This window comes from Pectobacterium aroidearum (genome assembly GCF_041228105.1).
Classification (GTDB): Bacteria; Pseudomonadota; Gammaproteobacteria; order Enterobacterales; family Enterobacteriaceae; genus Pectobacterium; species Pectobacterium aroidearum.
In genome coordinates this window covers 692,058-922,743 of sequence record NZ_CP166097.1, presented here as the reverse complement: position 1 = coordinate 922,743, position 230,686 = coordinate 692,058, and the positions used below count along the sequence as shown (strand labels likewise).

Sequence of the window (230,686 nt, the reverse complement as noted above, 5' to 3'; positions counted from 1 at the left end):
CACCCTAACTCCACCGCGAGGCTGACAAAGACCGGCCCGGCAAAGACCCCAATGGCGGCAAAAATGCATCCCTCCGTGATGGCAACCCCGCTGTTTTCACCATGATGGCGTGCCAGCGATTCCTGAATGGCTATTTGCATCGCGCCCCCCGCCAACCCCAACACCAGCGACATGCTCAGCGTTGCCGATGAAGGCATCGGGAGTGAGAAAATGGCAACCGCAATCGTCACCGCAAACGAGCTGGTGAGCAGAATACGTTTTGGCGAGACCCTTTTGGAACAGTAGGTAACGATAAAGCCTGTCGCAAACATACCAATGGCGTAGAGGCTAAAGTGCCAGCCAATCACGATTCGGGACAGCTGTAATTCATCACGCAGGAAAGGGGTGATAGAGCCCGGTACGGCCTGATGAAAGCCGCACACCACCGACAACATATATAAATAGAACGTGTAATAGTCGCGTTTGAATTGGGGTTTAACCAGGCTCTGTTCCGTCATCTCTTCATTTCCTTTATGGGGCTCGGGAATTACGGCTTACAAATATTTTTAATAACCAGGTGCTGAAGCAAAATAATGGTTTTGGCATCAATAATCTGGCCGTCATCAATCATTTGCAGCGCATCTTTGATCGGAATTTCCATGACCTTGATATCTTCGCCTTCTTCGGCAATACCGCCGCCTTCATTAATTCTCATCTCATGCGTAAAAGGCGCAATAAAGAAGTGTAGACGCTCGGTCACAGAGCCGGGACTCATGAATATTTCGCCAATTTTGGTGACGTCATTGAGTTTATATCCGGTTTCCTCCTCCGCCTCTTTTCTGATGGCCTGAATCGGGTCACGTTCATCCAACAGGCCTGCGCACGCTTCAATAAGCTCATAATGGTGGCCAATCAAAAAGGCTGGCAGACGAAACTGGCTGGTGAGAATGACCGTACGCGCATCCGCGTTGTAGAGCGCAATAGTAGCGCCGTGACCACGGTCATAGGCTTCACGAATCAGACGCTGTTCCGTTCCGTTTGAACGCGTGTACGTGATGTCGTATTTGGTTAGCTTTCCCCAATCATTGGCTAATACCCAGCTGTCATTGACGACCGCCGTCGTGGCAGAGGGTGCATAAGTCGTGTTTTTCATAGGTGATTACCGTTTGCAATGAATTCAAGCTGGGACAACCAGCGGGTTCGGTTTTTTACCGCGTTTTCAGCATCAATAACAAATAGCCGACTATCCGGTTTTCCGAGAATAATTTTGTTGTAGCTGGCATAAATTCCTTCCGCTTCTTCTGACCTGAGCCATTCCAGTGTCTGAGTGACCAGCGAAGGGTGACGGGTCGTGGTAAAGCCAGCAAAAACCTCGGATTCAATGCCGATCGCATCCTGCGGCTCAACGATGTGCAGAGAGGGACGTTCCCGCTGCCGATTTGAGGCCGCTATTTTTACCGTTACGCCAGCCGCGATCTGTCCTTCTCCGGTCAGCCGGGCGGGTTCCCACGCGGAAGGCGGCCTGATGTGTGCATTGCGATAAATATCAGCGAGGATCGCCCAGCCCTCGGTTTCGCCATAGAATTGCAGAATCGTCGCCAGAGCCAGAAACCCTGCGCCCGATACGGCCGGATCGGGAAACGCAATCCGCCCCTGAAGGGCTGACTGGGTAAGATCAACCCATGATGCGATGTCCACGCCCGTTTCGGAGAGGACAGCAGGATCGATAACGATCGCGGTTGAAAACCCGGTGATGCGCAGGTATCCATCGGCGTCAGCGCCCGGAGCAAATAGCACACCGCTTAAATCAAGGGTGCGCGAGGCGGTATCCGCCCACCCCAGAATCATATCCACCTGAGGAGCGTGCTGTTCTTGAGCCAGTCTTGCCGTCAGCGCTGCCGTCGGCATTCTTTCAATGTGGATCGCCACATCAGGCATGTGATGCGCGAGCGCTTGCAGATAATCGGCAAGTTCATAGGGTTCAAAAGAGCTATAGGCTCTGAGCGTGGCCTTTGAGCCGTCCCCCGTGGGGGCATGAATGATAGTGGAGGCCATGTCGGTTCCTTTTCCTCAGGCGCTAAGCTTGCTGAGCATGACCGTCAGCTTGTCATCTTTGAAATCGGGGATCGCCGCGGACGCGCCGTACTTCAGCAATGCCGCTTCATCCAGCGCTCCCGTCATACCGAAAGTAAAGACCCCCGCCGCCGCCGCCGACTGAATACCGGGGCCGGAATCCTCAAACGCTAATGCATTTTCACGCCCAACGCCCAGCAGTCGCATCGCTTCCGCGTAGGGATAAGGATCGGGCTTGCTACGCGGCAGTTCCGCGCCAATGAGCAAATGATCGACGGATTCCAGCAAATGTAGCCCTTTCAACATCATGATGGCGCTTTCACGCGGCGCGTTAGTCACCACGGCGATCCCGATGTTTCTGGCCTGCGCCCACTCAAAGAGCTCAGTGACTCCCGGCCGGCCTTCCAGCGGCCCCGTAAGCTGCTTCCTGAACAGGGCTTCTTTACGCTCTCCCAGTTCATGGCGGTGCTCAGGCGATAAATTGGGGAACAGATCGCGCGTGATTTGATCCATCGGCGCGCCCATGATTTTTTCGTTGTAATAGTCGATCGTGACGGACTGGCCAAAATCGGCCAGAAGTTCATTAAACGCGGCCAGATGCAGCCGGTCGGTGTCGAGCAGTGTTCCATCCAGGTCAAACAACAATCCTGCGGTAGTTTTCATTCCAATCTCTCCCAGCTAAGCAACAATTTCAGGACGGCATATCGTCCTGGATGACACGGTCAAGCAACGGTGAAAAACGGCGAATAACATCGGATGTGATCAGGCTGAAGTCCGTCATGATGGCGCCATCTAACGCGTGTTGGCAGCGATCGCGGCATAGCGCCTCACGCTGTGCGAGTTTTGGCACAATGACGGATAACAGAGACTCGGCTTTCTTAATATTGTCGGCCATCTGCTCACTGACCATGGAGGCATTCACCGCCTCATGGGAGGTATGCCAACAGTCATAATCGGTCACCATCGCGACCATGTTGTAGCAAAGCTCGGCTTCGCGGCAGAGCTTCGGCTCAGGCATGGCGGTCATACCAATGACCGTGCCCCCCATTTGGCGATGGAATGCGGATTCCGCTTTGGTTGAAAAGTGCGGCCCTTCCATCACGACATACAGTCCCTTTGCCAAATGGGGAATGGATAACTCACCCAATGCGTCAACCAACAGCGAATGGTTATCCGTGCAAACCGGCTTTCCAAAAGGAACATGCGCCACAACCCCTGAACCGAAAAAGGTATTCACGCGGCGGTATGTCCGATCGATATATTGATCGATCGCGACAAACGTTCCAGGAGGTGCCTCTTCGACCAGACTGCCGACGGCGCTGAATGAAATGACCTGTGAAACCCCCAGCGCCTTGAGTGCAGCAATGTTGGCTCTGACGTTAATTTCCGAGGGCAGCAGCCTGTGGCCGATACCATGCCGGTTGACGATCGCCACCGGCACCCCGGCTATCTCGCCGAGCGTGATGATGCCGGAAGGGTCGCCGAAAGAAGTCGTGACGTTGATGCGTTCGGACGCCTCGATGATCGACAGGGAATCCATGCCGCTGCCGCAGATAATCCCAATACGGGGTGGCGTAGTCGTTCGTTGATCAGTCATTAATCGTTCCTCTTTCCCTGTTTACTGGCGATTGAACAGCCGTGTTGACGAGCCGATGGTATAGCTCAGAGAGCGCTGCAGGTTGCCCGCCTGAACCAAAGATCATTCCCTTCGCGATGTATTGCGTGTATCGCGGTTCATTGACTTTCAGCGCCCAATCCACGGCGGGCATGTATTGATAGCGAACGGTGGGATAAATGTGGTGTGCCAGATGATAGGCGTCGGACATCGGAAATATCAGATATCGCTGAATCGCACCGAACACGCCGGAAAAATCCGTGGCGCGGCCATGTTCGTAATCATGAGCAAGCCGATAGCGGGTTGGAGTATAGGGGGTATGCCAGCGGTGCTTGGAGAGCAGCGACCACCATGAAAACAGCGGATAAATGGAGAAAATGGGAATCACCCACCCGACAATCAACGCCGCAACGCCGCCCACCCAAAGATAAAGCGCCACGACGCTTATCGTCACGACGGCGCGCAGCAGCGCAGTCTGCTTCGAGGTGTTTTCGCGGAACACATCACGGAAGTTGCCCTTGATGTTATTCGCCAGACCTTTAAGGCTGACCGGATAGAACAAGGCTTTGATGAACTGACCACGGCTGATGCCGGGCACCATGCCTGCGGCAATCACCCGCCGCAGATTCGGATCTTTACCTGGGACGTCCGCGTTAGGGTGATGTTCAATGACGTGCGTAATAAAGCGCGAATCCATATCCCTTTTCAGCGTAGGGAACTGGAAAAACGTGTTGGACAGGAACCACTGTAGCCTCTTCGAAGGGCACAGTGCCAAGTGCAAGGCATTGTGACCCAGCTCTTGTAGCGCTCTCATCCGCCCCGAAGTCACCACCGCCAGTAGCACACCGGACAGCACGTTATAGTCCGTCCAGCGGAAGAACAGCACGGCGGCAAAAATCTCTAGCCAGCAATAGATAAACGGCAGCGGCGCGAATAGCGTATCGAATCGCTTGTAATAGCTGATCTCATCTCTGTTACCGGGGCTAAGTTTGAATTTCGGCAGGATCCGCTCACCGTCGCGGTAATACAGCTTGATCGCCAGCCGGAAAAACAGGCTTAACGCGATCAGTACCACCATCACATCGAAAACACGATCTTGGTTTAACATGTGAAACCTCTCCATGGTATTGGCGAAATTAGCGGAAATAGGCGCGGTATACCGATGACAGATCCCCGAAAACAAACGGGTGAATCGCGCTCAGCCGCTCGTGCGTCTGATGGCCGTGAGAAACGGAGGCCATCTGCCAGCCGCAGGCATGTGCGACATCGATATCATGGTCGGTGTCACCGATCATCAGGGCAGCCGTTCCCGGATTTCCCAGTACCGAGTCTAGCTCTTCAGCAATACCCTGCTTGCCTTTAGCCTGGGTATTCGTGAGGCCAAACACATGATCGACCAGGTGATCGATGCCAGCGCTGGCAAGGTTATTCTGCAACGTCTCGTGCTGGCTGGCAGACAGCACGGAGATGCTCACGCCGGTACGTCGCAACATACTGATGATATCCACCGCCCCCTGATGGAGAGGACATTGGTTGATCTCGCTGTTGAAAATACTCAGATACGTTTGGATCAAATCGTCGAATCGTCCGCTCTCGCAGTCGATCCCGACCGCCTGATAGAACGATTGGATTGGGAACCCGAAATGCTCGCGATACCGTTTTGCATCGAGAGGTGGCAGCGTTTGTAATTCCCTCACCGCATTTAGCCCCTTCACCGCCAGCGCCAGGTCATCGACCAACGTGCCATTCCAGTCGAAAATAACGTGTTTAATCGCAGTGCTATCTTTCATCGTGATGTTCCTTATCGTATGGCTCGGGCAATGACGCTGGATAATGAGGCGCTGACTATGGGGAAGCGATAAAGCGTGCGCTGCACTTCTAGCAGGTTAGCGATCTTGAGGGTGGCGATCGCTACGCCCCGATTGTGGAACGACGCGGCGTGAACCAGACTGATATACCGCTCTTTCAGCGTATTTTTCAGATCGGCTTTTGTTGCCTGCTGGCTCAGGCTTTCGTCGCTTTTTTTAGCCTGTTGCCAGGAGATTTCCGTCGCCATCACTTGCGCATTCAGCACCTGTCGGGCGGGGATCGTGCGCCGGAGGTACTCAGGCAGGGCGCGATCCAGCGCGTCGGCTTGCAGGGCTGACACACTCATCCCCTGACTGTAGATAGGGTTGATGCTGCATAGCGCGTCTCCCACAACCAAAAAGCCATCAGGCCATGACGGCATCAGGTCATAGCGACGTCTCAGGCTGCACGGCATCTTGAACTGGTGAAACTCACTCAGCGGCTCCAGCTTGCTGACCTCATCATGGATATCAGGCACTGGCAGCTCGGCAAGGAACTGCATAAAGTCATGTTCATTGGGCTTGGGTGAGGCGCCAAACCAGCCTCCGGCAGTAACGATATACTTGTCGCCCTCAATGGGGCTGATAACACCCATGCTGCGTGTTGTCGGCAAATTGGGGGTGACCAGCAGCACTTTCCAGCCGGTCTGACGCTTTGGATCTTTCTTATAGACGCGCGACACATAACCGAGCTGATTCTCGACCTCTTCGCGCTGCACCTCACCGTAGCCTAACTGCTTCAGCCACACCGAAGCTTTTGAGTTTCTGCCAGAGGCATCCACCACCAGATCGGCTTCCAGCGCTTCCTCTACTTGCCCAACGCTCGCGACAATCCCCCGAACGGTTCCGTCATCATGAATCAGCTGTTTAACCCGACAGCCGTCCTTAATCGCGATATTCGGTACGCGTTTGGCCGATTGCCTCAGGACATGCTCAAGCAACGTTCTTGAGCAGTAGTGCGCGGTAATACCGGTTGGCCAGCGCTGTTTCCAGCCAATGCCGGCATAGCATTTCACGCCATGAGACAGATCGATCTCCTCAGCACCGGAGTGCAGCAGCTCGTTCTTAAAACCGGGATAGAAATTCTCGATAATCTGGACGCCACGGTTTAATAGCAGGTGCACATGATGTTCCTGCGGCACCGTCCGACGTGTGCAAGGTTCATCACTAAACGTATCCAGATCGAGCAGCACAACCTCTTTGAAGTGTCTGGCGAGCGAACGCGCAGCAAGACAGCCAGCGATGCTAGCGCCAATGACAATAGCCTTATCGGTACCACGTCTTAATGTCGTCATGACAGAACTTCCTCCGAATGCTCAGGTTGAAAGCGATTGAGTACCGATGCGATCACCGCGATGTCAGCCTGTCGGATATCCGGGTGAACAGGTAAGGTGGTGATGGTCGCCAGCATCCGCTCCGCATTCGGGCACGGCGTGGCTTTGTCACGTAAAACGGGATACTGGTACAGCGCCTTACAGTTATACAGCGCGATATCCGAAGGGATACCGGCGCGGGACTGATGTTCAAGTAAAGCGTCATTGTCGCCCGTGAGCGATCGCACGAGCAGTTTGGTGCCAGCGGGCTCGCCGCCAGAGATAATCGGTAACGGTTCAAGGTGCGGGTTGGTCAGCAATTTTCCGAGCGTCTGCATAGTAGACAGACGATGCTGCACATCCTGTTCCAGTCGATGGAGTCGCGCCAGCCCCAGCGCGGCTTGTAAACCGCTCAGGGAGAAATTCAAGACAGGATTACGAGAGGCGGTGAAATCACAGTGCGTGAACTGCTTTGCCTTCAGCGCCAGCTCGTCGTTATCCGTCAGCACCGCCCCGCCCTCGCCGGTGACCAGCGTTTTGCTGTGGTGTGTGGAAAACGTCGCCATATCGGCATATTTCCAGAGGAATTCGCCATCCAGCTTGGCCTTGTGCGCCAATGCGATATCCAGCAGGTAATACAACCCTTTCGCACGTGCAAACGCAGCCACCCGCTTCGCATCAACCGGATATCCCCACATCGGGATATCGATAATCGCTCTGGTTTTGCCGTCGATCATGCGTTCTGCCATAGCCAGATCGATGGTGAAATCATCCGGGCTGATATCGCAAAATACCGGTTCGACTCGCATAAACGTGAGGGCGTATACCGTGCACAGCGGACATGTCGGCGTTAACAGCACCTTGTCCCCCGGTTTGAGGCCAAAGGCAGACAGCGCGACAACGAGCGAACCATATCCCGATGATGTGGCAATAGCATGTCCTGCATTGAAATGCGTTTTTAGCTGCTGTTCGTATTGGCGAACGGTATCGGATCGTCCTCCGATACCGCTGTTCAAGGCGGCCAGCACAAACGCCTCTTCGCGGGTGCCAACAGGGTAAAAACTGTCTTTAATGGCGGGGGCGCTGCCGACAGCGTCAGCGTCCACAGCGGGTGACAACGATTCACTGGCGGGGTGTTGGCCATCCGCATCTATTCGGGAATCTGCCGCGCTATACGCCACATTTTTTGCCATCAGCGCCTGTAAGCGATGCCGCCCGACAGCACACTGGATGCCGCTTATCTTGTGATTAACGCCTACATTTATCCCATCCAGATCGGAGAATTGAGAGTAGCTTTTCGCTCGGCGGCCCCATTCTCGATGGCGAAAAAATACGGCTCCACCTTCGCCCGTAGAAATGGCGGAAACGCCTTCCCGCAAGGACAAAAGCCCGACATCGAATCCCTCAACGATCTGCCGGTGGTCAAGCATCGTGCCAATAGAAGCAGTCAGTTCGACAATCGTGACCAATTGCTTCGCCCGGCTTATCGCAATGACGTGAGCGATATCCTGATGGTATAGAAAAGAGGAAGAAACCAGCACGGCTCGGGTTCTGTCACTGAATCGCTGCTCGAACGAGGCCAACTGTACGCCCAGCGTGTCAGCCTCATCATCCGCGGCTACCGGAATCAACCCCGCATGCACCAAAGGCGACGTGACCCATGCCGGAATACCTGGGCCCACGATCACCTCATCGCCGGGCCGGAGATCAAGGGCGCCGAGCATGACGCTGACGCCTCCGGTATCAGACGACGTCCCTACACATGTTGCAAACCCAGCCCAGTCAGCCAGTTCAGATTCAAAGCGCGCGACCGTGGCAAGGGAGGCATCCATATCCCCCGCCGCCACCGCAATAACGGCGTCCAGTTCACGCTTTCTGGCCTGTACAGGATCGTTGAGATCGTTTGAAAAGATCGCGTCGTCCATTACCTCTTCCTTAGGCATTGAAGTTGTCGTTTACGACACTGACGATGTAATCGATATCGCTATCGTTGAGCCCTTCATGGCAGGGAACGGTGAAAATAGTTTCAATGATGTGTTCTGCATTGGGACAAGGTTCTGCGTATGGCGTAAAAGCCGGTTCGCGATAAAGCGGTTTGTATTTGTATCGGGTGGTGTCGGACATCACCCCCTGAGAAAACATGCGGTTACCTTGTTCAACGCTCGCGCCGTTGAGGTTATGGTAGACCATGGAATAGCCATTGATCTCTGCCCCCTGATAGCGGGGAAATTCCTCTATTGTCGGGATAGCCGACAGCGCCTGTCGGACTTTCTGCACGCGCTCGCGGCGATCCGCAATTTTTCGATCGAGTTTCTTTAACTGATTGATACCCAGCGCAGCGCATAGCGGCGGCAATTTGAAGTTGGTGCCAATGTCTTCACCCAAGATGTAACCGTTGTTCCTGCTGGATGCTTTGAGCCCGTGGTGCTGCCATCTGAGCATCCGCTCATAGACATCATCATCGTTGGTCAGGCAGAAGCCACCCTCGCCCGTGCTCATCAGCTTACGTTCATGAGTAGAGAAACAGGAAACATCACCAAACGTCCCCAGATATTGTCCGTCAGAGGTGGTGCCAAAGGCGTGAGCGCAGTCCTCAATCAGCCGAATGCCTTGCGTCTTGCAGAAATCCACCACGGCACGCATTTCAATCGGATAGCCCCACATCGGGACGACAATCAACGCCTTAATCGGCTGTTCCTGCACGAGTTTGCGCAAGTGATCGAGATCCGGTGAAAAAGATAAGGGGGCGACGTCGCAAAAAACAGGCACACACCCCGTGGTGATAATCGGCAGGATGGTCATAATCGGCGCGGTAGGCGGCAGCGCAATGCGATCGCCAGGCTGCAAACCCAGCCCTCGAATCGCCAGTTCAATCGCCACGGTGCCATTGCAGCAGGGTAACGCCTTGGTTGTGCCAAAATAACGGGCGAGCGCGTGTTCATATTCCGTCAAAATGGGGGATTTACCCGAAAAGCTGGTGGTATTAAACGCAGACAGTACGGCGTCGTAATCGCTTTGGTCGAAATTGATATGAAGGTTCTGATAAGTTTTTTCGGTCATAAGATAATCCCTTAACGTTAACCTGAACTTAATAATTAACCGCTAACACGCGTTTGCACTGCTCTTCGATAGCATCCATGCAGCGATAGGTTTCAATCAGCGTTGACAGAGCCGTCTTGGAATCCCTGTCGCCTGCCTGAATGGCATTGATAAAATCGAGAATCTCGCCCGTGTACCCCGCTCTCGAATACCCTGACGACAGCGGACTGACGGCCCAGGTATCGCACCAGCGTTTGCGCTCACCTTTCAGATACGTTTTGTCCATATCTGCAACGCTAATCGTACTCAGTGATGTGCTCTTAATATGAAGCCGATCGTCGGCTAATACGTCTAAATCAAAAGTGAAGTGTGGCGAGGTATTACTGGTAATGAGCGTGCCGTGAGCACCATTAACGAACTCCAGTAATACGCTAAATATAATATTTCCGTCGCTGCTATTATCCGCCACCGATAATTTCTTGACCGAGCCACAGAGATGTATCAGGAGATCGAGGCCGTGAATAGTCTGTGCATGCAGAAAGGATTTCAACACGCTGTTATAATCCCAGAGTACAGAGACTGGTTTATTCGCCATTTGCCGTAAACTGATCATCTGTATTTTATCGTTATAGATTTGTTTAATACGTTCTGTTACATCGGCGAAACGAAAATTCATACCGGAACCGGTAATCACGCCTTTTCGCTTCGCCATTTCAGCAAGACGAATAACATCTTCCGAACGGGCCGCTACGGGTTTTTCTAATAAGACCGGAATGCCACGTTCTATCGCATCATAAGCTATCTGATAATGGGCGGAGGGATAACACGCTACGATAACGGCATCGAGTTTACATTTATCCATCATGTCACAATGATTACTGAATACCTTTGCTTCATCAAATTTAAACAGGGTCGCCGCTTCAAGACACTTTGCAGGGTCGGTATCACAAATCGCCGCAATTTCCACGCCAAATAATGCATTACACGCGGGTATAAGATTTTCACGAGCTTGTGCACCAAATCCAACGAATCCGATTTTCATAATACCTCCATTTTCTCTCTCAGTATTAAAAGCGATGGGAGCTGCGTGTAATCTTCGAGCCGATCAATGCTTATCCACTGTAGGTTTGTCGCCTCTTGCTCATTGATAACCAGCGGTACATGCCTGTCAGCCTGTAGCAAAAAACGAATGTCATAGTGGTAATGTTCAGGCTCTTTGGGATTGGCGGGAATGAGATGAATATCGATATCCAATATCTCATTAGAGACAACATTAACGTTGTCGATTCCTGTCTCTTCCTGTGTTTCTCGTAATACGGTATCGATAATATCGGCATTGCCATCACAGTGGCCACCGGGCGGCAACCACATATTCAATTTCTTATGTCTTAAAAGAAGGGTGTGTTGTCTTTCTTTATCCACAATAAAAGCCGTTCCAGTAACATGACCTTCTAATGTGGATCGTTCAAAGGGGTGGGACGTCGCATCAATAAAATATTGCAGACGTTTAGCATTCACATCATCTCTATCTGTTGTGATAGGAAATCGATAGCTGATTTCAGCATTAAGTTTCAGGATTACACTTTTGCCATCTTGCACGTTTATTCCCTCAAGCGTCTTATGACATATACTCTAAATAATTCGAGTTTCAGGCAGGCGGCAAGAGAAGGTATCCCGATGAGCTTACTCAAGTAAGTGATTCGGGTGACTGAACGCGGCCAACGCACATGCAACTTGAAGTATGACGAGTATAAAATGTCTTATTTACACAGCGAGATCCATTAACCCCGCATCAGTCTTTCCATATCACTGACAACGTCGTTATTACATAAAAACAGCAAGGCACATCAGATAGATTTATTATAGTTAAAACAATAATTAGACCGCTAATTTAAAACGTACTATGTTCTATAAAACCAATGACATAACAAAGACTAAACTTATCGCCTGAATTAAATAAAAAATAAATAAATAGGATGCATATTAAATATATCGACTTGTTATATGACAAATATAAGACAGGCTATACGCTCACTGTTACCCGCTTATTAATACGTGAGTAAAATATCAGAAAACAACCTATACACAATGGCGTTGCAACTTATTTTCACCATAAGAAAACATAAAAAATACTAATTTAATGATTTTCATTAACATTTTTGCTAAAAAAAATTGTAACCGCTTACCCCGTACGAGCAGTACGCACGGGGTTGCCGCTTTACCCCTGCTCAATCAACATCACCGCGCTCGTATCCGCCTCCAGCGCATCAAACAGGTGCGGGACGTCGGCGGAGTAGCTGATGTAATCCCCCGCGCTCAGTTCAACGGGCTGCGCGACAGGTCCAATTCTGGCGCGACCGCTGCTCAGGATCACGTGTTCAATCGTCCCCGGCCTATGCGGTTGAGAGACTCTGGCTTCCCCCGGCTGCACGTTAAGCCGATAAATATCACGCTGCGCGCCTGCCGGACACGCGGCCAGCAGCGTCGCAGCATAGTTTGCCTGCTCCGAATAGGTTGCCACACCTTCGTTAGCCCGAATCACCTGCACATGCTGACGAGACTGACCAATCAGCTGGCTGACCTGTACATCCAGCGCCATCGCCAACGCCCAGAGCGTTTCCAGGCTTGGGTTGCCAATCCCGGTTTCCAACTGCGAAAGCGTTGATTTTGCCAGCCCTGCACGCTTTGCCAGTTCGGTGACTGACAGATTTAGCCGCTCACGTTCCCGCCGAATAGCAACGGCCAACCGCGCGATGGGCGTAATCGCCTGCGCACCATTTTCCTGATTATCGATTGTCATATCGTTCACCATAATGACCATTTGTTCGACTTGACGAACAAAGGCATTGTGTTCATTATTTTGTCCTGTTGTTCATTATAAAAAATTTTGTTCGCTATAACAGCACACACTTTGCACAAATAGGCAGGAAAAAAATGACATCTCAGACTCGCGGCACGATAGAAATGGCTATCGCGATGATCATTTCTGGTACGGTTGGCTGGTTCGTTTTGACGTCAGGACAGCCAGCCATGACGGTAGTCTTCTGGCGCTGCGCGTTCGGCGCATTGACGATGCTGATCGTCTGCGGGCTATTGGGCTTGTTGCGACGGGGCGTCATTAACCGGAAGCAGGCTGGTATTGCCCTACTCGGCGGTCTGGCATTGGTGTTCAACTGGACGCTGCTGTTTGGCGCGTATGCACATGCGTCTATCGCCGTCGCCACTGTGGTGTATCACACACAGCCCTTTATGTTGGTGGGGCTAGGCGCGATCTTTTTCAGGGAAACGCTGACCCTCAACAAACTCTGTTGGCTACTGTGCGCCTTTGGCGGCATCGTTCTGATCGTCAGTGCGCAAACGGGAATCGATAGCGATGACAAAGGCTATCTGTCTGGTGTGCTGATGGCATTGGGTGCCGCGTTTTTCTACGCCGTGGCAGCCGCGATAACGAAAAAGCTGTCAGGGATCCCACCGCACGTACTCGTACTCATACAGTTGCTCGTTGGCGTCGTTGTCCTTGCCCCCTTCGCGGCAATACCTGCATCGCCTACGGCTTCACAGTGGGGAATGCTTGTGGCGATTGGTGTGATCCATACCGGGCTGATGTCGACGCTGTTGTACAGCGCGATCCAGAAAATCCCGACCGCGCTGGTTGGAGCACTCTCGTTTATCTATCCCGTTATCGCGGCACTGGTTGACTGGGCCGCGTTTGGGCACCGGCTAGATGCCATGCAGCTTGCTGGCGCCATCGCGATTTTGCTGTCCGCCGCCGGAATGACGTTTGGCTGGCGTATCACATTCAGCAGGCAAGGGGCTCGCCTGCGTCATGTGCAACGTTCAGGGGAAAAGCAGGCCGCCTCGCCTCAGACGCGGCCAAATCATGGTGATTAAAGTGCTTCCAGCGCCAGTAGCTCGTCCAGCGTCTGACGGCGGCGAATCAGGCGCGGCTCGCCATTTTCAAACAACACTTCCGGCAGCAGCGGACGGCTGTTGTAGTTAGAGGACATGGATGCACCGTATGCGCCGGTGTCGTGGAAGACCAGATAGTCGCCAACCTGCGCATCCGCGAGCGCGAACGTTTCCACGCCGCCGCCAGCCTGTTGGGTAAACACATCACCGGATTCACACAGCGGCCCGGCAATCACGCTGTCACGCAAGGTGGACTGGCTGATATCACGGCCGTCGCCCGGCAGCAGAGAAACATGGTGATAGCTGCCGTACATCGCCGGACGCATCAGGTCGTTAAACCCGGCATCAACCAGCACAAAGTGGCGGCTCCCCATGGATTTGACCGCCCGTACTTCCGCCACCAGCACTCCGGATTCCGCGACCAGAAAACGTCCTGGCTCGATTTCCAGCGTCACCGGATGGCCGAGATGTGCGGCAATTTTCTCACGCGCCGCGTTCCACAGGCCGTAATAGTGTTCGGTATCAATCGCTTCTTCGCCGTGACGATAGGGAATCGACAGTCCGCCGCCTGCTGAAATCGCCTCAATATCCTGACCCAGTTCAACGACCTGACGTACCATCGCTTCACACACCTGCTCCAGATGGCCGTAATCAACACCGGAACCGATATGCATGTGGATGCCCACCAGCTTCAGTTGGTAGCGCTGAATGTGTGCCAGCGCCAGCGGCAAATCGCCGTACCAGATGCCATGCTTGCTGTTCTCGCCGCCGGTATTGGTTTTCTGGCTGTGACCATGACCAAAGCCCGGATTCACGCGCAGCCACACCGGATGCCCCGGCGACTGCTGACCAAGCTGTTCCAGCATATCGACCGAACCGGCGTTCACCGGAATATTCAGCTCAGACACACGTTGCAGCGTCGGGCGATCCAGCAGATCGGCAGTAAACACGATCTCATGTGCATCGGTGCCCGGCACAAAGCCTGCGATCAACGCACGCTCGATCTCACCCAGCGATACTGAATCGACTTTCACACCCTGCTCACGCATCAGGCGCAAAATGTGCGTGTTGGAACACGCCTTCTGCGCAAAGCGAATCGTGTCGAACTGGCGCAGTTGAGCGATACGGTTAACGATGGTCTGCGCGTCATAGGCCCAAACCGGGCAACCAAAGCGGGCAGGCAGTTCACGCAGGCTTTGCGCGTTCAGAGCATGTGTTACGTCATTCAGATCGTGAGGCATAAAAAGTTACCGATTTACAGGGTTAAACGTGATTGAGAAACACTATAAAAATACCCTCACGGGTAAACAAATATCGTTTTAAGCAGACTCTATTCATTTCTGATATGGTTTATAAAAATGAATAAGGAGGCGATATGGCAGCAATATCCTTACGACACATTGAGATTTTCCATGCGGTCATGACGACCGGGAATCTGACGGAAGCGGCGGTTCTGCTGAATACCTCGCAGCCGACCGTCAGCCGCGAACTGGCACGCTTCGAGAAACTGATTCAGATGACGCTGTTCGAGCGACTGCGCGGCAGGCTTTACCCCACCGCACAGGGGCTACAGCTGTTTGAAGAAGTGCAGCGTTCTTATTATGGATTGGATCGGATTATCAACGCCGCCAGCGATATTCGCCGTTTTCAGCAAGCGCAGCTTTCCGTTGCCTGTCTGCCCGTGTTTTCACAGTCGCTGCTGCCAGACGTCTGCAAACCGCTGCTGGCGCGCTATCCACGGCTTAATCTACACATCATTCCGCAGGAATCACCGCTGCTGGAAGAGTGGCTGTCCGCCCAGCGCCACGATTTAGGCTTAACGGAAAACAGCCTCACGCCAGCCGGTACAGAACGGCAAACGCTGATGTTACTCAATGAGGTGTGCGTGCTACCTGCCGGACATCCGCTGGCGCAAAAAGCGGTGCTCACACCGCAGGATTTTGCCGATGAGCCCTTTATCAGCCTGTCGAGTGCCGACAGCTATCGCCAACTGCTGGACAAACTGTTTCAGGAACACGGCGTGTCGCGTCGAATGGTACTGGAAACCCACAGTGCAGCGTCGGTATGTGCGATGGTACGGGCAGGCGTCGGGCTGTCCATCGTCAACCCGCTCACCGCATTGGATTATGCCGCCTCCGGCGTGATCGTGCGGCCTTTCAGCATTGATGTGCCCTTTACGGTCAGCCTGATTCGCCCACTGCACCGTCCTGCGTCGGCGCTGGTCGATACTGTGATTGACCAACTCAGGCAGTACGCTGCTGGCGTGCCTTCACGTCTGGAGCGGGTCTTGCGGCAGTAATCCCCTCGACGTTGACTCGGCTCCTTTAACCTGTCACTGCGTCAACGCACGCCAGCGCGGATCGTGAGCAAACCAGTCCACCAGAAAATCCAGCAGGGTACGCAGCGCAGCAGGCATCTGGCGGCGCGAGGTGTAAATGCCATAAATCCCCATCGCCTGCGGACGGTATTCCGGCAACAGCGCCACCAGTTGTCCCGTCGCGAGATAAGGCGTCACAGAATAGCGCGGTTGCAGCGCGATCCCCGCCCCTTCCAGCGCGCCAGCCAGCAGCACCAGCGATTCATTGCCGCTCAGGTTACCGCTGACGGGAATCGTAAACTTTTCATCATCGCGGGAAAAATGCCATAGGCTTTTGCCGAAATAGGTATAGGTCAGGCAGTTGTGAATCGAGAGATCGGTCAGCTGTCGCGGAATACCGTGCTCATTCAGATAAGAGGGCGATGCACACAGCACCGACTCACAGCGTGCCAGCGGTCGGGCAATCAGATTGGGATCCAGTTCGTTAGTAATACGCAGCGCCAGATCGATACGCTCCTCGACCAGATTCACCGCGCGGTTATTCATTTGCAGATCGATAGCGACCCGAGGATGGTGCCTTAGAAACGTCGTGATCGCCATGCCGAGCGCCCCCTGCGCCAACGATTGTGAGCAGCTAAGGCGTAGCAAACCGCTTAACGTGGCATCGTCGGTATCGGCCTCGATACGCATATCCGCCGTCAACGCCAGCATCTCCCGACAGCGCGCCAGCGTTTTTTCCCCGGCATCCGTCAGGCTCAGTTTGCGCGTCGTACGGTGCAATAACCGCGCCCCCACCCACGCTTCCATCTCTGCCAGATAGCGCGTCACCATTGCTCGAGACATGTCCAGCGTCTCTGCCGCCGCGATCATGCTGCCGCGGTCTATAATAGTCACAAATACTTCAGCCGCCGTAATGCGATCCATAAATTAGTCCGTTTTATGCAACAAACAATTGCCAGTTTTGCGGTTTTTCGTACGATTAATGCAACATAACATGAACCCACTTTCTGTCATACCTGTGGAGTATCACCATGTCTAAATCTATCGCTTTTACCGTATCTTTACTCGCTGCATCGCTGGGTCTGGCTTCTGCTGCTAACGCCGCAGAGTTAAAAATCGATGTGTTTAATCCAGGTGAAGCCAGCGTATTCCCAGTTTCCTCCGAAATTATCAGCGGAGATAAAGAAGTTGCTCTGATCGATGCGCAGTTCCAGCGTAACGATGCTCAGACGCTGGTTGAGCGCATCAAAGCCACCGGAAAAAAACTGACCACCGTGTATATCAGCCATTCCGACCCTGACTATTACTTCGGTCTGGACGTGATCAAAGCCGCTTTCCCGGATGCTAAAATCATTGCTACTCAGGCAACCATCGACGCAATCAACGCCAGCAAAGACGGCAAAGTGGCGCATTGGGGCCCCGTTCTGAAAGAAAACGCACCGAAAGAGATCGTGGTTCCTCAACCGCTGGAAGGCGATAGCTTCACCGTTGACGGCAAAAAGCTGGAAGTAAAAGGGCTGAAAGGGCCAACGCCAGATCGTACCTTCGTCTGGATCCCGTCGCTGAAAGCCGTTGTCGGTGGTATTCCAGTCTCTGCCAACATCCACGTCTGGCTTGCCGATACCCAAACGCCAGAATCTCGCGTTCACTGGCGTGAAACGCTGAAATCCATTGAAGCGCTGAAGCCGACCACCGTCGTACCGGGTCATTTCATCGCACCAACCGATTACACGCTGAAGAATGTGACCTTCACGCTGCAATATCTGGATACCGTGGAGAAAGAGCTGGCAAAAACCAAAAACTCTGCCGAGCTGATCGCTGCAATGAAAAAACACTACCCAACGCTGAAAGAAGAATCTGGTCTTGAACTGAGCGCCCAGGTTCTGAAAGGTGAAATGAAGTGGCCACAGTAAGACTGCATTACATTTACGATCCACTGTGCGGCTGGTGCTACGGCGCCGCCCCACTCGCGCTGGCTGCGCAGGAGATTGAGGGGCTGGATCTGATCCTCCACGGCGGCGGTATGATGACGGGCAGCAATAGCCGCACCATCACCCCCGAGTGGCACGATTATGTGATTCCTCACGATCGCCGCATCGCGCAAATGACCGGACAGACCTTCGGGGAAAATTATTACGAAGGGTTATTGCGCGACACCAGCGTCATACTGGATTCCGCGCCGCCGACGGCTGCCGTACTCGCTGCGGAAGCGATGGCTGACAAAGGCATGGAGATGTTGTACCAGATTGAGCAGGCGCACTACGTTTCCGGGCTCAAGATCGTCGACGCCGCCGTGCTACGTCAGTGTGCGGAAGCAATCGGTCTGGATGGCAATGCTTTCTGCACAGAATTCGCCTTTATTCAGGCAGAAGCGCTGTCAAAACACATCAGCGCCAGCCGGGAATTACTGGCGAAAGTACGCGGGCAAGGCTTCCCCACGTTCGCGCTGGAAGATGCCAACGGGAATTTCCAGCAAATTCCCGCGGCAAACTACCTCGGTCAGGTAGATGCATGGCGCAAGGTGCTGACACAGATGGTCAACCACGTCACCGCATAACGTTCTCGTCAACCTTCCAGGGAGCACGCCACGGCATGCTCCCTTTTTTCGCTCCCGATATCGGCTGTATCTCATCCGCGTAAACCGCTAAAGTATTTCCTTCGTGATAGATCAACGCGCTACCGCGTTTATTCATCAATCTCGTTGAGAAGGAAGCAACATGAACGAACAGTGGTCTGTTTTTGAAATATGGCTGGAAACGCACTGGCCTGAAGGACGCAAAGGGCTCAATCCCCCCGCTACAGAACAAGAAATCGACGCGCTTGAACAGGCGCTTGGCACTACGCTGCCCGACGATTACAAAGCCTGCCTGCGTGTTCATAACGGGCAAGATACCTACTCAGGCGGCCTTTTCGAGAACGCAGAATTCTTATCCACACACGCGGTATTGGAACAATGGGAAATCTGGCAATCGCTGCTTAGCGATGGGCAATTTGAGGGCATCCAGTCCAGCCCGGAAGACGGCATTAAAGACGACTGGTGGAACGCGAAGTGGATCCCCTTCACTCACAACGGCGGCGGCGATCACTACTGCCTCGATCTCGATCCGGCGACCGGAGGCCAGCACGGCCAGATTATTACCATGTGGCACGACATGGACGAGAGAGAGAAACTGTCCTCCTCGTTCGCAAACTGGTTCCAGAGCTATGTCTCTGACGTGATTGCCGGAAAGTACGCTTACTCTGATGAATACGGCGGGCTGACACCGATTGATTAGCTATAAATGCGTAAAGCAGTCAATAACAGGAGCGATTTACCATGAAATTAAGCCACAGTTTTAGCAGCGCATTAAGAACGTTTGCCTATTTCATGGCTAGCGGCACCCAAAATACGCTAGAAGGCATTGATTACCTTTCACTGTACGGTGAAGAGCCGAGTGCGTTTGAACAGGTCTTCGCTATCTACGCCAATGTGTTAGAGCTGGATGAAGACGGCAACGTACTGAACGCCAAATATGCCGAAAAACGGGCAACAGACTATTTACGACAATACTGCGACCCCAATTTCACCGTTGACCCTCCTTATGAGGACTGGGAAGTCGAGCTGCATTGATTTTCTCATAGAGTTCAATATCTTAAAATGAAAATCACTGCTACTCACCGGCAAAATAAGATGTGTGATACGTTATTTTAAATTTCAGTGTCACCCTTTCTCTTTTGAGATAACTTACATGAATATAATTTACCCCAGTGATTACTTTGATAGTTCAAAAGTGGATGAGATTTTTGAGGCAGAATATCATTCTGCGAAAGAACGCGGCTTACCCTGTCTGTTATTATCAACGCAGCATGTATCCACTGGAAAATACAAGTTTTCAAAGGATCTTGAACCGAATTCCCCAGTAATTTGGCGAGGCTGGATGCTCAAATCGGATGAATATAAGCGTTTGAGCGATGCGGTGACTCGGAATGGCGGTAATATGCTCGTATCCTTAGAAGATTACCTCTCAAGCCATCATATTACGGGATGGTATAAATCATGCGAAAAATATACGCCAGAGACTAATTTCCTAAAAGAAAGTGATAACTTCGATCAGATTACTAACCAGCTAAAATGGCCCAGCTATTTTGTTAAAGACTATGTTAAATCGCTAACCACATCCAGAGGGTCTATCGCTGAAAATGCTGAAGAGATCCGCGAGATAATAGCCGCCATTAAGCAATTTCGTGGCGACATTGAAGGCGGCATTAGTCTGAGAAAAGTTGAAGACATTATAAAAACCAGTGAAAGACGCTATTTTTCCTTTAGAAATAACGTGTACTCTTCTGACAACATGGTTCCTGCTCTTGTTGCTGAAATAGCGCAACATATCAGCTCGCCTTTTTTCTCGATTGATATGGCTGAAAACGCTGCTGGTGAACTTCGCCTGATAGAAATTGGCGATGGGCAAGTCTCTGATATCAAAGAATGGAATGTCGACAAGTTCATTCAAATATTTCTTAATATGCATTAGCTCAGATTTGGGCGACCGCTTTTGTGAGCCAGAGCAATACTTCCTCTGGCAAATTGCTTTATGCCCGGAGCGTACATGGAGCCACACCATAAAACCACGCTAAGGGATAGCGAAAAGTATTTATAAAACAGATGCCAATTTAGTTATTCATGGGAGTGATAATACGATGGTATTCGGATTTGTTACGAAGAAAGCATTAACTGACTGGCAAAATAAACCCTTATATCTGCCGCAGTTTCAGTTCTATGAGCGGCACCGCACCGTCATAAACACCACCACCCCTGAAAGAATATTACTGGCAATTGCTAGCTATGATGCCCAACAGGATGTCATTGTTAAAACCTTAATGTCGGTGCGGCAACTGCCGCAAAAATTACGACGCCATAAATCTGAAAGTGCGACTAGTCCATTTGGGCTACACAGTTTCACTTTATTAGAAAACACAAAAACCGAACTTTGCTATGGCTTAAGAGGACAATTCTGGAGGAGCGATTTTGGCCTTGAGGATGTACCAGATATTAGCGCCTATTGCGCAGCACTCCAGACGGGCAGCGCAAAGCTGCTGATGCGATATCAGGTTCAACAACTCGCTACCGATGAATATGCCCTCTGCACAGAAACCTTCATATATTGCCCTGACAGAACGACACAGTTAAAGATGGCCGGATACTGGCTGGCAATCAGAGTGGGGAGTGGCTGGATTCGGCAAAGGATACTCAAAGCAGTAAAGCTTGAGCTCGAGAAAGTGGGCTAGCAGCCTTACAGCGGATAATCGTGCCATTAATTAAGTCTAAGCTGGCATTGGACAGAATCAACTGAATGTCAAAAGTGGGACACTTGAATAGTTGTTCAAAGCCAAAGCCATATGGGAAATGTGCTCGCTTATAATTCGTTGCCGACCTGACCTCCCCTCAATCTAACGGCTACGTACCAGAAGAGGACGTATCCAACTTTTCGATGCGCTAAACAACTGGGAGCAGATCACAACTGGATCAAACCTGAGCCAATATACACAATGCGTAACTAACAGCGTCATGACTCATATTATTGACCTCCGGTTATCGCACAGGGGACGTGTGTTCCCTGAGGCAGGGTAAGATAACTATCCGTCACGACACGCTCTCTGTGCTATAGTCGCCCCGCAAAGGTAACCTCAGACCATACCGCCAGACACACACGAAACGATAACTGACAAATCATGACCGACGTAAAATCAGGTACACACCACACGGTATCTACCGACTCTCGCGCTTCTCGCCTTAACCGCTTCTCCATCGCGCCGATGCTCGACTGGACCGATCGTCATTGCCGTTACTTCCTTCGCCAGTTGAGCAGCCAGACGCTGTTGTATACCGAAATGGTGACGACAGGCGCGATTCTTCACGGTAAAGGCGACTATCTAGCTTATAGCGAAGAAGAACATCCGCTGGCGCTACAGCTCGGCGGGAGCGATCCGCAAGCGCTGGCGCAGTGTGCCAAACTGGCAGAACAGCGCGGCTATGATGAAGTTAACCTGAACGTCGGCTGCCCGTCTGACCGTGTACAGAATGGTCGTTTCGGCGCCTGTCTGATGGGCGAAGCGTCACTGGTCGCGGACTGCATCAAAGCGATGAAAGACAGCACCTCAATCCCGATTACGGTGAAAACCCGCATCGGCATTGACGATCAAGACAGCTATGCATTCCTGTGCGACTTTATTCAAACCGTTGCCGAACGCGGCGAATGTGAGACGTTTATCGTCCACGCGCGCAAAGCCTGGCTATCAGGTCTTAGCCCGAAAGAGAATCGGGAAATTCCGCCGCTGGATTATCCGCGCGTTTACCAGCTCAAGCGTGATTTTCCCGCGCTCACTATCGCCATCAACGGCGGTGTCAAAACGCTGGAAGAAGCCAAAACGCACTTACAGCATCTGGACGGCGTGATGATGGGGCGTGAAGCCTATCAGAACCCCGGTATTCTGGCGCAGGTCGACCGCGATCTGTTTGGCATCGACGCTGCCACACCAGATCTGGCTGGCGTCGTACGAACCATGTACCCCTATATCGAGCGCGAACTCTCCGGCGGCGCGGCATTAGGCCACATCACGCGCCACATGCTCGGCATGTTTCAGGGCATTCCCGGCGCGCGTCAATGGCGACGCTATCTCAGTGAAAATGCCCACAAACCCGGTGCCGATGCTGCAGTGGTAGAACGTGCATTAGCGCTGGTTAATCTGGTTTAAAAAACACTAATAGTTAGTCTTTTTCATCAACTCTACTTCACTCCTTCTCCTGACGTCGCTGGTAAATCAACCACTTACCAGCGGCACATCTTGGCACGATTCTTGTTATAGCTTATGTAGCACGCAGACCCACTTTTCCTGCGTCAGATGCGGTTTAACAGCTACAGGAGCGCACCATGTTGGAAATTTTCTTCGTTATTGGCTTTTTTATCATGCTGATGTTAACGGGCGTGTCACTGCTGGGCGTGATTGCGGCACTGTTTGTGGCGTCCCTTTTTATGCTGATTGGTGGGTTGTTTAGCATGGCGATAAAGGTGCTACCGTGGCTGATTTTGGCCGTTGCAGCGGTATGGCTGTGGCGCAAGTTTAGCGGCCGTCCCGTCTACAATTCACACCGCTATACCTATCGAAAATACACTTATCGCCAGCGTAACGGGAATGAGTGGTAATGCCAGACAGGGAAAAATCTGAATTACGCGCAAAAATGACGGGCAAGGCCGTATTTAACACCAACTTGTTTAATTCGGCCTGTCCTAATACGACCAGCTTTAGTACAAAAGTGTGCGCCAGCAGATATTTTTTCCCTGATGTGGCTGCTAGGATGACGCCACTGTTTGGCACTCGATCGTCCTTTACAGAGTGAACAAACCAGGTAAATAAAACAGGGTGGCAAACAAGCCACACGATTTCATCGTCGTCAGGGAAATAATAGCCGCATAGCGGCACCTTCGTGACGATCACCACGCTGTACCCTACATACAGTCTGATGAAATTTGCGTAATGGCAAGAGCCTCCCACAGGGAGGCTTTTTGCTTTTCAGCGACAAACTAGGGTATGAGCAAACATGAGCCCTGCGTGCTGCGGCTTTCCAGCGCACGATGGGCCGCTTGCGCATCCGACAGCGCGAATTGCTGGTTCTTCGGCACATCTACCGTAATCGCTCCGCTGGCGATCAGTGAAAAGAGTTCATTGCTGGCCTGTTCCAGTTCGGCACGGTTCGTTACGTAACCAAATAAAGACGGACGCGTGACGTACAGCGAACCTTTCTGGTTCAGAATCCCCAGATTGACGCCAGTAACCGGCCCAGATGCATTGCCGAAACTGACCATCAATCCACGGCGGCGCAGACTATCGAGCGAGGCTTCCCAGGTATCTTTCCCGACCGAGTCATACACGACGTTGACCTTCTGCCCATCGGTCAGCTCCGCAACACGCTGCGCAATATTCTCGGTACGGTAATTGATGGTCGCCCAGGCACCCGCCTGTGTCGCGCGCTCCGCTTTCTCATCAGATCCTACCGTCCCAATCAGCTTCGCCCCCAGCGCTTTCGCCCACTGGCAGGCAATCAGCCCAACGCCACCCGCCGCGGCATGGAACAGGAAGACCTCATTTGGCTTGATTTCATACGTCTGACGCAGCAGGTAATAAACCGTCAGCCCTTTCAGGAAAGAAGCCGCCGCCTGCTCAAAGCTGATGGCGTCCGGCAGCAGCGCAACCTTCTCCGCCACCACGTTATGCACGTCGCTATACGCGCCCAGCCCGGACTGCGCATACACGACGCGATCGCCCACTTTCAGCACGCTAACACCCGCGCCGACTTTGGTTACGACGCCCGCCGCTTCGGTTCCCAGCCCGGAAGGCAAATCAGGCACCGGATACAGGCCGCTGCGAATATAGGTATCGATAAAATTAATGCCGATGGCGCGGTTCTCAACCTGAACCTCTCCCGCAGCGGGGTCAGCCGGTGTGAAATCTACATATTGCAGAACCTCTGGGCCACCATAAGCTCGGAACTGAACGCGTTTTGCCATGTTATCTCCTTAATCGTGACAGGTTCATCGTTTCACCATTATAGGTATCCGATTGTGTTATTTCGGACGAGTGGCATATACAATGCCCCCTAATCCAATGGCAAATCAACCGGTAAAGAACCCGTTTCATGGCAGAGAAAAGACCCACCAATAAATCGAATGAACCCCGTGACCGCCAGATGGAAGGTCTGAAACTTCCGCCACATTCGCTGGAAGCGGAGCAATCGGTATTGGGTGGCCTGATGCTCGACAATGAACGCTGGGATAATGTCGCCGAGCGTGTTGTCGCGAACGACTTCTATAACCGCGCCCACCGCCTGATTTTCACCGAGATGCAGCGTCTGCTCGAAATGAGCAAACCGATCGACCTGATTACCCTGTCCGAATCGCTCGAACTGCAAGGCTCGCTGGAATCCGCGGGTGGCTTCGCCTATCTGGCTGAGCTCGCTAAAAACACGCCGAGCGCCGCCAATATCGGTGCCTATGCAGATATCGTGCGCGAGCGCGCCGTGGTGCGTGAAATGATCTCCGTCGCCAATGAGATCGCCGATGCGGGTTACGATCCACAAGGGCGTAGCAGTGAGGATCTGCTCGATCTCGCGGAATCCCGCGTCTTCCAAATCGCCGAAAACCGCGCCAGCAAAGATGAAGGCCCAAAAAGCATCGACCGCATTCTGGAAGATACCGTTTCTCGTATCGAACAACTGTATCAGCGCCCACACGACGGCGTAACCGGTGTGTCTACCGGCTATCAGGATCTGGATAAAAAGACCGCAGGCTTGCAGAAATCTGACCTGATTATCGTCGCCGCCCGTCCATCGATGGGGAAAACCACCTTCGCGATGAACCTGTGTGAAAACGCCGCGATGATGCAGGATAAACCGGTGCTAATCTTCAGTCTGGAAATGCCCGGCGAGCAGATCATGATGCGTATGCTCGCGTCGCTGTCTCGCGTGGATCAGACCCGCATTCGTACCGGTCAGTTGGACGATGAAGACTGGGCGCGTATTTCCAGCACCATGGGGATCCTGCTGGAAAAGCGCAACATGTACATTGATGATTCCTCCGGTCTGACGCCGACCGAAGTGCGATCCCGCGCCCGCCGAGTGTTCCGTGAACATGACGGCCTGAGCCTGATCATGATCGACTACCTGCAATTGATGCGCGTGCCGTCGCTGTCCGATAATCGTACGCTGGAAATTGCCGAAATTTCCCGCTCACTCAAAGCGCTGGCAAAAGAATTGCAGGTTCCGGTCGTCGCTCTGTCGCAGCTTAACCGTAGTCTGGAACAGCGCGCCGATAAGCGCCCGGTTAACTCGGATCTGCGTGAATCCGGCTCCATCGAGCAGGATGCCGACCTGATTATGTTTATCTATCGTGATGAGGTTTATCACGAAAACAGCGATCTGAAAGGCATCGCTGAAATCATTTTGGGGAAACAGCGTAACGGCCCGATTGGTTCCGTTCGTTTGACCTTTAACGGGCAGTGGTCGCGCTTTGATAACTATGCCGGCCCACAATATGACGATGAATAACGCAGCGCTCAGCAATGACAACACTGCACTAAGGAACAAGAATGAAAACGGCAACTGCCGTCATTAACCGGCGTGCTTTGCGCCACAACCTGCAACGTATCCGTCAGCTCGCGCCTGACAGTCAGGTCGTTGCCATCGTGAAAGCCAACGCCTACGGCCACGGCATGATCGAAGCTGCCCATACCTTTTGCGACGCTGACTGCTACGGCGTCGCACGGCTCTCCGAGGCGCTGGCGTTGCGCGCGGCGGGCATCACCAAGCCTATCGTCCTGCTGGAGGGCTTTTTCTCCGCCGACGACCTCCCGCTTCTGGTAGATCACCAGCTAGAAACCGCCGTTCACAGCCCCGAACAGCTTGCCGCGCTGGAGCAGGCTACGCTGTCACAGCCGCTACGCGTGTGGATGAAGCTCGATACCGGCATGCACCGACTTGGCGTTCTGCCGGAACACGCCGACGCGTTTTGGCAGCGTTTGACCGCATGTCGCAATGTGGTTCAGCCGGTCAATATCATGAGCCACTTTTCCCGTGCCGACGAGCCCGAGGCCGGAACTACCGAGCGCCAGTTGGCCTGCTTCGATGCCTTTACACAGGGTAAACCCGGCGCACAGTCCATCGCGGCCTCCGGCGGCATTTTGCTGTGGCCACAGTCGCACCGCGATCGCGTCCGCCCCGGCATCATTCTCTATGGCGTGTCGCCGTTGGATAACGAAGACGCCGCACATTTTGGCTTTCAGCCAGCAATGACTTTTACATCTCACCTGATCGCCGTGCGTGAACACCACACGGGCGAAGCGGTCGGTTACGGCGGCACCTGGACCAGCCCGCGCAATACCCGTTTGGGCGTCGTGGCCGTCGGCTATGGCGATGGCTATCCACGCTGCGCACCAGCCGGCACGCCCGTGCTCATCAATGGGCGTGAGGTGCCACTTTCCGGCCGCGTGTCGATGGATATGATTACGGTGGATTTAGGGCCGGATGCGCAGGATAAGGTTGGAGATGAAGTCATCCTGTGGGGACCGACGCTACCGGTTGAACGCATTGCCGCGCATACAGGCGCCAGCGCCTACGAACTGATCACGCGCTTAACGCAGCGCACCGCGTTGGAATACGTCGACGGTGAGTAAAAACGGACTAACGGGTTTTTATCGGCAAGCGCAAGGCTTGCCGACTTTCAGACGGGTTGTCTACTATACGGCAAGCTGGCTTGCCGTAGCCGCGATCCTGACGCTGTTTGCCCTCATTAATTACTTTACCCTGAAACCGACGGATGTCGGCGGCACGCTGTTTGGCGGCATGTTTAGCGCGATGTTCGATCTGATTTACTGGTCTTTCGCGGCGTCAGGATTCTGCTTTCTGGCGCTCTTTCGACTCTCGGGCTGGCGTGTTGCCTGGATACTCGCAGGACTGCTGCAAATCGGCATCAGCGCCCTGTGGCGGATTCAATATTGGCAAGAGTATGAAAACGACAATTTGATACTCTCCCCCATGCCCGGTGAACTGTATGTTTCCATGCTGGTAGGCGCAGGCATGGCCGCTATCGGCATCGTGAAATATCGACACGCGCGGCGCAACGCGACAGCACCACGCCCAACGTATGCTAAAGCCGTCGCCGCATTGCTGCTCATCGTGCTTTATCTGGCGCTTCCGCTACATCTCTACCAGCGTGAACCCCTCCCCTACTGCGCCTTTAGCCCCGACGGGCAGCAGCTCAGTATCTGTCTGGGAGACAATGACGAACGGATCATTGTGGAGTGATGCTACCCGGGATTGTGATCACGCTATCCCGAGAACCATCATTAAAAGAATAAACATCAGGCACTCCACGACTGGAAGTGCCTTTTGACTTAATTAATAGTCAGTTTTTACTGCCAGCGCCGCCATCGCACTTTTCTTCTTTTTCACCATGTAGCTCACAGCCAACGCCAGAAGCCAGAACGGAATCAACAGCACCGAAATCTGAATACCCGGCGTCATCGCCATGATGACCAAAATCCCCGCCAGAAACAGCAGACAAATCACATTCGTCATCGGGTAACCGAGGCTTTTAAAGCGCGTTTCATGGCCTTCCTGCTTTTTCGCCGCTCGGAATTTCAGGTGAGTGATGCAAATCATCGCCCAGTTAATGACCAAGGCAGAGACCACGAGCGCCATCAGCAACTCAAAGGCTCTACCCGGCATCAGGTAGTTGATCACGACACACAGAGCCGTCGCAAGTGCCGATACGCCGAGTGCCACCAACGGAATGCCGCGCTTATTGACGTTCAGCAACGCACGCGGGGCGTTCCCCTGTTTCGCCAACCCGAATAGCATGCGACTGTTGCAGTACACGCAGCTGTTATAAACCGACAAAGCAGCCGACAGCACCACCAGATTCAAAACAGTAGCCACAACGTTGCTATCCAGCGCATGAAAAATCATGACGAACGGGCTACCGCCTTCCACAACTTTCCCCCACGGGTACAGCGACAGCAGCACAGCCAGCGCGCCAACGTAAAACAGCAGAATGCGATAAATAACCTGATTCGTCGCGCGTGGGATGCTGTTTTGCGGATCGTCAGCTTCAGCCGCAGTGATCCCTACCAGTTCCAGTCCACCGAAGGAGAACATGATCACCGCCATCGCCATGACCATACCGCTGATGCCGTTCGGGAAGAAACCACCGTGCTGCCATAGATTTGCGACACTAGCGTCAGGGCCACCCGCCCCACTGAACAACAGATAGCAGCCAAATACAATCATCCCCATGATGGCCGCAACCTTAATGATCGAAAACCAGAATTCCATTTCACCGTACACTTTAACGCTCGTCAGATTGATGGCGTTAATCAGTACAAAAAATGCCCCCGCAGAGACCCAGGTAGGCACGTCCGGCCACCAGTACTGAATATATATCCCGACCGCCGTTAACTCGGCCATACTGACCAGAACGTACAACACCCAGTAATTCCAACCGGACATAAACCCGGCGAACTCTCCCCAATATTTATACGCAAAGTGGCTGAACGAGCCAGCAACGGGCTCTTCCACCACCATTTCACCCAACTGGCGCATAATAAAGAATGCGATAACGCCCGCAATCGCATAGCCAAGCAGCACCGATGGCCCCGCCATTTTGATGGTCTGCGCGATGCCTAAAAACAGCCCGGTACCTACCGCGCCTCCCAGTGCGATCAGTTGAATATGGCGATTTTTCAATCCTCTTTTCAACTGCCCTTCTTCTTGTTGTGTCTCCATTTTTCCCCCGTCAGCAATAAAATTCGAATCGGGAGGATGTAGCAACTATCAGGCCAGATAACCCCTCATCCCTGCCATCATGATCATCATTCACATAACGCAATGAAAAGTTAGAAAATTTATTTCCACTCCAATTTCACACATCACGCATAAATTCAGAAAATACGAACATTAAACGCACATTAATGATCAATAATGCACACAGTTGCATCGTATTTTGCCCTGCGATGCATGAATTGAACCATCATGGTGCAAACTGAGATTGAGCGGCCCTGTAGCGATAAAAAACTCATAGGCAACACAGCCTAAAAAGCTGGTAGTCTGTTTGACTCACTATCTGACACGGTTTAGGGAACGCGATGTACAACATTGATGATTTCGATCTGAAAATCCTGACGCTGCTACAGACCAATGGTCGCCTGACCAATCAGGAATTGAGCGAACTGGTTGGGCTTTCCGCTTCACAATGCTCCCGTCGCCGCATCGCACTGGAGCAGGCACAGCTCATTCTTGGCTACCATGCCCGCCTGTCGCCGAATGCCGTTGGATTGGAATGTCTGGGGTTAATTGAAGTACGGTTGATCAACCACACCAGCGAATACGTTGAACGCTTTCACCAGATGCTGGGGGAAGTGGATGCGATTATTGACGCCTATAAAACCACGGGTGATGCCGATTATCTGTTAAAAGTCGCCGTCGCGGATCTGCCCGGACTCAGCACGCTGATTAGCCAGATTCTGTCGCAGAATAAGAGCATCGCGCATCTGAAAACCTCGGTGGTATTAAACCGCCTTAAAGAGAACGGTTTGATCACGCCAGAACTGCCTGCGTTGCCCTGATTTGGGGCAATCGCGTCTATTTGGTGCAAAAAAACGAGAAACTCACGCAACAAATCACCATTTTTCGCACAACATAACTAAATAAATGACAGATTACGCACAAATCACGCATTATTTTCATTTATATAATTCAATACGTTACTCTTATTACCGCAGGTATTTCACATAAACCAGCCGCTACGCGGCATCATCTGGTGTGATTCTTGCTTTGGTAAGCACATATTTTTACGACAGTCTATTGAGTGCTCACCATGGATAACGTTATTCCCACACAAAAAATATCACACACGCTGCTGGAAGACGTTTTGGCAATAGTGACCGGCACACTGATGGTGTCATTTGGCGTCATCCTGCTACGTCAGGCTGGCGCACTCACCGGCGGCACCGCAGGCATAGCTTTCCTTATCCACTATCTGACAAACGTTTCCTTTGGCGTCGCGTTTTTCCTGCTGAACCTGCCCTTCTACTATCTGGCCGTACGCCGTATGGGATGGGAATTCACGGTGAAAACGTTCTGCGCCGTCGGACTCGTGTCCCTGTTTTCCGATCTACATCCACTGTTCATTCATTTCGATCAGCTCAATCCGTTCTACGCCACGCTGTTCGGCAGTATCATCACCGGAATAGGTTTCATTGTCCTGTTCCGTCATAAGGCTAGCCTCGGCGGCGTGAATATTCTGGCGCTGTACCTTCAGGACAAATACGGCCTGCGGGCGGGAAAACTCCAGATGGGCGTTGACGTTGTGATTGTGCTGACTTCCCTGTTCGTGGTAAGCATACCTATGTTGATTGCTTCGATTCTGGGGGCAACCGTTCTGAACCTGATTATCGCGATGAATCATCGCCCTGGCCGTTATGCGGCCTGATTGCCCCCCACCATCGTCGGGGTTGCGGTACCCATAAAAATGACACACTCAGGAGAGCTACACTGTGTTTCAAAACGTTGATACCTATGCCGGAGATCCTATCCTGTCTCTGATGGAAAAATTCAAACAGGATCCAAGAGCGGATAAGATCAATTTGAGTATCGGGCTCTACTACAACGAGCAGAATATTATCCCGCAGTTGCGATCTGTGAGTGCGGCAGAAAGCAGCCTGAAACAGCCGGCTCAGAGCGCGAGTTCTTATCTGCCGATGGAAGGGTTACAGCCTTACCGTACCGCGATCCAGCAATTGCTGTTTGGTGCAAACCATACGGTGCTGGAAGCCGGTCGCATCGCCACCATTCAGACGCTGGGTGGTTCCGGTGCGCTGAAAGTCGGTGCGGATTTCCTGAAACGTTACTTCCCGAATTCAGAAGTGTGGGTCAGCGATCCAACATGGGAAAACCATATTGCGATCTTTGAGGGCGCGGGCTTTAACGTTCACACCTACCCGTATTTCGATGGCGACAGCCTAGGCGTGAAATTTGATGCCATGCTGGCCACGCTGCAAACGCTGCCGGCGCGCAGCATCGTACTGCTGCACCCATGCTGCCACAACCCGACCGGTTCTGACCTCACCACCGAACAGTGGGATCGCATCATTGAGGTCATCATCCAGCGCGAGCTGATTCCGTTTATGGACATCGCCTATCAGGGCTTTGGCCTCGGGATCGATCAGGATGCCTATGCGATTCGCGCCGTTGCCAGCGCGGGCGTTCCGGCACTCATCGCCAACTCGTTCTCCAAGATTTTCTCACTGTATAGCGAGCGCGTCGGCGGCCTTTCCGTGGTGTGTGACGATGCCGACAGCGCACAGCGCGTGCTGGGTCAGTTAAAAGCGACCGTCCGCCGCAACTACTCTTCCCCACCGAATTTCGGCGCACAGGTGGTCTCTAAAGTCCTGAATGACGCGCAGTTGAACGCTGACTGGAAAGCGGAAGTCGAAGAAATGCGTACCCGCATTCTGAGCATGCGTCAGGAACTGGTGTCGGCACTGAAAAACGCGCTGCCGAACCGTAACTTCGACTACCTGCTCACCCAACGCGGCATGTTCAGCTACACCGGTTTCAGCCCGGAACAGGTTGATCGTCTGCGTGAAGAATTCGGCGTCTACCTGATCGCCAGCGGCCGTATGTGTATAGCGGGGCTGAACCACAGCAACGTCCAACGCGTCGCTGCGGCTTTCGCCGCGATTCAGTAAATCGTAAAATAATAAAGCCACTGGCTTAACCGGCTCACCGTTGTGAACTCGCTTAACTCAGTGGCTTGTGTGATAAAAATTTCATGACCCAACTACGCTACCTGAACGGTTACCCTCCGGCGATTGTTGCCCAAGTACAAACGCTCCTCGATCAAGGCAAACTCGGCCCCTGGCTGGAAAAAAGATACCCTGACCGCCATCAGATTCAGAGTGACAAGTCGCTCTATCAGTTCGTCGCCGAGCTGAAACAGCGCTACCTGAAAAATGCCCCGGCAATATCAAAGGTGCTTTACGACAATAAACAGAACCCGATAAAAGGGACGCTGGGCACCAATACGTTTGTGGCACGTGTGCAAGGTGGAAAATTAAAATCCAACAACGAAATCAGAATAGCGACGCTATTTCGTGACGGGCCAGAAGATTTCCTGCGAATGATCGTGGTACACGAACTCGCCCACCTCAAAGAAAAAGATCACAACAAGGCCTTCTATCAACTCTGCTGCCATATGGATCCTGACTACCATCAGTTGGAATTTGATATGCGCATCTGGCTAAACTGGCGAGAAATAAATTCAGCTTCGGTCTAACTTCATCTTTTATTATGGCCGCTTTACTTTAGCTTTGCCTTAGCCGTATTATTTCCGTGCGGATAATCGATATATTATCACGCAGTCTATTGATAAATATTCTCATAAGGATTTGATATGGCTAATTTGATTTATGCCAGCATTAATGGCCAAAAACAGGGTTTAATATCATCTGGTTGCTCAACGCTAGATTCGATTGGTAATCGCTACCAAACGGGTCATGAAGATCAAATACAAGTATTAGGTTTAAACCATAGCATCAGCCGCGATCAGAATGTCGCCCATCATCCGATTCATTTTATTAAGCCAATCGATAAGTCTTCCCCGTTATTAGGGATGGCAATCTCTTATAATGAAAAGGTCGATGTGACATTTTATTTCTATCGCGTCAATTCCGCTGGACAGTTAGAACTTTATTACGAAGTGACCTTAACCGATGCGAGCATTGTCGACGTCACCTGTGTCTATCCACACGTCATCGATAACAACGACATCATGCCGTATGAAAAAGTCCAGCTAAAATATAAAACCATAGCCTGGAACCACAAAATCGCAGGAACATCGGGTTACAGCATTTGGGAGGAAATGAGCCTCTAATATTTATGACCTTTGATAACAGGCACATCTTATTAGTTGTGCTTGTTATTCACCATTAATCACAAAGAGAGATATTTTTCACATACTTATTGGGGTCCATCCAGGAGTGTTTAGGGCAGATTTCATAGCCTTGATCTCTAAAATTAAAAGATATATACATAGATGCAACAAAACTAACCACCACACCAATAAAAAACAAATAACCACACACACTTGCTAATATGCCATGCATTCCTATAGGTTTGTTTTTTACTGCCATGCAAAACCCTAAATACGAAAAGTAAAATAATATTGGCGCACCAAAAATAAGGATGCCTACCTTCCATGAAAAGATAATGACATCATTTAGCCTAAATAGATTCCAATAACCGTTAAAAGAAAACCATATTCCCCAGCATGTAAGAATAAAAATCAACACTGAGAACGCGAAAAATAACGGCCTATTTATTTCAAACACGAACAACCCTCCACAAGCATGAAAAATAAAAACCTATAAGATCATTGTTTACCATTCATCACAAAGAGAAATATCTTTCACATACTTATTAGGAGCTATCCATGAGTTCTTGGGACAGGTTTTATAATCTTGATCATTAAGAACATATGATATATAAATTGATGAGAAAAAACTAACGACCGCACCAAATATAGCTATAATAGCTAATGAGTTAGCTAGTTTATTATTCATTTTAGACACTTCATTATTTATGGCCGAATAAAATGCCAAATATGAAAAATAAAACAACAAAGGTGATCCAAATACCATTAATCCAAGTTTCCAGGAAAAAATAATCACATCACTTTTTTGTAAAAAACTCAAATATCCATTGAAAGAAATACAGCTAATAAAACATGATAGAAAAAAAAGGAAAACTGCAAACGCGCCAACTAATGGCCTATTTACCTTAACCACGACTGTACCTCCCCCAGGCATGAAAAAGCATTCCCTATCAGACGTCCATTTTTCTTCTTACTCTTTACAAAGAGCGATGTCTTTCACATATTTATTGGGAGCTACCCATGAGCTCTTGGGACAGATTTTATAACCCAGCTCATTAAGACTATAAGAGATATACATAGATGAAAATAAACTCACCACAGTACCAAAAATAGCAAATATAACCAATACATTTGAAATTTTATTATTCATTTTAATTGGTCTATTTTTTATAGCAGAAAAAAAACCAAAATAAGAAAACTGGAACACGATTGGAACTAGAAAAATCACCACTCCGAGTTTCCATGAAAATGAAATGACATCATTTAGATTAAAGAAATCAATATACCCGTTTAAAGAGAACCATCCTCCCCAGCACGAAAGAATAAAAATAAAAACTGAATATATGAAAAAAAACGGTCTATTTATCTTAACCACGACTGACTCTCCCCCATGCATGAAAGAATTGATCGGGATGGTATGGTGTATATTGTATTTTATGCGATTTCAAATTTTTTATTATCGTCTCACTTATTTTATACTCATTATCCAACCACAGTAATGAAAGACTGACTATCACCCCAATAGCAAAGATGCCAAAAGCAATGCCAATAACACTGAACCCCGTAGCCATAAGTCCAGTCGCTAATGTTTTTGCTCCCCAGGCAACCCCAACCGATACAGCCAGTTTTGCCGCATCCATCGTTAAATTAACAAAGAAATCGGTCAGTGCGTATTCATCTTTCACCATCAACTCAATGGCTCGATAAGCACCTGAAAACACAATGCAGAACCTTGCCCCAGTCGCAATACCACTTTCAATCCCTTTTGTACCTATCCCTATATCAAGTATTTTATGGTTACTGACTAAATATCGGGTGGCATCTAAATATTTCCTTACCCCCGGATAGCCAGATAGTTTTATGTATTTACTGCCATTTTTCCCGACATATTCCGTTGCCGTGACGCCGAACCCTTTCATATCCATCACGATTCGGCTCACAGACACGGCTTCTGCGATGTTTCCGGCAAACGATGAAACAGGATCGGTACAGCCAAATATGGCCGTTTTCCACGACTCATTAGGGTTAGGTGTGCATAACGTTTGTAAAAAATACGTCGCTTCCTGCGCAGTTAATATGGCATGAATGTTATCGTTATTTATTTCATTGAGTTGAGCATGTAATTTCTGATAGTTAATATCAGCATGCTGCTTTTTAAAATCAAGATGATCTTCTAACCGATAGTCATCATCAACAAGTGTTTTTAAAACCGGATCGTATTTCACAGCCACTCACTCCCTTGAATTTGACTTAAGTCAACGTACTATTTCCCTGTAAGGGAACTTTAACGGAAAAATGATGATTTTTAAATATTAATAACGCCAATCTGCAATTTTTCATTCCCCATAAAGAAACCCGTTACTTAAAAATGTTACGAAAAAGTGGAATCAAAAATACGTTATTTAAAGAGGATAAAGCATCAAACGCTGACGATAGTCTTACTTCGATAATAGCCAGATAATGGCGCTTAAAACTGGGTATAAACTGCCTGTACGGCAGTGAACGGCGCAGGTACTCTTCGTGCATTTGCTGTGCATTTCTAAGCTGCCTATGCGGCAGTGAACCGCGGGTTTTACCCCCCGCCCATTTGATGAACTTTCTAAGCTGCCTATGCGGCAGTGAACCTATTGAGGCACACGTCGAATGGACATCTGACTTTCTAAGCTGCCTATGCGGCAGTGAACGTCAATGGGTGATGCCCGCTCGCTTCCCCGGTTTTCTAAGCTGCCTATGCGGCAGTGAACGAGAACGCGCGCCAATCTCGATGTGCGCGCCGTTTCTAAGCTGCCTATGCGGCAGTGAACCTGGTGTCTCACCTGTGTTTTCTGACGGCACATTTCTAAGCTGCCTATGCGGCAGTGAACGATGCTCTGGAGCAGAAAAAGGCGCTCGACTGTTTCTAAGCTGCCTATGCGGCAGTGAACAAACCCGCTGAGATGATGCGTGACATTATTGCTTTCTAAGCTGCCTATGCGGCAGTGAACAATGGCGTTGTTCTTTCTGGTTTGGTCTATTATTTCTAAGCTGCCTATGCGGCAGTGAACTCAGAAAGGTGACTGTTTCTGGTGTCATCTGACTTTCTAAGCTGCCTATGCGGCAGTGAACGTAAACGGCAGTGCTGAAAGCTCTAAACGGTTTTTCTAAGCTGCCTATGCGGCAGTGAACGATCCGGCTCAGATTAACACTGACCCTGCAAATTTCTAAGCTGCCTATGCGGCAGTGAACCAGCCCACCACTCCACCAAAGCACTTACCGGATTTCTAAGCTGCCTATGCGGCAGTGAACTCGAATGGAAGAACGAGCGCTTTAACTTTCTTTTTCTAAGCTGCCTATGCGGCAGTGAACTACATGCATCTAGGTGAAATGGAATTGCAGTCTTTCTAAGCTGCCTATGCGGCAGTGAACGATGCAGTCAGAAAGATTTGGCCGTATTGATCTTTCTAAGCTGCCTATGCGGCAGTGAACGGAGCACGACACCGCCCATTAATTTCATGGCTTTTCTAAGCTGCCTATGCGGCAGTGAACGTAATTACTGATTTGAACATTTCAATACTAGCTTTCTAAGCTGCCTATGCGGCAGTGAACAAAGGACATTAACGCAGCAACAGGTAAGCAGATTTTCTAAGCTGCCTATGCGGCAGTGAACGAGCGCGCACAAATTGACCACGTTATCGGTGTTTTCTAAGCTGCCTATGCGGCAGTGAACGTAGGGTTTGATGAAGAAATGTCACGCGTTCATTTCTAAGCTGCCTATGCGGCAGTGAACACGTTCCTCTGCTGATGATGCATTTAATACCTTTTCTAAGCTGCCTATGCGGCAGTGAACTTTTCAACCCACTCCTGTTCGTCCTGAGAGGCTTTCTAAGCTGCCTATGCGGCAGTGAACATGAAGATCTACAGGCTTTTAACTCCGCTGCGTTTCTAAGCTGCCTATGCGGCAGTGAACAGTCGCCGCGCCGGTCGCCAGCTTGAGCAGCTTTTCTAAGCTGCCTATGCGGCAGTGAACGCCGTATCTTATTTACACGCTGGGGCCATCAATTTCTAAGCTGCCTATGCGGCAGTGAACGAACAGTGAAAGTAAAAACTAGCGAGTTGAGATTTCTAAGCTGCCTATGCGGCAGTGAACATTTTCTCCGCTCAAGTTGCTCATCGCGGTGACTTTCTAAGCTGCCTATGCGGCAGTGAACGCCTATGACGCTGCGGAGAGGGAAGCGCACGATTTCTAAGCTGCCTATGCGGCAGTGAACTGACCTAAAACCTCAGTTACAGGATTTTCTTTTTTCTAAGCTGCCTATGCGGCAGTGAACAAGTACATCGCTGACGCGATTCATTTCTTTGGTTTCTAAGCTGCCTATGCGGCAGTGAACACCAATCGGCAGAGATAGCGCATCAGCTCAGTTTTCTAAGCTGCCTATGCGGCAGTGAACTCTTGGCCTCATTTATCAAGATGAAAACGATATTTCTAAGCTGCCTATGCGGCAGTGAACGTTGGCGTGCAATACGGCACCAATGCTGAACATTTCTAAGCTGCCTATGCGGCAGTGAACTCCTCGTCCATCTTTTCAGCCTCACTTTGAATTTTCTAAGCTGCCTATGCGGCAGTGAACTATCTCGATGCCATTACCCAGCCAGGTGAAGATTTCTAAGCTGCCTATGCGGCAGTGAACGGTAGCCCGATCACTCTAACGGTTTGTTTTATTAGCAGCAATTGCCGTTTTCGTCGCAAAAACCCTTTTTTTCCGTCCTTTCGTAACCTATTGATTTTTAATCCTGTGAAATAGGCCAAATAAAAAGGGTCTGCGTCTGGGTAATATTTTTGGCAGCCAACACTTTCCCAGAATATTTGTGATAGTCTGATTTTCGTTAGTTTTCTGAAGATTATATTTTTCTATATCAAATAGTTAGCCTGCGATTTATTCGCTGGCGTCACAGCTATTATCGATTGCGGCAGAAAATACATTATGGATAACGTCTTTAGCCCTTCGGACTTAAAAACTATTCTGCATTCCAAACGCGCCAATGTTTATTACCTCCAACATTGCCGCATTCTCGTTAACGGCGGTCGTGTCGAATATGTCACGGAAGAAGGAAATCAGTCTCTGTACTGGAATATTCCCATCGCCAATACCACCGTGGTGATGCTGGGAACCGGCACCTCCGTCACGCAGGCAGCGATGCGGGAATTTGCCAGAGCGGGTGTGATGGTTGGCTTTTGTGGCGGCGGCGGCACACCGCTGTTTGCGGCCAACGAGGCGGAAGTCGCGGTATCCTGGCTATCGCCACAGAGCGAATATCGGCCAACCGAGTATTTGCAGGACTGGGTCAGCTTTTGGTTCGATGATGAGAAAAGGCTGGCCGCCGCCATCGCTTTTCAACAGGTGCGAATAGCACAAATTCGTCAGCACTGGCTGGGCTCGCGCCTGTCCCGCGAATCCCGCTTTACCTTTAAGGCCGACCATCTTCAGGCGCTTCTTGATCGCTATGAAAAAGGGCTAACCGACTGCCGTACCAGCAATGACGTACTGGTGCAGGAAGCGATGATGACCAAAGCCCTGTACAGACTGGCCGCTAATGCCGTGAGCTATGGAGACTTTACCCGTGCCAAACGCGGCGGCGGCACCGATCTGGCTAACCGCTTTCTCGATCACGGCAACTATCTGGCTTACGGGCTGGCTGCCGTCGCGACATGGGTGCTGGGTCTGCCGCACGGGTTAGCCGTGTTACACGGTAAAACTCGCCGCGGCGGGCTGGTATTCGACGTTGCCGATTTAATTAAGGACGCACTCGTACTGCCGCAGGCGTTTATTGCCGCAATGGAAGGCGAAGATGAGCAAGAATTTCGTCAGCGCTGCCTGACCGCATTTCAACAATCCGAGGCGCTGGATGTGATGATCGGCAGCTTACAGGATGTCGCTAGCAAGCTGAGCCAGGTGGGTCGATGAACATTCTGCTGATTTCAGAATGCAATAAGCGCGCGCTGGTCGAAACCCGCCGGATACTGGATCAGTTTGCTGAACGCAAGGGCGAGCGCACGTGGCAAACCGCTATTACGCAGGAAGGGCTGAACACGCTGCGCAAGCTGCTGCGCAAAACGGCGCGTCGTAACACGGCCGTCGCCTGTCACTGGGTTCGCAGTGCGAATCATACGGAACTGCTGTGGATCGTCGGTAATTTACGGCGTTTTAATGCACAAGGGAGCGTGCCAACCAACACCACCAGCCGCGATATTCTGCGCTCGCAAGATGAAAATCCGTGGCACAGCGCCGAGGTGTTTAGCCTGCTGGCGGCCATTGCTGGGTTATTTCACGATGTCGGCAAAGCCAACGCGCTATTCCAGTCAGGGTTGAGCGGCACAGGCCCACGTAGCCAACCGTATCGTCATGAGTGGGTGTCGCTGCGGCTATTTCAGGCCTTCGTGGGGGAGCAAGACGATAAAGGCTGGTTAACCGCACTCAGTAGCATCACTTCGGAAGCCGAAGTCGCTTTGCTCGCCAGCCTAAAGCAAGATACGCCAGCAGTGAACGACACGCCATTTCTGACCCTGCCGCCGCTGGCGCAGGTTATCGCCTGGCTGATTGTGTCACACCATCGGCTGCCGGTGTTTAACGTCCCTAAAACCCCCGATCCAAACAGCAACGCTCCGGATTTGGGCCATTCGGATACCTGGCTAACCGAACACCTTTCTCCACGCTGGAACGCGCTTAACCATCGCAATCCCGATGTCACGCCGTCCGATCTTGAGCGAAACTGGCAGTTTCCGCATGGCACGCCGCTACGCAGCAGCGTCTGGCGTGAGAAGGCGCACAAGTTTGCGGGTCGAGCGCTAAAGCTCCCTTCATTCATGCACTTCGCTCAGTTAGATCAACGGCTGACCGTGCATCTGGCGCGTCTCGCACTCATGCTGGCTGACCACCATTATTCAGCAGGCGATCCAACAGCGGGCTGGCAGGATCCCGCTTATCCGGTTTGGGCGAACACCGAACATCGTGGCAGTAAACCTGAATGTAAACAGAAGCTGGACGAACACTGCGTCGGCGTCGGGCAAAATGCTCTGCTGCTGGGCCGCAGCCTGCCGAACCTGCGCGATACGCTACCGGCGATTACCCGGCATAAAGGATTTCGCCAGCGCAGCACCCACTCGCGCTTTCGCTGGCAGGATCGCGCATTCGATCTGGCTTGCTCGATACGCGATGCCAGCAAGCAGCACGGTTTTTTCGGCGTCAATATGGCCTCAACAGGCCGGGGAAAAACCTTTGCCAACGCACGAATTATGTATGGGTTGGCAGATGAATCGCTCGGCTGTCGCTTCTCGGTCGCGCTAGGCCTACGCACGCTGACGCTACAAACGGGTGATGCGCTACGGCAGCGCTTAAAGCTGGATGAAGACGACTTAGCGGTGCTGATTGGTTCACAGGCCGTGCAAGATCTCCATGAAATGCAGTTGGAAAATGAGACACGCCAACAAAACACAGCGCAGACGGGCAGTGAATCCGCCGATCCGCTGTTCTCTGAGCATCAGTATGTCCGTTACGACGGTTCGCTGGATGATGGTCGCTTAAAGACGTGGCTGGAACGCAGCCCCACCCTGCATCAATTATTGAGTGCGCCAGTGCTGGTGACCACTATCGACCACCTGATGCCCGCCACCGAGGGGCTGCGCGGCGGTCATCAAATTGCCCCGATGCTACGGCTATTGACCTCGGATCTGGTGCTGGATGAACCGGATGATTTTGGGCTGGAAGATCTTCCCGCGCTCTGCCGACTGGTGAACTGGGCAGGCATGCTGGGATCGCGTGTTCTACTTTCCTCGGCCACGTTGCCACCCGCGTTAATTTGTGCACTGTTCGGTGCCTATCTTGATGGCCGTGCTGCCTGGCAACAGGCTTACGGCACACCGAATACGCCGCTGAACGTGTGCTGCGGCTGGTTTGATGAATTTGATTGTCAGCATGAGCAGTACGGCGATGTGAAAGGCTTCATGACCAGGCATGATTCATTCGTTCAGCAGCGGCTGAAGCATCTTACCAAAGAGGAACTCCCGCTCCGGCTAGCTTCAATTATACCCGTCAGCAGCTCCAGCAAAAATGCGGACGATGTTCATCTGGCCGTCGCTCAGGCGATCCACCTACTGCTGCGCGATTTACATTCACAGCATCACCAACAGCATAAGAACGGAAAAACCGTCTCGCTGGGGCTGGTCAGAATGGCAAACATCAATCAGCTGGTTGCCGTCGCCCGTCAGTTGCTTGCCATCCCCTCGCCGCAGAACACCTGCATTCATTACTGCATTTATCACAGCCAACATCCGCTGGCGATGCGTTCCTATATTGAGCAGCGACTTGATGCCGCACTGATGCGTAACGACGCCGATGCACTATGGCAGGTCGATGAAATTCGTCAGGCGATAGAAAACACACCACAGCAGCATCATATCTTTGTGGTGCTGGCGACCTCGGTCGCCGAAGTGGGTAGAGATCATGATTACGACTGGGCGATTGTCGAGCCCAGCTCAATGCGTTCATTCATCCAACTCGCCGGACGAATATTGCGCCATCGGCAGGATGAACAGCATGTACCTAAAACGCCGAATATCGCCCTGCTCAGCCACAATATTCGCGCGCTGAGAGATAAGAACGTCGCGTACTGTAAGCCGGGGTTTGAGTCAGAAGACGAACGGCTGGATACGCACGACCTTCGTCAGCTATTACAGGAGGAGGACTATCGTCATCTCAACGCCTCCCCGCGCATTGTACAACCGGCGGCCCTCACCAAACCGTTTTCACTGGTGGCGTTAGAGCACGCGGTATTAGGAAAAACGCTGCTTGGCCTCACAAATCAAAAGCTCGATAGCCTGAAACGCCCGCCCGCCGCATTCTGGTGGCGTGCCCATCCGCACTGGAACGGTGAATTACAGCGGCGCACGCCCTTTCGAAAATCCGACAGAGATGAACCGTATACCCTGTGGATCGCCGATGACGATGAAGATGCCGTTTTCATGATACCGGACGACGGCCCCAGCGGCTGGAAGCCAAGCGATGTTATCCGCCCCACGTCACTGCACATGGCAGAAGGCGTTGGTGCGTGGATCGATCCCGACTACCACGCCTTATACCAACGTCTGGCGGATGAGAAACAGTGGGAACTCAAACGGGTTAGCGCTCGCTTCGGCGAAATCCGCCTGCGGGAAGACGAGGAAAAAGACTGGCTCTGGCACCCGCTGCTGGGGGTGTTTGGCGCACTCAGGTGAGTGCGCCGCTACCTGCACGGCAGTTTACTTCATTTAGCCTACTTCTAAGCAGCCTATCCGGCTGTGTAGGCGATAGTAATTTGAGGAGGGTCGCATTTCAAACTTAATATTCATGCTTTACATTTAGCCTAGGAAATAATCTGTACTATTCTCCTTATTGAGTACCATCAAGAGGAGAGAAATTCTCGTGAAACAGAGAAAAAGGAAAAAAGCGGTGGTTATAGTCGTGCTTCTTTTTCTAGCACCACCTTCAATAACTTTTAATTTTTATATTGATATAGCTAGTCAACCACAACCATCAGTATCGTTAAGTGTATTAAAGAAAAATCTTATATGAGATAAACCATTCAATCCTTAGGGAGTGAGCAATGAAAGATGGACTACCCGCATTCATACTCTCCTATATTAGTTCGCGAAAGCAGGCCAAGCTGGATGCGTTCGATAAAGAAGCGGAGAAGAAACGTGCGACGCTCAGCGGTGAAGCGTTAGCCGCAGAGGAATTTGATCTAGCCGAGAAGCGGCGAGAGATCGAGCAAAAACATGAGGTTCGCGCGTGGTTAAGCGATGCTGCCAGCCGCGCTGGACAAATCAGCCTGGTCACCCACGCGCTGAAATTTACCCACAGCGATGCCAAAGGCACCAGCATCTTTAGCGCTGAAACGGTAACAGAGGCCAAAACGCTCTCCACTGCGACGCTGGCACAACCCGCTATCGATGCCGTGGGAAACGCCGCCGCCCTTGATGTCGCCAAACTGCTCCAGACTGAACACGACGGGGATTCGCTGGTCGCGGCCCTACAGCGTGGCGATCACCGTGCATTAGAAAAACTGGCAGAAAGCCCGGAACAGCTCGCACAGTGGCTGGCAGGGTTTCTGCAGGTCTTCACCGATCGCCAGCCCAGCTCACATAAGCTAGCCAAACAGATCTATTTCCCAACAGAAAACGGTGAATATCATCTGCTCAGCCCGCTTTACTCTTCTTCGCTGGCGCAGGCGCTCCACCAGCGGATTAACACCGTGCGCTTTGGTGACGAAGCCAAAGCGATCCGTCAGGCGCAAAAAGCGAATCACTGGCACGAGCAGATCTCCATCAGCTACCCCTATCTGGCGGTACAGAATATGGGCGGCACCAAGCCGCAAAATATTTCCTCACTCAATAGCAGCCGCAGCGGCCGTTCCTATTTGCTCAGTTGCGCACCGCCACAGTGGAACAGCGTTGAAAAACCGCCGCAGCAGAATGAATGCATTTTCCGTTCTAACGGTGAAATGGACTATCACACCGGTGACATAGTGAAATCAATGCGCCGCTTTCTGCTTAGCGTGAAAAAGGTGCAAAACAATCGCGACATTCGTCAACAGCGCCTGCGTTATCTCGACCAGTTGATCGATCAGCTCTTCTTTTATGTCTCCAGCGTGCAAAACCTGCCCTCGGGCTGGAGCGCAGAGTCTGAACTGAAACGCGCCCAGCAGCTGTGGCTCGATCCCTATCGTGCAGAAACGGATACGGTTTTCCGCCGCGAGCGTGAAGCAGGAGACTGGCAAAAGGCCGTGGCCTACGATTTTGGCCGCTGGCTGAACCGTCGGCTCAAGCATGAAGATTTGATCTTCGGCGAAGTCGAACGCCGCGAATGGTCTACCGCTGCGCTGTTCAAGCGCCGGATGCGTGAAATGGAAAGCGCACTGAAAGAGGATCTGGCATGAGCACATTACTTATCCTGCGGCGTATCAAGGTCGAAAATGCCAACGCCATCGCCGGGCTGACCTATGGCTTCCCCGCTATTACGCACTTTCTTGGTTTTACCCATGCGCTGTCACGCAAGTTACAGGCCCGCCACGGGTTGACGCTGGATGGCTGTGGCGTGGTGAGTCATCAACATCAGCTACACGCCTACGGTTCTAGCTGGGAACGGAGTTTTGCCCTGACCCGCAATCCATTGACCAAAGAAGCGAAAACCGCCGCCTTCAATGAAGAGGGCCGTATGCACATGACCGTCTCGCTGTTAATCCGCTGCGAGGGCCAGATCCCGGCGGATACCACGGCATTGAGTGATTTCCTCACCCAGCAGGCACAGTGCCAGCGGCTGGCGGGCGGCACGATTGTCGATATCGAGCGCGTCACCCTTCAGTCATTACCCAACGACGAAGCGGAAACCCGTAAAGTTATGCGCCGCTTGTTACCTGGTTTTGTACTAAAAGATCGCACATCGCTGCTGTATGACCATTTCCAGACGCTACAGCAGGATAATCCGCAAGCGGAACTGATTGATGCCTGGCTGGACTTCGCCGCGTTAAAAATGCGGGCAGAGCGCGATCCCAACGGGAGCAATGTACAGTGGCAGTACCAGCCCAAACCCGGTGGCGGCGGCTTCCTGATCCCGTTAATGATCGGTTACCACGCCATTTCGCCGCTTTATGCACCCGGTGAAGTCGATAAAACCCGCGATCCGCACACGCCATTCTGTTTTGCCGAAGCCGCCTACGGCATTGGGGAATGGCAAGGCGCGCATCGCATCAGTGATATCGGCCAGATACTCTGGGAGTACGACTATCAGAACGGCGATTATCACTGCCGCCAATTAGCAGACACCCATTCAGCAGCAGAAGACACTTCCTACGAATTCGATTACTAAAAAGGACGACATCATGGCAAAAGCACCAACAAGTTTAAAAACTGCATCGGTACTGGCTTTTGAACGCAAGCTGGCGAATTCGGACGCGGTAATGTATGCAGGCAACTGGGCGCAGCAGGATAGCTGGACACCTATTGCCATTCAGGAGAAATCGGTGCGCGGGACGATCTCTAACCGCCAACCGAATGCAGTGACTAGCGATCCTGGCAAGCTAAATCAAAAAATTGAAAATGCCAATTTGCAAAAAGTGGACGTTGCCGCCCTTCCCTTCGGTGCCGATACCCTGAAAATCGAGTTCACCCTTCGCGTGCTGGGTAATCTGGCGCAGCCCTCGGTCTGTAACGATCCGGATTATCAAACCGCGTTGGGTAACATCATCGCCGGATACGCTCAGGATCAGGGTTTTGGCACACTGGCGGCACGCTATGCAGAAAATATCGCGAACGGCCGTTTTCTGTGGCGCAACCGCATTGGTGCAGAGGCGATCCGCGTCGTCGTCACCAAAAAAGGTGAACGGAGTTGGGAATTTAACGGTGAAGACTATTCACTGCGCCAGTTCAGCCAGCCAACGGGCGATCTTGCTGCACTGGCGCAAGCCATTGAACAAGGGCTAGCTGGCGACTCATCGGTGCTTTTTACCGTGGAAGCTTACGTACAGCTCGGTAACGGGCAGGAAGTTTTCCCTTCTCAGGAACTCATTCTTGATAAACAAGTGAATAAAGATAAAGGTAAAATCCTCTATCAGGTCAATGATGTCGCCGCGATTCATTCACAGAAAATCGGTAACGCATTGCGCACCATCGACGACTGGCATCCGGCGGCGGATGAGGCTGGCCCGATTGCCGTCGAACCCTACGGTTCCGTCACCAGCCGAGGCAAAGCCTACCGTCAGCCCAGAGATAAAATGGATTTTTACACGCTGCTGGATAACTGGGTGATTAAAGGCGATGTACCTGCGCCAGAGCAGCAGCATTATGTGATCGCCACGCTGATTCGCGGCGGCGTGTTTGGTGAAAAAGGCGAATAAGGTGGCGGTATGGATCACTACATTGACATTCGCGTCCAGCCCGATCTTGAGTTCACAGCCTCGCAGCTCTTGAACGCGCTGTTTGCCAAACTGCACCGAGCGCTCGGACAGGTGGCGGATGGCAAGATTGGGATCAGCTTTCCCAATGTGGGTAAAACGCTAGGGGAATGTCTGCGACTGCACGGTACAAAAGAGGCGCTCTCTACGTTGGAGCAAACGGCCTGGCTGAAAGGATTGCGGGATTACACGCAAGTTTCTGAGTGTAAAGCCGTACCTGACGGCGTGAAATTTCGCACCGTACGCCGCGTTCAGCTCAAGAGCAGCGCTGAACGGTTGCGCCGACGCTCGGTGAACAAAGGCTGGCTAACGGAAGCGGAAGCCGCAGCACGAATTCCCGATGCGGTGGAAAAACGCAGCGCACTGCCATTTGTGCAAATTAAGAGTTTGTCCAACGGGCAGATGTTTTTCGTGTTTGTGGAACATGGCCCGCTACAGGACTCCCCTGTCGCTGGCCGCTTCTCTTCCTACGGTTTAAGCGCAGAAGCCACCGTTCCCTGGTTCTGACCCTTTTTTGGCGACCGGCTGCAACGGATTGATTTTTAATTGCGGTTGGTCGCCCTAATAAAAAAGGGGTTTTCGAAAAAAAAACCATATTCTCTTTAACAATCTGGTGGTTAGCGTAAAAACGTAACGGTTCACTGCCGTATAGGCAGCTTAGAAATGGTTCATTCATCGCCACAAAGGCACCGTCGGGTTCACTGCCGTATAGGCAGCTTAGAAATACAAGACCCTGAATACATTGTTTCTGGGCGTTGTTCACTGCCGTATAGGCAGCTTAGAAAACTCACGGTAAAAAATATCAGACGCTACGGGTGTTCACTGCCGTATAGGCAGCTTAGAAAGTCAGCCGTAGAAAACATGACTGTATCGGCCAGTTCACTGCCGTATAGGCAGCTTAGAAAGTCAACGTTAAGCGCCTCATCGACCACATCGCGTTCACTGCCGTATAGGCAGCTTAGAAAGCATTGAAAGCGGACAGATTGCGGATAGTTGGGTTCACTGCCGTATAGGCAGCTTAGAAATTTGAAGATACCTGAATTTCTGAAAGCGGGGTGTTCACTGCCGCATAGGCAGCTTAGAAACACTGCGTAGTACCCATGACAACAACACATCGGTTCACTGCCGCATAGGCAGCTTAGAAATTCTGAAAACAACAAAACACGTACATATGTATGTTCACTGCCGTATAGGCAGCTTAGAAAGCATTAAAGAAGGCCACTTGATTCTCTGGTATGTTCACTGCCGTATAGGCAGCTTAGAAAACATAACAGCATGGTGGCAGGGTGAACGGATTGTTCACTGCCGCACAGGCAGCTTAGAAATCGTCAGACCAACGCGATAAAAACGAAACACCGTTCACTGCCGCATAGGCAGCTTAGAAAGTAACTGTTATCACCCGCAAATAAACAGAATGGTTCACTGCCGCACAGGCAGCTTAGAAAGCATTGCGGGAGATAGGGGCAAAGGCGGTTGATTTTACTGCCGTGTAGGCAGCTTAGAAACGCTATTTACTTGGAGAATTAGCGCTTTCCAGGTTCACTGCCGTATAGGCAGCTTAGAAAGGAATACTCAGGCTCGCTACGTTTCGGTAATTGTTCACTGCCGCATAGGCAGCTTAGAAATCTCTCGTTTAAGCTCATAAACCCTACCAAACGTTCACTGCCGTGTAGGCAGCTTAGAAAAAGAACATTGCGAAGGAGCTGCACGCCGCCGAGTTCACTGCCGTATAGGCAGCTTAGAAATGGGCATTACATCCCGGTGGGTTCACAACCCGGTTCACTGCCGCATAGGCAGCTTAGAAACGCTGCTTGTCGCGGGCTTCACAAACCTTTGCTTTTACTGCCGTGTAGGCAGCTTAGAAACGTTCTCGCGGGTTCGTGCCGCTATTTTCCCGGTTCACTGCCGTATAGGCAGCTTAGAAGAGAACCAGTCACCTTTCTGAACCAGTCAATGAGTTCACTGCCGCATAGGCAGCTTAGAAATATGTAGGGTCGTGGATTAAAGCCCTGAAAGAGTTCACTGCCGCACAGGCAGCTAAATGCTTATCGAGATGCGTCGCTGGTGCGACGCATTTTGGAGGCTTATTCCCCGTTGAGAGTAACAACCAGCGAGCGGCTACCGCCGTGGTTGCGGTGCTCGCACAGGTAGATGCCCTGCCAGGTACCGATGTTCAGGCGTCCGTTAGTGATGGGAATCGTCAGGCTGTTGCCCAGCAGGCTGCCTTTCAGATGCGCGGGCATGTCGTCACTACCTTCATAAGTATGGCGGTAGTACGGTTCATCCTCCGGCACTAAGCGATTAAAAAAGCTTTCGAAATCCTGCCGCACCGTGGGGTCGGCATTTTCGTTAATCGTTAGCGCCGCCGAGGTGTGTTTGATGAACACATGCATCAGCCCAACGTTTATCTGGCGCAGTGCAGTAACCTGCGCCAGTATTTCGTCAGTCACCAGATGGAAACCCCTGGCTTTCGGCTTCAGGCGGATTTCATATTGCATCCACATCGCCATCTCCCTGCTATCAGGCTTCGCGTGCCAGAATCGGTCGCAGGAAGCGTGCGGTGTGGGACTGTTCGCACTCTGCCACCGTTTCCGGCGTGCCAGAGACCAGAATTTCTCCGCCGCCGCTGCCGCCTTCCGGTCCTAAGTCGACAATCCAGTCTGCCGTCTTAATCACGTCCAGATTGTGCTCAATCACCACGATGGTATTGCCCTGATCGCGCAACTGATGCAACACAGCCAAAAGCTGCTGAATATCGGCAAAGTGCAGACCGGTTGTCGGTTCATCGAGGATATACAGCGTCTGGCCGGTTCCGCGTTTTGACAGCTCGCGCGACAGTTTCACACGCTGCGCTTCCCCGCCGGACAGCGTGGTGGCCGACTGCCCAAGGCGAATGTAGGACAGGCCAACGTCGATCAGCGTCTGCAGCTTCCGCGCCAGCGCCGGAATGGCATCAAAGAACTCTCGTGCTTCTTCGATGGTCATATCCAGCACTTCATGAATGCCTTTGCCTTTGTATTGAATTTCCAGCGTTTCGCGGTTGTAGCGCTTGCCTTTGCACTGGTCGCACGGCACATAGACATCCGGCAGGAAGTGCATTTCGACCTTAATCACGCCGTCGCCCTGGCAGGCTTCGCAGCGCCCGCCGCGCACGTTAAAGCTGAAACGGCCAGGGTTGTAGCCGCGAGTACGCGCTTCCGGCACGCCAGCAAACAGCTCACGAATCGGCGTGAAAATACCGGTGTAGGTCGCCGGATTGGAGCGCGGTGTACGGCCAATCGGGCTTTGATCGATATCGATCACCTTATCGAAATGTTCCAATCCCTGAATTTCACGGTGAGCGGCAGGCTCCGCCAGCGTCGCACCGTTCAACTGACGCTGCGCCAGTGGGAACAAGGTATCGTTGATGAGCGTCGATTTACCCGATCCCGACACGCCGGTGATACAGGTAAATAGCCCAACCGGCAGCGTCAGCGTGACATCTTTCAGGTTGTTCCCCTTCGCACCAATCAGCTTCAGCACTTTGGTCGGATCCGCAGGCACGCGCTGTTTCGGGATTTCGATCTTGCGTTTACCGCTGAGGAACTGCCCCGTCAGCGAATCCGGCACCGCCATGATCTCTTCCATCGTGCCTTCAGCGACAATCTGGCCGCCATGCACGCCCGCACCGGGGCCGATATCAATCACATGGTCAGCAGCGCGAATCGCGTCTTCATCATGTTCTACCACAATGACGGTATTACCCAGATTACGCAGGTGAATCAGCGTTTCCAGCAGGCGCTCGTTGTCACGCTGATGCAGGCCGATGGACGGCTCATCCAGTACGTACATTACGCCAACCAGCCCGGCACCGATCTGGCTTGCCAGACGAATACGCTGCGCCTCACCGCCGGACAGCGTTTCCGCCGAGCGGGAAAGCGACAAATAGTTCAGCCCGACATTCACCAGAAACTTCAGTCGATCGCCAATCTCTTTCAGCACTTTCTCGGCGATTTGAGCGCGCTGCCCGCTGAGCTTCATATTCTGGAAGAACGTCATCGCATGACCGATGCTCATATCGGAAATCTGCGGCAGCGTCGTCTGCTCAACAAATACGTTACGCGCTTCTTCACGCAGGCGTGTGCCGCCGCAGCTGGCGCAGGAACGGTTGCTGATGAATTTCGCCAGTTCTTCGCGCACCGCCGTGGATTCCGTCTCTTTATAACGGCGTTCCATGTTGTGCAGCACGCCTTCGAACGGATGGCGGCGTACCGAGGTGTCACCGCGATCGTTGATGTATTTGAATTCGACGTTCTCTTTACCAGAGCCGTACAGAATCACTTTCTGCACCGCGGCGCTCAGGCTTTCAAACGGCGCATCGACGTCAAATTTGTAATGCTCCGCCAGTGAGCGCAGCATCTGGAAATAGTAGAAGTTACGACGATCCCAGCCGCGAATCGCGCCGCCCGCCAGCGACAGCTCCGCGTTTTGCACCACGCGAGCCGGATCAAAGAATTGCTGCACGCCCAGACCATCACAGCTTGGGCACGCGCCCGCTGGGTTGTTGAACGAGAACATGCGCGGTTCCAGCTCGTGCATGCTGTAGCCGCACACCGGGCAGGCAAAGTTCGCCGAGAACAGCAGTTCAGGCTGGGTAGGATCGTCCATGTCCGCGACCACCACGCTGCCGCCGGAGAGATCCAGCGCGGTTTCAAACGACTCAGCCAATCGCTGCGCCAGATCGTCACGCACTTTAAAGCGATCGACGACAACTTCAATGGTGTGCTTTTTCTGCAATTCCAGCTTCGGCGGATCGGACAGATCGCACACTTCCCCGTCGATACGGGCGCGGATGTAACCCTGTGAAGCAAGGTTTTCCAACGTTTTGCTGTGTTCACCTTTGCGATCTTTCACAATCGGCGCCAGCAGCATCAGGCGTTTGCCTTCCGGCTGCGCCAGCACGTTGTCCACCATCTGGCTGACCGTCTGCGCATCCAGCGGCACATCATGCTCTGGGCAGCGCGGCTCACCTACGCGTGCAAACAGCAAACGCAGGTAGTCATGAATTTCGGTAATCGTCCCGACCGTAGAACGCGGGTTATGCGAGGTGGATTTCTGTTCGATAGAGATGGCGGGCGATAGCCCTTCTATATGATCGACGTCCGGTTTTTCCATCAGCGACAAAAACTGACGGGCGTAAGCAGAGAGGGATTCCACATAGCGCCGCTGCCCTTCGGCATACAGCGTGTCAAACGCCAGCGATGACTTACCCGAACCCGACAAACCGGTGATCACGATCAGCTTGTCACGAGGGATTATCAGGTTGATATTCTTGAGATTATGGGTACGAGCACCACGAACTTCGATCTTATCCATTCACACACTTCCCGGAATAAAAACGGTTTGTCATCGCCTCTCGAAGGGAGAGAACCGGTACGAAACGAGCAATTATGGCACAAAAAAAACTGAATGGATATCCAGTATTAAACCCCTTTACCTTGCAAACGCTGCAAATTTTACTTTCATTTCTGAAGCTATTTCGCAGGTATGACAGAGAGTTTTCCACATGGTAAGATTGATCGTTTAGACTTAGAAAATAAATCTACCGATTCATCAGGAGAGACGAGCATGGCCAGCAGAGGCGTTAATAAAGTGATTCTTGTCGGGAATCTGGGTCAAGACCCGGAAGTCCGCTATATGCCGAATGGTGGTGCAGTTGCCAACATCACACTGGCAACTTCCGAATCCTGGCGTGATAAACAGACCGGCGAACAGAAAGAGAAGACCGAGTGGCACCGCGTGGTGCTGTTCGGCAAACTGGCTGAAGTCGCGGGCGAATATCTGCGCAAAGGCTCTCAAGTTTACATCGAAGGCGCACTGCAAACCCGTAAATGGGCCGATCAGGCTGGCGTAGAGCGCTACACCACCGAAGTCGTCGTTAACGTCGGCGGCACCATGCAGATGTTAGGCGGACGTCAGGGCGGCGGCGCACCAGCAGGTGGCGGCCAGCAGCAAGGCGGTTGGGGACAACCTCAGCAACCACAGGGCGGCAACCAGTTCAGCGGCGGCGCACAAGCTCAGCAGCGCCCAGCCCAAAACAGCGCTCCAGCGCAAAGCAACGAACCGCCAATGGATTTCGACGACGATATCCCGTTCTAAGAGTTATTCGTCTATCAACGTCGTTGATCAAAAATAATAGTAAGACCCCGATTTATCGGGGTTTTTTATTTTTTCGGCGTGCAGAAAAGGCACCGGTAAACAATCAACTAAAGAAATTATCACCCGATGTGCGTTTAGTGCTCATCGAGATAAGCAGAGCACAATCTGTACAGTTATTTCTCCATCGCTACTAAAAAATAGCAACGCCCCATCAACGGGGTATAAACGCTATATATGGAGATATAACGTATGGCAAAAAATAGTGCGCTTCGCGCCGATAACAAAAAGCTATCCCACATCCTCGACAGCAAGACATCCTCATCCCATTCTGGCAACGCATCTTTCAGGCTCGCAGCACTTGCTATAACCGTCTCTGGTTTGCTTTTTGCCTCACCGACACTCATCGCAGCAGAAACGGCAACGGCTGCCGATTTAGTGTTACGTAACGGCAATATCTACACCGTTAATCAAGGCCAGCCGTGGGCAGAAGCCGTCGCGGTACGCGATGGTCGTTACGTTTTCATCGGTTCAAATGCACAGGCCGCGGAATTTATCGGTCCGAAAACACAGGTGGTTGATCTTGAGGACAGCATGGCAATGCCGGGGATTAATGACGTCCATGCTCACCCATTAGACGGCGGCTATGAAGATATTTACTCCTGTAACTTCGCGCAAACAAGCTCACTGGATGACATTCTGAATAAGGTCAGTGAATGCGCGCAAAAAGCCGGGCCGGGCGAATGGGTGATCGGGTCTGCCTGGGGTAGCCCGCGTATGGCGGAGCTGTCTACCGCTGAAGCCTTGGCGAAACTGGATAGAGTCAGTAACGGGCGTCCGGTCATTCTGCGTGATGATTCCTACCATAACCGCTGGATTAACAGCGAAGCGATGCGTTTAGCCACTATCACCGCCCAGTCCGTTAGCCCAGCCGGAGGCGTTATTGTTAAAGACGCCAAAACAGGCGAGCCTACAGGTCTGTTGCAAGAATTCCCCGCGTTCCAGCATGTACAAAGTCTGGTTCCAGTACGCACGGAAGAACAACGGCTGACATCAGGACGCGGTGCCGCAAAAACGATGGTGTCGTTAGGTATCACGGGCGTACAGGAAGCGGTCAGTTCTGAAGTGAATTTGCGCATCTGGAGCAAGATTGACCGGGCAGAAGGCCTGCCTTTACGCATTATCGGCTCGATCGTTTCTACCCCGCTTCTGGATGAAGGTGCCGCGGGCATGGAGCTGGTTGCCCGGCGCGACGTCTACCGCACCACCAACTTCTTCCCCGATCGTTTTAAATTTGTTTTGGATGGCGTCCCGCCAGCCCATACCGCGAAACTGCTTGCCCCCTATTTGCCCACTCAGGCACATGGCGATCACTACCACGGCGATACACACTACACCACCGAGCAGGTTGTAGAAATTTTATCCAAGCTGGATAAACAAGGCATATCAACCAAGCTTCATGCTGCGGGAGATGGCTCGCTGCGTCTGGCGCTGGATGCCGTTGAGCAGGTACGTAAAATAAATGGGCCAAATGGCCCCATGCATCAAATCGCGCATACACACCTGATCTCACCACAAGATATGCCACGCTTTGCACAATTGCGGGTAGCTGCCGACCTCTCGCCGATGCTGTGGTTCCCGTCCGATATGACAAACGCCAGCGTAGTGACGATTGGCGAAGAACGTATGAAGGATTTTGTCCCCACGGTCAAATTGCTGCGTTCTGGCGCAGTGGTTGCCGGCGGTTCTGACTGGCCCGCAGGTGGCCCAACACCGTCTCCCTGGATTGGCATTGAAGGGCTGGTAACACGTCAGAACCCACTGGGTGACGCACCCGGCACACTGGCTCCCGAAGAGGCCGTCGATCTGTCTGAAGCAATTCGTATCTATACCATCAACAGCGCAAAAGCGATGGGGATCGAAAAAGAAACGGGATCGGTAGAACTGGGTAAATCTGCCGATCTAATCGTGTTGGATCGTCACTTATTTAACGTACCGATCAAACAGGTTCATCGCACCAGCGTGGTCAAGACGTATTTCAAAGGCCAGCTCGTGCATTCAGCGCCAGAGAAATCCTGACGCCGCGCAGTCTATTACACGCAAATATCAGGGGCGTCGATGCGGCGCCTCTGCAAACACCGCTCTCACTCCCCCGAATTGGTCTGCCTACCTATCAATAAGTGGCGGGGCATACCCGGCTATTCCGTTGCTATCTTATTGCTATGAAAAGCAGCCTGATTTTCAGCACCCATTCGTAACCACAAAATATTCGCGACAACATGAGAGTAAAAATGATGAATTCAGATCGGGAAATTATAATTAATTCAGTCGAACCAGAAGATTATGAGCAATGGCTACCCTATTGGGAAAGTTATCAGGCGTTCTATAACGTCCAGCTTACCGATGAAGTCACTAAAATAACCTGGGATCGCTTTTTTAAAGCAGAGATTCCCGTTCACTGCGCCGTAGCACGAGAAGGATCACACATTATCGGCTTCGCACATTTTGTTTTTCACGATTCCACCTGGGGTGTAAACCTTTATTGTTACTTGGAAGATCTTTTCGTTGCCCCCACCGCTCGCGGTAAAAACGTTGGCAAAAAACTGATTGAATATGTGAAAGAAAAAGCGCAGGAAAAACACTGCGATCGGCTGTATTGGCATACCCAGGAAACCAATAAAACAGCCCAGCGACTTTATGATTGGGTAGCAGAAAAACCGGGTGTTATAGAATATAGAATGCCGCTTTAACTATAAAAAGATAAGCAGTAGAGTAATGCGGCGAAAACACCGTATATTTAGCCTAAATAATTCGAGTTTCAGGAAGGCGGCAAGGGAAGGAATCCCGATGAGCTTACTCAGGTAAGTGATTCGGGTGAGTAAACGAAGCCAACGCACATGCAACTTGAAGTATGACGGGTACAAATGGATTTCAAATGAACTACCAATCTGCTTCTCTTTTTATCTACACCGTCAGGATCTTTTTTGCGATTTGTCTCTGTGGCGCGCTGGCGCTTGTCGGCATCAGCGCCCCCATTTTCTATCTTCTCGTCATGGGGCTCGTTTACCCCGTCATCCTCTCTCTGCGATTACACAGCCTGAGTGAAAAAGGCATCGTCTTTTTGCCAAAGGAAAAGAGTGAATGGATGGTCTATGTGCACGGTATCCCGGTGCGTGAAACCAGAACGTCATTAACCAACCCATATTTCTTTAGCGCTGAAAGCATGCAGAAATTTTTCCTGCGCGCCTATGTGGGGAAGTTATTGATTCAGATCTGCGCCGTTGTCTTATTAGTGCAGCAGACAATGGCAGTCAACTGGCCGTGGTTTTATCTTGGCGTGGTTATCGCTGCGATTTGGTTTGCTTATGCCATTGCCATGACCATTATTGAACTGGTTTCAATCATGAGAAATCGCTGGTTTATCGAGAAGCTCGTCTCCCCTAGCGAAAGCGAATGGTACGGTGGCTATATCGATGCCCGCGACTACCGCGTCACGGCGCTTGAGCGTCTGCTATCACTGAAATAGCACATCAGTAATCGTGTCTGGCATGCAATATCGCGACGCCAGACACTCACCACCACAGCGCTATTGGTTAGATTTGGGCATCGGCCGCCAATCCACCTTTATCGGGTACGCTTTGAAGTTATAGTCAATTCCGTAAGAGTGCTGCCTGCCAGCCAGGCTGCATTTACCGAAAAATGAGTATTCTCCGTTGTATCGCTCTGGAGGTGTCGCAATCACGATGTTTCCGCAGCAGTCTGGATAAATACATGCTGTCGTGTGGGTAAATACAATATAGCCGTCCTCAGTTCTGCTAAATAACCTGTCGGCATAAAGCTGTTTGCATTCCTCTTTATTGGGTGCACCGACGACAAAAATGCGGAGATTGTCATAATATCCCACCAGCACCACACCAAATATCACCCCGAATGCGGCAACATACGCCCACAGCGGTAAGTTGATTGCGGGATGAATCTGCATAAGATCCGCGACAAGACTCAATCCCGGCAATAAACAAACGGCGACAAAACTGACAATGAACTTACTCTGCTCAGAATGCGATATTTCCTTATAAATACGAGCCGTGTTTTCGCCCACCAGATTAGTGTATTGCCCGTGGTGATTATTGACGTTAATAACGCCTGATTCATTATTGATAACCGTTTGATGTTCGCCCGAGTTTCTCTGTTCAATCTCCATCACTCCCTCCGTAGACATAAAACCATCACAGTAAGGGATTTGAGCACAACATGAATGAACCCGCTACGTTGATCTTCACTCACACCTTATTGGCGCATGCCGATCGCCAACCGATTAAAGGCACTCATCAGCGCAACAGCAAAGCTCAGATCGGCGATCTCTGCATCGCTGAAATGCGCCTTCAGCGGTTCGAAATCTTCATCAGGCGCGTGGCTGCGAGCCACATCCACAAGCGATTCAGTCCAGGCCAGCGCCGCACGCTCGCGTTCATTGAACTGCGCGCTCACACGCCAGCCCGCCAGGCTGTCCAGCTTGGCATTTGGCACACCGTCTGCACGCAAAGCCGACGCATGCATCTCCAGACAAAAAGCGCAGCCATTAATTTGTGAAACACGCAAATAGACCAATTCGATCAACGGTTTGCCAAGGCTGCTCTTGTTCAGCGCTTTCTTGGCAATGCCGAACCCTTGATAGGCTTCTGGCGAGAGGGTTTGGTAGGGCAAACGAAGCGTACTCATAGAAGATCTCCAGTAAGAATGAAAGAACGAGAAAAGAAGTCAGCGCATAGAGCGTCTGAGCCTATGTTTCAACCGTCGGGAGTTGCCTGACCGTGCCATCCGAGGTGATCGCAAAGTCGTTGTTTCACGGCCCCTCACACCGATAGCGCCTGGCTGAAATGTAGCCCTTTAGCGAGCAAGCCCTGACGAAAATAGAAGCGTTGTGCCAGCGCATTGCTCAGGGCCGTATCAAGCACCAGATGCACACAGCCTTGCCGCTGCGCTTCCTCGCGCATTGCCTCGATCAGCAGGCCGCCGAGCCCCCGATCGCGGGCTGCGACGGCAACCACAAGATCATCAACATAGAGGAATCGGCCATACAATAGGTTTTCCTGAATGCGGTAGCCCGCCAATCCCATGACGAGATCGCTCTGCCATGCCGCCAACAGACGATAACCTTGCCCAGCCTGACGACGTGCCTGCGCAGTAAATGCGGCAGCATCAGGAAGATGAGGCCGTAGCTCCCGCATAACATCGAAGCAAGCCAGGTAGTCCCGATCGCTGTCAATGAGGCTCAATCGAAAGGTGCTCATGCCAATCTCCTTGTAATGGAGCAGGTATGTTAGGAAAATCATGCCCCATAAAAAAGGTGCAAGAATTGAGTAAATGAATGGGACATAACGGATGGACATGCAGCAACTGAAGCCAAGCAGAGAACACGATGCACCGCTCTATTTACAGTTGTATCGACGCTACCGCGACGCCATTACCGCCGGAAAACTTCATCCGGGCGATCGCGTGCCGTCCGTGCGCAGCCTCGCCAGTGAGCTAAATCTGGCACGCGGCACAGTCGAAATGGCTTATCAGATGCTGGCCAGTGAAGGCTATTTTATGACACGCGGCCCAGCAGGAACCATCGTATCACCCCGGCTGGAAAATCTGGGCGAGTCGGGACACATCGCCACATCCCTTTCTCAAATACCCACGCGCCCGCAGACCGAGGCAGCTCAAGTACAACCTTTCCAACTCGGTTTACCAGCACTGGATGCCTTTCCCCGCAAGAGCTGGGCGCGCCTTGCCGGACACAACTTACGTACTTTGGATACGGCAGCCATGATCTATCCCGATCCGGCGGGCTATGAACCACTTCGCCGCGCCATCGCGACCTATCTGGGAATCTCGCGCGGTATCACTTGCACATACGAGCAGGTGTTCATCACCGCAGGCTACCGGGGAGCGCTGGAACTGGTGTGTCGCACGTTATTGCAACCCGGTGATAGTGGATGGTTCGAGGATCCCGGCTATCTCTTTGCGCGCCAGTTTTTGGAGCGAGCAGGTATGCATCTGGAACCCGTTCCAGTGGATGAGGAAGGCCTGAATGTGGACATGGGTCAACAACGAGCCGCAGAGGCACGTTTTGCCGTAGTGACTCCCACACACCAAAGCCCCATGGGCGTGGCGTTGTCCTTGCCCCGACGACTACAGCTGTTGGAATGGGCCAGCCACCGCCGATCGTGGATCATTGAGGATGACTACGACAGCGAGTTCCGTTACCACGGCCGGCCATTGCCAGCGCTGAAAAGTCTGGATCGCGACGGGCGCGTGCTCTATACCGGCACCTTCAGCAAGGTGCTGTTTCCCGGCCTACGCTTAGCCTATCTGGTTGTCCCTGAACCGCAGATCGAGCGCTTCAAGGATACGGCAAATCACTTTTGCTGCCCCGGTTCGATCTTGCCTCAGGCCACGGTGGCGGCTTTCATGGAGCAAGGTCACTTTGCCCGCCATTTGCGCAGAATGCGGTCACTGTATGCGATTCGCCGCGGCTATCTCGTCGATGAGCTGCTCCAGACATTAGGTTCGCACCTGATCGTCCAGCCGCAGGCAGGCGGTATTCATGTGTTAGCTAAGTTGGCCGCCCGTGGCAACGATCAGTCTCTGGCAGCGGCGGCGCAATCTCATGGTCTTGCCATTCAGGCGCTGAATGACTGGCGAATGAGCAGGTCATCACACGGTGGGCTACTTATGGGATTCACTAATGTGACCGAACCTGCGATGGCGAAGGCGTTGGTACATCGACTGGCCGTTGCCATCGGGTTATGAAAGGGTTTCGAGCCGCATTGCGGCCCGTAAGCTCAACCGGTATGACTTCCCACCCGCCGTACTGACTCTCTGACCACCACCTGTCCGGCCAACTCGGTGCGCTGGGCAATACCGAGCGCCTGTGCGGGCGTCATTTGCTGCGCCAGCAGCTGTAGCGCCGCACGAGCAATCGTTTCAAATGGCAGATGCACCGTGGTGAGTGAAACCGGCAACATATCGAACGGCAGGATGTCGTCCATTCCCATCACCGACATGTCTTCCGGCACCCGTAGTCCGTGCTGATACAGCGCATCGATCACGCCGATGGCCTGATTATCCGCCGCACAGAAAATCGCGGTAACCCCCAGTCTGTCAGGGTTCGCCGTCAGCCAACGCAATAGCGCATCACGCGCCGTGCGCGGGTGGAAATCCGGCAGCGAAAGGATCAGATCCTCATCGACCGTAATGCCCGCCTGCATGAGCGCATCCCGATAGCCGCGCTCGCGCTGTTTGATCGTCATACGCGACGTCCAGGTCAGGTGCAGGATCCGCGTATGCCCTTGCTCGATCAGGTAACGCACTCCCGCCGCCGCCGCATAATGGTTGGCGGGCGTCACGCTGCTCAGGCGCATCGAGGGATCTTCACCGTTGATCAGCACAGCCGGGATCCCGCTTTCCGCCACGGCATTCAGCAGCGTCGGGTGATCGTCATTCACGATCAGAATGCCGCTCTCTTTTCCGCCTTGAAGCTCGCGCAGCAACTGCTGTTCGTTAATGGTGTCATGCTCCCCCAAAAACGGACGCAGTTGGATATTACGTTGCAAACACAACGTTTTCAGGGCGTTAATCAGCGTCAGCGACACCAGATTGTACTCGCTCTCCAGCATCAGGTTGCGCGGCGTCGCCAGCAGAATGTGGCGCAGCGGTTCCGTCTGCGCAACGGTCGCTTTAGCCACTTTATGCAGCGGATAACCCTGCTCGGTGGCAATCGCCATGATGTGCTGCCTGACTTTGGCGCTGATCGGCGCCGTGCCGTTCAGCGCGCGGGAAACCGTGCTAATGGAAACCCCGGCGCGGTCGGCAATATCCTTGAGTGTCGCCATTATTTCATCCCCGTGTTGGCAATCCCCGTCGTGATGTATTTTTGCAGGAAGACGAACACCGCCGTCACCGGCAGAAGCGAGAGCATCGTCATCGCCAGTATATAATGCCACTGCACCGAGAACTGCCCCTGAAACGCGTTCAGACCGATTTGCAGCGTAAAATTATCCTGACTGGAGAGGACGATCAGCGGCCAGAGGAAATCGTTCCAGCGCCAGATCACCGAGAAGATCGCCAGCACCGCCAGCGCGGGGGCGGTTAACGGCAGGATGATCTTCCAGTAAATACGGAACTCGCTGGCGGCATCAATGCGCGCCGCCTCGATCAGCTCATCGGGGATGGTCAGCATATATTGCCGTAACAGGAATACGCCCGTCGGTGTCGCGACCGTAGGAATAATCACGCCCCACAGGTTATCGCCCATGTTCAGGCCAATCACCACCAGGAACGTCGGCACCATGACCACCGACAGCGGAATCATCATGGTGGAGAGAAACAGCGTCAACACCGTACCCCGCCCGCGAAATTCGTATTTCGACAGCGCAAACGCCGCCATCGAACTGAGCAACAGGGTCAGCAGCGTCGCCATCACCGTCACGAACACGGTGTTCTTCAAGTACGTCGTGAAGTGGAACTTCGTCAGCGGCGTGGCGTAGTTATCCATCTCCAGATGCAGCGCTTTCATCGGCACCAGATCTTTGGTCGGTACACGTACCACCTCGCTCGGCGCATCCGGGTTCACCAGTTGCGCGATCAGGCCGATGCGCCGCACCAGCGCCATCGTTTTCGCGTCGCCATCATCCTGCTTAACCTGCCACAGCTCCAGCGGCTTCGGGTATTCCGGTAGCGTGATGGTATCCGCCGCCTGCGGCAGAAAGCTGGGCGGAAAGCGGTTGATCTCCGCCGGCGTTTTGAACGATGACATCGCCGCCCACATCACCGGAATCAACACCAGCAGCGTACCGACCACCAGCCAGACCCAGCTCATGATATCGGTGATGTGAATGCGTCCCGGATGACGGGTGCGGGTGAGAAATGCGATTATCTTCATCATGGCTCCCGTTATTATTTCCCTTCCAGCCGACGCGTCAGCAGGAACTGCAACGCAGTCAGGATCATCAGCACCACGCCCATCAACACCGAGGCTGCCGAGGCTAGCCCGTAGAGCGACGCGTTAGACGAAAAGGCGGTCTGGTAGATGTACTGCACGATAAAGCTGTTGGCCGTGCCGGGGCCGCCGCCGTTGGTTAACACCCAGGCTTCATCGAAGATCTGCACGCTGTTGATGGTCAGCAGAATCACCACCACCAGAATGTTCGGCGCCAGAAGCGGCAGCGTCAGGCGATAAAAACCGCGCCAGCGCGAGGTGCCGTCCACCGCCGCGGCCTCATAAATATCACGCGGGATCGCCTGCAATCCGGCCAGCAGGATCAGGGTATAAAACCCGACGTGAAACCAGACGGAGACAAACACCACCCAGAAGCGCGACAGCGTCGGATCCAGCAGGAAGGTAATCGGCTGCCCGCCGAGCGACGACAGCACCAGATTCAGCAGGCCGTTGCGATTAAGGAACCACTGCCAGATCAGACCCACCACCACTGGTGACAGCAGCACCGGATAGAAGAACATCGCGCGGAAAAAGCCTCGGGCGATAATCTTGCGGTTGAGGATTAGCGCCGTCACCAGCGCTACCAGCAGCGTACAGAGCACGTTGAAAAAGGTGAACGACACCGTGTTGTAGACACCGGTCCAGAACAGATCTTGTTCACAGCTTGACGGCTCGGCGTAGTTGCCGCAGCTCAGCAATGTGGCAAAGTTATCCACGCCCACGTAGGGGCGTTCCCACAGCAGAATATTGGTGCCGCCGGTAAAGGCGTAGCACACCGCCAGCAGAATCGGAATAAAGACAAAAACGGCGAACAGCAGCATGTTGGGCGCGATAAAAAACCACGGCATCACTTTGCGACCACCGAGTTTTTGTAGCAGATTCACCGCTTTCTCTACTGGCGTCACCAGCTTATCAACCAGCGAACCTGCGGGCAGTAAGGCAATCTTTCTCATGTCATCCTCTCCCGTCGCGATAATTAATGCTCGGTGCAGCGCGGTAATGTGTCATCCGTTTCGCTATCGAACAGATGGCAATACGCCGGTGGAAAGCGGACGAACACCGATTCGCCTGCGGCGAACTCACGATGCTGCGCCAGATGGACGATCATCTCGTCGTCAATGCCGCCCATTCGCCCGTAGATGAAAGTCTCATGCCCCATCATCTCGCAGCGATCGACGCACAGCGCAATCCCCTCGCCTTCTTCAACCAGTTCACAGTGTGAAGGGCGAATACCGAGCGTGACGCTCTGTCCGACGGTGCCGATAAACGGCAGCACCAGACGATTACCGGACGGGCACTGCACCTCGACGCCATCCGCGCAGGTGGCAACGATCTGCGCCGGGAACATGTTCATGCGCGGTGAACCAATGAAGCCTGCGACAAATTTGTTTTTCGGCCGATTGAACAGCTCCAATGGCGTGCCAACCTGCTCAATGCGACCCGCGTTCAGCACCACAATGCGCTGCGCCATCGTCATCGCTTCCACCTGATCGTGAGTCACGTAAATCATGGTGGTACGCAGTTTCTGGTGCAGGCGGGACAGCTCGCCGCGCGTCTGCACGCGCAGCTTGGCATCCAGATTCGAGAGCGGTTCATCAAACAGGAACAGATCGGGTTCGCGTACGATCGCACGGCCAATGGCTACGCGCTGCTGCTGTCCACCTGACAGCGCGCGCGGCTTGCGATCCAGATAAGGTTCCAGCCCCAACATACGCGCCGCTTCATCAATACGGCTGTTAATTTCCGCTTTAGGGAAGTGCAGGTTTTCCAGCCCAAACGCGAGGTTCTTACGCACCGAGAGGTGCGGATAGAGCGCGTACGACTGAAATACCATCGCAATCTTGCGCTCCGCCGGCGTGAGGTCATTCACCTTGCGCTTGTCGATCCACAGTTCACCGCTGCTGATTTCCTCCAGTCCGGCAATCATGCGTAGCAGCGTGGATTTTCCACAGCCCGACGGGCCGACAAAGACCATGAACTCGCCGTCATGAATCGTTAAGTCCACGCCTTTGATGATGTTCACCGCACCATAACTTTTGTGGACGTTTTTTAGTTCCAGACTCGCCATTGTCAGCCCTCGCAAACAGAATCTAACTGTGCCAATAACATCAGCATGACCAGCGCCTGCCCGTAAGGCACGGCAACATTGGGAATATCGCGATAGAACTGTAAGTCGTGCCCCATCGCCGTGCCGTCCGAGACACCCTGCACCACACCCTGTGCGTCAATCTGCGCCACCACGGCGGCATAGCCTTTTTCCAGCACCTCCTGCGGGAAATCGTGCAGCATTCCCAGCCGACGCGCCGTCAGAATGCCAGCGATAAACCCGGCGCTGGCAGAGGTCTCCAGCGGTGAATCCGGGTCATCCAGCAGCGTGTGCCACAGGCCGGACTCGTGCTGGCAGCGCGCCAGCGTGGTCGTTTGCTGTTCCAGAATCGCTTCCAGCGTGCGCAGTACCGGCGCGGACAGCTCATCTTCCGCCAGCACCCGCATTTCCGGCAGCACCAGCGTGATCCAGGCATTACCGCGCCCCCAGAATGCATTGGCATAGTGATGACGACCGACGAACGTCCAGCCGTGATACCACAGCCCGCTACGCACATCGGCCAAATAGCGCGCGTGCGTGACGAGCTGGTATTCGGCCTCTTCAATGAGATCGCGGCGGGAGAGCAGTTTCCCCGCGACCACCAGAAACAGACCGGCCATAAACAGCGTGTCATCCCACAGTTGCCCGGTGTTCGGGCGCTCTTTCACCGTGTGCTGGAAGCCCCCGTCCTCGGTTTTCGGCAGCGAGTGCAGCAGCCAGTCCGCCCAATCGCTCACGGTTTCACGCCACTGAGCGGGCGCATCCGGTTTGTCCTGACACAGCAACGCCAGCACCAGCATCGGCGCCGTCGAGTTGATCTGACGCGGCGGCAGCCCGGCATCCAGCTTTTGCTGATACCAGTTCGCCAGCGTCGTCAGCATGGTGTCGTCCTGCGTCAGATGCGCCAGCTTCCAGAAACCGTACAGCCCGACACCGACTTCCCAATCCCACTCTTCGAATTGAATCGTCAGCCCGGCGTCCGGCGTGTCGTCCTGCGTCACGCTGTCGATTGCTTTCAGGCGGCAAAATGCCCGCGCCACCTGCGCCAGCAGCGCTTCGGTTTGTTGTCGGTTAAGTGAACCTGTCTGCATGTCATGGGTTTCCTGTGTTGAACTGCGGGACGACCGGGACATCGTCGGGAAAAATGAAAGGCTGCTGCGCCACGCTGAATCCTGCCGTGTGGCTAAAGGCCAGTTCGCCGTAATCGGGATCGTCGATACGTACGCCGTCGCGGTCCTGTATCAGCGAACGCCCTCGGAAGCGGGCAGCGAATGCAACGAATCCTCGTGCGCCGTCGCCGCTGTCCACGGCAACGAACCAGACGTTCTGCTCGCCATACGCGCGTAGTTCGCCTTCCGCCTGCTGGCCTGCGGTCGCAAACGGCTGTAATCCGGCGGGATTATGGAAGGCGGCATAGCCATTGCCGCCGCGTACGAAGCACCAGACGTCTTCAACGATGACGTCATCCAGTGCGGTTTGCGGCAGATAAAGGTGCGTCCACGGACGGACATCCTGTTGCAGATCGAACACCATCAGCGCGCGGTTACGGTGCTGCATCAGGTGCGGCAAACGCCCGTTCCCCGCCCAGTAAGAAGGACGGTGCACGCCGTCGGGACGATCCTCGCCGGGGTGGTTCACCCACAGGCGGGCGGCATAGTGTGTCCCCAGCCGCACGTCCAGCAGATGCTGCTGGTGTCCTGACTGGCCGGGGTGATGATCGAAAACAGAAGAAAAGGCGACATCCTGTTGCTTCCAGGCGATGATGCGGGCGCTACGGTTCAGCCCTTGTACCCAGCGTGCTTCTGCGCCGTGCGGCAGTGACCAGTGTGCAATCCGATCCGTCGTTTCCGGCGGTTGATAGTCGCTCAGGCACAGCAGCGGCAGCGCGGCGCAGTGCGGAATCAGCCAGCCCTCGCCCCACATCAGCGCACACAAGCCGGACAGCTCGGTCAACATGCCAGATCGCAGCTCTTTATCGTAGGCGCGTCCCATCGTGCCCACCGCGACGCCGTTCTGATGTACCCACGCCGTCATCAGCATGATGCGGTCAATCACCACGCGAGATTTCTCGCGCAAATCGGCGTCCTGCGCCAGTTCGTACAGCGCCATCAACCCAATCAGATCGATGGGGTAATAGGCAGCCGAGTTCCACTCCACCAGCCCGTGCTCCAGAATGGAATCAAACCAGCGCGTCAGGCGTTCGTGAGCAATCGCCTTTTGCTCCAGCCCACGGCGACCGCTGCACGGGAAGGTATCATCAGGAAAGTTTTGTCCGGCCAGATACTGCGCGACATGGAAACACAGGCAGTGGTTTTCACTCCAGAACCACATGGTGTCGTTGCCCGGTTCATCAATCCAATAGCGGAAACCGAGAATGGCGCTACGCACGCGACGCCAGTCCTGCGGCGGCAATTGCTGCCCCTGATAGCGCTGCCACAGCCAAATCAACGGCACCAGTTGGAAATCCGCACAGTCTTCGCGGCGGCTGATTTTTTGCAACGCGCTGTTGAGAATCGGCGCAGCAGCATCGTTGCCCTCACCTGTCGCAACAATCGCCAACAGCCGTCCGAGGCGTTCAAAACCGTGCAGCGCGGTATGGCGTAGAACCGCCTCACGCCGTGCTGCCAGCGTCGGTAACGCGGGCATCGTTTGTTCAGGTAAACGCCCAAAGCTGAGCGTGCGTGTCAGCGTAATACCGTTGCAGGTCGCGGCGCAGACCAGATCGTAGTAGCCCACCAGAGCGGAGGGTAAATCAACCTGCCAGCCCAGATTGCCAGCAGGCAGCGTCTGTTTCTGCTGCCATACGGGGACGGATTCGTTGACGTTACCAATCAAACGATGCGCCATCGTCACGGACTCCGGCAGCGGCTGCGTGCTGTTCAGCACCAGTACGGGCGGTTGAATCAGGTTATTCTCCAGCGCCAGCCCGTTTATCCAGCCATCCAGCGCGGTCAGTTGTTCACTGAGCGCCGTGTCGTCGTCAAGCTGCCAGCAGAGCGTGTCTTCCCCCTGATAACACAGGCTAAACAGGTAATCGGTATCGCGCTCGCACAGCTCTTCGCTATGAACCACCAGCGTGTTCATCCCGGCTTTCAGCGGCAGCGTGATAGCACAGGTTTGTTCGGTATTACGGGTAAAGGGCGTAAAGCGGGCAACCTGCTCGCCATTCAGCCACAGTGTGACCCCGCCGCAGGTGCTGAGCATAAAGGGTGCCGGCTGCGCGCTATCGCTGTGGATCACGCAGCGGGAAAAGCGCTGAACGTGAACCGGACACGGCCAGAAATCGCTGAAATTCACGCTGCGGCTTTCATCGCCACCGCTCCACATCAGCGGGAAGCGTAAATTGTCCGGCAACGCCACCTCTCGCTTTGCCTCTTCCTGCAAAAAACGCACGCGGCAGGGCAACACGCCGACATCGACAAAGCCGTTAATAAAGCGGTAATTCACCTTATCCGGCAGCGTATCCGGTTCGGCGAAATAACGTTTTTCCGTCAATTCGGTAATCAAAAACCGATTAATGACGCCGTTCTTCTTTAATTTCCAACCGATATTCATACGGAATCCTGTTTACGGCTTTGACAAATAAAATAACGAAAATGTATGGCTGCACGTATTTGCACTTTTGCTGTGCGTACGCTGCCAATATTTAGGGCAGCGAGCCATTCTCTGCACCGTAATATCGCAACTTGAATGCAAATTTGCATAAAATTGTCATTTGCATTCATTTATTGACATTTCGCATTAATAAATAAGATTCCCACGTTTATATATGTGATTAATATCACAAAAATGCTTTATTTAAATCAACATTTAAAATATCTTTAACCTTCCTCACATAAATCAGTCGGGGTTCTGTCCATGATTGCATGATGAAAATGACAGATGAATGCAAATTTGCATTAATAAGAAAACGGAATAACTCACAGAAAGAAAATAAGCCCCGTTAACAGCGACAGGGTATTTACGTCATTAATCACACTTATGATGTGGAGAGGTTTATGATGCGTTCCAACACCGCGTTATTTTTTTCCGCCCTTGCACTGGGGTTATTCAGCAACAGCGTGTTAGCCGCCAAAACGCAAATAACATTTTTATATAGTGACGACGATCCCGAATTAGTGCATTTCATGGAACAGAAAGTGAAAGCTTTCTCCCAAAGCAATGAGCGCATCGACGTGAATTTTGTCAGCACTGGCTATAACGCGCTGCAAACGCAGTTACCGATGCAGCTGGCGGCGGGCTTAGGCCCGGATATTGCCAAAACCACACAAATGGGATTGCTCGGGTATACGCTGGATTTGCGCCCTTACCTGAAAGACCCCGCCGCCTTTGAAAAACGCTACAGCGCCGGTATCGAAAAGATCATGCGCGTGAAAGGCGTGCATAAAGCAGATGCGCTGCCGGGCTTTGTCGCGTCCTGGACGGCCGATCTACCGTTCGTTAACGTGACGCTGTTTGAACAGGCGGGCGTTCCTCTGCCGCAGCCGGGTTACACGATTGATGATTTGATGAAAGCCTCGAAGCTGGTCGCGGAAAAAACCGGCGTACATATCCCCTTCACCATCGACCGCAGCGGTTTCCGCTTCTCCGGTCCGGCCTACTCTTACGGCGCACGCTACGATAAAGACGGACTGATCAACTTCCCGGACGCCGCCGCGCAGCAGTGGATTAAAGATCTGAAACGCTGGTCAGATGAAGGCGTGTTCCCACGTGAAATGTGGGGCGCAGCGGGCGGCGGCCAGTACAAGAGCATGGCGGACGATTTCGTGAACGGCAACATCGTGACCTACTTCTCCGGCAACTGGCTGTTGAACCAGTTCAGTAAGCAGATTGGCGACGGCTTTGACTGGAAAGTGCTGCCTGCACCTTGTAAAGAGAAGTGCATTTCGATGGGCGGTGCGACCTTTATCATGCCGTTCACTACCACCAAACATCCGCAGGAAGTGGCCGAATTCATGGAGTGGCTGGGTAGCGAACCGCTGCAACGTGAGATTGCCGAACGCTTCAATATCATCGTCGGCGCTGATATTACCGATCTGCACTACCAGACCAAAGATAAACACGTGATCGACGGCCTGAACACCGCGCGCGAAGAGATCAAAAAGATCCCGTCTTACGTCTTTGATTGGGAACGCATGGAAAGTTTGGGTGCGAACGAACTGTACCCCATCATTCTGACGCGCTTTACCCAATATCTGAACGATCAGGTGTCGTTTGATGAGTATCTGCGCCTGACGTCAAACGATGTGAAACGCCTCAACGAGACGATCGCGACCAATCAACAACAGCGGAAAAACGCACCGTGAAATGGCAACTAAGGGAGATCGGCATTGATGGCGATCGCCCCTTTGATCGTACGTGCGAAAGCGCGATATGCGAGCAGCACTGGTCAGGGCAAGGCCGCTATCTGCTGGTCACTGGCGGTTTCACCCGGCTGCTGCACTGGCATGACGGTCTCCTGAGCTGTCGCGGCGGCGACAGCTTTCCCATCGGCAATCCGGCCAGCCTGTCGCGGCTGGGGCTGTGGGCGATGCAAGAGATGCTTCAGGCCGTTGAGGGCATCACGCCGCTTACGCCACTCAGTGAAGCGCTGTTCCTGCACTTCGATAAGCATGTCGATCGGGTGATCGACTGGTCAAAGCAGGCGCAGGCCGTGGACTACAGCCTGCTAGGGAAAAGGGTGCTGGCACACCCGCACGACGCGCTGGCGGTGCAATTGCTGACCCGCTGCGCTGACGAGCTGACCGTACTGCTCAATAGCCTGCCGGACTCACCGACTGAAGCGGTCGACCTCAGTGGCGATCTGGCGGTGGCCTGCCTTCCCTATCTGGATTCAGGAGCACGCGCATCATGACGACATGGCTCTATGCCGGTGTAGATGGCGGCGGCACAGGCTGTCGGGCTCGTATTTATCAGGCCGACGGTACGCCGCTCGGTCAGGGGCATGGCGGCCGCGCCAATCTGCTGCTCGGCGTGGAAAGCGTGCGCCAGTCGGTGGACGATGCCATCGCACAGGCGCTGAAGCATAGCGGACTGTCGCCGGATGACGTATCCCGACTTAAAGTCGGGCTGGCACTCGCCAGCGCAGAACATCGCCTCGCCTACGAGTCCTTTCTGGCGTTGCCGCATCCTTATGCCGCTCAGGTACTCAATACCGATGCGCTGGGCGCCTGTCTGGCCGTCAATCAAGGGAAAGAAGCGGGCGTGGTCATTGCCGGAACCGGCTCCTGCGGGCTAGCGTGGCAGAAACAGACCATTACCGCCTACGGCGGCCATGAATTCCCAATCTCCGATCAGGGCAGCGGCGCACGCCTCGGGCTGGCGGCGTTGCAACACACCTACGATGTACTGCACGGCTGGTGCGCGCCGTCTGCGCTCAGTCAAAGCATCGATGATTTCTTTTCCGCCAGCGCAGCGCACGCGCAGGCTGCCAACACGCCCGACGCGCTACAGCGGTTTAGCCAGCAGGCAAAACCGGGCGACTACGCGCAGTTCGCCCGCCGCGTATTTGACTGCGCTCAGCAGGACGATGCCGTTTCTCACGCACTGTTGGCGCAGACGGCCAGCGAAATCAGCCTGCTGTTGGCCGCCGTGGCGCGCCATGCCACGCCTCGCTTATCGCTCATGGGCAGCATCGGCTTACATATTCGTCCCTGGCTGCCGGACGAGTGGCAATCCCAACTCGCCGCCCCGATGGGCGATGCGCTCGACGGCGCCCGATTGATTGCCTGTCATGATTATGCGTTATACAGCCATCCGTTATAAATAATGCCGGAGACATCAATGACATCACTTACTCGCAGAACTTTCGTCAAGCTCGGCGCAGGCAGCGCCATTACGCTGGCTGGCGGTTTTTTTCACACCAACGCCGAATCCTCAGCGCCTGCCAGTCCGCTGCGCATTGCCATTATTTCGGATGTCCACGTCCATAATATCTACGGCAACTACGATTTTGACGGCCTGCCCGATGCACAGACCGGAAAGAAGCTAACCATTCGCACCCTGAAAGATTCGGTGAATTCGACCCGCATCTTCAATGAACCCTACTTTGCACTGCTGGCCGCGCTGGACGAACTAGCAAAACAGCAGGTGAAATACGTGGTGCTGTCCGGCGATTATTCAGATGACGGCCAGCAGCCTACCGTTGAAGGCATTGCCGCCATCCTGACGCAGTATGAACAGCGCCACGGCATGCGCTTCTTCGCCACGCCGGGCAACCATGATGTCAATCGGCCACAGGGCGATGATTCGTGGCAAAGGATGCTCAACGCCGACGGCAGCAGCACGATGCTGAGCAGCAAGCCCGGCGTTAAGCTTGGCGATGCGCAGTCGCTGATTGTCACCGCTAAAATGCAGGCACTCGGCTATGAACGCGGCCTGCCGCTGATGAAGCCGTTTGGTTTCTTTAAGCGCGACGACTTCCTGCACTGGGAAACACCGTTTGGCGACAGCGACGAACTCAGTAAACGCCAGTATCTTGCCCGCTCACCGGACGGCAGCAAACAGTGGAACATTGTCGACGCGTCCTATCTGGTAGAACCGGAACCGGGACTGTGGCTGCTTTCCATTGATGCCAACGTGTATCAGGTCAAAGACGGCCCGGAGAAACGTGAAGGGATTGAAGGCTATTCCACCAGCAGTAATACCGGCTGGAATGCCTTGCTGACCGAGAAGCCGTTCATGCTGCCGTGGGTGAAATCGGTGGTACAGCGGGCGAAAGCGCAGAATAAGAAGCTGCTGGTATTCTCACACTATCCGCTGGTCGATTTCCTCGACGGCACGGTGGAGGACGAAAAACAGCTGTTTGGCAGCAACAGTTTCATTAAACGCACGCCGCGGCCGGACGTCGCCGAACAGGCGCTGGCGGCCGGAATCCGCCTGCACTTCAGCGGCCACCTGCACGTCAACGACACCGGCGTTTATCGCGGTTCACAAGGAACGCTGGTGAATGTCGCGGTGCCGTCGCTGGCCGCCTACCCGCCCGCGATGAAACTGGCGACGCTGCATAGCGATCGCGTCGATATCGACACGCTGGTTCTGCGCAACGTGCCGCAGTTCAACCATCTGTTCCCGTTTTATCAGAAAGAGCTGGAGCGCACCGGTGAGCCGCTGGGCGACATTCTGAAAAGCCGCGATTATTACGATTTCCTGCATCATCATCTGGCGCTACTGGTACGCCAACGCTTTCTGGTGAAAGACTGGCCGGAAGATTTATCGCCTCTCATCAACACGCTGAACTGCGCCGATCTGCTGTGGATTGCGCAGCAAAAAGAACCGCTTAACGCCAAAGCGCTGCCTGATGCCAGCGCGCGTAAGCCGAATGCGGTCGCAGGCACGGAGGGGTTACAAGATATTTCGCTGCTCACGCTGGTGACCGACTGGTATTGCCTGCGCAACGGCAGCGATCTCGCCTGGCAGGATATTCCGGCTGCGCGGGTGAAGCAGTACCGCGCCCTGCTCGCGGTCTACACGCCGACGGCCACGCTGCCGCCGGACAGCCTGCAATATCGCTTCGGCCTGATGCTAAAAATCCTCGCGGGATATATCAACGATGAGCCTGCAACTCGCTTTGTGGTTGATATGCAGGGGAATTTCGTCACAGTGTGATGTATTCATGGAATTGGCTTTTAGTCACATTGGTTATGCAGATGCAGAGAGCGTTTCGTGCGCTTCGAACATTGTCCTTTTCATGCTACGTCGTAGCACGCGCCCGACATAGGGGGCTACGCCAGCCCCCTATGAACCCCGGCTTTTGGCGGAATTATGCCGCTAAAGCGGTGCCTTCGTCGATATCAGGCTTAGAGGACCGCTTGCGACACGTTCCCTACGTGGCGCAAGCTTTCGCCGCGTCCATGCGGCTCATCCTAAGCCTGCTATCTCCTCAGCATAATTTTTTACGCCGCGAAAAGAAGCGCCATCGCGATATGAGTTGGCTGGGTTTTGTCAGCTGTGTGGCGCACGAAATCCCCCATACCTGTCAGCAATCACACCAAATCCCCCCTTAATCGACTTACATACTTTTTTACCTATTACCCCTACCGTCATCGCCAAAAAATGATATGTTATAATATAACAAATCAGACTTTTACCGATGATAATGACAAGTTTTTACTCCCTCTCTGCGCTGAAGCGCGTGTTACTGGTTTCTCTGCTGTTGGTGCTGTTGTGGCTATTGGTGGGGTGGGCGGTGGTGTTGCCATGATTGCCCTACAGGAACTGGCCTTTGGCTATCGTAGTCAGCCGCCTCTCGCGACAATCAGCGGATGTTTCCATCAGGGATCGCTGACAGCGATTATCGGCGCAAACGGCTGCGGAAAATCGACGCTGCTGAAAACGCTGGCTGGCCTGCTGCCACCGCTTTCCGGCTCATTCCGCCTCAGTGATAGCAGCAAAAACAATGCTATCGGCTATTTGCCGCAGCTCTCCGAATTCGATCGACAGTTTCCTATCAGCGTACGCGATCTGGTTCTCATGGGGTCACTACCCCATCGCGGCTTGCTGCGAAGTATCAACGCCAACTGGCACCGAAAAGCGACCGATGCGCTCGACGCCGTCTCTATGGCGGACTTCGCTGACCGACATATTGGCGTCCTGTCCGGTGGGCAGCTACAGCGCGTGCTTTTCGCGCGGCTACTGCTGACACAGGCTCCCATTATTCTGTTGGATGAGCCTTTTACTGGCGTGGATAGCCAAACCACGCAAGCGCTTCTACAAACGATCGAGCAGCTTCACGCCGAAGGCCGAACCATTCTGGCCGTTTTGCACGATCTGGAACTGGTCGGTCAGCACTTCCCGAACATCCTGCAGCTCACCTCGGACGGCCATCGCTGGGGGGATGCTCAGCCCATATTACACAGCCTGCGCAAGGCCGACAGCGATACGCCAACGCTCAGGATCATTACGTCATGATGTTATTTCACCTTATTGTTTCTCCTTTTGCCGAGTTCGGTTTTATGCGTCGGGCGTTGGTCGGCTGTCTGGTCATCACGCTGAGCGCCGCGCCGCTGGGCTGTTTCCTGCTGCTACGGCGCATGAGCCTGATTGGCGATGCCCTGTCGCACGCAGTCTTACCCGGCGTCGCCATCGGCTATCTCATCTCTGGGATGTCGCTGCTGGCGATGGGAATCGGCGGCTTTATTGCCGGGTTGTCCGTCGCCATGCTCTCCGGCTTCGTCACCCGCCATACGGAATTAAAAGAGGACGCCAGTTTCGCCGGGTTTTACCTCGGTTCGCTGGCGCTCGGGGTCACGCTGGTGTCACTGCGCGGCTCCAGCGTCGATCTGCTGCACGTACTGTTCGGATCGATTCTCGCGGTGGATCGCGCCGCGCTGATCGACATTGCGCTGATCGGATCCACCTCCCTGCTGGTACTGGCGGTGATCTATCGGGCGCTGGTGATTGAATCGTTTGACGTGACCTTCCTGCGCATGAGTTCAGGACGCTATCGGGCGTTGATCCACGGGCTGTTTCTGTCGCTGGTGGTGCTGAATCTGGTCGCCGGATTCCAGCTGTTAGGCACGCTGATGACGGTCGGCATGATGATGCTGCCAGCCGCCAGCGCACGGTTCTGGACGCAGCGCCTGCCCGTCATGCTCGGCATTGCAGTGCTACAAGGAATGGCCGCCAGCCTGATTGGTCTGCTGTGGTCTTACTATGCCGAGCTGCCTGCCGGGCCAGCCATCATCCTGACGATTACGCTGTTTTTCTGTTTCTCGGTCTGTGTGGGTCACAACGGTGGGCTGTTACGCCAGCGTCGTTGACCGCTCAATTTCGTTATCTGCAACTTTCTGTGAGGGAAAAATGAAACGTTCACTGTTAGCTATCGCGTTATCCGGCCTGCTGCTTAGCCCACTGGCGATGGCAAAGAATCTTGATGTAGTTGCCAGTTTTTCTGTACTTGGCGATATGGTCAGCCACATCGGCGGCGATCGCGTAACCGTTACCGATCTGGTGAAACCCAATGGCGATCCGCATGAGTTTGAACCGTCGCCAAAAGACAGCAAAACGCTGGCTCACGCCGATCTGGTTTTCGTTAACGGGCTGGGGCTGGAAGGGTGGATTGACCGGCTGGTCACCGCATCCGGCTATCATGGCGACGTGATTACCGCCTCAAACGGGATTGAAACCCGCACCATGGTGGAAGATGGCAAAACAGAAACCGATCCCCATGCCTGGAACAGCATGAGCAACGGCGTGGTCTACGCGCACAACATCGTCAACGCGCTGGTGAAAGCCGATCCCGCGAATGCCGACTACTATCGCCAGCAGGGTGAAGCCTACATCAAACAGCTACAGGAGCTGGACAGCTATGCGAAGAAAACCTTTGCCGCCATTCCGTCAGAACAGCGCAAGGTGTTGACCAGCCATGACGCGTTCGGTTACTTCAGCCAGGCGTACGGCGTGAAATTCCTGTCTCCAGTGGGCTACTCTACCGAATCAGAAGCCAGCAGCAAAAAAGTGGCCTCGCTGATTAAGCAAATTAAACAAGAGAAAGTGAAAAGCTACTTCATTGAAAACCAGACCGATGGACGTCTGGTGAAGCAAATTGCCAATGCCAGCGGCGCACAGCCCGGCGGTGAACTGTACCCGGAAGCCCTGACCGACGCCTCCGGCCCCGCCGCAACCTATACGGCCGCGTTTAAGCACAACGTCGATACCCTCGCCGCCAGCATGAAGTAAACCGCATTCCTGCCAGTGCCACGCCGCTGGCAGGAAACCGCTCTGCCCTGCCCTCTGGAAAAGATTCACTACACTTAATCCGTACGCTATTTCCAAGGGGGATCTATGACATCGCAATCGTTCAACAACGGCTTGTTACGCCAGAAACTGCGCGGGCTATGGTTTCTGGAATCCTTCATTGATGTGCTGGGTGACGGCAACGTGGTTTATATGATGGGAGAAGGAGCGACAGGCTATATCCAGTATACCGATGATAACTGGATGACGGTGCAAATCATGGGCAGCGACAGAGAGCCCTACGATGCCGGCATTATGACGGGTGGTTCAGAGCAGCAGCTGATGCAGGCCGCCGCCACCTACTTCGCCTACGCCGGTCGTTATGAAACCAATGACGCTGAGCAGACCGTCACCCACTATCTGGACTATTGCCTCATTCCGAACTGGGTTGGCTCCAGCCAGTTGCGCTACGCGCTGTTCAGTGAAAACGACACGCGTCTTTCTTTAACCACGGATCCGATGACGTTCAACGGCGTGGTGCATAAACCTGAACTCAACTGGCGACGGCAATCGGCCTGACATCATCCGTCAGGCACAAACCCGGCTTACACCAGCGTCAGACTGAACGTTTTACCTTTCAGTTGCTCCTGCACCTCGGGCGCGAGCGCACTATCGGTGATGATATCGGTCAGTTCAGACAGCGGCGTCACGCAGAACAGCGAATAGGCGCCGTATTTACTGCTGTCCGCCAGCAGTATCCGGCGGCTGGCATTCACGCCGAGATCCTGTTTCACACCCGCTTTTTCTTCCGTTGGCGTAGTGATCCCTTTATCCAGACTCCACGAGTTACAGCTGATAAACGCGATATCGGGATAAATGCTGCGTAACAGACGGCGGCCGTGTTCACCAATACAAGACTGGCTACTGTCATCAATACGCCCACCGATAATCGTCACTTCAATTTGTTTGAACTCAGACAGGAACAGCGCAATTTGTAAATCGGCGGTAATCACGCGCAGCGGCAAATGCGTCAGGTGACGCGCCAACTCCAGCATGGTCGTTCCCGCATCCAGCACTACCGCGCTACCCGGTTTAACCAGCGTCGCGGCATAGCGAGCTATCGCCTGCTTCTCCTGAAGACTGCGCTGTAATTTTTCATTCGTGGTCGGCTGGGAAGGAATAAAACGATTGAGCGTCACGCCGCCATGACTGCGACTAATCACGCCCTGTTCATCCAGCTTGATCAAATCACGGCGGATCGTCGCTGGGGAAGCGTCGATCACAGACACCAGCTCATCTACCGTCACCAGATTATGGCTTTTCAGATAATCCATAATCTGATCAAGACGGCTCTGGCCTCTTACTTTATCCCCGCTCATGCGGAAAGCATCGGTTAATGTAGGATCCACGGCGATACCCATCTTGCTGTCATAAAGTTGTTTTAAATTGTTGGTTGCAGGATACCAGAAACCTTCCCGAACGCGGGAAGGAAGATATCCTGCAATGCGCACTGTATCGCGTTTTATTCGCTTACAAAACCCATGCCATCAGCGGTGATAAGTTACCGCCAATCAGGCCAGTTGCATCGCGAGCTGGATAGAGATCGCCATGCTTTCGGACTTCGCTTTACCGGTCCAGGCAATGTCAAACGCCGTACCGTGGTCAGCAGAGGTGCGGATAAACGGCAATCCGGCAGTGATGTTCACCCCATCATAGAAGCCCAGCAGCTTGAGCGGAATGTGTCCCTGATCGTGATACATTGCCACTACCATGTCGTACTGACCTTCATACGCCTGCAAATAGACGGTATCCGGCGGGCACGGGCCATAAACATCAATGCCTTTGGCCTTCATGGCTTCAACCGATGGCGACACAATTTTGATCTCTTCGTCACCAAACAGACCATTCTCGCCCGCATGCGGGTTAACCCCGGCAACGGCGATGCGTGGGTGGGTAAAACCGACGCGCTTGAGGAAGACATCCGCCATGTCGATCACCGTTTCCACGCGCTCGCGGTTCAGCGTATCCAGGAATTTACGCAGCGCGATGTGCGTTGAAACATGGATCACCTTCAATTTATCGGTATACAGCACCATCGCATAGTCGCGGCTGTTGGTCAGCTTCGCCAGCAGCTCGGTGTGACCCGGATAAATATGCCCCGCCGAGTGCAGCGCTTCTTTATTCAGCGGTGCCGTCGCAATCGCGTGGACCTCACCGGCCATCGCCAACGCAGTCGCTTTCTTGATGCAGCGATAAGCCAAATCACCCGCCTGTGCCTGAACGACGCCCGGCTTCAGCGCCTGCGGATCTTCCAGCGGCTCATCAATGATGTTGATGACGCCTGGCGCGAAGACCGCGTCAGCGGGTTTATCAATGATTTTCAGCTCTACGGCTGGCACGACATTCAGTGCCAGAATACGTTGCATCGTCTGTACGCAGCCCACCACCACGGCAGACGCGCCGGAAAGCTCGCCCTCGGCCAGCGACTTGATAATAATTTCCGGTCCAATCCCTGCCGGATCACCCATCGTTACCGCAATAATTTCACTCACTGACCTTCTCCTCAATAAAACGTAAAACGTCGAGCAAAGTAGTTTCGTTGCCAAAACCCCCCGCTTTAGTCATCACAGGGGTCGTGCCGACAACGCTGTTCAGCAGGTATCCCCAGGGCACACAGGATGCGATTTGCCCCTTAATCTGAAAGCCGGTAGCACCCAGTGCGGTTGCAACGGCAATCGCAATGTCACCACCGGATAAATACAGTCCTCCCAGCTTGCGCCGATGAGTACCGTCCGCTGTCAGGCTGTCTAGCGCCTGAACAAGGTTGCGCGTAAGTTCCCCCAGATAGTGGCTGATCGTTTCGCCAAGCTGCTGTCGGCTAAGCCCAAGCTGCTGGCACCGCGCGTCGATTTCGAAGCGCTGATTTTCGTTGTGACAGGTACGAATAATGCAATGGTGGCCGTTCAGCAGCGCCGTCACCGCCTCCTCACACTGGGATGCCATGACGGTGGATGAATGGGGTGAAAAGAGCGCGTTGATATCGATCTCAACCAGCGTGACATTGCTGAGCAGTTTGGCGGCCGCAATCTGTTTTTGAGCGATATCGCTCATTGACCCGACGATAGCCAGCAGCGGCTTCGCCGTTTTGCGCGTAAAATCCTGCGCATTCGCCAGCGCTTCGCTCAGGCCTGCCGAACCGACCAGCAAAGGACGAAACGGTAACGCGCTGGCGGCATCAACGATCTTCTCCAGATCGTCCTGTACATCCGTATCAAGAATAATCAGACGCACGCCTTCGTTCGCCAACTGCTGCAAACGGTGAGCTAAATTGGCCTGACGGACGTCATCAAGATGTATTTCCGCCACCGGTAACGCGGTTTGCTCCGCCAGACGGGCAGCGATAGAAGCGGAGGTCACCGGCGTTTTGGGATCGCTGGCAAACTCCGTATCGGTAAGCAAACGCCCATTCACCCAGACTTCGCCTTTGCGGGTCACGCGTCCCAGCGTTGGCGACGCAGCGGCAATCAGCGCTACGGGCACCTCTGCCGCAGACAGCGCAGCGGCAATTTCCGCGCCCAGATTTCCACGCAACGTCGAGTCAATCTTCTTGATAATCCAGCCCTGTCCGCCTGCTGCCTGCCAGGCTGCAACCGCTTCTGCAGTACGTTGAGACGCCACGTCGTCACGTGCCGCACGGCTATCGGTGTTGATCACCACCGCATCACCCAGTAAGTCCGCGTGCAGTTTATTAACGTCAAAGACGACGCTAACCCGTGCGCCATGCTGCGCCAGACCGACGCCCGCATCATTGGCACCCGTAAAGTCATCAGCGACCACTAAGACCTGTTCTGCTGATTGCTGCACGTTTGACATACTCCATCCCCGATTCAGATTACCTGATAATGATTATATTGAATCACATTTGATTATATGTGAGCAATATCAAATTATTTAAAAGGAATTTCACCTATAAATTATCACCACGATGTGGCAAATGGCGTTTAGCAGTAACCAAAATCACTCCATTTGACTGAAAGTAATCACCATCGCAACCATTATCATAGTGATAACGCTCTGGCGAAGAAGAGAAAAGGCAAGGTAATAAGCATGAATATCAATAGCACTATCCTCAGCGGTTACCGGGTACTTCAGGACATCAGTCACCTGTTGGCAGGAAAACAGCACGTTTTATTTGTCACCGACAAAAACATCGTCGGGCTGCCTGACGTTCAGGCGCTGATCGCACAAGTTAAGCAAGCCGTTCCGCAGGTTCTGTTAGTTGATAATGTTCCTGCCGAGCCAAGCCAGCACGACGTTGCCAAGATATTGAGCCAGCTCACACAAACCCAGACCGATCTGGTGATCGGCGTCGGCGGCGGTAGCGTGCTGGATGTCGCCAAACTGCTTTCCGTACTGTGCGCAGGCGACGAGACCGTCACGCTGGATAGTCTGCTGGCAGGGGAAAAACCGACTCGCCGCACGACATCGCTGCTCATCCCAACCACCGCAGGAACGGGATCAGAAGCCACGCCGAATGCCATTCTGGCGATCCCAGAAAAAGAAACCAAAGTCGGTATTATTACGCCCGTGATGCTGCCGGACTACGTTGCGCTGGTGCCAGAGCTGACCATCAGCATGCCATCGCACATCGCCGCTTCAACGGGTATTGATGCGCTCTGTCACCTGATTGAGTGTTTCACCTCAACGATTGCCAACCCGGTCAGCGACAACTACGCGCTGATTGGCCTGAAAAAGCTGTTTGCCAACCTCGAAACCTCCGTACGCGAGCCGAGCAATATGGAAGCCAAGCTGAACATGCTGTGGGCGTCCTATTACGGCGGTGCCGCTATTGCCCACTCCGGTACGCATCTGGTTCACGCCATGTCTTACCCGCTGGGCGGCAAATACCACATCCCACACGGCGTGGCGAACGCCATCCTGCTCGCCCCTTGCATGCGTTTCGTGCAGGACGCCGCACAGGACAAATTCGCACAGGCGTATGACCTGCTGCCGGATGCCGATCTGACACTGGGTACTGCGGAAAAAGCGCAGGCGCTGGTGACCTATTTCAGCGAGTTGGTTAAACGTCTCAACCTGCCCAACACCTTACAGCAGCTCGGCGTGGAAAAAGACCACCTGCCGTATCTGGTTGATGCCGCGTTACAGGTTCAGCGCCTGATGAAAAACGTGCCGACACAGGTCAGCGCCGACGATGTCCGCGAGGTGTATCTGACCCTCTTTTAAAGCGCGGGTTTCGGCAAAACGGTTTTAAGTTTTCATCTTTTTGATTACGTGTCACGAGGAAGAACAATGAGTAAAAATATTACCGGCGTCCTGACCGCCATCGTCACGCCGTTTGATAACCAGGGCGAATTTAACCCCGCTGCCATGCGTATTCAGGTTCAGCGCCAGATGCGCTACGGCAACGGTATCTTTTGTAACGGCACCAACGGTGAGTTTTTCGTACTGCACACCGATGAAAAAGTCGCCGTCACTGAAACCTGCGTTGATGAAGTCGCCGGAAAAGTGCCGGTTGTCGGCCACATCGGTGAAATCTCCACGCGGGAAACCATCAAGCTCGGCAAGCGCATCGCCGCGCTGGGTGTTGATGCCGTTTCGGTCATCACCCCGTATTTCATCCCACTCAAACAGGAAGAACTGATCGCCCACTACACCGCCGTCGCCGATGCGCTGACTGTGCCGGTGTTTCTCTACAACATTCCTGCACGCACGGGGAATACGCTGGCGCCGGAAACCGTCCGCACGCTAGCGGATCACCCGAACATCATCGGCATCAAAGACAGCGCAGGCAGTTATGAAAGCCTGAGCGGCTATGTGCAAGCGGTGAAAGGTGTACAGGGCTTTAACGTATTGAATGGCCCAGACTCGCTCATTCACCAGGGCTTTGTTGACGGCTGCTCCGCCTGTATTTCCGGGCTGGCTAACGTGGCACCGGAACCGATCAGCCAGATTTGGCATCGTTTCCACGCCGGTGACATTGAAGGCTCGCGTCAGGCACAAGAACAGGTTGCCGAGTTGCGTAAGACACTGTATGCCATCGCATTCTCACCTGCTGTGGTGAAAAAAGCGCTGGCGATCATGGGTGAAGATGTCGGCGTCAGCCGCTATCCGATCCAGTTTTCCGCACAGGATGAAGACAACATCCGCAACATACTTAGTCAATTCTCGCAGTAACAGAGAAATATCAATTTCCACTTATAGGCCGAGAAGATATGAACCATTTTAACCTTACTGACACCCTCATAATCGTTGGGATGATTGTGTTTTATATCGCATTCACCTCATGGTTAACCTACAAGCTCCGCAGTAAATCGAACACCGAGTTCATGGAAGGGTCACGCGCGCTACCGGCGTTTATCGTCGGTATCCTGCTGATGACTGAATTCATCGGTGCTAAATCCACCATCGGTACGGCACAGTCTGCCTTTGAGAACGGCTTTGCCGCATCCTGGTCGGTGATTGGTGCCGCCATCGGCTTCCCGCTGTTTGGTATGATTCTGGTGAAGAAGATTTATAACACCGGGAAGATCACCATCTCTGGCGCGATTGCCGAGAAATACGGTACCAGCACCAAAAACATCATTTCGATCATCATGATCTATGCGCTGTTGCTGGTAAACGTGGGCAACTACGTCAGCGGCGCGGCGGCGATTGCCACGGTGCTGAAAGTCTCCCTGCCTGTTGCCGCATTGATCACTGCGGTCGTCAGTACCTTCTACTACTACTTCGGTGGCCTGAAAGGAACAGCCTACATCACGCTGATCCACAGCGCTGTGAAGTACGCTGGCGTCATGATCATCCTGTTCGTGGCATTGAAAATGACTGGCGGCTTCAAGCCGATGTTCGAACAAATGCCGGATTACTACTGGACGTGGGACGGTAAACTCGGCGCCAGCACCATCTTCGCCTGGTTGATCGGGACTATCGGTTCGATCTTCTGTACGCAGTTCGTCATTCAGGCCATTTCGTCAACAAAAGATGCCACCAGCGCCAAACGTGCCACCTGGGTTGCCTTCTTCTTCTGCATGCCGATTGCACTGGCTATCGCGGTCATCGGTGTCGCAGCGAAGTTTGCTCACCCTGAAATCAACAGCCTGTATGCGATGCCGGTCTTCCTGCAAGACATGAACCCGTGGCTCGCTGGTCTGGTCACTACATCACTGGTCGCGTCTATCTTCATCAGCGTGAGTATGGTGGCACTGGCTATCGTTTCCCTGCTGATTAAGGACTTCTACGTTCCTTACTGGAAACCGACACCAGAAAAAGAGATGAAAATGACCCGAATCCTGTCGCTTGTCGTAGGTTTCGCGCCGCTCGTCTTCGTTCTGTTCGTTCCTGAAATTCTGAAGCTGTCGTTCTTTACCCGTGCTATTCGTCTGTCGATTTCCGTGGTTGCGGTGATTGCGTTCTACCTGCCGTTTTTCAACAGCGCACGTGGTGCAAACGCCAGCCTGATATCAGCCTGCGTCGTCACCTCGGTCTGGTACATACTCGGTAACCCATACGGCATCGATAATATGTACGTCGCATTGGCCACGCCAGCGATCGTCATGCTGATCGACCGCATGATTCCGAACAAAGCGAACAAAATCAAAATTTCTCAAACTGAAAATAAATCAGGAGCCTGAGTCATGAGTAGCGAAATCATTACCGTGGAACGTAGCGGAAAAGTTCATCACGCAGAAGGCGATGCCGCGCGTCTGGATGCCTACATTCCGTCGGAATGCCCGCAGAATCATGCGGCCAACCTGCTCCATCTGCCAAACGGCGATGTGCTGTGCGTCTGGTTCGGCGGCACACAGGAAGGGATTGCAGATATCTCTATCTACATGTCCCGTCTGGTGAAAGGCAGCGATAACTGGAGCAAAGCCGTTAAGCTGTCTGAGGATGCTACGCGTTCCGAACAGAACCCGGTTCTGTTCCTCGCGCCGGATAATGTGCTATGGCTACTGTATACCGCGCAGAAATCCGGTAATCAGGACACCGCCATTGTGCGCTACCGCCAATCCACGGATTTCGGCACCACTTGGGGCGAGATCGGCACATTGCTCGACCAGCCGGGAACGTTCATCCGCCAGCCAATCACCGTGCTGGCAAACGGCGACTGGCTGCTGCCAGTGTTCTACTGCCGCGTTCAGCCGGGTGAGAAGTGGGTCGGCAACAACGATGATAGCGCCGTGAAAATTTCCAGCGATCAGGGTAAAACCTGGCGGGAATATCCGGTGCCAAACAGCACGGGCTGCGTACATATGAACATCACCCCGTTGCAGGATGGTACGCTGCTGGCGCTATACCGCAGCCGCTGGGCTGATTTCATCTACCAAAGTCGTTCAACGGATGGCGGTAAAACCTGGTCAGATCCCGTGCCGACCGATTTGCCCAACAACAACTCATCTATTCAGGTGACGACGCTGGAGAATGGCCATCTGGCGCTGGTGTTCAACCACATGAGCGCCGCCGATGCCACCGAGCGCCGTCTGTCGCTGTACGATGAAATCGAGGATGAAGAAGACAAAGCCAGCAATGCCAAAATGCCGGAAGTTCAGGCGGGCAGCCGCAGCGCCTTCTGGGGTGCCCCACGTGCACCGATGACGCTCGCCATTTCGGAAGATGGCGGTAAGAGCTGGCCGTGGCAGCGTAATATTGAAGTGGGCGACGGCTACTGCATGACCAACAACTCAACCGAGAAGCTGAACCGCGAGTTCTCTTACCCCAGCGTCAAACAGGCGCAGGACGGTAAACTGCACGTGGCGTTCACCTACTTCCGTCAGGCGATCAAGCACGTCGTGGTAAGTGAAGAGTGGGTCAAGGCGAACTAAACCACGCTACTTTTTCTCTTTGTCAGCGGGGGCTATCCCCCGCTATACCCGGGATATTATTATGATTGCAGGAAACCTAAACGCCCTCAAACTCGCTACGCTGCCTGATGCACTCTGGACCATTCTGTCTGCACCCGGTATGTCGTTAGCTGAACTGAATGCGCTGCCCGAAGGCCGCTATCAGCCGGAAGGTGCCGACTGGTTTTACAATATCGGTACCGTGAATACCGCACCGCGTGCCACGCGACATACCGAATTTCACAGCAACTACCTCGATATTCAGTTGATTCTGGAAGGCGAGGAAATTATCGGTTACGGTCTGAATGATGTGCATGGCCAACCCGCGACCGAGCGTAAGCCGGATCTCTACATTCTGGATAACCCACAGGTGCCGCATCAGATCCATCTGCGGGCAGGCGACTTCGTCACGTTCTATCCGGGCGAAGCCCATCAGGCGCTGTGTGCGATTAACGACAGCCCTGCTCCGGTCAAAAAAGCCGTGTTTAAAATTCCCGTCGCGTTGTTGTAAATCATAGCGTTGTCATTAACACGGTTGCATCAAAACCGTTAAGTCCGAACGAAGGAGACATTGCATGTCAGCTACAGCCCCTAAACACGCCCTGATTACCGGTAGCAGCTCAGGGATCGGTGCCGCCATCACACAAAAATTACTGGCGGAAGGCTGGCGGGTAACCGGCCTGTCGCGCAAGCCGGGTGACTATTCACATCCACACTTTACCCACCGCGCGGTGGATATCATGGATACGCCCGCGCTGACGGCCATTCTGGACGAAATTGCGCAGGTTGATGCCGTCATCCATGCCGCAGGCATCATGAAAGCTGCCCCGCTCGGCCAACTTTCGCTGGAAGACGGTGAAACGCTATGGCGATTGCATATCAACGCGGCGCAGGTGCTCGCCGACCGTCTGGTCGATAAGCTGCCACAAGGTGGCCGCATTGTGCTGCTGGGCAGTCGCACGTCGAGCGGTTCAGCGGGACGCAGCCAATACGTCACGACAAAATCTGCGATGATCGGCATGGCAAGAAGCTGGGCGGCGGAATTGGCGCCACGCGGCATTACGGTGAACATCGTCGCACCGGGTGCCACAGAAACCCCGATGCTAACAATGCCGGGCCGTCAGAGTTCTCCACCGAAGCTGCCGCCAATTGGGCGCTTCATCCAGCCGCAAGAAGTGGCCGATCTGGTGGGCTACCTACTCTCCCCATCTGCCGCAGCCATTACTGGCCAGCAGTTGGTGATGTGCGGCGGCGCATCGCTGTAATTCATCACGATTTCCATAACTCGTAGTTCATAATTCCTAACTCATTGTTCATAACTCATTGTTTATAACTACAGGCCAAGATTCTTAAACGGAGATTGGCCTGAATTATTTCCCCCTCCCTTATGCGCCTCCTGTAACTCGCATTATGTAGAGAGATATCACTCTCTTTTATTATGAATACATCCATCCGAAATAATTAACAAAAGAACAATAAAGAAACACAGCCCAATAAAATAGAATCAATTGATCTTAGTCAATTTATCAACATTATTATTAACTACCGAAAATTAAATATCACCTACACTATCTGAACGCATGAAAATAATAAAAACAGCAACCTAAAAAAAACATTCGTTAACTAATAATAATTTACCTCCCATGTTCCTCAAAGACAAATAAAAAACCAATACATTGATATTTAACAAATAAAAAATTTAAAAAATAAAGAACCAGAATATATAGTGGCACTAATATTCAGGCCGGTATTTTCCTGCCTATTCCACCATTCAGAGATGACGAATTAGGTTTCTCTTATAGCGCTTTACTGATATAGACAAATAACCGCAGGAGATTTTCGTATGGATAATGACGCATTAGCACCAGAAAGAAATCATTTCCCGTTTAATAACAGCATATTGAATAATGAAAAAATGGCTACGTTGGGTGGCGTAAAAAAAACCTCCAGCGTCGCGGAGCAAGAGCTCCTTACCCCACGCATGCAACGTCTTCGCGCCCGTTATTTAGAAGCGCGCCCCAGTATTTCTATTTATCGCGCACTGGCCTTCACCGAGGTGGCGAAGCACAATCCTGGCCTGCCGCCTATTCTGTTACGGGCAAAATCCTTTCGTAAAGCCTGCGAAACCGCTCCAATACTGATTCAGGACGAGGAGCTGATCGTCGGGCATCCCTGCGGTAAACCGCGTGCGGGGGCGTTCTCTCCCGATATTGCCTGGCGCTGGGTACGAGACGAACTGGATACCATGAGTACCCGTCCTCAGGATCCTTTTCAAATTTCAGAAGAAGATAAAAAAACCATCCGTGATGAGATAGTCCCGTTTTGGCAAGGCCGCTCGCTGGATGAGATTTGCGAGACACAATACCGTGAAGCGGGCGTCTGGGCATTCAGCGGAGAAACCTTCGTCAGCGATCTTTCTTACCACCAGATCAACGGCGGCGGCGACACCTGCCCCGGTTACGATGTGCTGCTGTTCACCAAAGGCATGGAGGGCATCAAAGCTGATGCGCAGGCGAATCTGGCTCAGCTTGATATGGAAGAACCGGATAATATCGATCGTATCTATTTTTATAAGGCTGCAATTGAAACCTGCGACGGCGTCATGGCGTATGCCCGCCGCATGGCGGCACACGCACGGGAACTGGCGGCACAGGAGACAGATGCTTCACGGCGCGCTGAACTGCTGACCATTGCAGAAATCAACGAGAACGTGCCAGCCCATCCTCCCAAAACGTTACAGGAAGCACTGCAAAGCATCTGGACGCTGGAGTCGCTGTTTGAAGTGGAAGAGAACCAGACAGGGATTTCACTGGGGCGTGTCGACCAATACTGTTACCCGATGTATGAAGCCGACATTCAGTCCGGTCGCCTGACACGCGAGCAGGCACTGGAAATGATGCAGATGTTCATTCTGAAATGTGCGGAACTGATGTGGATGTCCAGCGAAAGCGGTGCGAAATATTTCGCGGGCTATCAGCCGTTCATAAACCTGACGGTCGGCGGGCAGAAGCGTAGCGGAGGCGATGCCTGTAACGACCTGACTTACCTGATCATGGATGCGGTGCGCTTCGTGAAGGTGTATCAGCCGTCACTGGCCTGCCGTATTCACAACCAATCCCCTCAGGCGTATCTGGAGAAAATTGTCGACGTCGTTAAATCAGGGATGGGCTTTCCGGCATGTCACTTTGATGATTCCCATATCAAGATGATGCTGCGCAAAGGCTTCGACTTTGAAGATGCGCGCGACTACTGCCTGATGGGCTGTGTCGAACCGCAAAAATCAGGCCGCATTTATCAATGGACCTCCACGGGCTACACCCAGTGGCCGATCGCCATCGAGTTTGTCTTAAACCGCGGCCGTATGATCCTGTTCGATCGCGTTCAGGGGCTGGACACTGGCGACTTGAGCACGCTGGAGACCTTTGAAGATTTTGATCGCGCAGTGAAAACGCAGATCGCACACATTATCCGTCTGTCCGCGATTGGCACCGTGATCAGCCAGCGCGTACATCGTGATGTCGCGCCCAAGCCGCTGATGTCCCTGCTGGTCGAAGGCTGTATGGAAAAAGGACGGGATGTGGCGGCCGGTGGTGCCGTCGTCAATCACGGGCCGGGGCTCATTTTCTCCGGGCTGGCGACTTACGTTGACTCCATGGCGGCTATCCGCAAGCTCGTTTATGAAGACCGCCAATACACGCTGGAACAACTACGTGACGGCCTGTTGGCGAATTTTTCAGGCTATGACGAACTAAGAAGAGACTGCCTGAATGCGCCGAAATACGGCAATGATGATAACGCGGCCGACCAGCTTGCGCGGGATATCACCGAATGGACGGAAAAGGAGTGCCGTCAGTACAAGATGCTCTACTCCACGTTTAGCCACGGCACATTATCGATCTCGAATAACACTCCAATCGGTGAACTGACCGCAGCCAGCGCGAATGGCCGACTGGCATGGGCACCACTCTCCGATGGGATCAGCCCAACGCAAGGGGCTGACAAAAAAGGGCCAACGGCAAGCATCAAATCTGTCAGCAAAATGAATGTGGAAAGCATGAACATTGGCATGGTGCATAACTTCAAATTCCTCAAAGGCATGCTGGATACGCCAGAAGGCCGCAACGGCTTGATTTCCCTGCTGAGAACATCGTCCATTCTGGGTAATGGGCAGATGCAATTCAGCTACGTTGACGATGAAGTATTGAGGAAAGCCCAACAAACGCCGGAGCAATACCGTGATTTGATCGTGCGTGTCGCGGGATACAGCGCCTACTTCGTTGAATTATGCAAGGAAGTTCAGGATGAGATCATTAGCCGCACCATGATCGATAAGTTCTGATCGCCACAGCGCCTAAAGGAATTCGCAGCATATCGTCGAGCAGGGACGCTGACGGTGACAGAAGGAGGCATCGCAATGCAACACGCGCAGAAAACCACAGGACGACTCTTCAATATTCAGAAGTATTCGATCTACGACGGGGAAGGCGTCCGCACGCTGATCTTTATGAAAGGTTGCAATATCCGTTGCCCCTGGTGCGCAAACCCAGAGGGGATCAGCAACGCCTATCAGATCATGTTCTCTCAGGATAAATGCATCGACTGCGGAAAATGTGCGGAGGTTTGCCCGACGGGTGTTCACCGCATGCAAGCAGACAGCAGCGGCCAATGGCACCATCATCTCGATCGCACAGCGGACTGCATTGGTTGCCGAAAGTGTGAAACAGCCTGTCTGTCCGGCGCGCTGGACGTCATAGGACAAGAGATGACGGTTACGGAATTGATGGAAATAATCATGCAGGATTACCCTTTTTATCTGTCCTCTGGCGGCGGCGTCACCCTGAGCGGCGGAGAAATGAGTCTACAAACGGATTTCGCTGTCGATCTGCTCACCGCCTGCAAACGCATGATGATTCACACCGCGGTCGAAACACAGGGCACAACCCTGAAATCCCACTACAGCAGATTAGCCGCCGTAACGGATTTATTTCTTTTTGATATCAAACACATTGATACCCAGCAGCACAAGGCGCTGTTTGGCGTTGGGAATGAAAACATACGGCGCAATCTGGAACATCTGGTCGGGCTGGGAGCCGATATCGTCATTCGTATGCCACTCGTTCGCGGCTATAACGATTCGTACGATGCGGTTACCGACGCCATTCACTATGTCCAGACGCTGGCACAGCGCGGCAATATACAGCGCATCGACGTACTGCCCTACCACCAGCTAGGCCGCAAAAAATACGACAGGCTGGGGATGATTTACCCAATAAACGAGGACCCCAGTTACAACGAAGAAGAGTTAAATCGTTTGGAGACGTTCTTTAACGAATTTGATTTCGATATTCGTCTGGTTCGTCATTAAAGAAAAAACCAAATAGCGTATTATTAACATAAGTCGGGAGCAATATATGTCACTGAGAAAGCAATCATGGCTTTGGATGTTATTAGTTATCCTGTCAGAAACGTCTGCTACCTCTACGTTAAAAATGTTTGATAATAGTCAAGGGATAACAAAAATAGCGTTATTAGCGGTAATTATTCTGCTGTACTGCGTTTGCTATTATTCGCTATCAAAAGCGGTAAAACATCTTCCCGTGGGCTTAGCCTATGCAACCTGGTCCGGTACGGGGATTTTATTGGTTTCGACGCTCAGTATTATCTTTTACGGCCAGCGTCCTGATATTCCGGCCATCATTGGCATGAGCGTGATTGCCGCTGGCATAGCAATCATGAACCTCTTCTCTAAGATGGGCGCTGATGAACAGCCCGAAATACTCACGGACAGTGTTCAGAACCCACCGTTAAACACCAAAATCATCCATTAAACGTAAGGATACCCATCATGTTAAACGGATTCCTCTGGCTGGCACTTTCCATTGGTTCAGAAATTACCGGCACGTCAATGATCAAAAAAACCGATGGATTTAAAAAACTCTCACCTTCCGTTATCGTGATCCTCGCTTATTGCCTTTGCTATTTTTCATTAACGCGGGCAATGGGCTACTTACCCGTAGGGATTGCCTATTCCCTCTGGTGCGGCTTTGGCATCGTCGGCGTAACGTTTATTTCGATGCTGCTTTATAAACAGAAACCGGATCTCCCCGCCGTCTTCTCTATGGCGTTAATTATCAGCGGGGGAATTATCATGAATATGTATTCGAGCATGTAAAAGACATTGATTTTATTACACCTGTCAATAAACACTCATCATCCCACTCAGCACCACGGTATCTACATCGCGGGGCCGTTCAGGCCCCACTACACTCGTTCACCATTATCGGCCGGTAGCATAATATCGAATAATATTAGATAAAAAAAATAAAAATTCAAAAAATAAAATTATCCATAATTATGAAGTCACTCATTAATAAAAAAATAAAACCTAGTTAAGTTAACAATAAGCACCCTATTTAATAGCGAAAAATGATTATTTTCACCTTGAACAAAAAAAAGTAATAACTATACTGAAAAACTCTTATCATTAAGAAAGTCCACATCTTGATTCAATGCCATATCTAATATCCCATCGGAGGGGTGAGCATGTCTTGTAATGATAAATTTAATAAAATCATAGAAATGGAGTTATTTGATCCAAGAATAAGGCATCATATTTCATCACGTGATTATATGGATTTGACGGTAAAAAGAATGAGGGTTATTTTTCAAGATGGATTGATTAATAATGAAATGTGGTTGGGGCAAGAAAACCAGGAGCAGTTTGATGAACTCTGTAAAAACGTCGCTTTATTCGGCACGTTAGATTTATCATTAGGCATATCTCTTGCAGCACACCTCATTGCAGGAAATGTAATATTTACGCAATCCAGCCCCAGTCAGATAAGGCAATATCGAGATGAGGTAATTAACTTAGATCGTATCTATTCCTTTTGCTGCACAGAAATAGCCTGTGGTACTAATTTACGCAATATAAAAACCACCGTCACTTACGATCATCTACAGCACAGACTGATACTCGATTCTCCAACGCCTGATTCTGCGAAATTCTGGATAGGAAATGCACTTTATTCCGCTACCGTCGGTATGGTATTGGCAAGACTGATCGTTAACGATCGTGATGAAGGCATTCATTGGTTTCGAGTACCGTTGAGAGATAAAGAAGGTGAGAATTTACTTACCGGCATCAGTGCTATTTCTTGCGACCCCAAAGGCGGTGTGGAAGGATATCAAATCTCCGGCCTTCGGTTTAATCAGGTCAGTTTGCCCCTTGAAGCGATGATGCAGCGCCATTCTGAAATTACTTCCGATGGCGTGTTTTATAGTCAGACGTCCAAATCCCAACGTTTCGCGTCACTATTTGAAACCTTTTTGCAGGAACGCATTTTTCCATTGAGCAGCGGTAGCCTGTCTGCAGCAGCCGCACTTTATATTACCTATAAATATTCTGAACACCGAGTCACATCATTAAAGCCAACATATCAAACCTTAATTATGGAGCCATTATTTTGTCAACGATTATACCCCGAGTTACTCAAAGCATTCTCTCTGCACGTTTTGAATAATGTTATCATTGAGCAATTCAAAATGAATTGGGAAGATAAAAGCACGCATAAACAATTGCAGATTTTAGTCGCCGTCGGAAAATACTTAGGGTCATCACTGGGGTTGGAAATCCTACGCAAATGCCGGGCGATGTGCGGGGCTCAGGGTCTACATCACTACAACCAAATTATGTCTATGCAGATTGACTATGAGGCTAATATTACCTTTGCTGGTGATAACTCCGTCATGTCTTATCAGATTGCCAAGTATATGATTGGATTAAATAGATTTAAAAATCATGACATTAAACCAGAAAACATCGCACAAGAAATAGAAAAGAAAGTGGTCACCGCCTGCAATCAGCGCCGATTCACCCATGCAGAAGCACAGGCTCTTACCTATACTTACGCACTGGATCTTATTATTCAAAACATCCAAAAAACAGGCATTTTAGAGAGTGACATGCTACAAGACCTCAGCAATAGCTTTACACCGTATATGTCAGATACCCTATCTTTCAATATCATTAACCCGACGATAGAAAAGATAAACTATTTGATGAAGATACTTACTCCACCAATTGAGTTAATTACCGCACCAATCATTACTCCTAATTACACAGAAGAGTTTACTTCAGAGCTTTACGCGATGTCATAAATAGTTAATTAACATTTCACCTGCCTCCCGGAGAAATATACCATGAATGTACCTATATCTAACCTGATAGATAGAGATGATAGCGCAAAGTCAAAACAAATCAGAAAAGTCATTATTGAATATGGTAAGGAACTGCGAAATAAACATCCTATTCTAAATCATCAGGATCTATTAGGATTTAGTGCCTTAACTGCAATCACAGTCGTGATGGTACTCAGTTCCTTATTCTATTTTTATGGTTATCTTCCCTGGTGGGCTTGCCTGATAGTCAATACGCTATGTATTTCTGTTGCACATGAAATTGAACATGACCTAATCCACAATTTATATTTCAGAAAAAATCGCTTTATATACCATATGATGATGACCGTAGTCTGGCTAATGCGTCCCAGCACAGCAAGTCCGTGGATGAGGCGTGACGTACATCTACTGCACCATCAGGTATCAGGCTCTGAACATGATGTAGAAGAGAAGTTTTTAGGTAATGGTAGAAAATGGGGACTTCTACGAATTTTAATGCTTAGTGATTTAGTTGTCGCCGCCGTTGTTATGATGAATAATGCCAAAACGCCTTTGGAGAAAAAGAAATTGCTTTCATTTTCCGTCAAAGCATTTTTCCCCTTCGCCGTCATCTACTCGGTAATATGGTATTCTTTTTTAATTTTTCACGGCGTAAACCTTTATTTTATATTAACAGAAAATCCAGTAGTCTGGTCTCAAACCATGATGAGTGCCATTCACTTTATTAATATCTCCGTGGTAATCATTGTTGGCCCCAATATGCTATGGTCATTCTGCTTACATTTTATCTCGTCAAACCTGCATTACCATGGTGACAATGAAAGCGGAAATGTCATTCAGGAAACACAGGTTCTTAATCCCTGGTGGCTCTACCCCATTAATTTCTTCTGTTTTAATTTTGGCAGCACACATGCAATACATCATTTTGTCGTGAATGAACCCTTTTATATAAGACAGCTATCAACACCCGTGGCGCATAAAGTCATGAGGGATATGGGCGTTCGGTTTAATGACTTCGGTTCTTTCAGCCGCGCGAACCGCTGGAACCAGAATCAATAATGAAGAAAGGCGGCGCTTTCTGAAGCGTGGCATCGGATAGTGGCTGCCAACCATCGCAATATATCAACGGCCGAAATCTCTGCTTTGGCCGTTGATACTCGACGCGAGTCTCTTTTCAGGAAAAACACGATCATGTTGCCAAATAGCTATGCAACATGCAGCACAACACGTCTCTCCTGTTAGCTGCTGGCGCGGGGTTCAAAGATAAACTTCACTTTTTCCAGTACGGGTGGATGTTCGTCATTGTCCATCATGGCAAGCACCAGACGCCCGACCTCCGCGCCCAGCTTTTCATAGTCAAGCTGCATCGCGGTCAGCGTCGGGAACGTATGCTCACATTGTTCAGAACCATCCAGACAGGCAATCGCCAGATCGTAAGGAACTTTCATCAGGCGGCGCTGGCATTCAAAGAGCGCGCCTAGCGCAATTTCCTCATGACTACAGATAATCGCATCCAGCTCCGGCTGATTTTGCAGTAGCTCCGTCATGGCATAGCGACCAAACTGTAGGCTGGGAGCTTCCGGGATCGTAATTTTCAAATCCGCATTGTGATAATGCGCCAGCATGGCTTTATTCCAGCCATTCAACTGCTGTTTTTGCAAACGGTTATCCGTATGCGCACCAATATAAGCGACGTGGCGATATCCCTTTTCCAGCAGTGACATCGTCAGTTGTTCCGCCGCTTCGGCAAGGGCAATATCAATGTTGATATTCGCATTCAGCGCGGCTGCGCCGGACACATTCACCGTAATGACGTTGCTGGCCTGGATGATGTCCTGGGTTCGTTGCGAAAGCTGCGCACTGAATAACACCAGCGCCGCTGGCCGCTGCTGCAAGAGTTTTTCAACCATGCCGGCTTCGGTGTGCTGGCGATATTCATGGCAGCCCATAATTATCGACACATTATGTTTGCCCACCGCCTGCTGTAATGCCTGCACAAAACGCACGCTGGCGCGATCTTGCTGAAAAGGATAAAGCACCGCGATAGCGGGTTGATAGGATGAGGCCAACGCCCCTGCGGCGTGGTTCGGTACATAGCCCAGCGTTTTGATCGCATCATGGATTTTCTTCTGTGTGGCATCGGAAACCAGCCCCGGCTCCCGCAACGCGCGGGACACTGTCATCGCACCAACACCGGCGTGACTCGCAATGTCCTGTAGCGTGACGCGATTCGTGCTCTCGGTGAGCTGGCTAGCCTCCTGATTAGGTTCATAGCCTAATGTTCTGGCGGCCAGTTCCACTTTGCTGCGTAGCTTCTCAGAAACCAGATCGGGCTTACGCATCACGCGCGATACCGTCATCGTTCCTACGCCCGCGTAGTCAGCGACATCCTGTAGCGTAACCTTACCGGTACTGCGACGCTTACGCATGCTCACTTCCTCTCCATTCGTCATTTTTCTCATCGCACAGCGGTATTACACCGTCCGAACATGCTGCGTCATTCACGCCCTGTCATCACCGTTGATAGTGTGCCTGTGCCGGTTCGAGTGGACAAATAAAGGCCCCGCTTGTGCTAAGCCGGTCACAGTTAATGATACACATATCAGTTAGCGCTATCTTTTTAGATGTTAATCACATTATTTTCGCAATCAGCACACTATCCTGCGTTCAGAATGATACAGAGGTGACTCTAATGCTTAACACTTTACTAACACCAGACGTTGTTCAGATTTTGCCTGCCTGTGATGATTGGCGTCACGCTATCGCCTTGTCCTGTAAGCCTTTATTGGATAACGGTTCGATTGAACCTACCTATATTGAGGCTATCTATCGCTCTCATGAAGCCATCGGTCCTTACTATGTCGTCGGCCCCGGCATTGCCATGCCGCATGCCCGTCCGGAAGACGGCGTGAATCAACTCGCTGTCAGCCTGACGCTGATTCGTGACGGCGTGGTTTTCCATTCTGACGGTAACGACCCCGTGCATTTGTTGATTGTTTTAGCCGCCACGGACAGCAATAGCCATATCGATATTATTTCACAGCTCGCTCAGTTGTTCGACACACCTGATGACGTCGCCGCGTTACTCCGTGCGACGGATATCGAACAGGTGCTTTCCGTTATTTCTCGTTATTAATTGCCACCAGAGGGACACACATTATGAAAATTACAGTCGTATGCGGTAACGGTCTGGGTACCAGCCTGATGATGGAAATGAGCATTAAAAACATCGTGAAAGAACTCGGCGTGGTTGCTGATGTGGATCACGTGGATTTAGGTTCGGCGAAAGGCACGGACAGCGACATCTTTGTCGGCACCAAAGATATTGCCGATCAGCTCATCGCGCAGGCGGTGGGAGGGAAAATTGTGTCCCTGAATAACATGATCGACAAAGTGGCGATGAAAGAACGCCTGTCGGTCGCCCTGACAGAACTTGGCGCTTTATAAGCGGAGGATCAAAAATGGAATTCTTCCGTTTTTTAATGAGTGATGTGCTGTCTGAACCCTCAATACTGGTGGGTTTGATCGCCCTTATCGGCCTGATTGCACAAAAGAAACCTGCCACGGAGTGCATCAAAGGCACCGTGAAAACCGTGATGGGTTTCCTGATCCTCGGAGCAGGCGCCAGCCTGATTGTGTCCTCACTGGGTGATTTCGCCGAGATTTTCCACCATGCATTTGGTATTGCCGGTGTAGTCCCTAACAATGAAGCCATTGTCGCCGTCGCGCAAAAGAACTTCGGCACCGAGATGGCGATGATTATGTTCTTTGCGATGGTCATTAATATCGCCATCGCCCGCTTTACGCCGTGGAAATACATCTTCCTGACCGGACACCACACGCTGTTTATGTCGATGATGGTTGCCGTGATTCTGGCGACAGCAGGAATGAAAGGTGTGCTGCTGATTACCGTTGGGTCGCTGGTCGTCGGGGTATCGATGGTGCTGTTCCCTGCCATTATTCACCCGTATATGAAGAAAGTCACAGGCTCGGATGACGTCGCCTTTGGTCACTTCTCTGCGATATCACAGCTGCTGTCAGCGTTTATCGGCAGCAAGTTTGGTAATAAAGAGAAATCAACCGAAGACATGGAAGTGCCGAAGAGTCTGCTGTTCCTGCGTGATACGCCGGTCGCCATCGCGTTTACCATGTTTTTCATCTTCATTTTCACCTGTCTGTTTGCTGGCCCTGAAGCGGTGAAAACGATGAACGCCGGTGGGAAAAACTGGTTCATGTTTTCGCTGATTCAATCCATTACCTTTGCCGCCGGCGTGTACATCGTGCTGCAAGGCGTGCGTATGGTGATTGCGGAAATCGTGCCCGCATTTAAAGGCATTTCGGACAAACTGGTTCCCAATGCTAAACCGGCATTGGATTGCCCCGTCGTCTTCCCTTATGCGCCAAATGCCGTTCTGGTCGGCTTCCTGAGCAGCTTTGCGGCTGGGGTGGTCGGTATGGTGCTGCTCTATCTGTTGGGTATGACGGTGATCATTCCTGGCGTCGTGCCGCACTTCTTCGTCGGCGCAGCGGCCGGAGTTTTCGGTAACGCCACTGGCGGGCGTCGCGGCGCGATTTTAGGCTCTTTTGCCAACGGACTGCTGATCACCTTCCTGCCCGTTTTCCTGCTGCCAGTGCTGGGCAGTATCGGACTGGCAAACACGACATTCAGCGATTCCGATTTCGGCGCGGTGGGGATCCTGCTGGGCATTATCGTGCGCTAAGCCCGCATGATTAATCTCATCCGACACCAGTTTTAGTTTACGGAGGCAATGATGGAATTCTATTTAGATACGGCTGATGTGGCCGCAGTAGAACGGCTTGCTGGCGTGTTACCGATTAAAGGCGTGACCACCAACCCGAGTATTGTCGCACGCGGAAAAGCCGATATTTATACCGTGCTACGTGAGATGCAGGCCGTTATCGGCCCAGAAGGACAGCTGTTTGCTCAGGTGATGGCGCGCGATCCTGACGTGATGGTGGCAGAAGCACTGAAGCTCAGAGACGTGATTCCTTCTCTGGTCGTCAAAGTACCAGTGACACATGCAGGTTTAGTGGCAATTAAGCGATTGACAGAGCTGGATGTTCCCACCCTCGGCACCGCCGTCTACGGCGCGGGGCAAGGATTTTATGCCGCGCTGGCGGGGGCTCGCTATATCGCGCCTTACGTCAACCGTATTGATGCACAGGGTGGCGACGGGATTGCACTGGTGAAAGAGCTGCAAACCCTGATTAACCTGCACAGCCCGCAAACTCAGGTGCTGGCAGCCAGCTTTAGGACGCCACGTCAGGTTCTGGACTGTCTGCTGGCCGGGTGTCGGGCGATTACCGTTGACCCTGCCGTTGCCGAGCTGTTCCTGCAAGACCCCGCGGTTGACGATGCCCTTAACCGGTTCGATCATGACTGGCAGGCACGTTTCGGTCATGCCGATCTAGGCTGACTGATGGCAAAACATCATCCGCCTCTCGGGTGGTGCGTCCAACATAACCGTGTTCTCAAAACGATCGCATTGCCACATGCGGTCGTTTTGCCAAAAGCATCAATGCAGGACGAACTCGCGGTATTTTTCCACCAACGTCAGAAAATCATCCAGGCCGCATAAAGACAGGCTCTCTTCGTCGTAATAACTCATGCCTTCTTCCAGCTCATCCGTGGTAAAAGACAGCTGATTTGCCTGCACTATCACTTCTTCTTCATCCAGCGACAGCGTATATTCATGACCCACGCGCCGCCACTGCCGCTCACTGCCCGCAACAGAGCGCGCTGCTTCTTCAACGTCAGTTAATACCGTTAGCTGGCCTTTTACTTCTTCATTGAACCAGTGCCCGATCGCTTCATGTCCCATCGACATACGAACGATGACCTGGCCTGTCACATCCCGCAAAAATTCATAGTCCATGATGCCATCCCCACTGTGATGTTTCTTCTGTTCAGTTTAGTCGCCTATGCGCCCCACCGTCGTGACGCACCTTCACCTTTGATGTTGCAGATGCACAATGCCCGCAGCCAACAGCCAGCGAACAGGCAACGTGAAGTATGAAAACAGGCAGAAAAAAAGGAGGCACAAGGCCTCCTTCGGTGTAGAGATGCGAACTATAGCGAGTTAGACAGTCGTCTGGAAGATCACGCCGTCAGCTTTCTCGGTATATTGACCTAACTGGTCAAAATTCAAATAGCGATAGGTGTCCTGCGCGGTTTTATCCACCTGCGACATGTAGGTCTGGTACTCTTCTGACGTCGGCAAGCGACCCAGCAGAGAAGCGACCGCAGCTAGCTCAGCAGAGGCCAGATACACGTTAGCACCGGTGCCCAAACGGTTCGGGAAGTTACGGGTCGAGGTAGAAACGACCGTCGCACCATCCGCCACGCGCGCCTGGTTACCCATACACAGCGAACAGCCTGGGATCTCGATACGCGCTCCGCTCTTACCAAACACGCTGTAGTACCCTTCTTCCGTCAGCTGTGCCGCATCCATCTTGGTTGGCGGCGCAACCCACAGGCGGGTCGGCAGTTGGCCTTTGTGGCTATCCAGCAGTTTACCTGCCGCACGGAAGTGCCCGATGTTAGTCATACAGGAACCGATGAAGACTTCATCAATCTTCTCGCCCTGCACGTCAGACAGCCAGCGCGCATCGTCTGGATCGTTCGGCGCACACAGGATCGGCTCTTTGATGTCAGCCAGATCGATGTCGATCACCGCGGCATACTCGGCATCAGCATCCGCTTCCAGCAGTTGCGGATCGGCCAGCCATTTTTCCATGCCCTGAATACGGCGCTCCAGCGTACGGCGATCGCCGTAACCTTCGGAGATCATCCACTTCAGCAGCACGATGTTAGAGTTCAGATACTCGATGATCGGCTCTTTATCCAGCTTGATCGTACAGCCAGCCGCAGAACGTTCCGCTGAGGCGTCGGTCAGTTCAAACGCCTGCTCGACTTTCAGATCCGGCAGACCTTCGATTTCCAGAATACGGCCAGAGAAGATGTTCTTCTTCCCTTTCTTCTCAACGGTCAGCAGACCTTGCTTGATGGCATATAGCGGGATGGCGTGAACCAGATCGCGCAGGGTAATGCCCGGTTGCATTTTGCCTTTGAAACGTACCAGAACGGATTCCGGCATATCCAGCGGCATCACGCCCGTCGCGGCAGCAAACGCCACCAGACCGGAGCCCGCAGGGAAAGAGATACCGATTGGGAAACGAGTATGGGAGTCACCGCCCGTACCAACGGTATCCGGCAGCAGCATACGGTTCAGCCAAGAGTGGATAACGCCATCGCCCGGACGCAGTGAGACGCCGCCACGGTTCATGATGAAATCAGGCAGCGTGTGGTGCGTGGTCACGTCAACCGGCTTCGGATAGGCGGCGGTGTGACAGAATGACTGCATCACCAAATCGGCGGAGAAGCCCAGACAGGCCAGGTCTTTCAGCTCATCACGGGTCATCGGCCCAGTGGTGTCCTGTGAACCAACAGAGGTCATCTTCGGTTCGCAGTATTCGTCAGGACGAATACCCGCGACGCCACAGGCACGACCTACCATTTTCTGCGCCAGCGAGAAGCCTTTTTTGCTGGCTTCCACTGCTTTGGAAATACGGAACACGTCGCTGTGCGGCAAGCCCAGTGACTCACGCGCTTTGGAGGTCAGACCGCGGCCGATAATCAGTGGAATACGGCCACCGGCGCGAACTTCATCCAGCAATACGTCGGTCTTCAGTGCGAACGTCGCCAGCACTTCATTGGTGTCATGACGGCGTACTTCACCTTCATACGGGTAAATGTCGATCACATCGCCCATATTCAGATCGTTCACATCCACTTCGATCGGCAGCGCACCGGCATCTTCCATGGTGTTGAAGAAGATCGGGGCGATCTTGCCGCCCAGCACCACGCCACCGCCGCGTTTGTTCGGAACGTAAGGGATATCTTCACCCATGAACCACAGCACGGAGTTGGTTGCGGATTTACGCGATGAGCCTGTACCGACGACGTCGCCGACGTAAGCCAGCGGGAAGCCTTTCTTGTTCAGTTCTTCGATCTGTTTGATCGGGCCGACGGCACCAGGCTGATCGGGATCGATGCCTTCACGGGCGTTTTTCAGCATCGCCAATGCGTGCAGCGGAATATCAGGGCGTGACCAGGCATCAGGTGCCGGAGACAAGTCATCCGTGTTGGTTTCACCGGTGACTTTAAAGACGGTAACGGTAATTTTTTCCGCCAGTTTCGGGCGGGACAGGAACCACTCGGCATCAGCCCAAGATTGAATCACTTTCTTGGCGTGCGCATTGCCTGCTTTCGCTTTTTCTTCCACATCGTAGAAGTTATCAAACATCAGCAGCGTGTGGGACAGCGCTTCAGCGGCAATCGGTGCCAGTTTGTCGTTGTCTAACGCATCAATCAGCGGATGGATGTTATATCCACCCTGCATGGTACCCAGCAGCTCAACCGCTTTTTCCTGGCTAACCAAAGGGGAAGTGGCTTCGCCTTTAGCGACGGCAGCCAAAAAACCGGCCTTCACATAGGCGGCTTCATCAACACCGGGAGGGACGCGATTAATCAGCAGATCAAGCAATGCTTCTTCTTCGCCTGCCGGGGGATTCTTGAGTGACTCAACCAGCGCGGCCATCTGCGTGGCATCTAACGGTTTAGGAACAATCCCCTGCGCAGCCCGCTCGGCTACGTGCTTACGATATTCTTCTAGCACGACGTTCTCCTCGCTCTCATTGTCTTCATTATGCCGGCGCTCTTGTTCCCAATTGTGGTGTCCATGCCTGGGTGTCAGCGTGTGGATGTAAGGTAGTAGAGTGTCCGGTCCAGCCTCGTCAGCATATCAGGATTTGAATTGATTGTTAATTCGTTCACATAATAGCAACATTAATTTTTATTCAACTACGCTATGTGCCCCATTTCACTATCACTGAAAAATACCGACATCAGCAGAATAGCATGTCCCCGACGGCGCACACTAACTATGCTGAGTTAACCATACAATATGTGAGTTTTTAACAACGTAAGGCGATTCATCATCACCCGGTGGCGCAGTGATAATCAGAATGTTCGCAATAGAGTCAGGAAAAGTGTTAACAGATGATAAGAGCCCCTACGGCAACGATGCCGGATGACCTCTTTGACTCAGGAAAAGACTTCATGAAGATAAACCGGTATCTGCAAACGGCCTTCGTCACGGCCTTCGCGTTCACCGCATCTGTCTATGCCGCCCCCATTGAACTGGAGGGGTTCAGTTTAACGCGTGATATTCCTTGCAATGGCAATGATGTCACTATTTCAGGTAACGGCAACAACATTGTACTAACCGGTCAATGCGCCGCGATTTCCATCATGGGTTCCGAGCATAATGTCACATTCGATACCGCGACATCGCTCACCGTGACCGGCTCTGAGATTGCCGTTACAGGTCAATCAACGGGCAACCTGACCGTTGCCGCGTATAAAAACACCATCCGTACGCACATTGTTGCCGATGATAAGCCAGTAAAGGTGAACGTAACGGGCACAGAACATCATCTCGACCTGGATTTTAAGGGGCCCACAGTGGTTTCTTTCAATGGCATCAGCAACCACCTCTCGTGGGGAGGAACAGAACCACGCCTTTCCTCTAGCGGCGCCAATAACGTCATTAAACAAAAGCCATAACGCGCCCTATTCTTTCCTCGGAGAGACACCCGACAAACGGGCCACTGCGATGAAAAACATGACGACCCAATCGATCACTGACCGATTGGGTCGTCATGTTTAGGACAAAAATATCGCATCTCTCCCCTTAGGGAGAGATCACATCAGGCCTTAAACGTCAGCCACGGTCGCAGCCGTGCCACGGGTTGAATCAGCCCTGACCGTTCCTGAATATCAATCACAGGCGTAACCGGCTTATAAGCCGCCGGCGCTTCTTCCCGCAGGCGCTCATCCTTCAGCGTGATGCATTGCCAGGGCAACGTCTCTGCCTGTTTCGCCGTATCGATCTTATTGCGCATACTTTGCCGACGTTCGGCACGCCCTGCGCCGTGTGAACACGACCACAGCCAATCAGGGTTCCCCTTCCCAGTGACGAGATAAGAGTAGTCCCCCATTGAGCCGGGGATCAGCGCGAATTCTCCGGCTTTGGCAGGCGTCGCGCCTTTGCGATGCAGGTTCATTCCGTGTTCCGGCAGAATAATGTTATGCGAGAGATCGACCACCAGCCTGCTGGTATCCCGCGTAAACACCTGCTTCCAGGAGGAACGAATCAGTTCAGTCAGCACGATCCGGTTGATCCACGCATAGCGAGCAGCAACGCCCATCGCTTCCATATAGTCTGTCGCCTGCTCATCAACCAGACCAAACAGTCCAGACGCCGGGTATTTTTCTCCCGCAGGCCAGCAGGCTCGCGCTTTATCGATCCCACGCTGGCCGACATAAAAGCCCACGTCCCGTGAACCGGTATGAATCATAATGACGACTTCACCTTCTTGTACGCCAGCCTGATACGCCGCATGCCGATCCAAAACCGCATCGACAATTTGCAGCTCAACGAAATGGTTACCCGACCCGACAGTACCCAGACTGGAAGGCCGCAGAATCTCGCGCAGTGCAAAAAACGGTTCAGGCGCATGTCGACTATCGGCGCGAACCGCCTCAGTTCCGGCAATGGAGCCAAGTTCCGCCGACAAGCGTCGGAAGTCTACGTCTTGCCAGAGCCCCTGCAAGGGCAGCGCCGCAAGCCATGTCGCGAGCCCTTCATCAAAGAGTGCGGAAAACGAATCCGGCGTCACAGGAACATCACGCTGATCCAGCAGCAATGTGTTCTTGAGCGCCTGAATCAGCGCCGGTTTATGTACGTCAGCATCAGTATGATGTACGCCCGTCGTCAGCAAGCGCATCCCGCAGTTAATATCGGTCCCAATCGCCGCAGGGATAACAAAGTTCTCCGTAGTGGCAACAATGCTGCCGACGGGCGCAAGCGTGCCGGGGTGGAAATCCGGTGTCGCGCGAGCGGCGCAGACGTGTGCATCGCTGCCCGGTAGGTGTACCGAGGCGAAATCCAGCAGTTGCTGAACCGCCTTTTCTTCCAGCGGCAACGCTTCCGGCAACAGAACCTGCGCTTCTGCATGCTGCCTGCGAAGATGATAAATAGAATGTTGGTAATTGGTGTCTATCCCCAAACGGGATAAACGTTTTTGTAAACGAGTGAATGTAGACATGATGCTACCTGGAAAAAACAGAAAATCGCTCCTCCCGTTTCGAGGAGAAGGTTGTTTTTCCTGCAGCAGCAGATTCAGGAAAGGATGTCCGATTATTCTAAGGAGGAACGCCCTGATTGTAAACCGCTACGGCGTCGCGCGGGTGCCCCATCCTCAACGTTGCCGAGCGTCGTCATTGTGCTCACGGTATAGTAAACTGACTACATTAGTCATCTCTAAATTAGCCAGTCGCGCAGGACGGTATGAACATGACGTTAAGCAATTCGGATCGGGAATTCATGCAGGACGGTGCGAAAAAAGCCGCGGCGCTGCTGCGCGCGATTGGCAACGAGAACAGGTTGTTGGTGCTTTGCCTGCTTATCGAACACGGTGAAATGTCGGTGGGTGCGCTGCTTGAACATATCCCGCTCAGCCAGTCCGCCCTCTCACAGCATCTGGCGAAAATGCGTGAAGAAGGATTGATTAGCTATCGACGCGAATCTCAAACGCTGCACTACCGCATCGAAAATCAGAATGTAGAAACGATCGTCGCCACCTTAAAAGGCATTTTCTGCCCCTGATAGCAGCAATAAAAAATTTCCGGGAGAAATTTTTAACGTTGCGCAGCAACAGCCCGCAGGATGGCGGCCAGGGATGGCACGCTATAAAAAACGCCACAGCACAATGGCACCGTGGCGTTCGCGATTCAGTATGACGGATATAAAACTTAGAACGACGTCTTCACGTTAACAAAGAAAGTCCGCCCCGGTTCGTTATAGGTTGCAGCACCCGCACCCGCGATGGTAACCACGTTACTGTTCACCACATCCTGCGCATTACCGGCACGGAACAGGCGTTTATCAAACAGGTTCTCAACACCACCCGTCACGCTCAGGTTCTTATTAAACGTATAGGTACTGCTTAACCCGAACAGCGCATAAGGGCTTAACTCATTGGTCGCGCTACCCGTTACGCTCTCACCTTTGTAGTTATACTTCTTCGGCTTCTGGCGACCATACCAGGTCACATCGGCCAGGAAGGAAAGGTTCTCTGTCGCCTGCCAGTCCACTGATGAATTCAGGGTAAACTCCGGCGTAATCGACAGATAGTCGCCCGTAGTTTTATTCTTCGACTCCAGCATCCAGGTCAGGTTGTTACGCCAGTTGATGGTCTCCGTGACAGGAACGGTCAGGTTACCTTCCAACCCCTGAATGACGGCTTTCGGCACATTGCCCCACTGGAATATATTGGCGTTGGCATATTGAGAATTAGTCCCGCCCACCGCTTTACCGATGACATTGTTGCCTGCTTCGATCTTGTTACGGTAATCGTTATGGAAGTAGGTGATGCCAGCGATCAACCCATCACGGTGAAACTCCAGACCGATCTCTTTATTCAGGCTGGTTTCCGCTTTCAGGTCTTCATTACCGATCAGATAGCAAGACGTACCGCCGGCACAGCCCTGTCCACGGCTATAGAGCAGGTAATTCTCGTTGGTCTGGTACAGGTTCGGCGCTTTGTAAGCACGGGCGATACCCAGCTTCAGCGTGTAATCGTCACCTAATTCCTGCGACAGGTTGAGCGACGGGCTCCAGTTGGTGCCTGCCGTGCTGTGATGATCGACACGTAGCGCTGGCGTCAACATGGTGCTGTCCGTCAGTTGGACGTTATCTTCCACAAAGGCGGAAGCCAGACGAGCGGCGGATTTCTCACTGCGACCACTGCTGCTCAACGACCCCACACTCCCCGCTTCGGTCGTCGTCTGCGTGTTCGAAACCGGATCTGTCATCTTCTGCTCGTTCCACTCAACCCCGAGCGTGAGTACCTGATCGACCCAAAGATTCAGCGGAATATTCACTTCGTTGTGCGCGGTGAAGTTATCCAGTTTTATCGTGCCATATTGGTTCGGACTCGTTGTATCAAAAATCCCTTCTAAACCGCCGGACAACCCCTCAAGGATACGGGTATTGTGCGTACGCTCGTATTGCAGATACGACGTAGAGCTGACGCCGCTGTCCCAGTAGCCGCGATGCGTTACCGCAAAATTCTGGCGGTACATGCGGTTGGTTTCCTTACCGTAATTGCTAACAACGAGCGGGTTCGTGTTGGTATTTTGCGAATCACCCGCATAGATGTTGCCCTGACGGCTGGAACCCGCTTCAAACTCCAGTGACTGTTGCTTGGTCATATCCCAGCGCAACAGACCGTTGATATCTTTATTACGCACCCCTTCGCGTCCGGAAGGCAGTGAAGCTGACTGATTACCCGCACGTGCAGACTGATGCCCTTGGTTAATATCGCGTGCATCAGCCTGGGTTTTATTCAGGTTGCCGTACAGACGGAAACTCAGACTGTCGGTCAGGCCGCCCATCAGGCTGAAGTCGGTACGCTTGGTTGCACCTTCCGAGCTATGTTCCGGCGCGTTCAGGTAGGTGTTCCAGGTGCCGTGCCATTCCTGGCTCGGCTGCTTGGTGATGATGTTAACCACACCGCCCGCGGCACCGTTACCATAGCGCGCCGCCGCCGGACCGCGCAGCACTTCAATGCGTTCCACCATATCGGCAGGCACCCAGTTGGTGTCACCGCGGGTATCACGTTCACCGCGCCAGCCGTAACGCACGGCTGTACGGCTCGATACTGGCTTGCCATCCACCAGAATCAGCGTGTTTTCTGGTCCCATACCGCGGATATCGATCTGGCGATTGTTACCACGCTGGCCACTGGTTGAGTTACCGGACAGATTGACGCCCGGCATGGTGCGAATCAGATCTGACAGGTCGTTAGCGGGCGGACGCTTGCTGATATCCTCAGCCGTAATCACCGACACGCCCGGCGCCTGACGGGTTTGCTCTGCGGCCGTCACCACCATCGTATCGCCCGATGCTTTACTTTCCGCCTGATTCTGCACCTGAGGAGCAGGTTCTGTAGAAGGAGTGGTCGAGGTCTGCGCAGCGCTCAGAAACGATGTCATCCCGCAGCTAACGCCAATGAGCGTCGCCAGATAACGACGCGATTGTGGTAGTTTCATCAAAATTATCCTGCCCTGTAAGAAATGAATAAGTAGCCTGAAAAAGGAGCAACATCGCAGCTGGTACAGCGACACCTAACGACAATCAGCAAAAGTGCTGAATAACGGCGGAGATAAAACGCGCAGATATGGCGGTTATCGGGAGAGAAGCGTCATGCCGACGGGCATCACGTGGTGTTGTTATGAAATACGGTCTGTCATCAATCAGCCCTTTTCTCCGCATTGCCGGAAATGGAAAATGCATTTATCGTGCAATGTGACGTCCCCAACGAAAAATGCTATTGAGAAGTATTTGCATTACCATTTTGGCGCGGTCATTGTTACATTTGTCATTCAGGACGGGGTTTGCTCTAGCAGCAAAATGTTTTGCCAAAGCATCAAAATGGAAGGCGCAGGTCGAAGGTTTTAATCAGGTAGGTAATCACGTGCGCAGCTTCACACAGTCATCAAAGCCGATCTATAAAGATCACATCGTTCAGCAATCCAGCCTGGTCGCGAACAATTACCGTTTTATCGGCCCCCGGCTGATCGATAACACGCCGGTGCTGTTCGGCTCGTTCAGCGTCGTGCAGCTCAATCCACATCTGATCCTGCATACGGCGGATGTGATTAATCGCCACAACATGAAAACCCAAAATCTGCTGGATGACGCCATCAAGATCGCCATCGTGGTGAGCGGTAATGCGCACATCTCATTTGGCCATCAGGAGCTACATCTGGGGGAGAAACAACCGGCTTCGCTGATTGCGTTGACAGAACCAACGATGTTTACCCGTATCGGCAAACGTGATGAATATGAGCGAACGATTACGCTAACATTCGACAGAGAATGGCTGTACGGCAACATGATGGATACCGTTGGCGACTGGCAGGCCATCCACGATTTCACACAGACCCATCTGGCAACGCATCTATGGACGCCGTCCCGACAGGCACTGGCCATTGCCTTACAAACGCTGGACGCTGAACCTTGCCAAACGCCGCTCCAGCGCCTTTATTTGGAAACGCAGTGTATGGGCCTGATTATCGAGGCCTTTACGTCATTGACCGCCAGCGTAGCGCAGGAAAAAAGCAGCGGCGTCACCCTGCGCGGCTACCATCGCATTCAACAGGTCAGAGAGATGCTGGAAAGCGGCAGCGCCGATCAGCTTTCGATGAGTGAGATAGCCAAAAGCGTCAACATGAGTGAAAGCACGCTACAGCGCCATTTTCGTCAAACATTCAATATGAGCGTGTTTGAGTACCTGCGTAACAGTCGCTTGCAGCGCGCCATGCTGGCCTTGCAAAAAGACGGCATAGGTATTGCGCAAGCGGCCAGCATCGCTGGTTACAACAGCCCCGCCAACTTTGCCACGGCACTGCGCCGTGCATTCGGGATTACACCGGGGCAGTTGAAAGACCGCTTCTGATTCTGAATCACTAATAACCAAATGGAATTTGTTATTCCGTTTGGTTATTAATCGCTCTTCAGCGATGCGCAGTAAATTAGTGCTTTATCTGCCAGCACACATGACTATCCATGACCAATCAGACTGATATCACCGCAGCGCTTGCCCACCACATCATCCATAGCGAACCCAATCGGGAAGCGATTGATGCCGCCCGTGACGGAGTCACTGACTTCATCTCTACCGCGCTCCCGATCGCACAGGGAGCGATTGCCGATAGCGGGCTCGCGCCATTAAAGCAAGTGTTCAGCGGCACGGACAGCCTGACGCGTAGTCTGATTCTGGGCTATTCCGGCCACGTACTGGACTTTGACGATTACCATCCGGCGTTTCGTGGACACCCCAGCACCGTCATTCTGCCAGCGCTGTTTGCCCTTGCCGCTGAGGCGTCATCCGTAACGGAAGAGGCGTTTTTGACGGCGTATGTGATCGGCGTGGAAGCGGCGGGCAGAATCGGGCTGGCATGCGGCCCACGTCATTACAGCCTCGGCTACCATAACACCGCCACGCTCGGCGCTATCGCCGCTGCCGCGGCCGCTGCACGTCTGGCTGGCGCGTCGGTGGAACAGACACAGACCATTCTTGGTCTGGCTGCCACGCAGGCCACAGGGCTACGGGCGCAGTTTGGTTCAGCGGTCAAACCGCTACATGCGGGGCTTTCAGCCAGAGCTGGGCTAACCGCCGTCAAGCTAGGCTTGGCGGGTTTCGAGGGCAACACACAGCAGGTGATTGACGCCTTTCTTGCCGCGCACGGCGATCAAAAACAGCAGCCGGAGCTGCTGGTTGAAAACTGGGGTGCGCCGTGGCGCATGCTTTCTCCCGGTCTGGAGTTCAAGCGCTATCCAACCTGTGGCGGCACCCACAGCGCTGCCGAGGCGGCTTTTGCCCTGCGGGAACAGTGGCATAAGCAGAATGGTGCGAATGCCGATCTGGCTGATGCCATCGAACAGATCACGGTGACTTTCCCACCGGGTGGTGATGTTGCACCGTTTATCCGTAACGCGACAAACGGCGTAGAGGCGCGGTTCAGTCTGGAATATGTGATTGCGGCGGCGTTGATTGAAGGGGAGTTGAAGCTGGCACATTTCTCAGAAGCACCGGTTGAAACCACGATCTCTGCGCTGGCAAATCGCGTCATACGCCGCGCCGATGAAACCGCCCCACCCGATGAGCTTGACCCGGAAGCACGTTTTCATGAAGTTACGCTGCACTTGCGTAACGGCAACACGTTAGTCCAGCGCACGACTCGTCAGGAAACTTCCGCACGCCCCACCGATCTCCGTGCCAAGCTGCGGCAAACTCTCGGCTCGCTGACGCATCTCGACAGCGACCAGATCGCCGACCGCTGCGCATTACGGCATGACGGCGACTTGCGCTATTTGCTTGGGCTGTTGTTTTAACAACATACTGTTTTAACAAGATGCGAGGTGCTGTCGATAACCCTCATTATCGACAGCCCTATTACCGACAATACTATTACTGGCAATACCATGAACGCCAATACCCTTGCCGACAACCACCACGCCGTCAGATCGAATTAGTCTGCCTGATGGGAAAGCCATTTCCCTTTTTCATCAAATACCGTCACGCCCGGCACTCTGGAGTAATTCCCTTCCCCTTCTGATTTATAGTGGGTCGCCAGTATATGGGGAGGGAGATACTTAAACTCAAAGTAGCCATCATCAGGGTTCTTGACGATCAGCTTGCCTATGCTGTCGATGAGGCCTTCTTCTACTTTGAAGTAGCGATTATCAAGGTTGTTTTTAAAAGACGTCGCTTCACCATACGTAAACAGGTTCTTTTTCTCTTGTGCAGCAATAGCAGGGAAACGCGTCACATCAAGCTGACGTAATACATGCAGGAACATCAGGCGCTCCAGCGGCGTTCCTGCATCTTTCGGGACTAAAAATTGTAATGTGAGTCCACTTCCCACATTCACATTGTATTCATAGCCGACAAACGCGCTGTCGCCATAAATAAAAATGTTATCAACTTCTTTACCTTCAGGGACGATCTCTTTGGTTTCAGCCATGAGTTCAGGAATCGATTGGGGAGCGATCGTAAAATAAATATCGTACTTAAACACTTCCGACGGGAACCGTATTTCAATGCGCGTTTTTGACATGCTCCGTTTAATAAAGCGTTCAGGCTTTTCCATGCGCTGTTCGAGCGTTTTCCAGATAGCCTGATGCATTTCTGAAATATTAAATACATCAGCGCTCTTTACTCCATACTTCGCTTCCAGTTCCTGCTGAGATAATGCCAAATCGTACATCGACAACGCCTGCTCGCCACGGTAACGTTCATCCATGGTACGCAGTACAGCAAACGCGTTGGCTAATGCGACGGTGTCTTCAGCATTCGCTAACCCGATAAAGTAGCGTTGCTTAGCCTCATCATATTGAAAATAGACGGCTTCCAATTTTCCCTGTTGATTAGCATATGCCGCGCCGTTTTCAGACTGGAACAACACGCCCTTTTGCCCTTCCAGCCACGATGCCAGATTAAAATCCTCTTTTGCCGCGCTAACGGTAAACAGGTCAAAATCGGTGTTATTCTGCTTATCCCGATAGGTGTAAATCTGCGTGTCTTTATTTTCCCGATCGATAAGCAGACGCCCCATTCTGCGCACATAAGTCCCGTGTTCCCACAAACTCAGCTTGTCGAACATGGCAAAAGGCAGCTTAATCGTAAAGTCGTCTTCAGGATAAAAAGGGATACCGGGGAAATCATCCATCGGCGCGCGGTTAAATGTTTCTTTCTCTTCAAGAAGCCGCGTCTGATAGGCTTTTTTGCGATCGTCAAAACGTTGCTTGAGCTTGAGTAAAGCGGGTGACTGTTCTTCCGTCTTTTTCAAGACCATGGTGATTTCACAATAATAAAACGCACAGGCAGCGCTTTTATCCGATACGAACGTAACCGTGTTTTTCCCGGCGATTTTTAGCGTGTGCCACATACCGTTGACCTGTATACGGTTGTCTTTCATCTCCTCGGTATATTCGCCATCCTCGCTGTAGTAACTCACCTGCGTCGGCGTCAGATTAAAATAGAGGTCGTTTTTAATGCCCTTGAGGTTTTGTGCGATATGTTCCTGAAGGTTATCTCTATTTTTATTGGCTTCAGGATTTTTACTGTTATCAAACACCACGCTGATATCCTCAACAAGGTATTTCCCCTCGTTCAGCGTCTCTTCTCCGTTACAGCCCGATAGCCATAACGCCATCATGATAATACCCAGGTATTTCTTCATCACTTCATCCCTGTAAAATTAAAAAGCCTCTGAATATAGGAAATACAGAGGCTAATAACACATCAACTTAATAAAATTGATTATGCTGTTAACACATCTCTGTTCTGAATAGACTGGCCTACTCACTTTTTTTCTGCTTATCAAGAATTTGTTTAATTTTTACGAAGTCAGGCGATTTTTCCTCAACTCTCTTCAATGTCATCGTGATTTCACAGTCAAAAAAATCACAATTGGTCTCTTTGTCTGATATCAGTTGGATCGTATCCTTTCCATCAGATTTAACCGTCAACATAATGTCATTAAGCTGCATCCGCCCGCCTTTCAGGTTCGCATCATGCTTTTCACCCTGAAGATAATAGGCTCCCTGTTCTGGGGTGAAACTAAAATAAATATCCCCCTTACTGTCGACGGCTTTTTTAGTAATGCCTTCCTGAATGACAGACAGCTCCTTTTGACTCATCGTCTCCTTGCTATTATCAAATTTGAGATTAATGTCATCAATTCGATAAAATTTCTCTTCGCTATTACAGCCAGACAGCCATAGCGCCATGATGACAACACCGAGGTATTTCTTCATTTCATCCATCCTTGTTAACGTAAAAAAGCCTCTGAATGCCGTGGCACGCAGAGGCTAGCAATGCATCAGTAAGCTGATGTTATCAAAAAATTTATTACAATTCAGGCACTACCGACTAGGGTTTTAGCCATTGGTCCAGAAAGCGAAACACCTCTTCCTGCTGTTCCTGATAGAACACGTGCCCCAGCTCAGGCCATATTTTGGTTTGCAGTTTGCTACCCGCCCGTTGGGATTGCCATACCTCATGCATTTTGGCGTAAGCATCCTCAACCGATTTCGTCGGGAACAGCTTGTCTTGGCCGCCGTTAAATAACAGCATCGGTTTTGGTGCAGCAACGCTCGCCACATCCGGGAAGTCAAAGCGTGTCGGTTGCCCCGGATGCAGCATATAGAATGCCGACTGGCCTCTGAGCACATTATTGCCCGGCGTCATCAGCCCTTCGTATGTACCAATCCAGGAAACTGCCGCCGTTGCTGCCACCTTGTCCGACAACGCGGCAAGCTGCCAGGCACGATAGGCCCCCATTGAGAACCCTACGACGCCAATACGTTGCTTATCCACCTGCTCAAGCGATGCCAGAAAGTCCGTTGCCCGCATGTCTTCATAGGCCATCAGACCCGCGAGCGAACGCCCCAGATTAAAGAAGTTACTTGCCAGCGCCTGCTGCTGCTCATATTTGATCGGCCCGCGCGATCCCCAACCTAGCGCATCAACCGCCAGCACTACATAGCCCCGCTTCGCCAGTTCATCCCCGACAAAACGACCAGTGAAAAACTTATCCGCCCACGCCTGTGCAGAAACGAGCTGTTCGTCATTGCCCCACGGCTTGATCATCTTCTCCTTGCCGATATCAAACTTCGCGCCGTGATCGTGCAGCAGGATGACCGCAGGATGCGGCCCCGCGCTTTTTGGCGTCAGGAGCAACGCATCTACGCGGCTTTCATCCGTCAGATTGAACGCGACTTTCTCCGCCGTGTAGCTACCGCGATCCTGTTTTTCAATCGCCTGCGGCGCAAAGTCTTTGGTGGAATCCGGCGTCAGGAGCAGCGAACGCAGTGTTTTTCGCGACTGGGATTGCCACTGGCTAAAATCCGTAAAATTTCCGGATAGCCAGGAGTCCGAGTAGGTCATCTGCTGTTTAAGCTGCGGATAAAACGAAGGCAGCCCTTCATCCGTGACCGCCTGATTCGTCGCGGGTTGAATCGTAGGGTTCATATCGTTCGCCATCAGTGAAGGGCTGGCCAGCAATGCCGCCAATAGCCAGACAGAGGAGCGTAAGGTATTAAGATTCATCATAACCTCAAAAATAAAACAACGTTTCTTTTTTGAGGTTTGATTGTAATTGACGCAGCTAAAAATAAACGGACGGAACGCGCATTCTGCGAAGCGTCCGGCAAAAAATCGCACCCAAGTACTTTACCGTCGCGCCACGGGGAAACCGTGTTGTCTGGCAGACCACACCACAACGAGCGCAATCAATAACAGCACCAACAGCACCGGAGAGAATGCGACGACACCGAAATGCTCCAGCAGCACACCGCCGATGATACCGCCTCCTGCGATAGCCATATTCCAGACGGTGACCAACATGGACTGCGCCACATCGGCTCCTTCCCCAGCGGTTCTGACTATTGCCGTTTGGAACAATGTCGCCGCGCCGCCGAAAGCAAGCCCCCAGACGCAAACGGCCGCATAGACCACAGCATGTATCTCACCCGCCACGCCAAGTGCCAGCACGGATACGCAGAACAATGCCGAACAGGCAAGCGTCAGGGCTCGTAAATAGCGGTCAATCAGCACGCCAATCATCCAGATACCCAGTAACGATGCGACACCGAATACCAGCAGCACCAGACCGGTCTGTGCGACCATACCCACCGCCGCGAGAAACGACGCAATATAGGTGTAGAGGATGTTATGCGCCAGCACAAAGGCCAACACGACGCATAATACGGATCGCACACCTGCGACCGTGAACACCTGCCCCAGCGACAGCCTCTTGTCTGCCGATTGCCCAGCGAAATCCGGTACCTGAATACGAACCCACAGCATGAGTATTAATGCCAAACCACTCATCATACCGAAGCACATACGCCAGCCGAGTAAGTTACCCAGAAAGGTGCCAGCGGGCACACCGAGCGACAACGCCAATGGGGTACCCACCATCGCTATCGCAATAGCGCGTCCCTTCTGATGTTCAGGCACCATACGCGCCGCGTAGCCTGCCAGTAGCGCCCACAGCAACCCGGCTGAAACACCCGCCAGAAAACGCGCCGCCATCGTCAATACATAGCTGCCGGAAAACGCGGTAATCGTATTGGCAACGACGAAGCCTGCGATGGCTGATAGCAGCAGCAGGCGGCGACGCACACCTTGCGTCGCCGCGGTCAACGGGATCGCGGCCACTAAAGACCCCACGGCATAGATAGTCACCGTCTGCCCGACCCAGGCTTCAGACACTGCCAGCCCTTGCGCCATCTGCGGCAACAGGCCCGCAGGCAGCGCTTCGGTCAGGATAGTGATGAAGGCTGCCGTGGCTAACGCCAGCAATGAGGCAAGGGGCAGTCTGTCATGATGTGTATCCGTCATTGAGGCCGTCATCGTATTGCCTCCAACGAGCTATACACGGCATCACGCAGATCGGTGACAAAACGCCCCGACATCCCCTCGTACATCGTGTTGGTAAAAGCCACCACGCTTAAACCTTGTTGTCGGTCGACAAACCATGAATGACCGTAAGCTCCCCCCCAGCGCCAGGTGCCTGACGACTCTGGTGACTCGGCTAACTGCGGATCGCGCAGGACCGATAAACCAAGACCAAAACCGCAGCCCGGTGCATTGGGCAGCTCCAGCCCTTGTGTTTGATCGCGCCCCATCTCCTCGATCAACGCGTCAGGCAGCAGCACGCCTCCCCCTTTACGCAGGGCTTCCAGCAGGCGCAGCAGATCCCAGGCCGTCCCTGCCATACCTGCTCCACCAGATGGAAAGGCCTGTGCATTACAGATACGAGCGGGGCTATACGCGATGCCGATGGCTCCCTCGAAAGGAGAAACCGTTTCGCCTTCGGCCAGGCGATGTGGCTGTGGAGTGTCGTTCACGTAGGCCGTCGTCAGGCGCAATGGATCACGTACAGTGAAGCCCGTATCGTGCATGCCCAGCGGCTCGGTCACCAGTTGGCGCACAGCCTCATCCAATGGCGAACCCTGAACGCGTTCGATCAAGGCTCCCAATACGTCCGTTGCCAGCGAATAACCCCAGGCTGTTCCCGGCACGTATTGCAGGGGGACGCTGGCGATACGACTCAGGTTCTCATTCAAACTGATGTCGGAAGCATCCATACCGTCGGAGACACCCGCCTGTGCGTAAGGGCCGTCCGCATGGGGTTCGAAAAAGCGGTAGCCCAAACCCGCGGTGTGGCTGAGTAACTGCCGCACGGTAATGCTCGCTGGGCTGCCGTCGAGCAGTCGGGTCTGGAACGTTGGTATCCAGCGAGTAATATCTTCATCCAGATCGAGCCGACCTTGCGCCACCAGCACCAGCGCCGCCACAGATACGATGGGCTTACTGACAGAGGCAAACCGGAAGATGGCATCCAGCGCCATCGGGCGGGCATTCTCCCGGTCAGCCCATCCTGCTGCTTGCTGATGAATCAATTCGCCGTTACGCGCGACCAACACAACGGCGCCAACCAAACGCCGATCGTCCAATGCCTGCTGGACGGCAGACTGAATTCGGGCGGAGAAATGCGTTGATGGCGCATCGGTATCCAGAGGGAATACGGGAGTTATCACAACATGTTCCTTTCATCAATGAGCGTTCCCGTTACGATAAAAAATCAGCAATTAAAGAAAAAGTGGGCTACAGTTCCTCGATATACGGAACAAACAGTCCGTAATAGAGAGAGAGTATGGATAGCCTGAATGGCTTCATGGTGTTTGTACAGGTGGCAGAAACGCGCAGTTTTGTTGCGGCGGGTCGATTACTGGGCGTATCAGCGTCAGCAGTAGGCAAAAGCGTCGCACGGCTCGAAGAAAAACTGGGCGTGAGACTGTTTCACCGCAGTACGCGCAGCATCACATTGACCGCCGAAGGCTCACTGTTTCTGGCGCGTAGCCGACGTATTCTGGCCGAAATCGAAGCCGCAGAACTGGAACTGTCGCAGACCAAAGCCGTACCGCGCGGACGCCTGCGGGTAAGCCTGCCATTGGTCAGTTCACTGGTGCTACCCGTTCTCGGCGAATTCATGCGTGAATACCCCGAAATCGAACTGGATCTGGACTTTACTGACCGCATGGTGGATGTGATTGAGGAAGGTTTCGATGCAGTCGTACGGACAGGTGACCCCGTGGATTCACGCCTCACCGCGCGCAGGCTAGGCACTTTCCGTTTTCTGGTGGTGGCAGCGCCAGACTACCTTGCCCGTTACGGTTGTCCCCAGACACCTGCCGACCTGATGCAGCATGCCTGTCTGCACTATCGCTTTCCCAACAGCGGCAAACTGGAGCCATGGGCGCTGCGGCTTCTCCCCGGCGAACCAGAGTTGCCATTGCCCACTTCGATGATCTGCAACAATATCGAAACGCGCGTTTGTTTTGCACTGCAAGGGCTGGGAATCGCTTACCTGCCGGATTTCTCTATCCGTAAGCAGTTGGCAGGAGGGCAACTACAGCCGATCCTGACCGACTACGTGGAACGCAGCGGCATCTTCCATGTGCTATGGCCAGCCAGCAAGCACCCATCACCAAAAGTACGGGCATTCGTGGATTTCCTCTGCGCGCGAGTATTTCCCGCTTCTGATACATAAAAAAAATCCGGCACCTGTATAGGTGCCGGATTGAATTCACGCTATGCGAACCTGAGAGAACTTACTTCTTCTTCGCTTTCGGGTTCGGCAGGTCGGTGATGCTACCTTCAAAGATTTCAGCAGCCAGACCAACAGACTCATGCAGCGTTGGGTGCGCATGGATGGTCAACGCGATATCTTCCGCATCACAGCCCATTTCGATCGCCAGACCGATTTCACCTAACAGTTCACCACCGTTAGTACCGACAATCGCACCACCGATAACACGGTGAGTTTCTTTGTCGAAAATCAGTTTGGTCATACCGTCAGCGCAGTCAGACGCGATCGCACGGCCAGACGCCGCCCATGGGAAGGTCGCGGTTTCGTAGCTGATGCCTTTCTCTTTCGCTTCTTTCTCAGTCAGACCCACCCATGCCACTTCCGGTTCGGTATAGGCAATAGAAGGAATTACTTTCGGATCGAAGTAGTGTTTCTTACCGGAGATGACTTCAGCAGCAACGTGGCCTTCATGCACGCCTTTGTGCGCCAGCATCGGCTGACCGACGATGTCGCCGATAGCGTAGATGTGCGGCACGTTGGTGCGCATTTGCTTATCAACATGGATGAAGCCGCGATCGTCAACTTCCACGCCCGCTTTTCCAGCATCCAGGTTTTTGCCGTTCGGCACACGGCCGATAGCGACCAGAACCGCGTCGTAACGCTGTGGCTCGGCTGGCGCTTTTTTACCTTCCATCGTCACATAGATGCCGTCTTCTTTGGCTTCTACCGCCGTCACTTTGGTTTCCAGCATCAGATTGAACTGCTTGCTGATACGTTTGGTGAAGACTTTGATGATGTCTTTGTCAGCTGCCGGAATCACCTGATCGAACATTTCAACAACGTCAATCTGTGAACCCAGAGCGTGGTAAACAGTACCCATTTCCAGACCGATGATACCGCCGCCCATGACCAACAGACGTCCTGGGACGCTTTTCAGCTCCAGCGCATCGGTAGAATCCCATACGCGTGGGTCATCATGAGGAATGAAAGGCAGTTGGATCGGACGTGAACCCGCAGCGATAATGGCGTTATCGAAGTTGATCGTCGTTTTGCCGTTTTCACCGTCGACTTCCAGCGTGTTAGCACCGGTAAATTTGCCCAGACCGTTAACGACTTTAACTTTACGGCCTTTCGCCATACCAGCCAGACCACCGGTCAGTTGGGTGATGACTTTTTCTTTCCACAGACGGATTTTATCAATGTCGGTTTTAGGTTCACCGAACACGATACCGTGTTCCGCCAGCGCTTTAGCTTCTTCAATGACTTTAGCAACGTGCAGCAGGGCTTTGGAAGGAATACAGCCAACATTCAGACACACCCCACCCAGCGTGGAGTAGCGCTCTACCAGTACGGTTTCCAGACCCAAATCCGCCGCGCGGAATGCAGCAGAGTAACCCGCGGGGCCGGCACCAAGTACCACTACCTGAGCTTTAATTTCAGTACTCATCATGACCTCTTAATTGATTTCCGGCGGGTCTGTGACGTCACACCCGTCATCATTCTGATTGAGGGTGTATTTTTAATAACGCCCTCTTCCACCGGGACGTGTCTTTGCCGCAGTAGTTTACAAAATCGTTAACAATTTTGAAACAACAAGCGACTAACGATTTGTCCTTAATCACTGATTGCTGTAACAAATAACAGCTTATCAGAAAAAAGCCGGCCGTCAGGCCGGCTTTTCGATTACATCACCAGACGGCGGATGTCAGACAAAGTGTTGTTAATGATGGTAATGAAGCGTGCACCATCAGCACCGTCAATGACACGGTGGTCGAAGGACAGAGACATCGGCATCATCAGACGCGGCGTGAACTCTTTACCATTCCAGACCGGTTCCATCGCGGACTTAGACACACCCAAAATAGCCACTTCCGGTGCGTTGACGATCGGCGCAAAGTGCGTAGTCCCGATGCCACCCAGGCTGGAGATAGTGAAGCATCCGCCCTGCATTTCGCCTGCAGTCAGTTTGCCATCACGGGCTTTCTTGGAGATTGCCATCAGTTCGCGAGACAGCTCAATGATGCCTTTCTTGTTCACGTCTTTGAACACCGGAACCACCAGACCATTCGGCGTATCAACCGCAACACCGATGTTGATGTATTTCTTCAGCGTCAGACGTTGAGCGTCTTCAGACAGTGAACTGTTGAAACGAGGCATCTGCTCAAGCGCAGCAGCAACGGCTTTCATGATGAAGACAACCGGGGTGATCTTCACGTCCAGTTTGCGCTTCTCAGCTTCCACGTTCTGCTGTTTGCGGAACGCTTCCAGCTCGGTGATATCCGTTTTATCGAAGTGCGTAACGTGCGGGATCATCACCCAGTTACGGCTCAGGTTAGCACCAGAGATTTTCTGGATGCGGCCCAGTTCCACTTCTTCCACTTCACCAAACTTGCTGAAATCGACTTTCGGCCATGGCAGCATGCCCGGCAGACCGCCGCCAGCGGCAGCTGCTGGTGCAGACTCAGCGCGTTTCACGGCATCTTTCACGTAAGCCTGAACGTCTTCGCGCAGGATACGGCCTTTACGACCAGAACCCTTCACTTTCGCCAGATTCACGCCGAATTCACGTGCCAGACGACGGATAACCGGCGTCGCGTGAACGTAAGCGTCGTTCTCTGCGAATTCGCTCTTGCCTTCCGCTTTTGCAGCCGGTGCTGGCGCAGCAGATTTTGCCGCCGGAGCCGGTGCAGCCGCCGCTTCTTGCTTGGCAGCCGGGGCCGCAGCAGGCGCAGCGCCTTCTACTTCGAAGACCATGATCAGTGAGCCGGTTTTCACTTTATCGCCGGTGCTGATTTTGATTTCTTTAACCGTACCCGCGAATGGCGCAGGCACTTCCATCGAAGCCTTGTCACCTTCTACGGTGATCAGTGATTGCTCAGCCGCGATTTTATCGCCAACTTTAACCATCACTTCAGTCACTTCGACTTCGTCACCGCCGATATCTGGTACGTTCACTTCTTTAGCGGCAGAGGCCACTGGCGCAGCTGCTGCAGGAGCAGCGGCTTGTGCCGGAGCGGCAGCAGGTGCAGCACCCGCCACTTCGAATACCATGATCAGAGAACCGGTAGAGACTTTATCGCCGGTGCTGATTTTGATCTCTTTAACCGTACCTGCGAAAGGTGCCGGAACTTCCATAGAGGCTTTGTCGCCTTCTACGGTGATAAGAGACTGTTCAGCAGCAACGGTGTCGCCCACTTTAACCAGCACTTCAGTCACTTCGACTTCGTCGCCGCCGATATCCGGTACGTTGACGTCTTTCGCTGCCGCTGCAGCAGGTGCTGCAGCCGGCGCCGCTTCTTTCTTCTCTTCTGCCTTGGCAGGCGCAGCGTCAGCTGCACCGTCGGCGGAATCGAAAATCATGATCAGTTTGCCAGTTTCAACTTTGTCACCCACAGAGACTTTAATCTCTTTAATGACACCAGCCTGCGGAGAAGGGACTTCCATAGAAGCCTTATCACCTTCCACCGTGATCAGCGACTGTTCAGCTTCAACTTTGTCGCCAACCTTCACCAGCACTTCGGTGACTTCAACTTCATCTGCACCGATGTCCGGTACGTTGATTTCGATAGCCATGTAATCTTTACCTCTTATGCCAGACGCGGGTTAACTTTATCTGCATCGATGTTGAATTTAGTGATGGCATCAGCAACCACTTTCTTATCGATTTCACCGCGTTTAGCCAGTTCACCCAGAGCCGCAACAACAACGTAAGACGCGTCCACTTCGAAGTGGTGACGCAGGTTCTCACGGCTGTCAGAACGACCGAAACCGTCAGTACCCAGTACGCGGTAATCGCTCGCTGGGATGAAGTTACGGATTTGCTCAGCAAACAGCTTCATGTAGTCAGTAGATGCAACCGCTGGCGCATCGCTCAGTACCTGAGCCACGTAAGGTACGCGCGGCGTTTCGGTCGGATGCAGCATGTTCCAACGCTCACAATCCTGGCCTTCGCGAGCCAGTTCAGTGAAGGAGGTTACGCTGAATACGTCAGAACCGATGCCGTAGTCTTTCGCCAGAATCTGAGCGGCTTCGCGTACGTGACGCAGGATAGAACCTGAGCCCAGCAGCTGCACTTTACCTTTGCTACCTTCAACCGTTTCCAGCTTGTAGATACCCTTACGGATACCTTCTTCCGCACCCTGCGGCATCGCAGGCATGTGGTAGTTTTCGTTCAGCGTGGTGATGTAGTAGTAAATGTTTTCCTGCGCTTCACCGTACATGCGGTGCAGACCGTCATGCATGATGACCGCAACTTCATAGGCGAATGCTGGATCGTAGGAGATACAGTTCGGGATGGTCAGCGACTGAATGTGGCTGTGACCATCTTCGTGCTGCAGACCTTCACCGTTCAGCGTCGTACGGCCTGAAGTACCACCGATCAGGAAGCCACGCGCCTGTTGGTCACCCGCTGCCCAGCACAGATCGCCGATACGTTGGAAACCGAACATGGAGTAGTAGATGTAGAACGGGATCATTGGCAGGTTGTTGGTGCTGTAAGACGTTGCCGCCGCCAGCCAGGATGAACCTGCGCCCAGTTCGTTGATACCTTCCTGCAGAATCTGACCTTTCTGGTCTTCTTTGTAGTAAGCAACCTGCTCACGGTCCTGCGGGGTGTACTGTTGGCCTTTCGGGCTATAAATACCGATCTGGCGGAACAGACCTTCCATACCGAAGGTACGCGCTTCGTCAGCGATGATTGGAACCAGACGATCTTTGATCGATTGGTTCTTCAGCATCACGTTCAGGGCACGAACAAACGCGATAGTGGTAGAGATTTCTTTGTTCTGCTCTTCCAACAGGGTGCTGAAATCTTCCAGCGTTGGCAGTTCCAGCTTCTCATCAAAGTTCGGCTGACGAGACGGCAGGTAGCCACCCAGCGCCTGACGACGCTCGTGCAGGTATTTGTACTCTGCAGAATCTTTATCGAAAGTGATGTACGGCAGGCTTTCGATGTCGGCATCAGATACTGGCACGTTGAAGCGGTCACGGAAGTAACGCACGCCATCCATGTTAACTTTCTTAACCTGGTGAGCGATGTTCTTACCTTCAGCCGCGTCGCCCATACCATAACCTTTAATGGTATGCGCCAGAATAACGGTTGGTTTGCCTTTGGTATCCTGTGCTTTTTTCAGTGCAGCGTAGACTTTCTTCGGATCGTGACCACCGCGGTTCAGTGACCAAATCTGATCATCGGTCCAGTCTTTAACCAGTTCAGCCGTCTCCGGGTATTTACCGAAGAAGTGCTCACGCACATAGGCACCGTTTTTGGATTTGAAGGTCTGGTAGTCACCGTCAACGGTTTCTTCCATCAGTTGGATCAGTTTACCGCTGGTATCTTTACGCAGCAGTTCGTCCCAACGGTCGCCCCACATCACTTTAATCACATCCCAGCCAGCGCCGCTGAAGATGCCTTCCAGTTCGTTGATGATCTTACCGTTACCAGTAACCGGACCATCCAAGCGCTGCAAGTTACAGTTGATAACGAATACCAGGTTATCCAGTTTTTCACGGGTCGCGATGGTGATCGCACCTTTGGATTCTGGTTCGTCCATTTCACCGTCGCCCAGGAAGGCATAAACGGTTTGCTTAGAGGTATCTTTCAGGCCACGGTTTTCCAGATACTTCAGGAATTTAGCCTGGTAGATAGCACCAATCGGGCCCAGACCCATAGATACGGTCGGGAACTGCCAGAAGTCTGGCATCAGTTTAGGGTGCGGATAAGAAGACAGACCGTTACCGTGAACTTCCTGACGGAAGTTATTCATCTGGTCTTCGGTCAGACGGCCTTCAAGGAAGGCACGAGCGTAAACACCCGGAGAAATGTGGCCCTGAAAGTAGACCAGGTCGCCGCCGTCCTGCGCAGTGCGAGCACGGAAGAAGTGGTTAAAGCACACTTCATAGAAAGTGGCGGAAGACTGGAAAGAAGCCATGTGGCCACCCAGATCCAGATCTTTTTTCGAAGCACGCAGTACCGTCATGATCGCGTTCCAGCGGATTGCTGAGCGAATACGACGTTCCAGATCCAGATTACCAGGGTACTCCGGCTCGTCTTCCACTGCGATGGTGTTGATGTATTGACGTGCAGCCGTACCAGCAGCAACGCTGACACCGCCTTTACGTGCTTCACTCAGAACCTGATCAATCAGGAACTGGGCGCGTTCAACACCCTCTTCACGGATGACCGATTCGATCGCCTGCAGCCAGTCGCGGGTTTCGATCGGATCCACGTCATTATTTAAACGATCTGACATGGTTATTCCTTATCTTCTCTAATAAGTTGGTTTGTTGGAGCCTGTCTTCCTGCATTCTGGCTTAGATTTGGCCATAAGCAAAACGCATGAAGACAGGCTCATCGTCGTGATTACCGCATTCGGAGCACCAAAATATAGGTGCTCAGTCCTTGCGTTGCTGGAGCCGACGCAGCGATCTCTCGCGCCGACTATGTTCCCGGTTAAGATCCAGCAATACTTCCTCAATAAACGCCAGATGACGGTGTGATGCTTCGCGCGCCTTCTCTGGCTCACGGGCAACAATCGCCTCAAAAATGCTGGCGCGATGAATGCTCACCTGAGCCAACACTTCGCGGCTCAAATAAAGCAATTCAAAATTCTGCCTCACGTTCTGTTCGAGCATCGGCCCCATACAGCGTACCAAATGCAGCAAAACCACATTATGCGTGGCTTCTGTTACAGCAACCTGATACTGCATAACGGCTTCTGACTCGGCGTTCAGATCGCCCGCTTCCCTCGCCTTCTCAATCACGGCATGGCAATCCCGGATGCGTTGCAGATCCGACTCTGTGCCACGCAGTGCAGCGTAGTAGGCAGCAATGCCTTCCAGCGCATGACGCGTTTCCAGAAGATCGAACTGTGATTCGGGATGAGTGCTCAGTAATTCTGCCAGCGGATCGCTGACGCTTTGCCATAGATTGGCTTGAACGAAGGTACCACCACCCTGACGGCGCAAAAGGAGACCTTTGGCTTCCAGGCGTTGAATGGCTTCTCTCAGAGAAGGGCGGGAAACATCGAACTGTTTTGCCAGTTCGCGCTCCGGTGGGAGCTTCTCGCCGGGGCGCAAGGTTCCCTCAAGTATCAGAAACTCCAACTGCTGCTCAATCACATCTGACAGTTTGGGCTGACGGATCTTGCTGTATGCCATAGTGAATTCTTCTCTGCGAATGGCGCGGAGTCAATTGGTAATACCAATTTAAAAAACGTGACGCTAAAGTAACAAAGTATTCACCTTCTGTCCATAAGGACCTTGAGCTAAATCACCAATCCCGCCAGATTTTAACAAATGCACGAGAAACATGCGGCAAAGTGATAGCCCGCCTGTGGTATGACCATTAATCCCCCCTGTCTATATTTTAACTTTTTTGAAACGTAAAGCAGGCATTGCTGAACCGTTTAAATGCGCAAATAGTGAATTTTAATTCGAAATATAAGAATTTTTATTCTTATAAGAAAAAGGAGATACCTCGACGCTCCTCATCGTGGTTAGCACCATTTTTACAGCGGGGATAACGAGATAATAAAAGGGAGTAAACCCAAAGAGGTACTCCCTCCCTAAATCACCTTCAGCTTCTCCTACTCAGGGGCTTAATCAATAAAAGGTAAGAATTTTGATGTAGCGATAGTTTTTAATTATCAGGCTATAAGAAATCAGTGCAATCTTGTGCACTTACCACTATTCTCTGGCAAACGGTAGCCGTTTTCTTATTTTAAGAAATACCACTCCGTAAAAATAAAATTACACAAACGTACAGTCACTAATACGCGTGTTCGTTCACACCGTGTTTTTTACTTGCACTGGCAGAGGGTTAAATTGGATGGATAATCAACAAACGGACGGCACGCTAAAGCGTGGTTTGAAAAACCGTCATATTCAGTTGATTGCCTTGGGTGGCGCGGTAGGTACTGGCCTCTTTCTTGGTATTGCGCAAACGATCAAAATGGCCGGACCATCGGTCCTGCTAGGCTATGCGATTGGCGGCCTGATCGCATTTCTCATTATGCGCCAGTTAGGCGAAATGGTGGTTGAAGAACCGGTAGCCGGATCGTTCAGCCACTTTGCTTATAAATACTGGGGCGATTTCGCGGGCTTTGCATCGGGATGGAACTACTGGGTACTGTATGTTCTTGTCGCCATGGCCGAGCTCAGCGCCGTGGGGATTTACGTCCAGTACTGGTGGCCAGACATCCCAACGTGGGTATCTGCTGCCGTATTCTTCCTGTTGATTAACGCCATCAATCTGGCAAACGTCAAAGTCTACGGTGAGATGGAGTTCTGGTTTGCCATCATCAAAGTCGCCGCGATTATTGGCATGATCGTCTTCGGCGGCTGGCTGCTGCTCAGCGGTACGGGCGGGCCGGAAGCCACCGTAACCAACCTGTGGGCCCAGGGCGGGTTCTTCCCGAACGGCGTGCTCGGCCTGGTGATGGCGATGGCCGTTATCATGTTCTCATTTGGCGGGCTGGAACTGGTGGGGATTACCGCAGCAGAAGCGGATGACCCAGAGAAAAGCATTCCACGCGCGACCAATCAGGTTATCTACCGCATCCTGATTTTCTACATCGGTTCACTCGCTATCCTGCTGTCACTTTACCCATGGGGCAAGGTTGTGGAAGGCGGTAGCCCGTTTGTCATGATCTTCCATGAACTGAACAGTAACGTCGTAGCAACGGTGCTGAACATCGTGGTACTGACCGCCGCGCTGTCCGTTTACAACAGCTGTGTGTACTGTAACAGTCGCATGCTGTTCGGTCTGGCGAAACAGGGTAATGGACCGAAAGTACTGCAAACCGTCGATCGCCGTGGCGTGCCGGTTGTCGCTATCGGTATCTCCGCGTTGGCGACAGCGCTGTGCGTACTGATCAACTACCTCATTCCCGGTAAAGCCTTCGAGCTGCTGATGGCGCTGGTCGTGTCCGCGCTTGTGATTAACTGGGCGATGATCAGTCTGGCGCACCTGAAGTTCCGCGCGCAAAAGGACAAAGAAGGCACCGTGACCAAGTTTAAGGCGCTGTTTTATCCGCTGGGTAACTACATCTGCCTGCTGTTCCTGGCCGGTATACTCGTCATCATGTTCCTGACACCGGGCATTCAGATTTCCGTCATGCTGATTCCGGTCTGGCTGATTATTCTGGGTGTAGGCTACTTCATCAAAAAGAAAAATCAGGTGAACTAAACCGTTCCCACATTCACCGTATCCTTTTCCATGGCCGACGCTGTCGGCCATTATTTTTCCTACCAACCCACAACAAACATCAGACCAACGCGCCGTATATCGTCAGAAGTGCGACCACCACTACCAGCACCAATGTCACCTTTTTCGCTAACGTCACAGCAGCTTTGGGCGTCTCTACCGGCTCAATGTGGGGTTCACGCGCCAGAGAAAATTGAGCCAACTGCGTTAACACCCAATATTGCGAACTGCGGAAATCCCCTAGCGACGCGAACCAGGCTGGCAACGCTTTTTCACCATGACCCAATAGTGCGTAAGCCGCACCGGCCAAACGCGCGGGAATCCAGTCAAGCCAATGCAGCAAGCTATCAACGCCGGACTGCGCACGTTCCAGCGGCGTGTTGTGCCGCGCCAGCCAGGTCTGTCTGGCACGTAGAAATGCGTATCCCATCAGCGCAATCGGCCCATATGGCCCGGCTGCGATGAACCAGAACAGCGGCGCTAAATAAAACCGGAAATTTATCCACAGCAACGCGTTTTGCAGTTCTTTCAACTGCTCGCTTTCGCCCGTGCCGACGGGCAGCCCGTGAATCAACGCCAGCTCCGTCGCCATTTCCCGGCGGGCATCTGCCTCGCCGCGTTGCGCCGCCTGCAAATAGCGCCGATAGTGCTGACGAATTTCACCCGCGCCAATGCACATCAGGCTGATAACAATCCACAGCAGAAGAGAAATCAGGCCGAACAGAATGCCGCTTGTGAGCCACAGCAGGCCAGCCACGATGCCCATGCTGCATAGCGTCAGGAACAACGTTTGAAATAAAGACGGAGATGGAACGTGCCGGAACACCACCTCAAGTCGATGATCGATCTGCCAGTGCTCTCCCTGTTTGAACAAGCGCTCCCAGGCCAGCGTAAACAACAGTGTAAACAGCGTCATTAATCTAGGCTCCCTTTGTTCTCTGTCCGATTTTCTTGTAGCTGACGATGATAGCCATCCCAGTCAAATGCCGGGCCGGGATCGGTTTTACGGCCCGGCGCGATGTCACTGTGCCCGGTAATTCGCGATAAAGTGATGGGGTAAGCCTGCATTAATAGGCGTGTAATCGCCACCAGCGAATGATACTGCTCCATGGTAAAAGGCAACGTATCCGTCCCTTCCAGCTCAATCCCAATAGAGAAATCATTACAGCGTTCGCGGCCTTCAAACATCGAAACACCAGCATGCCAGGCACGCTGATCGAACGACACATACTGTGTGATTTGCCCGTCACGGCGAATCAGGCAGTGTGCCGCAACGCGTAAATGGGAAATATCGGCAAAATAGGGATGCGCAGTGGGATCCAGCGTTGCTGTAAACAGTTGATCAATATAGGGTCCACCAAACTCACCGGGCGGCAAACTGATATTGTGGATCACCAATAAGGAAGGTACCTCGTTATTCGGGCGACCATCATAATGCGGTGAAGGCGTGTGTGTAATGTCGGATAACCAGCCATTTTCCAAAAGCATCGGCGATAACCTCGCATCGTGTCGTTTGCCGGCTGAATCAGGCGTAAAAACACCTTCAGGAGTAAAAACAATGTCAGGTGTAAAAACAAGGGTAACCAGAAGGTCCTTGTATCCAAGATACCATGTTTCGCGCCATCCTATCTATCCAACCGGATATCAATAGGTTTTACCGTTCATTTTGTGATGTTCTCGTCGCTTTCCTATCCGTAATCACTCTCCGCCGCCTTTTTTATTCATGTGAAGTCCCTAACCTCATTATGTGACAAAAATCACATTACAAATGTAATAGAGCAACAAAAGGCAATCGTTTTCGTGCATTGCGTCTATTTTTACTTAAAATGCATACCAAAATTATCTTCTGATTTTTTTAGATATTGCAAAAACTTATTCCGCGCTCTTACGCACGACGTCAATGACATCTCTAACACTATGGTACTTAAGATGAAAAAAACTTTCGCCGCAGGCGCCTTGCTCGCACTGTCATGCTCAATGCCTGCCCTTGCCGACAGCAATAAAGCCGAATACCTCTCCGACTGGTGGCACCAGAGTATTAACGTCGTCGGCAGCGCCCACACGCGTTTTGGACCGCAACTAAACAGCACGACCTATCTGGAATACGAAGCGTTTGCACGTAAAGACTGGTTCGATTTCTACGGTTACGCCGATGCGCCGAAGTTTTTTGGTGGCGATCCCGCTAGCCGCGGTATTTGGGACAAAGGCTCTCCTCTGTTTGTCGAGATCGAACCACGCTTCTCCATTGATAAACTGACGGGAACTGACCTCAGCTTTGGTCCGTTTAAAGAGTGGTACATCGCCAATAACGTTATTTACGATCAGGGTCGCAACAGCGGTTCACGCCAGAGCACCTGGTACATGGGGTTAGGCACCGATATTGATACCGGCACCGACCTGTCTCTGTCAGTGAACGGCTATGCCAAATACCAATGGCAAAACTACGGCGCAGCGAACGAAAACGAGTGGGACGGCTACCGCGTAAAAGTGAAATACTCTTACCCACTGGGCTCTCTGCTGGGCGGCAACGTCTCGTATATCAGCTTCACCAATTTCGATTTTGGTTCAGAGCTGCGTGATAAATCAAATGCAAGCCGTACCAACAACTCTATTGCCTCCAGCCATATTCTGGCGCTGGGCTACGACCACTGGCACTACTCTTTCGTCGCACGTTATTTCCACAACGGCGGCCAATGGGCTGATGGCGCAGAACTCAATTTCGGCAAAGGTCCGTTTGAAGTGAAATCTACCGGCTGGGGATACTACCTGGTCGTCGGTTATAACTTCTAAAGCCGTATACCCTTTACGGCGACCACGGATGTTCGCCGCAAAGGAAAATGAAAGTAAAACATTGAATTTTAATAAATATTCATTCTGGATGTCCTGATATAAACAAGGTAGCATAGACCTCCGAATCCCCCCTTCGGAGTTTGTCATGTCAACGCGTCGCTACAGTCAGGAACAACGTCAAAAAACCTTGCTCGCTCGTATTGCACAAGATATCCCCGCCAGCGTGCAACTGGCCTTGCGTGAAGATTTAGGTGGCATCGTCGATGCCAATCAAGACATTACCGCGCTTCTGTTACCCGACGACGAGACCGTCAGCGCACGCATTATCACGCGTGAAGCGGGTATCTTCTGCGGTGCGCGTTGGCTTGAAGAAGTCTTTTCTCAATTGGGCAACACAACAACGATCGTCTGGCACGTCGCCGATGGCGATGCCATCACCCCCAACCAAACGCTATGTGAGATTACGGGGCCAGCCAAACAGCTTCTGACTGGCGAGCGCACGGCGCTAAATTTCCTGCAAACGCTGTCTGGCGTCGCAACGGAAGTCAGCCGCTATGTCGCGGTATTGCAGGGAACGCGCACTCGGCTGCTGGATACACGTAAAACGCTGCCAGGACTGCGAACCGCACTGAAATACGCCGTATCATGCGGTGGTGGAGATAACCATCGGCTCGGCCTATCCGATGCTTTTCTGATTAAGGAAAACCATATCATCGCCGCTGGCTCAATCAAAAATGCGGTCGAAAAAGCACAGTTTCTGCGCAATGATGTTCCGGTAGAAGTTGAAGTCGAATCGCTGGATGAATTACAGCAGGCGCTGGACGCAGGTGCCGATATCATCATGCTGGATAATTTCAGTCTGGATAACATCCGGGAAGCCGTTAACACCACACAAGGCCGCGCACTACTGGAGATATCCGGTAATGTCACCCTCGACACGCTGCGTGGCTATGCAGAAACCGGCGTGGATTATATCTCGGTGGGGGCGTTAACCAAGCACGTACAGGCGCTGGATTTATCCATGCGCTTTATTTAAGCGTTCTCTTTTTCTTCCGACGGGGTGCCCTTTCGCACCTCGTTCTCGCTTATTTATCTCATCTTCCCATCACACCGTACCAATACGCCCTTCCTACTCTGCCCGGACTTTCTGTCCTGATAATGTGAATAATGCGTACCTGTCCGCAAAAATTTTTCACGCCTCTGCAAATGACTAAAAACATATCGTAGCGCTTTCCTATTTTCATTTTCCCCGCTCGCCAGCTTTCATTCCCTTTTCTATTCTGCCAGCCGTCCGTATGTATTTATGCGCCACCATATTTATGCGCCACAACAGGGAAATCAACATGACCACACAACAAGGATTCACACTGATTGAACTGATGATCGTCATTGCGATCGTCGCCATCCTCAGCGCCATTGGCGTTCCCGCCTATCAGGGCTATCTGCAAAAAGCGGCATTGACGGACATGCTGCAAACCATGGTGTCTTATAAAACACCCGTCGATCTCTGCGGGCTGGAAAATGCCGCTTTTACCGCCTGTAGCGCAGGAAATCAGGGGATTCCGGGCAGCAAATCTTCACGCTATGTCAGTGCCGTTAGCGTCGCCCAAGGAGTAATTACGCTGACCGGACAATCCACTCTGCAAGGGCTACGCGTTATTCTGACGCCAACGTGGGATAGCGAAACCGGCGCCTCACGCTGGACGAAAAACTGTGCCACAGATAACGGCGCAGAAAGCCTGCAAGCCACCTGTCAGGACGTTTTCCGTTTCGATAACACGGCAGGTTAATCATGACAGACTCGTCCTTCTCCTCCGAGCATACGCTCAGCGAACTACAGACGCTGTGCCGACGTTATCAGGCATTACTGCTTAACCTCGATGAACAAACACTGTCGGTTGCAGTCACAACCTCCCCTTCGGCGGAGATGATTGCCGCGCTGCGTTTTGCCAGCAATCGCCGCATTATGGTGGAGCAATGGCCGCAGGCCAGAATGGAACAGCAGCTTAACCCCGTGAATGCCGTTGCCGAACCCACAGAGACTTACCATACCAGCATTTATAACAACGGCACCGGGCAACAAGAGCATGACGACGACTCCCCCGTTGCACAATTTATCCATCAAACGTTGCGTCTCGCGGTTCAGCGACGCGCCTCGGATATTCACTTTGAGCCCTTACTGGACAACTATCGCGTACGGCTACGCATTGATGGCGTGTTACAGGCAATATCCGCACCGCCTCACGAACTGACAAACCGTATTACCGCGCGGCTGAAAATCATGGGTAAGTTAAACATCGCCGAACGACGATTGCCGCAAGACGGCCAGTTCAGCCTGATGCTGGATCAACAAACCTATTCGTTACGTATCGCTACGCTCCCTGTACAGCAGGGAGAAAAAGTGGTGTTGCGTATTTTGCAAACGCACCAGCAGGAGCTGGTGCTAGATAAACTTGGGCTTACCGCAAAAGCATTACAGCAGGTGATTCACGTGCTGAGCGCCTCACAGGGGATGCTGTTAGTTACGGGTCCGACAGGCAGTGGAAAAACGGTCACGCTTTACAGCGCGATACGCTGGCTGAACGATAGCAGTCGCAATATCTGTAGCGTAGAAGATCCCGTCGAGATCCCCTTGCAGGGTATCAACCAAACGGCAATCAATCCTAAAGCCGAGTTGGAATTTGGCCGAGTGTTACGTGCGCTGCTACGTCAGGATCCCGACGTGATTATGATCGGAGAAATCCGCGATGCCGAAACCGCAGAAATTGCGGTCAAAGCCGCACAAACCGGTCATTTGGTCATGTCCACGTTGCATACCAACTCTGCCGTAGAAACGCTAACCCGACTCAGTCACCTGGGCATCCCCGGCTATCTGCTAGCTGCGGCGCTAAAGCTCATCATCGCACAACGCCTTGTACGTCGGTTATGTCCACACTGTAAAACGCCGGGAGAATCACTACTTTCTCTGCCAAACGACATATGGCAAGGGCCACTGCACCATTGGCAAGCCCGCGGCTGTAGCCACTGTTTCTCTGGCTACTATGGCCGCGTCGCGATCTATGAATTACTTCCCATCACGCCAGATTTTCAGGCAGCGCTAGCGGGCAATGCCAGCGCAGGGGAATTATCTGTACTGTCTCGCCATTCAGGTTTCCCAACGTTGTTGGCTGCGGGTCTCGAGTTGGTCAACGACGGCCTGACCTCCCTCGCTGAAGTCTATCGTGTTGTGGGCGATGAACACGCTATGAATCAGGAGGCGCAATGAGACTAGCACGTTTGTATCACTGGCAGGCTATTACGTCCGAGGGCGAATTTGCCGACGGAGAGCTCATTAGTACACAACGCCAGCATGCCTATGCCAGCCTGATTGCTCAGGGCTACCAGCCGCTCATCGTAAAAGCTGGCGATTACTTGCCGCTTCGTTATTGGAAACGTGAACAGCTAGGCGAGTTAATCAAGCAGCTTGCAGCCCTGTTACACGCTGGGTTACCACTGCTGGAAGCATTAAAACTGGTGTCGGAACAGCATGAGCGCCCCGGTTGGCGCTGCGTATTACGGGATGTTCGTACCCGCGTTGCTCAGGGAAATTCGCTCTCTGAGGCATTACAGGAATATCCGCATATCTTTCCCGTTCTGTATCATTCCCTCATTGCCGTTGGCGAGTTAACCGGGAAGCTGGATACATGCTGCCTACAGCTCGCCCAGCAGCAAGAAAAGCAATCCAAACTGCAACAAAAAGTCATCAAAGCACTACGTTACCCCTGCTTTGTTTTGGCAATCGCGGTGTTGGTCAGCATGATGATGTTGACGCTGGTTCTGCCCGAATTTGCGACGCTCTACTCCTCATTTGATACACCATTACCGTGGTTTACCCGGCAGTTGATTTCTCTGGCAGAGGTCATCGCTGACGATGGTTTCGTTGGGTTGCTGTGTCTTAGTTGTCTGATAGTGGGATACGTCCGTTTGAGGCAGAAAAAGCCCCTATGGAAAACCAGAGAACAGGAATGGCTATTGAAGCTTCCCATCGTATCCAGCCTGCTACGCGGTAAGTCGCTGAACCAGATATTCACTATTCTGTCTATGACACAACAGGCCGGTTTGACGCTGCCTGAAGGGCTGGATGCCGCAGCGACAATCCGCCACCCGCTGTATCAGAATGCGATTCAACAGATACAGGCACAGCTACATCAGGGCACGTCGCTCTACCATGCCACACAGCATCATGACACGCTGTTCCCTGCACCCTGCCCGCAGTTGATTCGAGTTGGAGAAGAAACCGGGGCGTTGGATGCGATCTTTACACAATTGGCGGAATGGCATGAAGGACGGGTACAACAGCAGGCTGACATGCTGACTCAAACGCTGGAACCGCTGCTGATGATGATCGTCGGGGGGATGGTCGGAGCACTGGTGGTTGGCATGTACTTGCCTATCTTCCAGTTGGGAAATGTATTGGCCGGAGCCTGAACCGACCAATACCATATAAAAAACAAAAAGCTACACGCCACCTACTACCATTAGCGGCAGAAAGATGGCGTGGAACAACAGCAACTATCCGTTAAAAATACGGTTTTCCTGCTCGGCCACGCGGATAAACGTTGTACGCTTCGTTAGCTCTTTCAAACGGGATGCACCGACATAAGTACAGGCCGAACGCAGGCCGCCAAGAATATCGCGGACGGTATTGTCTACCGGACCGCGCAGTGGCAGCTTCACGGTTTTTCCTTCTGCAGCACGGTACTCCGCCACACCGCCGACGTGACGCTCCATCGCAGATGCGGAACTCATGCCGTAGAACAGCATCATCTTTTCACCGTTTTCTTCAACGATGGTTCCTTCACATTCATCATGCCCTGCCAGCATACCGCCCAACATGACAAAATCGGCTCCGCCACCAAAGGCTTTCGCTACATCACCCGGCATGGCACAACCGCCGTCGCTCACGATTTGCCCACCAAGGCCATGTGCCGCATCGGCACATTCAATCACTGCGGAAAGTTGAGGATAGCCAACCCCCGTTTTAACCCGTGTCGTACAGACAGAACCGGGGCCAATACCAACTTTCACGATGTCCGCACCGGAGAGGATCAGTTCTTCCACCATTTCGCCAGTCACGACGTTCCCAGCACAGATAACCTTGTCTGGGCAGGCCTCACGCGCTTTTTGCAGGAAAGTCACAAAGTGTTCAGAGTAGCCATTTGCCACATCGATACAGATAAATTTCAGCTCAGATGACAGCGCAAGAATCTGCTTTAACTTGACGAAATCAGCGTCAGACGTCCCAGTCGAAACCATGACATGGCGCAGTACCGATGCTGGTACACGTTGCACGAACTGGGACCATTGCTCGACAGAGTAGTGTTTATGGACGGCCGTCAGCACATCAAAAGAGGCAAGAGCTTCCGCCATACTAAACGTACCCACGGTATCCATATTGGCCGCGATAATCGGTACACCGGACCAGTTGCCGCCGGCATGGAGGAAGGTGAATTGACGTTCCAGTTCAACGTCGGAGCGGCTTTTCAGCGTCGAACGCTTTGGCCGGATGAGAACGTCTTTAAAGCCTAACTTTAAATCTTCTTCAATACGCATGAGGTTCGAGTTCCTGGTTAGTGACGGCGGAATGCTCAGTATCGTTACTGGGCGATACCCTAAATAATTCGAGTTGCAGGCAGGCGGCGACCGCACGAATCCCCAGGAACTTACTCAAGTAAGTGACTGGGGTAAGTAAGGGAAGTCAACACACATGCAGCTTGAAGTATGACGGGTATAATCATTTCTGAAAAAATAATGCCCTTTACCAGTGACGTTATCATACGCAGTAATAATCCTGCGGCAAGACTGCGATTTTCACTTTATTTGGGATAAAATCAGAGAAATTTACCTATCACCGAGCAAAGTGATAGCGTGAAGCAAACTGCGGTTTATGCCTGATTGACTTCAGGGGAATGGGAAGGTATTCCTCTTCCTTGAAAATAGTAGCAATGTTAACTTTTCAACACGGGTGCAATGACATACATCGTAGCCTTAACGGGCGGTATCGGCAGCGGCAAAAGCACCGTAGCCGATGAATTTGCCAAATTAGGGGCCACTATCGTTGACGCGGATATCATCGCACGTCAGGTAGTCGAGCCTGGGAAACCCGCGCTGGATGCCATCAGGCTCCGGTTTGGCGACGCTATACTCAATACCGATGGTTCATTGAACCGTACTGCACTACGCCAACGGATTTTTTCCTCGCCAGAGGAAAAACAGTGGCTGAATAATTTACTCCACCCGTTGATCCATCAGGAAACACAGGCCCAGTTTCAGGCTGCATCCGCACCGTACATTCTATGGGTCGTCCCCCTACTGGTGGAGAACAGTTTACAACAGCGAGCGCAGCGTATTCTGGTCGTTGATGTAGACAGAGACACACAGCTTGAACGCACGCTGGCCCGCGATGGTATCAGTCGACAGCAAGCAGAAAACATACTGGCAGCACAGGCTACCCGAGAACAGCGCCTGGCTTATGCCAATGATATTATTGATAACAGTCGATGCCCAAGCGAGCTGGCACAACAGGTTGCGAAATTACACCGCCATTACCTTGAGCTAGCCGCCTCCGCAGCCGACAGGATGACTAATAATGAGTGACGCCCCCTCAACCATTTTATTCGAATACCCGCTGAACGAAAAAACACGTACCTGGTTGCGTATCGAATCATTATTACAGCAGTTGCATCAAAACCACTCCCTGACCGATATGGGAAGCGCACTGACATTTTTTCGTGCTATCGCCGAGTTGCTTGATGTGCTGGAACGTGGAGATGTGCGTACTGAACTGCTGAAAGAGCTGGAGCGACAACAGCAAAAGCTACTGCAGTGGAGCGATGTGCCCGGCGTAGACATGGAACGCATCCATACGTTAAGGCGCCAATTGAAAGATCTGGCCAGCACGCTGATGGCGGCACCGCGGATGGGGCAGTTCTTACGGGAAGATCGCCTAATTGGCATGGTGCGGCAGCGGCTCGGCATTCCCGGCGGGTGTTGCAGTTTCGATTTACCAACGCTACATAGTTGGCTGCACCAGCCTCAGGAACTCCGTGAGAAACTGGTTTCTGGCTGGCTTAGCTCTCTGTCTCCGCTCAAACAAGCGCTGGATATGATCCTGGAACTGATCCGCCACTCTGGTATATTCCGCCCGCAGATCAGCCTGAACGGGTTCTTTCAGGACAATGCCTCCGATGCCGATCTGCTGCGCCTCCGTCTTGAACAGGCCCACCAGCTCTACCCACAGATATCCGGCCATAAAACACGTTACGCCATCCGTTTCCTGCCATTAGATAGCGAAAATGGCCATATTCCGCCTCGTTTAACGTTTGAACTGGCCTGCTGCTAGACTTAGCTCAGATAAACGAAAACGAGTTAAGCACCAAATAGAGTGAAAAGAATTTTATGACAACAGAGATTACGACGGTGAAGTGCCCAACCTGCAAGCAGGCGGTCGTCTGGGATGAAACCAGCATCTATCGCCCATTTTGCAGCAAGCGTTGTCAGCTCATCGATTTAGGTGAATGGGCTGATGAGGAAAAGCGTATTCCAAGTGATGATATGGTGTCTGATAGTGAAGACTGGAGCGAAACGCGGTAACAACCACGTTTCGCCACTATCGTTTTCAGGCAGGGATTTTCAGACAGGAAAAAGTAAGGCTAGATTAAAGCGATTTCAGCCAGCGGATCATCTCCGCATTCGCTGGCGGAAATTCTTCCTCACGTAATTCTTCTACGCTCACCCAGCGAGATTCCTGACCTTCCCGACCATAGGGTTCACCCTGCCACATTTCAACCAGGAAGAAATGAAGCGTAATAATTCTTTCCGGCGTAGAAAACGTTTTGTTGTTTAGCGACTGCGGTGCGCTAGCATCGATGCCCGTTTCTTCACGCAGTTCACGAATCAACGCTTGTTCTGGCGTTTCCCCCTCTTCAATTTTCCCACCGGGAAACTCCCACATCCCTGCCATATGAACGCCATCAGGGCGACGAGCAATGAAATATTGCTGTTCAGCATTGCGGATGATGCCTACCGCGACGGATAACTGTTTTTGCGTCATGACACTTCCTATCAGGTTCTTATCAAGTAAAAGGCGGTCAATGACCGCCTTTCCTTTGCACTTATGACATTTTATTCGCTGATTTCAGCGGCCAATTATTTCTGTAAACGGCCGTGGCACTGCTTATATTTCTTGCCTGAACCACATGGACAAGGATCGTTACGTCCAATTTTACGATCTGCCTGCGCCGGTGAACCGGTGTTCAGGCTATCTTCTTCCTGATGGCTCAACTGCTGTTGCCGTGCCAAACGTTCGGCTTCTTCACGGCGCTGCTGCTCCAGTGCTTCGATCTCTTCCGGCATTCTCACCTGGACTTTGCTCAGCGTGCTGATCACTTCATATTTCAGTGATTCCAACATCGCAGCAAACATAGAGAACGACTCACGCTTATATTCCTGCTTCGGATCTTTCTGTGCATAGCCACGCAGATGGATGCCCTGACGCAGATAATCCATTGCGGCCAGATGCTCTTTCCACAAAGAATCCAGCGTCTGCAACATGACGCCTTTTTCGAAGTTGCGCATGACTTCGCTGCCGACCACTTCTTCTTTGCGATGATAAACCTCAAGCGCCTGCTGGAAAATACGCTCACGCAGCGTTTCTTCGTGCAGTTCAGGCTCTTTATCCAGCCACGCCTTGATAGGCATATCCAGATCGAAGTCGTTCTTCAGGCGTTGTTCCAAGCCTTCCGTATCCCACATTTCTTCCAGTGATTCCGGTGGAATATAGCTGTCGATAGTCGCTTTGAATACATCTTCACGAATGCTGGTGATGGTTTCACTGATATCAGATACATCCAGCAGTTCGTTACGCTGTGTATAGATCGCACGACGCTGGTCGTTCGCCACATCATCGTATTCCAGCAATTGCTTACGAATATCAAAGTTGCGGCTTTCCACTTTGCGCTGGGCGTTAGCAATTGCCTTGGTGACCCACGGGTGCTCAATGGCTTCACCCGGCTTCATGCCCAGTTTACGCATCATATTGGAAACACGATCGGAGGCGAAAATACGCATCAACGCATCTTCCATCGACAGATAGAAGCGTGATGAACCCGCATCCCCCTGACGACCGGAACGGCCACGCAGCTGGTTATCGATACGGCGAGACTCATGGCGCTCTGTACCAATAATGTGTAAACCACCCGCCGCCAGAACAGCATCATGACGAACTTTCCAGGCCGCTTTGATTTCTGCAATTTGCTCATCATTCGGGTTTTCCAGAAGCGCCACTTCCGCCTGCCAGCTCCCCCCCAGGACGATATCCGTACCACGACCGGCCATGTTGGTCGCGATGGTCACCGCACCAGCCTGACCCGCCTGAGCAACAATATCAGCTTCCATGGCGTGGAATTTGGCATTCAACACATTATGTTTGATGCCCGCTTTTTCCAGCGCATGAGAAACCACTTCGGATTTCTCGATGGAGATTGTACCAACCAGAATCGGCTGACCTTTTACTGAACGCTCTTTGATATCTTCAATGATGGCATCGATTTTTTCCTGCTCAGTCATGTAGACCAGATCAGGCAAGTCTTTACGAATCATCGGACGGTTGGTCGGCACCACAATGGTATCCAGCTTGTAGATAGAGCTGAATTCGAACGCTTCAGTATCTGCCGTACCGGTCATCCCCGCCAGTTTTTCATACAGGCGGAAGTAGTTCTGGAAGGTAATGGAAGCCAGCGTCTGGTTTTCATTCTGAATCGTTACCTTCTCTTTTGCTTCCACCGCCTGATGCAGACCATCGGACCAGCGACGCCCCTGCATAGTACGGCCCGTGTGTTCGTCAACGATGATCACTTCACCGTCTTTCACAATGTAATCAACATCGCGGGTAAACAACACATGCGCACGCAACGCGGCGGTCACATGGTGCATCAGCATGATGTTCGTTGGGGAATACAGTGATTCCCCTTCTTCCATAATGCCTTCTTTCACCAGCAATTCTTCGACCAGAACCAGGCCACGCTCGGTGAGGTTAACCTGACGCGCTTTTTCATCAACAGAGAAGTGGCCTTCGCCGTGGAAGGTATCCGAATCTTCTTTCTCCTGACGGATCAGGTGAGGGATAATTTTGTTAACGCTGATATACAGCTCGGAGCTATCTTCAGCCGGGCCGGAAATAATCAGCGGCGTACGTGCTTCATCGATCAGGATGGAGTCAACCTCATCCACCAGCGCGTAGTACAATTTACGCTGCACGCGTTCTTCCGGGCTGAATGCCATGTTGTCACGCAGGTAGTCAAAACCGTATTCGTTATTGGTACCGTAGGTGATATCAGCAGCATAGGCTTCGCGCTTCGCCGGCGCAGGCATTCCCGGCAGGTTGATACCAACGCTCAGGCCAAGGAATTCAAACAATGGACGGTTATTTTCGGCATCACGCTGTGCCAGATAGTCGTTCACGGTAACCACGTGTACGCCGCGGCCAGTCAGCGCATTCAGGTAGGCAGGCAGCGTTGCCGTCAACGTTTTACCTTCACCAGTACGCATCTCCGCAATGCAACGCTCGTTCAGTACCATACCGCCGATAAGCTGCACATCGAAGTGGCGCATGCCAAATACACGCTTACTGGATTCACGTACGACAGCGAAGGCTTCCGGCAGCAGGTTCTCCAGCGACTCACCTTTTTCCAGACGAACACGAAACTCCAGCGTTTTCGCTTGCAGTTCCTCATCCGACAGCTTTTCCATTTCAGGTTCTAAGCGATTGATGACGTCAACATTTTTACGCATACGGCGCAGCGTACGATCGTTACGGCTACCAAAAATTTTGGTTAGGATATTCATGACCATAATAATTTTTAATCTCACAAGTGCCACGTATCCAGTGGCAACACAACATCGAAAATCTGAGAAACTCAGTGAAAAACGGGAGAAATTTCTTCAGCTAATTATCCATTACACGTTCAACTGAGAAGAGAAGGCCCTGCGCGGATGCCGCGGATTTGAGCAAGCCAGATGCCGACTTGATGATGAGCTTGGGGATAAAAAATGACTCGCCCAGCATGGGGGGAGATCACAAGGGGATACTGGGAATCCTGCGTCAGCAACGCATTTAACGTATCCAACAAAACCAGAGAATGAGGTTCTAGTTCGTCAGCCTGCTGGGCATTGACCGTTTGTGGCGTCGTCAAGGCAAAAGAAAGGTGGCGAATTACCGTACGGATCGCATGCTGATGCCAATAATCTACGCTGTAGGATGAGCGTCGATGCGCTTCTTTCAGTGCGACTAGATCGGTAAGGCTCAGCGATACGTTATTCTGGCGACTAACGCTGGAGCTTGAATTGGGGAGTGAAGTGATGTCCTGTGAGTCGTTCAGGCTTGTCGGCAGACCAAGACTCGCCGCGACCATCCCTAATAAGAGATGCGGCCAGAAATAACGTCTGCCAAATTGTCGCCAACGATTTAGAATACCAATCACGAGTAACATCCACCGGAGCCAGGTCTATGCGTGATAGCCGCCCACAATCACTGGAATTTCTGTTTGATAGCGCATCTAAGTCGGGTAAAGGCCCGCTACAAGATGTGCAACAGCGCGCTATCGCCTTATTAAAACTTAACCGTGCCGTGCGCGGATTACTGCCTGCACCGTTGCACCCATGGTGCCGCGTCGCTAATTACCGGCAAGGTTTACTGATACTGGAAACCGCTAACGCCAGTTGGCTGATGCGGTTACGTTACGAACAACCTGCGCTGCTCTCTGCATTACGCGCACAAATACTACCATCATTGGCTTCAATCGACATCAGGATTAATCCAACGCTTGCCGCAAAAGGGCATGAAATCGTGAAAAATAGTGACATTTCAGCGCCGGAAAATACCGATGATAAACCGCTGCGTCAGTTGAGCGAACAAAGTGCGGAGACATTGAGGACGTTGGCAGGAAATAGCCCGGAAAAACTCGGAAAGATATTAGAACGACTGGCTTCACTGGCCGGAGAGAGTACCAGTAAAACCAGTCGTAATAAGAAGTAACGACGTTAAGCGTTACGCCAGCACGATAGACGGTGCTTTAAACGCCAACGGCATTTCAGCTTCGTCTTCAAAGGTCACGTATTCCCACGCTTCCTGATTTGCCAACACAGCCTGCAACAGTTTGTTGTTCAGAGCATGGCCGGATTTAAACGCAGAAAACGCACCGATGATGTTGTAACCACACATAAATAGGTCACCGATAGCATCCAGCATTTTATGGCGGACAAACTCATCTTCAAAACGCAGACCGTCTTCGTTCAGTACGCGGTAATCGTCAACGACGATGGCACAATCCATACTGCCGCCCAGGCACAACCCACGAGACTGCAAGTATTCGATATCGCGCATGAAGCCGAATGTACGCGCACGGCTGATCTGGCGAACAAACGCATCAGCGGAGAAATCCAAACGATAGCGCTGGTTGCCCGCATCAATCGCCGGGTGATTGAAGTCGATAGTGAAATCCAGACTGAAGCCGTTAAACGGTTTCATTTCGGCCCACTTGTCGCCATCTTCAACACGAACTGGCTGTTTGATACGCACGAATTTCTTGGCACAATTCAACTCTTCGATACCCGCATCTAACAGCAGGTAAACAAACGGGCTGGCGCTGCCATCCATAATTGGAATTTCCGGTGCATCGACGTCAATGACAATATTGTCAATGCCCAACCCTGCAAGCGCAGCGTTAAGGTGCTCCACCGTAGAAATACGCACGTCATGCTCATTAACCAGGCAAGTACAGAGCATGGTATCACGCACGGATTTTGCATCAGCCGGGAAATCAACCGGGGGATTCAAGTCAGTGCGGCGATAGATGACCCCGGTATTTGCCGGTGCAGGACGCATGGTCAACGTGACCTTCTTGCCGGTATGTAACCCGACACCAGTCGCCTGAACAATACGTTTTAGTGTACGTTGTTTGATCATCATTTTATCTCGCATGTTACTGAACCTACCGACCTAGTATACACCAGGCTCGGTGGCACAGTTTAGCACAAAGAGCGGAGATTCCAACGTTATCTGGCAGCAAATTAGTCTGCCTGCTTACGCAGAAACGCCGGGATATCCAGATAGTCTGGCTCTTTATTCGTCTGCGGATTTTGGTCGTTAACCACCTTGGCAGCTGGTTTTTCTTGCGCCAGTGGCGTCATACCGTGCTGCTGATAGCGATGATCCATCACAGGCTGGCTGGCCTGCTTGTTCGTCACCAGCGTAATCTCAGGACGTTTGTCCATGCCGATACCCGTTGCAACGACCGTTACACGCAGTTCATCATTCATTTCCGGATCAAGCGACGTACCGATTACGACTGTCGCATTGTCGGACGCGAATGCACGGATGGTGTTACCTACCGTCTCGAACTCATCCAGACGCAGGTCAAAGCCCGCCGTGATGTTGACCAACACGCCGCGCGCACCGGACAGATCGATATCTTCCAGCAGTGGGCTGGAGATTGCCATTTCAGCGGCTTCTTCTGCACGGTCTTCACCGCGCGCAACGCCGGAACCCATCATGGCATAACCCATTTCGGACATCACAGTGCGCACGTCTGCAAAGTCGACGTTCATCAGGCCCGGACGTGTGATCAGTTCGGCAATACCTTGCACCGCACCTTTCAACACATCGTTTGCCGCGCCAAATGCATCCAGCAGGGAAATACCGCGTCCGAGCACTTTCAGCAATTTGTCGTTTGGAATGGTGATCAGCGAGTCGACGTGCTTAGACAGCTCGGCGATACCCTGCTCCGCAAACGCCATACGCTTTTTGCCTTCAAAGTTGAAAGGCTTGGTCACCACAGCGACGGTCAGGATACCCAGGTCTTTTGCGACTTCGGCTACAACTGGTGCAGCACCGGTGCCTGTACCACCACCCATACCTGCGGCGATAAACACCATGTCCGCACCTTCCAGTGCTGAACGCAGCGCTTCGCGATCTTCTTCAGCCGAATTACGGCCGACTTCCGGGTTAGCACCCGCGCCCAGACCTTTAGTAATGCCGCTACCGATCTGAATCGTCTGGCCAACAGCCGTTTTACGTAATGCCTGCGCATCCGTGTTGACCGCGAAGAATTCAACGCCTTCGATGCGCTCACGCACCATGTGTTCGACGGCATTACCACCGCCGCCACCGACGCCGATGACTTTAATCACCGCGTCGTTGGTTAATTCCATTGGTTCAAACATAATTTCTCTCCGTTTGTGCCTGTAACTGCGAGATCATAAAACTGTGCCAGGTGATCTCTTTGATAAAATTAAAATTCTTTCCTCAACCAGCTGTTGATTCGTTTGAACCAGTTGCTCACTGAGGCTCGTTTTTCGACTTCATGCTCACCGCCCAGATGAGATTCTTTTCCGTAATGCAGCAACCCAACCGCCGTTGAGTAATAAGGCTCTTGGGCATAATCCGTCAGCCCTGTTATATTCATTGGTTGTCCAATACGCACCTGTGTATGGAACACACGCTGCGCACAGGCCGCCAGACCGTCTATTTGCGCGGCACCGCCCGTCAGCACAATCCCTGCCGCCAGATGATGTTTCACGCCTTGTTGACGCAACTGCTCCTGCAACTGTAAAAGTTCATCGTTCACCAAATTCAAAAGTTCGGTGTAACGTGGTTCAATGACTTCCGCCAGTGTCTGTCTTTGCAGACTGCGGGGTGGACGTCCTCCAACGCTCGGGACCTCCACATTCTCATCTTTGCCAACGATCGCGCCTAATGCGCAACCGTGGCGCACTTTGATCGCTTCGGCGTCCGTCGGCGGCGTACCAAACGCGTAGGCAATATCGCTAGTAACCACATTGCCCGCATACGGAATCACTTTAGTGTGTCGCAATGCGCCGCCGGTGTAGACCGCGATATCCATTGTACCGCCACCGATATCCACTACGCACACACCCAGCTCACGTTCGTCTTCTGTCAGAACCGCATAACTGGAAGCCAGACCCGCGAAAATCAGCTGGTCGACTTTTAAACCGCAGCGTTCAACGGCTTTAACAATATTCTTCGCCATATCGTTATGGCAGGTTATCAGGTGGACTTTCGCCTGCATGCGCACGCCGGATAAGCCAACCGGGTTCTTAATCCCTTCCTGATAATCGATCGCATACTCCTGTGGAATCACATGGAGAACACGATGTTCATCGCGCACGCGCACGGATTTAGCGGTATGCACCACGCTTTCCACGTCGTCCTGCGTGACCTCTTCTTCTGAAATAGGCACCATCCCTATTTCATTCTGGCAACTGATGTGTTTTCCCGATAGCGCCAGATACACGGAAGAGATCTGGCAGTCTGCCATCAACTCAGCCTGATCAATAGCGCGCTGAACACATTTAACGACCGACTCCAGATCGTTTACGCCGCCTTTATCCATACCGCGTGACGGGCAACTGCCTACGCCAATAATATTGACCATGCCATCGGGCAGAACTTCCCCTACCAGCGCAGCCACTTTTGCTGTACCGATTTCCAGCCCAACTACCAGTTTTCTGTCCGTCGACTTGATCATTGTTGTTTAGCCTGTGCCTGTTTCTGGTTACTGTTCTGTTGCTGATCAATGTCTTATTGCTGACCAACTCGTTGCCGATCAACATTTTGCTGATCAAGCAAGGCTGGAGCCCAACCAATTGCAGCCCCGCTGTCATACCGCAAGTCCACATGGCTGATACGTTTGTTTTCGCTCTGAGCCTGCCGCTGTAACAGCGGATAAAGCTCGATAAAGCGTTGCAGACGTTTGGCTCTATCGTCTCGCCCCAATTCAAGGCGAGTATCATCATCTAATCCCAGTTGCCACGAATGCCGCGCACTCATCGCAACCGTCTTTAACGTAAACTTCCCGGCGGCTAGCGTCTGACTCATTGTGCGATAGCCTTCCAGCACTTCGGTCTCACTGCCTTCCGGGCCGTACAGCAACGGCATCTTGCGATTACCAATACGTTCGGCAGGTACACTGAACGAATTTCCTTCCGCATCAACCATTAGCTGATCATTCCAACGTGCTACCGGAACATATTCAACCAGATGAATCTTTAATTCGTCCGGCCACTGCTTACGCACGCTGGCCTGCTTTATCCATGACAAACGCTCAATCTGCTGCTGGATCACATTCACATCTTGTGTCATGAATGTGCCCGGCGACCCCAACGACAAAATAGCCTGCCGGATATCATCGTTGGTGGTGTACTGTCTTTCCCCTGTTACTGCCATGCGGGAGAGCGGTAAACGGCTGGCATCTTTCATCCACCCCACCACCATCCAGCTTCCCCAGACGATAGTCCCTATCACCATCAGCAGGAAAATCATCCCTGCCAATTGGCCTCCATTACTGCGACGTGTTCCTTTCGTTTCAGGCTCTCGTCCGCGTGTATTCAGCGCTGCCTGCGACATATCAGCCAGCGAGCTCCAAAATTTTCACGACCAGCTGCGAGAACGTCAAGCCACGCTGACGCGCTGCCATAGGAACCAGGCTGTGGCTCGTCATTCCCGGAGACGTATTTACTTCGAGCAGATAGAAGGCGCCGTCGCTATCCAGCATAAAATCAACGCGTCCCCACCCGCTGCATCCCACCGCACGATAGGCTGCCATAGCCAGCCCCGCTAATTCCTGCTCTTTCTCGTCCGACAGACCACTCGGACAGAAATACTGCGTATCATCCGATAAATACTTCGCTTCATAATCGTAAAACGTACCCGCAGGCTGAATACGAATAGAAGGCAACACCTCATCACCCAGAATAGCAACCGTATACTCAGGGCCACTCAGCCATTTCTCGACCAGAATATCGTCATCATGACGGAATGCTTCTTCCAGTGCCGCAGGCAGTTCGCTCAGCGTATTCACTTTGCTCATACCAACGCTGGAACCTTCACGGCTTGGCTTGACGATCAGCGGCAACCCGAGGTGCGTGAACGTCGCCAACAACGCGTTTGCCGCCATCTCGGAATACTGGCGGCGATCCAGCGCCACGTAAGGTGATACCGGTAATCCCACCGCTTGCCACACCTGTTTGGTGCGGAGCTTATCCATCGTAAGTGCAGATGCCATGACGCCGCTACCGGTATAAGGCAACCCTAGGAATTCCAGCACGCCCTGCAATGTGCCATCTTCGCCACCACGACCATGCAAGGCGATAAAAATTTTGGTAAAGCCTTCTTCCTTCAGCGTCGTCACAGAGACGTCACGGGTATCAACCGCGTGCGCATTGATGCCTGCTTCTTTCAGACCAGCCAAAACCGCCTGACCGGAAAGTAACGACACTTCACGTTCGGCAGAGGTTCCACCAAGCAATACAGCAACTTTCTCAGTCATGATGTTCCTCATTCACTTATCTGCGGCTGTAATCTGGAATCAGCCAGTTTACGCGCCAGTTTACCGATGTTGCCGGCACCCTGAACCAAAATCAGGTCTTCACCTCGCAGCGCCTGTGACAACAGTTCCGGTAAAGTATCCACATCCGTCACCAGAATCGGATCAATCTTACCTCTGCCGCGAATCGTACGGCACAGCGAACGGCTGTCCGCCCCCGGAATCGGCGATTCGCCTGCGGAATACACATCCAGCATCAGCAGCACGTCTACCTGTGATAATACGTGTGCAAAATCGTCATACAGATCGCGGGTTCGCGTATAGCGATGTGGCTGAAAAATCATGACCAGTCGCTTATCCGGCCACCCGGCGCGAGCAGCCTTAATCGTGGCATCGACTTCCGTCGGGTGGTGGCCGTAATCATCCACCAACATCGCCGTACCGCTTTGTCCATTCACCAGTTCAAGCGGATATTCACCGAGAAAATCAAAACGACGCCCCGTGCCTTGGAAACGCTCAAGCGCGCGCAGAATCGCCTCATCATCAATGCCTTCATCGGTCGCCACGGCAACCGCCGCCGCCGCGTTAAGCGCATTGTGACGCCCCGGCGCATTTAACGTGACGGTTAGCAGCGGCTTATCTTTCCGCTCCAGCGTAAAGTGCCCCTGCGCACCAACCTGGCGATACCCTGAAACACGGACATCGGCATCGTCGCTAAAGCCATACGTGGTGATATGACGACCCACGCGTGGCAGCAGCTCACGGATTACCGCATCATCAATACACATCACGGCCTGCCCGTAAAACGGCAGGTTGTGCAGGAAATTGATGAACGTCTGCTTCAGGTTCTCAAAATCACCCTGATAGGTGTCCATATGGTCGGCTTCAATGTTAGTCACAATCGCCACCATCGGCTGCAAATGCAGGAAAGACGCATCGCTTTCATCTGCTTCCGCAATCAGGTAACGACTTGAGCCCAAACGCGCATGCGTTCCCGCCGCCTTCACCAACCCACCGTTCACAAACGTCGGATCCAGTCCCGCTTCCGCGTAAATACTGGTGACCATCGCTGTCGTCGTCGTCTTACCGTGCGTCCCCGCAATCGCAATACCGTGACGAAAACGCATCAGTTCCGCCAACATCTCGGCACGACGGATCACCGGAATACGTGCGTCATGCGCGGCCACGATCTCAGGGTTATCCGCAGTAATCGCACTCGACACCACCACCACGCTGGCGTTCAGAACGTTCTCCGCACGGTGGTGGAAATAAATCTGCGCGCCAAGTTCGGTCAGTTGCTGGGTCACCGCATTCGGTGCCAGATCGGAACCGCTAATTTCATAACCTTCGTTGGCCAACACTTCGGCGATACCACCCATGCCAGCACCGCCGATGCCGACAAAGTGTATGTGCCGGACGCGATGCATCTCGGGCACGATTGAACGTAGTTTCGCCAGTTGTTGAGTATTCACTTTATTCTATCGCTACCTTGTAGCGTCGTCGCACAGCCTTCTGCCCGACCACGCTGTATTAATTAACCATGAGCCACATGTGTGGCCCGACTACCTGCCGCTGCACTGACTTCCGCAGCAACCCGATCGGTTGCATCTGGAATCGCCACTGCGCGGGCTTTTTGCGCCATTGTCAGCAAGGTTGCGCGATCCCAACCGGACAGCACCTCGCTGACAGCCGCCACGTTAAACTGTGGCTGCTCAATAATTTTTGCTGCACCCGCTTTTTCCAACGGCAGCGCGTTCCAATACTGCTGCCGATCTTTATGCTGGAACGGCACAAACAGCGCGGGTAGCCCAGCCGCCGCAATTTCGCTGACGGTTAATGCGCCAGAACGGCACACCACAACATCCGCCCAGGCATAAGCTGCCGCCATGTCATCAATAAACTCGGTAATCTTGTGCTGCGTCTGTCCAACATCCTGATAAGCCTGTTGAACGGTTGATAACGCACCTTTACCGACCTGATGCCAAATCGTCACATGCTCGCCCAACTGTGCCGCCACGCCAGGTAGCGTTTGGTTCAGCACTCTTGCGCCCTGACTACCGCCAACAACCAGCACCCTCACAGGGCCTGAGCGATCGGCTAATCGTGTTTCCGGCGCAGGCAACGCCAGCACATCGGTTCTGACCGGGTTACCCACAACATCCGCTTTGGGAAACGCCCCCGGAAACGCCTGTAATACTTTTTTTGCGATGTGGGATAACCAGCGGTTGGTCAGCCCAGCGATCCCGTTCTGCTCATGCAGTACAACCGGGATGCCGCACAGCCAGGCAGCCAGGCCTCCGGGGCCGGAAACGTAACCGCCCATACCCAGCACCACATCAGGCTGGTAACGGCGCATAATCGCCCGCGCCTGACGCACTGCCTGAAAAATACGAATCGGAGCGCTTAGCTGCGCCCAAATGCCTTTACCACGCAAGCCAGAAATGCGGATAAAATCAATTTCGATACCATGCTTAGGCACCAAATCGGCTTCCATGCGATCCGCCGTACCTAACCAGCGAACCTGCCAGCCCTGCGCCATCAGGTGGTGTGCAACCGCCAGACCGGGGAAAACATGCCCGCCCGTACCGCCAGCCATCACCATCAAACGCTTGCCTTCGCCACTCATCGGGCACCTCTCGTAAACGCCTGCGCTTTCGTCAGACGCGTTTCAAAATCAATGCGTAACAGCAAAACAATCGCCGTCGACATAATCAGCAAACTGGAACCGCCGTAACTGATCAGCGGCAACGTCAGCCCTTTCGTCGGTAGCATCCCCGCCGCCGCGCCTACGTTCACCAGCGTCTGAAAGCTGAACCAGATACCGATTGAACACGCCAGAAAGCCCGAAAAACGCTGATCGATCTCCAACGCCCGCTTCCCGATAGACATCGCGCGAAAAGCGACGAAGAATATCATTAACAACGCTAAAACCACACCGATATAGCCGAGTTCCTCACCTAAAATAGAGAAAATGAAATCGGTATGTGCTTCTGGGAGATATTCCAGTTTCTGTACTGAATTCCCCAGCCCTTGTCCCCAGAATTCGCCACGCCCAAATGCCATCAGGGATTGCGTCAACTGGTAGCCACTGCCAAACGGATCGTCCCATGGATTCCAGAAAGACGTCACACGCCGCATACGGTAAGGCTCAGCGACAATCAGCAGGCCAACGGCAAACACGCCACAGCCGATAATTGCCAGAAACTGCCACATTTTGGCACCAGCCAAAAACAACATCGCCAGTGTCGTAATAAACAGTACAACCACAGTACCGAGGTCAGGCTGTGCCAACAGCAGCACCGCCAGCACCACCATCACGCCCATCGGTTTGCAAAAGCCCCAGAAGTTATTCCTCACTTCTTCAACTTTGCGCACCATGTAGCTGGACAGGTAACAAAACAGCGCCAGCTTAGATAGCTCCGCAGGCTGAATACGCAACGGCCCCAGCGAAATCCAGCGGGATGCGCCGTTGACAGAGCTACCCACAGCAAGCACGACCAACAGCATAACCATCGCCAGCAAGAGCAGCACCGGGCTGTAACGTTGCCATATCTCCATCGGGATACGCAGCGTGACTAACGACAAGCCAAATGCCAACCCGATATAAATCGCATCGCGCTTCGCAAACAGGAATGGGTCACTGGCAAGACGTTGCCCTACAGGCATCGAAGCCGACGTCACCATCACAAAACCAATCACGGCCAGCCCAAGCGTCAACCACACCAGCGTCCTGTCGTAGAGAACCACGCTCAGCGTATCGCTTTCGCGCGTTCCCATAACCCAGTTCTTGATGCGTTCGATAAACGCCTGCCCGAAGAACCGCATCAGCCTAACTCCTCCGCCAGACGAGCAAACTCATCGCCTCGCTGTTCAAAACTACGGAACTGATCCAAACTTGCGCAGGCTGGGGACAGTAACACCATATCACCCGGCTTAACGCGTTCGGCAATGACGCGCATCGCCTGCTCCATCGTTTCTGTTTGTTCAGCAATTTCCGGGCGCAACGCAGCCAACTGCTGTCCATCACGACCGAAGCAATACAAACGAATGCACTCACCCTGTAAATACGGCACCAGCGGCGAGAAATCGGCAGATTTCCCATCACCGCCTAACAGCAGGTGCAACGTGCCTTCGACGGCTAAGCCGCTCAATGCGGCCTCAGTGCTGCCCACATTGGTGGCTTTAGAATCGTTGATCCACCGCACGCCGTTATGCTCGAAGGCCATTTGAAAACGATGCGGCAGCCCGGTAAACGTCGTCAGCGCCGTCAGCGCAGAAGCCCGCGGGATCTTCACGGCATCCGCCAGCGCCAGCGCCGCCAATGCATTCGTATAATTGTGCTGCCCGACCAGCTTGATTTCACGGGTGTTAAGCACGCGTTCACCATCAACCCGCAGCCAGGTTTCTCCCTGCTGGCGATTAAGGTGATAATCGCCGACATCGACACCAAAACTACGGCAGCGCGCATCCGCTCCCCGAACCGGCATAGTCAGCGCATCATCAGCGTTCACAACACATAAATCGGCATGCTCATAAATACGCAATTTGGCCGCCCGATACTGCTGTAGGCCAAACGGATAACGGTTGGTGTGATCTTCCGTCACGTTCAGAATGGTTGCCGCAGCGGCGTGCAGACTGCTCGTCGTTTCCAGTTGAAAACTCGACAGCTCCAATACATAAAGCTGAGCGGGCTGTTCAAGCAGTTGCAGCGCAGGCAGGCCGATATTGCCGCCAACCCCCACTTGCCAGCCTGCGGCACGCGCCATTTCACCGACCAGCGTCGTCACCGTGCTTTTACCGTTAGAACCGGTAATCGCCACAATCGGAGCCTGCGCTTCACGGCAGAACAGCTCAATATCACCGACAATTTCAATACCAGCGTCGGCAGCATCACACAGAATCGGCGTCGCCAACGCAACACCGGGACTGGCGACGATCAAATCTGCGCTCATCAGCCAGTCTTCATTCAGGCTGCCGAGGTGTCGCTCTACCTGCTCCGGCAACTTATCCAGACCCGGCGGACTGATACGGGTATCCACCACGCGCGGAATCACACCGCGTGCGACAAAGAAATCAACACAGGAGAGTCCGGTCAGACCCAACCCGATAATGACGACTTTTTTACCCTGATAGTCCACCATGTCTTATCGTACCTTCAGCGTTGCCAGGCCAATCAGCACCAGCATCAACGAAATAATCCAGAAACGCACAATCACGCGCGGTTCCGGCCAGCCCTTAAGTTCATAATGATGATGAATCGGCGCCATGCGGAAAATCCGCTGCCCACGTAACTTAAAGGACCCGACTTGCAGAATCACCGACAGTGTTTCGACCACGAAGACACCGCCCATAATCACCAACAAAAACTCCTGACGCAGAAGAACCGCGATAGTACCCAACGCACCGCCCAATGCCAGCGACCCGACGTCCCCCATGAAGACCTGAGCCGGATAGGTGTTAAACCACAGGAACCCAAGCCCTGCGCCAACAATCGCGGTACAGACAATCACCAGCTCACTGGCATGACGGATATACGGAATGTGCAGGTAACCAGCAAAATTCATATTCCCTGTTGCCCATGCAACCAGCGCGAAGCCAGCGGCCACAAACACGGTCGGCATGATTGCCAATCCATCCAGGCCATCAGTCAGGTTTACCGCGTTGCTGGTGCCGACAATCACAAAGTAGGCCAACGCAACATAGAGCAGACCCAACTGCGGCATCACATCTTTGAAGAACGGCACAACAAGCTGCGTAGCAGGCGTATCTTTGCCAATGGCATACATGGAGAACGCCACCACGAGCGCAATCACGGATTGCCAGAAATATTTCCAGCGGGCAATCAGCCCCTTGGTATCCTTACGGACGACTTTGCGATAATCATCAACAAAACCGACCGCGCCGTAGCCTGCTAACACAAGCAGTACGCACCAGACATACGGGTTAGACAGATTTGCCCACATCAAAACGGAAACGATAATCGCCACCAGGATCATCACGCCCCCCATCGTCGGGGTTCCGCGCTTACTGAAATGTGACTCAGGCCCTTCGTTACGCACCACCTGCCCAATCTGCAAACGTTGCAGCCAGGCGATCATGTGCGGCCCCATCCACAGGGAAATAACCAATGCGGTCAGCAGGCTGACAATGGCGCGGAACGTCAAATAAGAAAAGACGTTAAAGCCGGTATAAAGTTTGGCCAAATGTTCGGCCAGCCATACTAACATTGCGCATTCTCCTGTAATGCATGTACAACCTGCTCCATCGCAGCACTGCGTGAGCCTTTGACCAATACGCTGATGACGTTATGTTCTGACATCAGCACCTTCAAACGTGAAACCAGCGCGGCTTTATTCTGGAAATGCTCACCATTGCCGCTGGCAGTGCCGATCAATTCACTTAACGTTCCCACACTTAATACACGATCGATGCCCGCAACCCGTGCCGCTTCGCCCACCTGGCGATGGCATTCTGGAGCGTCATCTCCCAGTTCGCCCATATCACCAACGACCATCACGCGGTAGCCCGGCATCTCCGCCAGTACCTGCGCCGCCGCCGTCATGGAACCCACATTGGCGTTATAGCTGTCATCCAGCAGCAACTTGCCTTCAGACAAGGCTATCGGGAACAGTCGCCCCGGCACCGCCTGAAGTTGAGATAATCCGGCTTTGACCGCTTCCAGCGTCGCCCCGACAGACATCGCCAGCGAAGCCGCAGCCAGTGCGTTCGAGATATTGTGTTTACCCGGTAAAGGCAGCAGAACCTGCGTTTCACCAAATGGCGTGTGCAGGGTAAAACGCGTACCCTGCGCCAAAACGTCTACGTCGCTGGCAAAAAAATCGATATCACAAGCGGCCTGCGGCGAGAAACGCCAGACGGTTTTATGATTCAGCGTGACCTGCCAGTGCGGGAAATCATTGCTGTCTGCATTCACAATCGCCACGCCGTCTGCTGGCAAACCGGCAAAAATCTCACCTTTCGCCTGCGCTACACCAGCCAGTGAACCAAAACCTTCCAGATGTGCAGCGGCCAGATTATTAACCAGCGCGCTTTCAGGCCGCACCAGATCGGTGGTGTAAGCAATCTCACCAATGTGATTTGCCCCCAGTTCAATCACCGCAAACTGATGTTCCGCTGTCAGACGCAACAGCGTGAGCGGCACACCGATGTCGTTATTGAAGTTACCGGCGGTGTAAAGCACAGAACCACACTGGCGCAGAATCGCCGCCGTCATCTCTTTAACCGAGGTTTTGCCGGAAGAACCGGTCAGTGCGACTACGCGCGCCGTTGACTGCTGGCGAACCCAGGCACCCAATTGCCCCAACGCCAGACGCGTATCGCTCACCAGCAATTGCGGTACATCAATAGGTAAGTGCTTACTGACTAACAGAGCCGCCGCACCGCCTTTTACCGCATCCGCAGCGTAATCATGCGCGTCGAATTTTTCGCCTTTCAGTGCGACAAACAGGCAGCCAGACGTCAACTTACGCGTATCGGTTGAAACATCTTCAATATCAATGCTTTCACCAATCAGCTGCGCATTCAGCACTGTGGCAAGCTGCTGCAGGGAGACACGAATCATGCAATCACCCCCAGCAGACGAGCAACGGTGATACGATCGGAATAATCAAGACGCTGATTGCCGACCAGTTGGTAATCTTCGTGCCCTTTACCCGCAACCAGCACGACATCATTTTCCTGCGCCTGCATGATCGCACTGGTGACCGCTTCAGCACGCCCGTGAATCACCTGAACCCGCCCGGCATCCAGCAGCCCGGAGAGAATATCGGCGACGATCGCCTGAGGTTCTTCACTGCGCGGGTTATCATCAGTCACCACAACGCGATCGGCCAGCTGTTCTGCGATGCCACCCATAAGTGGGCGCTTACCTTTATCACGATCGCCGCCGCAGCCAAACACGCACCAAAGTTTCCCCTGGCAGTGCAAACGCGCCGCTTCCAACGCTTTTTCCAGCGCGTCCGGCGTGTGGGCATAATCAACAACGACCGTTGGTTTACCTTCAGCATGGAAAACTTCCATGCGGCCACATACGGGTTGCAACTGCGACCCAGCAATGACCAGCTTGTCGAGTGGATAGCCGAGAGACAGCAGCGCTGCCAGCGCCAGCAGCATATTGCTGACGTTAAACGCGCCCATCAGGCGACTTTCGATTTCGCCGTGCCCCCAGCTTGAATCAAACGCAATCGTGGCACCGTTGTCGTGGTAATCAATCTGTGTCGCTTTCAGCCAGCGCCCACGGCAGCCGGGGACCAGATTGTTCTCCATCGTGACAGCAACCGCATCCGGCAACTTTGCCAACCAGCGCAGCCCAACTTCATCATCGGCATTGATAATCATCTGCCCTACGCGATGATCGGCGAACAGCGCCCATTTGGCCGCTTCATAGCTTTCCATATCGCCGTGGTAATCAAGATGATCGCGGCTCAGGTTAGTGAACACCGCCGCCGCGAATGGCAACGCCGCCACGCGATGCTGCACCAGCCCGTGGGAAGAGACTTCCATTGCAGCGAATGTGGCACCTTGATCGACTAACTGGCTCAGCACCTGCTGAACATCAACAGCAGAACCCGTCGTGTTCTCTGCCGGAATCGCACGGCCCAATAAGCCATTGCCTACGGTACCCATCACTGCGCTCGTTTCGCCCAGCGCCTGACTCCACTGCGCCAGAAGCTGAGTCGTCGTCGTTTTTCCGTTGGTTCCTGTTACACCAATCAGCTGTAACTTTTCCGCAGGTTGCTGATAAAAACGGCCTGCCAGCGCGGAAAGGCGCTGGTTCAGATTACTGAGATAGACCACTGGCACGCCGTGCATTTCGCGAACGGTGCCATCGGCAGCTTCACCTTCTGCTTCAGCAACGATCGCTGCTACGCCTTGCGCAATTGCCTGCGGAATATAGCGCCGTCCATCTGTTTTGTGCCCGACAATCGCGACAAACAGATCCCCGGCAGCCGCAACGCGGCTGTCTAATGTCATTTCCCGCAGCGCGCGCGCCGGGGTATCTTGCACCCACGGCGCAAGTAAATCGCGCAAATTACGATCTGCCACCTGATCCCTCTTCTCTATTAATTACAAACTCGTTTTTGTCGCCTGACGGCAACGCATCCGGTTCGATATTCATCGTACGCAGAACGCCACCCATGATGGCGCCAAAGATTGGCGCAGAAACTGCACCGCCGTAGTACTTCCCTGCCTGCGGATCGTTGATCACGACAACCAGAGCAAAACGTGGGTTACTGGCTGGTGCCACGCCCGCTGTATAGGCAATATATTTATTGATGTACTTGCCATCCGGACCGACTTTTTTAGCCGTACCGGTTTTAATCGCGATACGGTAGCCTTTGATGGCCGCTTTGGTACCGCCGCCGCCGGGCAGCGCAACGCTTTCCATCATATGCACCACGGAACGCACCAGCGCTTCAGGGAAGACGCGTTCGCCAGGAACAGGTGGATCAACTTTAGTAATCGACAGCGGACGATAAATGCCGAAACTGCCGATCGTGGCGTAGACTCGCGCTAACTGTAACGGTGTTACCATCAGCCCGTAGCCGAAAGAAAAGGTGGCCCTCTCTATGTCAGACCACCGTTGTTTTTGAGGGTATAAGCCACTGCTTTCTCCGACCAACCCCAAATTGGTCGCTTTTCCTAATCCAAAGCGCGAGTAAGTATCTACCAGCGCAGAGGAAGGCATCGCTAACGCCAGTCTGGAAACACCGACGTTACTCGATTTCTGTAGCACGCCCGTCAGCGTCAATTCGCTGTAGCGCGCCACGTCTTTGATTTCATGACCGTTGACGTAGTAAGGCAGCGTGTTGAGCACGCTATTTTCTTTGATGACGCCGCGCTGCAACGCCGTCATCACCACCATCGGTTTCACCGTAGAACCCGGTTCGAAGATATCGGTGATGGCGCGGTTACGCATAATCTCTTTCGGCGTATCCGCCAGATTGTTCGGGTTATAAGACGGGCTATTCGCCATCGCCAGCACTTCACCGGTATTCACATCAACCAGCACGGCCGTTCCTGACTCAGCTTTGTTAAAGGCAACCGCGTTGTTGAGTTCGCGGTAAACCAGCGCCTGCAGACGTTCATCAATGCTCAGCGCCAGATTATGTGCAGCCTGGCTATCAACAGAAGAGATATCTTCAATCACGCGGCCAAAGCGGTCTTTACGCACGGTACGTTCACCGGGTTGCCCTGTCAGCCAGCGATCAAAGCTTTTCTCGACCCCTTCAATACCCTGACCATCGATATTGGTGAAGCCGATGAGGTGAGAGGTCACTTGTCCGGAAGGGTAATACCGGCGAGATTCCTGCCGCAGATTAATACCCGGCAGCTTCAGTTTGTGGACGTATTCGCCAATGGCTGGATTTACCTGACGAGCGAGGTACACGAAGCGCCCTTTCGGGTTAGCGTTGATCTTCGTGGCCAACTGATCCAACGGGATATCGAGCGCGTCAGACAGTGCTTTCCAGCGCGTATCCAACGTAATACCGCCACGATCGTTCACTTCTTTCGGATCCGCCCAAACGGCATTCACCGGTACACTGACGGCCAAAGGACGGCCTGCGCGATCGCTGATCATACCGCGTGCCGTCGGCACTTCCTGTACACGCAGGGAACGCATATCGCCTTCGCGCACCAGTTTGTCTGGATTGATCACCTGAAGGTAAGCCGCACGCGCCATCAAGCCAAACATCGCAAGCAGGATACAGCCGCAAAGCAACGCAAAACGCCAGCTAACAAAGCTGGCTTGATCTTCCTGGCGCTTTAACTTTCCTGTACGGGCTGCTTTCATGCTTGACTAGTTGCCTATTTAGTTCATTGCTTAACCACAATGTTTTCCTGTGACGGATCGACATGCCCCATTTGCAGTTTTTCCGTCGCGATCCGCTCAACGCGGCTATGATCCCCGAGAGAGTTCTCCTCCAGAATCAGATTTCGCCATTCGATATCCAACGCATCACGCTCCAGCAAAAGCTGTTCACGTTCAGCGGTCAGCAAGCGCGTCTTATGCGCCGTTGTCACCACAAAAACGGCAGAAACCAGTACGGCAATCATCAGCAGCACCGGGAGCTTTGCATTGCGCAGCAAATCCTCACCGATGACGCCGACCAGAGTATGCCGCTCGTTACCGATCATGCCGGCAATCTCTCAGCGAACCGCAGCACGGAACTGCGCGCACGTGGGTTTTCTGCTACTTCAGCTTCCGAAGGCATCAATTTCTTTCCAACGGCCTTTAACGTCTGCCCGCCCTGGCTTCGCAGTTGCTCTTCCGTTAACGGCAAACCAGCTGGTACCTGCGGTCCACGGCTTTGATGGCGAATAAACCGTTTTACGATACGATCTTCTAACGAGTGGAAGCTGATGACCGACAAACGTCCCTGCGGAGCCAGTACGCTTAACGCGCCTTCTAGCGCACGCTCGATCTCTTCCAGCTCGCTGTTGATGTAAATGCGGATCGCCTGAAAACTGCGCGTTGCCGGGTGCTTATGTTTTTCTCTCACCGGGCTGGCAGCCGCGATCAATTCCGCCAGCTCCTTTGTCCGCGTCATCGGCTCAGTGCGATTGCGTTCTACAATGGCGCGAGCAATACGCTTGGCGAAACGCTCTTCGCCGAACGTTTTCAACACCCAGACAATGTCGTCCGCTTCCGCTTTCATCAGCCATTCGGCAGCGGATAAGCCGCGCGTCGGATCCATGCGCATATCCAACGGACCGTCGCGCATAAATGAAAACCCACGTTCAGGGTCATCAAGCTGTGGGGAAGAAACACCAAGATCGAGCAGAACACCGTCGATCTGCCCGGTCAGTCCGAGTTCCGCCACATACTCCGCCATGGCGGAAAACGGCCCGTGAATAATAGAGAAACGAGGATCGTCGATCGCCTTGGCCGCTTCAATGGCCTGAGGATCGCGATCGATAGCTAACAGACGCCCTTCCGGCCCCAGTTGGGAAAGAATCAGACGAGAGTGACCACCGCGGCCAAATGTGCCGTCGATGTATATGCCGCCGCTGCGAATGTTCAGGCCATTTACTGCCTCATCCAACAGGACGGTGGTATGTTTATAATTTTCCAGCATGACTATAGCGATAGGTCCTGCAACCGGTCAGACAAAGGTTCCTGAGTCGATTGTTCAGCGTCAATATCATCCCTGACCTGTTGATACCAAGTCTGTTCATCCCACAGTTCAAACTTGTTGAACTGCCCGACTAGCATCACTTCTTTTTTAAGGTCCGCATGCTGCCTTAACGTATTCGCAATCAACAAACGCCCTGCACTATCCATTTGACACTCGCTGGCATGCCCCAATAACAACCGCTGGACGCGGCGTTCAGCTGGATTCATGCTCGATAAGCGAGACAGCTTTTGTTCAATAATTTCCCATTCAGGTAAGGGATAAAGCAGCAGGCATGGCTGATGCAGGTCAATGGTGCAAACCATTTGACCTTGCGATTCCCCGTTCAGCATTTCCCGGTATCGGGTAGGCACAGCAAGGCGCCCTTTACTGTCGAGGTTAACCAGCGTAGCCCCACGAAACATACCTGAGTTACCCCTTCATAACCTTTTTCACCACTTTACCCCACAAAATCCCACCTTTAAGAGTGTACGGAGGGTATGAAAACCTTGTCAAGCCAGAGCTGGCGCGCTTTGGGATTATTCCTGAATGAATTGGGGCCGGCATAGAGGTAAAAGGAATAAGGAGTGAAAATTAACGAAGATTAACGTCATGATAATGTAAGAAAAATTCATAACAGAATGGGAACACTGCAAACATATCGCTATCGACTCCGGTATCTCGATTATTTTTATTGTCACAAGCTGATACCAAAGACAGCTGTTTTCAGAATAGTCTTATTACCCCAAATACCTTGAATACCAAGGCTTGTGCGAACCCACAAGATCATACCGTGATAGCTAACACTTGCTCAATGTCACATTTTTAACATCAACATCATCGATTCTTTATTCATCAGCCGATTTACCCTGCTCGATATTCTCCTCACCAAGGGAAGCGATTTCCTGAAAAAGAAACGCAGGCCCAGAAAACGGATCGAATAACGTGTGCAATCCATACATCCAGAAAAGCATGAAAAGGGACGTCGCAAGCAGCTCCTTTTTATCGGTCATTTACTCACTTGCTTTAATGTCATTAGAGCCTCACAGAAACGTCTCATCCTGAAAAACCATAACAAATTGTTTTTAAATAACTTTAAATCCCTTGTCACGATAAAAAAACGGGAAACTTACCGGCTAGATATAAAGTAGCGAGAAAGTATAAAAAACGCTCAAAAATAAATATTTTTACCTAGTACAAAGCTAATCATTCAGTGATGTAAACTACACAAACAAAATAAAGCATGACAAAAAACCACAAAATATCACTACACCAGTTTATCCGCCCTAAGAATGGAGCAGCCCGGTATGTTTTCCCCGACATCACGATTGCGAAGTGCCACCGCAGATACCTTTGCGCTCGTTGTCTACTGTTTCATCACTGGCATGGCGATAGAAATCATGCTTTCCGGGATGAGCTTCGAGCAATCGCTGTCTTCGCGTTTACTGTCTATCCCCGTGAATATCGCCATTGCCTGGCCGTACGGGCTTTATCGCGATCGCGTGTTGAATATCGCCAAACGTCACGGTGGTGAGCATTTTCTGGTGCGCAGCCTTGCCGATCTCTTTGCTTATGTCAGTTTCCAATCCCCGGTTTACGCCATCATTCTCTGGGTTATCGGGGCAAATCCCGCACAAATCCTGACTGCCGTTACCAGTAATCTGGTGATATCGATGGTGACAGGTGTGATATACGGTTATTTTCTGGAATATTGCCGTCGGTTATTCCGCGTGGCATTGCCATAGACGTAAATTGAGAGTCGGTAGTGAATCGACGTTGAGCAAAAAAAGAGAAGCGCCATAGTCATCTATAGCGCAGAAAGGCAAGGGATTACACGCGGCTCAGTGAGCCACGACGATACAGATTCCGTCGAATACGATTCAAACCAGGCTTCGGCCTTTTCGGCTCATCCAGACTGGCCAGCACCAGTTCCAGTACGCGTTCCGCCACTTCACGATGGCGCTGAGCGACAGACAATACCGGGCATTCCAGATAATCCAACAATTCATTATCCCCAAAGGTCGCGATAGCCAGATTATTCGGCAAACGCCCGTTAATCTTCAGGTTAACATCCATTACCCCTTGCAAGAGCGGGAATGAGGTCGTGAACAGCGCTTCAGGCATAGGATTATTTTTCAGATAATCCATAAATGCGGCGGCGGCGGCTACACGTTCATAGCTATTGGAATAGAGATAATTCACCTCACGCGGATCGCCCGCCCACGCCTGACGAAACCCTTGTTCACGCAGGAAACTGACGGAAAGCTCAGGCAAGGCGCCAAGATACAGTACCGACTTCGCAGGCACTTTGCGTAATTCCTGCGCCAGCATTTCGGCATCTTCAAGATCGGCACCGACCACGCTGGTAAAGTGCTCACGATCCAACGCCCTATCCAACGCAATAATCGGCAGGTTGCCGTTTATCCAGCGCTGATAAAATGGGTGCTCGGGAGGTAATGCAGTAGAAACGATAATAGCGTCAACCTGGCGCTGTAACAGATGCTCAATACAGCGCATCTCGTTGTCTGGTTGATCTTCTGAACACGCAATTAATAACTGATATCCGCGCTGTCTGGCCTGACGCTCCAGATAATTGGCGATGCGTGTATAGCTGGTATTTTCCAAATCGGGAATAACCAAACCAATTGAACGTGTGCGTCCAGCACGTAATCCAGCCGCGACGGCGTTGGGATGATAATTGTGCTCCCTGACGACAGCCATGACTTTCTCAACGGTCTTATCGCTCACGCGATATTGTTTTGCTTTCCCGTTAATAACATAGCTGGCTGTCGTGCGTGAAACACCCGCAAGACGCGCGATTTCATCCAGTTTCACGGTAACCCCTTAGTAGGCCGGAAAATAAATAGGCCGGATAAATAATAAATAGTGCGATGACCATAAAATCATCATGGATATGGCGTAGATCTAACAGCAGAAGCTTTTGTACGGCAACTGCTTTTATCACGTTACCCGCATATTTCAAGCTGTCATATCAATAATGGACGTCTTTTAACCTGAAATATATTGCGCCTATATAAGATAAGGGAAATAAAAAGGCCCGATACTATTATCGGGCCTCTTAAAGGAAAAAGCAGCGAAAAGTCGATTAACGCATGATTTTATCGCCGCGTGATACGCCGACGATCCCGGAGCGTGCCACTTCAACAATTTCTGCAACTTCACGCACAGCGCTGAGGAAGGCGTCCAGTTTATCGCTCGTGCCAGCAAGCTGTACGGTGTAAAGCGAAGCGGTAACATCCACAATCTGGCCGCGGAAAATATCGGCGCAGCGTTTCACTTCTTCGCGACCATATCCTGTGGCTTGCAGCTTCACCAGCATGATCTCACGCTCAACGTGCGCGCCCTGCCCCAGTTCGCTGACGCGCAGGACATCCACCAGCTTGTGCAGTTGCTTTTCGATCTGCTCCAGCACTTTCTCATCGCCTACCGTCTGGATAGTCATACGAGACAGCGTAGGATCTTCGGTTGGGGCTACCGTCAGGCTTTCAATGTTGTAGCCGCGCTGTGAAAACAGGCCGACGACACGTGACAAGGCGCCCGATTCATTCTCAAGTAATACTGATAAAATCCGCCGCATGATCAGGTCCTCTCCGTTTTGCTCAGCCACATTTCATCCATCGCCCCGCCACGAATCTGCATGGGGTAAACATGCTCGCTGCTGTCGATGTTGATATCAACAAACACCAGACGATCTTTCTGCGCCAGCGCTTGCGACAGCTTACTTTCCAGTTCGTCCGGCGTATCGATAGAAATCCCGATGTGACCGTACGCTTCAGCCAGCTTGACGAAATCCGGTAGCGATTCCATGTAAGAACTGGAATGACGGCCAGAGTAGATCATGTCCTGCCACTGCTTCACCATACCGAGGAAACGGTTGTTCAGGTTAATCACCACAACGGGCAAGTCATATTGCAGCGCCGTAGAAAGCTCCTGAATATTCATCTGAATACTGCCGTCGCCCGTTACGCAGATTACGGTTTCTTCCGGCAACGCGAGCTTGATACCCAGCGCAGCAGGCAGGCCAAAGCCCATCGTACCCAGCCCACCGGAGTTCACCCAGCGACGCGGTAAATCGAAAGGATAATACAGCGCGGCAAACATCTGGTGCTGACCGACGTCTGATGCCACATAGGCTTTTCCTTCGGTCAGCCGATGCAGCGTTTCAATCACCGCCTGCGGTTTAATCTTATCGCCTTCGGTGCTGTATTTCAGACAGTGACGCCCACGCCACTGTTCGATCCCCTGCCACCAGTCGCGCAGCGCATCAAACTGCTGCTGTGCGCCATCCTGTGCCAGCAACTCCAGCATCAGGGTTAACACCTGTTTAGCATCGCCCACGATAGGGATATCGGCGTTTACCGTTTTGGAAATCGACGCGGGATCGACATCAATGTGCAGTACCGTCGCATTCGGACAGTACTTTGCCAGATTGTTCGTTGTACGGTCGTCGAAACGTACCCCTACGGCGAAAATCACATCGGCATTATGCATAGCCGTATTGGCTTCATATGTCCCGTGCATCCCCAGCATACCGAGGCACTGACGGTGCGTGCCGGGAAAACCGCCCAGCCCCATCAGAGAGGTGGTCACTGGCAGGTTCAGTTTTTCCGCCAGCGTCAGCAGTTCTTCGTGACACTCCGCATTAATTACGCCACCACCGCTGTAGATAATCGGTTTTTTTGCCGCCAGCAGGGTTTGCAACGCGCGACGAATCTGACCTTTGTGGCCCTGAACCGTCGGATTATAGGAACGCATGCTGACGCTTTCAGGATAAACATACGGCAGTTTATTCGCCGGATTCATGATGTCTTTCGGCAGATCGACCACCACGGGCCCTGGGCGTCCGGTCGATGCCAGATAAAACGCTTTTTTCAGAATCGTCGGGACATCTTCAGCTTTCTTGACCAGAAAACTGTGCTTCACGATAGGGCGGGAAATGCCCACCGTGTCGCATTCCTGAAAGGAGTCATAGCCAATCAGCGAAGTCGCAACCTGACCGGACAACACCACCATAGGAATGGAGTCCATATATGCAGTAGCGATACCGGTAATCGCGTTGGTCGCACCGGGACCCGACGTGACCAGCACGACGCCGACTTCACCCGTCGCACGTGCATAGCCATCAGCCATATGTACCGCACCTTGCTCATGCCGCACCAAAATATGCTCGATACCGCCAACCGTATGCAGGGCGTCGTAAATATCCAGCACCGCACCGCCCGGATAACCGAACACATGTTTTACGCCCTGATCGATCAACGACCGGACCACCATTTCGGCGCCTGACAACATCTCCATGGGTCTGCCTCTTTTGTTCAGAAAGCGGAATCCGCTTCTGTATTGACCGGGGGAAATCCCCGCGCTCACCTTGGGTTAATAAGGTTAAGTGTTAATACTGTTAATTTTTAGTACAAGAATACGAAATATTATAGGGATTACTGACGGCCCATTAACATAACGCCAGATTATGACGCAGACAAACGGCAAAAAACCACCGCCCTTAATCAGAACGAGGGGGAATCGAACGTGATGGAAAAAAGAACTGAGATAAAATACTAACCGGGAACCTTCAGACCTGAGAGATCGTCCATAAAGGCCATAAATTACAGAGTGAAATCTTGAGGCCGAAAAACCACATTTCTTTTCAGGAAACGAGCGTCTCGGCCTCCAACGCCATCAGGATTCGGCGTACATCGCATCAATTTCCAACTGGTAACGCTGGTTGATGATCTTTCTGCGCAGCTTGAGCGTTGGCGTCAACTCCCCTTCCGCCATCGAAAACGGCACAGGCAGCAGCGTGAATTTCTTTACCTGCTCAACACGGGAAAGTTCCTTCTGCATCTCCCGCAGGCGCTGCTCGAACAGCTCAATAATATGGCTGTGGCGCAGCAACTCCAGACGATCGTGGTATTTCAGATTGATAGAGTGCGCGTATTCCTCCAGCGCCTCGAAACAGGGAACAATCAGCGCAGAGACGTACTTACGCGTGTCTGCGATAATCGCAACCTGCTCGATGAAGCGATCCTGTCCCAGCGTCCCTTCCAGATGCTGCGGGGCGATATATTTCCCCCCCGAGGTTTTCATCAGATCTTTCAAGCGCTCGGTAATAAACAGGTTACCGTTGGCATCCAGTTCCCCCGCGTCGCCAGTTTTCAGCCAGCCGTCTTCGGTAAAGGCTTCTGCGGTTTCCTGCGGACGATGGAAATAGCCGCGCATGATGGTCGCTCCACGCACCTGAATCTCTTTTTCCTCACCAATACGGACTTCAATACCCGGCAGCGGCGTGCCAATAGAACCTAAGCGGAAACGATTTTCTTCCCAACAGGAAACCGTCGCACAGGTTTCGGTCATACCGTAACCATAGATGATGCGAATCCCTATCGAGCTGAAAAACAGAATGATATTGTCATCCAGTCGCGCGCCTGCGGCTGGCATAAAACGAATCTCGCCTCCCAGAAGCTGGCGCAGTTTCCCTAGCACCAGACGGTCAGCATAGCGATGCATAATGCGGCGGAAGAGTCCCGCTTTTTTCGCCGTCTGGCTAGCCAGAAAAACGTATTGCCCCTGCGTAACAGCCCAGTTGAAGAGCCGCTGGCGATACCACGGCGCCTGCGCCACTTTTTCATGGATTGCGCTATACACTTTCTCATAAAAACGCGGTACCGCGCACATCACCGTAGGCTTCACCGCCTGCATCGCGGCACGTACCAGATTCGTATCACGGAGGTACACGTTCTGTGCGCCGCGATGCATAATGACAAAGCTCCATGCGCGCTCAAATACGTGTGAAAGTGGTAAGAAACAGAGCGATACGTCATTTTCTGACATATCCAGACGATCGTCGTGCAGCTTAAGCTGCATCGCCATGTTGGTATAATCCAGCATGACACCTTTCGGCTCGCCGGTGGTGCCAGAGGTATAAATCAGCGTAAACAGATCGTTGAGATCGCGGCTGTCGATACGCGTTTGCCATTCATCACGCCAGAACTCGTCTACCGCCTGCGCTTCAAACTCATGTAAGGACTGAACGATGTCACTACCGCGCAGGTTAACGCCCTCATCCATCACGATAATATTTCGCAGTTGCGGGCAGCTCTCACGTAACGACAGCAACGCATCCAACTGCTCCTGGCCACCAACAAATATCGTACGGATATCGGCATCATTGATGATGAACGCTGCCTGTGCCGCCGTATTGGTGGCATAGATTGGCACACTGATCGCACGCAGGTGCAGCAACGCCAGATCGGCCAGCGACCAATTCATCGAGTTATGAGAGAAAATCGCCACCCGTTCCTGAACGTCGACTCTCAGCGCCAGGAGCGCGCTGGCAATCCGCCGAATGCGCTGTCCGGCCTGTGTCCAGGTGAGCTGTTGTTCGCCCGCAGGCGTCCACTCGCGCAGCGCAATACGACCCGCGCAGTGATTGATCCGATCTTGAACCCGGTGCACCACATGATATGGCTGTAAATGATTAGTCATCTGTAAAAGAATTTATAAGGGAAGTGAAGTCGACAGCGTTTCAGCGTACAGCTGTACATTATTTGGCGTGCAGTCTACCGTCATTGTTCAAAACCGCAACGATCTTTCGTTCATTCGCCGCAGGCTATCACTGGTTTACTTGACGCACATCACACCAATCAAAAGTTGACATATCCCTGATAATCGCGTACCAATAAAGCAACACTGAATTTTAGATGATGAGACACTATGTTCAACTTTACTGTCCTACTAGGCCTACTACTAAACGCATCCTTCTTGCGCGGTAGGTTTGTGGGCAGAGTTCAGAACTAAGTTTCTCGCCACACGATACAAAAAACCCGCGCTAATGCGCGGGTTTTTTTTTACTCGCCGAGCGCCAAGTACAAGTAGACACGACAAGGAACTAAACCGATGAGCGAGCAAGTCATTATTTTTGATACCACATTACGCGATGGTGAACAGGCTTTACAGGCGAGTTTGAGTGTAAAAGAAAAACTGCAAATTGCCTTCGCTCTGGAGCGTATGGGCGTTGATGTCATGGAAGTTGGCTTTCCTGTGTCCTCTCCCGGCGATTTTGAATCCGTTCAGACCATTGCCCGCAATATCAAAAACAGTCGTGTGTGTGGCCTGACCCGCTGCGTCGAAAAGGATATCGATGTTGCCGCAGAAGCGCTGCGTGTCGCAGAAGCCTTCCGTATTCACACTTTTATCGCAACCTCACCGATGCACATCGCCACTAAGCTGCGCAGCACGCTGGACGAAGTCATCGAACGCGCTATCTACATGATTAAGCGCGCGCGTAACTACACAGACGATGTCGAGTTCTCCTGTGAAGATGCGGGTCGTACGCCAATCCCAGACCTGTGTCGCGTGGTTGAGGCCGCCATCAACGCTGGTGCTCGTACCATTAATATCCCGGACACCGTCGGCTACACCATGCCGCATGAGTTCGGCAACATCATCTCCTCTTTGTACCAACACGTTCCTAATATCGATAAAGCCATTATTTCTGTTCACACCCATGACGATCTGGGTTTGGCCGTCGGCAACGCCATGGCGGCAGTGCACGCAGGCGCTCGTCAGGTAGAAGGCACATTGAACGGTATCGGCGAGCGTGCTGGTAACTGTTCACTGGAAGAAGTCATCATGGCGATCAAAACCCGCCATAACATCCTGAATGTGCATACCAATATCAATCATCAGGAAATCTACCGCACCAGCCAGTTGGTCAGCCAGATTTGTAATATGCCTATCCCTGCTAACAAAGCGGTTGTGGGTGCCAATGCCTTCGCCCACTCTTCCGGTATTCACCAGGATGGCGTGCTGAAGAACCGTGAAAACTACGAAATCATGACGCCGGAATCCATCGGCCTGAAAGAAGTACAGTTGAACCTGACTTCCCGTTCTGGTCGTGCTGCGGTGAAACACCGTATGGAAGAGATGGGCTATCAGGATAGCGATTACAATCTGGACGATCTGTACTCCGCCTTCCTGAAACTGGCAGATAAGAAAGGTCAGGTCTTTGATTACGATCTGGAGGCGCTGGCCTTTATCAATCGTCAGCAGGAAGAGCCAGAGTTCTACCATCTGGATTATTTCAGCGTCCAGTCTGGTTCCAGCGTAATGGCAACCGCTTCTGTCAAACTGATCTGCGGCGAAGAAACCCAATCAGAAGCTGCAACGGGGAATGGCCCGGTAGATGCCGTCTATCAGGCAATCAACCGCATTACGGGCTATCAGGTTTCGCTGGTTAAATACCAACTGACCGCCAAAGGCCAGGGTCGTGATGCGCTGGGTCAGGTTGATATCGTTGCGGATTATCAGGGCCGCCGTTTCCACGGCGTCGGTCTGGCGACGGATATCGTTGAATCTTCCGCACAGGCAATGGTAAATGTATTAAACAACATCAAGCGTGCTCAGCAGGTAGAAAAAGAAATTCAACGTCTGCAGCAGCACAATAACCAACAACAAAACGATAGCAAACAACAAAACAGTCAGGAAACAGTGTGATGACAAAGAGCTACCATATCGCCGTTTTACCCGGAGACGGCATTGGCCCGGAAGTAATGGCACAGGCGCACAAAGTACTGGATGCAGTACGCCAGCGTTTTGGCATCCGCATTACCACCAGCGAATATGACGTTGGCGGTATCGCCATTGACCGTCAGGGCACGCCGCTGCCGCAAGCGACCGTCGCGGGCTGCGAGCAGGCCGATGCGATTCTGTTCGGCTCCGTGGGCGGCCCGAAATGGGAACATTTGCCACCGGCAGAGCAACCTGAGCGCGGTGCACTGTTGCCTCTGCGTAAACATTTCAAACTGTTCAGCAACCTGCGTCCTGCTCGTCTGTATCAGGGGCTGGAAGCATTTTGTCCGCTGCGCAGCGACATCGCCGCGAAAGGCTTTGATATTCTGTGCGTCCGCGAACTGACGGGTGGCATCTACTTCGGTCAGCCAAAAGGACGTGAAGGTAGCGGCCAGTATGAACGCGCTTTCGATACCGAGGTGTATCACCGTTTCGAGATTGAGCGCATCGCGCATATCGCGTTTGAATCCGCGCGTAAACGTCGCGGTATCGTGACCTCTATCGATAAAGCCAACGTGCTGCAAAGCTCTATTCTGTGGCGCGAGATCGTGAATGAAGTTGCCAAAGCCTATCCAGATGTGAAGCTGTCCCATCTGTATATCGATAACGCGACAATGCAGTTAATCAAAGATCCGTCTCAGTTTGACGTGATGCTGTGTTCTAACCTGTTCGGAGACATTCTGTCCGACGAGTGCGCCATGATTACCGGTTCAATGGGTATGCTGCCTTCCGCAAGCCTGAACGAACAAGGCTTCGGTTTGTACGAGCCTGCTGGCGGTTCCGCGCCGGATATCGCCGGTAAAGACATTGCTAACCCGATTGCACAGATTCTGTCGCTGTCGCTGCTGCTGCGCTACAGCTTGGGTGCGGATGATGCCGCAGACGCGATCGAAAAAGCGGTCAATACCGCACTGGCTGAAGGCTATCGTACCGCCGATCTGGCAAGTACCAGCAACGCGATCGGTACCAATGAGATGGGCGACGTGATTGCGCGTTTTGTGGCGCAAGGGGCATAACCATGGGTAAGACGTTATATCAAAAGTTGTTTGAAGCGCACGTGGTTCATGAAGCGCCAAACGAAACGCCGCTGCTGTATATCGACAGACATCTGGTACACGAAGTAACTTCCCCGCAGGCTTTCGACGGCCTGCGCGCGATGGGCCGCAAGGTTCGTCAACCGGGAAAAACCTTCGCGACCATGGACCACAACGTGTCCACGCAAACCAAAGACATCAACGCCAGCGGCGAGATGGCCCGCATCCAGATGCAGGAGCTGATCAAAAACTGTGCGGAATTCGGCGTTCAGCTGTATGACCTGAACCACCCGTATCAGGGTATCGTTCACGTTATTGGGCCTGAGCAAGGAATGACGCTGCCAGGCATGACCATCGTTTGTGGTGACTCTCACACGGCAACGCACGGCGCATTTGGTTCACTGGCCTTCGGTATTGGTACGTCGGAAGTGGAACATGTGCTGGCGACGCAAACCCTGAAGCAGGGTCGCGCCAAAACCATGAAGATTGAAGTCACCGGTGATGCCCCACACGGCATCACCGCAAAAGACATCGTGCTGGCGATCATCGGTAAAACCGGTAGCGCTGGCGGTACCGGTCATGTCGTTGAATTCTGTGGCAAAGCCATCCGTGCGCTGAGCATGGAAGGCCGTATGACACTGTGCAACATGGCGATTGAAATGGGCGCGAAAGCTGGACTGGTCGCGCCGGACGAGACGACCTTCAACTACCTGAAAGGCCGTCAGTTTGCGCCGAAGGACGCCAACTGGGATGCCGCCGTTGCGTACTGGAACACGCTGAAATCGGATGATGATGCGCAGTTCGATACGGTTGTCACGCTGGACGCTGCTCAGATCGCGCCACAGGTCACCTGGGGCACCAATCCTGGTCAGGTTATCGCCGTTAATCAGGAAATCCCTAATCCTGACTCTTTCAGCGATCCGGTAGAGCGCGCCTCTGCTGCCAAAGCGCTGGCGTATATGGATCTGCAACCCGGTATTAAATTGACCGACGTGAAGATCGATAAAGTCTTTATTGGCTCCTGCACCAACTCGCGTATTGAAGATTTGCGCGCCGCGGCAGAAATCGCCAAAGGGCGCAAAGTTGCCGCGGGCGTTCAGGCTATCGTCGTACCCGGTTCCGGCCCGGTAAAAACCATGGCGGAGCTGGAAGGGCTGGATAAAGTGTTCATCGAAGCGGGCTTTGAGTGGCGCTTACCGGGCTGTTCCATGTGTCTGGCGATGAACAATGACCGTCTGAACCCCGGCGAGCGTTGCGCATCAACCAGCAACCGTAACTTTGAAGGCCGTCAGGGGCGCGCTGGCCGCACCCATCTGGTCAGCCCGGCGATGGCTGCGGCTGCAGCGGTAACGGGTCGCTTTGCCGACGTCCGCGAGTTGAATTAAGAGAGAAACCGACATGGCTAAATTTACTCAACACACTGGTCTGGTGGTTCCTCTGGATGCCGCTAACGTCGATACCGACGCCATCATTCCCAAGCAGTTTCTGCAAAAGGTGACGCGTACCGGTTTCGGCCAACATCTGTTTCACGACTGGCGTTTTCTGGACGATGCAGGTCAACAGCCTAACCCTGAGTTTGTGCTGAACAAACCGCATTACAAAGGGGCGAGCATCCTGCTGGCGCGGGAAAACTTCGGCTGCGGCTCTTCCCGTGAGCACGCGCCGTGGGCGCTGACCGATTACGGCTTCAAAGTCGTCATCGCGCCAAGCTTCGCCGATATCTTCTATGGCAACTCGTTTAACAACCAGCTGCTGCCGGTGAAACTGAGCGACGAGGAAGTGGACGAGCTGTTCAAGCTAGTTGACGGGCAGGAAGGCATTAACTTTATCGTCGATCTCGAAAATCAGGTTGTTCAGGCGGGCAGCAAAAGCTACCCGTTTGAAATTGACAGCTTCCGCCGTCACTGCATGATCAACGGATTAGACAGCATCGGCCTGACGCTGCAACACGAAGCGTCTATCACCGAGTATGAAAAGAATCAGCCTGCATTTTTGAACTGATTCAAGATTACAGATAGCCCGAAGCCCGCACTGTATTGCGGGCTTTTTCTTTTGGCAGAATGAGCTGATTACAACAGCGCGGCAATCATATAAAAAGCCAGCATGCTCAAAAGCACCGCGACCACAATATTTCTGATAAAAAAGGAAATCACGACACTCACAATAGCACCGAGAAAATACGGATTATCGGGAAATGCGCGAATCACTCCGTGATCCATTAAAATAATCGGGCCGCAAATCGCAGTGAGTAAGCAAGGCGCGGAATACTTTAATGCACGGTGGAGTAAAACCGGGATTTTTACCGGCACAGCGGGTTCGAGAAAGATATAGCGATTAAAAAACACGATCGCCGCCAGAACGAATATCAATAACCAACTCATTTTTCTTCCTTAAGCACTGACGCGATGAACACAGAAAAAAACATGCCGCCGACGCCAGCAATAGCGATGGCACCTTCTATCTTGAAATAGGTTAATAGCATCGACAATAGTAGAGAAAACAGGACACCAGAGAAGGTACTGATCTTCTTTATCATCGGTACGACAATGGTTATAAACGTAGCAACGATAGAATAATCAAGATGATACTTATCCAAATCGGGCACAGATGACGCCATCACCACGCCAAGAATGCTGAAGATATTCCAAAATATATAAAAGGTGAAACCCGCACCGATTAAATAGCTGGTACTAACGTTGTTCTTCCTGTCTTTCTTTTCACTGAGTGCAAAAAGCTCATCCGATAATAAAAACCCGATAGGAAGCCGTTTTCTTAATTTCAGCGTTGAAACGTATTCACGCAACGTCAGGCCATATATCAGGTGCTGGGCAGTAATAAAAAAAACGGAGATTAATAGCGTCGCGACATTCGCCCCGGACATCAGGAGCCCTAACGAGACGAGCTGTGCCGCCCCCGCGAAAATAATCGCAGACATTCCGATACTTTGCCCGACAGATAATCCCGATTGGATAGCCATAGAACCAGCCAGAATGCCCCAGGGCACCACGGATAAACAGAGCGGAAGCATCTCAACCACGCCGGTCATAAAGTGCTTCCACGGGCTAATTGTATCTTTTGATGCAGACGATGAACGGGCTACGGTATTTTCCATATAACAGTGCACTACCATAAATAAATCGATAGTGAAAAATTAACAAAACGTTTTTTAAGAGTATTGGATAAAGTTGCTTGCCGTTAAGGGTGGGATTTTATATTCAAAATAGGAAGTGGGTACTATCTACAAGTTACCTTTAGCAAACTCACCCGGTGTCAGCCCCAGCGAGTTTTTGAAATGGCGATGAAAGTGGCTTTGATCGGTAAAGCCGCATCGAACGGAAACATCGAGGATCGCATCGCCTTTACGCAACAATGCCTTCGCCTTGCGCAGCCGTGCCTGAATCAAATAAGCATGAGGCGTAATCCCCACCACCGCTTTAAACTGTCGTAAGAAATGCCACACGCTGAGCTCAGCCAGCGCGGCCAATTCAACGAGAGCCAGCTCTCTCTCGGGATAGCTGTCCATAAAGGCTTTAACGTTCAGTATATTTTGGGTCGCAACGGGCAACATCTGTGGCGTCAGACGCGTCTTGCTATAGCGCATCGTCAGCCAGGTTAATGACGACAACAATAGCGTCTCTTTCAATAACATATTGCCCGGCTGAGCAAGCATATTGAACGTCATGAGCAACTGCTCAGACAGTCCAGGATCGTGAACCACGGCGTCGGGGAACCACGGAATGGAATCCTTTGCGCGTTGCAGATCCTGATTAATTGAACGAAAAAGGTCGGGATGCGGATAAATAGCGCGATAGGCCCAGCCGGTTTCTACCTCCGCACTCCCCGTGTGTACATCGTCCGCGTTAACCAGAATGATGTCGCCTTTGGGAGCGACGTGTTCTGCACCAGAACGATAGAAACGCTGAGCGCCCTGCTCAATCACACTGATGCAATAGGTATCATGAACGTGACGAGGAAAGCGTTGCTGGTAATACTGTGCCTGCAGCATATCCAGCCCGCCGAGCGTCTCCAGGTGTCTGAAGTGCGTCTGCTCTTGCACTACCGGCTTTTTATGCACGCGTTAACCCTCTTATCGTTTGTACAAAATTGCTCTGGCAGAGAAGGGGAAGCTTTATCTGCCAGAAACAGCGCACCTGTTCACTGATTCTATCAGAAGCGGATTCATATCCCATGCTGGAAAAAACAGCGAAAAAAAGCCAGCGACAACGTCGCTGGCCACGAGATGATGATGTTTGTCTTTTTACCACCCTGGCTTTTTTACCAACGGGACTACATCAGATGGAACCGGGATACCCCAAGATTCAAGCGCTCGGCCTGCTGCTCCAGCGAGGAGGCCGACGAGGACGCTTCAAGCACCAGCGTCGCATTCTGCTGTGTGACGCGATCCATTTCTGATATCGCTAACGACACCTGATTGATACCACTGCTTTGTTCATCAGAAGCCAGTGCGATCTCATTGATAATGCGGGTGACGTTATTAATTTCAGAGACAATCTCGGCCATCGCTTTACCCGCTTCGGATGCCAATGTCGTCCCCTCTGTCACTCTGGTTTCGGATTCTTTAATCAGTGCGGCAATTTCCGTTGCGGCGTTAGCCGAGCGCTGCGCCAGATTACGCACTTCTCCTGCAACTACCGCGAAACCTTTGCCCTGCTCGCCCGCTCTGGCGGCTTCAACCGCCGCATTCAGCGCCAGAATATTGGTCTGGAATGCAATCCCGTTAATGAGCGCGATAATCTCGGAAATTTTGTCTGAGCTTTTGGCGATATCGGCCATCGATCCCACAACCTGTTCAACAATATTGCCACCGTTCACCGCTTTGGCTGACGTCTCCGTCGCGACCTCGCTGGCATGGTGCGCATTATCCGTATTCTGCTTCACTGCCGCCGTAAGCTGCTCCATGCTGGCTGCCGTTTCCGCCAGCGCTGCGGCCTGCTGTTCTGTTCGTGCAGACAAATCTGTATTACCGACGGCAATTTTCGTCGAACTGCTGTGAATCGACTCTGCGCTGTCGCGTACCGAGCCAACCGTCTCGGAGAGCGAATCCTGCATTTGCTGGATATTGTCCCCCAGAATACCGATTTCATTTCTTCCCACATCCACACTCGTGCGCGTTAAGTCTCCGTGCGCAATAGCCTGTATGCGCGATACCCAATACTGCACTGGGTTAATAATGACTCGGCGAATTAATAAGAATGTCATACCCGTCAACACGATGGCTAAAATAAAGGCACCCGTCATGAGCGTATATCCCTGCGTGGAATGCCTTTCAGCTGTCACGTTAATATTTTTTGCCATTTCAACCCGATAAAGATAAGACGCTTTCAACGGCACATCGTAGTCATCATCCAATTTAGACATCACCGTTGACTCAAACGCATTGAGCTCTTCAACATTGCCCTTCTTTGCGATGTCAAACATGGGTTTGATTCCGCGCTCAACATAATCGCTATAACGCGCTTTTAATTCATTATCACGAGCGAGTTCAACATCAGAACGAGCCGATCTATTTTGATACCCATTAAACATTTGCTGAGACAACGACAGGCGTTCTTCTGCGGCTTTCATACTGGCGTTATAGTTAGCAGTAAGGCCATTGCGTAAATGATTCACGGCATGCAGCAAATTCATACGCGCCGCACGCATATGATTCGCACTATCCACCAACTCCATACGCACATTCAATTCCAGCGTAGAGTCATTTAGCGACAGTTCAGCCTGCTTAAGAAAATACGATGATGTGGAAATTGCCAAGGCAAAGAGTAGCAAAACACCAGAAAAAACAACGACAAAAAGTGGCGTCAATTTGATGTTATGCAATCCAGAAGCGGAATGCTGGGGTTCTGGTTTTTCGTAAATCGCTATTGACTGGTAAGGGACGTCGCTCATTTTTACATCCATCGGGTTATTCAAAATAATTGCTGTGAAGTAAATTGCAGGCAAGCAAAGAAAAATAAAACGCCGCCACATGTTACATAATATTTAAAGGTTGTGACAATCTGCGTTAAATACAAGAGAAAAAACAGTCGCCTATAAAAAATAATTTACCTATAAGATCGCCATCACGAAAAATGTCATTTAAACGACAATCCTTTCAATTAATAACTATTCAAAAAGCAAACTATCACATAGTGTTAGTGAATTATCTTAACCATTATTCTTACGTTACTCTCTATTATAGAAACACATTCATAGAATTGTTTAATTTTAATGACAATAGCTTTAAGCCTAACATTCAATATTGGGTATTAAACGTTACATTAGTAATATCTGAATACGCTTCTCTGGGATGTATTCCTCCCCTCCTCTCTTCCTTTCAACCTGCTTTTGCGAAGCCGCACGTAGGCTGACCACGCCATTCAATGGTCAGCGAAATAAGCGGGTATATTTCATTTTTGACCATCATCAATGTTGACATCTGTCAACACATGAACATACCATGACCTTATATCGCGATGAAAAAACACCCAAACAAGCATATTCAGGCAGCCATTGAATACGCATTAGCGCAGGGCTGGCGTTTTTATCCCAGCAACGGGCATGCATTTGGCAGGCTTATCTGCGGCACGCCGGACCACAGCACTCATATGATGAGCATTTGGTCCACGCCATCAGTCCCGGAAAATCATGCAAAGCAGATCCGCCGCAACGTCGATAACTGCCTGACAATACTGAAACAATAGAAGATATATACGGCTTACCGAGGAATTTATGACAACGTATCACTTTTCTCTCACGCTAACGGGCGTTTCCGCAGATACGGCTGGGCTGGAAGATGCGCTTTTTGCCAGCGGCTGCGACGACGCTTTGATCTGCTTCTATGGCAGCGCCGTCTATCTCGAATTTGATCGAGAAAGCCCTCGTTTTTCTACCGCGGTCATCAGTGCTATTCATGATATCGAGTCAGCAGGCATCCAGGCCAGAGTCCACTCCGTTGATGCAGTCTGGGTTGGGATCAGTGATATCGCAGCCTTGTCTACGATGTCGCGTCAGGCGATTGCGCTTCTCAAAGATGGAAAACGTGGCGCAGGCGATTTCCCCTCTCCAGTCCAACGTTTAGGCGGTACATCACCGCTGTGGGAGTGGAGCGATGTCGCAGACTGGCTGGCCAAACAAAAAAAAATCCCACAAGCATTAGCCGACAACGCTCGGGAGCTTGCCACGATTAATCTGGCATTACAGATACGAAATGCCCGCCAGCAGGATGAATTGGCACGCTATTGTGCACTGCTCAGCGAAGGCAAGCCATTACGTGAACAAATCATTACGTGAACAGCGCCGCTGATGCCACTTCGTCACGCAAGCTATCCGCAATAGCCAAAAATGACGCAACGCTCCGTAATAGGGTGGCAGGTAAACGCCATAAAAAAAGCCAGCGAGAAAACTCGCTGGCTGGTGAAACATCACCATTACTCAGAATACATTGTTTTACTCAGAATAAATTGTTTCGCACCACCTAGAGCCAATGACGGTACTCTTCATCAGACATTTCGTTCAGGTGCCACTGCGTTGCCTGCTGCAATAATGCAACGCGCTGTTGGGTAGACATCCATCGCAACCACTTTGCCTTACAGGTCGATAAGTAGGTTTGATAGAACCGGTACAAACGGGAAATCGCCATAAGCCACCTCCTCTCTTTCCTTGTTGGAAAGTATCGACGTAATATAGGGAAAGATAAATTGATGACTTTAGTGCAGGGAGTTCCTCTTTTATGTCTTCCCCTCGATTGCAACAACAGTTCATCCGCCTGTGGCAACACTTTCAGGGACAAACCACCGACACCACGCTGCAAGAGCTAACCGGGGTGCTGAACTGTTCCCGACGTCATATCCGCTCATTGTTGAACGCGATGCAGCAAGAAGGCTGGCTCGTCTGGCAGGCAGAAGCTGGCAGGGGGAAGCGCTCTCAACTGTCATTTGTTTATACCGGATTAGCACTACAGCAGCAGCGCGCTGAAGATCTGCTGGAACAGGACCGCATTGAGCAACTGGTGCAATTGGTTGGTGATAAAGAAGCGATACGCCAGATGTTACTTGCTCACCTCGGACGGAGCTTCCGGCAGGGAAAGCATATTCTGCGTATTCTCTATTACCGCCCATTACGCAATCTGCAGCCCGGATCGGCGCTGCGGCGTTCTGAAATGCACATCGCACGGCAAATTTTCAGCGGTCTTACCAAGATAAATGAGGAAAATGGGGAAGTTGAACCCGACCTGGCTCATCACTGGCAGAGGGTCTCCTCCCTACACTGGCGCTTCTATCTGCGCCCGGCTATCCGTTTTCATCACGGACGAGAGCTCACGATGGATGACATCACCACGTCACTCTCTCGTCTTATTCCGCTCCCGCTCTTTTCTCATATTGAAAGCGTCACCTCGCCAATACCCTTCGTGATTGATATCCGGTTAAACAGCCCGGATAACTGGCTACCGTGGTTATTAGGCAGCGTGCACGCCATGATTTTGCCGCAAGAGTGGCAAACGCTACCCGATTTTGCCCAGCACCCAATTGGCACTGGCCCTTATGCCGTGGTACGCAATAATAGTAATCAATTGAAAATTCGCGCCTTCGATGACTATTTTGGCTATCGGGCGCTGATTGATGAGGTCAATATCTGGGTTCTTCCCGACGAACCGGAGGAAATGCCAGTATCTATCCAACTCCAGTCTGACAATTCTCGTCACGAACAGTTAGAAAGCCGGATGGAAGAAGGCGGCTATTTCCTGCTGTTCGACAAGCGTTCGCCGTTAGCATCACGACCGGAAGCTCAGCGATGGCTCAGGCAGATATTTAACCCCATTTCGCTACTCAACCACGCCAATACCAGCAACCAGCGTGACTGGTCGCCCGCCTACAGCCTGCTGCCGCGCTGGCACCATCACCATCCCGATGTACCGCAATCCATTCCTAAAGGGCTGACAGAAGTCACGCTCACGTTCTATCAGGCACATCCTGAATACCGGATATTAAGTGAGATTATGCGCACGCTGCTGGCACAGCACGGCGTCACGTTGCATATTCAGACGGTCAGCTACGAAGACTGGTATCAGGGCAATGCCGACAGCGATATCTGGTTTGGTAGCCTGAATTGTTACCTGCCGATCGAATTTTCCCTGTTCGCGATGCTCTACGAACTCCCGCTGGCCCAGCACTGTCTGGATGACAATCTGCATGCAGATGCACAGCAGTGGCGTAACCAGACGCTGCCGATGGCGGAGTGGTGTGAAAAACTGATCGCCAGCGGTCAACTGCACCCTCTGCTGCACCATTGGCTGCAACTTCAGGGGCAACGTAGTATGCGCGGCGTCCGGATGAATATGCTGGGCTGGTTTGATTTCAAATCTGCCTGGTTCGCGCCGCCGGAACGCTGACGGTATCTGAAAAGTGCGGAGCAAAGAGAATTGCACCGCACCCTTCTGCCTATTTTTGCAGTTGCATCCGTAAGAAATGCTCGACGTCGACCGTCTCGTAGCCATTACGTTGATTGAACGTACCGGATTTGTCCCACCACATCCCCTCACCCAAAGCGAACGCTGCACGGTAGCGCGTCATGACGTCATCTGGAGCAGTCTTCAGGTCTGCGCGCAATTTGTCCAGCGTCCATACGGTCTTCTCAAACACCCTTCCCGTGACATGTTCAACAACATCAGCAAGCTGCCCGTATGAAATCGTGTCGCCAGCCACATAAACCACCTCATTAACCAGGCGTGGTTCAGCCAGCAAGATTTCCGTCGTGAGCCAGCCAATGTCTTCGGGGATTGTCACGGTCACTTTGGTATCCCAACTTCCCAGACCGTGAAGGGTTCCGCGTTCCAGATCCACCACATCAAAGGCGGGTTCAAACAGGAAACTCGTGAACATGCCCGTCGAGACAATCACCCATTCGGTACGTTGCTGGCCACGCAGCAACTGCCTCACGTCGTACTGCTCATCAAAAACCGGATGCCCGCTGTTTCGACCAACGACGTCATAGTCAACGCCAAACTGCCAGGGGAAATAGCGCGCTACGTTGGCAGCCAACACCGCTCTGGTTATTTTCATCTGAGTGCCAGGCCCCGCAACGAATCCCGAGCAGTTCACTATCGTCTTATAATTCCCGAAAAGCCCCGTCAGGGTATGTTCATCCGAGGCCAGATCGAACCCCATCACGTCAACCCCCAGAGCACGGAGTTCGGCCAGTGTTGCCCTATTCTGCTCCGACGGATCGTTAATGGTGCCCGGTGAAACCAGTGCCGTGACCGACAATGGCAGGGCACGTGCACGCGGCGCGAGAGCACGCAATACCGCCATACCGAGCTGCCCTGCACCAAGCACAAGAATATCTTTCAACGCGGATCCGCTATCATTCATTACTTAACTCCTTCATAATTTCAAATTATCACTATCATAGGGAGTCGTATGCATTCCCCTATACATTCAGCGCGCTAACATGCCTCTGGACTGCCTACGCTTGTCACTGTAAGGAAATCCAGAGTTCGGGGGTTATGTTATACAAGAATGCGGATATGATAAGATTCGGCCACACCACTTCATAATTTGAAAAAATCAAACTATAAAGCGTTTTGGTCGCTGACACAGAAGATACGCCGTATACACGGTCAGCAACGTTTCATCGCAAAATGGAGACATCATCGTATGGATCGGTTTCAGGCCATGGAAATATTCATTCGTGTGGTCGATGCGGGTAGTTTCAAAAAAGCGGCGGAAACCCTGCATGTTCTGCCATCCACCGTCACCCGTAGCATTAAGGAACTCGAATCACATCTGGGTGCCCGGTTACTCAACCGAACGACGCGAGCACTCAGCATTACGGATGTTGGACTGCGCTATTACGACAGTTGCAAAGCGATATTGCATGATGTGCACGCGGCTGAAAGCGTAACGGCACAGCAAAAAGGGGAGCTGAATGGAACCATCAGAATCGGGGCGCCGCCCTCTCTGGTCAAAAACTTCCTCATTCCGGCACTGCCCGACTTTTGTGAACGTTATCCTGGGATAACGCTGGACTTCCATCTGGGTGATGCCACTGTGGATATTGTCCAGCATGGTATCGATTGTGTCATCAGAACCGGAGAACCGCCGCTATCTCGACTGGTCGCACGACGCCTCGGCGCGTTCCATTGGTATATCTGCGCCTCCCCACGCTATCTTGAACAGCATGGACATCCCGCAACATTGGATTCGCTCAAAGCGCACACCGCCGTGGGGTATATCCACAGCCGAACAGGCCGCTCAACTCGCTGGGGGTTTCATGATGAAGCGCACACCGTAGCGATGCCGCTCGCAGGACAGATCAGCGTAAATGACACGGATGCCTACGTCGCCGCTGGCGTAGCGGGTTTGGGGCTAATACGGATTGCCAGCTATATGGTGCGCCAACCGCTTGCTGATGGGCATCTTGTCAGACTGTTTCCTGATATCGGGGCACCGCTCGAACCTATTTTCATCCTCTACCCGCAAAGCCGCCACCTCTCGCCAGCTATTCGCGCCTTTATCGACTGGTGTACTGCGCGAATCGAGCAAGAGTCGGCGCAATGGTGAATATCCACGATCAGGACAACAGAGGCTACACAACGGTCTCTGGGGGAGCGTTTGATTTTAAATCCGCCTGATTCGCGCCACCGGAACGCCGAGAGCCTTTCGCTGCTCGGCTTAACCCTTTACAATGTGCCGTTCTCAACGGGGTGCGGAAGATTTTTTCGCTGAGAAGATACCCGTCGAACCTGATCCGGTTAATACCGGCGAAGGGATTTGAGAGTGCTGCTCATTGCTGCCTCAAAGTCCTTTGCCACCCTATGATTCTCAGGAGTGCAAAGTGTTAAATCAATTACTACAGCGTTCAGCCACCGTGCTGAAAATCAGCCTGCCTTACCTGTTACTGCTCTCTGCTTCGGCATTCGCCAAGCCTGCGCTAACCGTTTATACCTATGACTCATTCGCTTCCGAATGGGGTCCAGGGCCTGTCATCAAAACCGCCTTTGAGAAAGAGTGCGAGTGCGAACTGAATTTCGTCGCGCTGGAAGATGGTGCCTCACTGCTGAACCGGCTGCGTATGGAAGGTAAAAACAGCAAAGCGGACATCATTCTGGGGCTGGACAACAACCTGTTGCAGGCAGCGGAGCAAACCGGCCTGTTTGCTCCGCACAATCTGGACACCAGCGCCGTTACGGTGCCGGGCGGCTGGAGCAATAAGACTTTCGTCCCTTACGATTATGGCTATTTCGCCTTTGTGTATAACAAAGACACGCTGAAGAATCCGCCGAAAAGCCTGCATGAATTGGTGGATAGCAACGCGCCGTGGAAAGTGATCTATCAGGATCCACGTACCAGCACACCGGGTCTGGGTCTGCTGCTGTGGATGCAGAAAGTGTACGGCGATGAGGCGCCGCAAGCCTGGCAGAAACTGGCGAAGAAAACCGTTACCGTCACCAAAGGCTGGAGCGAAGCCTATGGCCTGTTCCTGAAAGGGGAAGCCGATCTGGTGCTGAGCTATACCACGTCACCGGCCTACCACATCATTGAAGAGAAGAAAGACAACTACGCAGCCGCGACTTTCAGCGAAGGGCACTATCTGCAAATTGAAATCGCCGGGCAGCTGGCTTCCAGCAAAAATCCCGAACTGGCAAAACGTTTTATGCAGTTCATCCTGAGCCCAACCTTCCAGCAGGCAATCCCCACTACGAACTGGATGTACCCAGCCGTTAAAACTGACCTGCCTGCGGGCTTCGCCACGCTCACGGTGCCGGAAAAAGCCATGCAGTTCAGCGCACAAGAAGTCGCTGACCAAAGGACGCAGTGGATTCAGGCATGGCAACGCGCCGTCAGCCACTAATCGGCGGACGTCTGTGGCCGGGGCTACTGGCCACAACGCTGTTAATTTCCGTTGCCGCACTGGCTTTCGGTGCACTCTGGTTACAGGCACCCGACAGCCAGTGGCGCACGCTATGGCATGACAGCTATCTCTGGCATGTTATTCGGTTCACCTTCTGGCAAGCCTTTCTCTCTGCGCTGTTTTCTACCGTTCCGGCCATTTTTCTCGCCAGAGCGCTGTATCGACGGCGTTTTCCCGGCCACCGTTGGCTACTGCGCCTGTGCGCGATGACGCTGGTGCTGCCCGTGCTGGTTGCCGTTTTTGGCCTGCTCAGCGTATATGGACGTCAGGGCTGGCTAGCCTCTGTACTGAGCGGGTTTGGCCTGAAATACACGTTTTCACCCTATGGGTTGCAGGGCATCCTGCTGGCGCATGTGTTCTTCAATCTGCCGCTGGCAACCCGATTGCTGTTGCAGTCGCTGGAGGGTATTGCTACCGAGCAACGCCAACTGGCTGCAAATCTGGGCATGAACAGCTGGCAACATTTCCGCCTGCTGGAATGGCCTGCCCTGCGCCGACAAATTTTACCGACCGGCGCACTGATTTTTATGCTCTGCTTTGCCAGCTTTGCGACGGTTCTGTCACTGGGCGGCGGCCCGCAGGCGACCACGATTGAACTGGCTATCTATCAGGCACTAAGCTTTGATTACGATCCGGGTCGCGCGGCGCTGCTGGCGTTAATTCAGATGGTTTGCTGTCTCGGTTTGGTGCTGCTAAGTCAGCGGCTGGGGCGTATTCTGCCCGTCGGCAGCACACAGCAGCTCACTTGGCGCAACCCGCAGGATAGCGCTTTAAGCCGTCTCACCGATGGCCTGCTGATTGGCGCGCTGTTGCTGCTGGTCGTTCCTCCCTTGCTGGCCGTGGTGGTTGATGGCGTGAACCGCTCGCTGGTTACCGTGCTGCAACAGCCCGTGCTCTGGCAAACGCTGTTTACCTCGCTGCGTATCGCTCTGGGCGCAGGGCTCCTGTGTCTGGTGCTGACCATGATGCTGCTTTGGAGCAGCCGCGAACTCAAGTTACGCCAGAAGCCACTCTACGGGCAGTTGATGAATCTGAGCGGGATGCTCATCCTCGCCATGCCCGGTATTGTGCTGGCAACCGGCTTTTTCCTGCTGCTGAATAACAGCATTGGCTTGCCGCAATCCCCCTACGCGCTGGTGGTGTTCACCAACGCACTGATGGCAATTCCGTATGCGATCAAAGTGCTGGAAAACCCGATGCTGGACGTTGCAGAGCGCTACAACCGACTCTGCGCATCACTGGATATTCGCGGCTGGCAGCGGCTGAAGCTGATCGAGCTGGCTGCACTGAAGCAGCCGTTAGCACAAGCATTAGCCTTTGCCTGCGTGCTGTCGCTCGGTGATTTCGGCGTCATCGCGCTGTTTGGCAATGAGCAGTTCCGCACGCTGCCGTTCTATCTGTACCAGCAAATTGGTTCCTATCGCAGCGCCGACGGTGCAGTCACAGCACTGCTGTTGATGCTGCTGTGCTTCATGTTATTTACCCTGATTGAGAAACTGGCGGGCCGTCATGATCGCGCTTGAGAAATTAACCTACTTCTATCAGCACTTGCCCATGCGTTTTGATTTTCACGTCAAACCGGGCGAACGCATCGCCATCCTTGGCCCCAGCGGCGCAGGGAAAAGTACGCTGCTGAATCTGATTGCCGGTTTCCTGATGGCTGACAGCGGCGAATTACGGCTTAACGGTGAACCTCACCGCGAGACGCCTCCCGCTAAACGGCCAGTTTCGATTCTGTTTCAGGAAAATAACCTGTTTCCACACCTAACGATTGGGCAAAACATCGCGCTGGGATTGCACCCCGGCCTGCGGCTCAGTGCCGCACAGCGTGAAACGCTACGACAGATCGCCGATCGGGTCGGTCTGGCGGATCTTCTGGATCGTCTACCGTCGCAGGTTTCCGGCGGGCAGCGCCAGCGCGCGGCACTGGCACGCTGCTTGGTGCGCCACCAGCCTATTCTGCTGCTGGATGAGCCGTTCTCAGCGCTCGATCCGGCGCTGCGTCAGGAGATGCTCGATCTGGTTGAGAGCGAGTGTCAGGAGCGTGAGTTCACGCTGTTGATGGTGTCTCACAATCTGGATGATGCCATGCGGATCGCAAAGCGTACGGTGCTGATCGTGGACGGACAGATTTATTATGATGGGCCGACCCAGGCGCTACAGGATGGCAGCGCCGATGCGGCTGCCATCCTGGGAATTTCACGCCCGTCTTTGGATTGAAGCGTTAAGGCAACGCCTGATAACGCAGGTTGCTGAACGTCACGTCTCCCTCACCCGACGCATACAAGGCGGGCCGTAAGCTGAGGAAGTCATACGCGACATTGTGATGGTAGCCGGATACTTCCATCTGCACCGGGTATTTCTTCCACGGTTCCTGATCCGACGTTCGGGTGTAAAACGTCACGATATGGCGATCGTTTCTCATCAGAATCTGCACCTCATTGCCTGTAATGTGCGGCAGTTTCTTCTCCGCCCTTTCCAGCCCATAGCGGTGCATGACAGTACCATCCTGATTAAACGACAGCCCGACATACAGCTTCGCGTTGTAGAACAGCAGTAGGCCAGCCTGCGCGCCAGGGGCGAAATTCGCCGTAACCTCAATTTGGTAAGCCTGATCGCCGGGGATCATCGTCAACGGCGCACTGTCTTTTGGCGATGTGCCTTTTGCCTTAAGATGCAGTTTGCCGTCGCTGAGCGTAACCCGTTTCAGTTCTTCCGCATTGGCGCGGTAAAAATGCCAGCGAGCCGGAAATTTCTCGTCGGTAAAGCTATCAGACCAGCCAATACCGTGCGGCACCGCTTCGCCCCCTGCCGGTTTGCGAATCGGTTTACCGGTATCAAACCCGGCAGACGTAAACCAGCCATCATTGCCCCAGACGATCGGCTCCAACATCGCCTGCCGCCCCAGCGTCATAAAGCCGTTTTCATAACCGTGATACACCATGTACCAGTTTTTATCCGGCCCTTCGATCAGCGTCGCATGGCCGCGTGACCACCACTTTTCTGAACGATCCTGCGTGCGAATAATCGGGTTATGCGGGGAATTTTCCCAGGGCCCGTTGATCGATTTGGAACGCGCAGCAATCACCATGTGTCCGGTCGGCGGCCCCGCCGTTCCACCTTCCGCTAGCACCATGTAGAAATAGTCGCCGTGGCGCAGCATCTTCGGCCCTTCCTGCGAGAAGCTTTCCACATCCCACTCTTCCGGGTATTGCCACCCCTGATAGACCACCTCCATGTCGCCGACCGTCGACAGCCCGTCATCGGTTAACTGCACGCGATTGCCGCCAGACATAAAGATGTAACGTTTACCGTCCTCTCCCACCACATGACCGGGATCGCTGGCCGGATTTTTCAAGCCCGTATCCTTCGGCGGCGTCCACGGGCCGCGAATATCATCGGCGGTAATCACATACAGCGTTTTCTTTTTCGTTCCTTTGGCGTCGATAATCCGGTTGGTGGTGAAGTAGATATAATATTTGCCGTCGTGTTTCACCAAATCCGGTGCCCAGATCGCGTCAACGGGCGTCGCGATCGCCGGGCCAAGCGGCTGCCAGTTCACTAAATCGCGCGAGTGCCAAATCAGCAGTCCGGGGATATCGTCAAATGACGAGAACGTCATGTAGTAGTCATCCCCATCCTTGATAATCGTAGGGTCGGGATGATCGCCCGCAATAATCGGATTGAGATAACAGCCATTGCCCAAATCCGCCTGACGCTGCTGTTCAATCCCCCGTTTCCATTCGTTAGCAGGGCCAGCCTGACAGGCCATTGCCTGACCGATACCCATTGCCATCAGTAAGATACCGCTCAATACACCCTTCCCTACCAGCCGGGACACACCCATTTATCACCACCCACTATCCCAATGATTATTTTATAATTTATAACATTGAAACCCTGTTCCAATTGTGAAAACAGTCACGCTTCTCTGGTTCTGCGGCGAAAAATCAAGCGGTAATCACGGCGTAAAATTTTCAATATACTGTGACCAATTCGACATATTCAGTTTTTATACCTTGTAGGTATTGTGTCTTTTTATACTGCTGTGCTTATATGAATTGGTGATGGGCTGATGACACATTCGAATACAACGCCCAACCATCACTAACGCAAATAAACTCAACATAAGTAACTCAACATAAATAAATAGGATTCCCGTGACGCACTACTCTTCTTCCACTTCAGCACTACTAAGCACCGCGCATGTTGACGCGGTCGTCGTCGTGCGCGTGGCAGTCGTGGTCGTCGTCGGCAGCGCGCCGTAACGGGTTCCGAATCGAAGATTCTCAAACCCCGCCGGCGCCAGCCGAGCGGGGTTTCTTGTTTTTACCCTCCCCGCTCCGACACCGCACCGGCCCTGATGAAGGATGTAAGCATGCGTTATACAGGCGCTCAGTTAATTGTTCGGCTGCTCGAACAGCAGGGCATCACCACCGTAGCGGGCATTCCCGGCGGCGCGGCTCTGCCGTTATATGATGCTCTGGGTCAAAGTAAGACTATCCGTCACGTTCTGGCTCGCCACGAGCAAGGGGCGGGATTTATGGCACAAGGCATGGCGCGCGCCAGCGGTAGCGCCGCCGTTTGCATGGCATCCAGTGGCCCGGGGGCGACCAACCTGCTCACTGCCATCGCCGATGCCAAACTGGATTCGATCCCGCTGGTGTGTATCACTGGCCAGGTGCCTTCCAGCATGATCGGCACCGATGCGTTTCAGGAAGTTGACACGTATGGCATCTCCATTCCCATCACCAAACATAACTATCTGGTTCGCGACATCAGCGAACTGCCGCGCGTGATCCCAGAAGCGTTTCGCATCGCGCAGTCGGGTCGTCCCGGCCCGGTGTGGATCGATATTCCAAAAGACATTCAGAACGCAACCATTGAGCTGAGCGAACTGCCAGACGTCTTTCCTCTCGATACGCCGCCCACCATCGCGCAGCAGGAGATCGAGCGGGCTGCAGCCATGATTAACGCGGCTCAGCGTCCGGTTCTCTATCTGGGCGGTGGGATCATTAGCAGCGCCGCGCACGAACAAGCGGTTCAACTGGCGGAACGCTCCAGCCTGCCAACCACCATGACGCTGATGGCGCTGGGTGCCATGCCCGTCGATCATCCCCTGTCGCTCGGCATGCTGGGTATGCACGCCGCCCGATCAACCAATCTGATCTTGCAGCAGGCAGATTTGTTAATTGTGCTGGGTGCGCGTTTTGACGATCGTGCGATTGGTAAAGCAGAACAGTTTTGCCCGCAGGCCAGCATCATTCACATCGATATCGATCCCGCAGAGTTGGGCAAGATCCGTCAGCCACATGTGGCGATCAACGCGGATGTCGCGCAGGCGCTGGACCAGCTGCTGCCGCATATTACGCCGCAACAGCGTGACGTGTGGCGCGCCACCGTTAGCGGGCTGCAACAGGAATTTCCGTTCAGCATGCCAAATGCTGACGATCCTTTAAGTCACTATGGTCTGGTGCAGGCCACGGCGCGAGCGCTGACGGATGATGCGATCATCACCACTGATGTCGGCCAGCATCAGATGTGGGTGGCTCAATCTTATCCACTGCGTCGTCCGCGCCAATGGCTGACATCCGGCGGATTTGGCACGATGGGCTTTGGCCTGCCTGCGGCGATTGGCGCTGCGCTGGCCGAGCCGGAACGCACCGTGGTGTGCTTCTCGGGTGATGGCAGCCTGATGATGAACATTCAGGAAATGGCAACTGCGGCAGAAGAAGGGCTCAACGTAAAAATCGTCCTGATGAACAACCAGTCACTCGGTCTGGTTCACCAGCAGCAGGATATGTTTTTCCAGAAGCGCATCTTCGCTGCCGATTACCGTTACAGTACCAATTTCCTCGCGATTGCCGCAGGTTTCGGCTTTGCAACCTGCGATCTGAATGCAGCATCCGATCCGCAAGCCGCCCTGCAAGAAGCGCTCAATCAGTCGGGTCCCACGCTGATCCACGTACTGATTGACGCCAATGAGAAAGTTTTACCCATCGTGCCACCGGGCGCAGCGAACATCGATATGATCGGAGATTAATGACTATGTCAACTCAACTAACTTCGTCAACTCAACCAACTTCAAATCAGGTCACGCTAGAACTCTCTGTGCGCAACCATCCCGGCGTCATGTCACACGTTTGCGGCCTGTTTGCCCGCCGGGCATTTAACGTGGAAGGCATTCTGTGTATGCCGCTGGCCAACGGTGAAGAAAGCCGCATCTGGCTACTGGTCAAAGATGACCATCGACTACCACAGATGATCAGTCAGGTGGAAAAACTGGAGGACGTCCTTCAGGTACGTCGTCACGGTGAAGAAATGCGTATTTTCGAGCAGGTCGCCGAGTTTTACTGCTAGCTGGCGTGGCCGGGTCTGTCCCGGCCTGCCCCACCTCACCCGTTCAACACCTGCCATAGCAGATGACGATAAACCGGCATCAGCGGGTGCTGAATCAGCATGACCAGCGATACTACCGCCGCCACGGACACCACGGGTGCGACCCAGCGCAGACGTCTGAGCGGCAGCTTTCTGCTAAACCAGTCACGATGCTTACGCTTATCACTGCGCCACCAGCGCCAGTTTAGCCAACCTGCCACCCACACCACGACAGCGGTTATCAGCAGCAGCCACTTAAACCCTGCACTGTTCGTCCCGGCGGGAATATCAATCGCAACGCCAGCCAAAATACCGGGTAAGAAATAGGCCGGTGGCCACAGCAGGCAGCCGATGATATTCGGTACGGCAAATTTATAAGGCGGTAGCCCCAGCATCCCCGCCACCATCGGAATGAGCGGGCGCGTCGGGCCAACAAAGCGCCCGATCAGTATCGTCGGCATCGGGTGCTGATACAGCGCATATTCGGTTTTACTCAGTAACGACTGGTACTTTTTCAGGAAAGACCAGTTATGCAGAGGAGCTTTAAAGCGCATGCCAATAAAATAGGAAATCCAGTCCCCGAGCAGGCACCCGATAATCCCGGCCGCCCACGCCGGGTAAAGCCCCATCTGTCCGCTGCCGATCAGCGCCCCCAGCGTTGCCATCATCACCGTCCCCGGCAACAACAGCCCTACCAGAGCCAAAGATTCCAGAAAGGCAACCAGCATGACGGCGATCAGTGAATACGCTAACGATTGAGTAACCAGATGATCCAGCCACGCTTCCATAAAACCTACCCGTATTGAATAAAAACAAGGATTGTCTGGATCATAGCAGAAGCCGTCAACTCCTGATTTCGCCCCATCGCCGATTCGGGTTAATACAAAAATCGAGCACGCCGAATTGCCGTCTGGTTCCTTCTCTCAGGCAATGTGGTTCCTGTTTGCCCGCACAACACCCTGCAATATCAGGCTGAAAATATGTAGCGCGATTTATCTATCCTGCGTTGAAACGATTCCGGTTTTCAGGTACAGAAAACGTGTACTTTTTGATAAATATCAACTATTCCCGTCATAAAGACACAAGCAATATCATTTTTCAATTCAAGCCGTTAGCACCACTTCAGTAATACAGTTTTCTGTTCAATTCTTTTGCACCAGCAGGCGCCAACACTTATGATAGCGGTCATTTTTTGCCACTGTGCCACACTGCCACTATGTTTTTTAAACTCCTCAACCATTTCGGATTACGACGTCTTATCCTACTCTTGGCAGTGGCGAGCGCTGTGGTAACACTGGCAAACAGTTTTTATGCCAGTTATCGCGTCCAACGAGAGCTGCTGATTGATAACACGCTGGAAGCCAACCGTGTTTACGCCACCAAACTCGCAGCCATGACCCATTCCTTCTTTAAGGAATCTCAACAGCAGTTAGCCTACAGCGCCAATATCGTCGCCACTCAGATGGATGATAAGGTCAGCCTGCTTAAAGAAGCAGACCGCCTGCGACTACAGACCAGCAATTTCAACTCGGTCGTTATCGCAGATGAAAAAGGCATCGTCAGAGCCACGTCACCCGATACGTTCCAGTTAATCGGAAGAAGCCTGACCACAGACGGCGCACTTGAAGCCTTGAGAGAAAAACAGCCTCTTATCAGCCAGCCCTATGTATCTGCAGCCAACAATCTAATCGTGTTGATATCGTCGCCGATCTTCACCCGAGATGGGCGCTACAAAGGGTTTATTGGTGGATCGATCTATCTTAAACAGCCCAGCGTTCTTAATGCGCTATTAGACAAACACTACTACCGCGACGGTTCTTATATTTATGTCACCGATAAGAACAAAAGAATGCTGTACCACCGCGATATGGAACGGATTGGTAAAACAGAGACCAACAATCTACAGATCGACGCACAACATGAGCATAACGGTAGCCAGCACATGCTGAACTATCTGGGTGAGAAGATGTTAGCGGGCTATGCCGTTGAGTCTACCTCACAGTGGCAGATCGTGGCGCTCCGTCCAACCGACATTACGCTGAAACCGTTAGATGGCCTGATGCTGAACGTGCTGCGCCACACGCTTCCACTCGCGCTGTTAACCATATTCTGCGTCTGGCTGCTTGCGCGTCTCATCGCCCAACCGCTGTGGCTGCTGGCACGCAGCGCCAACAAGATGGATGCGACGGATGTCTCCGACGACATCAGAAATATCCACTCCTGGTATTTCGAGGCTTCGCAGCTCAAGCAGGCCATGCTGCTGGGTATCGATCTACTCCAGCGCAAAATCGGTAAGTTACGTTCTGAGGCGCACTCAGATCCCATGACCGATCTGCTCAACCGCCGTGGGTTGGACAGCGTCCTCCGCTACTGGCAAATGGGGCAGAAAAGCTTTGCCGTCATCGCTCTGGATATCGATCGCTTCAAACGAATCAATGACACCTACGGTCATGATATCGGCGACAACGTCATTCGCTATCTTTCACAGCTTATTCGCACCAGCTCACGCGATTCCGACATTCTGTGCCGCAGCGGCGGTGAAGAATTTTTGATCCTGCTGCCGGAAACCAGCCTCGATGTCGCACTCAGCATTGCTGAACGGCTACGGCTGCGCATGGAGGAGTCAACCATTCCTGTCGTGGGCAATATCACCATCTCATTAGGCGTTGCTCTGTGGGAACCGGGTGCCAACGATACGTCGATCGAGCGTACCTTCAAGCTGGCGGATGAGGCCCTGTATCAAGCCAAGCAGGAAGGCCGCAACCGCGTGGTGTCTGCCTCCGGCAACGAGCAGTAATCTAAATTCCTCTTCTCTTATAAACGGTGATGTCGCTGGACATCACCTGTATAAATAACCATACTTAACCCCACAATCCTTTCTTATCCCGCTCGCTATAAAAGGCCGCTTAGTGACTCAGGTTCGTCAGGGGTTTCTACTGACCCGCCACTGGAATGACACGCCAGCTGGCACGCAGGTTGAATTCTGGTTGGCCACCGATGAGGGGCCGCTGCTGGCACGCCTGCCACCACAGCAGGCCGTTGCCTTTATTCCCGCGCAGCAAGAAGCCCGTGCAAGAACGCTTTTACAGCAGGAGAAACGCTGGCAGTTAAAACCGCTCGCCATGCAGGATTTCCACCATCAGCCGCTACTGGGGCTGTATTGCCCACAATATCGGCAGCTACTGCGGCTGGAAAAATTGCTGCGTGAAGGCGGCGTTCAGGTTTACGAAGCAGATATTCGCCCGACGGAACGTTTTCTGATGGAGCGATTTATCACCGCGCCCGTGTGGTTCAGCGGTACGCCCACGTCAGATAGCCTGCTGACGGACGCCCGCATGAAACCGAACCCCGATTACCGCCCGACGCTCAAACTGGTGTCGCTGGATATCGAAACCAATCGCCACGGCGAGCTTTACTGCATTGGGCTGGAAGGCTGCGGGCAGCGTCAGGTTTACATGCTCGGCCCGCCGAACGGCACGCCTGCCGAACACGAGGATTTTACGCTGGAGTACGTCGCCAGCCGCCCGCAACTGCTGGAAAAGCTGAATGTCTGGATGCAGCAGCACGATCCCGATGCCATCATTGGCTGGAATCTGGTGCAGTTTGACCTGCGCGTCTTACAGAAACATGCCGAGCGCTACAACATTCCGCTCAATCTGGGGCGCAACGGCCAAGCGCTGGAATGGCGGGAGCACGGCTTTAAGCAGGGGCATTTCTTTGCCAGCGCCACCGGTCGCCTGATTATTGACGGTATTGAAGCGCTCAAATCCGCGACGTGGAATTTTGCTTCGTTTAGTCTGGAATTTGTCGCACAGTCGCTGCTGGGGGAAGGCAAAGCCATCGACACGCCCTATCAGCGCATGGACGAAATCGACCGCCGCTTTGCCGAAGATAAACCCGCACTCGCGCGCTATAACCTGCAGGACTGCGAACTGGTCACACGTATTTTCGCCAAAACCGAACTGCTGCCGTTCTTACTGGAGCGCGCCAGCGTCACCGGTCTGGCGGCCGACCGCAGCGGCGGTTCCGTCGCGGCATTTTCCCACCTTTATTTACCGCGCATGCATCGCATGGGTTATGTCGCCCCGAATCTGGGCGACGTCGCGCTTGAAGCCAGCCCAGGCGGGTTTGTGATGGATTCGCGCCCCGGTCTGTATGATTCGGTGCTCGTGCTGGATTACAAGAGCCTCTACCCTTCCATCATCCGAACGTTCCTGATCGATCCGGTCGGGCTGGCGGTGGGAACGCAAAACCCAGACGCCCAGCACGCCGTCCCCGGCTTTCGCGGCGCGTGGTTCTCGCGCGAACAGCACTGCCTGCCCGCGATTGTCGAGCAAATCTGGCAGGGGCGCGAAGCCGCGAAGCGCACCCACAACAAGCCACTGTCGCAGGCATTGAAGATCATCATGAATGCCTTTTACGGGGTGCTGGGTGCAACGGGCTGTCGCTTCTTCGATCCGCGTCTCGCGTCCTCCATCACCTTACGCGGCCATGAAATCATGCGTAAAACGCGCGAGCTTATCGAGGCACAAGGCTATCAGGTCATTTATGGCGATACCGATTCCACGTTCGTCTGGCTTAAACACGCACATAGCGAAGAGGAAGCCACAACGATTGGCAACGCGCTGGTGCAGCACGTTAACCAGTGGTGGACACAGCATCTGCACGACACTCAGCAGTTAACCAGCGCACTGGAGCTGGAGTTTGAAACCCATTTCCGCCGTTTCCTGATGCCAACCATTCGCGGTGCCGAACAAGGCAGCAAAAAACGCTACGCCGGGCTTATCGACACACCACAAGGCGAGAAAATGGTGTTCAAAGGGCTGGAAACCGTGCGGACCGACTGGACACCGCTAGCGCAGCAGTTTCAACAACAGCTCTATCTGCTAATTTTTCAGCAACAGCCTTATCAGGAGTGGCTGCGGGATTATGTTGATCGCACCCTGAACGGAGAGTTCGACGATCTGCTGATCTATCGTAAGCGGCTGCGTCGTCGGCTCGATGACTACCAGCGTAACGTGCCGCCACACGCCAGAGCCGCAAAAATCGCCGATGACTATAACCGTCAGCAAGGCCGACCGCTGCAATACCAAAACGGTGGCTGGATTAGCTATGTGATGACCGTCAACGGCCCCGAACCGCTGGAAACCCGACATTCGCCGCTGGATTATCAGCACTATGTCGAACGCCAGCTCCAGCCGGTCGCGGACGCCATTCTTCCTTTCCTGCATGATGACTTTGCTACACTGGTAACAGGCCAGATGGGCCTGTTTTAAATGATGCGCCTTCCTGTTTTTAAATGACGTGTATTCCTGTTTTTAAATGAAAGGTGTTAATTCGCGGTACAGCAAGTTTGAGGGGTGACGAACGCACCGTCATCCATTACCATAACGCCCTTTCTGAATTTGCATCAGCAGCATTATCGACACCCGATAATGTAATCAGACATTCCCCCGACACAGACGAAAATCGAGCTAAGAATTTATGCCTTTTACACTTGGTCAGCGCTGGATCAGCGATACGGAAAGCGAACTTGGACTGGGAACGGTTGTTGCCGTCGATACGCGAATGATAACGCTGCTTTTCCCTGCCAGCGGTGAAAACCGACTTTATTCCCGCAGCGACGCCCCCATCACCCGCGTGATGTTCAACCCCGGCGATACCGTCACCAGCCATGAAGGCTGGCAGCTCAAAGTTGATGACGTGCGAGAAGAAAAAGGGTTGCTGGTGTATTGCGGCCAACGTCTGGACGATGAAACATCGGCGGAACTGCGTGAAGTCTTTCTGGACAGCAAACTGACGTTCAATAAACCACAAGATCGCCTGTTCGCCGGACAGATTGATCGTATGGATCGCTTTGCCCTGCGCTATCGCGCCCGCAAGCATCAGAACGAGCAGGCGCTGCAACAATGGGGCGGTTTGCGCGGCATGCGTGCCAGCCTCATCCCTCATCAGCTTCATATCGCTCATGAAGTCGGCCAGCGTCATGCGCCACGCGTGTTGCTGGCGGACGAAGTCGGTCTGGGGAAAACCATTGAAGCCGGTATGATCATCCACCAGCAGTTGCTGGCGGGTCGAGCCAGTCGCGTGTTGATTATCGTACCGGAAACCCTGCAACATCAGTGGCTGGTCGAAATGCTGCGCCGCTTTAACCTGCTGTTCTCGCTGTTTGACGATGAGCGCTATGCCGAAGCCAAGCTGGATAGCAGCAATCCGTTCGAAACCGAACAGTTGGTGATTTGTTCACTGGGATTTGTGCAGCGTAACGCCCAGCGTTTTGCGCAGCTCGTCAACGCCGATTGGGATCTGCTGGTAGTCGATGAAGCCCACCACCTGGTCTGGAGCGAAGAAAGTCCCAGCGCAGAATATCAGGCCGTTGAAACGCTGGCACGCGCCACACCAGCTGTTCTGCTGTTAACCGCAACGCCGGAACAGCTTGGTCAGCAGAGTCACTTTGCACGTTTACGCCTGCTCGATCCCAACCGTTTCCACGACTATCAGGAATTCCTTGCCGAGCAGCAGCAGTATCGCCCGGTCGCCGATGCCGTCACGTTGCTGTTAGCGGGCGAGAAAGCCCAGACGGCTGAACTGAATGCGCTGAGCGATCTCTTGGGCGAGCAGGACATCGAGCCGCTGCTGAAAGCCATCAATAGCGACAGCGATGACAATCAGAAGGCACGTCAGGAACTGATCGCCATGCTGATGGATCGCCACGGCACCAGCCGCGTGTTATTCCGTAACACGCGTCAGGGGGTTAAAGGTTTCCCGCAGCGTATCCTGCATCAAATCCGCCTGCCGCTGCCGTCACAGTACCAAACGGCCATTAAAGTATCCGGCATTATGAACGCGAATAAGACGCTGGAAGTCCGCGCCCGCGACATGCTGTACCCGGAACAAATTTATCAACAGCTCGAAGGGGACGATGCCACCTGGTGGAACTTCGACCCGCGCGTGGAATGGTTACTGAACTACCTGACCGCCAACCGAGATGAAAAAGTGCTGGTGATCTGTGCGCAGGCCGCCACGGCACTACAGCTGGAGCAAGTGCTGCGCACGCGTGAAGCGATCCGCGCCGCCGTCTTCCATGAAGGACTGTCGATTCTGGAGCGTGACCGCGCCGCCGCCTACTTTGCTTCCGAAGAAGAAGGCGCACAGGTGCTGATCTGTTCAGAGATCGGCTCCGAAGGCCGTAACTTCCAGTTTGCCAGCCACTTAGTGATGTTCGATCTGCCGTTCAACCCCGATCTGCTGGAACAGCGTATCGGCCGTCTGGATCGTATCGGGCAGGCAAAAGAAATTCAGATTCTGGTGCCGTATCTGGAAAATACCGCGCAGGCCATGCTGGTGCGCTGGTATCACGAAGGGTTGGATGCGTTTGAGCACACCTGCCCGACAGGCCGCACCATCTATGATGCGCACCACGCGCAGCTGATCGAGCGACTGACGACCGTCGGTGAACAGCAAGGACTGGATGAATTTATTCACACCTGCCGCCAACAGCACGACAACCTGAAACAGCAACTTGAACAAGGCCGCGATCGTCTGCTGGAAATGCATTCTAACGGTGGAGAACAGGCTCAGCTGTTGGCGCAGGCCATCGCCGAGCAGGATAATGACGTCAATCTGGTGACATTCGCGCTGAACCTGTTTGATATTGTTGGCATCAATCAGGAAGATCGCAGCGATAACCTGATCATCCTGACGCCATCCGATCATATGCTGGTGCCGGATTTCCCTGGTCTGCCGCAGGACGGTTGTACGATCACTTTCGATCGCGATCAGGCACTTTCCCGCGAAGATGCGCAGTTTATCAGTTGGGAACACCCGCTCATCCGTAACGGACTCGATCTGGTGCTGTCCGGTGATACCGGAAGCTGTGCAGTGTCGCTGCTGAAAAATAAAGCCCTGCCGGTCGGTACGCTGCTGGCTGAACTGGTTTACGTTGTAGAAGCACAGGCGCCTAAGCACTTGCAGTTGACCCGTTTCCTGCCGCCAACGCCAGTTCGCCTGCTCATGGATCGTAAAGGGACTAATCTGGCGGCACAGGTTGAATTTGAGAGCTTCAACCGCCAGCTCAACGCGGTAAACCGGCATACGTCCAGCAAGCTGGTGAATGCGGTACAAGCAGACGTCCACGCCATGCTACAGCAGGCGGAAGCATTAGTTGAAGCGCAGGCACGCCAGCTCATTACCGAAGCACAGGAGCAGGCTGACCTGCAATTGCGCCGCGAGCTGGAACGTCTGGAAGCGCTGAAAGCCGTCAACCCTAACATTCGTGAAGATGAGCTGACCGCGCTGGAAAACCAGCGTGAGCAGGTGCTGAGTAACCTGCACGAAGCCAACTGGCGTCTGGATGCGATCCGTCTGGTTGTGGTAACGCATCAGTAAGCGTTTCTAACAGCGGTATAGGCATAATGCTATACCGCTGCGATAACGACATGTTGTTTGCAAAATCGAGATACACGGGCCTGCCACGGGGCGAGGTCTCCCTGCGGGAACCTCATCCCTGTGTTCTCCCTAATATCACACATTATACGTTGCCTGAAAGGTGCTCCGATGGAACCCTATAATCCGCCTACCGATCCCTGGTTGCATATTCTTTACCAGGATCAGCACATCATGGTGGTGAATAAACCCAGCGGTCTGCTGTCGGTTCCCGGCCGTGCGCCAGAACACAAAGACAGCGTCATGAGCCGCATTCAGGCTGACTATCCAGCGGCCGAATCCGTTCATCGTCTGGATATGGCGACCAGCGGCGTGATTGCCGTCGCACTCACGAAAGCCGCTGAGCGCGAATTAAAGCGCCAGTTTCGCGAGCGCGAACCGAAGAAATCCTACCTTGCCCGCGTCTGGGGGCATATGGAGCAGGATGAAGGCGTCATCGATCTGCCGCTGATCTGCGACTGGCCGAATCGGCCAAAACAGAAAGTCTGCTTTGAAACAGGCAAAGCGGCACAGACAGAGTATCAGGTACTCTCGCGTGACGATGACGGTACAACACGCGTCAAGCTGATGCCAATTACCGGTCGCTCTCATCAATTGCGCGTCCATCTGCTGGCACTCGGCCACCCGATCCTCGGCGATGGCTTTTATGCGCATCCTGATGCTAAAGCGATGGCGCCCCGCCTGTTACTGCACGCACAAGAACTGGCAATTACGCACCCTGAGTTCAATACCCCGATGCACTTTCGTTGCGAAGCGGATTTCTGAGGCAAACGCGCCGACGGTATTTACAAAGCAGATTTAGCTGAGTGGCAAAGCAGGGAAGCAAAAAGAAGAGGAAGGTGTGGATTATTTTGTCTGATTCGCGCTTTTCAACAGTTCATAGGCCGCCTGAATATCCTGCGCTTTGCGCTTGGCCATCTCCATCATCCTCGGTGAAAGCTTCTTGGCGACCAGCTTATCGGGATGATGCTCACTCATGAGTTTACGGTAAGCGCGCTTAATCGTCGCGGCATCATCGTTGCTACGCACGCCCAGCGTACGACAGGCGCTTTCGACCGTTGGCCCGCGCGGCGGTGACGCCGGACGCTGACCGCCATAAGAGTGACCGTTGGAATAGCCATTATTACGACGCTGATGCGATTTACCGTTCTGTCGTGACTGATTCTGCCGGGACTGTTGCCCCGAGGAGCTTTCCATATTTCGTATAAAAAATTCAAACTGTTCGCGCGTCACGCCCAGTTCATCGGCAATCACGTACAACACACGTCGCTCATTCGGGTGCAAAACGCCATCAACAAACGCGACCTGAAGCTGGATTTCCAGAAACATCTTAATTAAATCAAAACGTCCCAGGCAGGCATCGCGCAGCTTGCGTAATTTTATGCGCAGAGGGAAATGACCGGCCTTGCCTTCGCGGAAAGCCTGCTGAGCAGCGGTTCTGGCCTCACCAAACAGTTCAAGGCGATCCATCATTTTGGTCGCGATCTTGATATCGGCTTCCGTCACCCGACCTTTGGATTTGGTCAGGTGCCCCATAGCCTGAAAGGTGGTGAGAAAGAACAATGACTGGCGGGTAGACTGGGCCGAAAAATAATCACGGCGACGCGATGCCCGGGCTTTGTCAATCCAATGCCCCATCAGTAAGCCCATGATCATTCCCCAGATGCCAGCGCTTGAGACGATTCCCAGCGCTAACCCCAGCAACTTTCCCCAATACCGCATATACTCCTCAAATCCTCATGCCGTCAGCCAAAAATTGCTTTATCATACCTGTCATTTATCTTTGCACCTAACGGCGGTGCGTATAGGCGGTGGGGATTTAACACTGGCGCAACGCTAACGAGTGATATAGTCTCTGACCGTTTGCCGGCATGATGCCCCTGATGACGGAACACCTGATACCACGTATGAAAAAAAGTTTCCCAACTCTGCTGGCCACTCTGGTTTGGTCGGCGCTTTACAGCCAGCACGCGCTGGCCGATCTCGCTGAACAGTGCATGCTGGGTGTACCCACGTACAACAGACCACTGGTCACTGGCGATCCCAATCAGCTGCCGGTCAATATTCAGGCCGATAAAACCGAAGCCAACTACCCAGACAGCGCCAAATTCACCGGTAATGTTAACATCCAGCAGGGCAACAGCGTCATGACTGCCGAGCAGGTGGAACTGAACCAGTTGGATCCGGCAACGCAGGGCAGCACGCCCACGCGAACCATTACTGCGACGGGAAATGTCCACTACGATGACAATCAGGTTATCCTAAAAGGCCCTAAAGCCTGGGCCAACCTGAACACCAAAGATACCGACGTCTATGAAGGCGACTATCAGATGGTGGGCCGTCAAGGGCGTGGTTCCGCCGACAAAATGAAAATGCGTGACAGCAATCGCTACACCATTCTGGAAAACGGCTCCTTCACTTCCTGTCTGCCGGGAGATAATAGCTGGAGTGTCGTCGGTTCGGAAGTGATTCAAGACAGAGAAGAGCAGGTTGCTGAAATCTGGAACGCGCGTTTCAAGATTGCTGGCGTACCTGTGTTCTATAGCCCGTATTTACAGCTTCCTATCGGCGATAAACGACGCTCTGGTTTCCTGATCCCCAATGCGAAATATGGTAGCAGCAATGGCTTTGAACTGCTGACACCCTATTATTGGAACATCGCACCTAATTTTGACGCCACGATCACGCCACACCTGCAAACCAAACGCGGTATGCAGTGGCAGAACGAATTCCGCTACTTGACCACACCGGGTCTTGGCGTTGTTCAGTTCGACTGGCTGCCTAGCGACCGTGAATACGCCAAAATCTCACCGCAAGACGATAACGATACCCGTTGGTTGTTCCACTGGGGTCATAGCGGCGTAATGGATCAGGTATGGCGTTTTAACGCGGACTACACAAAAGTCAGCGATGACCGCTACTTCACCGATCTGGACTCGAATTACGGTTCAACCACTGATGGCTACGTCACCCAAAAATTCAGTGCGGGTTACGCGAACCAAAACTGGAACGCCACCGTATCCACCAGACAGTTCCAGGTGTTTTCCAACGCGACCAGTCGCGATGTCTACCGTGCTGAGCCGCAGCTCGATATCAATTATTACCAGAATGATATCGGCCCGGTTGATATGCACCTTTATGGTCAGGCGGTAAAATTTACCAACGTTAACGACAACCGACCAGAAGCGACGCGCCTGCACGTTGAGCCAACATTAAATCTTCCGCTGGCAAACCGCTGGGCCAGCCTGAATACCGAAGCCAAACTATTAGCGACGCACTATCAGCAGGACAATCTGGATCGCTATCGTGCCGATCCTACCGTGAGCGACGTGAATAAAAACGCGCTCCAGAGTTCCGTGAACCGTGTCATGCCGCAGTATAAAGTGGATGGCAAAATGGTTTTTGAACGCGAAATGGACTGGTCGCAAGCCTATACTCAGACGCTGGAGCCTCGTGCACAGTATCTATACGTCCCTTATCGCGATCAGAGCGGTATCCATACCTATGACTCCACGCTGATGCAAACCGACTACTCCGGTCTGTTCCGCGATCGCAGCTACAGCGGTCTGGATCGCATCGCCTCTGCCAATCAGATTGCGACCGGTGTCACCACACGTATTTATGATGATGCGTTGGTTGAACGTTTTAACGCTTCTATTGGTCAAATCTATTACTTCGATCGTCCGCGTACCGGCGACCGCAATACGTCACTCGATAAAAGCGATAATAACGGCAGCCAGGTGTGGGCCGGTGACACTTTCCTGAAAATCGATGACAGATGGGGTATTCGCGGGGGTCTGCAGTATGACAACCGTCTGAACGAAGTCGCACTGGGCGACGCCGTGTTAGAATACCGCCGTGATGCGGAACGTCTGGTGCAGTTGAACTATCGTTACGCGAGCCCAGAATATATTCGCGATATGTTGCCTAACGTAACAAATCAGGGTTCTCAGCAAGGTATTTCACAGGTTGGCCTCACCGCGAGCTGGCCGATTGTCGAACGTTGGGCCGTGGTAGGCGCTTATTATTACGATACCAAAGCCAATCAGCCGGCAAACCAGCTCATTGGCCTACAGTACAATACCTGCTGTTGGGCAGTGAGCGTTGGTTATGAACGTAAAATTACCGACTGGAACAGCGCCAGCCGCAGCAGCGAATACGACAACAAAGTGTCGTTTAATATCGAATTACGTGGTTTAAGCAGCAATTACAGTCTGGGTTCTGAAAAAATGCTGCGTTCAGGTATTTTGCCTTACCAGCGCGCATTCTGATGTCATCCAGAGTGCTAGTAGCAAACAGGCTGTCTCACTGAAACGTTGGAACTTTTAACCCGCCTTGCGGATGAAATAATGGGAAAGGTATGAAGAACTGGAGAACGCTTATTCTCGGATTGGCACTGAGTGCCTCTACCGCGTTCGCAGCACCACAGGTGGTTGATAAAGTCGCAGCAGTGGTCGACAACAGCGTCGTGTTGGAAAGTGATGTAAACAGTCTTTTGCAGTCGGTAAAACTGAACGCCCAGCAGGCCGGACAGCAGTTACCGGATGACGCCACGCTGCGTCATCAGATTACCGATCGCCTGATCATGGATAACATCATCCTGCAAATGGCGCAGAAGATGGGCATCCAAGTGACGGATGAGCAGTTGGAGCAGGCAATTACCAATATTGCCGCGCAGAACCGCATGTCTCTGGACCAGCTAAAAAGCCAGTTGGCCTATGAAGGTCTGAACTACAACACCTACCGTAGCCAGATTCGCAAAGAGATGCTGATCTCGGAAGTTCGTAACAACGAAGTCCGTCGCCGCGTTACTGTGCTGCCGCAGGAAGTTGATACGCTGGCTAAGCAGATCGCCAACCAGACCGGTGAAAACGATGAGCTGAACCTGAGCCACATCCTGATTCCATTGCCAGAAAACCCCACTCAACAGCAGGTTGATGAAGCGGAAAATCTGGCAACGTCGCTGGTGAAACAAATCAGTGAAGGCGCGGATTTTGGAAAGCTGGCCATCACCTATTCGGCTGACTCTCAGGCGCTGAAAGGCGGCCAAATGGGCTGGGGCAAATTGCAGGAAATTCCAACGCTGTTTGCTGAACGCTTAACGCAAGCACAGAAAGGCCAAGTCGTCGGCCCGATCCGTTCTGGTGTGGGTTTCCACATTCTGAAAGTGAACGATATTCGCGGCGGTAACAAAAGCGTATCGGTAACTGAAACACATGCTCGCCATATTCTGATCAAACCGTCTGTCGTCATGACGGACAGTCAGGCGCGAGCCAAGCTGGCCGACGTGGCACAGCAGATCAAAAACGGTAGCACCGATTTCGCCGCACAAGCCAAACTGCTTTCTCAGGATCCTGGCTCGGCGAATCAGGGCGGCGATCTTGGCTGGGCTTCTCCAGACATGTACGATCCGGCCTTCCGCGATGCGCTGTTGAAACTGAAGAAAGGCGAAATCAGTCAGCCGATTCACTCTTCTTTTGGCTGGCACCTGATTCAGTTGCTGGATACCCGTCAGGTGGATAAAACCGACGCGGCGCAAAAAGAGCAGGCGTACCGTATGATCTTTAACCGTAAATTCGCCGAAGAAGCACAAACCTGGATGCAGGAACAGCGTGCATCGGCGTATGTCAAAGTGATTAATGGCGCCACTAACTAATGCAGACTGAGAGCAATACGCCACGCGTTGTGATCACCCCCGGCGAACCCGCCGGGATTGGCCCCGATCTGGTGATTGCTCTGGCTCAGCAGGCCTGGCCTGTAGAGCTAGTGATCTGTGCGGATCCTGACCTGTTATTAACTCGCGCATTACAGCTGTCTATGCCGCTGACATTGCGCGACTATCAACCCGGCCAGCCCGCACAGCCACAGCAGGCAGGTAGCCTCACCATCCTGCCGATCGCCGCATCGGCAACCGTCATTGCCGGCCAATTGAATGTCGCGAACAGCGCTTATGTCGTTGAGACATTGGCTCGTGCTTGTGATGGCTGCCTGAACGGTGAATTCGCCGCGCTGATTACCGGCCCGGTGCATAAAGGCATTATCAATGATGCTGGTGTTCCGTTCAGTGGACACACGGAATTTTTCGCCGATCGCAGCCACTGTGACCGTGTCGTCATGATGCTGGCGACGGAAGAACTGCGTGTTGCCTTAGCGACCACGCATTTGCCGCTTGCGGCCGTTTCTGCGGCTATTACCCGCCAGAGCCTGCACGAAGTCATCACGATTTTGCACCATGATTTGCAGACAAAATTCGGCATCGTTCAACCGCAGATTTATGTTTGTGGATTGAATCCTCATGCCGGTGAAGGCGGCCATATGGGCCGTGAAGAGCTGGATGTGATTAACCCTGCGCTGGACGAACTTCGGCAGCAAGGCATCACGCTGGTTGGGCCGCTGCCTGCCGACACGCTTTTCCAGCCCAAATATCTGCAACACGCTGACGCCGTGTTGGCGATGTACCACGATCAAGGGCTCCCGGTTCTGAAATATCAGGGCTTCGGGCGCGCCGTTAATATCACGCTGGGGTTACCCTTTATTCGCACATCAGTTGACCACGGAACAGCACTTGAGCTGGCCGCAACGGGTAGCGCCGACCCCGGCAGCTTCATCACGGCATTAAATCTTGCCATTAAAATGATAAAACACAGTAATGAATAATCGCGTACACCAAGGTCACTTCGCCCGTAAACGTTTTGGGCAAAACTTTTTAAACGATCACTTCGTGATCGATAGCATTGTGTCGGCCATTCATCCTCAGCCGGGTCAAGCAGTCGTAGAGATCGGGCCAGGCCTCGGCGCACTGACCGCGCCTGTCGGCGAACGGATGGATCGTTTTACCGTTATTGAGCTGGATAGGGATCTGGCCGCGCGGTTGGAAACACATCCGACGCTGAAAGATAAGCTGACAATTATTCAGCAAGATGCCATGACGATCGATTTTGCCGCACTTGCTGAGCAAGCCGGGCAACCGCTGCGCGTTTTCGGTAACCTACCGTATAATATTTCCACACCGCTGATGTTCCACCTGTTCAGCTATACTCAATCTATCCGCGACATGCACTTTATGTTGCAGAAAGAAGTGGTTAACCGTTTGGTCGCTGGGCCGAACAGCAAAGCGTTCGGGCGCCTGAGCGTCATGGCGCAGTATTATTGTCAGGTGATACCGGTGCTTGAAGTGCCACCGGAGGCATTCAAGCCCGCACCTAAAGTTGATTCCGCCGTAGTGCGACTCGTGCCTCATACCGAGATCCCCTACCCGGTCAGCGACATTCGCGTGTTAAGCCGCATCACGACGGAAGCGTTTAACCAGCGCCGTAAGACACTGCGTAACAGTCTGGGCAATCTGTTCACCCCAGACGTGCTCGCCGAGCTGGGGATCGATGCCACCAGCCGCGCAGAGAATGTGTCCGTTGAGCAATATTGCCGATTGGCGAACTGGTTAAGTGAGCATCCGGCAAAACAGGAATAACTGGAGTTCATCATGATTAATGCGCCCCGTGTTTGTGTACAGGTTCAGAGCTTCTACGTGGAATCACAATCGGAGCCTGATGAAGAACGTTTCGTGTTTGCTTACACGATTACGGTTCGCAATCTGGGGCGTCATGAAGTCCAGCTCTTGGGGCGTTATTGGCTGATCACCAACGGTAACGGCCGACAAACTGAAGTTCAGGGTGAAGGCGTGGTCGGCGAACAGCCGATTATCCACCCTGGCAGCGAGTTCCAATATACCAGCGGTGCCGTTATAGAAACGCCCCTCGGTACAATGGAAGGCCACTACCATATGACTGACCATCAGGGTAAAGCGTTTCAGGTTTCCATCCCCGTTTTCCGTCTGGCTATCCCTTCACTGATACATTAATTATGTCTACCTATTTAGTTGGCGATGTTCACGGCTGTTTAGTTGAACTCAAAGCGCTATTGGCGCAAGTTTCCTTTAATCCTGAGCAAGATACGCTGTGGTTAACCGGCGATTTAGTCGCACGCGGCCCGGATTCGCTTCAGGTTCTGCGCTTCGTTCGTTCTCTCGGTTCTGCTGTTCGCATGGTGCTCGGCAACCACGATCTGCACCTGTTGGCCGTTTATGCTGGCATCAGCCGCAACAAACCGAAAGATCGTATCAGCGACCTCCTCACCGCACCGGACGCAGACGAGCTCATCAACTGGCTACGCCGCCAGCCGATCCTACAGGTCGATGACGATCTGAAACTGGTGATGGCACACGCGGGCATCACGCCACAGTGGGATCTCCCTACTGCACAGATGTGCGCTCGAGAAGTCGAAGCGATCCTGAGCAGCGACAGCTATCCGCTTTTCCTTGATGCCATGTATGGCGATATGCCGAACCACTGGAGTCCAGAACTTAGCGGCCTGGCACGTCTACGCTTTAGCACCAACGTCTTTACCCGCATGCGCTACTGCTTCTCCGGCGGGCAGTTGGATATGCTCTGTAAAGAGCCACCGAGTCAGGCCCCTTCTCTGCTAAAACCGTGGTTTGATCTGCCAAGTCAGGTTGCTGGGGAATATGCTATTGCCTTCGGTCACTGGGCATCGCTGGAAGGGAAAGGCACACCGGAAAATATTTACGCGCTGGATACCGGGTGCTGTTGGGGGGGAGAGCTGACTATGCTGCGTTGGGACGATAAGCGCTATTTCACGCAGTCGTCACTTTCATCAGGCACTTCATCAAATACCGAATCTTCTGGTGATATCGCGCTCTGAACGGGCGGATTCATACGCTCATGTGCAGCGCACCACCGTTACAGAAAAGGGAAGGCCGTCCCAGACTGAACCTTTTTGGACGGCGGAGCGGCTAACTCCTCGGCGGGAATAGACCAAATACCACCGCCAAGAAACCCAGCCAGGCCAACGGCTTCTACATCGCCTGAGGGTAATTCACGGCGACGTGGATCGCTCAGGCGGTCAGTATTCAGATTGCTGTTTCTATTCGTCATGCTTACTGTCTCCTACCTATCAAACACAGCGGCTTAACGACATCTTGATTTAACGACGGAAAGCCGCAACCCGTTGTCATACTAGCGATAATAGATGACGAAAATGTGACCCATTCCGGCTAAAAAATAGAGAGATCGCCGCTCATTGTGGTTACTTATGGGTTTCAACGGCAGGTTTTGTCAGCGGCGGAGAAACCGCAGAGTATTGCACCACCAGCATCCCCATAACGATTAACGCAACGCCCGCGATTCTCCCCAGCGTCGCAGGCTTCACCGCCAGCCCCATCAAACCAAAATGATCGATAATCAGCGATGCCACCACCTGACCAGCAATCACACAGACAATAAAGCCAGAGGCACCGAGCTTTGGCGTCAGCAACAACGCGGCGGTGATATAAGCAACGCCCGCGACACCACCCAGCCAAATCCACCACGGCCCCTGCAAAGCAGCGCCAACCGCAGGCGTCGGTATCCGGGCAGCAAACAGGATCGGTAACAACACACAAATACTGACCAGCAGTGAGACCAGCGTCGCCCAAAGAGGATGGCCTAACGCACGCCCCAGCGCCGCATTGCTGGCAGCCTGAAAAGGCACAATGCTCCCGGCAAGCACAGCAATACCCAGCGGCAGCAGCAATGAGAGAGAAAAAGAAGAGAATAACGACATGGAACCCCCTCGTTCACACTATAAAGTTCACAACATAATTGGGATGTTCCAATACTCACCTATCCATTACACTGATGGAAATTCGTAATTTATACGTAAGGTATGCATAGAATGGATGATTTGCGGCGTATCGATATGAATCTGTTGTTAACACTGCACGCGCTGTTGACGGAAAAACACGTCACGCGGGCAGCGCTGCGCCTGCACCGCAGTCAGCCTGCCGTCAGTCATTCATTAGCACAGCTGCGCCAGATTTTTAACGATCCGCTGCTAGTCCGGCGTGAAGTTGGCCTGACGCTGACGACCCGCGCTCAGGCGCTACTCGATCCGCTGGAACAGGCGCTGGATCAACTGAATGGGCTGATTCAAGCGCCGCAGTTCGATCCGCGCCATACCACGCGGCATTTCCGTTTAGCGCTCTCCGATTACGGTACGAATGCCGTCTTGCCTACGCTCATGAGGTATCTACGCACACAGGCCCCCGGTATTTCGCTGGCCGTCAGCCATGCAGGCCGTGAAATGATGCTGGCACAGTTGATTGATGGAGAAATCGATTTAGGCCTCGGCGTTTTCCCCACACGCCCACCCGAGGTGCACGCCGAGCTCCTCTTTGAAGAGCAGTTTGCCTGTCTGGCTGACCGTGCCACGCTGTCAGAAAACGGTACGCTGTCGCTTGAGGCATGGCTGGATCGGCCACATGTTCTGGTCACCATGCATCCTGATTCTGCCAATGAAATTGACAACACGCTGACCGCAAACGGCCTGTCGCGCAATGTCGTACTGACGCTGCCCCACTGGCATGCCGCCATCAACCTCATTGCCGGAACTGACCTGATATTGACTGCCGCGCGGCGTAGCATGGCACGAATCAATACGCCAGATTTGCACATTTTTCCGCCTCCGTTCACGATACCCGACTTTGCCTTCCAGCAGGTATGGCACACGCGACGCGGGAGCGATCCTGCGCATCGCTGGCTGAGAAACGCCATTTGGGAAAGCTGCCAGACGGCAAATTAAAAACATCGGGTCAGAAAACGAAAAAACCCGCACAAGGCGGGTTTGGCGAGTATGGTATGTCGACAGCGCTATTACACTTAGCGACGTTCCAGAATTTCGAAGCAGTAACTGTGTGAGTTGCGCTCGTCAGCATCATGGAATTCGCTGAAAACAGACTGCCATTCATCCGGCTCATAGTCAGGGAAATGCGTGTCGCCTTCCACTTCAGCATCAATGTGCGTCAGGTAAAGACGGTTAGCCTGCGCCAGCATTTGCTGATAAATACTGCCGCCGCCAATCACCATCACTTCCTCAACCTCTCCCGCCGCCGCCAGTGCAGCATCCAGCGAAGAAACCCAGGTCACACGATCGTCATCACCGGGATGATTGCTGACGACAATGTTCAGTCGGCCGGGCAGCGGCTGACCGATAGAACGAAAAGTATTACGCCCCATAATAATCGGCTTATTAAGCGTATTACGCTTAAACCATGCCAGATCGGCGGGCAAATGCCACGGCATCGCGTTTTCCATACCGATCACGCGATCCACTGCCAGTGCAGCAATCAAACTAATAACCATGGTGAAAAAACCCTGTAGGTCAGAAAATTGCTGACACTATACGGAAAGCCCTTTCGCTCGTCGATATCAAGACTCGGCGGAAGTGTAATATAAGAGTTTTATACTCCCGGCCGTTTACGGTAGAGCCAGATTCCCGGTAAAGACAGGCCGATAGAGAGCGCACCAACGATAAAACTGGCCTTCAGAAAATTGGTTATCATCACGCTCATCAGCGCTTCGCTGTAGCCAAGATGCGAAATCTCCACCACCGAAATCATTGCCGTGTAGGCGGAAATACCGGGAAACATCGGGATCACGGCCGCTACGGTAAAGACTTTCGGGTGTGCCAGCAGCCAGCGTGACCAGCGAATACCGATGATACCAATCAGGATCGCCGCCAGAAACGACGCCCATTCGATATTCATACCGAAATGCATCGCCAGAAACCGTACGCCGTGCCCGACGCCGCCCAGCAACGCGCAGTAAGGCAGCACTTTCAGCGGTACGTTGAAGACCATTGCAAACCCCAATGCAGGGACCGCCGCCAGCGCCATATCCTGCAAGAGCGCCCACAGTAAACTTAAGCCCATCCGCGTAACCCCCACAGTGACATCGCCATCACCACACCAATACAGGTTGCCAACGTCAGCAAACTCGCGACCGTCCAGCGTGCCAGGCCGGTATTCACATGCCCTTTAAACATATCCGCCACGGCGTTAATCAACGGGAACCCCGGCACCAGCAGCAGCACGCTCGCAGCCATCGCCACCGTCGAGGTTTGAGAAAACGCAGGTAAACGCATCAACAGGCCAGATGCCGACGTCGCGACAAACGCCGTAATACAGAAGTTGATCAACGGATTCAGGTGTCGTGCCGTAAAGACCTGTCGGACGTACATCGCCAGGCCGCTGGCAATCAGCGTGACGATAAACGCATCCCACCCGCCGCCGTTCAAACGGCTGAAGCAGCCGCAGGAAAGCGCCACAACGGTAACCATCAGCCAGCGCGGGTAGCGCAAGGGTTTGATATTCCCCAGACGCTTTTCCACACCCGCTACATCCAGCAGTTTATGCTCGGCCATGATGACCGCATGCTGCACCTCAATGACGACGTGCATATTAATGCCGCGGTCCACATTCTTCCGCGTCGACGTCAGGCAATGCCCTTGCATGATGGTGGTCAGGACAATGGAATTGGCCGAGATTGAACTTTCTACGCTATCAGCGCCGAGCGCCATGCCCAACCGTGATGATAGTTGTTCCACGACCATACTCTCCGCGCCATGTTGTAACAGCAGTAGCGCGCACTGGATGCACAAGCGGGTTATTTCCCGCTGCTGCGGCGCTTCACCCATCCGTTTTGTATTACTTAGTAATTCACGGTTCTCACATTCACTGACCATGTTGTTATCTCAACCCGCCCCTGAAATTAACCACAAAAAATGAAAGGACAATTGTTAACATATCGCCGCCGAATAACCAATAAGTGTGATGCGAATTCATTATTCTGGCGCTATCATTTCAAGCGACATTACTCTTTTCACGCTCAGGAATGATCATGTTAGAAACATCGCTGTTTGTCGCGACCATCGCCACGCTGGGCATGATATCTCCCGGCCCCGACTTTTTCCTCGTCATCAGGAATGCCGCGCGTTACCCGCGCGTCGCCGCGCTGATGACCGCGTTCGGCGTAGTCTGCGGTGTAGCAACCCATATGGCGTACTGCGTCGCCGGGCTCGCCGTCGTCATCACCACTACACCGTGGCTGTTTAATGTACTGAAATATGCAGGCGCCGCCTATCTGATCTGGATCGGTATTCAAGCGTTATTCGCGCGCGGTGGCAGCAAGATGGACGTATCAAATCTGGTACAACAAAGCGTCAGCCTGAAAAAAGCGTTCCTGCAAGGTTACCTCTGCAACCTGCTTAATCCAAAGGCCACACTGTTCTTTCTGGCGATGTTCACGCAGGTTTTGAATATTCACTCCGGCATCGGTGAAAAGCTGTGGTACGCCATGATTATCTTGCTGCTATCTGCCGTCTGGTGGCCGCTGTTAGTTCTGCTTTTCCAAAGCGAACCCGTGCGGCGTGGGTTGGCTAAAGTGCAAAAACTGGTGGATAAGCTGCTAGGAACGGTATTGATCGCATTGGGCATCAAGGTGGCACTGGGGTGAGATTGCCACTAGGCTTGCTCGCCTGTCGCCGTCTGGATTGATATAAAAACCCCCTCGATTTTCACCGAAGGGGTTATGTTCTTATCCTGACGCTAGCTTAGTAGCTGGCATAATAAACACGTAACCGATGGTGATCGGGATCGAGTGCTACGAATGTCAGGCCAAAATCCATCTGGGTGATATCCTGAGCGATAGTTATATCCCGTGCCTTCCAGTTTTCATAAATCGCGTTCAGTGCGACCTCACTCTCGACACGAATGGCTAATTCGCTACCACCGCCCGCCAGTTGAGTTAGCGGTTTAACCTCATGCTTAGACCACAACCCCAATAACAGCCCTGAGTCAAAGGCAAACATGGCAAAGTTTTCCGACTTCTCAACAGGCTGAAAATCAAATAGTTCACGATAGAAACGTTCGCTGGTAACGGCATCTTCCACATATAAAATAATAAAATTTGGTGCGTTCATCAGAGACTCCCTGTAATCAGGTGGGTAATAAGCAGAAGGCTTCTGCTTGCCTGAATGCATCGTAGTACGCACTGATGTCAATTTCTGTCAGTAGCCATTACTGCTGAGGAATGTCCTCTTTTTCATGCCATTCTTTTAATAACTGCTGGCGACGACGAGGATAACGCTGCTCCAACACCGTCATACTACGGATGCGTTCAGCCCTGAAATGACGAAACTGCTGACGGCGTTCGCACCAGGCGGCAATCACATGCGTTTGATCGAAAAATCCCAATGCAAACGGCCAGATAATTCGGAGAGACTCATTGCCCTGAAGGTCACAATAAGCAATCTCCGTGCGACGTTCTGCCCGAATAGCGTGACGTAAGGCTGATAAGTCGATAACAACAGCAGGAGTAAATTCCGCCTTACCCACTAATAGTCCTGAAGAATCAAGCGCGTTACGCAACTCTGGTGGTAATACCGCGGCAATCTTCATCAACGCATTACGGGCTGCCCCCGCCAAACGCTCATCTGTTCTTCGGACGACCCAGCGCGAGCCCAACACTAATGCTTCAATTTCCTCTTCTGAAAACATCAGAGGAGGCAGAATGAACCCTGGGCGCAGGATATAACCTAATCCCGCCTCTCCCTCAATATGCGCTCCCTGCAACTGTAGCGTGGCAATATCACGATAGACCGTTCTCTGGCTCACACTTAACTTTTCCGCCAAATACGCCCCTGTTACGGGAAACCGGTGATGGCGTAATATCTGTAAAAGCTCAAGCAAACGCTGCGTTCTGGACATCATCTCACCCTGATATCAGGCATAGGAAACCTGCTCAATACCTGCCTCAAAACAGAGTGGCTGGAAAGAGGATTTCAGGCTAAACAAAAATACAAAAAAGCCAGCGCTGTTACCAACGCTGGCTTTCATCATCAGCTTATTGTCTACCGAGGTCGGTCAATCAGCCTTTAATCATCGCATGCATTTCCTGCACGGAGGTGACCTTCTCCGTCGGATCGGCCGTCAACGACATTGCCGTGGCGAAACCGCCGTTCAGCGTCGTGTCGTAATGCACCTTGTATTGCAGCGCACTGCGGCGAATCAGCTTGGAGTCTTCAATCGCCTGACGCCCTGCGGTGGTGTTGACGATGTAGGTGTACTCGCCGTTCTTGATGCGGTCCTGAATGTGCGGACGACCTTCATGCACCTTGTTCACCAGACGCGGATTAATGCCCGCTTCACCCAGTTCAATCGCCGTACCGTGCGTCGCATCCAGCTCAAAGCCGTGCTTCAGCAGTTTGGCCGCCAGATCCACCACGCGCGCTTTGTCGCCTTCACGCACCGACAGTAGCGCACGTCCGGTTTTCTTCATGTGCGAATTGCTGCCCAGCATCGCCTTGGCAAACGCTTCAGCGAACGTGCGGCCAACGCCCATCACTTCCCCAGTCGAACGCATTTCTGGCCCCAGAATCGGGTCAACGCCAGGGAATTTGTTGAACGGCAGCACCACTTCTTTCACCGAGTAGTACGGCGGGATGATTTCTTTGGTGACGCCCTGCTCAGCCAGCGTTTTGCCTGCCATCACGCGTGCCGCGACTTTCGCCAACGGAACGCCCGTCGCTTTCGAGACAAACGGTACGGTACGCGCGGCACGTGGGTTCACTTCAATCAGATAAACTTCGTTATCCTTCACCGCGAACTGCACGTTCATCAGACCGCGAACGCAAAGTTCAAACGCCAGTTTCTCAACCTGCTGACGCATCACGTCCTGAATCTCTTTGCTCAGCGTGTAAGCCGGCAGTGAACAAGCCGAGTCACCGGAGTGAACGCCCGCCTGTTCGATGTGCTCCATGATGCCGCCAATCAGCACGCGTTCGCCGTCACAGATCGCATCAACGTCAACTTCGATAGCATCATCAAGGAAGCGGTCTAACAGTACTGGGGCATCGTTGGAGACGCTAACGGCAGTCTGGAAGTAGCGACGCAGGTCGATTTCGTCATACACGATTTCCATCGCACGACCGCCCAGAACATAAGAAGGACGGACGACCAGCGGGTAACCGATGCCGCGCGCTTTTTCTACCGCCTGCTCAATCGTTGCTACCGTGGCATTAGCCGGTTGCTTCAGTCCAAGGCGATTCACAGCCTGTTGGAAACGCTCGCGGTCTTCTGCACGGTCAATCGCGTCCGGGCTGGTGCCGATAACCGGCACACCTGCCGCTTCCAGCGCACGCGCCAGTTTCAGCGGCGTCTGGCCACCGTACTGCACGATAACGCCCTTTGGCTTCTCGATACGGACGATTTCCAGCACATCTTCAAACGTTACCGGCTCGAAGTACAAGCGGTCAGACGTATCGTAGTCTGTTGAAACGGTTTCCGGGTTACAGTTGACCATGATGGTTTCATAACCATCTTCACGCAGCGCCAGCGAAGCGTGGACGCAGCAGTAGTCAAATTCGATCCCCTGACCGATACGGTTAGGTCCCCCGCCCAGCACCATGATTTTGTCACGATCCTGAGTCGGGTTAGCTTCACACTCTTCTTCATACGTGGAGTACATGTAAGCCGTATCGGTGGCGAATTCTGCCGCACAGGTGTCGACGCGCTTATAGACCGGATGCAGGTTGAATTTATCGCGCAGTTTGCGAATTTCGCTTTCCGCCACGCCAGCCAGTTTAGCCAGACGCGCATCAGCAAAGCCTTTACGCTTCAGCGTACGCAGGAATTCGGCATCCAATGCGGTTGCACCTTTCTCTGCGACCTGCTCTTCCAGACGCACCAGCTCTTCAATCTGCACCAGGAACCAGCGATCGACGTTGGTCAGGTTAAACACGCCATCGACAGACATCCCTGCGCGGAAGGCATCGGCGATGTACCAGATACGCTCTGCGCCGGCATCTTTCAGCTCGCGGCGAATTTTGGTCAGCGCTTCAGGGTCATCTAAATCCACTTTCGGATCGAAGCCCGTTGCGCCGACTTCCAGCCCGCGCAGCGCTTTCTGCAGGGATTCCTGCTGTGTGCGACCAATCGCCATCACTTCACCCACCGATTTCATCTGCGTGGTCAGACGGTCATTGGCACCCGCGAATTTTTCGAAGTTGAAACGTGGAATCTTGGTAACAACGTAGTCAATGGCTGGCTCGAAGGACGCTGGTGTACGGCCACCAGTGATGTCATTCATCAGTTCATCAAGCGTGTACCCCACCGCCAGTTTGGCCGCAATTTTCGCAATCGGGAAACCCGTAGCTTTAGACGCCAGCGCGGAAGAACGCGATACGCGCGGGTTCATTTCAATCACGATCAGACGGCCAGTTTTCGGGTTCACCGAGAACTGAACGTTGGAACCGCCGGTTTCTACGCCAATTTCACGCAGTACCGCCATCGAGGCGTTACGCATGATTTGATATTCTTTATCGGTCAGCGTTTGCGCCGGTGCGACGGTGATGGAGTCACCCGTGTGGATCCCCATCGCATCGAAGTTTTCGATGGAGCAGACGATGATGCAGTTGTCGTTCTTATCACGCACCACTTCCATCTCATACTCTTTCCAACCGATCAGCGATTCATCAATCAGCAGCTCTTTGGTTGGTGAAAGATCCAGACCGCGTTCGCAGATCTCTTCAAACTCTTCGCGGTTGTAAGCGATACCGCCGCCGGTGCCGCCCATGGTGAAGGAAGGACGGATGATGCACGGGAAGCCAACGTCAGCCGCCACAGCCAGTGCTTCTTCCATTGTGTGAGCGATACCAGAACGCGCCGTGTCCAGACCGATCTTCTTCATCGCGACGTCAAAACGACGACGATCTTCTGCTTTATCAATCGCATCCGCCGTTGCACCAATCATGGTGACGCCGAACTCGGCCAGCACGCCCTGACGTTCCAGCTCCAGCGCACAGTTCAGCGCGGTCTGGCCGCCCATCGTTGGCAGCACCGCATCTGGACGCTCTTTTTCAATGATTTTACGCACCACTTCCCAGTGAATCGGCTCGATGTAGGTCGCATCGGCCATTTCCGGGTCGGTCATGATGGTTGCCGGGTTAGAGTTCACCAGAATAACGCGGTAGCCCTCTTCGCGCAGTGCTTTACAGGCTTGTGCACCCGAGTAGTCAAACTCACACGCCTGGCCGATAACAATCGGGCCTGCGCCCAGAATCAGGATGCTTTTAATATCTGTACGTTTTGGCATTTTCTCGCTCCTGATTATTTAGCTGAAGAACGGTAAGTCTGAATCAAGTCAATAAAGTGGTCGAACAGCGGCGCAGCATCATGCGGGCCCGGGCTGGCTTCTGGGTGACCCTGGAAGCTGAACGCTGGCTTATCCGTGCGGTGAATCCCCTGAACCGTGTGGTCAAACAGGGATTTATGCGTAACGCGCAGCGTATCAGGCAGATTATTTTCATCCACCGCAAAGCCGTGGTTTTGCGCGGTGATCATCACACAGTTGTTATCCAGATCTTTTACCGGATGGTTACCGCCGTGGTGACCCAGCTTCATTTTGATGGTCTTCGCACCGCTCGCCAGCGCCAGCAGTTGGTGACCCAGGCAGATACCGAATACCGGAATATCCGTGTCCAGGAAGGTTTTAATCGCGCGAATCGCGTAATCACACGGCTCTGGGTCGCCCGGGCCGTTAGAGAGGAAAATGCCGTCTGGATTCAGTTTCAGCACATCTTCGGCGGGTGTCTGCGCCGGAACAACCGTCAGACGGCAGCCGCGATCCACCAGCATACGCAGAATGTTGCGTTTCACACCGTAGTCATAGGCCACGACGTGGTAAGGCAGCTCACTTTCGTTTTTCGCCGCAGGCAATTCGCCTTCCAGCGTCCAGCTTCCCTGTAACCAGCTGTAGCTTTCTGCCGTCGTCACTTCTTTTGCCAAATCCATCCCTTTCAGCCCTGGGAACGCTTTCGCTTTCTCCAGCGCAACAGCGGCATCCGGCGCATCGCCCGCGATGATGCAGCCATTCTGTGCGCCTTTTTCACGCAGCAGACGGGTCAGTTTACGGGTATCGATATCAGCAATGGCGACAATGTTGTTGCGTTTGAGGTATTCAGACAGGCTTTCTTCACTACGGTAGTTGCTGGCAATCAGAGGTAAATCGCGAATAACCAGACCTTGAGCCTGTACAGAGGGGGATTCTTCATCGTTGGCATTGGCGCCGACATTACCGATATGGGGATAAGTGAGAGTGACAATCTGGCGGGAATAGGAAGGATCAGTAAGGATTTCTTGATAACCGGTCATCGACGTATTGAAGACCACTTCCCCCACTGCCGACCCTTCTGCCCCAATGGCCCGACCGTGGAATTGGGTTCCGTCTTCCAGAACCAATAGCGCTGACTTAATCAAAACACCCTCCAAGGAATAAACAATCACGTTATTTGCATATTAATTCAGATTCGAGCCACTAAATCAATGCAAAAACTACCTGTAAGGCCAATTTTTGGCAAATTGGGCGCATTTTAATGATGGTCTTCCTGATTGTCTACCCAAACCGCTTTTTTTCTCTTATTTTTATGCTTTCCGAAATAAATAGCTGCCCACTGACGTAAAAACCTACATCAACTCAGATAAGTAAACGGTTGCGAGGCAATATCGTTAAAATACGAATAACAAATCGCCAGCAGAGGGCATTTCAGGAGTAAAGGGAAAGGATTACCGCTAAAAACACGAATAAAAATTAGATAAAAACGAGTAATAATTAAAAATTCAAACCAAAAGCTTAAAAATAAAGGTGATAGTAAAAATAACCACCTTTATCAATAACGTATAATTTTTTATAAAAAATTAAAAACTATAAATCATCCAGAGAAAGCACATCTCTCATATCGAAAAGACCGCTTTCTTTCGAGCTAATCCAGATAGCAGCTCTTACCGCACCATTGGCAAACGTCATACGACTGGATGCCTTGTGGGTAATCTCGACGCGCTCGCCAATATCAGCAAACATCGCAGTATGTTCACCGACAATGTCACCCGCACGCACGGTCGCAAAACCAATGCTTTTCGGATCGCGTTCACCTGTATGACCTTCACGCGCATACACGGCACAAGACTTCAGATCGCGCCCCAACGCATCGGCAATCGCCTCGCCCATCGCCAGCGCGGTGCCAGACGGCGCATCCACTTTGTGGCGATGGTGTGCTTCAATGATTTCGATATCAGTATAGTCACCCATGACCTTGGCGGCTTTTTCCAGCAGCTTCAGCATGACATTGACGCCGACGCTGAAGTTCGCTGCGAACACAATCCCGATATCCTGTGCAGCCTGCTTTATCGCCGCCTTCCCTGCGTCATCAAAGCCGGTTGTCCCAATAATCATGCCCTTACGGTGCTGATGGCAAAATGCCAGATGTGCTAATGTGCCTTCAGGGCGAGTGAAGTCGATCAAAATATCGAAATCATTCTGCACAGCATCCAGGCTTTCCTTCACGGTAATACCGCTTTTACCGAGCCCGGCAAGCTCACCGGCATCGCTCCCAATCAGAGACGAACCAGAACGTTCCAGCGCCGCGCCCAATACCACACCGTCCATTTGCTCGATGGCCTGAATCAGCTGGCGTCCCATACGGCCGCCCGCACCTACAACCGCAATACGGATGGATGAATCCTTCATAATGTCTCTCTCTTTTTGATCCTGACGACATAAAAATAACATCAGGTTAACGGGCGCTGCACACTATCGCCAGCAGATTTACCGCCAGATTAGAAAATACTGTTTGAAGCCTCAGAAAATCAGCAAAACTGTCTCACCACAGCCAGCAGAATCGCGTCTGGAAGTGATGAAAAGCCGTAAGGCGTTTGAAGACATGCAGGGAAGGTCAAAAATAAACCATATGCCATAACGCATAAAAATTCATTTTTATGCATTAACACTTTCATGAGGGAATACAAGGAGAGAAAGCGGAAGGGAATAAAAGCGATAGAGCCGAAGCCCTATCGCAGAAACAGCGCTAATCGACCTGTTTGACTTCAACACGCAGTTCTTTCGGTACTTCAAAGACGATATTTTCTTCACGTCCCTGCATTTCAACAGCAACCTTGCCGCCTAATGCTTTCAGCCGCTGGATCACCTGTTGTACCAGAATATCCGGTGCGGATGCGCCTGCGGTTACTCCAACATGCGAAGCACCATCCACCCATGACTCCTGGATGTCTTCCGCTGAATCAATCAGATAAGCCGCCTTCCCTGCTCTCTGTGCCAATTCAGCAAGACGGTTGGAGTTTGAGGAATTTTTAGAGCCCACAACGAAGACGACATCAGCCTTATCCGACAAATGGCGAACAGCTTCCTGACGGTTGGTCGTGGCATAGCAGATATCATCTTTACGCGGACCAACAATCTGCGGGAAACGCTCACGCAGCGCATCAATCACCGCATAGGTGTCATCAACCGAAAGCGTAGTCTGCGTCATAAAGCACAGGTTACTTTCGTCTTTTACCTGTAGCTGCCAGACATCCTCGGGGGATTCCACCAGATACATGCCACCATCCGCATTGCTGTACTGCCCCATCGTCCCTTCAACTTCAGGGTGTCCAGCATGCCCGATAAGAATCGCTTCTATGCCTTTCTTACTGGCTCTGGCCACTTCCATATGTACTTTGGTTACCAGCGGGCACGTTGCATCGAATACCGTCAGGTCACGGCTTTTTGCTTCATTACGTACCGCTTGCGAGACGCCATGCGCAGAGAAAATAAGAATCGCACCGTCCGGCACGTCTTCAATCTGCTCAATAAATATCGCACCACGTTCGCGTAATCCGTTAACCACATAGCGGTTATGTACCACTTCATGACGGACATAGATCGGCGTACCAAAAAGCTCCAGCGCACGTTCCACAATGCTGATAGCACGATCGACACCGGCACAAAAGCCGCGTGGATTAGCCAGCAGGATCTGCATGAGACACCTCCTGTTCTACGGGATCGATATCCAACACCTCGAGATCGAAGGTAATCGCCTGACCGGATAAGGGATGGTTGAAATCCACAGTGACCGATTCCTCGGTCACATCGCGGATAATCCCCGGCATATCATTCCCAGCAACGCCGCTGAACAGCATGATGGTGCCAACATCCGGCACGCCGGTCTGAGCGAAATCACGACGCAAGAAGAACTGGATCAGGTTTGGATTGGTCGGCCCAAAGGCCGACTCCGGCGGCAGCGTAAACTTACGTTTATCGCCACGCTTCAATCCCAACAGATTTTGTTCCAGCGCCTCAGACAGGCTGCTATCGCCAAGGCGAAACAGCGCTGGCTTGCCGCGCTCACGCGTAGATTCGGCCGTGGAGCCATCCTCCAGCGTAAGAATAAAATGCACCAGCAGCGCGCTGTTGTGCTGCACAGTCTCAGACATCAGTGACCCTTTTGCTTAACGGTATCAGTATCATCATGCGTACTGAAAAACCCTTCCAGTACGATGAGCGCTGCACCAATACAGATGGCGGTATCGGCCAGGTTAAACGTGGCAAAGTGCCAGTCACCGACATAGAAATCGATGAAGTCGACGACAAATCCATGCCATGTGCGGTCAAACAGATTGCCCAATGCGCCACCGATAATCAGCGAATACGCAATATTATTCAGCCTGTGTTTGACGCTGCCACGATACATCATCACCAGCAGCGCAACCACGATAGCAATCGCGATACCGGCAAAGAACCAGCGTTGCCAACCGCCTTTATCCGCCAGGAAGCTGAATGCTGCGCCGTAGTTACGGGCGTAATGCAGATTCAGAGAAGGCATCACTGGCACCGTATCCCCCAGCGCAAAGTGGGCAAGGATCCACTGCTTGCTGCCAAGATCGATAACTAAAACCAGTATCGCCAGCCAGAGCCAGCGCAGTCCACTCGAACAGATTTTATTCATCAGACAAATTTACGCTCTTCGCCGTTACCGCCCACGTTAGTCGCACAGCGACCACACACTTCAGGATGATCGGCGTTGCTACCGATATCCGTCTCGTAATGCCAGCAGCGTGGGCACTTGTGCCCTTCTGCCTCACTTAAGGCAATTTTCAGTCCAGTGAGTTCCGTTGCCTGCGCGCTATCCGGCGCATTTTCATAACGCTCAACCAGCGCTTTTGACGTCAACAGCGCGAAGTGCAGTTCCTGACGCAGCTGGTTCAGTTTGCCCGCCAGATTAGCGTCGGCGTACAGCGTGACGGAGGCTTCCAGCGATCCACCGATGCGCTTATCATTACGCGCCTGCTCGATGACTTTGTTCACTTCGCTACGTACTTTCAGGATATCGGCCCAGAACGCATCGTTCATGGTTTCCGAAGCATCCAGCCCGAACAAACCGTCATACCATTCTTCGGTAAACACGTACTGCGCACGTTCGCCCGGCAGGTAGCTCCAGATTTCATCAGCCGTGAAGGACATAATCGGTGCCATCCAACGTACCAGCGCTTCTGAGATATGGTATAGCGCAGTCTGGCAGCTACGGCGTGCAACGCTGTCGCTTTTTGCCGTGTACTGACGATCTTTAATGATATCCAGATAGAACGATCCCATCTCGATCGAGCAGAACTGCATCAGACGTTGTACGACGCGGTGGAAATCATAGCTTTCATACGCTTCGAGAATCTCTTCCTGCGCGGCTTTCGCACAGCCAACCGCCCAGCGATCCAGCACCACCATATCTTCTGGTTTCACGCTATCTTTCTGTGGATCGAACCCGTTCAGGTTCGCCAACAGGAAGCGTGCGGTGTTACGAATGCGGCGATAGGCATCGGCAGAACGCTTCAGGATCTCATCGGATACCGCGATTTCACCGGAGTAATCCGTTGAACCGATCCACAGGCGCAGAATGTCGGCACCCAGCTTGTTCATTACGTCCTGTGGGCTAACGGTATTGCCGATAGACTTGGACATTTTGCGTCCCTGACCATCCACGGTGAAACCGTGAGTCAGCACCTGACGGTAAGGCGCTTTGCCTTTGATCGCCGTAGAGATCATCAGAGAAGACATGAACCAGCCACGATGCTGGTCAGAACCTTCCAGATACATATCTGCCGCGTGGCCACCGAACTCAGGACGGACATCAACCACGGACGCGTGCGTCGATCCTGAATCGAACCACACATCCAGCGTGTCTGGCACTTTGACGTAGCTATCAGCGTCAGCGCCCAGCACATCGGCCGGATCGAGATCCCACCATGCCTGAATACCGTCGGCTTCAACACGTTTTGCCACCGCTTCAATCAGTTCAGCGGTACGCGGATGCAGCTCTTCTGTCTCTTTGTGGACGAACAGCGACATTGGTACACCCCAGGTACGCTGACGGGAAATACACCAGTCAGGACGGTTGGCGACCATCGCTTCGATACGCGCCTGACCCCAATCCGGGATCCACTGCACGCCTTTGATTTCAGACAGCGACTGCTTACGCAGGCCTTTTTGATCCATGCTGACAAACCACTGTGGCGTCGCACGGAAAATGATTGGCGACTTATGACGCCAGCAGCATGGATAGCTATGCTGTAATTTCTCTACGTGCAGCAACATGCCTTTTTCACGCAGGATTTCAACGATCAGATCGTTAGCTTTGAAAACGAATTTGCCATCCAGTTCAGGATAGGTACCGCTCAGGTAACAACCATTCGGCCCCACCGGGTTAGCGATTTCCAGATTGTATTTTTGGCTGATCACATAGTCGTCAGGACCGTGACCACCGGCGGTATGCACCGCACCGGTACCTGCATCCAGCGTTACGTGATCGCCCAGAATAGCTGGTACGTCGAAGCTCAGGAACGGATGCTTGAAACGCAGCAGCTCAAGATCCGCGCCTTTGCAGTCACCCAGCACTGTCCACTGGGTCACACCTACGCGTTTCATCACGCTTTCAACCAGATCGGCCGCCAGAATCAACGCCTGACCGTCAATTTGCACCAATTGATAATCGAACTCTGCATTCAGCGAGATCGCACGGTTTGCTGGCAACGTCCACGGCGTCGTCGTCCAGATCACCAGCGAAACAGGGCCGTCTACGCTGCTCACGCCAAATTTAGCTAATACCGCCGCTACATCGCTAGCGTTGAACGCCACATCAATGGATGGAGAGGTTTTGTCGTAATATTCAACTTCCGCTTCCGCCAGTGCGGAACCACAATCAGCACACCAGTGAACTGGCTTAGCCCCCTTGTGCAGGTGGCCGTTTTCAATGATGCGACCCAGCGCACGAATGATGTTCGCTTCGGTTTTGAAATCCATCGTCAGGTAAGGACGATCCCAGTCACCCAACACGCCGAGACGAATAAAGTCGGCTTTCTGACCGGCAACCTGCTCTGCCGCATATTTACGGCACTCCGCACGGAATTCTGCCGCGCTGACTTTCTCACCCGGCTTACCGATCAACTGCTCTACTTTCAATTCAATCGGCAAACCGTGGCAGTCCCAGCCCGGCACATAAGGGGAATCGTAGCCAGACAGGCCTTTCGATTTAACGATAATATCTTTCAGAATCTTGTTAACTGAGTGACCAATGTGAATGCTGCCGTTCGCGTACGGAGGGCCATCGTGCAGAATGAAGGTCTTCTTTCCCTTCTTCGCATTGCGAATAATCCCGTACAGATCCTGTTCATACCAACGTTTCAGCATGTCAGGTTCGCGCTTGGCCAGATCGCCACGCATCGGGAACCCTGTTTCCGGCAAGTTCAGGGTAGTCTTATAGTCACTCATTAGATTCTCGATTTCGTTTCGGCTAGAAAAATTAAACCGGTGTCTTTAACCCGAAGAACGTCCGGGCTGTCACCACATCATCGGCGATTTGCTGTTTTAACGCATCGAGCGAAGCAAAACGCTGTTCATTACGGATTTTTTTACGCAGTACGACTTCAATATGACGACCATAAAGATCTATCGTCACGTCCAGCAAATGCACTTCAAGCTGCTGGCGTTTGTCACCGTTTACGGTCGGACGTGTACCAATGTTGGCGACGCCCGGTAGCGGTTCTTGCCCCAGCCCATAAACGCTGACGGCATATACGCCGCTGACAGGGGAAACCTGACGTTTCAGCGGCAGGTTGGCGGTAGGGAACCCAATGGTTCGCCCCAATTCTTTGCCATGTTCCACACGCCCGGAAATGCAGTAAGGATGGCCCAGCAGGCTTTCCGCAAGCTCGAGTTCATCACGACTGAGCGCTTCACGTACGGCAGTGCTGCTCACCCGTTTGCCGCCATTGCAGAACGAATCGGTGCTGATGACATCAAACCCCGACTCACGTCCAGCCTTCTGTAATAACAGGAAATCTCCCTGACGACCAGCCCCGAATCGGAAGTCATCTCCGACAACCAGAAATTTCACGCCCAATTTCTTCACCAGCAGAGAAGAAACGAACGTCTCGGCATCATTGGCGGCAAAACGCGCGTCGAATCTGACGCACAGCAGATAGTCCACGCCAGCCTGCGCCAGATATTTCACCTTGTCACGCAGACGCGTCAGACGTGCGGGCGCTTTTTCCGCAGCAAAGAGTTCCAGCGGCTGTGGTTCAAAAATCATGACCATCACCGGCAGCCCACGCGCGCGACCTTCCTGCTTCAATCGCTCAAGCAGCATTTGGTGTCCGAGGTGCACGCCGTCAAAATTACCAATAGTGAGCACACAGCCGTAATGGTGTGCCCGAAGATTGTGTATACCGCGAATTAGCTGCATGGCTGGCCCAGAACAAAGGGTTAAAATTATGGAAATCGGCGGATTATACCTTGTACAGCGAGTAAGGTTAACCCGCGATTCGCGCCTTTTGCTGCCACCCTGTAAATCGTGCCAGTATTTGCACGTTTTTTAGCTGAATCATCGATGGATGACGCCCACAAGCAGAATATCCAGGTAGCGGATGTCGTATACAATACGACTTTACCGATAGCAGACAGGGTTTTATCAAATTCAGAATGAATTTATGATGCGAAAGGCTGTATTCCACCGCGTGAAGCTGCTAAAATCCTGCGCCATCACAACGTAACAAGTGTCGACGTACAAACGACGCTTATTTGCACAAATCCATTGACAAACGAAGGCTAAACGAGCATATTCCACGGCCTTTGAATTGTCCTCGATTGAATATATTTGGGAGTTGGACCTTGGCTAATATCAAATCAGCTAAGAAACGCGCCGTACAATCTGAGAAGCGCCGTAAGCATAACGCAAGCCGTCGCTCAATGATGCGTACTTTCATCAAGAAAGTATACGCGGCGATCGCTACTGGCGATAAAGAAGTGGCACAGAAAGCGTTTAATGACATGCAACCGATCGTGGATCGCCAGGCTGGTAAAGGTCTGATTCACAAGAACAAAGCTGCACGTCATAAATCCAATCTGGTTGCGCGCATCAACGCCATGCAATAATCACGCATCTGCGTGTTGTTGCTAAAAAAAACCGGCTCAGGCCGGTTTTTTTACGTCTGCCATTTCATGGCGAGGACTTATCCATCAGCCCGCAACAGGCCTTCTGCTCTATCACAGAAGAGCGCTGAAAAATCGGCGTTACAGACACGCTGTACTGCCGGATGCTGGATCATTCTGGCCGCAAAAATCGCATAATACTCGTCCTGAATGTTCTCAATCCTGCCGATCTCGACGATATCCCCCTGCTGGTAAATCTCATTGGCATACAGCGATGGCGCAACGAAAATCGCATCATTATTAATGCCAAAGGCAGTCATCAGCGCTGCATCATCAAATTCGCCCAAAATGTTCACCTGAATATTCTGCGCAGTAAACCAGTTCAGTAGTTTTCGTCCCAACATGGTTCGCCGCCCCGGAATCAACAATTTACGTTGTTCAAGGCAAGCCGGAAAAGCATACTCAGGCTGAGGACGTTTACAGTAAAAACTCACGCCACATTCGCCCAGCTTGATTGAAAACAGCCCCTCCTGCTGCGTTGAATCCACCGGGCAATCCGACAGAATCATATCGAGCTTATGCTGACTCAGTTGCTCCAGCAGCATCTCATGCGTCGACTCAAAACAGCGCAAATGGATATGTTCCTGCTCCGTCACGACCGTTTCCAGTACCCTGCTAACCAGCCGTTTGGACAACGCATCTGCCACACCGACATCGAATAGCAGGTTCGATTCTTTGCGGTAGTTCACAATATCCAACATTTCCTGGCTGAGCTGGAACATGCTATCCGCATAGCGAAAAACCAGTTGCCCCAGCTCCGTCGGTTCCAGCCCCCGCCCTTTACGCTTGAAGAGTTTGCCCTGCAGACGCTCTTCCAGGCATTTGATTTGCCCGGTAATGGTCTGCGGCGTTAAGAACAGCGTCTCTGCTGCCCCAGCAACGGAGCCCGACTTATAAACCTGCCAGAAATAATAGAGATGATTAAAATTCAAATGAGACACACCTGCCCCCTCTTGGCGCCTCTGGCATAGCATCAACCCTTACACGGCTGCACTGCCTTGTCCAGCACCGGCAACACTCCACGCAATGCCAGATAGCCGAGCAACGCCGCCAACCCCGACGCCAGCAAGATTCCCAGCTTGGCATAGGTAATCAATTCCGCATCACCGCCAGAGAATGCCAGCAGCGTAATGAATATCGACATGGTAAAACCGATACCACACAGCACTGACACCGCCACTATCTGGCTAAAACCCACCCCAGCAGGCAGACGGGCATAGCCCAATCGGATGGTTAGCCAACTGAGCAGGGTAATTCCCAGCGGTTTACCGACCAGCAGCCCCGCGGCGATACCCAGGCTCAAAGGGGAGAACAATTTTTCCAGCACAATCCCCTGTAACACTATGCCTGCGTTAGCGAAGGCAAACAGCGGAATAATCAGAAACGCGACCCACGTTTGTAAACCATGCTCCAGCGTAACTGCCGGAGAAGGTTCACCGTTGGACGTACGCAAAGGAATAAAGAATCCGACAATCACCCCGGCCAGCGTCGCATGAACGCCACATTTTAGGATGCAGACCCATAGGACAATCCCCACCAGCAAATAGGCGGAGGTTTTCCGGACCTGTTGCCTATTCAAATAGGCCAGCGCTGCAACCGCCAACACCGCGCCGCCCAGCGCAGGCCAGAAGATCTGCTGCGTATAAAACAGGGCAATGATCAGGATCGCCCCCAGATCGTCAATGATCGCCAACGCCAGCAGGAAGACTTTTAACCCTGCGGGAACGCGCTTGCCCAATAGCGTCAGCACGCCAATCGCGAATGCGATATCCGTCGCGGCGGGAATCGCCCAGCCAGCGCGAGTGACCTCATCGTTCGCGTTGAAAAGCAGAAAGAATAAGGCAGGAAAAACCATCCCACCGACTGCGGCTGCCAACGGTAGCATCGCCTGCTGACGACTGGCTAACGAGCCTTCGACTAATTCGCGTTTCACTTCCAAACCAATCAGCAGAAAGAAAATCGCCATCAGACCGTCGTTAATCCACAGCAACAGATTTTTATTGATTTCCAGCGCGCCAAATCGCATTTCCACCGGCATCATCAGGAACTGTTGATAGCCAGCGGCAGTAACAGACCAATTGGCAAACGTGAGCGCCAGCACCGTTGCCATCATTAACATCACACCAGCCGCCGCATCCAACTGAATAAAGCGGCGAATCATTGTTATCATTGACGTAATCTCCCATCAGGTATGAACGTTAATACTGTACGTCCACTTTCTCGCAGGCAAGACTACGCAATCTGACTACTCGTTAAAAGCAGATTAAAACTGGCATAAACATCGTAAAAATCGATTTATTAAGTGAAGAGTATTTTAGAAGAAGACATAAAAACGTCGGGAGCGTTTTTCAACGTTGCACAGCAACGGCCATAGGGGAGCGGACAAGAATGTCCGTCATAAAAAAACCGGCAGGTTTACCCCACCGGTCTTTGGATTACGCGTTCAACGATTCGCCTTAGCGGGTCAAATCGTCGAAGAATTTCTTCACGCCATCGAAAAAGCTTTTGGAACGCGGGCTGTTTCTTTCACCAGACGGGCCGCCAAAACTCTCATCGAGCTCTTGCAGCAGCTGTCTCTGACGTTCGTTCAGATTAACTGGCGTCTCCACAACGACACGGCACAGCAGATCGCCCTGCGCACCGCCACGTACCGATTTCACGCCTTTGCCACGCATACGGAACAATTTGCCGGTTTGCGTTTCCGCAGGCACTTTCAGCTTCACACGGCCATCCAGCGTCGGCACTTCAATCTCGCCACCTAATGCTGCCATCGCAAAGTTGATCGGCACTTCGCAGTACAGGTTATTTTCTTCACGTTGGAAGATCGGGTGCGCTTTAACCTGCACCTGAACGTACAAATCACCTGACGGCGCGCCGTGTTCGCCCGCTTCACCTTCACCGGACAAACGGATACGGTCACCCGTGTCTACACCCGCCGGAATTTTCACCGACAGCGTTTTGCTCTTCTCTACGCGGCCATGACCGTGACATTTGACGCACGGATCTTTAATGATCTTACCGCGACCATGACAGTGTGGGCACGCCTGTTGCACGGTAAAGAAGCCCTGACGCATCTGAACCTGACCATTACCATGACAGGTTGGACAGGTGATGGGCGAGCTACCCGGCTTCGCACCATTGCCGTGGCAAACATCACACTCTTCCAGCGCAGGAATACGGATCTCTTTGGTGACGCCACGTACCGCTTCTTCCAGCGTCAACTCCATGTTGTAGCGTAAATCGGATCCACGGCTCGCACGCTGGCGACGACCACCGCCAAAAATGTCCCCGAACACGTCGCCAAAAATATCACCAAAATCGGCACCGCCGCCGCCAAAGCCACCGCCGCCTCCACCCATACCGCCTTGCTCAAACGCCGCGTGGCCGTACTGATCGTAGGCGGCGCGTTTTTGCGAATCGATAAGGATCTCGTAGGCTTCTTTGATCTCTTTGAACTTGGCTTCTGCCTCGCTATCACCGGGATTGCGATCCGGGTGGTACTTCATCGCCAGACGCTTGTAGGCTTTCTTTATTTCGCGCTCATCCGCGCTTTTAGCAACGCCCAGGCTTTCGTAATAATCTTGCTTCGCCATTTCTTTTCCTGCCCCTCAACATGCGTGCACGGGCGCAGAGTTTCCTCGACGCCCGTGCTGATTGCCAGCAATAGCCTTGTGGCTGCTACTGCGCCCGCTCAAGGGCGATTACTTTTTATCTTTTACTTCTTCAAACTCAGCATCAACGACATCGTCGTCGCGACGAGCAGAGGCATCATCAGCAGCGCCTTCGGCACCAGGCTGTGGCTGAGACGCTTCCAGCAACTTGCCAGAAACCTGTACCAACGCCTGAATTTTCGCTTCGATCTCCGCTTTGTCTTCGCCTTTCAGCGCGCTTTCCAGCGCTTTCAGGGCATCGTCGATGGCAGTTTTGTCATCAGCGGCCAGTTTATCGCCCACTTCTTCCAGCTGCTTACGCGTGCTGTGCAGCAGGTGATCGCCCTGGTTACGTGCCTGAACCAACTCTTCAAACTTACGGTCAGCTTCAGCATTCGCTTCCGCGTCACGTACCATTTTCTGGATTTCTTCTTCGTTCAGACCAGAAGATGCCTTGATAGTGATTTTCTGCTCGCGACCGCTGTTTTTGTCTTTCGCGGAAACGTGCAGGATACCGTCGGCGTCGATGTCAAAAGTGACTTCGATTTGCGGCATACCGCGCGGCGCGGCCTGAATACCATCCAGGTTAAACTGACCCAGAGATTTGTTATCGTGCGCACGCTTACGCTCACCCTGCAGAACATGAATCGTTACCGCAGACTGGTTGTCTTCCGCCGTTGAGAACACCTGACTGTGTTTAGTCGGGATCGTGGTGTTCTTCGCGATCAGCGCCGTCATCACGCCGCCCATGGTTTCGATACCCAGAGACAGCGGGGTAACGTCCAGCAGCAGAACGTCTTTCACGTCACCAGACAGAACACCGCCCTGAACCGCAGCACCGATAGCAACGGCTTCATCTGGGTTCACGTCTTTACGCGGCTCTTTACCGAAGAAGTCAGCGACTTTCTTCTGTACCAGAGGCATACGCGTCTGACCACCAACCAGAATCACGTCCTGAATTTCAGAAACGGACAGGCCCGCATCCTGCAACGCCACTTTTAACGGTTCCAGAGAACGGTTAACCAGCTCTTCAACCAGTGATTCCAGTTTCGCACGGGTCACTTTGATGTTCAGGTGCTTAGGACCTGTGGCATCCGCCGTGATGTACGGCAGGTTAACGTCAGTCTGTTGAGCAGAAGACAGCTCGATCTTGGCTTTTTCTGCCGCTTCTTTCAGACGCTGCATTGCCAGCGGGTCATTGCGCAGGTCGAAACCTTGCTCTTTCTTAAATTCATCAACCAGGTAGTTGATCATACGGCTATCGAAGTCTTCACCACCCAGGTGGGTATCACCGTTGGTCGCCAACACTTCAAAGGTTTTTTCGCCATCAACTTCGTCGATTTCGATGATGGAAATATCGAACGTACCGCCGCCCAGGTCGTAAACCGCGATAGTACGGTTGCCAACTTCTTTATCCAGACCGTAAGCCAGCGCTGCTGCTGTTGGTTCGTTGATGATACGTTTTACTTCCAGACCCGCGATACGACCGGCATCTTTGGTTGCCTGACGCTGCGCATCGTTGAAGTAAGCTGGTACGGTGATAACCGCTTCGGAGATCGTCTCACCCAGATAGTCTTCCGCCGTTTTCTTCATTTTTTTCAGCACTTCAGCTGAAATCTGCGGCGGAGCCATTTTCTGATCTTTCACTTCCAGCCATGCATCGCCATTATCTGCCGCGATGATTTTGTACGGCATGATGTTGGCATCGCGCTGAACTTCTTCGTCTTTGAAACGACGACCAATCAGACGCTTAATAGCAAACAGGGTATTTTTCGGGTTGGTCACTGCCTGACGTTTAGCCGGTTGGCCAACCAAAGTTTCACCATCTTGCGTATAAGCAATGATTGAAGGCGTGGTGCGATCGCCTTCGCTATTTTCCAGTACTTTTACCTGAGTACCGTCAATAATCGCGACACAAGAGTTGGTTGTACCCAGGTCGATACCAATAATCTTACCCATCTAAACATCTCCACTAAAAAGTCATATTCGGTATGGTGGTTAAACCTACTGTGCGGGCGAAATGTCATTTTTCAACAAGATTTCTCGTTTTCCAACGACACACCCTCGTTTTCATCAGCAGCACACGTTTCACTTTCATGCTAACCACCGATGTAACGGCCCGACACACGCCTTTGCGGCAGGTCAAACTGTTTCGGTTGGAAATAAGATGGGGCCAACATTTCTATCATCAAGGGGGGAAGATGAAAAAAAATGACCTTTATCCCTCGTACGATCAAACTATTCTGCCTTCCCCATGTTGTGTCCGTTCCAAACGCCCGATATGATGCCGCGCTCGCCGCAAAAATGGGGACTTTTCCCTACATAATGGCGGGCAATAACACCTAAACGACACCTATCCCAACGTGATTGGCGCATTCGCTAACCTTAATGCCGCGCCCGACGCGAAGGGACTATTAATAATCTGTTATTGCAGAGGATTTATGAGCACGAACACGTTGGCAAATCCTGGTCCATTAGGACTGATGGGCTTCGGGATGACCACTATTCTGTTGAACCTGCACAACGCAGGCTTTTTCCCACTTTCTTCCATCATTCTCAGCATGGGTATTTTCTACGGCGGTATCGCCCAGATTCTGGCTGGTCTGCTGGAATATAAAAAAGGCAATACGTTTGGCGTGACCGCATTCACGTCTTATGGCGCATTCTGGCTGACGCTGGTTGCCATTCTTATGCTGCCGAAAATGGGTCTGGCGGAAGCCAGCGATGCCCAGTTCCTTGGCGTCTTCCTTGGCCTGTGGGGCATCTTCACGCTGTTTATGTTCTTCGGTACATTCGGCACCAACCGCGCACTGCAATTTGTCTTCGGTAGCCTGACCGTGCTGTTTGCTCTGCTGGCCGTAGGTAACTTTACCGGCAACCATGCCCTGCTGACCTTCGCGGGCTATGAAGGCATCATCTGTGGCGCTAGCGCGATTTATCTGGCCATGGCTGAAGTGCTGAACGAGAAGTTTGGCCGCAGCGTCCTGCCAATCGGTTCATGTGGCGCGTCTCACTAAGTTCTGACGCAATACCAATTCCGATGCGATAAGCGCACCTTTAAGCCGTCGCCGCGCTAAATGCTAACGGGCCCTGTCATCTGACAGAGCCCGTTTGTTTTTGATGACGCGTTCTTGAGAACGATACATCTTTGATAAAGATAATGTACGCTTACACCTCAACAGGCGAACGATCGCGCGCGTCGCTGTCGGCCAACGCT

The 230,686-nt window shown here is 52.6% G+C and carries 200 protein-coding genes, 1 pseudogene, 2 CRISPR repeat arrays and 1 riboswitch (2 of these 204 only partly in view); of the genes and pseudogenes, 96 read left to right on the top strand and 105 right to left on the bottom strand.

Translation table 11 applies throughout. The annotated features are described in order from the left end of the window. The 13 genes from AB8809_RS04150 to AB8809_RS04090 all read right to left on the bottom strand — a co-directional run. Nucleotides 1-497, bottom strand: the 5' portion of a protein-coding gene (locus tag AB8809_RS04150) for an MFS transporter (RefSeq protein WP_349854504.1). It extends 679 nt beyond the left edge of the window; the window shows 497 of its 1,176 coding nt (coding positions 1-497); it begins with the start codon at nt 495-497; its stop codon lies beyond the left edge, outside the window. Nucleotides 498-526: 29 nt separating this feature from the next. After that, on the bottom strand, nt 527-1,132 hold the full coding sequence (locus AB8809_RS04145) for an NUDIX domain-containing protein (protein ID WP_349854505.1): 606 nt from the start codon (nt 1,130-1,132) through the stop codon (nt 527-529). Further along, nucleotides 1,129-2,034, bottom strand: a complete 906-nt coding sequence (locus AB8809_RS04140; protein WP_349854506.1) for a substrate-binding domain-containing protein — start codon at nt 2,032-2,034, stop codon at nt 1,129-1,131. The genes AB8809_RS04145 and AB8809_RS04140 overlap by 4 nt, the downstream gene beginning before the upstream one ends. 15 nt (nt 2,035-2,049) lie before the next feature. Further along, nucleotides 2,050-2,715: an HAD family phosphatase gene (locus tag AB8809_RS04135; protein WP_015841614.1), complete on the bottom strand. Its 666-nt coding sequence runs from the start codon at nt 2,713-2,715 to the stop codon at nt 2,050-2,052. 28 nt (nt 2,716-2,743) lie between these two features. Beyond that, on the bottom strand, nt 2,744-3,649 hold the full coding sequence (gene mtnP / locus AB8809_RS04130) for an S-methyl-5'-thioadenosine phosphorylase (protein ID WP_349854507.1): 906 nt from the start codon (nt 3,647-3,649) through the stop codon (nt 2,744-2,746). Then, entirely contained in the window at nt 3,642-4,775 is a 1,134-nt protein-coding gene (locus tag AB8809_RS04125) for a fatty acid desaturase (protein ID WP_225181987.1), read from the bottom strand. Before AB8809_RS04125 ends, mtnP begins: the two co-directional genes overlap by 8 nt. Nucleotides 4,776-4,803: 28 nt before the next feature. Then, nucleotides 4,804-5,457 (bottom strand): HAD hydrolase-like protein, encoded by a 654-nt coding sequence (locus AB8809_RS04120; RefSeq protein WP_349854508.1) that lies wholly within the window; start codon nt 5,455-5,457, stop codon nt 4,804-4,806. An 11-nt stretch (nt 5,458-5,468) separates the two neighbouring features. Further along, nucleotides 5,469-6,809, bottom strand: a complete 1,341-nt coding sequence (locus tag AB8809_RS04115; protein WP_349854510.1) for an FAD-dependent monooxygenase — start codon at nt 6,807-6,809, stop codon at nt 5,469-5,471. Continuing rightward, nucleotides 6,806-8,752 carry a DegT/DnrJ/EryC1/StrS family aminotransferase gene (locus AB8809_RS04110; RefSeq protein WP_349854512.1) on the bottom strand — a complete coding sequence of 649 codons (1,947 nt, stop codon included), beginning with the start codon at nt 8,750-8,752 and terminating at the stop codon, nt 6,806-6,808. Before AB8809_RS04110 ends, AB8809_RS04115 begins: the two co-directional genes overlap by 4 nt. Before the next feature lie 10 nt (nt 8,753-8,762). Next, nucleotides 8,763-9,887, bottom strand: coding sequence for a DegT/DnrJ/EryC1/StrS aminotransferase family protein (locus AB8809_RS04105; protein ID WP_015841620.1), 1,125 nt, complete (start codon nt 9,885-9,887; stop codon nt 8,763-8,765). A gap of 28 nt (nt 9,888-9,915) precedes the next feature. Continuing rightward, nucleotides 9,916-10,908 (bottom strand): Gfo/Idh/MocA family protein, encoded by a 993-nt coding sequence (locus tag AB8809_RS04100; RefSeq protein ID WP_180778613.1) that lies wholly within the window; start codon nt 10,906-10,908, stop codon nt 9,916-9,918. Then, a complete protein-coding gene (locus tag AB8809_RS04095; protein ID WP_015841622.1) occupies nt 10,905-11,465 on the bottom strand; it encodes an NUDIX hydrolase in 561 nt (186 codons plus the stop codon). The genes AB8809_RS04100 and AB8809_RS04095 overlap by 4 nt, the downstream gene beginning before the upstream one ends. A gap of 619 nt (nt 11,466-12,084) precedes the next feature. Continuing rightward, a complete protein-coding gene (locus tag AB8809_RS04090; RefSeq protein ID WP_080516321.1) occupies nt 12,085-12,678 on the bottom strand; it encodes a helix-turn-helix domain-containing protein in 594 nt (197 codons plus the stop codon). A gap of 122 nt (nt 12,679-12,800) precedes the next feature. On the opposite strand from AB8809_RS04090, the gene AB8809_RS04085 reads away from it, so the two are divergent. Further along, a complete protein-coding gene (locus AB8809_RS04085) occupies nt 12,801-13,757 on the top strand; it encodes a DMT family transporter (RefSeq protein ID WP_015841624.1) in 957 nt (318 codons plus the stop codon). Here AB8809_RS04085 and lysA read toward each other — a convergent pair. Further along, nucleotides 13,754-15,016 carry a diaminopimelate decarboxylase gene (lysA, locus tag AB8809_RS04080; protein ID WP_205947633.1) on the bottom strand — a complete coding sequence of 421 codons (1,263 nt, stop codon included), beginning with the start codon at nt 15,014-15,016 and terminating at the stop codon, nt 13,754-13,756. The genes AB8809_RS04085 and lysA overlap by 4 nt on opposite strands. A gap of 134 nt (nt 15,017-15,150) precedes the next feature. Here lysA and AB8809_RS04075 point away from each other — a divergent pair, with 134 nt between their 5' ends. Continuing rightward, nucleotides 15,151-16,074 (top strand): LysR family transcriptional regulator, encoded by a 924-nt coding sequence (locus AB8809_RS04075; protein WP_349854513.1) that lies wholly within the window; start codon nt 15,151-15,153, stop codon nt 16,072-16,074. 33 nt (nt 16,075-16,107) lie between these two features. On the opposite strand, the gene AB8809_RS04070 is transcribed toward AB8809_RS04075, so the two are convergent. Further along, nucleotides 16,108-17,016, bottom strand: coding sequence for a LysR family transcriptional regulator (locus AB8809_RS04070; RefSeq protein WP_349854514.1), 909 nt, complete (start codon nt 17,014-17,016; stop codon nt 16,108-16,110). A 107-nt stretch (nt 17,017-17,123) separates the two neighbouring features. On the opposite strand from AB8809_RS04070, the gene AB8809_RS04065 reads away from it, so the two are divergent. From AB8809_RS04065 to pspG, 8 genes are all read left to right on the top strand, one after another. After that, entirely contained in the window at nt 17,124-18,005 is an 882-nt protein-coding gene (locus AB8809_RS04065; RefSeq protein ID WP_015841628.1) for an MBL fold metallo-hydrolase, read from the top strand. Then, nucleotides 17,993-18,649, top strand: coding sequence for a DsbA family protein (locus tag AB8809_RS04060; protein ID WP_182100603.1), 657 nt, complete (start codon nt 17,993-17,995; stop codon nt 18,647-18,649). Before AB8809_RS04065 ends, AB8809_RS04060 begins: the two co-directional genes overlap by 13 nt. Before the next feature lie 160 nt (nt 18,650-18,809). Continuing rightward, nucleotides 18,810-19,367 carry an SMI1/KNR4 family protein gene (locus AB8809_RS04055; protein WP_349854515.1) on the top strand — a complete coding sequence of 186 codons (558 nt, stop codon included), beginning with the start codon at nt 18,810-18,812 and terminating at the stop codon, nt 19,365-19,367. Between the two features lie 41 nt (nt 19,368-19,408). Then, nucleotides 19,409-19,702: a hypothetical protein gene (locus tag AB8809_RS04050; protein WP_015841631.1), complete on the top strand. Its 294-nt coding sequence runs from the start codon at nt 19,409-19,411 to the stop codon at nt 19,700-19,702. A gap of 118 nt (nt 19,703-19,820) precedes the next feature. Further along, nucleotides 19,821-20,603, top strand: coding sequence for an ATP-grasp domain-containing protein (locus tag AB8809_RS04045; RefSeq protein ID WP_349854516.1), 783 nt, complete (start codon nt 19,821-19,823; stop codon nt 20,601-20,603). 166 nt (nt 20,604-20,769) lie between these two features. Then, nucleotides 20,770-21,357 (top strand): hypothetical protein, encoded by a 588-nt coding sequence (locus AB8809_RS04040; RefSeq protein WP_349854517.1) that lies wholly within the window; start codon nt 20,770-20,772, stop codon nt 21,355-21,357. A gap of 444 nt (nt 21,358-21,801) precedes the next feature. Then, nucleotides 21,802-22,824 (top strand): tRNA dihydrouridine(20/20a) synthase DusA, encoded by a 1,023-nt coding sequence (gene dusA / locus AB8809_RS04035; RefSeq protein ID WP_349854518.1) that lies wholly within the window; start codon nt 21,802-21,804, stop codon nt 22,822-22,824. A 176-nt stretch (nt 22,825-23,000) separates the two neighbouring features. Further along, a complete protein-coding gene (gene pspG / locus AB8809_RS04030; RefSeq protein ID WP_015841635.1) occupies nt 23,001-23,273 on the top strand; it encodes an envelope stress response protein PspG in 273 nt (90 codons plus the stop codon). Between the two features lie 378 nt (nt 23,274-23,651). On the opposite strand, the gene AB8809_RS04025 is transcribed toward pspG, so the two are convergent. Further along, nucleotides 23,652-24,635 carry a quinone oxidoreductase gene (locus AB8809_RS04025; RefSeq protein WP_181829258.1) on the bottom strand — a complete coding sequence of 328 codons (984 nt, stop codon included), beginning with the start codon at nt 24,633-24,635 and terminating at the stop codon, nt 23,652-23,654. Between the two features lie 128 nt (nt 24,636-24,763). Between AB8809_RS04025 and dnaB the strand changes: the two genes are divergently transcribed. Genes dnaB through AB8809_RS04010 form a run of 3 tightly spaced genes read left to right on the top strand, consistent with a single transcriptional unit; the run spans nt 24,764 to nt 27,925 of the window. Continuing rightward, nucleotides 24,764-26,170 (top strand): replicative DNA helicase, encoded by a 1,407-nt coding sequence (dnaB, locus tag AB8809_RS04020; RefSeq protein WP_010279223.1) that lies wholly within the window; start codon nt 24,764-24,766, stop codon nt 26,168-26,170. Nucleotides 26,171-26,211: 41 nt separating this feature from the next. After that, nucleotides 26,212-27,294, top strand: coding sequence for an alanine racemase (gene alr, locus AB8809_RS04015; protein WP_349854519.1), 1,083 nt, complete (start codon nt 26,212-26,214; stop codon nt 27,292-27,294). Beyond that, on the top strand, nt 27,287-27,925 hold the full coding sequence (locus tag AB8809_RS04010; protein WP_349854520.1) for a hypothetical protein: 639 nt from the start codon (nt 27,287-27,289) through the stop codon (nt 27,923-27,925). The genes alr and AB8809_RS04010 overlap by 8 nt, the downstream gene beginning before the upstream one ends. 93 nt (nt 27,926-28,018) lie before the next feature. On the opposite strand, the gene AB8809_RS04005 is transcribed toward AB8809_RS04010, so the two are convergent. Continuing rightward, nucleotides 28,019-29,404, bottom strand: coding sequence for an amino acid permease (locus AB8809_RS04005; RefSeq protein ID WP_180778604.1), 1,386 nt, complete (start codon nt 29,402-29,404; stop codon nt 28,019-28,021). A gap of 359 nt (nt 29,405-29,763) precedes the next feature. Between AB8809_RS04005 and AB8809_RS04000 the strand changes: the two genes are divergently transcribed. The 5 genes from AB8809_RS04000 to AB8809_RS03980 all read left to right on the top strand — a co-directional run bounded on the left by AB8809_RS04000 (nt 29,764) and on the right by AB8809_RS03980 (nt 33,551). Further along, a complete protein-coding gene (locus AB8809_RS04000; protein ID WP_015841640.1) occupies nt 29,764-30,243 on the top strand; it encodes an Lrp/AsnC family transcriptional regulator in 480 nt (159 codons plus the stop codon). Nucleotides 30,244-30,494: 251 nt separating this feature from the next. After that, complete coding sequence (locus AB8809_RS03995; RefSeq protein WP_015841641.1) at nt 30,495-31,109, top strand: YitT family protein; 615 nt, start codon at nt 30,495-30,497, stop codon at nt 31,107-31,109. Nucleotides 31,110-31,173: 64 nt separating this feature from the next. After that, the gene (locus tag AB8809_RS03990) at nt 31,174-32,367 is read left to right on the top strand and encodes an amino acid aminotransferase (RefSeq protein ID WP_349854521.1); all 1,194 of its coding nucleotides are present in this window, start codon (nt 31,174-31,176) and stop codon (nt 32,365-32,367) included. 83 nt (nt 32,368-32,450) lie between these two features. Continuing rightward, nucleotides 32,451-32,954, top strand: a complete 504-nt coding sequence (locus AB8809_RS03985) for a M48 family metallopeptidase (protein WP_180778602.1) — start codon at nt 32,451-32,453, stop codon at nt 32,952-32,954. Nucleotides 32,955-33,071: 117 nt separating this feature from the next. Then, the gene (locus AB8809_RS03980) at nt 33,072-33,551 is read left to right on the top strand and encodes an Hcp family type VI secretion system effector (protein WP_010295094.1); all 480 of its coding nucleotides are present in this window, start codon (nt 33,072-33,074) and stop codon (nt 33,549-33,551) included. A gap of 55 nt (nt 33,552-33,606) precedes the next feature. Here AB8809_RS03980 and AB8809_RS03975 read toward each other — a convergent pair whose 3' ends face one another. From AB8809_RS03975 to AB8809_RS03960, 4 genes are read right to left on the bottom strand one after another with little or no spacing between them, the layout of a single operon-like run. Beyond that, nucleotides 33,607-34,008 (bottom strand): DUF1240 domain-containing protein, encoded by a 402-nt coding sequence (locus tag AB8809_RS03975; RefSeq protein ID WP_181845936.1) that lies wholly within the window; start codon nt 34,006-34,008, stop codon nt 33,607-33,609. 48 nt (nt 34,009-34,056) lie between these two features. Continuing rightward, nucleotides 34,057-34,464, bottom strand: a complete 408-nt coding sequence (locus AB8809_RS03970) for a DUF1240 domain-containing protein (RefSeq protein ID WP_349854522.1) — start codon at nt 34,462-34,464, stop codon at nt 34,057-34,059. A 57-nt stretch (nt 34,465-34,521) separates the two neighbouring features. After that, nucleotides 34,522-34,926, bottom strand: coding sequence for a DUF1240 domain-containing protein (locus AB8809_RS03965; protein WP_349854523.1), 405 nt, complete (start codon nt 34,924-34,926; stop codon nt 34,522-34,524). Continuing rightward, on the bottom strand, nt 34,919-35,776 hold the full coding sequence (locus AB8809_RS03960; protein ID WP_342411548.1) for a hypothetical protein: 858 nt from the start codon (nt 35,774-35,776) through the stop codon (nt 34,919-34,921). Before AB8809_RS03960 ends, AB8809_RS03965 begins: the two co-directional genes overlap by 8 nt. A gap of 251 nt (nt 35,777-36,027) precedes the next feature. Next, a CRISPR array of direct repeats spans nt 36,028-38,218; the repeat unit is 28 nt; unit sequence TTTCTAAGCTGCCTATGCGGCAGTGAAC. Between the two features lie 294 nt (nt 38,219-38,512). On the opposite strand from AB8809_RS03960, the gene cas1f reads away from it, so the two are divergent. The 6 genes from cas1f (at nt 38,513) to cas6f (ending at nt 47,018) form a co-directional block, all read left to right on the top strand. Beyond that, nucleotides 38,513-39,493, top strand: coding sequence for a type I-F CRISPR-associated endonuclease Cas1f (gene cas1f / locus AB8809_RS03955; RefSeq protein WP_349854524.1), 981 nt, complete (start codon nt 38,513-38,515; stop codon nt 39,491-39,493). Continuing rightward, entirely contained in the window at nt 39,490-42,798 is a 3,309-nt protein-coding gene (gene cas3f / locus AB8809_RS03950; protein ID WP_349854525.1) for a type I-F CRISPR-associated helicase Cas3f, read from the top strand. The genes cas1f and cas3f overlap by 4 nt, the downstream gene beginning before the upstream one ends. 368 nt (nt 42,799-43,166) lie before the next feature. After that, nucleotides 43,167-44,498, top strand: a complete 1,332-nt coding sequence (gene csy1 / locus AB8809_RS03945; RefSeq protein ID WP_349854526.1) for a type I-F CRISPR-associated protein Csy1 — start codon at nt 43,167-43,169, stop codon at nt 44,496-44,498. After that, nucleotides 44,495-45,427: a type I-F CRISPR-associated protein Csy2 gene (csy2, locus tag AB8809_RS03940; protein ID WP_349854527.1), complete on the top strand. Its 933-nt coding sequence runs from the start codon at nt 44,495-44,497 to the stop codon at nt 45,425-45,427. Before csy1 ends, csy2 begins: the two co-directional genes overlap by 4 nt. A gap of 13 nt (nt 45,428-45,440) precedes the next feature. After that, nucleotides 45,441-46,454 carry a type I-F CRISPR-associated protein Csy3 gene (gene csy3 / locus AB8809_RS03935; RefSeq protein ID WP_349854528.1) on the top strand — a complete coding sequence of 338 codons (1,014 nt, stop codon included), beginning with the start codon at nt 45,441-45,443 and terminating at the stop codon, nt 46,452-46,454. 9 nt (nt 46,455-46,463) lie between these two features. Beyond that, nucleotides 46,464-47,018: a type I-F CRISPR-associated endoribonuclease Cas6/Csy4 gene (cas6f, locus tag AB8809_RS03930; RefSeq protein ID WP_349854529.1), complete on the top strand. Its 555-nt coding sequence runs from the start codon at nt 46,464-46,466 to the stop codon at nt 47,016-47,018. 129 nt (nt 47,019-47,147) lie between these two features. After that, nucleotides 47,148-48,556: a CRISPR direct-repeat array (repeat unit 28 nt; unit sequence GTTCACTGCCGTATAGGCAGCTTAGAAA). Nucleotides 48,557-48,595: 39 nt separating this feature from the next. Here cas6f and AB8809_RS03925 read toward each other — a convergent pair. Together AB8809_RS03925 and uvrA are read right to left on the bottom strand one after the other, a co-directional pair. After that, on the bottom strand, nt 48,596-49,015 hold the full coding sequence (locus AB8809_RS03925) for a secondary thiamine-phosphate synthase enzyme YjbQ (RefSeq protein WP_015841647.1): 420 nt from the start codon (nt 49,013-49,015) through the stop codon (nt 48,596-48,598). A 16-nt stretch (nt 49,016-49,031) separates the two neighbouring features. Continuing rightward, nucleotides 49,032-51,866, bottom strand: a complete 2,835-nt coding sequence (uvrA, locus tag AB8809_RS03920; protein ID WP_180778596.1) for an excinuclease ABC subunit UvrA — start codon at nt 51,864-51,866, stop codon at nt 49,032-49,034. A gap of 252 nt (nt 51,867-52,118) precedes the next feature. Here uvrA and ssb1 point away from each other — a divergent pair, with 252 nt between their 5' ends. The 4 genes from ssb1 to AB8809_RS03900 all read left to right on the top strand — a co-directional run bounded on the left by ssb1 (nt 52,119) and on the right by AB8809_RS03900 (nt 56,172). Beyond that, entirely contained in the window at nt 52,119-52,649 is a 531-nt protein-coding gene (gene ssb1, locus AB8809_RS03915; RefSeq protein WP_180778595.1) for a single-stranded DNA-binding protein SSB1, read from the top strand. A gap of 249 nt (nt 52,650-52,898) precedes the next feature. Beyond that, nucleotides 52,899-54,725: an amidohydrolase gene (locus tag AB8809_RS03910; protein ID WP_349854530.1), complete on the top strand. Its 1,827-nt coding sequence runs from the start codon at nt 52,899-52,901 to the stop codon at nt 54,723-54,725. A gap of 212 nt (nt 54,726-54,937) precedes the next feature. Then, complete coding sequence (locus AB8809_RS03905) at nt 54,938-55,396, top strand: GNAT family N-acetyltransferase (RefSeq protein ID WP_180778593.1); 459 nt, start codon at nt 54,938-54,940, stop codon at nt 55,394-55,396. Between the two features lie 185 nt (nt 55,397-55,581). Further along, entirely contained in the window at nt 55,582-56,172 is a 591-nt protein-coding gene (locus tag AB8809_RS03900) for a hypothetical protein (RefSeq protein WP_181847157.1), read from the top strand. 60 nt (nt 56,173-56,232) lie between these two features. Here AB8809_RS03900 and AB8809_RS03895 read toward each other — a convergent pair whose 3' ends face one another. The 3 genes from AB8809_RS03895 to AB8809_RS03885 form a co-directional block, all read right to left on the bottom strand. Next, complete coding sequence (locus AB8809_RS03895) at nt 56,233-56,847, bottom strand: hypothetical protein (RefSeq protein ID WP_015841653.1); 615 nt, start codon at nt 56,845-56,847, stop codon at nt 56,233-56,235. 86 nt (nt 56,848-56,933) lie between these two features. Next, nucleotides 56,934-57,365 carry a carboxymuconolactone decarboxylase family protein gene (locus AB8809_RS03890; RefSeq protein ID WP_181847159.1) on the bottom strand — a complete coding sequence of 144 codons (432 nt, stop codon included), beginning with the start codon at nt 57,363-57,365 and terminating at the stop codon, nt 56,934-56,936. A gap of 134 nt (nt 57,366-57,499) precedes the next feature. Next, nucleotides 57,500-57,937, bottom strand: coding sequence for a GNAT family N-acetyltransferase (locus tag AB8809_RS03885; protein ID WP_349854532.1), 438 nt, complete (start codon nt 57,935-57,937; stop codon nt 57,500-57,502). Nucleotides 57,938-58,028: 91 nt separating this feature from the next. On the opposite strand from AB8809_RS03885, the gene AB8809_RS03880 reads away from it, so the two are divergent. Next, entirely contained in the window at nt 58,029-59,444 is a 1,416-nt protein-coding gene (locus AB8809_RS03880; protein ID WP_349854533.1) for a PLP-dependent aminotransferase family protein, read from the top strand. Nucleotides 59,445-59,476: 32 nt separating this feature from the next. Here the strand turns inward: AB8809_RS03880 and AB8809_RS03875 are convergent, their stop codons facing one another. Genes AB8809_RS03875 through AB8809_RS03850 form a run of 6 tightly spaced genes read right to left on the bottom strand, consistent with a single transcriptional unit; the run spans nt 59,477 to nt 67,273 of the window. Then, nucleotides 59,477-60,526: a LacI family DNA-binding transcriptional regulator gene (locus AB8809_RS03875; protein ID WP_349854534.1), complete on the bottom strand. Its 1,050-nt coding sequence runs from the start codon at nt 60,524-60,526 to the stop codon at nt 59,477-59,479. Then, on the bottom strand, nt 60,526-61,578 hold the full coding sequence (locus AB8809_RS03870) for a carbohydrate ABC transporter permease (RefSeq protein ID WP_043881831.1): 1,053 nt from the start codon (nt 61,576-61,578) through the stop codon (nt 60,526-60,528). Before AB8809_RS03870 ends, AB8809_RS03875 begins: the two co-directional genes overlap by 1 nt. 11 nt (nt 61,579-61,589) lie before the next feature. Then, nucleotides 61,590-62,585, bottom strand: coding sequence for a carbohydrate ABC transporter permease (locus AB8809_RS03865; protein WP_180778586.1), 996 nt, complete (start codon nt 62,583-62,585; stop codon nt 61,590-61,592). Nucleotides 62,586-62,608: 23 nt separating this feature from the next. Continuing rightward, nucleotides 62,609-63,700, bottom strand: coding sequence for an ABC transporter ATP-binding protein (locus tag AB8809_RS03860; protein WP_181845944.1), 1,092 nt, complete (start codon nt 63,698-63,700; stop codon nt 62,609-62,611). 2 nt (nt 63,701-63,702) lie between these two features. Beyond that, nucleotides 63,703-64,809, bottom strand: coding sequence for a glycoside hydrolase family 105 protein (locus tag AB8809_RS03855; RefSeq protein ID WP_182100583.1), 1,107 nt, complete (start codon nt 64,807-64,809; stop codon nt 63,703-63,705). A 1-nt stretch (nt 64,810) separates the two neighbouring features. Beyond that, nucleotides 64,811-67,273 carry a hypothetical protein gene (locus tag AB8809_RS03850; protein WP_349854535.1) on the bottom strand — a complete coding sequence of 821 codons (2,463 nt, stop codon included), beginning with the start codon at nt 67,271-67,273 and terminating at the stop codon, nt 64,811-64,813. Between the two features lie 443 nt (nt 67,274-67,716). On the opposite strand from AB8809_RS03850, the gene AB8809_RS03845 reads away from it, so the two are divergent. From AB8809_RS03845 to AB8809_RS03810, 8 genes are all read left to right on the top strand, one after another. Continuing rightward, nucleotides 67,717-69,024 carry an ABC transporter substrate-binding protein gene (locus AB8809_RS03845; protein ID WP_181829285.1) on the top strand — a complete coding sequence of 436 codons (1,308 nt, stop codon included), beginning with the start codon at nt 67,717-67,719 and terminating at the stop codon, nt 69,022-69,024. Next, nucleotides 69,021-69,572, top strand: coding sequence for a glucosamine kinase (locus tag AB8809_RS03840; protein WP_349854536.1), 552 nt, complete (start codon nt 69,021-69,023; stop codon nt 69,570-69,572). Before AB8809_RS03845 ends, AB8809_RS03840 begins: the two co-directional genes overlap by 4 nt. Further along, the gene (locus AB8809_RS03835) at nt 69,569-70,483 is read left to right on the top strand and encodes a BadF/BadG/BcrA/BcrD ATPase family protein (protein ID WP_349854537.1); all 915 of its coding nucleotides are present in this window, start codon (nt 69,569-69,571) and stop codon (nt 70,481-70,483) included. Before AB8809_RS03840 ends, AB8809_RS03835 begins: the two co-directional genes overlap by 4 nt. Nucleotides 70,484-70,501: 18 nt before the next feature. After that, on the top strand, nt 70,502-72,325 hold the full coding sequence (locus tag AB8809_RS03830; protein ID WP_349854538.1) for a metallophosphoesterase: 1,824 nt from the start codon (nt 70,502-70,504) through the stop codon (nt 72,323-72,325). Between the two features lie 591 nt (nt 72,326-72,916). Continuing rightward, entirely contained in the window at nt 72,917-73,627 is a 711-nt protein-coding gene (locus AB8809_RS03825) for an ABC transporter ATP-binding protein (protein ID WP_349854539.1), read from the top strand. Further along, nucleotides 73,624-74,478, top strand: coding sequence for a metal ABC transporter permease (locus AB8809_RS03820; RefSeq protein ID WP_349854540.1), 855 nt, complete (start codon nt 73,624-73,626; stop codon nt 74,476-74,478). The genes AB8809_RS03825 and AB8809_RS03820 overlap by 4 nt, the downstream gene beginning before the upstream one ends. Nucleotides 74,479-74,518: 40 nt before the next feature. Continuing rightward, nucleotides 74,519-75,397, top strand: a complete 879-nt coding sequence (locus AB8809_RS03815) for a metal ABC transporter substrate-binding protein (RefSeq protein ID WP_336711958.1) — start codon at nt 74,519-74,521, stop codon at nt 75,395-75,397. A gap of 105 nt (nt 75,398-75,502) precedes the next feature. Then, the gene (locus AB8809_RS03810) at nt 75,503-75,973 is read left to right on the top strand and encodes a lipocalin-like domain-containing protein (protein ID WP_180778577.1); all 471 of its coding nucleotides are present in this window, start codon (nt 75,503-75,505) and stop codon (nt 75,971-75,973) included. 26 nt (nt 75,974-75,999) lie between these two features. On the opposite strand, the gene AB8809_RS03805 is transcribed toward AB8809_RS03810, so the two are convergent. The 3 genes from AB8809_RS03805 to dtnK all read right to left on the bottom strand — a co-directional run bounded on the left by AB8809_RS03805 (nt 76,000) and on the right by dtnK (nt 79,267). After that, entirely contained in the window at nt 76,000-76,815 is an 816-nt protein-coding gene (locus AB8809_RS03805) for a DeoR/GlpR family DNA-binding transcription regulator (protein ID WP_043881832.1), read from the bottom strand. A gap of 150 nt (nt 76,816-76,965) precedes the next feature. After that, entirely contained in the window at nt 76,966-77,946 is a 981-nt protein-coding gene (locus AB8809_RS03800) for a D-threonate 4-phosphate dehydrogenase (RefSeq protein WP_349854542.1), read from the bottom strand. Beyond that, nucleotides 77,939-79,267, bottom strand: a complete 1,329-nt coding sequence (dtnK, locus tag AB8809_RS03795) for a D-threonate kinase (RefSeq protein ID WP_349854543.1) — start codon at nt 79,265-79,267, stop codon at nt 77,939-77,941. Before dtnK ends, AB8809_RS03800 begins: the two co-directional genes overlap by 8 nt. Before the next feature lie 234 nt (nt 79,268-79,501). On the opposite strand from dtnK, the gene AB8809_RS03790 reads away from it, so the two are divergent. The 12 genes and pseudogenes from AB8809_RS03790 to AB8809_RS03735 all read left to right on the top strand — a co-directional run bounded on the left by AB8809_RS03790 (nt 79,502) and on the right by AB8809_RS03735 (nt 93,492). Further along, entirely contained in the window at nt 79,502-80,638 is a 1,137-nt protein-coding gene (locus AB8809_RS03790) for an iron-containing alcohol dehydrogenase (protein WP_349854544.1), read from the top strand. Nucleotides 80,639-80,704: 66 nt separating this feature from the next. Next, nucleotides 80,705-81,589 (top strand): dihydrodipicolinate synthase family protein, encoded by an 885-nt coding sequence (locus AB8809_RS03785; RefSeq protein WP_349854545.1) that lies wholly within the window; start codon nt 80,705-80,707, stop codon nt 81,587-81,589. Between the two features lie 38 nt (nt 81,590-81,627). Beyond that, nucleotides 81,628-83,043 (top strand): sodium:solute symporter family protein, encoded by a 1,416-nt coding sequence (locus AB8809_RS03780; protein ID WP_320702661.1) that lies wholly within the window; start codon nt 81,628-81,630, stop codon nt 83,041-83,043. Nucleotides 83,044-83,046: 3 nt separating this feature from the next. After that, entirely contained in the window at nt 83,047-84,234 is a 1,188-nt protein-coding gene (locus AB8809_RS03775) for an exo-alpha-sialidase (protein WP_205947589.1), read from the top strand. A gap of 61 nt (nt 84,235-84,295) precedes the next feature. Further along, a complete protein-coding gene (locus AB8809_RS03770; protein ID WP_015841677.1) occupies nt 84,296-84,763 on the top strand; it encodes a YhcH/YjgK/YiaL family protein in 468 nt (155 codons plus the stop codon). 64 nt (nt 84,764-84,827) lie between these two features. Further along, complete coding sequence (locus AB8809_RS03765; RefSeq protein ID WP_127156305.1) at nt 84,828-85,517, top strand: SDR family NAD(P)-dependent oxidoreductase; 690 nt, start codon at nt 84,828-84,830, stop codon at nt 85,515-85,517. Between the two features lie 698 nt (nt 85,518-86,215). After that, nucleotides 86,216-88,591, top strand: a pseudogene (gene cutC, locus AB8809_RS03760) (choline trimethylamine-lyase); the annotation flags it as partial. A gap of 75 nt (nt 88,592-88,666) precedes the next feature. Next, nucleotides 88,667-89,617 carry a choline TMA-lyase-activating enzyme gene (gene cutD, locus AB8809_RS03755; RefSeq protein ID WP_180778571.1) on the top strand — a complete coding sequence of 317 codons (951 nt, stop codon included), beginning with the start codon at nt 88,667-88,669 and terminating at the stop codon, nt 89,615-89,617. Nucleotides 89,618-89,663: 46 nt separating this feature from the next. Next, on the top strand, nt 89,664-90,080 hold the full coding sequence (locus AB8809_RS03750; protein WP_194431073.1) for a multidrug efflux SMR transporter: 417 nt from the start codon (nt 89,664-89,666) through the stop codon (nt 90,078-90,080). A gap of 17 nt (nt 90,081-90,097) precedes the next feature. After that, the gene (locus AB8809_RS03745) at nt 90,098-90,424 is read left to right on the top strand and encodes a multidrug efflux SMR transporter (RefSeq protein ID WP_015841682.1); all 327 of its coding nucleotides are present in this window, start codon (nt 90,098-90,100) and stop codon (nt 90,422-90,424) included. Nucleotides 90,425-90,795: 371 nt separating this feature from the next. Next, nucleotides 90,796-92,412, top strand: a complete 1,617-nt coding sequence (locus tag AB8809_RS03740; protein WP_349854547.1) for a hypothetical protein — start codon at nt 90,796-90,798, stop codon at nt 92,410-92,412. A gap of 42 nt (nt 92,413-92,454) precedes the next feature. Beyond that, nucleotides 92,455-93,492 carry a fatty acid desaturase gene (locus tag AB8809_RS03735; RefSeq protein WP_182100569.1) on the top strand — a complete coding sequence of 346 codons (1,038 nt, stop codon included), beginning with the start codon at nt 92,455-92,457 and terminating at the stop codon, nt 93,490-93,492. A 179-nt stretch (nt 93,493-93,671) separates the two neighbouring features. Here the strand turns inward: AB8809_RS03735 and AB8809_RS03730 are convergent, their stop codons facing one another. Further along, a complete protein-coding gene (locus tag AB8809_RS03730) occupies nt 93,672-94,862 on the bottom strand; it encodes a LacI family DNA-binding transcriptional regulator (RefSeq protein WP_182100568.1) in 1,191 nt (396 codons plus the stop codon). Nucleotides 94,863-95,125: 263 nt separating this feature from the next. Between AB8809_RS03730 and AB8809_RS03725 the strand changes: the two genes are divergently transcribed. From AB8809_RS03725 to fsa, 4 genes are read left to right on the top strand one after another with little or no spacing between them, the layout of a single operon-like run. Continuing rightward, on the top strand, nt 95,126-95,569 hold the full coding sequence (locus AB8809_RS03725; protein ID WP_015841684.1) for a PTS sugar transporter subunit IIA: 444 nt from the start codon (nt 95,126-95,128) through the stop codon (nt 95,567-95,569). A gap of 23 nt (nt 95,570-95,592) precedes the next feature. Next, the gene (locus AB8809_RS03720; RefSeq protein WP_015841685.1) at nt 95,593-95,880 is read left to right on the top strand and encodes a PTS sugar transporter subunit IIB; all 288 of its coding nucleotides are present in this window, start codon (nt 95,593-95,595) and stop codon (nt 95,878-95,880) included. Between the two features lie 14 nt (nt 95,881-95,894). Next, nucleotides 95,895-97,154 carry a PTS ascorbate transporter subunit IIC gene (locus tag AB8809_RS03715; RefSeq protein ID WP_180778566.1) on the top strand — a complete coding sequence of 420 codons (1,260 nt, stop codon included), beginning with the start codon at nt 95,895-95,897 and terminating at the stop codon, nt 97,152-97,154. A 51-nt stretch (nt 97,155-97,205) separates the two neighbouring features. Continuing rightward, a complete protein-coding gene (gene fsa, locus AB8809_RS03710) occupies nt 97,206-97,871 on the top strand; it encodes a fructose-6-phosphate aldolase (RefSeq protein ID WP_342411577.1) in 666 nt (221 codons plus the stop codon). Between the two features lie 99 nt (nt 97,872-97,970). Here the strand turns inward: fsa and yacL are convergent, their stop codons facing one another. Beyond that, nucleotides 97,971-98,330 (bottom strand): protein YacL, encoded by a 360-nt coding sequence (gene yacL / locus AB8809_RS03705; protein WP_349854548.1) that lies wholly within the window; start codon nt 98,328-98,330, stop codon nt 97,971-97,973. A 204-nt stretch (nt 98,331-98,534) separates the two neighbouring features. Beyond that, nucleotides 98,535-101,132 (bottom strand): bifunctional aconitate hydratase 2/2-methylisocitrate dehydratase, encoded by a 2,598-nt coding sequence (gene acnB, locus AB8809_RS03700; RefSeq protein ID WP_015841689.1) that lies wholly within the window; start codon nt 101,130-101,132, stop codon nt 98,535-98,537. A 443-nt stretch (nt 101,133-101,575) separates the two neighbouring features. Here acnB and AB8809_RS03695 point away from each other — a divergent pair, with 443 nt between their 5' ends. Beyond that, nucleotides 101,576-102,082 (top strand): DUF3060 domain-containing protein, encoded by a 507-nt coding sequence (locus tag AB8809_RS03695; protein ID WP_349854549.1) that lies wholly within the window; start codon nt 101,576-101,578, stop codon nt 102,080-102,082. Nucleotides 102,083-102,225: 143 nt separating this feature from the next. Here the strand turns inward: AB8809_RS03695 and AB8809_RS03690 are convergent, their stop codons facing one another. After that, nucleotides 102,226-103,626: an RtcB family protein gene (locus tag AB8809_RS03690; RefSeq protein ID WP_349854550.1), complete on the bottom strand. Its 1,401-nt coding sequence runs from the start codon at nt 103,624-103,626 to the stop codon at nt 102,226-102,228. A 248-nt stretch (nt 103,627-103,874) separates the two neighbouring features. On the opposite strand from AB8809_RS03690, the gene AB8809_RS03685 reads away from it, so the two are divergent. Continuing rightward, nucleotides 103,875-104,186, top strand: a complete 312-nt coding sequence (locus AB8809_RS03685) for a metalloregulator ArsR/SmtB family transcription factor (RefSeq protein WP_349854551.1) — start codon at nt 103,875-103,877, stop codon at nt 104,184-104,186. A 146-nt stretch (nt 104,187-104,332) separates the two neighbouring features. Here the strand turns inward: AB8809_RS03685 and AB8809_RS03680 are convergent, their stop codons facing one another. Continuing rightward, nucleotides 104,333-106,633: a TonB-dependent siderophore receptor gene (locus tag AB8809_RS03680; protein WP_349854552.1), complete on the bottom strand. Its 2,301-nt coding sequence runs from the start codon at nt 106,631-106,633 to the stop codon at nt 104,333-104,335. A 425-nt stretch (nt 106,634-107,058) separates the two neighbouring features. Between AB8809_RS03680 and AB8809_RS03675 the strand changes: the two genes are divergently transcribed. Both AB8809_RS03675 and AB8809_RS03670 read left to right on the top strand, forming a co-directional pair. Then, nucleotides 107,059-108,042: an AraC family transcriptional regulator gene (locus AB8809_RS03675; protein WP_043881834.1), complete on the top strand. Its 984-nt coding sequence runs from the start codon at nt 107,059-107,061 to the stop codon at nt 108,040-108,042. A 110-nt stretch (nt 108,043-108,152) separates the two neighbouring features. Further along, entirely contained in the window at nt 108,153-109,481 is a 1,329-nt protein-coding gene (locus AB8809_RS03670) for an MmgE/PrpD family protein (protein ID WP_349854553.1), read from the top strand. Nucleotides 109,482-109,618: 137 nt separating this feature from the next. Here AB8809_RS03670 and AB8809_RS03665 read toward each other — a convergent pair whose 3' ends face one another. The 5 genes from AB8809_RS03665 to AB8809_RS03645 form a co-directional block, all read right to left on the bottom strand. Further along, nucleotides 109,619-111,331 (bottom strand): hypothetical protein, encoded by a 1,713-nt coding sequence (locus AB8809_RS03665; RefSeq protein WP_349854554.1) that lies wholly within the window; start codon nt 111,329-111,331, stop codon nt 109,619-109,621. A 118-nt stretch (nt 111,332-111,449) separates the two neighbouring features. Next, entirely contained in the window at nt 111,450-111,908 is a 459-nt protein-coding gene (locus AB8809_RS03660) for a hypothetical protein (RefSeq protein WP_180778557.1), read from the bottom strand. 115 nt (nt 111,909-112,023) lie between these two features. Further along, entirely contained in the window at nt 112,024-113,202 is a 1,179-nt protein-coding gene (locus AB8809_RS03655; RefSeq protein WP_015841697.1) for a dienelactone hydrolase family protein, read from the bottom strand. A gap of 123 nt (nt 113,203-113,325) precedes the next feature. Beyond that, the gene (locus tag AB8809_RS03650) at nt 113,326-114,510 is read right to left on the bottom strand and encodes an MFS transporter (protein ID WP_181847182.1); all 1,185 of its coding nucleotides are present in this window, start codon (nt 114,508-114,510) and stop codon (nt 113,326-113,328) included. After that, on the bottom strand, nt 114,507-115,700 hold the full coding sequence (locus tag AB8809_RS03645) for a serine hydrolase domain-containing protein (RefSeq protein ID WP_349854555.1): 1,194 nt from the start codon (nt 115,698-115,700) through the stop codon (nt 114,507-114,509). Before AB8809_RS03645 ends, AB8809_RS03650 begins: the two co-directional genes overlap by 4 nt. A 116-nt stretch (nt 115,701-115,816) precedes the next feature. Between AB8809_RS03645 and AB8809_RS03640 the strand changes: the two genes are divergently transcribed. Beyond that, nucleotides 115,817-116,713, top strand: a complete 897-nt coding sequence (locus AB8809_RS03640) for a LysR family transcriptional regulator (protein ID WP_349854556.1) — start codon at nt 115,817-115,819, stop codon at nt 116,711-116,713. 61 nt (nt 116,714-116,774) lie between these two features. Here AB8809_RS03640 and lpdA read toward each other — a convergent pair whose 3' ends face one another. The 4 genes from lpdA to pdhR form a co-directional block, all read right to left on the bottom strand. Continuing rightward, nucleotides 116,775-118,199: a dihydrolipoyl dehydrogenase gene (lpdA, locus tag AB8809_RS03635; protein ID WP_039278363.1), complete on the bottom strand. Its 1,425-nt coding sequence runs from the start codon at nt 118,197-118,199 to the stop codon at nt 116,775-116,777. A 236-nt stretch (nt 118,200-118,435) separates the two neighbouring features. Then, complete coding sequence (aceF, locus tag AB8809_RS03630) at nt 118,436-120,325, bottom strand: pyruvate dehydrogenase complex dihydrolipoyllysine-residue acetyltransferase (RefSeq protein WP_349854557.1); 1,890 nt, start codon at nt 120,323-120,325, stop codon at nt 118,436-118,438. A gap of 14 nt (nt 120,326-120,339) precedes the next feature. Beyond that, a complete protein-coding gene (aceE, locus tag AB8809_RS03625; RefSeq protein WP_015841703.1) occupies nt 120,340-123,003 on the bottom strand; it encodes a pyruvate dehydrogenase (acetyl-transferring), homodimeric type in 2,664 nt (887 codons plus the stop codon). Between the two features lie 142 nt (nt 123,004-123,145). After that, nucleotides 123,146-123,910 carry a pyruvate dehydrogenase complex transcriptional repressor PdhR gene (gene pdhR, locus AB8809_RS03620; RefSeq protein WP_015841704.1) on the bottom strand — a complete coding sequence of 255 codons (765 nt, stop codon included), beginning with the start codon at nt 123,908-123,910 and terminating at the stop codon, nt 123,146-123,148. 670 nt (nt 123,911-124,580) lie between these two features. On the opposite strand from pdhR, the gene AB8809_RS03615 reads away from it, so the two are divergent. Further along, a complete protein-coding gene (locus tag AB8809_RS03615) occupies nt 124,581-125,939 on the top strand; it encodes an amino acid permease (RefSeq protein ID WP_015841705.1) in 1,359 nt (452 codons plus the stop codon). Nucleotides 125,940-126,018: 79 nt separating this feature from the next. Here AB8809_RS03615 and ampE read toward each other — a convergent pair whose 3' ends face one another. Together ampE and ampD are read right to left on the bottom strand one after the other, a co-directional pair. Then, nucleotides 126,019-126,873 carry a beta-lactamase regulator AmpE gene (ampE, locus tag AB8809_RS03610; protein WP_015841706.1) on the bottom strand — a complete coding sequence of 285 codons (855 nt, stop codon included), beginning with the start codon at nt 126,871-126,873 and terminating at the stop codon, nt 126,019-126,021. Next, nucleotides 126,873-127,445 (bottom strand): 1,6-anhydro-N-acetylmuramyl-L-alanine amidase AmpD, encoded by a 573-nt coding sequence (ampD, locus tag AB8809_RS03605; protein ID WP_015841707.1) that lies wholly within the window; start codon nt 127,443-127,445, stop codon nt 126,873-126,875. The genes ampE and ampD overlap by 1 nt, the downstream gene beginning before the upstream one ends. Nucleotides 127,446-127,886: 441 nt before the next feature. On the opposite strand from ampD, the gene AB8809_RS03600 reads away from it, so the two are divergent. The 5 genes from AB8809_RS03600 to hofC all read left to right on the top strand — a co-directional run bounded on the left by AB8809_RS03600 (nt 127,887) and on the right by hofC (nt 133,214). After that, complete coding sequence (locus AB8809_RS03600; protein ID WP_181829318.1) at nt 127,887-128,747, top strand: nucleoside-specific channel-forming protein Tsx; 861 nt, start codon at nt 127,887-127,889, stop codon at nt 128,745-128,747. A gap of 145 nt (nt 128,748-128,892) precedes the next feature. Beyond that, nucleotides 128,893-129,783 carry a carboxylating nicotinate-nucleotide diphosphorylase gene (gene nadC / locus AB8809_RS03595; protein ID WP_349854558.1) on the top strand — a complete coding sequence of 297 codons (891 nt, stop codon included), beginning with the start codon at nt 128,893-128,895 and terminating at the stop codon, nt 129,781-129,783. Nucleotides 129,784-130,090: 307 nt separating this feature from the next. Further along, complete coding sequence (gene ppdD / locus AB8809_RS03590; RefSeq protein WP_349854559.1) at nt 130,091-130,537, top strand: prepilin peptidase-dependent pilin; 447 nt, start codon at nt 130,091-130,093, stop codon at nt 130,535-130,537. A 2-nt stretch (nt 130,538-130,539) separates the two neighbouring features. Further along, complete coding sequence (gspE, locus tag AB8809_RS03585; RefSeq protein ID WP_349854560.1) at nt 130,540-132,012, top strand: type II secretion system protein GspE; 1,473 nt, start codon at nt 130,540-130,542, stop codon at nt 132,010-132,012. Then, complete coding sequence (hofC, locus tag AB8809_RS03580) at nt 132,009-133,214, top strand: protein transport protein HofC (RefSeq protein ID WP_349854561.1); 1,206 nt, start codon at nt 132,009-132,011, stop codon at nt 133,212-133,214. The genes gspE and hofC overlap by 4 nt, the downstream gene beginning before the upstream one ends. Nucleotides 133,215-133,298: 84 nt before the next feature. Here the strand turns inward: hofC and AB8809_RS03575 are convergent, their stop codons facing one another. After that, complete coding sequence (locus tag AB8809_RS03575; RefSeq protein ID WP_180778519.1) at nt 133,299-134,339, bottom strand: GMP reductase; 1,041 nt, start codon at nt 134,337-134,339, stop codon at nt 133,299-133,301. A 417-nt stretch (nt 134,340-134,756) separates the two neighbouring features. Between AB8809_RS03575 and coaE the strand changes: the two genes are divergently transcribed. From coaE to yacG, 3 genes are read left to right on the top strand one after another with little or no spacing between them, the layout of a single operon-like run. Beyond that, entirely contained in the window at nt 134,757-135,383 is a 627-nt protein-coding gene (gene coaE / locus AB8809_RS03570) for a dephospho-CoA kinase (protein WP_225181937.1), read from the top strand. Then, entirely contained in the window at nt 135,376-136,128 is a 753-nt protein-coding gene (zapD, locus tag AB8809_RS03565; RefSeq protein ID WP_180778518.1) for a cell division protein ZapD, read from the top strand. The genes coaE and zapD overlap by 8 nt, the downstream gene beginning before the upstream one ends. A gap of 56 nt (nt 136,129-136,184) precedes the next feature. Further along, the gene (gene yacG / locus AB8809_RS03560) at nt 136,185-136,379 is read left to right on the top strand and encodes a DNA gyrase inhibitor YacG (RefSeq protein ID WP_015841716.1); all 195 of its coding nucleotides are present in this window, start codon (nt 136,185-136,187) and stop codon (nt 136,377-136,379) included. Nucleotides 136,380-136,443: 64 nt separating this feature from the next. Here the strand turns inward: yacG and mutT are convergent, their stop codons facing one another. The 3 genes from mutT to secM all read right to left on the bottom strand — a co-directional run bounded on the left by mutT (nt 136,444) and on the right by secM (nt 140,266). Beyond that, nucleotides 136,444-136,839 (bottom strand): 8-oxo-dGTP diphosphatase MutT, encoded by a 396-nt coding sequence (gene mutT, locus AB8809_RS03555; protein WP_349854564.1) that lies wholly within the window; start codon nt 136,837-136,839, stop codon nt 136,444-136,446. A 95-nt stretch (nt 136,840-136,934) separates the two neighbouring features. Further along, a complete protein-coding gene (secA, locus tag AB8809_RS03550) occupies nt 136,935-139,637 on the bottom strand; it encodes a preprotein translocase subunit SecA (protein ID WP_180778703.1) in 2,703 nt (900 codons plus the stop codon). Between the two features lie 113 nt (nt 139,638-139,750). Continuing rightward, nucleotides 139,751-140,266 (bottom strand): secA translation cis-regulator SecM, encoded by a 516-nt coding sequence (gene secM, locus AB8809_RS03545; RefSeq protein ID WP_349854565.1) that lies wholly within the window; start codon nt 140,264-140,266, stop codon nt 139,751-139,753. A 26-nt stretch (nt 140,267-140,292) separates the two neighbouring features. Here secM and AB8809_RS03540 point away from each other — a divergent pair, with 26 nt between their 5' ends. After that, entirely contained in the window at nt 140,293-140,820 is a 528-nt protein-coding gene (locus AB8809_RS03540) for a DUF721 domain-containing protein (protein WP_181845853.1), read from the top strand. Nucleotides 140,821-140,832: 12 nt separating this feature from the next. Here the strand turns inward: AB8809_RS03540 and lpxC are convergent, their stop codons facing one another. The 17 genes from lpxC to AB8809_RS03455 form a co-directional block, all read right to left on the bottom strand. Then, nucleotides 140,833-141,750, bottom strand: a complete 918-nt coding sequence (gene lpxC, locus AB8809_RS03535) for a UDP-3-O-acyl-N-acetylglucosamine deacetylase (protein ID WP_039490971.1) — start codon at nt 141,748-141,750, stop codon at nt 140,833-140,835. A 104-nt stretch (nt 141,751-141,854) separates the two neighbouring features. Beyond that, nucleotides 141,855-143,006 (bottom strand): cell division protein FtsZ, encoded by a 1,152-nt coding sequence (ftsZ, locus tag AB8809_RS03530; RefSeq protein WP_005975217.1) that lies wholly within the window; start codon nt 143,004-143,006, stop codon nt 141,855-141,857. A 68-nt stretch (nt 143,007-143,074) separates the two neighbouring features. After that, nucleotides 143,075-144,331 carry a cell division protein FtsA gene (gene ftsA, locus AB8809_RS03525; protein ID WP_010298002.1) on the bottom strand — a complete coding sequence of 419 codons (1,257 nt, stop codon included), beginning with the start codon at nt 144,329-144,331 and terminating at the stop codon, nt 143,075-143,077. A 53-nt stretch (nt 144,332-144,384) separates the two neighbouring features. Then, nucleotides 144,385-145,209, bottom strand: coding sequence for a cell division protein FtsQ (gene ftsQ / locus AB8809_RS03520; RefSeq protein ID WP_015841722.1), 825 nt, complete (start codon nt 145,207-145,209; stop codon nt 144,385-144,387). Between the two features lies 1 nt (nt 145,210). After that, entirely contained in the window at nt 145,211-146,131 is a 921-nt protein-coding gene (locus tag AB8809_RS03515) for a D-alanine--D-alanine ligase (protein ID WP_181847198.1), read from the bottom strand. Nucleotides 146,132-146,139: 8 nt separating this feature from the next. Then, entirely contained in the window at nt 146,140-147,600 is a 1,461-nt protein-coding gene (gene murC, locus AB8809_RS03510; protein WP_015841724.1) for a UDP-N-acetylmuramate--L-alanine ligase, read from the bottom strand. Between the two features lie 62 nt (nt 147,601-147,662). Further along, a complete protein-coding gene (gene murG / locus AB8809_RS03505) occupies nt 147,663-148,754 on the bottom strand; it encodes an undecaprenyldiphospho-muramoylpentapeptide beta-N-acetylglucosaminyltransferase (RefSeq protein ID WP_182100549.1) in 1,092 nt (363 codons plus the stop codon). Continuing rightward, a complete protein-coding gene (gene ftsW, locus AB8809_RS03500) occupies nt 148,751-149,953 on the bottom strand; it encodes a cell division protein FtsW (RefSeq protein ID WP_015841726.1) in 1,203 nt (400 codons plus the stop codon). Before ftsW ends, murG begins: the two co-directional genes overlap by 4 nt. Further along, nucleotides 149,953-151,269, bottom strand: coding sequence for a UDP-N-acetylmuramoyl-L-alanine--D-glutamate ligase (gene murD / locus AB8809_RS03495; RefSeq protein WP_181847199.1), 1,317 nt, complete (start codon nt 151,267-151,269; stop codon nt 149,953-149,955). Before murD ends, ftsW begins: the two co-directional genes overlap by 1 nt. Nucleotides 151,270-151,272: 3 nt before the next feature. Next, nucleotides 151,273-152,355 carry a phospho-N-acetylmuramoyl-pentapeptide-transferase gene (mraY, locus tag AB8809_RS03490; RefSeq protein ID WP_015841728.1) on the bottom strand — a complete coding sequence of 361 codons (1,083 nt, stop codon included), beginning with the start codon at nt 152,353-152,355 and terminating at the stop codon, nt 151,273-151,275. Continuing rightward, nucleotides 152,349-153,710 (bottom strand): UDP-N-acetylmuramoyl-tripeptide--D-alanyl-D-alanine ligase, encoded by a 1,362-nt coding sequence (gene murF, locus AB8809_RS03485; protein WP_194431096.1) that lies wholly within the window; start codon nt 153,708-153,710, stop codon nt 152,349-152,351. The genes mraY and murF overlap by 7 nt, the downstream gene beginning before the upstream one ends. After that, nucleotides 153,707-155,194 carry a UDP-N-acetylmuramoyl-L-alanyl-D-glutamate--2,6-diaminopimelate ligase gene (gene murE, locus AB8809_RS03480; RefSeq protein WP_181845849.1) on the bottom strand — a complete coding sequence of 496 codons (1,488 nt, stop codon included), beginning with the start codon at nt 155,192-155,194 and terminating at the stop codon, nt 153,707-153,709. Before murE ends, murF begins: the two co-directional genes overlap by 4 nt. Further along, nucleotides 155,181-156,944, bottom strand: coding sequence for a peptidoglycan glycosyltransferase FtsI (locus AB8809_RS03475; protein WP_180778509.1), 1,764 nt, complete (start codon nt 156,942-156,944; stop codon nt 155,181-155,183). Before AB8809_RS03475 ends, murE begins: the two co-directional genes overlap by 14 nt. A gap of 23 nt (nt 156,945-156,967) precedes the next feature. After that, nucleotides 156,968-157,288 (bottom strand): cell division protein FtsL, encoded by a 321-nt coding sequence (ftsL, locus tag AB8809_RS03470; protein ID WP_014916655.1) that lies wholly within the window; start codon nt 157,286-157,288, stop codon nt 156,968-156,970. Next, nucleotides 157,285-158,229: a 16S rRNA (cytosine(1402)-N(4))-methyltransferase RsmH gene (gene rsmH, locus AB8809_RS03465; RefSeq protein WP_015841732.1), complete on the bottom strand. Its 945-nt coding sequence runs from the start codon at nt 158,227-158,229 to the stop codon at nt 157,285-157,287. The genes ftsL and rsmH overlap by 4 nt, the downstream gene beginning before the upstream one ends. Nucleotides 158,230-158,231: 2 nt before the next feature. Next, complete coding sequence (mraZ, locus tag AB8809_RS03460) at nt 158,232-158,690, bottom strand: division/cell wall cluster transcriptional repressor MraZ (protein WP_015841733.1); 459 nt, start codon at nt 158,688-158,690, stop codon at nt 158,232-158,234. A gap of 423 nt (nt 158,691-159,113) precedes the next feature. After that, on the bottom strand, nt 159,114-159,278 hold the full coding sequence (locus tag AB8809_RS03455) for a hypothetical protein (RefSeq protein WP_155116486.1): 165 nt from the start codon (nt 159,276-159,278) through the stop codon (nt 159,114-159,116). Nucleotides 159,279-159,572: 294 nt separating this feature from the next. Between AB8809_RS03455 and AB8809_RS03450 the strand changes: the two genes are divergently transcribed. Further along, a complete protein-coding gene (locus AB8809_RS03450) occupies nt 159,573-160,010 on the top strand; it encodes an L-alanine exporter AlaE (RefSeq protein ID WP_015841734.1) in 438 nt (145 codons plus the stop codon). Between the two features lie 85 nt (nt 160,011-160,095). Here AB8809_RS03450 and cra read toward each other — a convergent pair whose 3' ends face one another. The 4 genes from cra to AB8809_RS03430 all read right to left on the bottom strand — a co-directional run bounded on the left by cra (nt 160,096) and on the right by AB8809_RS03430 (nt 165,768). Beyond that, on the bottom strand, nt 160,096-161,100 hold the full coding sequence (gene cra, locus AB8809_RS03445; protein WP_180778507.1) for a catabolite repressor/activator: 1,005 nt from the start codon (nt 161,098-161,100) through the stop codon (nt 160,096-160,098). Nucleotides 161,101-161,371: 271 nt separating this feature from the next. After that, the gene (ilvN, locus tag AB8809_RS03440; RefSeq protein ID WP_005975253.1) at nt 161,372-161,863 is read right to left on the bottom strand and encodes an acetolactate synthase small subunit; all 492 of its coding nucleotides are present in this window, start codon (nt 161,861-161,863) and stop codon (nt 161,372-161,374) included. A gap of 2 nt (nt 161,864-161,865) precedes the next feature. Beyond that, nucleotides 161,866-163,584 (bottom strand): acetolactate synthase 3 large subunit, encoded by a 1,719-nt coding sequence (gene ilvI, locus AB8809_RS03435; protein ID WP_015841736.1) that lies wholly within the window; start codon nt 163,582-163,584, stop codon nt 161,866-161,868. 378 nt (nt 163,585-163,962) lie between these two features. Next, nucleotides 163,963-165,768 (bottom strand): long-chain fatty acid--CoA ligase, encoded by a 1,806-nt coding sequence (locus AB8809_RS03430; RefSeq protein ID WP_180776787.1) that lies wholly within the window; start codon nt 165,766-165,768, stop codon nt 163,963-163,965. A gap of 411 nt (nt 165,769-166,179) precedes the next feature. Here AB8809_RS03430 and leuA point away from each other — a divergent pair, with 411 nt between their 5' ends. The 4 genes from leuA to leuD are packed head-to-tail and all read left to right on the top strand — an operon-like array spanning nt 166,180 to nt 170,888. Further along, complete coding sequence (gene leuA / locus AB8809_RS03425) at nt 166,180-167,778, top strand: 2-isopropylmalate synthase (RefSeq protein ID WP_015841738.1); 1,599 nt, start codon at nt 166,180-166,182, stop codon at nt 167,776-167,778. Further along, complete coding sequence (gene leuB / locus AB8809_RS03420; RefSeq protein ID WP_180776786.1) at nt 167,778-168,869, top strand: 3-isopropylmalate dehydrogenase; 1,092 nt, start codon at nt 167,778-167,780, stop codon at nt 168,867-168,869. The genes leuA and leuB overlap by 1 nt, the downstream gene beginning before the upstream one ends. A 2-nt stretch (nt 168,870-168,871) precedes the next feature. Further along, nucleotides 168,872-170,272: a 3-isopropylmalate dehydratase large subunit gene (leuC, locus tag AB8809_RS03415; protein WP_015841740.1), complete on the top strand. Its 1,401-nt coding sequence runs from the start codon at nt 168,872-168,874 to the stop codon at nt 170,270-170,272. A 13-nt stretch (nt 170,273-170,285) separates the two neighbouring features. Next, a complete protein-coding gene (gene leuD / locus AB8809_RS03410; protein WP_015841741.1) occupies nt 170,286-170,888 on the top strand; it encodes a 3-isopropylmalate dehydratase small subunit in 603 nt (200 codons plus the stop codon). 68 nt (nt 170,889-170,956) lie between these two features. Here the strand turns inward: leuD and AB8809_RS03405 are convergent, their stop codons facing one another. From AB8809_RS03405 to AB8809_RS03390, 4 genes are all read right to left on the bottom strand, one after another. Next, complete coding sequence (locus tag AB8809_RS03405) at nt 170,957-171,268, bottom strand: AzlD domain-containing protein (protein WP_181829330.1); 312 nt, start codon at nt 171,266-171,268, stop codon at nt 170,957-170,959. Continuing rightward, the gene (locus tag AB8809_RS03400; protein WP_182100544.1) at nt 171,265-171,999 is read right to left on the bottom strand and encodes an AzlC family ABC transporter permease; all 735 of its coding nucleotides are present in this window, start codon (nt 171,997-171,999) and stop codon (nt 171,265-171,267) included. Before AB8809_RS03400 ends, AB8809_RS03405 begins: the two co-directional genes overlap by 4 nt. A 126-nt stretch (nt 172,000-172,125) precedes the next feature. Further along, nucleotides 172,126-172,962 (bottom strand): AraC family transcriptional regulator, encoded by an 837-nt coding sequence (locus AB8809_RS03395; RefSeq protein ID WP_349854566.1) that lies wholly within the window; start codon nt 172,960-172,962, stop codon nt 172,126-172,128. A 212-nt stretch (nt 172,963-173,174) separates the two neighbouring features. After that, nucleotides 173,175-174,794, bottom strand: a complete 1,620-nt coding sequence (locus tag AB8809_RS03390) for a methyl-accepting chemotaxis protein (RefSeq protein ID WP_349854567.1) — start codon at nt 174,792-174,794, stop codon at nt 173,175-173,177. A 566-nt stretch (nt 174,795-175,360) separates the two neighbouring features. Here AB8809_RS03390 and AB8809_RS03385 point away from each other — a divergent pair. Continuing rightward, nucleotides 175,361-175,588, top strand: coding sequence for a hypothetical protein (locus AB8809_RS03385; protein WP_215483162.1), 228 nt, complete (start codon nt 175,361-175,363; stop codon nt 175,586-175,588). Between the two features lie 28 nt (nt 175,589-175,616). Then, complete coding sequence (locus tag AB8809_RS03380) at nt 175,617-176,177, top strand: AlpA family transcriptional regulator (protein WP_182100541.1); 561 nt, start codon at nt 175,617-175,619, stop codon at nt 176,175-176,177. Nucleotides 176,178-176,361: 184 nt separating this feature from the next. Here AB8809_RS03380 and sgrT read toward each other — a convergent pair whose 3' ends face one another. Continuing rightward, entirely contained in the window at nt 176,362-176,526 is a 165-nt protein-coding gene (gene sgrT / locus AB8809_RS03375; protein ID WP_015841746.1) for a glucose uptake inhibitor SgrT, read from the bottom strand. Nucleotides 176,527-176,616: 90 nt separating this feature from the next. Here sgrT and sgrR point away from each other — a divergent pair, with 90 nt between their 5' ends. Continuing rightward, entirely contained in the window at nt 176,617-178,275 is a 1,659-nt protein-coding gene (sgrR, locus tag AB8809_RS03370; protein WP_349854568.1) for an HTH-type transcriptional regulator SgrR, read from the top strand. Nucleotides 178,276-178,324: 49 nt separating this feature from the next. On the opposite strand, the gene AB8809_RS03365 is transcribed toward sgrR, so the two are convergent. Then, nucleotides 178,325-179,254: an aromatic alcohol reductase gene (locus AB8809_RS03365; protein WP_349854569.1), complete on the bottom strand. Its 930-nt coding sequence runs from the start codon at nt 179,252-179,254 to the stop codon at nt 178,325-178,327. Nucleotides 179,255-179,539: 285 nt separating this feature from the next. Here AB8809_RS03365 and AB8809_RS03360 point away from each other — a divergent pair, with 285 nt between their 5' ends. From AB8809_RS03360 to thiQ, 4 genes are all read left to right on the top strand, one after another. Continuing rightward, nucleotides 179,540-180,445 (top strand): LysR family transcriptional regulator, encoded by a 906-nt coding sequence (locus tag AB8809_RS03360; RefSeq protein WP_180776776.1) that lies wholly within the window; start codon nt 179,540-179,542, stop codon nt 180,443-180,445. 129 nt (nt 180,446-180,574) lie between these two features. Next, nucleotides 180,575-180,672, top strand: a riboswitch (TPP riboswitch). Between the two features lie 80 nt (nt 180,673-180,752). Further along, complete coding sequence (gene thiB / locus AB8809_RS03355; RefSeq protein WP_349854763.1) at nt 180,753-181,736, top strand: thiamine ABC transporter substrate binding subunit; 984 nt, start codon at nt 180,753-180,755, stop codon at nt 181,734-181,736. After that, complete coding sequence (gene thiP / locus AB8809_RS03350; protein WP_342411613.1) at nt 181,712-183,319, top strand: thiamine/thiamine pyrophosphate ABC transporter permease ThiP; 1,608 nt, start codon at nt 181,712-181,714, stop codon at nt 183,317-183,319. Before thiB ends, thiP begins: the two co-directional genes overlap by 25 nt. Next, nucleotides 183,306-184,016, top strand: a complete 711-nt coding sequence (thiQ, locus tag AB8809_RS03345; protein ID WP_332409892.1) for a thiamine ABC transporter ATP-binding protein ThiQ — start codon at nt 183,306-183,308, stop codon at nt 184,014-184,016. The genes thiP and thiQ overlap by 14 nt, the downstream gene beginning before the upstream one ends. 4 nt (nt 184,017-184,020) lie before the next feature. Here thiQ and AB8809_RS03340 read toward each other — a convergent pair whose 3' ends face one another. After that, nucleotides 184,021-185,643, bottom strand: a complete 1,623-nt coding sequence (locus tag AB8809_RS03340) for a family 43 glycosylhydrolase (protein WP_194431106.1) — start codon at nt 185,641-185,643, stop codon at nt 184,021-184,023. Between the two features lie 531 nt (nt 185,644-186,174). Here AB8809_RS03340 and ilvB point away from each other — a divergent pair. Further along, a complete protein-coding gene (gene ilvB, locus AB8809_RS03335) occupies nt 186,175-187,839 on the top strand; it encodes an acetolactate synthase large subunit (protein ID WP_349854570.1) in 1,665 nt (554 codons plus the stop codon). Between the two features lie 5 nt (nt 187,840-187,844). Then, nucleotides 187,845-188,156, top strand: coding sequence for an acetolactate synthase small subunit (ilvN, locus tag AB8809_RS03330; protein WP_015841756.1), 312 nt, complete (start codon nt 187,845-187,847; stop codon nt 188,154-188,156). 35 nt (nt 188,157-188,191) lie between these two features. Here ilvN (AB8809_RS03330) and AB8809_RS03325 read toward each other — a convergent pair whose 3' ends face one another. After that, nucleotides 188,192-188,962 (bottom strand): DedA family protein, encoded by a 771-nt coding sequence (locus AB8809_RS03325; protein ID WP_181829341.1) that lies wholly within the window; start codon nt 188,960-188,962, stop codon nt 188,192-188,194. A 428-nt stretch (nt 188,963-189,390) separates the two neighbouring features. Between AB8809_RS03325 and AB8809_RS03320 the strand changes: the two genes are divergently transcribed. The 4 genes from AB8809_RS03320 to rluA all read left to right on the top strand — a co-directional run bounded on the left by AB8809_RS03320 (nt 189,391) and on the right by rluA (nt 197,384). Next, complete coding sequence (locus tag AB8809_RS03320; protein WP_015841758.1) at nt 189,391-190,971, top strand: sensor domain-containing diguanylate cyclase; 1,581 nt, start codon at nt 189,391-189,393, stop codon at nt 190,969-190,971. A gap of 112 nt (nt 190,972-191,083) precedes the next feature. Continuing rightward, a complete protein-coding gene (locus AB8809_RS03315) occupies nt 191,084-193,450 on the top strand; it encodes a DNA polymerase II (RefSeq protein ID WP_349854571.1) in 2,367 nt (788 codons plus the stop codon). Between the two features lie 208 nt (nt 193,451-193,658). After that, a complete protein-coding gene (rapA, locus tag AB8809_RS03310) occupies nt 193,659-196,562 on the top strand; it encodes an RNA polymerase-associated protein RapA (protein ID WP_181829344.1) in 2,904 nt (967 codons plus the stop codon). Between the two features lie 168 nt (nt 196,563-196,730). Beyond that, nucleotides 196,731-197,384 carry a bifunctional tRNA pseudouridine(32) synthase/23S rRNA pseudouridine(746) synthase RluA gene (rluA, locus tag AB8809_RS03305; protein ID WP_349854572.1) on the top strand — a complete coding sequence of 218 codons (654 nt, stop codon included), beginning with the start codon at nt 196,731-196,733 and terminating at the stop codon, nt 197,382-197,384. Nucleotides 197,385-197,465: 81 nt separating this feature from the next. Here rluA and djlA read toward each other — a convergent pair whose 3' ends face one another. Then, nucleotides 197,466-198,341 (bottom strand): co-chaperone DjlA, encoded by an 876-nt coding sequence (gene djlA / locus AB8809_RS03300; RefSeq protein WP_015841762.1) that lies wholly within the window; start codon nt 198,339-198,341, stop codon nt 197,466-197,468. Nucleotides 198,342-198,526: 185 nt separating this feature from the next. Here djlA and lptD point away from each other — a divergent pair, with 185 nt between their 5' ends. The 6 genes from lptD to apaH all read left to right on the top strand — a co-directional run bounded on the left by lptD (nt 198,527) and on the right by apaH (nt 205,337). After that, nucleotides 198,527-200,890, top strand: a complete 2,364-nt coding sequence (lptD, locus tag AB8809_RS03295) for an LPS assembly protein LptD (RefSeq protein WP_043881990.1) — start codon at nt 198,527-198,529, stop codon at nt 200,888-200,890. A gap of 89 nt (nt 200,891-200,979) precedes the next feature. Beyond that, nucleotides 200,980-202,275, top strand: a complete 1,296-nt coding sequence (gene surA / locus AB8809_RS03290) for a peptidylprolyl isomerase SurA (protein ID WP_349854574.1) — start codon at nt 200,980-200,982, stop codon at nt 202,273-202,275. Then, a complete protein-coding gene (pdxA, locus tag AB8809_RS03285; RefSeq protein WP_180776765.1) occupies nt 202,275-203,276 on the top strand; it encodes a 4-hydroxythreonine-4-phosphate dehydrogenase PdxA in 1,002 nt (333 codons plus the stop codon). Before surA ends, pdxA begins: the two co-directional genes overlap by 1 nt. Next, nucleotides 203,269-204,087, top strand: a complete 819-nt coding sequence (gene rsmA, locus AB8809_RS03280; RefSeq protein WP_015841766.1) for a 16S rRNA (adenine(1518)-N(6)/adenine(1519)-N(6))-dimethyltransferase RsmA — start codon at nt 203,269-203,271, stop codon at nt 204,085-204,087. Before pdxA ends, rsmA begins: the two co-directional genes overlap by 8 nt. Before the next feature lie 12 nt (nt 204,088-204,099). Then, complete coding sequence (gene apaG / locus AB8809_RS03275; protein ID WP_015841767.1) at nt 204,100-204,477, top strand: Co2+/Mg2+ efflux protein ApaG; 378 nt, start codon at nt 204,100-204,102, stop codon at nt 204,475-204,477. Nucleotides 204,478-204,479: 2 nt separating this feature from the next. After that, nucleotides 204,480-205,337, top strand: a complete 858-nt coding sequence (gene apaH / locus AB8809_RS03270) for a bis(5'-nucleosyl)-tetraphosphatase (symmetrical) ApaH (protein ID WP_181829346.1) — start codon at nt 204,480-204,482, stop codon at nt 205,335-205,337. Between the two features lie 38 nt (nt 205,338-205,375). On the opposite strand, the gene AB8809_RS03265 is transcribed toward apaH, so the two are convergent. Together AB8809_RS03265 and AB8809_RS03260 are read right to left on the bottom strand one after the other, a co-directional pair. Beyond that, nucleotides 205,376-205,570, bottom strand: a complete 195-nt coding sequence (locus AB8809_RS03265; RefSeq protein WP_015841769.1) for a hypothetical protein — start codon at nt 205,568-205,570, stop codon at nt 205,376-205,378. 151 nt (nt 205,571-205,721) lie between these two features. Continuing rightward, on the bottom strand, nt 205,722-206,237 hold the full coding sequence (locus tag AB8809_RS03260) for a DMT family transporter (protein WP_349854575.1): 516 nt from the start codon (nt 206,235-206,237) through the stop codon (nt 205,722-205,724). 111 nt (nt 206,238-206,348) lie between these two features. Here AB8809_RS03260 and AB8809_RS03255 point away from each other — a divergent pair, with 111 nt between their 5' ends. Further along, on the top strand, nt 206,349-207,254 hold the full coding sequence (locus AB8809_RS03255) for a LysR family transcriptional regulator (protein WP_349854576.1): 906 nt from the start codon (nt 206,349-206,351) through the stop codon (nt 207,252-207,254). A gap of 77 nt (nt 207,255-207,331) precedes the next feature. On the opposite strand, the gene folA is transcribed toward AB8809_RS03255, so the two are convergent. The 3 genes from folA to AB8809_RS03240 form a co-directional block, all read right to left on the bottom strand. Then, nucleotides 207,332-207,814: a type 3 dihydrofolate reductase gene (gene folA / locus AB8809_RS03250; RefSeq protein ID WP_015841772.1), complete on the bottom strand. Its 483-nt coding sequence runs from the start codon at nt 207,812-207,814 to the stop codon at nt 207,332-207,334. A 98-nt stretch (nt 207,815-207,912) separates the two neighbouring features. Beyond that, nucleotides 207,913-208,383, bottom strand: a complete 471-nt coding sequence (locus AB8809_RS03245; protein ID WP_015841773.1) for a threonine/serine exporter — start codon at nt 208,381-208,383, stop codon at nt 207,913-207,915. Further along, nucleotides 208,374-209,147, bottom strand: coding sequence for a threonine/serine exporter ThrE family protein (locus AB8809_RS03240; RefSeq protein ID WP_155116524.1), 774 nt, complete (start codon nt 209,145-209,147; stop codon nt 208,374-208,376). The genes AB8809_RS03245 and AB8809_RS03240 overlap by 10 nt, the downstream gene beginning before the upstream one ends. Before the next feature lie 203 nt (nt 209,148-209,350). Here AB8809_RS03240 and AB8809_RS03235 point away from each other — a divergent pair, with 203 nt between their 5' ends. Beyond that, the gene (locus tag AB8809_RS03235; RefSeq protein ID WP_181845828.1) at nt 209,351-209,965 is read left to right on the top strand and encodes a LysE family transporter; all 615 of its coding nucleotides are present in this window, start codon (nt 209,351-209,353) and stop codon (nt 209,963-209,965) included. Between the two features lie 97 nt (nt 209,966-210,062). On the opposite strand, the gene AB8809_RS03230 is transcribed toward AB8809_RS03235, so the two are convergent. The 10 genes from AB8809_RS03230 to ribF form a co-directional block, all read right to left on the bottom strand. After that, a complete protein-coding gene (locus AB8809_RS03230) occupies nt 210,063-210,431 on the bottom strand; it encodes a VOC family protein (protein WP_015841776.1) in 369 nt (122 codons plus the stop codon). Between the two features lie 97 nt (nt 210,432-210,528). After that, the gene (locus AB8809_RS03225; protein WP_010681759.1) at nt 210,529-211,218 is read right to left on the bottom strand and encodes a YafY family protein; all 690 of its coding nucleotides are present in this window, start codon (nt 211,216-211,218) and stop codon (nt 210,529-210,531) included. A gap of 160 nt (nt 211,219-211,378) precedes the next feature. Further along, entirely contained in the window at nt 211,379-214,603 is a 3,225-nt protein-coding gene (carB, locus tag AB8809_RS03220; protein WP_180776761.1) for a carbamoyl-phosphate synthase large subunit, read from the bottom strand. Nucleotides 214,604-214,617: 14 nt separating this feature from the next. Beyond that, nucleotides 214,618-215,766 (bottom strand): glutamine-hydrolyzing carbamoyl-phosphate synthase small subunit, encoded by a 1,149-nt coding sequence (carA, locus tag AB8809_RS03215; protein WP_015841779.1) that lies wholly within the window; start codon nt 215,764-215,766, stop codon nt 214,618-214,620. Between the two features lie 445 nt (nt 215,767-216,211). Next, nucleotides 216,212-217,033 (bottom strand): 4-hydroxy-tetrahydrodipicolinate reductase, encoded by an 822-nt coding sequence (gene dapB, locus AB8809_RS03210; RefSeq protein ID WP_181847218.1) that lies wholly within the window; start codon nt 217,031-217,033, stop codon nt 216,212-216,214. Between the two features lie 337 nt (nt 217,034-217,370). Next, entirely contained in the window at nt 217,371-218,321 is a 951-nt protein-coding gene (gene ispH / locus AB8809_RS03205) for a 4-hydroxy-3-methylbut-2-enyl diphosphate reductase (RefSeq protein ID WP_181847219.1), read from the bottom strand. Beyond that, on the bottom strand, nt 218,302-218,775 hold the full coding sequence (gene fkpB / locus AB8809_RS03200) for an FKBP-type peptidyl-prolyl cis-trans isomerase (protein ID WP_180776758.1): 474 nt from the start codon (nt 218,773-218,775) through the stop codon (nt 218,302-218,304). Before fkpB ends, ispH begins: the two co-directional genes overlap by 20 nt. Further along, nucleotides 218,775-219,290: a signal peptidase II gene (gene lspA / locus AB8809_RS03195; protein ID WP_155116488.1), complete on the bottom strand. Its 516-nt coding sequence runs from the start codon at nt 219,288-219,290 to the stop codon at nt 218,775-218,777. Before lspA ends, fkpB begins: the two co-directional genes overlap by 1 nt. Beyond that, nucleotides 219,287-222,100 carry an isoleucine--tRNA ligase gene (gene ileS, locus AB8809_RS03190; RefSeq protein ID WP_349854577.1) on the bottom strand — a complete coding sequence of 938 codons (2,814 nt, stop codon included), beginning with the start codon at nt 222,098-222,100 and terminating at the stop codon, nt 219,287-219,289. The genes lspA and ileS overlap by 4 nt, the downstream gene beginning before the upstream one ends. Before the next feature lie 31 nt (nt 222,101-222,131). After that, nucleotides 222,132-223,073 (bottom strand): bifunctional riboflavin kinase/FAD synthetase, encoded by a 942-nt coding sequence (gene ribF / locus AB8809_RS03185; RefSeq protein WP_180776756.1) that lies wholly within the window; start codon nt 223,071-223,073, stop codon nt 222,132-222,134. Nucleotides 223,074-223,498: 425 nt separating this feature from the next. On the opposite strand from ribF, the gene rpsT reads away from it, so the two are divergent. Continuing rightward, nucleotides 223,499-223,762 (top strand): 30S ribosomal protein S20, encoded by a 264-nt coding sequence (rpsT, locus tag AB8809_RS03180; RefSeq protein WP_005973217.1) that lies wholly within the window; start codon nt 223,499-223,501, stop codon nt 223,760-223,762. Nucleotides 223,763-223,839: 77 nt separating this feature from the next. Here rpsT and nhaR read toward each other — a convergent pair whose 3' ends face one another. The 4 genes from nhaR to dnaK all read right to left on the bottom strand — a co-directional run bounded on the left by nhaR (nt 223,840) and on the right by dnaK (nt 229,428). Continuing rightward, nucleotides 223,840-224,760 carry a transcriptional activator NhaR gene (gene nhaR, locus AB8809_RS03175; protein WP_336712323.1) on the bottom strand — a complete coding sequence of 307 codons (921 nt, stop codon included), beginning with the start codon at nt 224,758-224,760 and terminating at the stop codon, nt 223,840-223,842. Between the two features lie 32 nt (nt 224,761-224,792). Further along, the gene (gene nhaA, locus AB8809_RS03170; RefSeq protein ID WP_349854579.1) at nt 224,793-225,989 is read right to left on the bottom strand and encodes a Na+/H+ antiporter NhaA; all 1,197 of its coding nucleotides are present in this window, start codon (nt 225,987-225,989) and stop codon (nt 224,793-224,795) included. 286 nt (nt 225,990-226,275) lie between these two features. Beyond that, on the bottom strand, nt 226,276-227,412 hold the full coding sequence (dnaJ, locus tag AB8809_RS03165; protein WP_180776753.1) for a molecular chaperone DnaJ: 1,137 nt from the start codon (nt 227,410-227,412) through the stop codon (nt 226,276-226,278). 108 nt (nt 227,413-227,520) lie between these two features. Then, nucleotides 227,521-229,428, bottom strand: a complete 1,908-nt coding sequence (dnaK, locus tag AB8809_RS03160; RefSeq protein ID WP_015841789.1) for a molecular chaperone DnaK — start codon at nt 229,426-229,428, stop codon at nt 227,521-227,523. 482 nt (nt 229,429-229,910) lie between these two features. Between dnaK and satP the strand changes: the two genes are divergently transcribed. Continuing rightward, on the top strand, nt 229,911-230,486 hold the full coding sequence (gene satP / locus AB8809_RS03155; protein WP_015841790.1) for an acetate uptake transporter: 576 nt from the start codon (nt 229,911-229,913) through the stop codon (nt 230,484-230,486). Nucleotides 230,487-230,637: 151 nt separating this feature from the next. Here satP and AB8809_RS03150 read toward each other — a convergent pair whose 3' ends face one another. Next, a protein-coding gene (locus AB8809_RS03150) for an MFS transporter (protein WP_349854580.1) crosses the window boundary here: on the bottom strand, nt 230,638-230,686 show its 3' end. It continues 1,289 nt past the right edge of the window; the window shows 49 of its 1,338 coding nt (coding positions 1,290-1,338); its start codon lies off the right edge, out of view; it ends in the stop codon at nt 230,638-230,640.

Excerpts from the sequence above, each read along its gene's own strand:
- AB8809_RS04145 (WP_349854505.1), bottom strand. The coding sequence starts at position 1,132 with ATGAAAAACACGACTTATGCACCCTCTGCCACGACGGCGGTCGTCAAT.
- AB8809_RS04140 (WP_349854506.1), bottom strand. The coding sequence starts at position 2,034 with ATGGCCTCCACTATCATTCATGCCCCCACGGGGGACGGCTCAAAGGCC.
- AB8809_RS04135 (WP_015841614.1), bottom strand. The coding sequence starts at position 2,715 with ATGAAAACTACCGCAGGATTGTTGTTTGACCTGGATGGAACACTGCTC.
- mtnP (WP_349854507.1), bottom strand. The coding sequence starts at position 3,649 with ATGACTGATCAACGAACGACTACGCCACCCCGTATTGGGATTATCTGC.
- AB8809_RS04125 (WP_225181987.1), bottom strand. The coding sequence starts at position 4,775 with ATGTTAAACCAAGATCGTGTTTTCGATGTGATGGTGGTACTGATCGCG.
- AB8809_RS04120 (WP_349854508.1), bottom strand. The coding sequence starts at position 5,457 with ATGAAAGATAGCACTGCGATTAAACACGTTATTTTCGACTGGAATGGC.
- AB8809_RS04115 (WP_349854510.1), bottom strand. The coding sequence starts at position 6,809 with ATGACGACATTAAGACGTGGTACCGATAAGGCTATTGTCATTGGCGCT.
- AB8809_RS04110 (WP_349854512.1), bottom strand. The coding sequence starts at position 8,752 with ATGGACGACGCGATCTTTTCAAACGATCTCAACGATCCTGTACAGGCC.
- AB8809_RS04105 (WP_015841620.1), bottom strand. The coding sequence starts at position 9,887 with ATGACCGAAAAAACTTATCAGAACCTTCATATCAATTTCGACCAAAGC.
- AB8809_RS04100 (WP_180778613.1), bottom strand. The coding sequence starts at position 10,908 with ATGAAAATCGGATTCGTTGGATTTGGTGCACAAGCTCGTGAAAATCTT.
- AB8809_RS04090 (WP_080516321.1), bottom strand. The coding sequence starts at position 12,678 with ATGGTGAACGATATGACAATCGATAATCAGGAAAATGGTGCGCAGGCG.
- AB8809_RS04085 (WP_015841624.1), top strand. The coding sequence starts at position 12,801 with ATGACATCTCAGACTCGCGGCACGATAGAAATGGCTATCGCGATGATC.
- lysA (WP_205947633.1), bottom strand. The coding sequence starts at position 15,016 with ATGCCTCACGATCTGAATGACGTAACACATGCTCTGAACGCGCAAAGC.
- AB8809_RS04075 (WP_349854513.1), top strand. The coding sequence starts at position 15,151 with ATGGCAGCAATATCCTTACGACACATTGAGATTTTCCATGCGGTCATG.
- AB8809_RS04070 (WP_349854514.1), bottom strand. The coding sequence starts at position 17,016 with ATGGATCGCATTACGGCGGCTGAAGTATTTGTGACTATTATAGACCGC.
- AB8809_RS04065 (WP_015841628.1), top strand. The coding sequence starts at position 17,124 with ATGTCTAAATCTATCGCTTTTACCGTATCTTTACTCGCTGCATCGCTG.
- AB8809_RS04055 (WP_349854515.1), top strand. The coding sequence starts at position 18,810 with ATGAACGAACAGTGGTCTGTTTTTGAAATATGGCTGGAAACGCACTGG.
- AB8809_RS04050 (WP_015841631.1), top strand. The coding sequence starts at position 19,409 with ATGAAATTAAGCCACAGTTTTAGCAGCGCATTAAGAACGTTTGCCTAT.
- AB8809_RS04045 (WP_349854516.1), top strand. The coding sequence starts at position 19,821 with ATGAATATAATTTACCCCAGTGATTACTTTGATAGTTCAAAAGTGGAT.
- AB8809_RS04040 (WP_349854517.1), top strand. The coding sequence starts at position 20,770 with ATGGTATTCGGATTTGTTACGAAGAAAGCATTAACTGACTGGCAAAAT.
- dusA (WP_349854518.1), top strand. The coding sequence starts at position 21,802 with ATGACCGACGTAAAATCAGGTACACACCACACGGTATCTACCGACTCT.
- pspG (WP_015841635.1), top strand. The coding sequence starts at position 23,001 with ATGTTGGAAATTTTCTTCGTTATTGGCTTTTTTATCATGCTGATGTTA.
- AB8809_RS04025 (WP_181829258.1), bottom strand. The coding sequence starts at position 24,635 with ATGGCAAAACGCGTTCAGTTCCGAGCTTATGGTGGCCCAGAGGTTCTG.
- dnaB (WP_010279223.1), top strand. The coding sequence starts at position 24,764 with ATGGCAGAGAAAAGACCCACCAATAAATCGAATGAACCCCGTGACCGC.
- alr (WP_349854519.1), top strand. The coding sequence starts at position 26,212 with ATGAAAACGGCAACTGCCGTCATTAACCGGCGTGCTTTGCGCCACAAC.
- AB8809_RS04005 (WP_180778604.1), bottom strand. The coding sequence starts at position 29,404 with ATGGAGACACAACAAGAAGAAGGGCAGTTGAAAAGAGGATTGAAAAAT.
- AB8809_RS04000 (WP_015841640.1), top strand. The coding sequence starts at position 29,764 with ATGTACAACATTGATGATTTCGATCTGAAAATCCTGACGCTGCTACAG.
- AB8809_RS03995 (WP_015841641.1), top strand. The coding sequence starts at position 30,495 with ATGGATAACGTTATTCCCACACAAAAAATATCACACACGCTGCTGGAA.
- AB8809_RS03985 (WP_180778602.1), top strand. The coding sequence starts at position 32,451 with ATGACCCAACTACGCTACCTGAACGGTTACCCTCCGGCGATTGTTGCC.
- AB8809_RS03980 (WP_010295094.1), top strand. The coding sequence starts at position 33,072 with ATGGCTAATTTGATTTATGCCAGCATTAATGGCCAAAAACAGGGTTTA.
- cas1f (WP_349854524.1), top strand. The coding sequence starts at position 38,513 with ATGGATAACGTCTTTAGCCCTTCGGACTTAAAAACTATTCTGCATTCC.
- cas3f (WP_349854525.1), top strand. The coding sequence starts at position 39,490 with ATGAACATTCTGCTGATTTCAGAATGCAATAAGCGCGCGCTGGTCGAA.
- csy1 (WP_349854526.1), top strand. The coding sequence starts at position 43,167 with ATGAAAGATGGACTACCCGCATTCATACTCTCCTATATTAGTTCGCGA.
- csy2 (WP_349854527.1), top strand. The coding sequence starts at position 44,495 with ATGAGCACATTACTTATCCTGCGGCGTATCAAGGTCGAAAATGCCAAC.
- csy3 (WP_349854528.1), top strand. The coding sequence starts at position 45,441 with ATGGCAAAAGCACCAACAAGTTTAAAAACTGCATCGGTACTGGCTTTT.
- cas6f (WP_349854529.1), top strand. The coding sequence starts at position 46,464 with ATGGATCACTACATTGACATTCGCGTCCAGCCCGATCTTGAGTTCACA.
- AB8809_RS03925 (WP_015841647.1), bottom strand. The coding sequence starts at position 49,015 with ATGTGGATGCAATATGAAATCCGCCTGAAGCCGAAAGCCAGGGGTTTC.
- uvrA (WP_180778596.1), bottom strand. The coding sequence starts at position 51,866 with ATGGATAAGATCGAAGTTCGTGGTGCTCGTACCCATAATCTCAAGAAT.
- ssb1 (WP_180778595.1), top strand. The coding sequence starts at position 52,119 with ATGGCCAGCAGAGGCGTTAATAAAGTGATTCTTGTCGGGAATCTGGGT.
- AB8809_RS03910 (WP_349854530.1), top strand. The coding sequence starts at position 52,899 with ATGGCAAAAAATAGTGCGCTTCGCGCCGATAACAAAAAGCTATCCCAC.
- AB8809_RS03905 (WP_180778593.1), top strand. The coding sequence starts at position 54,938 with ATGATGAATTCAGATCGGGAAATTATAATTAATTCAGTCGAACCAGAA.
- AB8809_RS03900 (WP_181847157.1), top strand. The coding sequence starts at position 55,582 with ATGAACTACCAATCTGCTTCTCTTTTTATCTACACCGTCAGGATCTTT.
- AB8809_RS03895 (WP_015841653.1), bottom strand. The coding sequence starts at position 56,847 with ATGGAGATTGAACAGAGAAACTCGGGCGAACATCAAACGGTTATCAAT.
- AB8809_RS03890 (WP_181847159.1), bottom strand. The coding sequence starts at position 57,365 with ATGAGTACGCTTCGTTTGCCCTACCAAACCCTCTCGCCAGAAGCCTAT.
- AB8809_RS03885 (WP_349854532.1), bottom strand. The coding sequence starts at position 57,937 with ATGAGCACCTTTCGATTGAGCCTCATTGACAGCGATCGGGACTACCTG.
- AB8809_RS03880 (WP_349854533.1), top strand. The coding sequence starts at position 58,029 with ATGGACATGCAGCAACTGAAGCCAAGCAGAGAACACGATGCACCGCTC.
- AB8809_RS03875 (WP_349854534.1), bottom strand. The coding sequence starts at position 60,526 with ATGGCGACACTCAAGGATATTGCCGACCGCGCCGGGGTTTCCATTAGC.
- AB8809_RS03870 (WP_043881831.1), bottom strand. The coding sequence starts at position 61,578 with ATGATGAAGATAATCGCATTTCTCACCCGCACCCGTCATCCGGGACGC.
- AB8809_RS03865 (WP_180778586.1), bottom strand. The coding sequence starts at position 62,585 with ATGAGAAAGATTGCCTTACTGCCCGCAGGTTCGCTGGTTGATAAGCTG.
- AB8809_RS03860 (WP_181845944.1), bottom strand. The coding sequence starts at position 63,700 with ATGGCGAGTCTGGAACTAAAAAACGTCCACAAAAGTTATGGTGCGGTG.
- AB8809_RS03855 (WP_182100583.1), bottom strand. The coding sequence starts at position 64,809 with ATGCAGACAGGTTCACTTAACCGACAACAAACCGAAGCGCTGCTGGCG.
- AB8809_RS03850 (WP_349854535.1), bottom strand. The coding sequence starts at position 67,273 with ATGAATATCGGTTGGAAATTAAAGAAGAACGGCGTCATTAATCGGTTT.
- AB8809_RS03845 (WP_181829285.1), top strand. The coding sequence starts at position 67,717 with ATGATGCGTTCCAACACCGCGTTATTTTTTTCCGCCCTTGCACTGGGG.
- AB8809_RS03835 (WP_349854537.1), top strand. The coding sequence starts at position 69,569 with ATGACGACATGGCTCTATGCCGGTGTAGATGGCGGCGGCACAGGCTGT.
- AB8809_RS03830 (WP_349854538.1), top strand. The coding sequence starts at position 70,502 with ATGACATCACTTACTCGCAGAACTTTCGTCAAGCTCGGCGCAGGCAGC.
- AB8809_RS03825 (WP_349854539.1), top strand. The coding sequence starts at position 72,917 with ATGATTGCCCTACAGGAACTGGCCTTTGGCTATCGTAGTCAGCCGCCT.
- AB8809_RS03820 (WP_349854540.1), top strand. The coding sequence starts at position 73,624 with ATGATGTTATTTCACCTTATTGTTTCTCCTTTTGCCGAGTTCGGTTTT.
- AB8809_RS03815 (WP_336711958.1), top strand. The coding sequence starts at position 74,519 with ATGAAACGTTCACTGTTAGCTATCGCGTTATCCGGCCTGCTGCTTAGC.
- AB8809_RS03810 (WP_180778577.1), top strand. The coding sequence starts at position 75,503 with ATGACATCGCAATCGTTCAACAACGGCTTGTTACGCCAGAAACTGCGC.
- AB8809_RS03805 (WP_043881832.1), bottom strand. The coding sequence starts at position 76,815 with ATGGGTATCGCCGTGGATCCTACATTAACCGATGCTTTCCGCATGAGC.
- dtnK (WP_349854543.1), bottom strand. The coding sequence starts at position 79,267 with ATGTCAAACGTGCAGCAATCAGCAGAACAGGTCTTAGTGGTCGCTGAT.
- AB8809_RS03790 (WP_349854544.1), top strand. The coding sequence starts at position 79,502 with ATGAATATCAATAGCACTATCCTCAGCGGTTACCGGGTACTTCAGGAC.
- AB8809_RS03785 (WP_349854545.1), top strand. The coding sequence starts at position 80,705 with ATGAGTAAAAATATTACCGGCGTCCTGACCGCCATCGTCACGCCGTTT.
- AB8809_RS03780 (WP_320702661.1), top strand. The coding sequence starts at position 81,628 with ATGAACCATTTTAACCTTACTGACACCCTCATAATCGTTGGGATGATT.
- AB8809_RS03775 (WP_205947589.1), top strand. The coding sequence starts at position 83,047 with ATGAGTAGCGAAATCATTACCGTGGAACGTAGCGGAAAAGTTCATCAC.
- AB8809_RS03770 (WP_015841677.1), top strand. The coding sequence starts at position 84,296 with ATGATTGCAGGAAACCTAAACGCCCTCAAACTCGCTACGCTGCCTGAT.
- AB8809_RS03765 (WP_127156305.1), top strand. The coding sequence starts at position 84,828 with ATGTCAGCTACAGCCCCTAAACACGCCCTGATTACCGGTAGCAGCTCA.
- cutD (WP_180778571.1), top strand. The coding sequence starts at position 88,667 with ATGCAACACGCGCAGAAAACCACAGGACGACTCTTCAATATTCAGAAG.
- AB8809_RS03750 (WP_194431073.1), top strand. The coding sequence starts at position 89,664 with ATGTCACTGAGAAAGCAATCATGGCTTTGGATGTTATTAGTTATCCTG.
- AB8809_RS03745 (WP_015841682.1), top strand. The coding sequence starts at position 90,098 with ATGTTAAACGGATTCCTCTGGCTGGCACTTTCCATTGGTTCAGAAATT.
- AB8809_RS03740 (WP_349854547.1), top strand. The coding sequence starts at position 90,796 with ATGTCTTGTAATGATAAATTTAATAAAATCATAGAAATGGAGTTATTT.
- AB8809_RS03735 (WP_182100569.1), top strand. The coding sequence starts at position 92,455 with ATGAATGTACCTATATCTAACCTGATAGATAGAGATGATAGCGCAAAG.
- AB8809_RS03730 (WP_182100568.1), bottom strand. The coding sequence starts at position 94,862 with ATGCGTAAGCGTCGCAGTACCGGTAAGGTTACGCTACAGGATGTCGCT.
- AB8809_RS03725 (WP_015841684.1), top strand. The coding sequence starts at position 95,126 with ATGCTTAACACTTTACTAACACCAGACGTTGTTCAGATTTTGCCTGCC.
- AB8809_RS03720 (WP_015841685.1), top strand. The coding sequence starts at position 95,593 with ATGAAAATTACAGTCGTATGCGGTAACGGTCTGGGTACCAGCCTGATG.
- AB8809_RS03715 (WP_180778566.1), top strand. The coding sequence starts at position 95,895 with ATGGAATTCTTCCGTTTTTTAATGAGTGATGTGCTGTCTGAACCCTCA.
- fsa (WP_342411577.1), top strand. The coding sequence starts at position 97,206 with ATGGAATTCTATTTAGATACGGCTGATGTGGCCGCAGTAGAACGGCTT.
- yacL (WP_349854548.1), bottom strand. The coding sequence starts at position 98,330 with ATGGACTATGAATTTTTGCGGGATGTGACAGGCCAGGTCATCGTTCGT.
- AB8809_RS03695 (WP_349854549.1), top strand. The coding sequence starts at position 101,576 with ATGAAGATAAACCGGTATCTGCAAACGGCCTTCGTCACGGCCTTCGCG.
- AB8809_RS03690 (WP_349854550.1), bottom strand. The coding sequence starts at position 103,626 with ATGTCTACATTCACTCGTTTACAAAAACGTTTATCCCGTTTGGGGATA.
- AB8809_RS03685 (WP_349854551.1), top strand. The coding sequence starts at position 103,875 with ATGACGTTAAGCAATTCGGATCGGGAATTCATGCAGGACGGTGCGAAA.
- AB8809_RS03680 (WP_349854552.1), bottom strand. The coding sequence starts at position 106,633 with ATGAAACTACCACAATCGCGTCGTTATCTGGCGACGCTCATTGGCGTT.
- AB8809_RS03670 (WP_349854553.1), top strand. The coding sequence starts at position 108,153 with ATGACCAATCAGACTGATATCACCGCAGCGCTTGCCCACCACATCATC.
- AB8809_RS03665 (WP_349854554.1), bottom strand. The coding sequence starts at position 111,331 with ATGAAGAAATACCTGGGTATTATCATGATGGCGTTATGGCTATCGGGC.
- AB8809_RS03660 (WP_180778557.1), bottom strand. The coding sequence starts at position 111,908 with ATGAAGAAATACCTCGGTGTTGTCATCATGGCGCTATGGCTGTCTGGC.
- AB8809_RS03655 (WP_015841697.1), bottom strand. The coding sequence starts at position 113,202 with ATGAATCTTAATACCTTACGCTCCTCTGTCTGGCTATTGGCGGCATTG.
- AB8809_RS03650 (WP_181847182.1), bottom strand. The coding sequence starts at position 114,510 with ATGACGGCCTCAATGACGGATACACATCATGACAGACTGCCCCTTGCC.
- AB8809_RS03640 (WP_349854556.1), top strand. The coding sequence starts at position 115,817 with ATGGATAGCCTGAATGGCTTCATGGTGTTTGTACAGGTGGCAGAAACG.
- lpdA (WP_039278363.1), bottom strand. The coding sequence starts at position 118,199 with ATGAGTACTGAAATTAAAGCTCAGGTAGTGGTACTTGGTGCCGGCCCC.
- aceF (WP_349854557.1), bottom strand. The coding sequence starts at position 120,325 with ATGGCTATCGAAATCAACGTACCGGACATCGGTGCAGATGAAGTTGAA.
- aceE (WP_015841703.1), bottom strand. The coding sequence starts at position 123,003 with ATGTCAGATCGTTTAAATAATGACGTGGATCCGATCGAAACCCGCGAC.
- pdhR (WP_015841704.1), bottom strand. The coding sequence starts at position 123,910 with ATGGCATACAGCAAGATCCGTCAGCCCAAACTGTCAGATGTGATTGAG.
- AB8809_RS03615 (WP_015841705.1), top strand. The coding sequence starts at position 124,581 with ATGGATAATCAACAAACGGACGGCACGCTAAAGCGTGGTTTGAAAAAC.
- ampE (WP_015841706.1), bottom strand. The coding sequence starts at position 126,873 with ATGACGCTGTTTACACTGTTGTTTACGCTGGCCTGGGAGCGCTTGTTC.
- ampD (WP_015841707.1), bottom strand. The coding sequence starts at position 127,445 with ATGCTTTTGGAAAATGGCTGGTTATCCGACATTACACACACGCCTTCA.
- AB8809_RS03600 (WP_181829318.1), top strand. The coding sequence starts at position 127,887 with ATGAAAAAAACTTTCGCCGCAGGCGCCTTGCTCGCACTGTCATGCTCA.
- nadC (WP_349854558.1), top strand. The coding sequence starts at position 128,893 with ATGTCAACGCGTCGCTACAGTCAGGAACAACGTCAAAAAACCTTGCTC.
- ppdD (WP_349854559.1), top strand. The coding sequence starts at position 130,091 with ATGACCACACAACAAGGATTCACACTGATTGAACTGATGATCGTCATT.
- gspE (WP_349854560.1), top strand. The coding sequence starts at position 130,540 with ATGACAGACTCGTCCTTCTCCTCCGAGCATACGCTCAGCGAACTACAG.
- hofC (WP_349854561.1), top strand. The coding sequence starts at position 132,009 with ATGAGACTAGCACGTTTGTATCACTGGCAGGCTATTACGTCCGAGGGC.
- AB8809_RS03575 (WP_180778519.1), bottom strand. The coding sequence starts at position 134,339 with ATGCGTATTGAAGAAGATTTAAAGTTAGGCTTTAAAGACGTTCTCATC.
- coaE (WP_225181937.1), top strand. The coding sequence starts at position 134,757 with ATGACATACATCGTAGCCTTAACGGGCGGTATCGGCAGCGGCAAAAGC.
- zapD (WP_180778518.1), top strand. The coding sequence starts at position 135,376 with ATGAGTGACGCCCCCTCAACCATTTTATTCGAATACCCGCTGAACGAA.
- yacG (WP_015841716.1), top strand. The coding sequence starts at position 136,185 with ATGACAACAGAGATTACGACGGTGAAGTGCCCAACCTGCAAGCAGGCG.
- mutT (WP_349854564.1), bottom strand. The coding sequence starts at position 136,839 with ATGACGCAAAAACAGTTATCCGTCGCGGTAGGCATCATCCGCAATGCT.
- secA (WP_180778703.1), bottom strand. The coding sequence starts at position 139,637 with ATGGTCATGAATATCCTAACCAAAATTTTTGGTAGCCGTAACGATCGT.
- AB8809_RS03540 (WP_181845853.1), top strand. The coding sequence starts at position 140,293 with ATGCGTGATAGCCGCCCACAATCACTGGAATTTCTGTTTGATAGCGCA.
- lpxC (WP_039490971.1), bottom strand. The coding sequence starts at position 141,750 with ATGATCAAACAACGTACACTAAAACGTATTGTTCAGGCGACTGGTGTC.
- ftsZ (WP_005975217.1), bottom strand. The coding sequence starts at position 143,006 with ATGTTTGAACCAATGGAATTAACCAACGACGCGGTGATTAAAGTCATC.
- ftsA (WP_010298002.1), bottom strand. The coding sequence starts at position 144,331 with ATGATCAAGTCGACGGACAGAAAACTGGTAGTTGGGCTGGAAATCGGT.
- ftsQ (WP_015841722.1), bottom strand. The coding sequence starts at position 145,209 with ATGTCGCAGGCAGCGCTGAATACACGCGGACGAGAGCCTGAAACGAAA.
- AB8809_RS03515 (WP_181847198.1), bottom strand. The coding sequence starts at position 146,131 with ATGACTGAGAAAGTTGCTGTATTGCTTGGTGGAACCTCTGCCGAACGT.
- murG (WP_182100549.1), bottom strand. The coding sequence starts at position 148,754 with ATGAGTGGCGAAGGCAAGCGTTTGATGGTGATGGCTGGCGGTACGGGC.
- ftsW (WP_015841726.1), bottom strand. The coding sequence starts at position 149,953 with ATGCGGTTCTTCGGGCAGGCGTTTATCGAACGCATCAAGAACTGGGTT.
- murD (WP_181847199.1), bottom strand. The coding sequence starts at position 151,269 with ATGGTGGACTATCAGGGTAAAAAAGTCGTCATTATCGGGTTGGGTCTG.
- mraY (WP_015841728.1), bottom strand. The coding sequence starts at position 152,355 with ATGTTAGTATGGCTGGCCGAACATTTGGCCAAACTTTATACCGGCTTT.
- murF (WP_194431096.1), bottom strand. The coding sequence starts at position 153,710 with ATGATTCGTGTCTCCCTGCAGCAGCTTGCCACAGTGCTGAATGCGCAG.
- AB8809_RS03475 (WP_180778509.1), bottom strand. The coding sequence starts at position 156,944 with ATGAAAGCAGCCCGTACAGGAAAGTTAAAGCGCCAGGAAGATCAAGCC.
- ftsL (WP_014916655.1), bottom strand. The coding sequence starts at position 157,288 with ATGATCGGTAACGAGCGGCATACTCTGGTCGGCGTCATCGGTGAGGAT.
- rsmH (WP_015841732.1), bottom strand. The coding sequence starts at position 158,229 with ATGCTGGAAAATTATAAACATACCACCGTCCTGTTGGATGAGGCAGTA.
- mraZ (WP_015841733.1), bottom strand. The coding sequence starts at position 158,690 with ATGTTTCGTGGGGCTACGCTGGTTAACCTCGACAGTAAAGGGCGCCTT.
- AB8809_RS03455 (WP_155116486.1), bottom strand. The coding sequence starts at position 159,278 with ATGACCGATAAAAAGGAGCTGCTTGCGACGTCCCTTTTCATGCTTTTC.
- AB8809_RS03450 (WP_015841734.1), top strand. The coding sequence starts at position 159,573 with ATGTTTTCCCCGACATCACGATTGCGAAGTGCCACCGCAGATACCTTT.
- ilvN (WP_005975253.1), bottom strand. The coding sequence starts at position 161,863 with ATGCGGCGGATTTTATCAGTATTACTTGAGAATGAATCGGGCGCCTTG.
- ilvI (WP_015841736.1), bottom strand. The coding sequence starts at position 163,584 with ATGGAGATGTTGTCAGGCGCCGAAATGGTGGTCCGGTCGTTGATCGAT.
- AB8809_RS03430 (WP_180776787.1), bottom strand. The coding sequence starts at position 165,768 with ATGACTAATCATTTACAGCCATATCATGTGGTGCACCGGGTTCAAGAT.
- leuA (WP_015841738.1), top strand. The coding sequence starts at position 166,180 with ATGAGCGAGCAAGTCATTATTTTTGATACCACATTACGCGATGGTGAA.
- leuB (WP_180776786.1), top strand. The coding sequence starts at position 167,778 with ATGACAAAGAGCTACCATATCGCCGTTTTACCCGGAGACGGCATTGGC.
- leuC (WP_015841740.1), top strand. The coding sequence starts at position 168,872 with ATGGGTAAGACGTTATATCAAAAGTTGTTTGAAGCGCACGTGGTTCAT.
- leuD (WP_015841741.1), top strand. The coding sequence starts at position 170,286 with ATGGCTAAATTTACTCAACACACTGGTCTGGTGGTTCCTCTGGATGCC.
- AB8809_RS03405 (WP_181829330.1), bottom strand. The coding sequence starts at position 171,268 with ATGAGTTGGTTATTGATATTCGTTCTGGCGGCGATCGTGTTTTTTAAT.
- AB8809_RS03400 (WP_182100544.1), bottom strand. The coding sequence starts at position 171,999 with ATGGAAAATACCGTAGCCCGTTCATCGTCTGCATCAAAAGATACAATT.
- AB8809_RS03390 (WP_349854567.1), bottom strand. The coding sequence starts at position 174,794 with ATGAGCGACGTCCCTTACCAGTCAATAGCGATTTACGAAAAACCAGAA.
- AB8809_RS03385 (WP_215483162.1), top strand. The coding sequence starts at position 175,361 with ATGAAAAAACACCCAAACAAGCATATTCAGGCAGCCATTGAATACGCA.
- AB8809_RS03380 (WP_182100541.1), top strand. The coding sequence starts at position 175,617 with ATGACAACGTATCACTTTTCTCTCACGCTAACGGGCGTTTCCGCAGAT.
- sgrT (WP_015841746.1), bottom strand. The coding sequence starts at position 176,526 with ATGGCGATTTCCCGTTTGTACCGGTTCTATCAAACCTACTTATCGACC.
- sgrR (WP_349854568.1), top strand. The coding sequence starts at position 176,617 with ATGTCTTCCCCTCGATTGCAACAACAGTTCATCCGCCTGTGGCAACAC.
- AB8809_RS03365 (WP_349854569.1), bottom strand. The coding sequence starts at position 179,254 with ATGAATGATAGCGGATCCGCGTTGAAAGATATTCTTGTGCTTGGTGCA.
- AB8809_RS03360 (WP_180776776.1), top strand. The coding sequence starts at position 179,540 with ATGGATCGGTTTCAGGCCATGGAAATATTCATTCGTGTGGTCGATGCG.
- thiP (WP_342411613.1), top strand. The coding sequence starts at position 181,712 with ATGGCAACGCGCCGTCAGCCACTAATCGGCGGACGTCTGTGGCCGGGG.
- thiQ (WP_332409892.1), top strand. The coding sequence starts at position 183,306 with ATGATCGCGCTTGAGAAATTAACCTACTTCTATCAGCACTTGCCCATG.
- AB8809_RS03340 (WP_194431106.1), bottom strand. The coding sequence starts at position 185,643 with ATGGGTGTGTCCCGGCTGGTAGGGAAGGGTGTATTGAGCGGTATCTTA.
- ilvB (WP_349854570.1), top strand. The coding sequence starts at position 186,175 with ATGCGTTATACAGGCGCTCAGTTAATTGTTCGGCTGCTCGAACAGCAG.
- ilvN (WP_015841756.1), top strand. The coding sequence starts at position 187,845 with ATGTCAACTCAACTAACTTCGTCAACTCAACCAACTTCAAATCAGGTC.
- AB8809_RS03325 (WP_181829341.1), bottom strand. The coding sequence starts at position 188,962 with ATGGAAGCGTGGCTGGATCATCTGGTTACTCAATCGTTAGCGTATTCA.
- AB8809_RS03320 (WP_015841758.1), top strand. The coding sequence starts at position 189,391 with ATGTTTTTTAAACTCCTCAACCATTTCGGATTACGACGTCTTATCCTA.
- rapA (WP_181829344.1), top strand. The coding sequence starts at position 193,659 with ATGCCTTTTACACTTGGTCAGCGCTGGATCAGCGATACGGAAAGCGAA.
- rluA (WP_349854572.1), top strand. The coding sequence starts at position 196,731 with ATGGAACCCTATAATCCGCCTACCGATCCCTGGTTGCATATTCTTTAC.
- djlA (WP_015841762.1), bottom strand. The coding sequence starts at position 198,341 with ATGCGGTATTGGGGAAAGTTGCTGGGGTTAGCGCTGGGAATCGTCTCA.
- lptD (WP_043881990.1), top strand. The coding sequence starts at position 198,527 with ATGAAAAAAAGTTTCCCAACTCTGCTGGCCACTCTGGTTTGGTCGGCG.
- surA (WP_349854574.1), top strand. The coding sequence starts at position 200,980 with ATGAAGAACTGGAGAACGCTTATTCTCGGATTGGCACTGAGTGCCTCT.
- pdxA (WP_180776765.1), top strand. The coding sequence starts at position 202,275 with ATGCAGACTGAGAGCAATACGCCACGCGTTGTGATCACCCCCGGCGAA.
- rsmA (WP_015841766.1), top strand. The coding sequence starts at position 203,269 with ATGAATAATCGCGTACACCAAGGTCACTTCGCCCGTAAACGTTTTGGG.
- apaG (WP_015841767.1), top strand. The coding sequence starts at position 204,100 with ATGATTAATGCGCCCCGTGTTTGTGTACAGGTTCAGAGCTTCTACGTG.
- apaH (WP_181829346.1), top strand. The coding sequence starts at position 204,480 with ATGTCTACCTATTTAGTTGGCGATGTTCACGGCTGTTTAGTTGAACTC.
- AB8809_RS03265 (WP_015841769.1), bottom strand. The coding sequence starts at position 205,570 with ATGACGAATAGAAACAGCAATCTGAATACTGACCGCCTGAGCGATCCA.
- AB8809_RS03260 (WP_349854575.1), bottom strand. The coding sequence starts at position 206,237 with ATGTCGTTATTCTCTTCTTTTTCTCTCTCATTGCTGCTGCCGCTGGGT.
- AB8809_RS03255 (WP_349854576.1), top strand. The coding sequence starts at position 206,349 with ATGGATGATTTGCGGCGTATCGATATGAATCTGTTGTTAACACTGCAC.
- folA (WP_015841772.1), bottom strand. The coding sequence starts at position 207,814 with ATGGTTATTAGTTTGATTGCTGCACTGGCAGTGGATCGCGTGATCGGT.
- AB8809_RS03245 (WP_015841773.1), bottom strand. The coding sequence starts at position 208,383 with ATGGGCTTAAGTTTACTGTGGGCGCTCTTGCAGGATATGGCGCTGGCG.
- AB8809_RS03240 (WP_155116524.1), bottom strand. The coding sequence starts at position 209,147 with ATGGGTGAAGCGCCGCAGCAGCGGGAAATAACCCGCTTGTGCATCCAG.
- AB8809_RS03235 (WP_181845828.1), top strand. The coding sequence starts at position 209,351 with ATGTTAGAAACATCGCTGTTTGTCGCGACCATCGCCACGCTGGGCATG.
- AB8809_RS03230 (WP_015841776.1), bottom strand. The coding sequence starts at position 210,431 with ATGAACGCACCAAATTTTATTATTTTATATGTGGAAGATGCCGTTACC.
- AB8809_RS03225 (WP_010681759.1), bottom strand. The coding sequence starts at position 211,218 with ATGTCCAGAACGCAGCGTTTGCTTGAGCTTTTACAGATATTACGCCAT.
- carB (WP_180776761.1), bottom strand. The coding sequence starts at position 214,603 with ATGCCAAAACGTACAGATATTAAAAGCATCCTGATTCTGGGCGCAGGC.
- dapB (WP_181847218.1), bottom strand. The coding sequence starts at position 217,033 with ATGAAGGATTCATCCATCCGTATTGCGGTTGTAGGTGCGGGCGGCCGT.
- ispH (WP_181847219.1), bottom strand. The coding sequence starts at position 218,321 with ATGCAGATCCTGCTGGCTAATCCACGCGGCTTTTGTGCCGGTGTCGAT.
- fkpB (WP_180776758.1), bottom strand. The coding sequence starts at position 218,775 with ATGTCTGAGACTGTGCAGCACAACAGCGCGCTGCTGGTGCATTTTATT.
- ileS (WP_349854577.1), bottom strand. The coding sequence starts at position 222,100 with ATGAGTGACTATAAGACTACCCTGAACTTGCCGGAAACAGGGTTCCCG.
- ribF (WP_180776756.1), bottom strand. The coding sequence starts at position 223,073 with ATGCAGCTAATTCGCGGTATACACAATCTTCGGGCACACCATTACGGC.
- nhaA (WP_349854579.1), bottom strand. The coding sequence starts at position 225,989 with ATGATAACAATGATTCGCCGCTTTATTCAGTTGGATGCGGCGGCTGGT.
- dnaJ (WP_180776753.1), bottom strand. The coding sequence starts at position 227,412 with ATGGCGAAGCAAGATTATTACGAAAGCCTGGGCGTTGCTAAAAGCGCG.
- dnaK (WP_015841789.1), bottom strand. The coding sequence starts at position 229,428 with ATGGGTAAGATTATTGGTATCGACCTGGGTACAACCAACTCTTGTGTC.
- satP (WP_015841790.1), top strand. The coding sequence starts at position 229,911 with ATGAGCACGAACACGTTGGCAAATCCTGGTCCATTAGGACTGATGGGC.